The sequence below is a fragment of the Paenibacillus sp. FSL H7-0442 genome (assembly GCF_038593105.1).
Lineage (GTDB): Bacteria > Bacillota > Bacilli > Paenibacillales > Paenibacillaceae > Paenibacillus > Paenibacillus polymyxa_D.
Map to the genome: position 1 here is coordinate 2,875,685 of NZ_CP151963.1, position 230,686 is coordinate 3,106,370.

Sequence of the window (230,686 nt, forward strand, 5' to 3'; positions counted from 1 at the left end):
ATCAGGTCCTTATCCTTTCCGATGAAATTCACTGCGATTTAACACACCCAGGCCACCCATACATTCCTTTCGCTTCAATATCGGAAGAGATCGCCCAAAATTGCATCACCTGTGTGGCGCCGACGAAAACTTTCAATCTTGCGGGAATTCAAACTTCAAGTATTATCGTGCCGAATTCGAAGATTCGTAAACTTGTACACCGTGGCATTAACACCGATGAAGTGGCCGAACCTAACTTTTTTGCGATTGAAGCAGCAATCTCTGCCTTTACGGAAGGCGAACCCTGGCTGCAAGCCTTATTGGAATATCTCATGGCGAACAAGCAATATCTCGAACATTATTTGGCTAGTAAACTTTCGCAGCTCCAAATTATCCATTCGGAAGCGACTTATTTGGCTTGGATCGATTGCCGGAACATAACTTCTAATGTAAGTCAACTGTGTAAATTCATAAGGAAAGAAACGGGGCTGTATGTCACGGAGGGCGCCATTTATGGCGGCAATGGATACGATTTCATTCGATTGAACTACGCCTGCCCTAAAAAACGACTAGTTGATGGATTGCAGCGCTTGAAGATTGGGATTCAGGCATATCAAAGAGTGAATGATTGATTCAAATAATGGTTACCGGACACTCCTCCACGAAATGAATGGGAATTTGGGATAAAGTTGCACGATCACTTAATGAAGTTGACGCCGATTTTGTCGTGTTCACAAAAGTGGAGCCACTGTCCACGGCCGACTGTGCATTGAGAGGGCAAAGCGTCGCGTGAGGAACAATACAATCTAATTCTGGCATTGGGGGCGGATTATCTGGATGCCGCCAATGCCAGCGAACTCGTAACTGTTTCGAAAATCTCTTTCTTGGGGTTACCTTTCTAACTAGAGTCTTACCGCTGCCGGTTTGCAGTCCCAAAGCGATATCATAATGGTTTCCTATAACTTTTTTATAATTTTGTTTCTTATGGTGTTGATCCCAGGGATACAAGGGGAGCCCACTTATGAATGTCATTGCAGCAAAAGCTGTGGCACTTGGAGAAGCACTACAACCAGATTTTGTGACCTATATAGAAAGAGTTCTTGACAATGCCAAGGTATTTGCAGAATCGCTGATTATATGGAGCGAGTATTTGGACTATTATTATTTGATGTGCAGCAAGCGATGAATACATATTTTAGAATCTCATGTATTGGGACAGGTTGCCTGAGTTTGAGGAAATGGAACTTGCCAAGTACATTGGATCAGCTATCAAAGCCGGGAAGAAAAACGACTATTCGGCTATTTTAATTATTGGTCAGCGCAGGAAGACAACGCAGATGTACGTGATCGATGGCAATATCTATAAACTGCTGCCGGATGATTTGTTCCAAGTCGCAATTGATAAGTTAAAGCCTTATCTTTAGATAAGCCGGACTTTGAAGTCCCAGATAGTTTATGTGGGGTTGTTCAATTGAGTCAGTCTGTGAAAAGTTTATAATTTTGTGATCGTAGTTCGTTGTTTTGAGGGTCAGGCAGTTTAGACTATGGATTGATAATGAACTGCAAGAGATAATATTGATTTCAAGCATAAGAGTTATATCATAAAATACCAACTTCAATGTAAACTTGAACCTGAAACCCTGTCATAATAATCTGAGTACTGGCGCATTCTGGGGATTTTTGTTTTAAGGGAGGAATTAAATTGTTAAATGATAATGAAAGAAAAGGAATATTTAAAGCCATTTTTGAAAGGAGAGATATTCGATCATTTAATGGAAAACCCATATCCAAAGATAAGTTAAACAACATATTAATGGCTGGTCATCATGCACCTTCCGTTGGTTTTATGCAACCTTGGGATTTTATTGTAATTGACTCTCAAGAAGTTAAAGAACGATTGGCGTATGCATGTCATAAAGAAATACAGGCCTTGTCCATACACTATGAAGATGAAAAAAAGACAAGATTTCTCTCGTTAAAATTAGAGGGTATAAGGGAAGCACCTATAACGATCTGTATTACATGTGATCCAACTAGAGGTGGGGGACATGTAATTGGGCGAAATTCTATTCCTGAAACAGATATTCTATCCGTCGCCTGTTGTATCCAAAATATGTGGTTGGCGTCTTATGCAGAAGGAATAGCTATGGGATGGGTGAGTTTTTACAAGAAAACAGACGTACGGGAAATACTAAATATTCCACCACATATTGATCCTATTGCTTTGGTTTCATTAGGTTATACGGATTTTTATCCTACAAAACCAATCCTAGAGCAAGTGAATTGGGAGAGACGTCGTAATCTAAATAATCTAATACACCATAATTCTTGGGAATGATTGAAATATAAGTTAATTTCCCTTTTTGGATATGATGCTCACAGAAACGATTGTTTCATAAGCATCATTAAGCAAGGACAAATGAAAAAGATAAATTTATTCGAGATTACAAAATTATGCGAACTTTGAGTTACTTATCTGCAGATTAGAGAATCCAGATATATCCCAGAAAAAAATGAAAGCTTTTTGTTTATTGCAGCTCCCATAGGGCGTAAAGGAAAAAGCCGACGCTTAACTCAGCGATCTATAGAGAAACTGATTGAAAAATACGCTTTAGCTTTTGGAAAGCCGGCTTTAACTGTACATTCTTTACGGCATTCATTCGCGACGAGATACCATCTGGAGAATAATGATGTACCCAGATTAAAAAATCAGTTAGGACATTCCTCAATACAAACAACTATGATCTATACACATTTAACAGATGAAGAAATGCGAAATGCGGTTAATAATATGGATAAGTGATGTAAACTTGATAGAGAACAAAAGTAATTTATAGCTACTTGTAATAATAATTTTTTTGAAAATGTGACAACAAGTTTATACCTTCCGAGGAGAATGACAACAAGTTTACCCCTCACGAGGAAAGTGACAACAAGTTTATACCTTTAAAGAAGGATGATACTAGAAATATGGATCTCAAAAATTTTTTTTGGCTTGTTCCAACAAAAGTCATATAGGAAAAGGGGTAAACTTGTTGTCATAATCTCTAATACGGCAAACTTGTTGTCAATAAAGGAGTAAACTTGTTGTCACTGGACAACTGGACAGTTATTGTCGGGTGATAAAAACAATATCTCATTAATTGCTGCGAAAATCGCGGCTTTTTTATTTTATGGGATAAAGTTCTTGTCAAAACCAAATGACAAGAACTTTATCCCATTTCCGATTTTGACAAGAATATTATCTCATTTCCGACGAACCAATCATCGAAAGTCTCTATTTTAGCAGCTTTTTTGTTTTATCGGTACAAGTTAGTGTCCGGAGTCGACAACAAAAACTTGTACCGGTTGCTGAAAGGACAAGAACATAGTGTCATTATTGATTTGGTATTTACCTAAACAGCTTAATTCGGCTTATGTGTAAGAAAAGTGGACGTATTGGCAGTTATTAATAAGTTGCTTTTCCAACAACTGCCTTAGCAGTATCATAAAGATTATCATAATGCAGAAGTTCAATCTTTTGTTCCGTTTTGGTACGACGCTTAGTTCGGTAAGTTTTTTCGTTAAAGTCTGCCCGACGGCCTGCAACAACGACGAAATGCATTCTCGTCCTGTCGGGTACCATAAATTCTAAAGGTAATTGTTGTGCCGCGTTCTTGTACTTTAGAATAGCTTCTTGAAAAGATGTATAGTACGATTCGAGCCAATCAGACCAGTCTTTTACTTGACGAATACCCTTTCTGAAAGCATCGCCTAAATCACCGTCACTCAAAGTGATTTTCCCGTACCGTGCTTCTAACTCAACAAAGACGAATTCATAACCGCCTGAATTTTTGCCGATTATCAAGAAATCAACTTGGATAGTTGTACCTAACTTAAGCTCTGGAAAGATGAAGGCATCGTGATGACCAAAGTTATAATTTTGTAAAATGGAGGCGATTATGAAATAGGATTTATTCTCTCGAATCCAATTTAAAACTGTTCGCTCAGGCGTTCCATGACTATCTAACATTTCAGCATATTTTTCGTATAAGTAGTTAAGCTCTGACTCGTTTTTCAATTCTTCAATGTCTAGGTAGTTATTTGGAAAAAGGCTCATGAAATGGCGTGCAGCTTTCGGGTACTCTCTGAACAAACTTTTGCGTATCCACTTCCCCCCAACTTCCCAACCTTCTCCGCTTCCTTTTTCTCATCCCACAGCTTCAATTCTTCATCGGTAAGGTAAGTATAGTCTCGTTCGTATATTTTCATATGTGGTCCTCTTTTTCGATAGTATTAAACATACCTAATTTTAGCATAAGAGCTTTAATTATCATTATATAATCAGCAAGAATTACTGGAGCTAATAGTGTTTGGTTGCTCTCAATACCACGTAAACTAAATTGTTGACCGTTCCCAATAAAACCGGGTAAAGGTTGATAGTTATTTCTGTTGAAAAACAAAGTAAGTATTAAAATCCGTCACTACCAAAAGAATGTTCTCTTCGTGGAACATAGTTCTCGAAGTGTTGAATTTTCAATGGTAATATATAGATTGAGTACAAGTCATAAGCACAAGAAGTCTATACATGTGTATACAAAACGGGGGATAAGTATGCTTGAAATAACAGGTGATGAAATCGCTCAACTTAATGATACCGACCTAAGATCCTTGGTAGGCCTTCTTTGTGAAGCAGAACTGACATCTGCACAAATCACGACAGCAGGAGTGACTTGGGGAGGTAATCAAAATGCTAAAGATGGCGGAATAGATGTGCGTGTTGAAGTGAAATCAATAATGGATAATGATGGTTTCATCCCGAGATCAAACACGGCATTTCAAGTGAAGAAACCTGATATGCCTCGGAGCAACATTTTGGATGAAATGCGGCCAAAAGGAATACTAAGAGAAGTAATAAGAGATTTAGCCGATAATAAGGGAGCTTACATTATTATAAGTAGTCAGGGATCTACTTCGGATTCTGCATTAAGTAGCAGAAAATTAGCCATGCAAGATGCTATTTCAGATTATGCCAACGCTTCACAATTAAAAGTTGACTTTTATGATCGTGAGCGTATTGCCAGTTGGGTAAGAAGCCATCCTTCTATGATTTTATGGGTTAGAGACAAAATTGGACAACCTCTACAAGGATGGCGATCATTTGATAACTGGGCAGACCATTCTGAGAGTGATGATGGAGGATATCTATTGGATGGAACCTCTCGTTTGTCTAACTCATCAAGTATTGCTGCAAAAGGAATGGATTTGTTACAAGGTATTCAGGAACTAAGAGCGTCCTGGTAGTTCTGTTCGGCTAATTGGATTGTCAGGTGTGGGGAAAACACGCCTAGTTCAAGCTTTATTTGATGATCAAGTTGGTGAGAAAGCTCTAAACAAATCACTAGCTTTTTATACAGATCTTGGAGATGCCCCACTTCCTGACCCTAAATCCTTTACTGCAAGACTTAAATCGCTTGGAAAACGGGGAATCTTGATAGTCGATAATTGTCCTCCTGATCTACATAATCAACTAACTAAATTAAACTCAAACAATAGTCTCATTAGTTTAATTACAGTTGAATACGATGTTAGAGAGGATCAGCCCGAACAAACAACTGTTTTCCGGTTAGAACCTTCTTCAATAGAGCTATTAGAAAAAGTAATTTGTAAGAAATTCACGCATATAAACAGTGTAACCTCAAGAAAAATAGCAGAAATGTCTGGTGGGAACGCACGTGTTGCTGTTGCCATAGCAAGAACAATAAAGATGGGAGAAAACATATCCCACCTAAGGGATTCTGAATTATTTAATAGATTATTTCATCAACGACATGATTCAGACTCAAAGTTACTTAAAGCTGCCGAAATCTGTTCACTCGTCTATTCATTTAATATTGAGACGGAAGCAACAAGAAATATTGAAATGACCATTCTTGCTGAATTAGCAGGAATGAGTGTCTTGGAACTGTATCAAAATGTTGCCGAATTAAAGAGGAGAGATCTCGTACAGCAGCGGAGCACGTGGAGAGCTGTATTACCACATGCTATAGCAAATAGGTTAGCACAGAGCTCATTAGAGAATTTTCCACTCCCGTTACTAAGAGATGTTTTTGAAAAGCGTGCTAATAAGAGGTTATTAATATCATTTTCCAGAAGGCTTGGTTATCTTCATCACAATCAAACTGCTCGAAAAGTTGCTCAAGAATGGCTCTCAGATGGGGGACCGTTGGAGGATTTTCGCAAACTCGATAATGCTGCTGTGACTATGCTTGGTAATGTTGCACCACTTCACCCCGAATTAGTCCTAGCACATATGGAGGAAATTTTAGATCAAGATCGAGACTCAACTTTCTTTTCCCGTCATAATGAAAATTTTAGTTACTTTACAAGTTTGTTAAAGTCTTTAGCATATGATGTTGAGTTTTTTGATAGATCTGTTCAATTATTATGTCATTTTGCTTTAACAGAAGATGTTAACGAGAACAAAAACTCGATACGCAGTACATTAAAATCATTATTTTACATTTATCTTTCTGGAACACACGCTACTGTAGATCAAAGATTAAAAATCATTTCTAATCTAATTGAGTCAGATTCAGAGCAAAAAAATGCATTAGGACTTTCCCTTTTAGATGCAGCACTAGAAGCTTGGCATTTTACATCTATTAATAGCTTTGATTTTGGAGCTCACGTCCGAGACTATGGGTACCATCCAACATCTAATGATGAAATCAGATCTTGGTATGAAACATTCATTCAATATGCTGTGTCAATAGTTTTATCAGAAAAAATAATATCTACTGAGATAAAGGCAATCCTCTGTAGAAAATTCAGGGGGATATGGACTAGAGCAAAAGTTTACAATGCGTTAGAATCCGCTGTGAGAGAAATTTCGGCTAAAAATCCATGGTATGGGGCTTGGTATGCTGTTAAAAACACTATAGGGTTTGATTCTGACAAAATGTCAAAAGAAGCTGTATTTCGACTTGAATCATTAGCTACATTACTGGGACCCCAAAATTTATATGATGAAGTAATGCTGCTAACATTGCCCGATCACGGAAGTCTTCTTAACATAGTAGAAGCAAAAGATACTGAAGAGGCATTGACTAAGATTAGAGATTTATCGCAAGATTTTGGCTATAAAATTAGTTCTCAAGAAGATACCTTGAATGCCTTGTTGATACATCTCATGAGTACTAATGGAAGAAATGTATTTCAATTAGGACAAGGCCTGGCCAAAGGGACTAATGATCCCAAAAAACTATGGGCTACAATGGTTGAAAAACTAAGTACGATCGAACACAATAAACGTAATTATCAACTGCTACAAGGCTTTCTGGATTATCTTACTTCAACTGATAACAGCAGCACTAAAGAACTACTAGATGAAGCAATAGATCACGAGATACTTTCGGAAGTTTTCCCAATTCTTCAGATTGTGATAATTGACATAGATGGAATTGAACGTATAAAAAGATCCCTCCAGCTAGGGAAAGCACCAATTTACTTATACGGGAATCTAGCTTACACACACACATCTGAACTAAATAACGAAGACTTATTCTGCGAGTTAATTCGACTAATTAGCTCTAAACAGAATGGATTGGCCGTTGCTATAGATATCTTTAATATGAAATTTCACCAAAACAATAATGAATTGAGTCCAAGAATACTCACTTTGGGCCAAGAATTAGTTTTAGGTTACGATTTTTCTCAAGAAACTAATAGCGATTCATATCAAATATCAGAAATAGTTAAATCATGCTTTCAAAACAAAGATGCTGCTGATAAAGCAAAACATCTAGCTGTAAAACTCTATACTGCCATTGCAGATAATCGTGTTTTTTACACCAACTTTGATTATATTTATAAATCTCTAGTTGAGGCCCATCCGTTTGTATTTTTGGATGTATTTATAGGAGATCATAACGAATTAGATTACTACATCGAACAGATATTCAGTGGACAATTGATGGTGAGTCCATTGAGAAGCATTCCCCATGAAACATTTATTGAATGGTGTAACATCAAAGGAAAAGCACATTATCCTTTAATAGCATCGGCTATTGAACCGTACATGCATGTAGCCGATCAATTGCAATGGACACCCGTAGCAATATTCCTGATCAATCATTATTCTGATCCTTCAGTTATTTTAGAAGAATTTATGCATGTCTTTCATCCAAATCAATGGGAAGGATCACTAGCAGATAAAATGGTAAAACGCCTTCCACTGTTAGAAAGCCTTATGATTCACGAAAATCCAGTTGTCTCACAGTGGGCCAAAAATAAAGAACCGATTTTGAAGAAAGAAATTATCAGAGTCCATGAATGGGAACAATCACGAGAACAGAATCAGAATGAGCGTTTTGAGTAATGATGGAGATATTCGCTATGTTCACAATTTCTTACCATCAAAAAAACTTAGAGCCTACTGATTTAAATAGCTTATAGATTCTGCAGAGGCGTCGCCAGATTGGCGACTTCTTTGTTGTAAACTACCAGTTTCTATATGTAAAAATTTTTAATTGAAAATATATTACTCATATAAAAGAATTGATATGTATGAAAGATAAGCAACTGAGCAATCCATTTGCATCCGGGAGCGGCGGTGTACACTTTGAAGCTCATATCCAAGCTTCTTTTGTTACATTGATGCTTACAGGTGGATTTGCGCCTTGTTTATCGCGATGGCCTGTGGTCGAATTAAAGCTTCAAGGGAAAATCGATGGGTTTAATACCGATGGCTTAATTGTTTTTGTTGAGGAACCTGTTTCGAAGAGAAAAGCTAAAATGCTTACACAAATTAAGCATAACAGGTTAGCTTACTTGGTATATAAGAAACACTTGAATGTCTAAATAGTTCTTTTAAATCATCCGGAATCTTTTTAGTGATAATTGTTCCAGCATTTTGATTCCATGTTTATACAATATCGACAATACGAGGCCAAACCCAATGCGGATATTGTTGATCAAACTATGAAATATGTGAATGCAAAAGCGGTAACACAACATTTCATTAATTGCTGCGAAAATCGCGGCTCTTTTATTTTGGGATAAAGTTCTTGTCAAAACCAAATGACAAGAACTTTATCTCATTATCGATTTTGATAAGAATATTATCCCATTCCCAACAAAGCAATTCGGGTTAATGAACCATTTCACGATAGGAGCAACCCTTAAATAATGGGCTTGATCGTTCACAGTTGAAAGTGGAAGATCTATAATCTAGGATCATCATCGGAAGTATTGAGAAGCGCATAGACGAATTGAAGATTTTATACATTTTACAATAAGAAACGTGCCTGTTGTCTTCTGTCGCAAACCTATAAATCGGGAGACAAGAACATAGTTCCATTGAAAGTCGATAATATAGTGCCTTTTTTGCTTTAACGGTACAAGTTCTTGTCCCGACTCGAGGAGAAGAACTTGATCCCATTGCCGATTTGATACTCATCTAATAAGATTCAAAGGATTTCGAAAGATTCTGGTTCTTATAACTCTTTTCTCTTTTTCTTCGTAGTCTTGGATGGTGGCCGCAGGATAGGCTGGAGGTGCTGCGGAAGCAGTAACACGAGGCTTTGCGCGCCGGCTGCCCGCGACGCAGTTGCGGTTCTCCTGGTGCCGAACCGAGAAGGAGAGGCTCAGTCGCTCATCTGAAGGTTGTCATTTTAAATTTCCAAAAAAATATATCGCATTAGATGACAGTTAATTATTTGTGGATGTAAAATATAACCGACAGGTAATAGGAGTTTACAGTATTTATATCAAGGCTTAAGGTTTAGGTGCTGGTTCCAATCATCAGTTTTTTTATTTCCAGAAAACAACGCTTAGCTGGCTAGGTAAAAAGATTATTTGATGGGACAATACGTGGATGATGCCGAGGACAAGAACATTGTCCCATTAAAATTCGCTATTTTGGTCATAACCTTGTGAAGTAGACAACCCCTAAAAAACAACCCTATGCTGCGACCGTTTCCCATTTCTGAAAGCGCCAATGGTTGTAAATCTAATCGTAATTTTGGATATCCTGCTATAGCTCCAATAATGTTTGAGGTTTAGTTAAATAGATCTTTTCGGTTTTGAGATGCGAAAAGAACGACTCAATACAAGCGTTGTCAAAGCAGTTTCCAATTCGGAATGGCTGATAATAACCCTAAACTTCGTGAGTTTGTGATAAAACGGTTTCGAGGTGTATTGAAATTCTTGGAGATGGCAGGGGATTTGTGGAAAATATTGAATATTAAAATTAACAAGCGCAATTTGATGAAAACTGTTTTGCGACTTATACTTACGTTAAGATTGATAAGTTATAAAACAAAGTATTCTGTGAGGACAAATTAATATGAAGGATAAACAACTCAGTAATCCGATTTCTACGGGAGGCGGGGGAGGACATTTTGAGGCCCACGTTCAAGCTTCTTTTGTCATCTTAATGCTTACAGGAGGAGTTGCACCTTGTTTGCCTCCTTGGCCTATTACTGAAATAAAACTACAAGGAAGAGTTGATGGGTTTAATACTGATGACTTTATTGTATTAATAGAAGAGCCTGCTTCAAAGAGAAAGCGAAAGTTACTTGGTCAGATCAAGCATAGGATTAAAATCACTCAAGGAGATGAAATATTCTCGGAAGTCATTCGAGCAGCGTGGAGTGATTTTAATAATCCTAAAATTTTTAATAAAGAAAAAGACATTATTGCACTAATCACGGGTCCACTGAATTCAACAGATTTTCATAATGTACAGTGGCTATTGAACCAGGCACGGCATACGAAAGATGTGGAGGAATTTGAGAGGCAGGTAACTCAAGCCAATTTCAGCCCTTCTAAAAGTGAAGAAAAGTTGAACGTGATAAAGTATCATTTGAAGCTAGCCAATAATAATCAAGAGGTGTCTGGCAAAGAACTTTATTCTTTCTTAAATCATTTTTATTTATTAGGGTATGATCTTGGAGAAGAGGAAGGAGAAATGGGAAGTAAATAATGTAAATCTCGAAACCCCTTATCTTATCTATGGATAGGGGGTGAATTATTGTTGTCAGAATGCAACGTATTGTGTAGAATTAAAGAAAATTATGGAAACATAATTGAGGTGGGGGTGGTCCCTCTATACTCAACTTATACAGAGGAATGAATAAAAGTGCTTGGGAGAGGGGGGGAGTGTGTGTATAAAGAGCTTCTGAGTATAGCACAGCTAATGGGGGAAACAATGCGATTGGTTGGGTATGCCCGATACTACAAATCCCTTAACATTGATGGTTTACATTACATACATCAAGTAGAAGGTACCCAAGTGATCGCTATTGTTAAACCAAATCATAGTACTCATCATGAAGCTACAACATTTTTAATGAATCTATTATTAACGGAAAAGCTAAAAATGAATACGGTTACAGGGCATGCCCAGAATCTGAAAAAGTTCTTGGATTACATGATGTTCTGGAGGCTAGAGGAAGATTTTGAACATATCCATAATATCGAAGTAAAAGCAGGTAAGACCGTATCCTATTGAAGTAATATTACTGGGATTTGCGGATTACCTTCGATGTATTCCAAAAGGTTACAAGCCATTTGAAGATTTAAAGGTGGCGACTCACGGGATTCATTGGTCTATGTTAAAGAATATCCCCCTTAACAAACATGCAATGGCAGAAGGGAAGCTATCAACCGTAATTCGAAGCAGTCATAACGATTTAAAGAAAACCAACTGGTGTGAGTACCCGTCTGGTGCACTTGCTCCGATCATCTATACTGCATGTGCATATCTGAAGTTCTTGCGTGATAGAACAACAAGATTTAAATACCTGCCATTAGAGCAGGTTCCGAGAAAAGAAATAAGAGATAATCATTCATTAATAGCGGGTACTGCGGGTAGTAGGGTGCGGATAGTGTTTGATGTGGAAAATATTGCTCGAGATTCCGGTACTGCAGGACCTGGAGGAGGGAAGAGCAGGCAAGCCTCTCCCATTAACCACGACAAGGTCTTTAGTGAGACCGAAGCAGACATGTTCTTTGAATTGATCGATCCGTATGAAAATGCTTTGGATCTTCTTCTCTTTGCGATATTGCGTTACTTTGGATTACGCCCTGGTGAAGCAGCTGAGATTCGAATTGAGCCGTCAACAATTCCTTCCAACTTAAACGTGTATCATACAGCAAGAGAGGAATTAACCGAGTCTCTTTCCGGGAACTTGCAGTTTGTAAAAGAACGCGGGTTGCGGGGGAATTGGGTCATTGATACGGGATGGAAAACGAAGGCTTCCTGCAGGGACGTGGCGTTGATAACTCACAAAACAATTGATCCATTTAGCAGGAAAAATATCCGATTTCCAACACAAGAGGAGTTCACTGATCTTCTGTATTGGGCACTTCTTCAGCGGCGGGAACTTTTGTCTTATTACACAAGTGAAGATCATGGCTATCTATTTGTATCAGAGTCAAACAATTCAAAAGGGAAGCCATTAAGTAAGAAAGGCGTTTACGGTAAGTATAATAATTTGGCTGATGACTTATTTCAACGAACTGGGGGAAGCGTAGACCTACGTTCCTACTATCCACACACCTTCCGACACTTATTCGCGACATCACTTCTCCTAAGATATCGCAGACCAATCGAAGAGATCAGCAAGTGGTTGGGGCATTCTTCTGTCGTGATTACGCGCGATACATATATTCATTGGATACCTGAGTCAAATAATGACACAGAAAAAGGTAAAGTAGATCATTTAGGGAGGGTATTTATGCGACAGGCGGAGATCTCAGAGGGAATCCACGCGCATGAGGAGGACTCGGAATGACACTAGAATGGACTCCATTATCGGAATTTCGCAAATTTTTAAAAAACACGCTGCGTTTGAATCATGTGAATCAAGTATTTTCTTCTATAAAAAATCCCGTCCTTCAATTATTTACTACATTTCCGGCCCCGGATAACTGGTTAGCTGTACCGCCTGAAGAGAGACCAACCTTTCGGCATCGCGACAGTCGAGACCTATGGTATGTCATTTTCTGGGCTTGGCATACAGGTTTTTGCAAGGGAAATGATGTAGTAGCACAATATCGTCGAAACGACTTGGTTTGTTACCTGTCAACCAGAGGTCGTGTTAATCTGTCGGATTTCCCCGTCAAAATGGGCCTCCTCAAAAATTCAGAAGCAGAACACATCCGCAAAAAAGACTCAAACCGTATAGGTTTGTTCAACAAACTATCTATACACCTTCTAGGTGTTATGAAACCGCTGGGCGATTTCACGGAAGAAGATATAGCGTTAGCGGATGTAATGCGTCCGAACGACAAACGTTATAACGCCAAGTGTTTAAAGGACATTCTTTTTGAGCTTGGATATTCGGATGAACCAGGAAGACGTAGGCAAAGAATACTGTTTGACGATTGCTGTGAGCATCCAAAGTGGGGGGATATCGCACGTGAGTTTCGCGAGCATTTAAAACGAAGTAATTCGCTAGACTATTATATTCGTAAAGCGGGCAGTGCTTTGCATAAATTTTTCAAATGGCTTGACCAGCACGGGGAGTCGGATGCTTCATCTCTCGAGTATGAAGATTTTCTCGATTTGTTTGATTACATTTCAAAGAATAACGATGGAGAGGAGTTTTCAGCTAAGTATACCGGGAACAATCTTCTACACATAAAGTTATTCTTTGATTGGGGGAAAGGTTCTCATACATTTTTTCCAACATACGTTGACTGGCCCAGTGATTTATATTCTGGAATTCATCGTGAGGCCCAAGAAGAAACATATTCCGGTGATGGCCTCGCTTTTGATGACCCAAACTTCCCGATGCTCATGAAGGAAGCAATTGAAAATTATCATCCCGAAGATGATGTTGAAGTTTTATGTCGCGCTTTTTGGTTAATTATTGCCTCATCACCGGTGCGTAAAACGTATCTGCTCAATCTTCAGGCTGAAGAATGTATGCTGCCATTGCCTAATGCTCCATCAGCGGTAGGATTATACAGCCCATATTCAGGTATTGAGAAAGCTAAACATCGTAACGGCCAATTTCCTATAATTGATTCTGCAGGTCTTAGAGCGGTCGAATTTTTACAGAAAAGATCGAGCGATAAAGCCTTCCGACCGATACGGAACGAAAGAGCGGATGCATCGTATGTGCATCTTTTTCAATTGGAGAAATATCCCTGGATTTTGAATGAAAGACAAATATATAGGTTTTTTGACAAGATAGCAGAATTTATTGGACATGGAGATAAAAAAGGGAAGGCTCATGGTTACAGACACTATCTCATAACTCACATTGCAATCGAAACCGGGAACAGTGAGTTAGCACGACTTGCTGCAGGTCATGAAAATCAAACCATGCTGAATCGATACTTACGAAGTAATCTCTCCCGTCAAGCATTGTTATTTGCTACTATTAAGAAATATCAGGATGGTGAGATTGCGGGACGGTTTATTTGGCGAATCTTCGAAGCACTTGCCAGCGAACAAACTGAGCCTGACGAATTGATAAAAGCTTTGGGATCTGAAGAGCTATCTTTAGATGAATTCTTTGCAAAATTCGGGCTTCCAGCTCCTACAGGTGTAGGAAGATGTTTAATACAGGGGGCTTGCCTTTTTGAGGCAAAGTGTTTTTCCTGTCATCATTTCGCCATACGAAAAAGTGAAGCAGCACAGGCATTTCATACTTTGGCCAGATTAACCAAGGACATGTGGAACATGATGCGAGGCAGTCGGGATTTTACAACCAAAAACGCCAAGGCGGCCGGATTAGCTACGCAAATAGCGTTGCTTGGGGACATGATTCGGCATTTCGGCTATAGTGACGAACAGATTCAAATAGAGGTTATCAGTCGACTAGTCTGAGCTTAGATTGGAAAGAGGTGAAATCGTGTCGCAAATATTAGCTTGGCAATCCCTGAGATTTGGACCCATTACTGTAAGGCGAAAGGGACAATTCGAGAGTAGAGAGCATCTGACAAGATCGGAGTATGAACAATACAGATCGGCAGAGACTTGGGGACGGGTTGAACCTATTTTATCAAGCTCCTTAACGGATTTGGTACAACCCACAATATTTTTCAAGTTACCCGGCACCCAAAGAGATTACGTATTACTGCTTGCCTTTTTACAACGGATCAGTTTGCCTTTAGAGATCGTATTTCCAACCAAGACCGAATTCAATAAATTTCCTTTTCCCGAGTTACCGAATTTTGAGTACTTTGATGCGCTTTACGATAAATACTATCCGGTATTGTATCCGATGGATAGCGAAAAACAACTACAAAAGGCAAAGAAAAGGATTCCTTTGCTTCGAACTGTAGTTTGCTTATGGTTCGCAGGTTACGCCCTTAAGGAAGGGTTAGAGGGTAATCATATTATTACTTCCTCTGTATTAGCAAAAGCAAGTAAGATCGCTAAATATCATAGAAGTAGTTTAACCCTCCTAGGTAAGATGTTAGCTAAAGAAACAGATTCCTTGATTGAAAATAAACCGGTCATACCTTGCGATGAAGCGGAAAGAAGTGTCTGGATAGCCGCGGGAATATATCCAACCCAAACGCCGTTTGAGGAGAGTCTCTATACCTTTGCATTTTCTTACTTGAGGCAACGTGTGAATGATTCAATAACTGATGATTATTACGACGATGAAGGAAATTTACTTTTCAGATACGGTAAAAAAACTATCAGCATAAATTATTGGAAAGCGATAGTCAAGTACATCCGGTATTTTGCAATCAAATGTCGATCAAAAGGTCTTACTGACATAAGCGAGAATTCAATATCAGAAGTATACACAGAGATTTTTGGCCAGATGAAGGGACAAGAAGATAAGACGTTTTTCCGAGTGGCGCTTCGACATTGGCTTAGGTGGCTTATAAGAACTACAAATGCTTCATACAACATAGAACGGATTATGCCAAGACCTAGACGTGTTATGTCAAAAGATCATGGACGAGTATTTAGTATGTCCAAAGCTTATATTCTTGTGCAGACCTTAATGAACGATCAAACTCCTTTAATTAACGAGAACATTCTGATGGACTTTCGTCATAGGCGGGCTTGCCTGTTGATGTTATCAACTGCAGCAAGGCCTCATGAAATAGTTAATTTGCTTCAGAATGCTTTATTTATAGATTCGCAGGATAATTCCTGGATTCGTTTTCACAAAACCAAGACCATTCGCAATCAACCCGATCGAAACGGCTATGAATGGGTTCATCACGCTCTAGTGAAGAGCGATGCTGCAAGATGGTTTAACGAATTGATTCATTTTGCCCCATCAGAACCTATATTTTTTCCAAGAGAGTGGGGTGGGGATGACCTTACGGAACTTCGTTTACTGGCTTCAAAACATAATGATGGCCCTATACGAACTAGCGGACTGTATAATTTTTTAACTCGCATTCAATCGAAGTTATGGCCTGAACTTAGGAAGCCATATTTCACACCCCATAATCTAAGAGCGCTCCATCTTACTTATCGGCGTATCTTAGGAGACAATGATGAGCTACTAGAGAGGCAGGCAGGACATAGTCATCCTTCCTCATAAAAGCCTTATACGGAAACAATGCCTGCAGAAGAAGTTGCAAAGTTTGGTCATCTAATTCAAAAAGGCGTTTGGAGAAAGAAACCGGAAGGGGAGGATGCTGATAAGACAGAAGGGACTGGAATTTCGTCTACTGAATATGTAGCCATTGATGAGATAGCCGAAATTTCATCTAAGTTTGAGGTCACGCCTCAAAAGCTAGATGAAGCATATAAATTAACCCAGAAAATTATAGAGGAATCACCACGTTTCCAAGGTAAAGTTATTGATTTGGAAGATGAGTTACACGAGGTTAACGTAGGTGGTTATACGCATAATTGTAATGCACATGTCTTGCTAAACTGTGGTCATACACCCGGGCATTGTAGAGCATGTGATGATTATAGTCCTGATGAGGGTACAGAAGATGCGCACAAGGCCGACATATTTCGTGAAATGTTGCATTATTACTATTGTCTCGATGCAGAGAAAAATTTCAAGTCCACAGGACAACGAAAAATGGTTTTTCAGAAGGCTGAGGATATAAAGGAACGGTTGAACAAAACAGAAAGAAGTCTCTGGGTAAATAAATTTAAAATGCCGCCAAATGAGGCGAAAAAACTGCATTCATTGCTCTTTAAGAAAGCAAAGGCATACTTTCGTGAACAGTCTAAAGAGAAGCCTAATCCAACTAATGCAGAAGTGCTTTGTTATATTTTAAGTGGGGAGGTAAAGTAAATTGGCTCGTCCGGTTTCTTTCAGTAGCAGCGACTTGGCATGGGAATGTGCACAAGTAAAAAGAAAGCTTTTAAATGATGTCAAAAAGGGGCGATTATCGCGTCTTTCAAAATCAGATGTGTACGATATGATTGCAAAACGCCCACGAATCAGATTGAAAAGCTCGCGAATGTTGTGGACGGGTTCCTATAAGGAATATTTGGAAAAATGGTTCACCAAATTGAATGAGGAAATACAATTAATCCTAGACTCGGCCTCTAAAGGAGAACCAACGATTACAAGTCCTGAGATTGTAGCCCAGGAGCACCGGGAATTGCAAGCCAAGGTTACTCATTTAACACAGCTTATAAGTACGTATAAAGATGCTTTGGACGAATTACGCATAGAGAACGGACAGTACCGAGAATTAATCAGCCAGCGTTTCGGAGATATTGACTTATTCTAATGATCCTGAATGTCCCGTGTACTGATACCCTTCGCATACATATGTGCTCCTCAATGCCGGTCACATTCGTTTGATTTTTCTTCACGACTACAGGTTCAAATTCTACATCACCGTATTCGGAGGTTACGGTTTTCTTACTGTTGTAGCCGTCGCGGCTGTTTCTCGTTTGTTTGTTTTTACATCATGTTTCTCATAACCGGGATGCGTATCCAGTTCGGCTTCTAATGCTTCTTGAAGTACATCTGCAAATAATTCCTTTAATGTCCATTGAATATCTTCTGCCGATTGAAAATTATGCTCTTTTACGAATTGACGTAATTCTTGTTTTGACAATAATCCGCTTCAGGTCACCATGTGCTTATTCCTCCAACTTTGATCTAGTAGTCAGTATTGACAAATTTATCTCAGTTGAAGTAAAGATTATGTCCAAACTAAATTGTTACTTCAAGCCTTGTACGGAATTGAATTACAAATGGGTGAATCTCTCCCGGAGCGACTATTCTTTGGTGTGACGGTTCACTCGCAATTAATGAAAGCAGGCCGCGTGATAGATTTGAGGGCTGAACGCATTCTTATCATTGGAAATAAAACTGTATTTCATGAATATATCCAATCGTTATCGAGAATTGGTAATTTGTTAGAGAAGAAGATCATTGTTGTTTATCTTGGAAGTTTTCCAGGACCGGATAAACGATTTTTTCTTCGGCAAATCCAAGATAAATTTGATAAAAATGGTCTTCAGATTGAAGTTCAGTTTTGGGGCGACATCGATTGGGGAGGGTTCCAAATATTCCGGCATTTGCAAAAATCAGTGTTTCCACAACTACGACCCTATCGTATGGATAAGACTACTTTCCATCAGCATTTGGATTGGGCAGAAACCTTCACTGCAGATTATCAAGTCAAATTGGAGCAGCTACTGGAAAACACGGATAATTCCTAGTTTCACGGATTAATTCGAGAGATGTTGTGTACGGGCAAGCGTTTAGAGCAAGAAGCTATACTATTATAAACTGTATTTCAGCCACTGGTTGTTGCCGAATTCTATAAGATTCGTGGTAATACTTTGTATTGACAGTGTATTTCACAATAGCCGCGACTTTTGCGGCTTTTTTCATTTATTGTTATTAGTTGTTTTCTTGGACTGGGACAAAAATCAAAATTGAGCCTTCTATTTTTACCATAAAAATGCAAGTAAATCCGTAACTGGCCGATCAAGGAAACAAGGTTGTTACCAGGTTGGTGTAGAGCAAGGTAACGTCTGGGTATCTTGGCGGCTTATTTAAATGGGGGATGAAGAGCCAGTTGCAGACTACATTCTCAGTTCCCGGCTACAGCAAGCGATCAAAGCGTGATCGTGTGCTGACACCGGCGGTTACTCCTATTCGTGGTCGGTGGAAATTTCTCTTACGGGGTCACCGCTTGCGGCATGTTGTTAATCGGGGTCGGGACCGGTTTATTCCTTACCCCCAATACGACGGAGATCATGTCAAGCGTTCCGGAGCAAAGCCGCGGGGTGGCGAATGGACTGCGGTCCATGCTATATAACTTGGGTCAAGTGCTGAGTACGGCTCTTTCTTTAACCATCGTCGGCGCAGCGCTGCCAGCCCACCTGAAGAACGTGCTGTATTCCGGAAAGAACAATGTGATTTCTGCCGTTGATTTTGCTTTCGTCATTCACGGTTACCGCTGGGTCATCATCGCACTAATAGGGACTTCTCTACTCGCTCTTGCTGCCTCGTGGTTCCGTCCGCAACAGAAAAAAGCTTACGAAAGCTCTTCAGCGGCCTCTTGACTTTGACGCATTGATGCCGCGTCAATCCGTCCGATCCTCATCGATCGGTCCTGCGGCTGCCGCCATAACCCCAGCGCGTCCGGTAAGCCCAAACTTCTGGAGCTAGCGATATATATCCGGCGGGTAGTGGAGCGTTGACGATAATATTGCTTACCAACCTGTAACTAAAGAAGTTTTTATTAGAAGGATACCTTTTTACTTCTACAAACCCGATACACGCTCAAAAAATGTAGGTGGCTTCCTTGCTATAATACGTTGCTCTCATTTTAAGATTTCCAGCCTGATAAAAATTTCAAGTAAAGTAGAACTTATGACCTATTGGAATTATTTTCATATTACTGTATTATCATTGAGTGTAAACATGATCGATCAGGACTTTTTAAAAGAACACATAAAGGATAAATACGGATACGAAAGACTCATCACTTATTTCTCAAGACATGAAGTAATTGGGGAAGAAATTTTTCCGTATCTTGGTACTGCCATTCACTAAACGGACTGGTATATTTGCGTTTATGGGAGGATTTCACGGAATGTCGCTGGGGAGTCTGGCTGTTACCAGCAACATTCAGAAAAGATCTTCCTCCGGCATAGCATTATCCGATGTTACCTTTTTCCCATACTCCGAGAGTCCAATTGACTCATTCGATACTATTGAATACATGGAAGCCGTTCTAAACGACGGTCACTCGGGAATCGAAAAACCGGCGGCTATTATATTTGAAACCATTCAGGCGGAAGGCGGCGTAAATATAGCTTCACCCGAATGGATGCTCAGGCTGAGGGAACTTAGCGACAGACACGGTATTCTACTGATTTGCGATGACATTCAGGTTGGCTGCGGACGCACCGGACCGTTCTTTTCATTTGAACGTGCCGGGATGATCCCTGATATTGTACTGCTTTCCAAGTCAATCAGCGGGTATGGCCTTCCCATGTCTATTCTGCTGATGAAACCGGAACTTGATGTCTGGAAGCCTGGTGAGCATAACGGTACGTTCCGGGGAAACCAGCTTGCTTTCATTGGAGCTACAGCTGCGTTGGAATATTGGGAAATGAATAATTTGGAACAGTCTGTGAAATATAAGGAAGCATTTGTAAGAGAATATTTAACCAAGCAGATTTTGTCATTACATAAGGGCCTGACCATTCGGGGTGCAGGTTTGATTTGGGGTATTGATTTTTCCAATGTGGAGGATGAGCGAATCACGCAAAAAGTAGTAGAGGAATGTTACCAAAACGGTTTAATCATCGAAAGCGCAGGAAGAAAAGACAGTGTTATAAAACTTATGCCTCCGTTAACCATCGAGCTTGAACTTTTGCAGCAGGGTTGTTCAATTATCAGACAAGCTATTCAAGAGAATATAAATAAAGTATTGGAGGTCGAAAGTTATGGATAAAATCGCCATTATAGGAATAGGATGCCGTTTGCCAGGAGGAATAAGGGGGCCTGAGGAGTTCTGGGAAGCATTGACTGCGGGAAAAGATATGACTTCCGATTTACCCGAAGGCCGCTGGGATTTAGAAAAGTTTTATGATCCTGACAAATCAAAGCCAGGCAAGCATTACACCTGTCATGGTGGATTTTTAGATAAAATAGATGAGTTTGACCCTTTGTTTTTTGGTATTTCTCCAAGGGAAGCGGCCTTTCTTGATCCACAGCAAAGACTGATGCTGGAGACATCATGGGAAGCAATGGAAGATGGAGGCTTGGATCCGGCCAAGCTAGCAGGAACCAATACCGGTGTCTTTGTAGCGGGCTTCACCCTTGACTATCAAGCAATACAATTTAAAAACGAATCGGTTGAAAGTTTAGATACACATTCGGCAACGGGTATGATGATGACAATGTTGTCCAACAGGATTTCATATATATATGATTTCAGAGGTCCAAGTTTGTCTGTAGATACAGCGTGTTCGGGCTCTTTGGTTGCAACACACCTTGCATGCGGGAGTTTATTGAATAATGAATGTAATCTCGCAATAGCAGGCGGAGTAAGTGTTATAGCTACACCTGAGTATACCATAGCGGAAAGTAAGGGTGGTTTTTTATCTCCCGATGGACGGTGCAAAACTTTCGATTCCAGTGCAAACGGCTATGCAAGAGGAGAAGGAGCCGGCGTTGTGGTTTTAAAACGCCTGTCAGATGCTATCGAAGACGGAGATAGGATTTATGCCGTAATAAGTGGATCGGGTGTAAACCAGGACGGCCACACAGACGGGATTACTGTTCCAAACGGGCAGGCTCAGGAAAACTTAATGAAGGAGGTATACAAAAAGGCAGGAATATCACCTTCAGATATAACATATATTGAAGCTCACGGCACCGGCACTCCGGTTGGAGACCCTATTGAGGCTAATGCAATAGCACGAGTGGTTTCAACAGACAGGCCAAAAGATAAAAAGTGTATTGTCGGATCTGTTAAGACAAACATTGCCCACCTTGAGGCCGCTGCAGGAGTTGCCGCACTGATAAAAGCTTCACTAATCATAAAGCATAAGCAAATACCTCCACATCTGCACTTTAAGAATCCAAACCCTAAAATTCCCTTTGACGATTTATGTATACGAATTCCTCAGACCCTGGAGCCTTTGCCGCAACCCGCATTGGTTGGCATAAATTCATTCGGTTTTGGAGGAACAAATGCCCATATCCTCTTGGAGGAAGCTACAGATCTCCAAAAACAGGGTACTCCTGAAGTTAATGTAAATACCGGATGGCCATATATGATTCCCATATCTGCGCGCTCAGAAAAGGCGCTAAAAAACTATGCGCAAAAGTATGTTGATTTTATTAATGGAAGTGGAGAAAGTATTTCTTTATATGATATTGGAAGCATGATGAGCAAAAAGCGCACCCATCATGACTATAGACTAGCGGTTTCGGCATCTTCAAAGGAAGAACTTGCAGGAAACCTGGAAGCGTATATTAAAGGACAAGCACGCCAGGGGATGTCTGCGGGAAATGTTGAGGCAGGAAAGTACAATAAAGCTGTTTTTGTATATACAGGTATGGGGCCCATATGGTGGGCTATGGGCAGACAGCTCCTTGAAAAAGACCCTGTGTTTAGAAATATGATAGAAAAATGCGATAAACTTACACGTCAGTATGCTGGATGGTCTCTACTGGAGGAACTTCTCGCCGATGAGGAGAATTCACGTCTGGACCAGCCCCAGTTTGCTCAACCTGCCAATTTTGCTGTTCAGGTGGGTTTGACTGAAGTATGGAAATCCTTGGGTATTATACCCCATGCGGTGGTAGGACACAGTGTTGGAGAAGTGGCTTCTACATATGTTGCAGGAATTTACAGCCTTGAAGATGCCATGTTGGTAAGTATTCACAGAAGCCGTGCACAGCAAAAAGCAGTAAACAAGGGCACAATGCTGGCGGTAGGTTTACCAGAAAAAGAAGTTGTGGCCCTGCTGGATGAGAACATAAAAGGTGTTTCAATGGCAGCAATCAATAGCCCAAATTCGGTAACTTTGTCAGGTGATCCTGATGCCCTTGAGCAGATCCAAAAACAGTTGCAGGATAAGGGGGTTTTTGCGCGGCTTTTAAAGGTCAATGTAGCGTATCACAGTTACCAAATGGAACCATATGAGCAGGAGCTATTGGAGGCATTAAAAGGAATAAAGTCCCAGCCTGCCGGGATACCGATATATTCCACGGTTACAGGGAAAATGCTGACGGGTACAGAGTGTGATGGACATTACTGGTATAAAAATGTAAGAGAGCCGGTACGTTTTGAAGCAGCAATGTATGAAATGATTTCGTTGAATTATAACTTATTTATTGAGGTGGGCCCTCACCCTGTTTTAGCAGCTTCTATTTCTGATTGTCTGTCAGCTAAAAACGTTGAAGGTAAGAAGTTGTTCTCTATAAAAAGAAATGAAAACGAACAGGTTTCAATACTGGAGAACTTAGGGAATCTATATGCACTGGGATACCCTATAGATTGGAACAAGATTTACCGGTACCAAGGTGAGTTTGTAAGTCTCCCTCTTTATCCATGGCAATGGGATAAATACTGGATGGAAACGCAGGAATCAAGTGAATTTAGGCAGGGAAAAAATAAGCACAAGTTTTTAGGACGCCGTTTGAAAACTTCCAGCCCTATATGGGAGATTGAACTTAATACTACCTATATGACGTATCTTTCTGATCATAAAATACAAGGTATAGAAGTTTTCCCCGGAGCAGGGTATGTAGAGCTGGGAATGGCTTGTGCCAGAAGCTATTTTGGAGAGGGTTTTTATACAGTTGAAGATATAAAGTTTGAAAATGCTTTATTTTTAAATCAAGGAGTATCACCTGTGGTGCAGGTGGTTTTGGATCCAAAAACCGCAAAATTCGAGATTTCAAGCAGGATACCGGGACAAGATAAGACTTGGACATGCAATGCATCCGGCACAATAAGAAAACGGCAAAACATAAAGATCACTGCTAAAGATGAGTTGATTCAAATACTTGGCAATTGTACCAAAGAATACGGAAAAGAAGTATGTTATAAAACCTTCTATCAAATGGGTTTCCATTATGGTCCTTATTTCCAAGGTATAGACAAGATATGGAAAGGCGATAACGAAGCTCTTGGCAGGATTGAGATCCCTAAAATACTGGAGATTGATAGCTCTATCTACGGTCTTCACCCGGCGGTATTGGACGCCTGTTTCCAGGTTACCATTGCGGCAGTTGCACCACTTAATGAAGATGAAAATAACGAAGGCCAATCATTCCTACCTGTAGGAATAGACAGGGTGCAGCTTTATGGAAGGCCGGAGCCTGTCATGCTTTGTCATACGCAGATGGTAGATAGGAAAGATAATAATTTGAACGCCAACATCCGTCTATATAGTGAGGACGGAAATCTAATCGCCGAAATACTGGGCATAAGAACTAAGGAACTTGGAAATAGTGGAGGGTCTGATGCTGGAAGAGTTAAGGATTATCTTTATGAGATAAACTGGGAGCTTCTAAAAAGTGAAGAAGTTGATACCCGCACAGCTGCTGCTAACTCTGGAGCATGGCTTATTTTTGTGGATCATAAAGCAGCAGGAAAAGAACTGGCAAATCTCCTTGAAAAAAGGGGAGAAGAATGCTTTATGGTATATCCTGGTGAGAATTTTGGTTGGCAGTATGAAGAGCGTGAGATATATATAAACCCTCGAAGCATTGAGGATCTTAGAGCGTTGTTTGATGAATTCTCAAAAATTAAAACGAAGCTAACAGGTATTGTATATATGTGGAGCCTCAATATCCTTGAGATCCAGGAAGTTAGCAATACAGCTATAGAAAAAGCTTGTTTTGAAAACCTGTTTGTATTAAAACACCTGGTACAAGCAACCACAAATCTGGGATTAAATTTTAAGCTGTGGGTTATTACAAGAGGAGCCCAAATGATCAACAGGGCTACTCCAAATTCTGCATTCTTACAGTCGTTGGTATGGGGCCTTGGCACCGTCATAGGTTACCATGAGTTGCCTTCAAATTGGGGAGGCCTTGTAGACCTTGACATAGAGGCCAATGCGGGTGAAATGGAAATGCTGTTAAAAGAAGTCTTAGGTAATGGAGAGAACCAAATTGCTTTCCGTAATGGGAATAGACTTGCAGCAAGAATCGATAAACTGCGGATTGATATGCAGCATCAAGTACCCGTACATCTTCGCCCCGATGGAAGTTATGTTATTACAGGTGCTTTTGGTGGCATAGGTATGATTACAGCCCAGTGGATGGTTGCCAAGGGAGCAAGACATCTGGTACTGCTTGGACGCGGAGAATTTCCAAAACGTTCTGAATGGAACAATGTAGAGCCAGGCAGCAGCCTTGCAGAGAGGATTGAGTTTGTTCGTAAGCTGGAGTCCCAGGGGGCAACAGTATATATTGGATCAGTGGATGTAACTGATGAGGAAAAGCTTGCTGGATTTTTTAAAGATTTTGATAAGGAAGAAAGGCCTCCTATTCGAGGTGTTGTACATTCTGCTGGTATTACGGATGATCAATTTCTTGAGGTTAGTAAAGATGAGACTTTTTATAGGGTCCTTTCGCCTAAGGTAAATGGTGCATGGAACCTTCACCGTATGACAGAGGGACGGCCTATTGACTTCTTTATTTTATTTTCTTCAGTTGCTTCTGTATTTGGTTCACCAGGCCAGGGAGCATATGCAACTGGGAATGCCTTTTTGGACTCACTTGCACATTACCGTTTATCGAGAGGACTTCCTGCACTGAGTATCAATTGGGGACCATGGTCAGAGGTTGGAATGGCTGCAAGGTTTATGGAACGTGATCCGGAGTATTATATACAAAAATCCATAGAATCTGTAACGGTAGAAAAGGGAATTAGGGCTATGGAGCACCTTGTTGGAGAAGCTGTTGCACAGTCTGTGGTTCTACCTATACTCTCGTGGCAAACGTTTTGGGAAAAATGGTTCTCACCCATGAGTTCTCCACATGTGCTTAAAACTCTTTTGCAAGATGAGTCAGGACAACAAGAGAATATAAATAAATCAAAGGTGGATGTTGATATCCTGGAGGATATTATTTCATCTCCAATACAGAGCAGGCAGAATATCGTTGAAATGCATATTAAAACAATAGTAGCGAAGGTTTTGCGTTATAATCCTGAGGATCTAAGTACCAAACAACCACTAACTGTTTTTGGGATGGATTCATTAATGGCCACCGAAATAAAAAACAGGATGGAGGTTGCCTTTAAAACACCTGTTTCCATAGTAGAACTTCTTAAGGGTTCCAGCATATACGATCTTTCCGAGCAAATGATATCAAAGCTATACGAATCGGGAAAGATTTCAGAACAGGGTTCCCTAAATATGGGTAAGGCTGAGCTTGAAAGAATACCTAAAGTTTCTGAAAAAGAGTACTATGAAACCTCATCTGCACAAAAGATGATGTATATCATTAATAATCTTGAGGGTAACAACATTGGGTATAACATACCTGTGGGAATTTTATTTGAAGGTGGGATTGAAAGGGTTGCCCTTGGGGAAGCATTAAAAACATTGATACAAAGGCATGAAGCATTTAGGACATCCTTTGAGATGATTGATGGGGAGCTTGTGCAAAGGATACAAGATGAAGTTGATTTTACTATAGAATATTTTGAGTCTGAGGAAGACGGAGTAGAGAAAATAATCGATGAATTTGTAAGACCGTTCGATTTAAGCAAAGCACCCTTAATAAGAGTAGGTCTTATAGAAATCCATGCTAGCAGGCAAATACTTTTGCTTGATGTACATCATATAGTCTCGGATGGAACTTCAATAATCAGGACTTTTGATGAAATAGTTTCTATATTAAGTGGTGAAAGCCTTCCGGCAATGGAGGTGCAATATAAGGATTTTGCCCAGTGGCAGAATGGCTTGTTTAGCACTGAGGTTTACAAAAAGCAGGAAGAATACTGGCTTAATAGGTTCAAGGGTGAAATTCCTATCCTTGATATGCCTACAGATTATCCTAGGCCTGTCCTTCAAAGCTTTGAAGGAAATAGGTTGCTATTTGATTTAGACAGTCATTTGATGGATAAATTAAATGTACTTTCCTCCCAAACAGGAGCCACCGTGTATATGATACTTCTTGCGGCATTAAATACACTAATGTATAAATACTCAGGACAGGAAGACATAATTATTGGTACTCCTATAGCGGCAAGAACTCATTTTGATACTGAAAGAATACTGGGGATGTTTATAAATACCCTGGCATTAAGGAATTTCCCAGAGGGAAATAAGGCCTTTACTGAGTTCTTGGAAGAAGTAAAAGAAAGCTCCTTAGAAGCATATGAAAATCAGGAATACAGGTTTGATCAGTTTGTGACAAAACTTAACGTAAAGAGAGATTCAAGCAGAAATCCTTTATTTACTGTTATGTTTAATATTGTTCCTTCTGATGAGCATATTATGGAACATCGTGGTGAATTAAAGTATTCCAAATATCCGGTTGAAAGTAAAACATCAAAATTTGACCTAACATTCCAGTTGATACCAAATGGTCATAATATAATATTATGGATGGAATATGCTACACGTCTGTTTAAGAAGGAGACGGTAGAAAGGCTTGTTCAGCATTACTTTAATATCCTTGAAGAGATAACCTCAAACCCTGAAAAAAAACTATCAGAAATCAATATGTTATCCCAAGAAGAAAAGGAGCGAATAATATACGGCTTTAACGATACGAAGGTTGAATTTGAACATCACCTGACGGTACACCACCTGTTTGAGCAGCAGACGAAAGTACGTCCAGACAATATAGCAGTAGCGTATGAAGGCCGTAGATTTACATATGGCCAGATTAACCAAAGGGCAAACAGGATAGCAAGGTACATGCTAAAGGCTGGCACTGGTAGAGAAGAAGCCGTAGTTGTCATGCTGGAGAGGGGACCCTTATTTGTAGAATCGGTACTTGGTATATGGAAAGCAGGGGGGGCTTACATACCTGTAAATCCAAAATACCCTACACAAAGGGTGCTTGATATATTTAAGGAATCTAAAGCTGCCTATGTGTTGACCTTATCAGATTATGTGACCCAGCAGCTTAGTGAGAACTATAAAGGCCGAATTATATACCTTGACCAGTGTGAAAAAGAGATTGAGGCTGAAAGTGGCGAAAACCTAGATCTAGATATAGACATAAATAGTTTGGCCTATGTTATATATACATCTGGTTCAACTGGTGTACCAAAGGGAGCTATGATAGAGCATCTTGGCATGATAAACCACATCCATGCGGAAATAAAGGAACTTTGTATAACTAACAACAGCATAATATCCCAGAACTCGCCTCAATACTTTGATGTATCTGTATGGCAGTTCTTTGCAGCCCTAACCATAGGAGCTCAAATTATCATCTATCCAGATGAAATAGTAAAGGATGTTGCAAGGTTTACGAATCGGATCATAGAAGATGGCATAACGGTCCTTGAGGTGGTACCTTCATACCTTGCTTTAATGCTTGAGTATGTGGAAAATACAGGGAATAAACCGGAAAAACTTCATTACTTGCTGATAACGGGAGAAACCGTAAAATCCGGCATAGTAAGGAAATGGTTTGACCTATGTCCAAATACTAAAGTAGTTAATGCCTACGGACCTGCAGAGGCAGCGGACGATATTACTCTATATACTATGGAAGCTGCTCATGAAGGAGAGAACATTCCTGTAGGCAAGCCTATACAAAATATGAATCTATATATAACAGATAAAAACATGAACCTGTGCCCTATCGGAGTAAAAGGAGAGATCTGCGTCTCTGGAACAGGTGTAGGAAGGGGTTATTTAAATGACCCTGAAAAAACAGCCCATGTATTCCTTGAAGATCCTTTCAGAGAAGAAAAGGGGATAAGGCTGTACAAAACAGGAGACCTGGGAAGATGGCTGCCTGACGGGAATATCGAATTCCTGGGCAGAATAGACCATCAGGTTAAGATCCGCGGATACCGAATAGAGCTTGGAGAAATAGAAGCTCAGCTTCTAAAACATTCTTCAATAAAAGAAGTTGTGGCAGCAACAAGGGAAGACCCCCAAGGGAACAAGTACATCTGTGCATATATAGTTGGAGAAAGTGAATTGACAATACCGGAATTAAGGGAGTATCTCTCCAAAGATCTGCCAGACTACATGATCCCTTCATATTTTGTACAGTTGGAAAAACTGCCTTTATCAGCGAATGGCAAGGTAGATAGAAATGCCCTGCCTGCCCCTGATGGAAATATTAATACAGGGGTAGACTATGCTGCACCATTCGGTGAAATTGAGGAGAAGCTTGTACTGATATGGAGCCAAATCCTTGGAGTCCAGAAGATTGGAGTAAATGATAACTTCTTTGAATTAGGAGGAGACTCATTAAAGGCAACCAATCTTGTATCAAGGGTTCATAAAGAATTTGACATAGAATTTGCATTAAAAGAAGTGTTTATGGGTCCTACAATTTCGGCAATAGCAAAAAGTATTAAAAATAGACTTAACGATACAGTGGAAATCGAAGAAATTTTAAGCATGATTGAAAATCTATAAATAGGAATTAAAAGAGATGAAATAGAGAAGAGGGACGAAGTTATGGATAATTTGATGAAAAGAATAGAATCTCTTTCTCCAGAAAAAAGAAAGCTATTTGAGACGATGCTAAAAGAAAAAGGAAAAGATGTTTCAAAATATACGCCAAATGCCTTTTCTGGAATACCTTCTGCCAGAGAGCAGGAATTTTACCCTATGTCATCTGCCCAGAAAAGGCTGTATATACTAAACGAGCTTGAAGGAGCAGGTACTGCATATAACATGCCAGGCGTCGTACTGCTGGAAGGAAACATTGATGCAGTACGCTTCGAACAGGCATTCAAGGAGCTAGTAAAAAGACATGAGGCTCTGCGCACATCATTTCATATGGTTGAGGGTGAACCAGTACAAAAGGTTCATGATTACGTGGATTTCAGTATTACGTACCTGGAACTGGATGAAGAAAAAGCAGCAGAAATAGTCAAAGAATTCATAACGCCCTTTGATCTTAGCCAAGTTCCATTACTGAGAGTAGGACTTGTAAAAACGAACGAAGACAGGCGTGTTATGATGTTTGACATGCACCACATAGTATCAGATGGTATATCAGTCAATATACTTATGAGTGAGTTTTTGGATTTGTACCAAGGGAAGACCCTTTTGCCACTACGGATACAGTACAAGGATTTTTCTGTATGGCAGAAGGAGATGTTTGCCGGAGACTCAATAAAGAAGCAGGAAGAATACTGGCTCCAGACATTTAAGGGTGATATACCGGTACTGGATATGCCTACTGACTATCCAAGACCGGCGGTACAAAGTTTTGAAGGAGATGCTGTAAGCTTTGAAATAAACCCTGAACTTTCAGTCAAACTAAATAAGCTTGCAACAGATAATGGAGCTACCTTATACATGGTACTGATGGCTGCATATAACGTACTCCTGTCCAGATACACTGGACAGGAAGACATCATAGTTGGAAGTCCTGTAGCCGGAAGGCCCCATGCTGACCTGCAGGGTATCATTGGTATGTTTATAAATACCTTGGCCATAAGGAACTATCCTGAGGGAGAAAAGACCTTCGTCCAATTCTTGCAGGAAGTAAGGGAAAATGCGTTTTTGGCTTTTGAAAATCAGAACTACCAGTTTGAAGAACTTGTAGAAAAACTTAATCTCATGAGGGACATGAGCAGGAATCCTCTTTTTGACACTATGTTTGCACTGCGCACTTCAAACAAGACAGAATTTGCAGCATCGGGTATAAACTTCAAACAATACAACAACTGGCTGGAAGGCAGAAAGGCAAAATTTGACCTTATGCTTGAAGTGGTAGAGGGTCAAGAAGGTATAACATTTAACCTTGAATATTGTACCAGGCTGTTTAAGAAGGAGACAATAAAAAGGTTTGGAACCCATTACATTTCCGTTCTTGAAGAGATAACGGCATGCCCTGAAAAAAGGTTGTGGGAAATTGATGTACTGTTACAGGAAGAAAAACAGCAAATCCTATATACCTTTAACGCTACAGAGGCACAGTATCCTAAAAACAAGACTATCCATCAGCTTTTTGAAGAGCAGGCAGAGAAGAACCCTGATCATGTAGCTGTGGTATTTGAGGGTAAAAAGCTTACATATAGTGAACTCAATAAAAAATCAAATGGGTTGGCCCATGTATTAAGGGCTAAAGGAGTCAAACCGGACAGTATCGTAGGTATTCTGGCAGAACGCTCACTTGAGATGATAGTAGCAATCCTAGGGGTATTAAAAGCAGGAGGGGCATATCTTCCCATAGATCCAGATTATCCTGAGGAAAGAATAAGTCATATGCTGGAAGACAGCCGGGCAGTGATCCTGTTGACCCAATCACATTTTATAGACAAATATACATCAATAGGTACAGTAATAAATTTAGAAGATGAGCAGGAATATTCAGATGAACAATATAACTTATCGGAGGTAAATAAACCTTCCGATCTAGCTTACTTAATATATACCTCAGGCTCTACAGGTAAACCCAAAGGGGCAATGATAGAGCATAGAAACATAGTAAGGCTGTTATTTAACAGTAAAATGCAGTTTGATTTTAACGAAAATGATGTATGGACTATGTTTCATTCTATGAGTTTCGATTTTTCCGTATGGGAGATGTACGGGGCGTTGTTATATGGGGGCAGATTGGTGGTAGTTCCTAAAATGACAGCACGCAGCAATGTAGAGTATCTGAGACTTCTAAGGAATGAGAAGGTGACCGTATTAAATCAGACACCTTCAGCCTTCTATAATATAGCCAATGAAGAAGTATCATATGAAGAAAAAGAACTTAAGATAAGATATGTCATATTCGGAGGGGAAGCATTAAAGCCTGCATTGTTGAAGGAATGGAGAAAGAAGTACCCGCGGACTAGACTCATCAATATGTATGGAATAACCGAGACAACAGTGCATGTCACATATAAAGAGATAGAAGAGGAAGAAATTAGATCTAATGTGAGCAGCATAGGAAGGCCTATACCAACACTTACAACATATGTAATGGATAAGAACATGAAAGTTGTTCCCATTGGAGTAGCCGGAGAGCTTTGTGTAGGAGGAGACGGAGTTTGCAGAGGATATCTTGGAAGACCGGAGCTTACAAAGGAAAAGTTCGTTCAAAATCCGTACAAGCCGGAAGAGAGGTTATATAGATCTGGAGACCTGGTCCGGTTATTATCTGATGGAGAAATGGAATACCTGGGTAGAATAGACCACCAGGTAAAGATAAGAGGCTTTAGGATAGAGCTTGGTGAAATAGAAGCACAACTGCTAAAGCATCCTTCAATTGAGGAATCTTTGGTGATTGCAAAGGAAGACCATCAGGGCAGTAAATACCTGTGTGCATATATAGCGGGAGAAAATGAGCTGACAATATCAGAACTAAGGGAGCATCTCTTAAAAGAACTGCCCGAATACATGGTACCATCATACTTTGTGCAGCTTGAAAAAATGCCATTGACAGCTAATGGCAAGATAGACAGGAAGGCATTGCCTGAACCCGAAGGTAATATAAATACGGGAATAGAGTATGAAGCGCCTATAGGCGAATTTGAAGAGAAGCTTGCACTGATTTGGCAAGACATCCTTGGAATTAAGAAGATAGGAAGAAATGACAACTTCTTTATGTTAGGTGGACACTCTTTAAAGGCTACAAGCCTTGTAGCGAGAATTCACAAAGAGTTCAATATAGACATGCCTCTTAAGGAAATATTTAAGGCTCCAATTATAGCGGAAATAGCAAGGTATATGAAGGAAGCAAAGGAGAGTATATATCAATCCATCCAAACTGCTAAAGAGATGGAATACTACCCTATGTCATCAGCCCAAAGAAGGCTGTATATATTAAATCAGTTTGAAGGAGCAGGGACAGCATACAATATGCCAGGCAGCTTGCTGGTTGAAGGCAGTATTGATCTGGAGCTTTTTCAGAAGACCTTCCAACAGCTTATAAATAGGCATGAGACCCTTCGAACATCTTTCCATTTCATAGAGGGTGAACCCGTCCAGAAGATCAATGATCCTGTGGGTTTTAGTGTAGTGTATCTAGAATCTTACGAAGAAAAAGTGGGGGAAATCGTAAAAGAATTTATAAAGCCGTTTGATCTTGGAATTGCTCCGCTGCTAAGAGTAGGCCTTGTGAAAACGGGAAAAGACAAGCATGTCATGATGTTTGACATGCACCATATCATATCTGACGGTACGTCCATGGATATACTGGTACATGAGTTCATGGATATGTATGGAGGAAATAACCCTTCTTCCCTCCGTATACAGTACAAGGACTATTCTGTTTGGCAGAAGGAACTATTTGCTGGGGACAAAATAAAGAAGCAGGAGGAATACTGGCTCCAGGAATTTAATGGAGAAATTCCTGTGCTGAATATGCCAGTAGATTACCAAAGGCCTGCGGTTCAAAGCTTTGACGGAGGTTTTATCCGTTTTGAAGCAGGCAGTGAGCTTACGGGAAAACTTATTAAGCTTGCAAGGGATAATGGGGCTACTCTTTACATGACATTGCTTGCTTCATACAACATACTGCTGTCTAAGTATACGGGGCAGGAAGATATTATAGTGGGAAGCCCTATAGCTGGAAGACCTCATACAGATTTACAAGACATAATAGGTATGTTTGTAAATACTTTAGCCATGAGGAACTATCCCCAGGGAGAAAAGACCTTTGCTGAGTTTCTAAAGGAAGTAAGGGAAAACTCTATAAGGGCTTATGAAAATCAGGACTACCAGTTTGAAGAACTGGTGGAAAAGCTTAATGTAAAGAGGGATATGAGCAGGAATCCTCTTTTTGATACTATGTTTGTATTGCAAAATACCGGCTCATCAGAATTGAAGATAGATAGGCTTAAGTTTATACCCTATACAAATGAATTTAGAATATCCAAATTTGACTTGACATTAAATGCTCGGGAAACCCAGGAAGGTATTGCATTTGATTTGGAATATGCCACAAGGCTGTTCAAGAAAGAGACTGTAGAAAGGTTTGCAGCCCATTACCTTAATGTTCTGGAAGAGATAACGGTTTATCCTGGAAAAAGGTTGTCAGAAATTGATATGCTTTCACAGGAAGAAAAGCAGAAAATACTATATGACTTTAACGATACAAAGGTCCGGTATCCTAAGGATAAGACTATACATCAACTGTTTGAAGAGCAGGTAGAAAAGACACCCAATAATATTGCTGTAGTGTTTGAAGATAAACAGCTGACTTATAAGGAAGTAAACGAAAAGGCAAACCAACTGGCCAGAAAATTAAGAGAAAAGGGAATAAAACCTGATAGTGTAGTGGGAATTATGGTAGAACGTTCCCCGGAAATGATCATAGGGATCATGGCTGTCCTAAAAGCTGGGGGGGCTTATTTACCCATAGCTCCTGAATACCCTGAAGACAGGATCCAGTTTATGCTTGATGACAGTGGCAGCCAAATTATTCTGATACAGGATAAATTTATAAATGCTAAAGGTAGTTACAGAAATGCTGAATTTATTAGCATAGAAAATCAGGAACTATTTACTGGGGATGTATCAAATCCAAAGTTAATTAGTAAACCTGAAAACTTGGCTTATGTAATATATACATCCGGTTCTACCGGCAAACCCAAAGGGGTAATGATAGAGAACTACTCCGTAATCAACCGGATCAACTGGATGCAGAAGCAATACCCGATAGCTGAAGGTGATGTGATCCTGCAGAAAACTCCCTATACCTTTGACGTATCGGTATGGGAATTATTGTGGTGGAGCTTTACTGGGGCCAAAGTCTGCCTGCTGATACCGGGAGGAGAAAAAAATCCGGAAGAAATCGTGAAGGCAATCGAAAAAAATAAAGTTACCACAATGCACTTTGTACCATCCATGTTGAGTGTATTTTTAGAGTATGTAGAGGAAAAGGGGATAATAGAGGAAATAGCAAGCTTAAAGCAGGTATTTGCCAGTGGAGAAGCACTGAACCTGAAGCAAGTAGAAAAGTTCAACAAGCTGCTGTACAAAGAAAAAGGAACAAGCCTGCATAACCTGTACGGACCAACAGAAGCAACAGTAGATGTATCCTACTTTGGCTGCTCCACGGAAGAAGAATTGGAGCTTGTACCAATAGGAAAGCCCATAGATAACATTAAGTTATATGTTGTGAGTAAGGAAAAGGGCCTGCAGCCGATAGGAGTAGCGGGAGAACTATGTATAGCAGGGGATGGACTGGCAAGAGGGTACTTGAACAGACCGGAACTTACAGAAGAAAAATTCGCAGCAAACCCATTCGCACCGGGTGAAAGGATGTACAGGACAGGTGACCTGGCAAGGTGGCTGCCTGACGGCAACCTAGAATATCTGGGCAGGATCGACCATCAGGTAAAGATAAGAGGCTACAGGATAGAACTGGGTGAAATAGAGAACCGGTTATTAAAGCATGAAGCAATAAAAGAAGCGGTGGTATTGGACAAAGAAGGAGCTGACGGAAATAAGTATCTTTGTGGATACGTCGTACCGGATCAAGAAATAACCGTACAGGGGATGAGGGAACACTTGTCAAAAGAGCTCCCGGACTACATGATCCCTTCCTACTTTGTGCGGATGGAAAAGCTGCCATTGACCCCTAATGGAAAAATAGACAGGAAAGCATTGCCTGTGCTCGATAGCAATGTTAATACCGGCGTAGAATACGTAGTACCTTCGGGAGAAATAGAGGAGAAACTTGCGCTGTTGTGGCGGGATATCCTTGGAATAGAGAAGGTAGGAAGAAATGATAACTTTTTTATGCTTGGGGGACACTCGTTAAAGGCAACAAGCCTTGTAGCAAGAATTCACAAAGAGTTCAATGTAGACATACCTCTTAAGGAAATATTCAAGACACCAACCATCTTAGAAATTGCCAGATATATTAAAGACTCAAAGGAGAGCCTATATCAGTCAATCCAACCGGCAGGAGAAATGGAATACTACCCTATGTCATCTGCACAAAGAAGGCTGTATATACTAAACCAGCTTGAAGGGGCAGGGACAGCATACAACATGCCTGGTATTATGCTGCTGGAAGGAAGCATTGATACAGCGCGTTTCCAGGAAGTCTTCAGGCAGTTGGTAAAAAGGCATGAGACTCTTAGAACATCGTTCCACATGATCGATGGTAACCCGGTCCAGAAGGTTCATGACCATGTGGAATTCAGCGTGATGTACTTTGAAACTAACGAAGAAAAAGCCGCAGAGTATGCTGGGGAATTTGCCAGACCTTTTGATCTTGGCAAGGCTCCTCTGCTAAGGGTAGAGCTTGTAAAAACGGGAGAAGACAGGCATCTTATGATGTTTGATATGCATCACATTATATCCGATGGTGTCTCCATGGACATACTGATTCGTGAGTTTATGGATCTTTATGAAGGAAACAACCCTCCAGCACTTCGGATACAGTACAAGGACTACGCTGTATGGCAGAATAAACTGTTTGATGAGGGCGGAATTAGCAGCCAGGAGGAATACTGGCTCCAAGCATTCCAGGGAGAAATACCTGTACTGAATATGCCGCTAGACTATCCAAGGCCTGTAATACAAAGCTTTGAAGGGGATTTTTTTAGCTTTGAAGCAGGCAGTGAGCTTACGAATAAATTAAACAAGCTTGCAAGGGATAATGGGGCTACGCTTTACATGACACTGCTCGCGGCATACAACATATTGCTGTCTAAGCACACCGGACAGGAAGACATAATCGTTGGAAGCCCTATAGCCGGAAGGCCACATTCAGACCTGCAGGATATCCTTGGTATGTTTGTAAATACCTTGGCTATGAGAAATTACCCCAAGGGAGATAGTACCTTTGTAGAATTCTTGAATGAAGTAAGAGAAAACGCTCTAAGGGCTTATGACAATCAGGATTACCAATTTGAAGAACTGGTTGAGAAGCTTAACTTGAAGAGGGACATGAGCAGAAACCCACTGTTTGATACTATGTTTACCATGCAAAATGCCTCTAAGGTAGAATTTGCAGTACCTGGTATAAGCTTCAGACCTTTTAATAACGGGCTAGAGTATAGAATATCAAAATTTGACCTATCCATTGATGCAATAGAGCGTGAAGATGGTATGGCTTTTAGCTTTGAATATTGTACTCGGCTTTTCAAAAAAGAGACTATAAAAAGGTTGGCGGCTCATTACCTTAACGTGTTGGAAGAGATAACCGCAAATCCGTTTAAAAGGTTGTCGGAAATAAATATGTTGTCCCAGGAGGAAAAACAGCAAATAATCTATGGCTTCAATGATACAAAAGTAGAATATCCTAAGGATAAGACCATACAAGAGCTATTTGAAGAACAAGTGGAAAAGACGCCTGATAACATAGCAGTAGTATTTGAAGATAAATACTTGACTTACGGAGAACTTAATGAAAAGGCCAATCAACTGGCTTGGATCTTAAGGGACAAGGGATTAAAACCTGACAGTGTAGTAGCTATAATGGTAGACCGGTCCATAGAAATGATAATAGGTGTAATTGCTGTATTTAAAGCAGGAGGCGCGTATTTACCCATAGACACCGAATATCCTGAAGAACGAATCAGATATATGATCGATGACAGCTTGGCTGGAATTATTCTTACGCAAGAACATCATAAAGAAAAAATTAAATTTGATCTTGATATTATAAGCTTTGATGACTGTGTGAATTACAACGGGAGAACAGAAAATCTTCCTGTCATTAATAAATCTTGTAATTTAGCATATGTCATTTATACATCAGGAACCACAGGAAAGCCAAAGGGGATCATGATAGAGCATAGAAGTCTTGTCAACATATCTTACGCATGGAAAAAGGAATATAGGCTTGCGGATATGGATGTAAAGCTGTTGCAAATCGCAAGTTTTTCTTTTGATGTATTTGTGGGAGATGTTTCGAGAACGCTGCTCAACGGAGGCCAAATGGTTATTTGTTCATCCGAGGAGAGATACGATCCTGCACGATTATATTCACTTATTAAAACCCATAAAATAACCATCTTTGAATCCACACCGGCACTGATTATTCCTCTTATGGATTATATCCATGATAATGCTTTGATTATTGATAGCCTCAAGTTGCTTATACTTGGATCAGATACTCTCTCTGTGGAAGATTATGAAAGATTACAATCCTGGTATGGAGAGAAACTGCGGGTTGTTAATAGCTATGGGGTTACTGAGTCCACCATAGATTCCAGTTATTACGAAAAGAGACTGGGAAGCTATTTGGAATCCGGGAGTGTACCTATCGGAAAGCCAATGCAAAATATAAAATACTACGTTGTTGACAAACACTTGAGACCTCAGCCTACAGGGGTTTTGGGTGAGTTGTGCATAGGGGGAGAAGGGCTTGCAAGGGGATATCTAAACCGGTCCGAACTGACAGCTGAAAAATTTGTACCTAACCCGTTTATACCAGGGGAAAGGATGTATCGTACAGGGGATCTGGCCAGATGGCTGTCTGATGGGAATATGGAATTTTTAGGAAGAGTAGATCATCAGGTAAAGATAAGGGGATTTAGAATAGAGCTGGGGGAAATAGAAGCACAACTGCTAAAGCACGTTTCAATAAAGGAAGCAGTGGTTATTGCAAGGGAAGATCAGAAGGGAAACAAGTATCTGTGTGCCTATGTGGCAGGGGAAAATGAATTAACAATAGCAGAACTAAGGGGACATCTCTTAAAGGACCTTCCAGACTATATGATACCATCCTATTTTATGCAGTTAAAAAAGCTGCCGCTGACTCCCAATGGCAAAATAGATAGGAAGGCATTGCCCGAACCTGACGGCAATATCGATGCTGGAATAGAGTATGTCGCACCCTTGGGTGAAGTGGAGGAGAAACTTGCGGGGTTGTGGCAGGATATCCTTAGTATAGAGAAAGTGGGAAGAAACGACAATTTCTTTGAGCTGGGGGGACATTCCTTAAGGGCAGCAAATCTTATTGCCAGGATTCACAAAGAGTTCAATGTAAACATACCGCTTAAAGAAATATTTAAGAGCCCAAATATGTCTGAAGTTGCCGAGTGCATCAAGATTGCAAAGGAGAGTGTATTTCATTCTATTGGGCCGGCTGGGGAGATGGAGTACTATCCAATTTCATCCGCCCAGAAAAGGCTGTATATTCTAAACCAGCTTGACGCAGTTGGGATGGCATACAACATGCCTGGTATTATGCTAATTGAAGGCAAACTCGATAAACTGCGCTTTGAACAGGCTTTTAGGGAGCTTGTTGACAGACATGAGTCTTTCCGTACCTCATTCCATATGATAGATGGTAAACCGGTACAAAAGGTCCATAGCAATGTGGATTTTAGTGTTATGTATATGGAAATCGATGAGGAAAGAGCTGCGAAAATAGCCAGTGAATTTATTAGGACCTTTGACCTTGATGAGGCTCCTTTACTTAGGGTTGGGCTTATAAAAGTTGGAGAAGACAGATATATTATGATGTTTGATAAGCACCATATTATATCTGACGGGGTGTCTGACGACATACTGGTAAGAGAATTTATGAGCCTGTATGAAGGTAAGGAACTTCCGGAACTTAAGATTCAGTACAAGGATTTTTCCGTATGGCAGAACAGGCTGTTTGCTGATGGGACAATTAGTAAGCAGGAAGAATACTGGCTCCAAGTATTCAAAGGAGAAATTCCTTTGCTTAATATGCCGCTAGACTACCCTAGGCCAGCTATACAGAGTTTTGAGGGAGATGTGATCAGTTTCAAAGCAGGCAAGGAGCTTGCTGTTAAACTGAACAAACTTGCAGTGAATAATGGTGCCACGCTCTACATGGTACTTTTAGCTTCATACAATGTCCTTTTATCCAAGTACACCGGACAGGAAGATATTATAGTTGGAAGTCCCGTTGCAGGAAGGCCGCATACTGATCTTCAGGACGTTATTGGTATGTTTGTAAACACGCTAGCCATGAGGAATCACCCTCAAGGTGGAAAGACTTTTGTGGACTTCCTTAATGAAGTAAGAGAAAACTCCTTAAGGGCTTACGAAAACCAAGATTACCAATTTGAAGAACTGGTAGATAAGCTTAACCTGGAAAGGGATCTGGGTAGAAATCCACTTTTCGATACTATGTTTGTACTGCAAAATATCGAGGCATCAGAAGTGAAGATGGATGGGCTAAGGTTTATGCCCTATGACAGTGAAGTAAGAATATCCAAGTTTGACTTGACTTTAAACGCTGAGGAAACAGAGGACGGTATTGCATTTGAATTGGAGTATGCTACCAGGTTGTTTAAGAAAGAGTCAGTTATAAGGCTTATTGCCCATTACCTTAATGTATTGGAAGAGGCAGCAGCCTTTCCTGAAAAAAGGCTATTAGAAATTGATATGCTGTCACAAGACGAAAAACATCAAATATTATATGAATTTAATAATACAAAAGCAGGATACCCTCGGGAAAAGACCATCCATCAGATTTTTGAGGAACAGGTGGAACGGACACCCAATAATATTGCTGTAGTGTTTGAAGATAAACAGCTGACTTATAGGGAGCTAAACGAAAAGGCAAACCAACTGGCCAGAAAATTAAGAGAAAAGGGAATAAAACCTGATAGTGTAGTGGGAATTATGGTAGAACGTTCCCCGGAAATGATCATAGGGATCATGGCTGTCCTAAAAGCTGGGGGGGCTTATTTACCCATAGCTCCTGAATACCCTGAAGACAGGATCCAGTTTATGCTTGATGACAGTGGCAGCCAAATTATTCTGATACAGGATAAATTTATAAATGCTAAAGGTAGTTACAGAAATGCTGAATTTATTAGCATAGAAAATCAGGAACTATTTACTGGGGATGTATCAAATCCAAAGTTAATTAGTAAACCTGAAAACTTGGCTTATGTAATATATACATCCGGTTCTACCGGCAAACCCAAAGGGGTAATGATAGAGAACTACTCCGTAATCAACCGGATCAACTGGATGCAGAAGCAATACCCGATAGCTGAAGGTGATGTGATCCTGCAGAAAACTCCCTATACCTTTGACGTATCGGTATGGGAATTATTGTGGTGGAGCTTTACTGGGGCCAAAGTCTGCCTGCTGATACCGGGAGGAGAAAAAAATCCGGAAGAAATCGTGAAGGCAATCGAAAAAAATAAAGTTACCACAATGCACTTTGTACCATCCATGTTGAGTGTATTTTTAGAGTATGTAGAGGAAAAGGGGATAATAGAGGAAATAGCAAGCTTAAAGCAGGTATTTGCCAGTGGAGAAGCACTGAACCTGAAGCAAGTAGAAAAGTTCAACAAGCTGCTGTACAAAGAAAAAGGAACAAGCCTGCATAACCTGTACGGACCAACAGAAGCAACAGTAGATGTATCCTACTTTGGCTGCTCTACGGAAGAAGAATTGGAGCTTGTACCAATAGGAAAGCCCATAGATAACATTAAGTTATATGTTGTGAGTAAGGAAAAGGGCCTGCAGCCGATAGGAGTAGCGGGAGAACTATGTATAGCAGGGGATGGACTGGCAAGAGGGTACTTGAACAGACCGGAACTTACAGAAGAAAAATTCGCAGCAAACCCATTCGCACCGGGTGAAAGGATGTACAGGACAGGTGACCTGGCAAGGTGGCTGCCTGACGGCAACCTAGAATACCTGGGCAGGATCGACCATCAGGTAAAGATAAGAGGCTACAGGATAGAACTGGGTGAAATAGAGAACCGGTTATTAAAGCATGAAACAATAAAAGAAGCAGTGGTATTGGACAAAGAAGGAGCTGACGGAAATAAGTATCTTTGTGCGTACGTCGTACCGGATCAAGAAATAACCGTACAGGGGATGAGGGAACACTTGTCAAAAGAGCTCCCGGACTACATGATCCCTTCTTACTTTATGCAGATGGAAAAGCTGCCATTGACCCCTAATGGAAAAATAGACAGGAAAGCATTGCCCGAGCCTGACGGAAGTATGAGTACGGGAACAGAATATGTAGCGCCGCGGAATGAAGTGGAAGAGAAACTGGTTGAAATATGGCAGGAAGTGCTTGGAGCAAAACAGGTAGGAATAAGGGACAACTTCTTTAAAATAGGCGGAGATTCTATACGTGCAATATCATTAGTCAGCACAATATGCAAAAAGTTGGATATAAACATCCAAATCAGGGATATATACATGAATCCTGATATTGAGAGATTGTCTGCATTCTTAAAAGTAAAAGATACGGAAGCTTTTAACAGTAAGATGGGTAAAGCAAGGGAAGAACTGGAGTTATTTAAACAGCGAATATTGATGAATGAAACTCTCTCAGAAAAGTTACCTTCGGACATGGAAGATATATATCCGATGAGTCACATAGAGCTGGGTATGATTTATCATTCCAAAAAAGACTATGAAAATGCAGTTTATCATGACCAATTTGCATTTCATCTGAATGACAAAGACTTTGATTTCCCAGCATTTAAAGAAGCGATGCTTCTAATGACGTCAAAACATGATATTTTAAGGACGGTTTTTAATTTAGAGGATTTTGAAACTCCTGTGCAAATTGTTTACAAGGGCAGTAGTCTTGATATTGAGCAGATAGATATCATGAATTTTAGCAGGACAGGGCAGGTTGAGTATATAAACAAATATTTGGAAAATGACAGAGCGAATCCGTTTGATATATCAAAGCCCCTTTGGAGGATAAGAATATTCAAACTTGACGCAAACCATATTTGTCTGGTTCTGATATTCCACCATGCTATCCTGGATGGCTGGAGTGTTGCTTCATTGATTACGGAAGTTTCAAACCTATACTCTAAGCTTAAGCAAGAAAAAGATTATATACCAACACGGCTTAAATGCAGCTATAAAGATTATATAGCAGACCAAATGACAATTAAGGACAACCAGGAAGTAATTAATTATTGGAGAGAGGAATTAAGTGAATATAAAAGGTTGAATATGCCTGCAAATATTCATGGAAAAACAAAAAAATCTTATAAAGTAGACCATGTAACACGTCATTTAAGTCAGGAATTTTTAGGTGATTTAAGAAGTACTGCCAGAAGATATGATGTAAGCTTAAAGACACTTTGCTTTGCTGCATACACTTATATGCTCAATATGCTTTCATACGAGGATGACTTTGTCGTAGGTTTGGTAGAAAATAACAGACCTGTATGCGAAGATGGAGATAAGATGCTGGGGTGCTTCTTAAATACGGTTCCCGTCAAAATGTGTTTTGATAAAATCGATATATGGGAGGAATTGATAAAAGTTGCAGAAAAGAAATTAATAAACTTAAAGCTTTATGGAAGACTGCCTTTATTTGAGATCATAAATATCCTGGGCGGAAAAGAAAACAAAGAGGAAAATCCTTTATTTGATACCATATTCAATTATGTGGATTTTCATATATATAACGAGATAATAAACAAAGAAATCGGTGATGTTAAAGATAGAATTTCAGTTGATGAATATGAAGCAACCAATACAAGTCTTGACTTTACAGTAAGTAATACATTCGATGATCTTAATATAAGCTTGATCTACTCGGACAAAGTATTGGAAAGAAAACAGGCAGAAGAGTGTATAGACTATTTTATTAATATTTTAAATATGTTTATCCATAACCCCAAAGGGTCAGTTGACAAGCTTATTATATTAAGTCATGAAGAAAGAAAGCAGTTGCTGATAGACTTTAATGATACTAAGAAAGACTATCCGCAGGACAAAACCATACATGAGCTGTTTGCTGAGCAGGTGGAAAGGACACCTGACAACATAGCTGTGGTATATGAAGACAAGCACTTGACTTACAGGGAATTGAACGGAAAGGCAAATCATTTGGCCAGAGTATTGAGGAACAAAGGGGTAAAGCCTGACCGTATTGTAGGAATTATGGCCGAACGTTCATTTGAGATGATTGTGGGGATATTTGCCATATTGAAAGCTGGAGGGGCGTATCTGCCGATAGATCCTAATTATCCTGATACAAGGATAAAGTATTTGTTGGACGATAGTGGTTCCCAGATCCTTTTGACCTCCAGGACCTTTATGGAAAATAAGCAGATTGATGCGGATATTATATATCTGGAGGAAGAATATTTAAATGAAGAGAACTCAAAGCTTGAAAATGTAAACAAACCCTCGGACCTTGCGTACGTCATTTATACATCAGGTTCGACAGGGAAGCCCAAAGGTGGAATGATTGAGCATACTAGCGTTGTAAACATAATTACAGCCCTCCAGGCCATGTATCCGCTTAAAGCGGAAGACGCTTTTCTATTTAAAACAACTTATACCTTTGACGTATCCGTAGCTGAGATATTTGGCTGGTTCCTCAACGGAGGAAAGCTTGTAATATCACGCCAAGGTGTGGAAAAGGAAGCTATGGAGTTAGTAGAGGTAATAAACAAGCATAAGATAACCCATGTAAACTTTGTACCATCAATGCTGAATATAATGGTACAAACTTTAAAAGATAATGGTATAAAACTGCCATCAACTCTCAGGTATATTTTTGCTGCTGGAGAAGCGCTGCCCAAAAAGCTTGTCCATGAGCTTTTCGATGTCTCAGAGAACACATCTCTGGAAAATATCTATGGGCCTACAGAGTCCACGATATATGCAGCGGGTTACAGTATAACAAAGAAAATAGCAGAAGAACTTATAACAGTACCTATAGGGAAAGCTTTACAGAATGTATACCTTTATATACTGGACAAGCACAACCAATTAACTCCTGTAGGAGTGGCCGGTGAACTTGTGATAGGTGGAAGCGGTCTTGCAAGGGGCTATTTGAATAGACCTGAACTGACAGCAGAAAAATTTGTACCTAACCCGTTTATTCCCGGCGAAAAAGTGTACCGCACAGGGGACTTAGTAAGGCGGCTTCCTGATGGGAACATCGAATTCATGGGCAGGATCGACCACCAGGTAAAGATAAGAGGCTTTAGAATAGAGCTTGGAGAAATTGAAGCACATCTGGTGAAGCACACTGCTATTAAGGAAGCAGTGGTTATTGCAAAGGAAGAGCAGCAAGGGAAGAAGTACCTGTGTGCATATATTGTAGGGGAAAATGAATTGACCATTTCCGAGCTAAGGGAGCATCTCTTAAACGAACTACCTGACTACATGGTACCAGCATATTTCATGCAGCTGGAACAGCTGCCATTTAATGCCAACGGTAAAATTGATCGGAAAGCATTGCCTGAACCACAGGGGAATATTAATACCGGAGTAGAGCATGTAGTTCCTAGAAACGAAAGAGAAGAAATACTGGCCAAAGTATGGGAAGACGTACTAAAAACTGAAAACATCGGGGTAAAAGATAATTTCTTCAGCCTTGGAGGAGACTCAATAAAAGCCATACAGGTAATGTCGCGTCTTAACGTCCATGGGCTAAAGCTCGAAATGCGGGACTTATTCAAACATCCTGTAATTGAGGAACTCGTCGAATATATACAATCTACAAGCCGAAGAATTCATCAAGGCCCGGTAGAAGGCATAGTACCGATAACACCTATACAAAGATGGTTGTATAAACAAGACAGCAAGGATATCCATCATTTTAATCAGGAAATAATGATATATGGGCGTAACGGATTTGAAGAAGCTATTATTCGAAAAGTATTGTCAAAGCTTGTAGAGCACCACGATATTTTTAGAACAGTGGTAAAAATAGAGGATCAAAATATACTCCAATACAACAAAAACCTTGAAGGTGAACATTTTTCATTGGAAATTGTAGACCTTAGGGACAGCTATAATTACCGGGAAAAAATAGAGCTGGAAGCGTCGAGGATTCAGAGGAGCATGGACTTGTATAACGGTCCTTTAGTTAAGGTTGGTCTGTTTAAGACTAAAGAAGGGGACCACCTGCTAATAGCTATTCACCACCTTGTAGTTGATGGGGTATCGTGGAGAATCATACTGGAAGATTTGGACATAGGATACAGACAGGCGCTAAACAATGATGAAATAAAATTCAGCAACAAGACCGACTCTTTCAAAGATTGGGCACAGAGGCTTGATGAGTATGCCAATAGCCCTGAACTATTAAAAGAAATAAATTACTGGACCAATTTGGAAAAAACTGAAACAATACCGCTTCCAAAAGACCGAGAGATTGAAGAAAGAAGGTATATGAATAACAATAGCGTCAAGATCGAGCTGAGTATTGAAGAGACTGAGAAGATGCTAAAGCGGGTAAACCATGCTTATAACACAGAAGTAAACGACATATTGCTTACCGCCTTGGGATTAGCAGTGAGGGAATGGACCGGAAATGATAAGGTTCTGATCAGTCTGGAGGGGCACGGCAGGGAGGAAATCATTAAAGACATTGACATAAGCAGGACCGTGGGATGGTTCACCACCCAGTATCCCGTGGTGTTAGATGTCAGCGGACAACTCGATATTTCCCGCATGATCAAATCGGTAAAAGAAAACATCAGGCAGATACCTAACAAAGGGATAGGTTACGGCATACTAAAATATCTTACCTTGCCGGAAAACAAAGCCGATTTAAATTTTAATCTAAACCCTGAAATAAGCTTCAATTACCTCGGTCAATTCAACCAGGATAATGTAGACAATTTATTTGGAGTGTCTGATATTCCTGTCGGAGAGTCTACAGGACCAAACTATAAAAGTGAGTATTGTATTGATATTAACGGCGGAACTGTAGAAGGCGGGAAGCTGGAATTAAACTTTAGCTACAACCAGGGCGAGTATGAGAAGAGTACTATTGAAGGGGTAGCGGTGAGTTTTAAAAAGCATTTAGTAAACATAATAACCCATTGTGCAGAAATGGACTATTCAGAAGCTACACTCAGTGATTTTACAGTAGACGATCTGAATATGGATGAGTTTGAAGACGTATTGAATAACTTCGAATAAAAAGAGTTTGTATTTAAGGAGGAGTACTTATGAGTGATTTGAAGAAACAAAACATAAAAGATATGTACCGGCTCACTCCTATGCAGCAAGGGATATTGTACCACTATATGATGGATAAAAATTCAGACGCCTACTTTGAGCAGATATCACTTTCTATAAAAGGCATCCTGGACATTGATTGTGTTGAAAAGAGCGTTAATATCATTATTGAAAAGTATGACGCTTTGAGAACAATTTTTTTGTATGAAAATGTAGCCAAGCCCTTACAAGTAGTCATGAAGGAAAGAAAGCTGTCTGTCAGCTATGAGGATATTACCTCCCTTGCCGAAGAACTAAGGGATAGGTATATAGAAGAATACAGGGTTAAAGACAGAAAAAAGGGCTTTGACTTATCAAGGGATATTTTAACAAGATTAAGTGTAATTAAAACAGGCTACCAATCTTATAACATGGTATGGAGCTTTCATCACATCATTATTGATGGGTGGAGTCTCGCAAATATATTTAGAGAATTTATGGAAAACTATGAAGCCCTGATGAATAGCCGGGAGCCGGAGTCAGGAAAGGTATATCCTTACAGCCGCTATATCAAATGGTTGGAAGGCAGAAATCAGAACGAGGCCGCAGATTACTGGGAAACCTATCTTAAAGGTTACAAGCATCAGACAGTCCTTCCCCAAAACGGCAGGTCTGCAAGTGATGATTTCAGGATTGAAGAAACGGAGTTTAAAATATCTGAACAAATAACTAGCGATCTTGAGAAGTTTGCAGCCAAAAACAATACAACCATGAGTACCATTATAAAGACCATATGGGGGATATTATTACAGCGGTATAACAATACCGATGATGTGGTGTTTGGTGAGGTGGTATCGGGAAGGCCTCATGAAATACAGGGAATTGAGAGCATGGTGGGTTTATTTATAAATACCGTTGCAGTAAGGGTGAGTTGTGATGAGGATAAAACTTTTACCGAACTGATCAAAGAGATGCAGCAATCGGTGCTTGAATCTGACCGGTACAGTTTCTATCCTCTGGCGGATGTGCAGTCAAAAACATGCTTGAAAGATGCCTTGATACATCATGTTATGGCTTTTGAAAATTACCCTATGGATGAAGCGGTTAATGCTTCATCCAGTAATGGCATTTTAAATGTAGTTGGAATGGAAATATTCGAGCAGACGAATTATGATTTTGGGATACTCGTTGATGGCGGTAAGGAATTATCTATTAAATTCAGTTACAACTCACTGGTATATGATGGTAATTTCATAGAAAAAATCAAGGGACATTTTCAGTCGGTAATAGAAATTGTAACCGATAGTCCCGATATGCATATTAGGAATATTGATATACTCACCGAAGTGGAAAAGAAAGAAATAGTACACTGCTTCAATAATACAACGGAGGAATACCACAGGGAAAAGACCATTCACCAACTATTTGAGGAACAAGCGGTGAAGACACCTGACAATGCGGCAGTGGTGTTTGAGGGTAAGCAGCTAACCTATAGGGAACTCAATGAGAAGTCAAATCAGCTTGCAAGAGTGTTGAGGGATAAGGGAGTTAAACCAGACAGCATAGTGGGTATTATGGTAGAACGCTCACTGGAGATGGTCATAGGTATATTTGGCATACTTAAAGCCGGAGGGGCATATATGCCTATAGATCCTGACTACCCTAAGGCAAGAATCGAATATTTACTCGAGGACAGCGAGATAGGGGGGCTGATTTCCCAAAAGCAATTCCTGGAGAAAGTGGAGTTTTACGGGAAGTATATAGACATAGAAGATGAAAGCCTTTATGCCGGAAACCCTATGAACCTGGAAGTGGTATGTTCACCGCAAAATTTGGCATATATCATTTATACATCTGGGTCTACAGGAAAACCTAAAGGGGTTATGGTAGAACATAAAGGGGTAGCAAATCTGGAGGCGTTTTTCAAGACCCGCTTAAATGTAAGTGAAAGCGATAGGATTATTCAATTTGCATCAATTTCATTCGACGCTGCAGTTTGGGAAATATTTATGGGACTACTGGCAGGAGCAACACTATATATATCTTCAAGCGATATTATCAATGACTATCGAAGATTTGAAGAATACCTAAATGAAAATGAGATAACTATTGCTACTTTACCACCTCCGTATCTGGCAAATCTGGACCCGGAAAAAGTAACTTCCTTAAAGAAGGTAATTGCAGCAGGTTCGGCTTCCACTCCCGAACTTTTAAAGAAATGGAGCAACAGGATTTCATATATAAATGCTTATGGACCTACTGAGACAACCGTATGTGCAACGGTATGGAAAGCAGATGATTGTGAGACGGCCGATAAGTCGGTACCTATTGGTAAACCTATTACCAATACCCGGGTGTTTATAGTTGATGAAAACAATAATCTTAAGCCCATAGGTGTTGAGGGTGAACTCTGTGTTTCCGGGGCAGGATTGGCGAGAGGATACTTGAAAAAACCGGAACTTACCAGGGAAAAGTTTGTACCGAACCCATTTATGCCTGGAGAACTGATGTATAAAACAGGAGATCTTGCAAAGTGGCTTCCTGACGGGAATATTGCATTTGCCGGCAGAAAAGACCACCAGGTTAAAATAAGAGGGTATAGAATCGAGCTTGAGGAAATAGAAGCAGCCCTTTTGAAGCATGCTGATATAAATGAGGCGGTGGTCATTGACCGGGAGGATTCAAGTGTAGGCAGGTATCTTTGCGCTTATATAGTGTCTGACCGAGAAGTGACAGTGACCGAAATAAGGGAGCTTATATCTAAAGAGCTGCCCGATTATATGATTCCATCCTATTTTATGAGGATAGCAAAAGTACCGTTAACCATAAATGGAAAATTGGACAGAAAGGCGCTGCCTCTGCCTGATGGAAGAATAAATACAGGAACAGAGTATGCAGCGCCTTCAGGTGAAGTGGAGGAAAGGCTTGCGCTGCTGTGGCAGGACATCCTTGGAATAGAGAAGGTAGGAAGAAATGATAACTTCTTTATGCTCGGAGGACACTCGTTAAAGGCAACAAGCCTTGTAGCAAGAATTCACAAAGAGTTCAATGTAGACATACCTCTTAAGGAAATATTCAGGACACCAACCATCTTAGAAATTGCCAGCTACATTGAAGACTCAAAGGAGAGCCTATATCAGTCCATTCAACGTGCTGGGGATATGGAATATTATCCCATACCTTCCGCCCAGAAAAGACTATATATATTAAACCAGCTTGAAGGAGCTGGAATCGCCTACAATATACCTGGCATAATATTGCTGGAAGGTACTGTTGATAAAGCACGTTTTGAGCAGGCTTTTCATAGTCTGATAGAAAGGCATGAGAGCTTTCGAACCTCCTTCCATATGATCGAGGAAGAGCTGTCTCAGAAAGTCCATGACAAGGCGGACCTAAGTATCATGTACCTGGAAACCAGTGAAGAGAAGGTTCCCGAAATAGTGGAGAAATTCATAAGGCCCTTTGACCTTGGAAAGGCTCCACTATTAAGAGTTGGACTTGTAAAGATTGGAGAAGCCAGACATATTATGGTGTTTGACATGCATCATATCATATCGGATGGAGTGTCCAACGACATACTGGTAAGAGAGTTTATAAGCTTATATGAAGGGAAAATACTTCCTCCACTGCGTATACAGTACAAGGACTACTCAGTTTGGCAGAGGGAATTGTTTGCAGGAGCTGCCATAAGTAAGCAGGAGGAATTCTGGCTCCAGACCTTTCAGGGAGAGATCCCTGTGCTGGATTTATCCACCGACTACCCAAGACCCGCAGTACAAAGCTTTGAAGGAGACTACATCAGCTTTGAAGCTGATAGCGAGCTTGCGGTTAGACTTAACAAGCTTGGATCAGACAATGGAGCTACATTATATATGACGCTTCTTGCTGCATACAATGTGCTGTTATCTAGATACACTGGACAGGAAGATATTATTGTGGGAAGTCCTATAGCTGGAAGGCCTCATGCTGACCTTCAAGACATCATAGGTATGTTTGTAAACACTCTGGCCATGAGAAATCACCCGCAAGGAGAAAAGACTTTTATTGAATTCTTGAAAGAAGTTAAAGAAAATGCTTTGAAAGCATACGACAATCAGGACTATCAGTTTGAAGAATTAGTGGATAAGCTGGACATAAGGAGGGATATGAGCAGGAATCCCCTCTTTGATACCATGTTTGCCATATACAATGTTGGAAAAGCAGAGCTCATAACGTCTGATCTAAGCTTCAAGCCGTACAACAAAGGGATAGAAGGCAGAATATCAAAATTTGACATCACCTTAAATGCATTTGAGACTGAGGATGGTATAGCCTTTGAACTCGAATACTGTACAAGACTGTTTAAGAAAGAAACAGTTGAAAGACTTGGGGCTCATTACATCAATTTGCTGGAAGAAATTGCAGCATACCCCGAAAAAAGGCTTTATGAAATCGAAATGTTATCACAGGAAGAAAAACAGCAAGTATTATACAGCTTTAACGATACTGCTCTCGAATATCCCCTGGATAAAACCATACACCAAATGTTTGAGGAGCAAGTGAAAAAGACTCCTGATCATATTGCAGTGGTTTTTGAAGGTAAACAATTAACCTACCGAGAACTGAATCAAAAGGCAAACCAATTGGCCAGGGCATTAAGAGAAAAGGGAGTAAAGCCTGATGATATTGTAGGCATAATGGTGGACCGCTCGCCTGAAATGGTTATAGGTATAATGTCAGTAATCAAGGCTGGGGGGGCGTACCTTCCTGTAGATCCTAATTATCCATTGGAAAGAAAAAGGTATATGATGGAGGACAGCAAGGCCAAAATTTTACTCACCCAAAATCATCTTATGGATCGTGATGATTTCGATGGTGAGATTATTGATTTATCTGATTATGATTATAATTTTATAAACGATGTGAATATAAAATGTATAAATAAGCCTGGTGATACAGCGTACATCATCTATACCTCTGGCTCAACGGGAAACCCTAAAGGTGTTTGCATTGATAATAAGAGTGTATTAAACCTGGTAGAGGGTCTGTTCCAGAGAATATATAGCAAATATGAATCACCGTTGAATGTTTGCCTCATTGCCCCTTATGTTTTTGATGCTTCGGTGCAGCAGATTTTCGCAGCACTGCTAATGGGGCATGCATTGTACATTGTACCGGAGGAAGCAAGGAAAGACGGTAAAAAGCTGCTGGACTTCTATAGTGAAAATAGGATTGATATTTCGGATGGAACGCCCATACACGTAAATATGATGTTAAATTCTCCTCCTATAGATAATAACCTAAAAGTGAGACATTTTATTATAGGCGGAGATGTTCTTCCATTTGATGCAGTAAAAGACTTCCTAAGCAGATTTGAGGATGTGCAACCTTGCATCACAAATGTTTATGGTCCTACCGAATGCTGTGTGGATTCTACGGAATATTTGATTACTGCGGAGGGGCTTAGTGGATTGGATAATATCCCCATAGGCCGTCCTTTGCCAAACACCAGAGCATACTTACTTGGTAAGAAATTAGAAGTAAATCCTATAGGTATCGCTGGGGAATTATATATATCTGGGGATGGTCTTGCCAAAGGCTATTTAAACAAGACGGGGCTTACTGCAGAAAGATTTGTATCTAACCCGTTTATAAAGGGAGAAAGAATGTATCGTACTGGGGACTTGGCAAGATGGCTGCCTGACGGGAATATAGAATTTTTAGGCAGGATGGACCACCAGGTAAAGATAAGGGGATTTAGAATAGAACTTGGAGAAATAGAGGCTCAGCTATTAAGACATGCTTCAATAAAAGAAGCTGTGGTTATTGTAAAGGAAGACCAACAGAAGAACAAGGATCTGTGTGCATATTTCGTTGGGGAAAATGAACTGACAATAACTGAACTAAGGGAATGCCTTTCAAAAGAATTGCCCGAGTATATGATCCCGGCATACTTCATGCAGCTGGATGAAATGCCTTTGACAGCCAATGGTAAGATAGACCGGAAGAACTTGCCCCACCCTGCTGCTCATTTAAATACTGGAGTAGAGTATGAAGCACCTTCAGGTGAAGTGGAAGAGAAGCTTGTACAATTGTGGCAGGATATCCTGGGGGTTGAGAAAATAGGGAGAAATGATAATTTCTTTGTGCTTGGGGGGCACTCATTAAAAGCAATAAACTTTGCAGCCAAAATTCACAAAGAGTTCAATGTAAATATATCTCTTAAGGAGATATTCAAGCTGCCGACAATTGCAGAAATTGCCAATTACATCCAGGAAGCCCAAGAGAGTATTTATCAATCTATCCAGCCCACTGGAGAAATGGAATACTATCCTATGTCGTCTTCCCAAAGAAGGCTGTATATATTAAATCAGCTTGAAGGAGCAAGGGTGGCATACAATATGCCAGAGTTTATGTTGTTAGAAGGCAGTATTGATATAGAACGTTTTGAGAAAGCCTTAGATCAGCTGGTAAAAAGGCATGAGGCTTTCCGGACCTCCTTCCATATGGTAGATGGTGAACCGGTGCAGAAGGTCCATGATGAGGTGGAATTTAGTATCATGTACATGGAAACCGGCGAAGAAAAAGCCTCAGAAGCAGCAAATGAATTCATAAGGCCATTTGACCTTGGCAAGGCTCCTTTACTAAGAGCAGGGCTCGTAAAAATTAGAGAAGACAGGCATGTCATGATGCTTGATAAACACCATATCATATCTGACGGGGTGTCGGATGAAATACTGGTAAGAGAATTCATAAGCTTGTATGAAGGAATGAATCTTCCAGCACTTCAGATTCAGTACAAGGACTATTCCGTATGGCAGAATAAATTGTTTGCTGACGGCACAATCAGTAAACAAGAAGAATACTGGCTCCAGGCATTTAGGGGAGAAATACCAGTACTTGATATGCCGGTAGACTACCCAAGGCCGGCTATACAGAGTTTTGAAGGCGATATGGTCAGTTTTGAAACAGGCCGGGAACTTGCACATAAACTGAACAAGCTTGCCGTGGATCATGGAGCAACACTGTATATGGTGCTTCTAGCTTCATACAATGTGCTTCTTTTCAAATACACCGGACAGGAAGATGTCGTAATTGGAAGCCCTATAGCAGGAAGGCCACATACAGATTTGCAGGACATCATAGGCATGTTTGTCAATACCCTAGCTATGAGGAATTACCCTCAAGGTAAAAAGAATTTCAGCGAGTTTTTGATGGTAGTAAAAGAAAACGCTCTAAGGGCTTATGAAAACCAGGATTACCCATTTGAGGAACTTGTGGAGAAGCTTAGCATTAAGCGGGATTTGAGCAGAAATCCGCTGTTTGATACTATGTTTGTCTTGCAAAATAAAGAGGCATCAGAATTTAAGATGAATGGGCTAAGGTTCATGCCCTATGATAATGAGTTCAGGGCGTCCAAATTTGATTTGACCCTAAACGCCCAAGAGACCCAGAATAATATTGTATTTGGGTTAAAGTATGCTACTCGTCTGTTTAAGAAAGAGACAATAGAAAAACTTGGGGTCCATTTCATCAATGTACTGGAAGAGATCACAGCTTACCCCGAAAAGATGCTGTCCGAAATAAATATACTATCTCAGGATGAAAAACAGCAAATACTAAATAGTTTTAATGATACAAAGGCAGAATACCCTAGGGATAAGACTCTACATGAGCTGTTCCAAGACCAAGTGGAAAGGACACCTGATAATGTAGCTGTAGTGTTTGAGGACAAGCAATTAACCTACAGGCAGCTCAATGAAAAGGCAAATCAGCTTGCCAGAGCACTAAGAAGTAATGGTGTAAAGCAAAACAGCATAGTTGGAATAATGGTAGAAAGATCCGTAGATATGCAGGTTGGAATACTGGGAATTTTAAAAGCAGGAGGTGTCTATTTACCAATTTCAACCAAAATTCCTGAACTAAGAATAAAAAAATTACTGGAAGATAGTAATGCAACTATGCTGTTGACGCAATCACATTTAGCGGATAAAGCAGAGTTTTACGGTAATATATTACTGCTTGATTCCCCTGAAATATACATTGGAAGTGCTGAAAACCTTGATAAAATAAATAAACCAGAGGACTTAGCTTATATCATTTATACATCGGGATCTACTGGAGTTCCGAAGGGTTCAATGATAGAGCATCGAAGTGTAGTTAACTTGGTTTATGGACTAAGAAAGCTTGTCTATGAAAATTATGATAATTATTTAAATGTTGCCCTTGTGTCCCCTTACTTTTTTGACGCATCTGTAAAACAAATATTTGCGGCTTCTCTCCTTGGCCATACGCTGTTTATAGTTCCTGAGGATACAAGGCTAGATGGTGAGGGCCTTCTAAAGTACTATAACAGGAATTCAATTGCTGTTTCAGACGGAACACCAGCACATATAAAGCTTTTAACAGATACTGCCAGGCCTGGCGAAAGTCTTTCAGTTATGCAGTTTATTATCGGAGGGGAAGAACTTTCATGTAAAGGTATACAAGGTTTCTATGATCGGTTTAAAGATAATAACCCTACTATAACAAACGTTTATGGTCCAACAGAATGCTGCGTAGATTCAACTTATTACCATTTAAGCCGTGAGAAGGTGAGAAATCTAACAAGTATACCTATAGGTATGCCATTGCAGAATTATAAGATATATATACTTAATGAAGACATGAATATCTTACCGGTTAATACAACTGGTGAAATATATATATCTGGAGATGGGCTGGCAAAAGGCTATTTGAACAAACTTGAATTGACTACGGAAAAATTTGTAGCTAATCCTTTCAGCTCTGGAGAAAGAATGTATCGTACCGGTGATCTTGGAAGGTGGCTTCCTGACGGAAACATCGAATTTATAGGCAGAGTAGACCATCAGGTAAAGATTAGGGGCTTTAGGATAGAGCTTGGGGAAATAGAAGTGCAGCTATTAAAGCATCCTTCAATAAAAGAAGCTGCGGTAATTGCAAAGACAGACCAGGAGGGCAACAAGTATTTGTGTGCTTATATAGCAGGGGAAAGTGAATCTACAATATCAGATTTAAGGGCGCTTCTCTTAAAAGAACTTCCCGATTACATGATACCACAATACTTTGTTCAGCTGGAAAAGCTGCCTTTGACAGCCAATGGCAAAATAGATCGGAATAATTTACCCCAAAATGACGGTACTTTAGCTACATCAGTAGAGTATGTAGAGCCTTGCGGTGAAGTTGAGGAGAAGCTTGCACTGCTGTGGCATGATGCCCTTGGAGTACAAAAAATTGGTGTGAATGATAACTTCTTTGAACTGGGAGGATACTCACTGAAGGCAATATCCCTTATAAGCAGAATTTATGAACAGTTAAATGTTGAGGTACCACTAAAAGACTTTTATATGGCCCCAACCATAAAGGAAATTGCCCGTTTTATACACAATACGTACGCCAATGATTATATTACACCAAGTCCGGCAATTCATTTTAATTCAGCAATGGAGAGTCTTATGTTTGCATTCCCTCCAGGAGGAGGAAATGGAATAGCTTATGGTAGTTTATCAAAACAAATGAATGCTTATTCCATATATTCCTTTGACTTTATAGAAAATGAGAGCAGGATGGAGGAGTATGTGAAGGCAATTACTTCTGTCAAACCCGAGGGCCCATATATTCTATTTGGTTACTCGGCAGGAGGTAATCTGGCATTTGAAGTTGCTAAAGTATTAATTGAAACTGGACATCATGTATCCGATATAATCTTTCTGGATTCGGCTAAATCATTTGTCCTTATTGAGGAAGAAAGCGAAGATGCTAAGAAACTTGCTGAGCAACAGGATAAAGAATTTATAGAAGAAAATGAGAAACTTATAAAAGGCATGTTTGGAGATAACCAGGCAGTTATTGAAAAGGCCATTGAAAGAATGAGAAATTATCATAAATACACTAGAAGTGTTATAAACTCGGGACAGATAAACTCCAATATCCATCTTATTATATCACAGCAGCAAGACAATGAAGGTGAAGCTGATTTATGTGAAGGATGGAGAGAGGCAACAACGGGAGAGTTCAAAGTATATAACGGATTTGGCAGTCATTTTGATATGTTAAGTACAGGATATATAGATAAAAATGCGGCTATTATTAAAGAAATATTGGAAGAGATCAACCAATAGTTCAGATATAAGGGGTAGATATAATGGATAAGATTAAATTGTTTTGTCTGCCGTATGCAGGAGGTTCTGCAGCAGTATATAAATATTGGGAACAATACTTGCATGATAGGATTGAGCTTTTCCCGATTGAGCTTGCGGGAAGAGGCAGCAGGATTGGTGAACCGTTTTACGGAAGTGTTGAGGAAGCGCTTGAAGATATACACCGTATTATCATAAGCAACCTTGAAGAACAACCTTATGCGTTGTTTGGCCACAGTATGGGCAGTGTACTTGTATATGAACTTGCCTATAGAATAAAGGAGCTCGGACATCCATATCCTGTCCATATGTTTATTTCCGGCAGATATCCTCCGGGTTTTGTAAGTAAGAAGAAGGTACTCTATGATTTGCCGGATAAGGAGTTTGTGGATGAGGTATTTAAGCTGGGAGGCACGCCCAAAGAGGTTCTGAAAAGCAATGAATTAATGGAGTTGTTTTTACCGATACTCAGAGCGGATTTTAGAATTACTGACACATACAGGCACATTGAAAAAAACGCTAAGCTTGACTGCGATATAAGTGTATTGTGGGGAAAAAGAGAAAAGGGAGCCACTATTTTTGACGTTGCAAAATGGCATGATTATACGTCCAAAAGTTGTAAAATTCATATGTTTGACGGGGATCATTTTTTTATACACGATTACAAAAAGGATGTAGCAGCAATAATAAATAGTAGTCTCATCGACTTTGCAGACAATGTTATGTGAAGACTGAAGTTTATTTAAAATTTAATATGAAATCAAGAGGCTAAGTTTTTAGGTTGACTTTAATGACCTGTAGACTTAGCCTCTTTCCAGTCTAATCAAAAATTTCAAGAAAGTAGAACCTACGTCCTATTGGAATTATTTTCATGTTTCTGTATTACGACGAAAGCAGCGCTCCATTCCTATACGCTATCCCAACGGTACATGCTTAAAGACACATCGGTGAAAATCCTGGAAATTGCGCCGCCAGGGGTTCAAACGTATTTCAATAACGATCCGAGCTCTATGCTACTAGCATCATTCATTGATGAAACGATGAAGGTACTTGGTACGGATGCGGACGAGGTTCTAGTGGAAGAAGCGAAAGTATTTCGAAACAACCCGGGCCCGAACGAAGGTATTTTTGTGAACCAGTTAAACAATATGATGTTTGAGCCGCCAAAGGGTCATTAATCCGTTTAATACTTAGCGTATATTTTCGTTAATTATCTCAACTCGCTTTTAGAAAATCCTTGATTATCAAGGGCGTGTACATCGAAGACATGTAAACAACGTATTCGCCTTGACAATGAGCCTCGCGGCATCGGAGTCTAAACACGTGCGCCGATGCCCATAGGACACGGTTTACCTAGGGCTTGCTGAACGAATCAAAACCCCAACAGGCACAAGGGTTTAGGGCCTCTTATGTCGAAGGAAAACGGGGCAGCCCCGTGAAAAACCGTGCACTTGGAGGCGTCAGGATTGTATCAGCGAACCGAGAACCAGATGAACCTGCCCGTCGACTTTTTTCTGCCGTTCGGCGGAAAGCTCGCAGAAGATAACCGCTGGGTGCTGCTGGCCCAGATGATTCCGTGGTGGATGCTCGAAGAGAAGTATGCGAAAAACTTCAAGAAAAGCCTCAAGGGCCAAAAAGCCGTTTCGATCCGTATCGCGCTCGGCGCACTCATCACCCAGGAGCGGCTTGGCACCGATGATCGGGAGACACTTCGTCAGATTCTGGAGAACCCGTATCTGCAGTACTTCCTCGGTCTGCCGGAATATCGGTACCGCCGTCCGTTTCATCATTCTCTCATGACGCATTTCCGCAAGCGATTGGGTGGCGAAATTCTGGATGAAGTGAATGAATGGATCGCTCTGGAAGAAGCGCGCAAGTGTCGGATGATTCATCGGACGACGATGAACCTGGCAGCGGAACTGACGCAGCGTCCGGTAAGCCTTCAGAAACGCAGCCACAGCAGATGGAACTGACGAACGAGGGCGAACTGCTGCTGGACGCTACCTGCGCGCCGGCGGATATCGCCTACCCGACGGATTTGTCGTTACTGAATCAGGCCAGAGAAAAGCTGGAGAAGATCATCGACATCCTGCACGAACCGGAACGTGGAAAGACCCGCAAGCCCAGAACATACCGAGAGCGTGCCCGCAAAGCATATCTGGCGGTTGCCAAGCAGCGGCGCGTGAAGCCGCGCGCGATACGAAAAGCGATCGGCAAGCAGCTCAGGTTCGTTTCCCGTGATCTGCGCATGATCGCCGAACTCGCCGATATGACGAGCGGCCTGCCGCGGCGTTTGTACAAGGAACTGCTGGTCATTCAAGAGCTTTATTGTCAGCAGCAAACGATGTATGACAAGCGGACACACAGCATATCGGATCGGATTGTCAGTATCGCACAGCCACATGTCAGACCGATCGTGCGCGGCAAAGCCAGGGCAAACGTCGAGTTCGGAGAGAAGCTGGCGATTAGCGTGGTGAACGGCTACGCTTTCCGCGAGCATCTGTCGTGGGATAGCTACAACGAAGGGCAGACATTGCAGGACGCCGTAGAGCGTTACCGCGCCAGATTTGGTTATTATCCCAAAGCGGTGCTGGCCGACCAGATCTATCGAACCCGCGACAACTTGCGCTTCTGCAAAGAGGGAATTCGCTTAAGCGGACCGCAGTTGGGTCGTATTAATAATGGTTTCGCATTTTCAATAACCTTAGATATAGTCGAGCTATTTCATAACTACACTCACCTAAAATCACTTTGCGATGATTCGCTGCTCTCATCAGTTGGAGTAACTACAGACAATCTCTTTGTATTAGCAAAGTTAACATCAATTAAAGACTTTATGAGATTATTAATAAATTTACGCCGACCAATCGGAATTATTGGTTCGATTTCAACTTTACGGGAATACGGGTTTCTCAGTTATGGATCTGTTAATTCAATGGACATTACGATATATCCGATTAAAAGTGAAACAAGCAATTTTTGGAACACAATTCCAGAAAATCCAATTAACCAGTGTGCAAATCATTTAAGATTATATATTGATGGTGATGGTTATATTTATCCTTGCTATGGACTAGTGGGGCTGAGAGAGTTTTCTTTGGGTAACATTAAAGATGGTTTTGAGAATTCAACTTTTGTAACAGATAATTACGATTTAGATTTATTAGAGTTAAAGAGAAATGGACCGAAACTACATGAAAGTACAAATCAGCTACAACGAGTATCAACACTTCCTTGGATTTGTGAACGTCATAGAATGGAGTTGTTAATGGATTGAAGTATCATTCAAATACTCAAACATTGTTATTTCACCTTGATTCTATATTTCCACACATGAAAATTAAAGAATTACTCCCACTATCATTAAATAGAAGTTATGTATATAAAGCCATCACAGCGCGTGAAGATTTTCTTTTGAAGATTCTTCCTATCAACTCTTTGGATAGATTACAACGTGAATATCTTGCTATACAAACACTATTTCGCGAAGGAGCTCCCGTACCACGTCCCCTCAAAGAAGAGAATAATATAATACAAATTAATGAAGTGGCATTTATGGCAAGGGCTTATGAGTTTGTTGAAGGTCATGCACTACAAATTAATAAATCCAATTTCTTCTCACTAGGCACTTCAATTGGTCATATACACAATATTTAGGATAAGATGAAGAAGCCGAGTTGGCTCCGAGATATTACAATTAATGAGTTACTATATAACTCATTGGACGCAATAAGAAATTCTTACAATGATTGTGAAAGTCTCTTATTGACTGAACGACTAACAAACACAATAGCTGTAATATTAGAAAAGTATAACGATGAATCTTTATTTGGATGCTCACAAGATGCACACCACTTAAATGCAATACAAACAACTCTTGGACAAACTGTGATAATCGATTTTGAAGATGTTGGTTGGCAGTGGAGAATATATGATCTAGCGACTGCAATCTGGGGCACTTTTGGGAGAGGGGGGACCCCTGAAATTTGGAAAGAGCTTATTTCAGGGTACTCCTCTATACGCTTTTTAAACCAGGAGGAGGAAGGCCTAATACGTTTCTTAATTTTTGCCCGTCATTTATGGTGGCTAGGCTTACATGCTAAGAACTGGAATATGTGGGCGCGACAATATTCAAAAAAACATTTTTTCGAGTCAGGGATTAATTTGTTAATAGCCATAAGCAAAGATGTTTGTGGACTTAAGGTGCTGGGTGGTCTCTAACAGTACATTCCCTTAGGTATTCGTTTGCAACGCGACATCATAAGGAAAATAATAATGTACCTAAACCAAGGAAGAGACCAGTTTAATTACTTGGAAGTATTTCGACCTACTGTGACCTCATTTGATAATTACGTAAAATATAATTTTGACGAATATTTATAACTGAAGTATAATAATTTACGGAGGTTATACATATATGGATAAACAAATGAAAATGCATTACATGAATCGAATCGATGAAAAATTGTCTGATCTTCCGTGGTTTGTTACGGAATTTATTGATAGCAGGAAACGAAAACTTTCTCCCACAACGCTTCTGAACTATTGCCATGACTATATTATATTTTTTGATTGGTTAGTTGCAGAAAACTTTACTGAAGATAGCCGTAAAAACATTAATTTAGCTACTCTAGAGAAGCTAACGATTCGTGAAGTGGAAAATTTCCTATCTTTTTTAGAGTATCAACTTAGCAATACCAAGCTAACCATCAACCGAAAATTGTCCTCACTAAAATCCTTATTTGATTACTTACAGAACAAAGCTGAGACAAGTGACTTAAAGCCATATATCCAGCGCAATGTTATGGCCAAAATGGATTTAAACGCGGTTAAAGAAAGCCAAGAAACCATTGCCAATCGTATTGATGGGAAAATTCTTAGAGAAGACGATTTTGAGTCATTTAGGCAGTTTATAGCTCATGATTTCGGAGAAATCAATAAAGATAATAAACGTATTTACAATTTCCATCAATTTAACCGTGAACGAGATACAGCCATTGTTTCCCTCATTTTAGGTTCTGGCCTTAGGCTCTCTGAGGTAGCAGGTATTAACATTGAAGATTTGGATATGAATAAAGCTTTGGTGCGTGTTATACGAAAAGGAAATAAAGAACAATACGTGTATTTCAGCAAGCAAGCGTTACTAGATTTAGAAAATTATCTGCAGATTAGAGAATCCAGATATATCCCAGAAAAAAACGAAAGCTTTTTGTTTATTGCAGCTCCCATAGGTCGTAAAGGAAAAAGCCGACGTTTAACTCAGCGATCCATTGAAAAACTAATCGAAAAGTATGCTTCAGCTTTTGGAAAACCAGCATTAACCGTGCATTCTCTAAGACATTCATTTGCAACGCGTTACCACTTAGAGAACAATGATGTGCCTAGATTGAAGAACCAATTAGGACATTCCTCAATACAAACAACCATGATCTATACACATTTAACAGATGATGAAATGCGAAATGCGGTTAATAATATGGATAAGTAATGTAGGGCTCGTCAAGTAAGTGACACTAAATTGCCTACCTGACTGGGAGAATGACACAAAGTTACCTACTTGACTGGGTGAGTGACACAAAGTTACCTACTTAGCTTGATAAATAAAAAAAATTACCTCATTCGCTTGAAGAAAAAGAACTAAGTCACTCAAAAGTATGATTTAACTACTAAAGTAGGGAACTTTGTGTCATTTTAGTAGGGGATTTTGTGTCAATGTACAACAACACGACGCTAAAGCCAAGCTGTTATACGGTTTTCTTTATACATGTTCACAAAACCCGTATTTTGTACATATGTAAATATAGATAATGTAGACTTCTGTTGTACATTGACACAAAGTTACCTACTAAAATTACTTCTTTATTCATTGGTGCAGGAATTAAAATGTCATGATATGTACGCATATATTTCCTTCCAGAACCGTTCACCAACACATTTAATTATGTCCAATCGGTTTTTAACCTATTCCTATACCAAACGTTCAACCTTACTTGTTTCTGAAGCAATGGTGGATTCTGAATAACATGCCTCAATCGCCAAATGATGTGGCTGATCAATTATGGGAGCTGTTAAAAAGGAATAAAGTCATAAATTAAAACGTAAGAATTAAGCCTCTATTGCCTCCTCCCGCGAAAAAACGGCACCAAAACGGTGTCGTTTTCATTTCAAAACTTGAATCAGCGATGATGCAACAATCTGAATCATGAATTACTAGATTTCACACTTAAAAGTAACGAATTTCCTTGTATTGCGCATTACAAAAATTGACATTCTACATGAAAATAAGTAGTATAATTAGAAACATTTATGCTATAAAAGTGCCTTTCTCATCCCCCTCTTTTTAAATTCCTGATCCTACCTAATTTTAAGGAGTGAAATGCTATGTACGCACGAACGCTAAAAGCGAATACAAGGAATGTAGTCAGCAACTATTGCAAATGGATTGCAGTTGGTATGATTTTAACTTTCACGGGATGCCCGCTTGCGTCCGCCGCTCCTTCACCCTCATCCTCTAGTAAAACTAGTGACCCCGCCTCCTCTCTAGTCACATTTCAATTGCAAGAGGCTACGATTGCTCAAATGCAGGAAGCGATGAAGTCAGGAGCACTGTCAAGTGTCGAGCTCACCGCCCTGTACCTTAACCGGGTATATGCCTATGATTCTAGTGGCATTCGACTAAATTCCATCCCCGTTCTGAACCCCGACGTACTAAAAGAAGCTGCTCAGGCTGATCAACTTAGGGCGCAAGGTATTAAAACCGGGCCTCTGCAAGGCATCCCCTACACGGTTAAAGACAGTTACAAGGTTAAGGGACTTACTGTCGCTTCTGGATCTCCAGCTTTCAAAAACCTGATGGCAAAGGTCGATGCCTTTACAGTAGAGAAGATACGTAAATCCGGTGGGGTGCTCATTGGTAAAACCAACATGCCGCCAATGGCAGCAGGGGGAATGCAAAGAGGTGTTTATGGCCGTGCTGAAAGTCCGTACAATCCAAATTATTTGGCTGCAGCCTGGTACTCCGGCTCCTCTAACGGATCTGGTGTATCAACAGCCGCCAACCTCGCTGCCTTCGGCATGGGGGAAGAAACAGTATCCTCTGGAAGATCACCAGCATCGAACAATGGTTTAATTGCCTACACGCCATCGCGAGGGCTAATCTCCATTCGGGGGAATTGGCCGCTCTTCCCTATACGGGATGTCGTTGTGCCACATACGAGGACTATCGAGGACATGCTCCGCTTGCTTGACGTGATCGTTGTAGAAGATAAGATTACCAAGGGTGATTTCTGGCGAGAACAGAAAGCCGTTCGGCTCCCTTCTGTCAACAGTGTCCGTCCCAAGTCCTATTTAGAGCTACGAGACATTCAAGCTTTGCAAGGCAAACGCATTGGCGTTCCGAAAATCTATATCGGTAAGGACCATGAAACCTCAACTCCGATCAAATTCAGACCTTCGATACAGGCATTATGGGAAAAAGCTGTAAAGGATTTAACTGCTCTTGGAGCTGAGGTTGTGGAAGTTGACTTCCCCTTGCAGGCCAACAGCGAGAAGGACCGGGCAACAGCGAAAACACCTGAAGAACGTGGTTTAATGCCGGCAAAGTGGGCTGAAAAGGAATTCGGGCTGCTTAATCCCTATGCAGCTGAGGAATTCCTTAAAAGTGTGGACGATCCGAATTTCCCGTCATGGGCTAATATAGACCCTGCAACCGTCTTCCCGAATCCACCCGGTTCGGTAGATGCCAAACGTGGCAGAGACCTTGGCCACTATGACATATTTATTGAAACCATAAAGAAAGGCGTCACCCCTTACGAACAAATTCCTCAGTTTCAAGAAGGACTACGGGGGCTTGAAAATGTACGAAAGATTGATTTTGAAAATTGGATGAAGCAAAACAACCTTGATTTTATTGTATTTCCGGCAAATTCGAATATCGGTAAAGCTGACTCCGATGTGAATGAAACATCCTATGAGGAGGCTTGGGAGAATGGCAACTATTTCTCCAATACGAATTTTATTCTACGCGAGTACGGGATCCCAAGTGTGTCTGTGAGTATGGGCGCTATGAAGGATACCGGAATGCCCGTTAATCTGACAATGGCAGGTGCCGCATACAGCGATAACGACCTGCTTCGTTACGCTTATTCCTATGAGCAGGCTACCAAAAACCGTCCTATTGCAGCACGCACGCCAGCGCTTGAGGATGAAACCTTTTCCTATAACCCGCAAACTTCTCTCCCACCCTCTAAACGCAAGGAAACAGGAACCCCTGAACTTAAGTTGAATGCTTCAATCACGGATGATGTTCTCGCTTTGGAAGGTTCAGTCACAGATCAAAGCGATATCGCACAGCTTAAAGTTTATGTCAATGGCATTCGTGTCGTTATTACAGAAGATAAAACCAATTGGTCAGCAACGCTTCCAACTACTAAATATAAGCAGGATGGTGCCTACCAGGCCGATACGCTGCATATTCTCGTGCTGGCTAAAGATATTTACGGAAATACCTCTGCTCAAGTCAAGTCTGTCACTTTACCCCAATAACGTAGGACATCATAGAAATCACTTTTGGATTTTGTTGAATAAAAACACTTCCGTGTGTCTTCCTCTGCATGCACGCATAAATTAGATGATCATAAATAATCACACAGCAGCACAAGAGATTTAGATCGGATCAGCTATGTATAAATCATTGTGTTGATCGCAGCAAGGGAAACCATTGATAACTCCTAAAGGTTCCTGATTATTGTTACACATTAAATAATGTGTTTTTTCGATCACCAAATAAATAAGTTCTTAAATTATTCCCCCCAAAAATTAAAATCAGTTGATATTTTTGGGGAGTACTTTGTGTCATGGATAAAAGGACGACAGGATAATCGCCCTTTTATCCATGACAGGTTGCATTTAATACCGTCCATTATGACAGAGGCTATTACTTAGCGTATTTAGCCATTACAATATTTCGATATACCCTTCGGTTCCATGCACGCGAATTCGTTGCCCATCTTTTATCAGTTTGGTCGCATTCTCCACTCCGACAACGGCTGGCAAGCCATATTCACGTGCGATAACGGCTCCATGGGTCATCAGTCCACCCACCTCCGTAACCAAGCCTTTTATGGATAAAAACAATGGAGTCCAGCTAGGATCGGTAAAGGCGGTGACTAGTATATCGCCATCTTCCAGATCAGCCCCTTCTATATTCAGGATCACACGTGCCCGCCCCTCTACAATACCCGAAGAAACAGCGAGGCCTACAATAGCTTCGGCAGGGATATTTTCTCGTTTGTACTGACCCGTAATGATTTCGCCATCAGACGTGATAACACGTGGCGGAGTTAGTTTTTCATATAATCTGTACTCATCTTTTCGTTTGTCGATGACCTGGTAATCCAGTTTATTTGTGCGTATGGTTTCCTGCAATTCTTCAAAAGCGAGATAGTAAATATCTTCTTTTTCATGAAGAACGTTGGCTTGTACGAGTCGTTCCGCTTCCTTTAGTAAAGCCTGTTTATAAATAAAATAGCGACTAACAATGTCGTATTTCGGATATTCACGATAACCGATGAAGTTCCGGATCAGGTCGATCATTTGTTTTGTCTCTTCGGCTTTTTGTTCACCACCCGGTAATTGTTTCAATCGGGCTAATAAGTCCTGTTCTTTGTTCAAAGCTTCCTGTCGCCCTTGCTCAAACTTTCGTTTACTGGCGCCAGGATCAAGGTTTTTGATGTTACTGAGGATCATAGGTACCAGTGTACTTGGTTTTTCACTCCAGCGTGTTCTTGTAATATCGATCTCCCCGGCACATCGCATTCCATATTTGTCGAGATAAACAGCAATAGCATCACGCACCTGCTGCCCACCTTCGAATTGAACCAGTTCATCCAAAAAGTTATCATCCTTTACCTGTTGTAAATACTCAATTATTTCCGGATAGGGACGAATCACATCTGCAACATCCAGTAGCTCCATACCCATTTCCGAAGTGACGTTGTTAGGTACAGATAGGGAAAGTGTGTCTGCTACGTTTTTTTCACCTAACCATTCATTCATTTTTTCATTGATCCATGCTGAAGCATGCATGGCGGCCATAATCACATTCAAATTTTTCAGTTCTGACGCTCGCTGCCTCCGTTGCTGCATATCTTCCAGGATACAATCAAATACATCCAATCCTGATTTCGTTTGGATATTATGTTTTAATGCTGATAACGATGTCTCACTACTCTTAATCAAAACAGCAACAATTTCCGGGTCGTTTCCTGCTTCTTCCAGAATATCCGCAGACGACATACCCTTATGGCTTTTAACGGGCCCCGGTTCGCTTGTGTCATATGGGTCCGATTTTATAAAATCTCCCCGCTCTATGATGGTAATAAGCGCGTCTTTTATGAGCGGATCGGAGTGCCCTAGAACATCCAATAAATTTTGCCTGCCAGTCGGTGAAGCCAGGCCCATCGTGATATCCACAAACAGCCTTCCGCCACCAGTTCTAAACATGGGCGTGGCACCTGTTAATATCCAAACAGATATCCCCAGTGGTTTAATAGGATCAGTCATCATTTGCTGATGGCCGACAGATACATACACGTGATTCTCCTGGTCATTTGCTTCAGGAATGGGATATAAAGTGGTGATCGGCCGGCTCTGGACAATATAAAATGTATCATCAGCCAAACACCATTCGATGTCTTGGGGGCAGCCGAAGTGTTCTTCGATCTGTCTTCCAATTCGTGCCAGTTGTAAAATTTGTTGTTCCGTAAGGGTTTGAGTCCTTTGCTGATCGAGATCAATTTGCTGAGTCTCTGTTCCGCCTTCTCTTCGCCCATAGATAGCCAATTTTTTGGTTGCTATCCTCTTATCGACGATTTCCCCTTCCTGTACTTGATAACAATCGGCAGAGACTAAGCCAGAGACCAGTGCTTCTCCAAGTCCGAAACTGGCATCGATAGAGAGCAGCTTTCGGTTGCAAGTGATGGGATCAGCGGTAAATAAAATCCCTGAAGCCTGTGGGAACACCATTCTTTGAACGATAACAGATAAATAAACTTGGCTGTGATCAAATCCATTCTGCATTCGGTAAATTACCGCGCGTTCCGTAAATAAAGAAGCCCAACATTTGCGGATATGCTCCAAGATGGATTCTTTGCCGATAATATTTAAATAAGTGTCTTGTTGACCAGCAAAAGAAGCATGTGGCAAATCCTCAGCGGTCGCACTAGAACGCACGGCATAAGCATATTCATCGCCAAACTGGGAGAGATAGTGAGCAACTGCTTTCACAACATCGGAAGGAATGGCTACTTCCATAATGGCCTGTCGAATCTTCTTGCTGATTTCATAAATTTGTTCTCGATCTTCTACTTTAAGCGTAGTTAGCCGATCCAACAAAGCATGAATCATTTCGTTTTGTTCGATGGCTTTTTGATATCCCACTGTTGTAACACAAAACCCTTCTGGCACTTGTATTCCTTCCATTTTGGTTAATGCCCCTAAGTGTAGCCCTTTTCCACCAACAAGCAAAAGCTGAGTGTTATCCATTTCTTGAAAATCGAGAACCAGTGAATTCATTCAACATCTCTCCTAACCATTAAATTGAGAAAAAAACATTTGACAAGAGTTTAGCGGCATGGTAAGATTTAATTGTAAGATGTGTTATTTATGTCTACTACATCTTTATAAAAGATAATCTGATTATATCATCGTGTCTGTTTTATATGCAATATAAAAGAACCTGATAAAACTATCCAGGTTCTTTTTTGATTTCCGCTATCACTTCTTAAAATAAAAAAAGCCGCGATTTCGCAGCAATGAATGGGATGAAATTCTTATTACCCGACAGGTGCTGCATGACATAGAATATTATCTCATTCCAAGTCGATCTACCTTACAACACCTGCTTTGCTCGATCAAACAAATTCCGATAGAAAACCTGTCCACGAGTAGACTTCTTCGAATTGTTGGATACGCTTCAAAATACGTTTGTTCTAGCTTTGCAAAAGCCGGTACAGCAGCGCCTCTCCCTTATTCTCAAACGTTCGCTGTGTTTCCAGAAATTCAGGCACCTCTATCAGCCGAGAGGGTCTGTACCCGGGGCCACCACAGCCGCAGGAGTGGTAAGTGTATCCTTGTTGATATAGTAGCTCTACCTTTTTCCACTGTTTGATATCCGTTTGCTTCGGGGCCTGAAAATCATGACCCATGTCATGCATGGATGCCTGGCATTGCGGACAGACATGGACAATCCGTTCATATTCATCCTTCGGCATTTCAAACCGTGATGTCTGCTTATATACTTTCCTGCAGGTAAAGCAGGCAAAGATATCTTTATATGGGCCGCATATTGCATATCTACACATACGGTTACCCCCTTTATAATCTAGAATTGGTCTGGCATTTTTCACTTAAATCATAGAAATATTTCAGTATTTTTTCAATTGACATGTATACAAGTCTGAAAACTCCTGTGAGAATTCCTCCAGTTTGGCCACCGCCTGACGGTAAATAACAATACTCACGAGCAAAAACGGAATGACAAAGGCCAGCTCGTTTCCGCCCATAAATTTTGCTGCAGTCTCGCATTTCTTACTCGCTCTTTCACCGATATATCCAACTCGTAGAACAGCCTCCATGACTCCCCCACTTCCTCAATATTCATACAAGTTAATTTAAGCTAGCCGCCTTATTTCTTGATATAATCAGCGAACTTCCGAAGAAAATCGAGCGAATGGATATCCTCTCTAAGATGATGATGAACCAGATCATCCATTTTGGTTGTTTCCTTATTCAGCATGTATTCAAGCATAGCTTGGTGCTCATGCCAGATGCCCATCAGCTTCCCTGTTTCCAGCATATGCAGCTTGCGATATCTGATATAGTGAACATTTGACTGCTGAATGAGCTGCCAAAGAAACTCCCGCCCCACCAATTGGAACATGGTTTGGTGGAACTGATCATCCAAACTGAGAAATTGATCCGTCGCATGATCTTCTTCGATCACAGCTCTCTGTCTGTCCAGAATATCGCTCAGCTCCTGCACATCGCTTAATGTAATTTGCGAAGAAAGCTCCTTCATAATCTCCTTTTCCAATGCGCTTCTTAAGTAAATAATTTGCTCAACGGACTCCAGATCAATATAGGACACAATGTTCCCCTTCTTGGGATAAATATCAATGTAGGACTCGAGCGCAAGCCACTTTAATACATCGCGTAGCGGAGTTCTGGACAGCTGGAAGCGTTCTGACAAAGTCGTCTCACTCAGTAGAGTACCCGGCTTTAAAGTCAGTGACAAAATATCATTTTTCAAAAGCTGCTTGATTTCTTCTTTCGTCAACATTTCATTCCTACCTTCACTTTATAAATCTAGAACTATTATAAAGCATTTTGAGGTGATAAATCCCTTTATAATTATCATTGACAAGAACAAACCCTATAATTTATGATCAACTCAATCTTGTATACAAGACAGACGAATATAATCAGGGAGGTATCGTTATGAATATGACCTGGAGATGGTATGGAGAAGGCAACGACAATATTACGCTGGACCATATCCGGCAAATTCCTGGAGTTATGGGCATTGTCTGGTCTTTACATGATAAGGTAGCTGGTGAAGTATGGGAAATGGAGCGAATTCAGGAGGTAGCTGATCAGATTACGAGCAAGGGCTTCAGTTCGGCGGTCGTAGAAAGTGTAAATGTCCACGATGATATCAAAATCGGCCTACCATCCCGCGATCAATATATTGACATTTATATCGACACCATTCGAAAATTAGCCAAAGTGGGAGTTAAGGTGATTTGCTATAACTTTATGCCTGTCTTTGACTGGACCAGAACAGAGCTGTACAAGGAACTGCCTGACGGGTCCAATGCCCTCTTTTATGAAAAGGCTGCCATTACTGATGATCCCCGCCAAATGGTGGATCGGATTCTCAAGGGAGCTGGGAAGTTCACCATGCCTGGCTGGGAACCGGAACGGTTGGCGAGACTGGATGAACTTTTTGCTGCTTATGCGGATGTCACAGAAGACAAGTTGTTTGACAACCTAAAGTATTTTCTTGAGCGCATCATCCCGGTCTGCGAGGAGTCTGACATCAAGATGGCCATTCATCCTGATGATCCAGCATGGCCCATCTTCGGATTGCCGAGAATTGTCCGGAGTCGTGAGACCATCCGGCGCATCCTAGACGCAGTGAGCAGTCCATATAATGGTCTAACCTTCTGCACAGGCTCACTGGGAAGCAATCCTGAGAATGATTTACCAGCCATGATTCGGGAGTTTCATGATCGTATTCATTTTGCGCATATTCGTAATGTCAAGGTGTTTGAGAATGGAGACTTTATTGAAGTGTCACACCGCGGGAAGGACGGAAGCGTCGATGTACCGGAAATAGTTAGAGCTTATCACGAGAACGGCTATCAGGGATATGTACGTCCAGATCACGGTAGACATCTATGGGGGGAAGAAAAGAATTGTCGGCCAGGCTATGGTTTGTATGACCGTGCACTGGGAGTTATGTACTTACTTGGTGTCTGGGATAGTCTCGCTCAAGGCAAAGGAGTGAAATAAATGCTCCAACTTGACCGGAAAGGCCTTTTAGATAAGGCGGCCTGGGAAGCAGCAGGTATTGAATTGCCGAAATATGATCTGGAGCTTGTAGCCCATAACACCCGACTTAGACCGCAATGGGTGCATTTTGGCGCAGGCAATATTTTTCGAGGGTTGATAGCCAATGCGCAGCAACAACTGCTGAATAACTTGAAAGCGGATACAGGTATTATTGCAGCCGAAGCCTTTGATTTTGAAATGATCGACAAAGCCTATAAGCCTTACGACAATTTAACCTTACTGGTGCTGATGAGTGCAGACGGAAGATTTCACAAGAGCGTGGTCGCAAGCATCGTTGAGGAAATCGCGGCAGAACAGAATCGTCCAGACGACTACCTCCGTCTGATTGAAATATTTGAGAATCCGTCCCTGCAGATGGCCAGCTTTACTGTCACGGAAAAAGGATACGCTCTGACCGGGCCCGACGGCAAGTATCTGGCTGTTGTAGAGAGGGATTTGATGAATGGCCCTGAACAACCAGCGCATGTGATGAGCATAGCTACTTCGCTTGCCTATCGGCGTTATCTAAAGGGGCGACTTCCAATGACTTTTGTGAGCATGGATAATTGCTCCCATAACGGCGATCTGTTAAAGGATAGTATGATTGCCATCGCCAAGGAGTGGACTCGCAGAGGCCTGGTAAAGGAAGGATTTGCAGACTATCTGCAGAATGAGGAGAAAATAACCTTCCCCCTGACCATGATCGACAAAATTACCCCCCGCCCTTCCTTGCAAGTACAGTCTGCTCTTCAGGAACTGGGGTTAGCCGACATGGAGTTAATCGTTACCTCCAGGCATACGTATACGGCTCCCTTTGTCAATGCTGAGGTTAGCGAGTATTTGGTCATTGAAGACAAGTTTACGAACGGGAGACCTGCACTGGAGGAAGCTGGTATCATTTTCACGAATCGGGATACAGTGGACAAAGTGGAGAAGATGAAAGTCACTACCTGTCTCAATCCGCTGCATACAGCGCTGGCGCTAGCTGGGTGTCTGCTTGGGTATGAGCTTATTGCAGATGAAATGAAGGATCACACATTACGTCGTCTGGTGGAAACTATCGGCTACAAGGAAGGGTTGCCTGTTGTAGTTGATCCCGGTATTATTCAACCGAAACCATTTATTGATGAGGTATTGCAGGAACGCTTCGCCAATCCCTATATTCCGGATACGCCACAGCGGATTGCAACAGATACCTCTCAAAAGATGAGCATCCGTTTTGGTGAAACCATAAAGTCTTATGTTGGCACAGTAGGACTTGATCCTACGAACTTGACTGCTATTCCCTTGACCATTGCGATCTGGTGTCGCTATTTGCTGGGAGTGGATGATCAAGGAGAACCCTTCACACTCAGTCCGGACCCGTTACTGGATACGTTGCAGGGATATTTGAAGAATACGAAGCTGGGCGATCAGACCTCCGAGGTTCGCTGCCTCCTCGAAGATGACAAACTGTTCGGTGTCCGATTATATGAAATTGGTCTGGGCGACAAGATTGAAGCCATGTTTCATGAAATGCTGGCAGGTCCCGGAGCAGTCCGAAGCACGATAGAAAAGTATGTGAACTAGAAATTACTTAGAAGGTCACAATCACTTTGCCTTGAGAGTGGCCCGTCGACACTTTAATCAGCGCCTTGTTAATGTCACCAAACGTATAAGTTGAATCTAAAGAGGGCTTAATATTTTCTTTTTCAACAAGTTTAGTGATTTCTTGTAATTGACTTCCATTGTCTTGCACAAATAAAAAGCGATATTCATTTTGATTCTTGCGTGCTAAAGAATCTAAGCGAGCACCCACTAGACCAAACAATGCTTTTTTCCACATTGGAAAATGATTGTCAACCGCAAAGCGATAATTAGGTCCGGCTTTCAATGATACCAATTTCCCTTGTGGTTTTAAAATACCCAGTTCAGCTTTGATCTCTTTGGTCCCCAAGGTGTCGATCACATAATCGATTTCGGACAGTATGTTAGCATAATTCTCTGCCTTATAATTTATGAACTGATCAGCCCCGATCGACATTGTACGTGATCTGCTTCTTTCACTTCCACTTGTAATAACAAATAACCCCAGTGATTTGGCAATGGGGATTGCCATAGCGCCAAATCCTCCGGTTCCTCCAGGAATGAATAGCTTTTTATTCGGCTGGACATGGAGTACATCGTGCAATGCTTGATAAGCAGTCAAGGCAGTAAGGGGTACAGCAGCAGCTTCAATAAAAGATAGATTTTCAGGCATGATGGATAAAGCATCTTCATTTACGGCCGCATACTCGGCAAAAGCACCGATTTTATTAAGCGGCAACCTCGTATAAACAGAGTCACCAACCTTAAAATTCAAAACATCATCACCAACAGCTTCAATAACCCCAGATAGTTCATTTCCTAAAGTTAATGGCAACTTATAGTCAGCAATCATCCGAACACTACCATTCAAATTTAGGATATCCAGTGGATTTACACCTGCTGCCTTTACTTTGACAAGCACCTCATGGTTGTTGATCTGTGGCATGTCAACATCATTTAACTCCACTTGGATTTTTTTTGAATATTTCTGTATTTGTGCTGCTCTCATATTCATCCTCTTCCTTTGCTAATTTGGAGATAGCATAACCATGAAACTATTGGCTAAAAACATGGCGTACAATTTACGGTTGTACGCCATGTTCCACTCTTTTGCTATTGTAGTCCCTCTTGCGGTTCTAATTCTCGTATCGTCGGATAGTCCGTGTAACCTTTACTCCCCAGACCAAAAAATGTTGTCGGGTCTGCTTCGTTCAATGGCGCTCCTTTTTGAAGTCGTTCCACCAAATCTGGATTGGCTAATGACCACACACCAACGGGCACCATATCAGCAAGGCCACTATCTAAATCCGTGCTAAGATCTTCCAGAGCCCGTCCTGCACGATTGACTAACAATGGATTCGTCCATATTGAGCGAATGTCTTGGAGCAGCTTTTCATTTCCTAGATGCATGACATGAAGGTAAGCTAGATCCAATTGAGCTAATTCCTTTACAAGATAGCGATAAAGTTCAGGACCTTGTTCTCCGTCTTGGATCCCACCTAGAGGTGTCCCTGGCGAAATACGGAAGCCTGTTGCTTCTGCTCCAATTTCTTCGACGATGGCTTTTGTTAATTCGATCGCAAAGCGAGCACGATTTTCTATAGATCCCCCGTATTGATCTGTTCGTGTATTCGAGTTTTCTCCGATAAATTGATTAATCAGATAACCATTGGCTCCATGAATTTCAACGCCATCCGCACCTGCTTTAATAGCCGCTGCTGCTGCTTTCCGGAAATCTGCTATAGTCGTTTGAATGTACTCTACACTTAACTCACGGGGAACGGGGATTTCCTGCATACCTTTAGCAGTAAACATCTCTACACCAGGCGCGATTGCAGATGGTGCAACAGGTTGGCGATGATGTGGTGTATTATCAGGATGCGACATACGACCAGCATGCATTAACTGAATATACATATATCCACCTGCTTCGTGCACTGCATCGGTAACCTTTTTCCATCCTTCAATATGTTTATCCGTATAAATCCCAGGTGTCCATAAGTACCCTTGACCATCATCAGAAGGTTGTGTACCCTCCGTAATAATGAGTCCCATTGACGCTCGTTGAGCATAATAAAGAGATGTTAGCTCTCCCGGTGTGCCATCTTCTTGCGATCTGCTACGTGTCATTGGTGCCATTGCTAAACGATGTGGCAGCTCCATTTTTCCAATCTTCGTTTTACTCCACAACTTTTTCATTGGATACTCTCCTCTTTCAATAAACTCAACAGATCTATAAATTGAATTTAAAATTCTGAAATGATCGGATATATTTGACCTCTGAGATTGAAATTATAGTTCTGGTCTACAATCCCTACCCCTTCGTTGCTGTCATAAAGATCCACCATGAAGCCCGCCATTTGTTTGGCAGTGTGGTACTTAGGCATGTTTGCTTTATAATCAAAATCTTCTGCATCTAATGATTTCTTCACAAATTCCGTTTCTGTTATAGCTGGTGCCAAAACCTTTGCCTTTAGTTTTGCACCTTTTATTTCTAGTTCTTTTGCAAGTCCTTCTGTGAAGGCACTAACGTAATACTTAGATGCAGAATAAGTAACACTCCCAACAGCAATGGCATATCCGAGTCCAGATGAAACGTTAATTAACTGAGTTCCTTCTACATCAGCATAATCTCGTACATATAGTGTAGAAAGGATGGTCAAAGCTTCGATATTAACACGTAACATGGTTTCAACTTTATCTAAATTCTGTTCTGCTACAAAAGAAGATTCACCGAGTCCCGCATTGTTTATCCAGGTCTCAATTTGGTATTCCTTTAAATCGTTATATAGTGTGTAGGCTTGATCTGTAACAGACAGGTCACTTGTATGAACAATAACATTTACATTAGGGTCAATATTGTGAATTGCTGATTTGAGTTCTTCTAATTTATCAAATCTTCTAGCTACCAAGATTAGGTTTTTGCCACGTGCCGCAAATGCCAATGACGTTTCATATCCAATCCCCGAGCTTGCTCCTGTAATAACTGTATACTTCATAATATTCTCTCCTTCATAACATGCATATTAGTGTAAATAAGTTTTAAAGACGATTTTAGAACGAACATTCTTATTAGGGTAAAAAAAACAGTTAGATCTGACTTGCTATTAGCATATCAATTTTAGAACGAACAATAAAGAATTTTTTCGTGGCTAAGAATTGTAATTTTGGAGCGGTATTCCTTGACATGTTTGAGGCGTAAGATACAAGTTCTTTCTTATGTTAGAGGGACAAGAAAAAACTTGTATCACGGAAACAAACAGTCCTCCATTGAGGTAACTCCTTTTGCCTGTCATGCTGTAATTTCACTTTTAATCTAAAGCGGTCAGTGTCATATCAATAATATTCTTTAATTTTTGCTGATCCGTTGTTGTCTTAACCAACGTACGTAGCCCTAACCACGCATTCATTAAATAATGAGAAATAACTACAGGATCCAAGTCAGCCTTGAATTCACCCGATTGTTGACCCTTCAGAACAAGGTTAGTCAAGAGTTCCTCAGTTCGCGAATAACTTTCATCAACTAAGGATGCAACTTCAGGATCCAACACGCCGAGTTCCACACCTGAATTCACGAGAAAACACCCTAGAGGTTCTCCTTCGTTTCTTACTGTCGCCTCAAACAACTCCCGAATTGATTCTTTGATCGGTTTTTGTTTTTCAATCAGAAACCTCATTTTGCTGGTCTGCTTCGTTTCATATCGTTCGAGAGCTTTCATAAATAAGGCATGCTTATCCCCAAAGGTATCATAGATACTTCTTCGGTGAATGCCCATAAACTCAACCAAATCTTGCATTGAAGTTTTCTCATATCCTTGTGCCCAAAACAGGTGTATCGCTTTATCTAATACTTCATTAACTTCAAATTCTTTTGATCTTGCCATCGTCATCACCTCGAATATTCATTATACAATTTAGTGAAGGATCGGCAAACTAGATTTAAAATATGTGAATACATTACAGCTATGAGGTCTGTCTTATATATTTAACCCAGGATTCTTCGTTTGTCTGCTTGTAACCAATCAGGCGTCCATCCTTTTTCCAGGGCATCCAGGGTTACTCCTGGCGGAACGATAGCATCTATCACATCCAGAATATCAGTGCTTAATCGAATGTCACTGCCTTTTAACGTTTCACGTAGTTGCTCAATTGTTCTTGCCCCCACTATAGCAGAAGTAACTGACGAATGAGCTTGTGTAAATGCCATGGCAAGATGAGGCAAAGTTAATCCTGCTTCATTTGCAAGGGTTTGGAGCTTAGCAACGGCTTCGAACTTGGTTCGGTTTTCTTCTCGATTTGGGTCTACAACAGTTGAAAGTTTCCCTAGAGAACTCGCTGCTCTTGAATCTGGGGCAACCGCTTCTCCTGAGCGGTATTTTCCCGTTAGTAGACCACCCGAAAGTGGGCTCCAAACCATTACGCCCATTCCATATTTTGCAGTTGCAGCAAGCAAATCGAATTCGATACTCCGATTCACAATGGAATATGGGGCTTGCTCGGATACAAAGCGTGCTGTATTTTTACGTTCGCTAGTCCACTGTGCTTCGGTCACTTGCCATGCCTGAAAATTGGATGTACCAATATAGCGAATCTTCCCTTCACGAACCAGGTCCGTAAGTGCGTCAAGACTCTCTTCAATATCGGTATGGATATCTGGCTGATGTAGTTGGTACAAATCGATATAGTCCGTTTGCAACCTTCTCAAGCTTCCCTCTACTGCACGCTTAATCCAATATTTAGAGTTACCGGATTGATTAAGCCCACTGTCCATGGGCATTCCGCCTTTCGTGGCCAGTATAACATCCTGTCTGCGTCCTTTTAGGATCTGACCCAGAATTTCTTCGGATTGACCACTTGAATAGACATCCGCTGTATCGATCAGATTAATGCCTCCAGCCAAAGCCTCATCTAACATGACTGCAGCTTCTTTCTCCGTATTGTTGCCCCAAAAACCAAAAGTACCTGTACCTAATACAAAACTGCTTATTTTAAGGCCTGTATTTCCTAATACACGATATTCCATGTTCAATCCATCCCTTCTCCATCTATTATATTAAGAATGATCATTCTAATATGCATAGAAGAGCACCACGGCAAGATCTCACACTCACACCACTCCCCATAACTTTTGGCTTCTTATCCGTGTACTCCTCCCACGCCAACAATATAACATATCTAGAACGACCGGTAAAGAATGATTTTATACCCGCAATTAAAATCCTTCCTGAAAATGAACTAAGAAGACTCCAAGCCCCGGTCAAAACGGAGCTGGAGTCTTCTTTTTAATAGAAATGAACATTCAAAGCGGGATGTAAAATTTACATTAGTTTACACATCTAACGTATACAAGGGCAGGTTTTCCGGTAAAGCCGCCGGGCGCTGACATGTGCTCTGCATTGTATAAAAGGTCTGCTGATCGGAAGAATCATGGAACGCCCACATCGCTTCCAGCACATGGTAGGCCAGTTCTCCACTAGCGCGGTGAGGCCGTCCGCTGCGGATAGCGTAGGCCATATCGGCAACACCGATGCCCCGTGTATTCTCCTGGTATCCTGGCAGCAGCGGTACCTCTGTCCATTCTTGCTCGCCTAGCAGCCTATAGCGAACTGGCCCTCCGAACGTGTTCGGGTCAGGCACCTGCAGCGTGCCATGAGTACCGTAAACCTCAATCGGTGGCAGAGTGCTTCCACCAAAGATGTCAAAGCTGGTAATCAGCGTACCGACAGCTCCCTGCTTAAAGCGCAGCAACCCGGCCACATGGGTCGGAATATCGACTGGGATAGTCTGGCCTTTCTTTTTCTCGCTCGTAATCGTTCGCTGGTCCATCGCCTTGCCTGTCATGCCCGAAATGGCAGCAATCGGACCCAGCATTTGCACCAGAGCCGTCAAATAATAAGGGCCCATATCAAACATTGGACCGCCGCCGACTGCATAATAAAATTCAGGATCAGGATGCCAATGTTCATGTCCACGGCTCATCATGAAAGCCGTAGCGGCTACCGGACTCCCAATGACTCCGTCTTCAATCAGCTTCAATGATGTCTGTATACCGGAACCGAAGAAGGTCTCTGGTGCGCAGCCGACAAGCAGTCCCTTTTGATGAGCAAGATCCAAGACAGCCTGACCCTGCTCACGGGTGACGGCAAGTGGCTTCTCCACATAGACATGCTTGCCTGCCTCAAGAGCTCTGAGACATACGTCGGCGTGAACGCCCGGAATGGTCAAATTAATGATGAGTTCGATCTCCGGATCAGCCAAAATCTCATCTACCGAATATACATGCGGAACGTTGAACGCTACCGCCTGCTCCTCTGCCCGACCTTGGTCCAGATCCGCTACAGCGTACAGCTCCAGAATGTCGAAACGATGGCAATTTTCCATGTAAATTCCGCTAATTTTACCACACCCGATAATGCCTACTTTCATTTTGTTCATGCCTAGACTCCCTTCTTCTTCAGAAAAAATGGATAATGGCATTCTTTTGTTACATCGGATACCATCCTGTTCACCCTAGCGTTGCTGGTTGTCTGTCATGCCTGTATAAGCCTCTGCGAGAGAGCTGCCCCGGGTGGCCACCGCCTGTTTGCCTGCTGCTGCCCACAGAAATCCGCTGCGCATCATCTCGGTCACTTGAGGCATATCTATGATATCTGCGTGATGCCCCAGCGAATTGTAGAAGACGCGGCCGTTCCCCCAGCGCTTCGTCCATACAACGGGCATATCCACTGGCCCATTAGCTGAATGGGGGCCTGGTACGATCGGAAAGCGTGTGGTTGCCAGCACTTCAACTGCTGGGTCTACGTGGAGGTAATACTGCTCGCTTTTGACCTGAAAATCCTCAATATGGTCTAGAAGTGGGCTGGAGCCGCGCTTCATGTTCACCATGTACTCTACGCCGTCATTGCCGGGATGCGCAACCCATTGCCCGCCTGTCATAAACTGCCAATCCACATTGTTCCGGAAGGCATCACACATGCCACCATGGCAGCCTGTGAGACCTACGCCGCTTTGAACCGCAGCGGAGACATTATCGACCAGTTCCTGCTCAATCTGTCCCATGGTCCACATTGGAACGATCAGGTCCAGGTCAAGCAGTTTCTCTGCATCCTGGTAGGCTTCAAGGGTATTAGACACCTCCACCTCGAACTGCTCTTCCTTCAAAATGCGTTCAAAAATGGCCGCCACCTGCTCCGGCTCATGTCCGTTCCATCCGCCCCATACAATCAGTGCCTTGCGCATCTGTAATCCACTCACCTTTCGGAATGTATTGTTATACTACATTTCTTCAATGGATACCCAGCGGCGTTCCTCTATGGATCGTTCTACCGCTTCAAGCACAGCCTGACAAGCAACACCGTCACGGAAGTTCGGCGACGGTTGCCTTCCTTCAGAGATGGCACTCAACATCTCAAGCATCTCATGGGTGAAGGTATGCTCGAATCCAATCGTATGTCCTGCAGGCCACCAAGCTTCAGAATACTTGTGTGCCGGATCGGTGGCGAGTACGCGGCGAAAGCCCTGAACGTCTTCCTCATCCTGTGTGAAATACACTTCCAGTTCGTTCATTCGTTCAAAGTCAAACCGCACACTGCCTAGGCTACCGTTGATCTCGAATGAATTGGTGCTCCGATGTCCGGCAGCAAAACGTGTGGCCTCGAAGCTGCCCAGCGCACCTCCGGCGAAGCGTGCCAGGAACAGCGTGGCATCATCGACTGTCACTTCTCCCATTGGAGCATTTGCTTCAGTGTTTCTTTTGGAGCTCAACCCGCTCATCTCCAAAGCTAACGGGCGCTGCTGGATGAATGTCTCGCTCATGCCGATCACTTCATGGAACTCGCCAACCAAGAAGCGAGCGAGATCAATCAGATGGGCGCCAAGATCACCATGAGAGCCAGAACCGGCCACGTCTTTTTGCAGCCGCCATACCAGCGGGAAGGACGGGTCCATGATCCAGTCTTGAAGGAAGAAGGCACGAAAATGATAAATTTTGCCTAGGCGACCGCTCTCGACTAGCTGCTTTGCCAGCTGGACAGCCGGTGAAAAGCGATAGTTGAAGCCTACCATATGTCTGACCCCTGCTTGCTCTGCTACCTGCAGCATGTCACGTGAATCCGCCAGCGAGAGCGCAAGCGGCTTCTCACAGAACAGATGCTTGCCATGGAGGGCAGCCTCCACGACAATTTCTTTATGGGCATTACTCGGGGCGTTAATATCAATGAGATCAATATCGTTACGTTTCACTAGATCACGCCAATCCGTAACACTTTCGGTCCAGCCGTACTGGCGGGCAGCTGCCTGAACCCCCTGCTCGTTGCGTCCACAGATAACGGACATCTCTGGCTGCAGCGGGGCATCTGGGAAGAACATGGGTAGACTTCGGTAAGCGTTGCTGTGAGCCTTGCCCATAAATTTGTAGCCAACCATTCCGATACGAAGACGATTAGACATGTCGTGATCCTCCTTATGGGTCTGAGTTTCAACGAATTTTTGACGAATGGTGTTATTGACGAATGGATGACGCCCTGATAATCAGTTCTGTGGATAGGAGTTCTCTTATTGAGTCGCACCCGGTTAGTTCCAGAGCCGGAATGAGATGCTGAGAATCGGGTATAAGCTTCGAGGCTGCAAGCTCCCCCATCTCATAAAAAGGTACGCGGACACTGCTTAGCGGCGGAACAGCCATCTCAGCCGCATCCGAATCGTCATAGCCTACAAACGCCGGAAACCGGTCAGCTGCCAGTCCGCGCTCACGGAGACCCTGCATTACCCCAAGAGCCATCCGGTCGTTCGCCGCAAATACAGCATCAATATCATTCAATTGGTCTGCGATTGTAGCTGAGGCTTCGAGTCCGCTCCGACGGCTATAGTTACCTTCCAGAAGCAGTTCGTGGTCATATTCAATCCCAGCGTCCTGAAGCGCGGTACGATAACCCTTCATTCGCTCAGTACTATTGGAATAGATATCCGGGCCGTTGAGAAAGGCAATCCGCTTGTATCCCTGCTCGATGAGGTGACTTACAGCCGCCCGGCTGCCTTCTACATGGTCTGCATCCACTTCACAGAACGATTGCCCTTCAAAATGGTGATTCATGACGCAGAACGGACGTCCTTCTTCCTGAAGCCTCTTTAGAGCTTCCACCTCATCGTGGTCATCCCTGGCTCCAAGGATGATACAGGTATCGATCCTTTGCTGACGGAAAAGACTACTGTAATCAATCCGTTCCCCCGGCTTCCGGAACAATAGAAGCAGATCAAGTCCGCTGTCTCTAGCCTTGTTTCCGATACCGCTCAGCATCTCAGAGAAAAAATAGGCTGAGAACAAGTGCGCCTTCGGGACATAAGGCATAACCACACCAAGATGGCCACTCTTCCTTCGGGCAAAGTTACGGGCCAGCGCACTGGGAACATATCCAAGCTGATTGGCTGCGTCCAGAACCCTTCTTCGCGTATCCTCTTTGATAGGACCTACCGCATTCAAGACCCGGGATACTGTCGCTTCAGACACGCCGGAAAGTTCGGCTACTTCCTTGCGCGAAACAATATTACCCACCTCCAAATCATTTTATGTACGCGCGTACATTTTCTCATGCAGTCCTACCTCTGTCAATCCCAAAAAGCGTACCCCATAGATGGATAAGCTCTTTTCGTTACTAAAAGAACGTGGTCTCGTGGTTCCTACTGGCAAACAGTCAAAACACCTGATCATATACAAGATACAAAATGATTCTTTAAGGCTTGAGCATGCTGATCATTCCTACTCCTATCATCAGTACTGTAATTCCCGCAAGTATACCTATCCATTCCTGAGGACTCTTCTTTTCCTTAAATATTAAAATGCTGCCAACACAGGCAATAGCAATGCTCGCTTGAGAGATCGGAAAACTAGCCGCCATGCCGATCAGCCCATTGGAAATAAATAGTGCTAGATTCGCAATGCTCCAAACCAATCCTGTCGACAAATTGCGAACCACCAGAGAGAATCGTAGCCGCTTTTTGCCCTTCAGATTCATGGCCATGGCTGAGCATAGCATACCGAGCGATTGCGGCAGAATGACGGATAGCCCGGATATATGAAAAAACTGATTAATCACGACATAACTGCTTAACGCTAATCCCGAGCAAACCAACATTATGATAATGGGTACCGGCAAAGGCTTGGGCAATTCAGCAGACTTGCCCTGATAGCTGGTTAACAGAACTCCTGCCAATATACACAGAAGAGAACCAACGCCTATCGCATATTGGTACCCTGTTATCCATTCACCCAAAATAAGTGCGGCAAATAGCGTCGTCCCTATCAACTGCAGACCACAAATCACAGGAATGGCGATCGATACGCTTACTTTTTGAAAAGCTTGAAACTGGAGCAATTGTCCAGCGGCCCAAAAAATACCAGATATAAAACTTACCACAAAATGAATCGGTGTTAATGAGGTAGGATGAATGGTATACAAGCACAGGGAAAACAGCACAGCACCAATAACGGTACCTGTCAGCTGTTCTCGGGGACTGGCTTTTGTAATATGCGCCAGTATCGGCATAACTCCCCAGCCAAGGGCTGGAATAAAAGCAATAATGAAATCCACGCGCGAAATTCTCCTCCCGTAAAAAGTACTCTTCCTACAATCGTTAAAATGCCATGCAGGAAAAAATCCACAGTTTTACGATAGCAAAAAAAACCGCTTCTAAATACAAATATTTTTATAGATTTATATAGCAAAATCAAAGAAATTTTTTTCTATACGCGCTGGGTGATATGCTCATTACATTTTTAAAAGCTCGCGAAAAGGTCAACTGATCGGTATAGCCGACCGAATTAGATATGACCTGGATCGAATAGTCTGTATGCTGCAGCAATTCGCACGCTTTTTTAATCCTGAGGACTATCAGATATTGTTTAGGCGTTTCACCAGTTTCTAGTTTGAAAACGGAGGTCAGATAATTCGGATGTAGACCAAGGTACTCCGCTACTTCACTAATCTGGATGCCACTGATGTAGTTTTTCTCAATAAAGTTTATCGCTTGCACCGAATAAGGAAGCTGTTCCTTTATCGACATCGTTTCCCCCAAATTGTGTACAAGTTTGGCAAGAATATGGAATAAATACCCCTGTATAGCCAGCGATGAAGAAAGCGTGTTATCTCCGATCCGCAACATCTCAATAATCGTGGAATGAAAGAACGTAATATCTTCGATATCAATTATATAAGGGTTCTGGTGTGGAAGTGATATGTTCTGCAGGTAGATGTCGGATTTAATGCCCATAAAGCCGACCCAACTGTACTCCCAAGGCTCGGCTTCATCCGCCTGGTAATAAGCTACCCTATTGGCCGGAATTAAAAAAGCCTGTCCTTCTCCTATATCGTAATTTTTGTTGTCAATCACCAGCCTACCTCGTCCTTTTAGTACAAAATGAACCAGATTAAAATCGCGGGCGATGGGTCCAAAATCCTGTTTGGATAAGCAGAGCTCTGTGCCACAGTTATACAAAATCAAATCTGATATATTTTTATGCTCTGAACTGGTATACGTATCAACATATTGAATCATATTCTGGCCCATTGGCATCCTCCTCACTTTTCCAAATAAAGAACCTATGCTTGTTAATTTAACAGTATAGCATAAGTTAAGGATGACAAATGTCCAGAAAAAATTTGGCTCTAAACTATATTTTTTTGTAAGGTTCTTTGTTTTTCCCATATCCAACTTAAAAAAAGTCATGTATTTACTATCACTATCTTTGTTATGCTGATTCAATAATAACGCTTTCAAGTGGTTCGACATATTTTGAAAGGGGCTATGTACATGGCTAGTCTACAAGTTAACCAAAAGGAACGGACATTTCACTTAACGAACAAATACTGTAGTTATCTTTTCCGTGTCATGGAGAACGGGCAATTGGAGCATTTATATTACGGCAAAAAAATAGAGTACCTTGGTCAATATGACCGCTTTATCGAGCGAAGCTATCGTCCCGTGTCTGTCGGTGAGTTTGATAGTGACTTGGTGACATCGTTGGAAAGTATTAAGCAGGAATTTCCTTCTGCGGGAAGTGGAGACTTTCGAGAGCCAGCAATTGAGATCATACAGGAGGACGGATCTCATATAATGGAGTTCACTTATGACCATTACGAGGTAATCACTGGAAAACCTAAAATTCCTCATCTTCCAGCTACGTTTTGTAAGGAAGCACATGAAGCAGAGACACTCCTCATCACGCTGACCGATTCTCTTACAGGAACGGTGGCCGTGCTTGCTTACACCATCTTCAGCGAACTGCCCGTGATCACGAGATCCGTATCCATAACGAATTCCGGGAATAATCCCCTGAGAGTCAACCGTCTAATGAGCCTGAGTCTTGATCTTCCTGAAGCCGAATATGAAATTATTCATTTATCAGGGGCTTGGGGCAGGGAACGTCATGTGGAGCGTACACCATTGAGACCTGGGCTACAGTCGATTGGGAGCACTCGAGGAATTAGTAGTCATGTTCACAATCCATTTCTGGCGCTTGCCAAACCCGGATCACAGGAACACCAAGGAGAAGTATATGCGGTTAATCTCGTTTACAGCGGGAACTTTCTTGCCCAGGCGGAAGTGGACAGCTATTCAACTACCCGATTGATGATCGGCATTCATCCTGACAAATTCTGCTGGACCCTGAAGCCAGGAGAATGTTTTTATTCGCCTGAAGCAGTTCTGGTCTATTCTGAGAGCGGTTTAAATGGCATGAGCCAAGCATACCATAGCCTGTACAATAAACACTTAATTCGCAGCAGTTGGACCGAGCGGGAACGACCTGTATTGATCAATAACTGGGAGGGGACCTATTTTGATTTTACTGAGCAGAAAATAGTTGATATGGCAAAAAAAGCAGGTGAACTGGGGATTGAACTCTTTGTCTTGGATGACGGATGGTTCGGTCGAAGAAACAATGATACCTCTTCCCTCGGTGACTGGTTTGAAAATCCTGAAAAGCTACCGAACGGGATCTCGAATTTGGCAAAGAAGATCAATCAGCTCGGGATGAAATTCGGTCTTTGGTTCGAGCCGGAAATGGTTAACTCCGACTCTCATATTATGAGGGAGCATCCAGACTGGGTTGTGGGAACACCCGGCCGTCAACGCAAGCATGGACGTCATCAATATGTTCTTGATTATTCCCAACCGCCTGTCGTGGATTACCTGTTTAAGTTAATGGATGACGTGCTCTCTTCTGCTCGGATCGAATACGTAAAATGGGATATGAATCGCTGTATTTCAGAAGCCTATTCGTTATCTCTGGGCAAGGAAAGACAGGGCGAATTTTTTCACCGCTATGTCCTGGGTGTATATGCTTTATATGAGAAGCTGATTACCGAACACCCTGAGATTTTGTTTGAGTCCTGTGCTTCCGGTGGGGGACGGTTTGATCCAGGGATGCTTTATTACGCTCCGCAAGCATGGACAAGCGACGATAGCGAGGCTATAGAACGTCTGAAGATTCAGTATGGCACTTCCATGGCCTATCCGCTTAGCAGTATGGGTGCTCATGTGTCAAGCATCCCGAACCACCAGGTAGGCAGAACGGCACCGCTGCAAACTAGATCCAATGTCGCCTACTTTGGTATATTCGGTTATGAACTTGACCCATTGGCGTTGTCCGAAGAAGAGTGCAATGTAATTAAAAAACAAATACAAGTATATAAACGTCACCGACGATTAATTACACAGGGAACCTTTTACCGTCTGCTAAGTCCCTTTGAAAAAAATGAAACAGCATGGATGACCATTGATGCAGAACGTGAGCATGCTCTCGTCGGCTGGTACCAGGTTCTCTCACGCCCCAATGCAGCTTATTCACGGCTAAAGCTCATCGGACTGGACGAAATGGCAGTATATTTCGTGGAAGAATTGGACCGACGTTTTACAGGCAGCGAGTTAATGAACATCGGACTTATACTCACCCCGCCTTATAAGGCTGACCAGGATTTTAATATTGCGGAGAAATATGATTTTTCATCTGAATTATTCACTCTAACTAAAGAGACTTCCTCGTGATTGGATTATGACTTGAAGTAATGATATCAAAGACATGACTGAAGAGAGAAATCAAGGATTAAACGAAGAAGTGGTTATCCGTTATGCAGTGTCCGCTGTGTGGGAATTACGGATCAGAAGCAACTCAGTAATTGAGCTGCTTCTTTATTTATCAGGACCAAATACAAGATTGGCGGATTGCTTGGCTTTCTCAATGACATTCATGACCCTCTCGCTGTGTTCAAGCATTTCTGAGACTTTTTCCAAATCTTTTTCCTCGATGATACGGTCAAACTCAACGAATTCGTCATACATTCGATGGGGATGATCTTTCTGATCTACCCGGATTGGCGTTTCCTTATTCGCAGTGTAATCAAAGCAGTCGCATATATTTGCTGAACTTGCCATGTGTATAAAGCCCTTATTGCCTTGAACGTTCACTGCATTGGGAGCCGTACTGTCTTTTGAACCTATGCAGACACACTTGAAGTCACCGTAATCAAGCAGCAGCATACCTGAAGTATCAATTCCACGCTCCATGTTCGCCCAATACTCCACTTTCTTCGGGCTCCCGAAGAATCCAACAACCAAATGAATATTATATAAATTAATATCCATCAAGGCTCCACCAGACATTTCCGGATTAAACGCAGGCTGGATTATTCCCGCTTTGAAAGCTTCATACCGAGATGAGTATTGAGAATAGTTGCATTCCACTATTTTGATCTCACCAAGCTTAGGTAGATACTCCTTCATTGACAAATAATTTTTCAAATATTGATTCGTTATGGCTTCCACCAATACCAGTTTTCTTTGCTGAGCAATTTCTTTTAGCTCTAGAAATTCTTGCAAATTGGAAGTAAACGGCTTCTCACAGATGACATGTTTACCACTCAATAATGCCTCTTTCGCATATGAATAATGAAGATGATTAGGCAACCCGATATAAACTGTATCCACATCACGACTCATCAGCATCTCGCTGTAATCCGAATAAATCTGAGATATTCCATATTTACTTTGTAAATCCAGTAATTTCCCCTTGTGGCTAGGTCTAGAACAAATGCCCTTTAGTAAAATGGTCGGGATTTCCTGAATAAAGCTTAATAGATCCCCTACGATCATCCCTGCTCCGACAATTCCTAACTTCATTTTAGCTGCACTCCTCTATACCTTTTTCAAGTATTTCCATACACATTATCGTTTCTTCGTCTTTAATCACTTTTTCTTTACCAATTACGATCGACTGATACATATCGTCATACACTCGGGCATAGTCTCCCTTTTCAGAAACGATTTTATCTTCATGATACTCGCCCTTATCATCAAGGTATGTTAAAATGCCATAATGCTCAGGCTGGTCGATGCCGAAATCGGCGTGTCCCTTAGGCAGATAGTATAATTTAAGATGCTCCTCCTGACGATCCTTTGTCTGCTTTATAAAAACGCCTTTTTTGCCGTATACAACAAAACTCGGCCGCTCTTTTAAACGAAAAAAGCTGGATTTAATGGATACCTTAAGTGAGGGATAATAAAAATCTAGATCAAAATAATCATTCATTCTTCCAGAACCGAGCAATTGGCGCACGTCGTAATGGATCGTGTCAGGTTTCCCAAAATAGGCAAGAACCTGGTCAATGGTATGAGCGCCATGTCCATAGAGGTAACTGTTATATTTGGAAAAATGAGAGGTGGAGTTGGGGGTCTCAGGGCGGTAATAATCGAAATGCATTTCCACCTCCAACAAATCACCGAGTTTTCCTGATTCAATAACCTTCTTGGTAGTGAGGAAATCCGAATCGTAACGTCTGTTTTGATAGCACTGTATAATCAGATTTTTCTCTTTGGCATATTGGAAGATGGACACAGCTTCTTCTTTCGTTAACATAAAGGGTTTTTCAACAAGTACATTTTTCCCGTGGTCGAGTGCCATTTTCGCATAAGTGTAGTGGGATTCTACAGGTGTACAGATAACAATCAACTGAATTTCCTTATCGTTCATTAGAGATTCAAGATTATCAGTATACTGCACACCAGGGATTTTCTCCCACTCCCCTTTATCTGGATTACGGGCGTAGATCGTCTTTACGTTCAAATGATCTCTGGTCAATGAAAAAGGAAGATGATACCGATTGGTGCTTTTGCCATTCCCAATATAACCGATGTTAAGCATATTAATTCCCCCTAGGCTCTTTTTCATTTATTATAGAAGAAGAACGTTGATCGTAAAGGATTTGCCGCCAAAATGGTACAATCAACCGAATATTTTTAAAAATGTTTGTTTATTTTCAAACAAAATGTTTATTTTAGATCCTTTATCAAACGTCATTTCAATTGAACCGGAGTGAACCTGTTGAGAATACTGATGCAATTATCCGAAATGCAAAACTTTACACCAAACGAAAAAAGCATTGCATCCTATATTTTGCTTCATAAGGAAAGGATCCTGCACTTAAATATTCAGGAGCTTGCAAAGGCAACATATACTTCGCATTCCGCGATTAATCGATTAACACATAAACTTGGGCTATCTGGCTTCAAGGAGTTCATAATCAAACTTGCTCGGGAGTTTCAGCAGAATACCCAGAACATTTCCAATGTAGACCCCAACTATCCATTTGGTTTTGATGAATCCCCACTTCAAGTGGCGAAAGAAATTGCAGAATTAATGAAGGAAACGATAGAAAAAAACTTTACATTCATGGATGATGATTTATTGTCGCAAACAGCCCTATTGCTGGATCAAGCGAAAAGGATCTTTATATATGCGTTAGGAGATTCACAAATCCGTGCGAAAAGTTTCCAAAATAAATTAGTGAAAATTAACAAGTATGTGGTTATAGCTACGGAGCTGTCTGAGTGGGCGTACCATACGGCTAATCTTACGCCACAGGATTGCGCTGTTTTTTTAACTTACCACGGAAAATCACCGATCTTTTTAAAAGCAGCAAAGCACTTTACACATGAAAATATTCCTTTTATCACAATTACAGCAACCAGTCAAAATGAATTGGCCAAACTCAGTAATATCTGTATCCAGGTGCCTAATGACGAAGTAAAACATGCCAAGATTGGTACATTTTCGTCGCAAATTGCCTTTGACTATGTATTAAATGTGATCTACTCCTGTATCTATAAAATTGACTACTTAAAAAACATGCAATTCGCAACACAATCGTTGAAGAATTCGCATCTCAATGACATGATGAATGACGTGTAGAGGGATTAGCTTCTCTCTAACTGCAAAATAAGCGGCAATTTATAATTATATATGGTTGTTCTTCGACAAATAAGGTCTAGTTAGTTTTATGCTAACTAGACCTTTTTCTTTTATTGCTTCAAGCCCATCAGTACGGCCGACAGCAAGCTAGGAAAGCGTTCATTCAAATCATCGTAACGGATAGAGATAAAGCGTTGGGTTCCCTCTATTCTCGTATGAATAACCCCTGATTCCCGAAGAACCTTAAAATGATGAGACAAGGTTGACTTTGGAGCTGAAATATCTATCGAGCTGCAGGATTGCTCCCCTTTTTCGTCTAAAATCTGGATGATATTAAGCCGAATGGGGTCACTTAGAGCATATAAAACTGTAGGTAGAGTAATTTCAATTACGTTGGGATGATACAGCGTTCTCAAGATCCGTTCACCTGCCTAACAAAGAATTGTAGTTGCATTATAGCATATTGGAATGCTATATTTCTATTATTCGAAAATATTCGAACTATAGAACAAATGGAGGGTTTCGTTTTGAATAAAATTATCACCTTGTTTTTCTTGATCATGTTTTTCATTGGTACAGATACGTTCATTGTGTCGCCTCTTCTACCTATTCTTCGTGAAAGCTTCGGCATTTCTATCGAACAATCAGGCTGGATTGTTTCAGCCTATGCTTTAGGGTATGCTCTGTTTGCCTTAATTGCAGGACCGTTGTCAGATGCATGGAATCGAAAAAAAGTACTACTGTTCGGCTTACTTGGTTTTGGTATCTTCACTCTACTTTGCGGCTTTGCCGTTGATTTTTGGACCATGTTTGCTTTTCGCTTATTGGCTGGCATTAGTGCCGCTTTTGTCTCACCTCAAGTTTGGGCAGCCATTCCTCAGTTAGTTCAACCACATAAAGTGTTAAAAGCCATGGGAGTTGTCACCGCAGGATTAGCTTTTTCCCAAATGCTAGGCGTTCCCATTGGCAGCTATCTCGCTACCACCGGGTGGCAAACACCCTTTATTATGATTGGTTGCTGCACCTTCCTGATCGTTATTTGGACTGCTGTTCTCTTGCCCGCCTTGCCTCCTTCTATACAGAAGCAAAAGGCTCCCTCGATTAGGAACAGATACCGTTCATTGCTGCAGGGGTCAACACCTAAGGTCGCTTTCCTCGCCTACTTCCTGTTCCAACTCGGAAATTTTGCTGCCTTCTCTTTTATTGGCACATGGCTGTCCGACAAATTCAGCCTCAATGTTGCAAATATTGGTACGGTGATATTATTCCTTGGTTTAGGAAATACGATTAGTAGCTTATTCGGGAGCAGCTTAGTTAACAAAGTGGGGCCTAAGCACTCTTTGATCTATGGCGTAATTTTCATCGGTCTGCTTTATTTGCTTCTGCCCTATTTACCTAGTGTGACCTATGTCGAAATTACATATTTTCTGATCTTCCTTATCCTTGGAATGATTTTTCCGCTTATGATGAGTATGCTTCAAACCATATCTGCCACAGCACGCGGAACAGTTTCATCACTTGCCAATTCTTCTATGTATTTTGGAACAATGGTTGGCTCTTTCACAGCAGGAATGCTATACACTCACAGCGGTGGTTTTATTTCCGTTAGCCTGTTTTCTGTGATTTGTTTCGGTGTGTCACTAATCTTGTTCCTACGTAGCGGGGTTTTACTAGGTCTAAGACTAAAATAGAAACGAGTAACCTTAAAAATCGACATAAGCTCTATCTTTGGGCCAGGAAAAGAACTTATATTATTAGAAAAGCCACCAGTATGGCGGCTTCTTATGCATATCTACTGTTGTCTAGCTTCAAGGATCAATCTTCATCAATAGCATTTCGAATATCATAATCATTGATATCGATATCCAAGGCCATTCCAAGTACCAACTTTGCCAACTGATTTCCAATAAAGGGACCCATGGTCAACCCGGATGCTCCAAGCCCATTTGCCGCTATAAGGCCATTCCAGCCAGGAACAGCTCCGATCACCGGTAGAAAACCGGGTGTAAAAGGACGGAAACCAACTCTTACCTCCTGAAAAGTACTATTTGCTAAATCAGGTGCTAATTCTAAACCTTTATTTAGGATTTCTTGCGTTCCACCTGCTGTTACTCTTGTATCGTAGCCTTCGATTTCATTTTCGTGAGTCGCCCCTATTACGATCTTTTGCTTGTCAAAAGCAAGCAGATATTGATCAGAAGGCGGCATGATTACAGGCCAGGTGCCTGTGTCTTGCCTATTAGAAACCTGCAAATGCATAATTTGTGCTTTTTGATAACTAACCTTAAAATGAATGCCCAAAGGCAGCATCAGTTGATTGGCCCATGCACCTGCACAAACAATGACTTCGTCAGATGAGAAGCTGTTTGCACCGACCGTTACTCCTGTTACATGGTCGGAATCGTATTGAAGCACAGCATCCCCATGGATAAGGGTTGCCCCATTTCTTTGTGCTGATCGGATCAACGCATCACGCAGCGCCCGACCATCTATACGAGCGGCACCACTAATATGAACAGAATGGTAACCTTCTACTAACAAAGGAAATTGTTCATGGGTTTCCTTTTCATTTAGTTGCGTAATCTCACCGATTTCTGGCGCATCCGCTTGTCGTAAGTGTGCTCGCTCCTGCATTTTTTTAATTTTCTCCAAATAATTATGAATACTGAGAGCTCCAACTTGAGCATAGCCAGTTTCTGTTTCCCCCTCGCTTTTAAGTTCTTCAATCAATCCGGGGTAAAAACGTGCGCCCGCTTTGGCGAGCTGGTACCAAGCTTGATTGCGTCGCTGTGATAACCAGGGACAAATAATGCCAGCAGCTGCATCAGTCGCCTGTCCTTTATCTTTGCGGTCTACAAGAATGACATCAGCGCCCAATTTTGCTAACTGGTATGCTGTCGATGCCCCCAGAATTCCTGCTCCGATTACGATAACCCTCTTCATGAATACATCCCTTTCCTAAATCACTGTATCCATTATAGCGAATACCGCATGAATGCATAAAGTTTGAAACATTAATATTTCTATCCTTATAAAGTTCTTAGAATTGATCTGTAAAGTAGTTGTCAGAACGAATGAAAAGGATGAACTGATATGGATAACATTATTTTACAGACTAAAAATCTCTGCAAAACCTTTAGACGGCAACAGGCGGTGAACAACGTCACACTGTCTATTCAGGAGAATTCCGTCTATGGGCTACTTGGCCCAAATGGGGCTGGAAAATCAACCACCTTGAAAATGTTAACTGGTATGCTACGTCCGACAGGCGGTGAAATTTTATTCCAAGGAAAACCCTGGTCACGAAAATATCTCGCTCAGATCGGCGCACTGATCGAATCTCCTCCACTCTATGAGAATTTGACTGCTAGAGAGAATTTAAAGGTTCGTACAACCTTGCTCGGACTACCTGATTCACGAATTGATGAAGTACTGAACATTGTTGATTTGACTCATACCGGGAAAAAACGCTCTGGCCAGTTCTCGATGGGCATGAAACAGCGGCTGGGCATTGCTATTGCGCTCCTCAACCATCCCAAACTACTAATTTTAGATGAGCCAACCAACGGACTTGACCCCATTGGCATTCAGGAGCAACGCGAGCTGATTCGCTCCTTCCCGAAGCAAGGAATTACCGTAATTCTTTCCAGTCATATTTTATCCGAAGTCGAACAAATCGTTGACCATGTCGGTATTATCGCTGGTGGCATATTAGCTTACCAAGAGGCGGTTACACCAGGACAAGACTTGGAATCGTTGTTCATGCAGATTGCACAGGAATACCGAAAAGGGGATGAGTAGGATGCAGCAATATATAGCCGCCGAGCATCTAAAATTAAAGCGTACCTTCACGAAAAAGCTGGTCTGGCTGGCCCCCATCGTTACTCTTCTTCTGTGTACCGTGCTCATGGGGGGACATATGCTCCAAAGCGCCAGCTACAATTGGTGGTATTTCATGCTGCTGCCAGGTGCGCTCACCTTAATATGCTCAGGAGTGATCCAAAAGGATGGCAAGAAGCTGAAATACCGTGCTGTCCTTGGCATGTCTGTAGATTTGGCTCAGGTATGGTACGGTAAAATCGGGGTTTGCGTAAGACTCTTAATGGTTTCCTCTATTATTTTATTTATAGGGATAACTCTTGGCGGATTCGTATTCTCAACTACCGTGACACTAGCAGAAAGCGTCGCTGCAACTCTGATCCTCTTCATCACCTTTTTGTGGCAAGTTCCACTTTGCCTGTTCCTGACGGATCGAATAGGCATGTTTGCCACCCTAATCATCAACATGCTGGGCAACGTAGCCTGCACCGTCTTGTTCGCTACGTCTTCTGTATGGTGGGCGGTACCCTATGCTATTCCAGCACGATTGATGTGCGTCGTCATTCAAGTGCTGCCTAATGGGCTTGCCGTTCCTTCAGGAGATCCACTTTTGGATAAAGGTGTGATTGTGCCCGGTCTAGTGATCACAATCTGCCTGTTTATAATTCTGTCGATACTGACGGCGATGTCCTTCCGCAAGCGGGAGGCTAAATAAGATGATTTCTTTTTTCCGCTATCTGAAATCCGATGTGCTTAAACTTAGAAGGCAGCCCTTACTGCTTGTGCAGCTGTTTGTGCCGCTTTTAGGCATAGCAATCTTTCTAGCCTACTATTCCTTTACTCCGTATTCACCGATTTCGAAGATAGACGGCTATTTGCAGGTCCTGGCTGTGGTTCTTCCTACCATGATTGGTATTGTATGCTCCATTGCTGTTGAGCAGGAGTCAGTCGCTGGAAATTTCCAACACCTCTTGACCTCGCCGGTGAAGCTGTTACCTTTTCTGAGCAAGCTCACCCTGCTTCTGATCTTGGGATTTGGCAGTGTGCTGCTTGCCTCCGGTGGCTTTGGGGCTGGCTATATATATCTTATGAAAGAGTCCCCGTATGGCTTGAAGTTTTATGTGTTGGCTGCCTGCATTCTGTTTGTGTCCAGTGTGTTCCTTTATATTCTGCATTTTTTCATTAGTTTGCGATTTGGCAAAGGAGCTTCCATCGGTCTGGGTATTATGGAGAGTCTATTGTCCGCTTTGCTTCTTACAGGGCTGGGTGATCATAATTGGATATTCGTTCCCTCTGCTTGGGCGGCCCGGTTCATCACGATCTGGGTGCAATACGGCGTAAGCTCAGCAGATTCTATCCCTGAAGCTATACAGCTTCATTTGGGAATCAGATATTGCGTAGTAGGGACCTTAGTCATCATGGTATTATTAGGGTTATGGATTTGTCGTTGGGAAGGACAAAATTCGTTGGAGTAAAGATTAGAGTAAAGAAAGCAAGGGATGTGAATAAAGCATGGCAAACTTGTTGGCCGTTGATGACGAACCCGCCGTTTTGGCACTCCTTCAAAATATTTTGCAGAAAGATGGCCATGTTGTCACGGTGGTCTCCGCCTCCCCACAGGTTCTCACCATGCAGCTCGGAGCATTTGATCTTATACTGCTTGACGTGATGATGCCTACCATGGACGGATTCACACTCTGCCGGGAAATTCGCAGCAAGGTAGACTGTCCGATACTGTTTCTTACCGCAAAATCCATGGAGAACGATGTGATGTTGGGGCTTGGGGATGGAGCCGACGATTATATTGTCAAACCGTTCGGCACTGGAGAGCTGCGCGCACGAATCAACGCCCATCTCAGACGGGAGAATCGTGAACGGCGTAATGTATTCTGCATCGGGGAAGTTCATTTCAATTTGTCTGGCAAGGAAATCACCGTTCAGAATGTTGTAGTCCCGTTTACCAAAAGTGAATATGAGATATGTAAGTTTCTAGCTTTGAACTGGGGGCAGGTATTCTCTAAGGAGCAAATTTACGAAGCGGTCTTCGGCTTGGATGGGGACAGCGATTCCGCCACCATTGTGGAGCATGTCAAAAATATCCGGGCCAAGCTTGGCAAAGTAGAGGTTTCTCCAGTGGAGACGGTTTGGGGGATCGGCTACCGATGGAAGTAACCAAAGTACAACAAGCACGCAAGACTACCAAATTACGAACCATTTTCCTGGGTTATTTAGTTATGTTTTGTATTGGGACGATTGCGCTCGCTCTGTTCCTGGTCCTCATCTTCTATGCCCTGATATCTTATGGGGCCATTCTTCCCGCGAACTATGCGGAGAAGCAGGTACGGGAGGACAAGTCAATCATTGAAGCGGGCAAGACCCTGCAACCGAATTCTCAGATAAAACTGTATAAGTACGCGTTGTTCACTTCGGAAGGCCGCCTCATTGAAGGAAATCTTTCTGAAAACCAGGCCCAAGCCGCTTGGAGTGTTACGCAGCAGAGCAATACTGTGTATCAATTTCCCTATAACTATGTAAAAGTTCCACATCATGATGAAATTACTGTGATGCGCTATTCTGTCTCGGCACAGTTTGAACTTCCTATCCTGCGTCAATATCTGCCGAACGCAGAATTGTCCTTTTTGGCCGTGTTCTGTATCGCCTTCCTGGGGGGAGGTGCTTTACTGGCTTCCTCCTTCGGACGAAAGCTGGCACGTAAGATGATCGGATTGCAGCAGGCTACCAAACAAATTCAAGCACAGGATTTGGACTTCTCAATCAAGTTCAGTGGCGTGATGGAGATCGATCAGGTGCTGCATTCCATGGATAAAATGAAAGAAACTTTAAAGGCATCGCTTCAGAAACAGTGGAATCTCGAAAAATCCCGCCGCGAGCAAATTTCCGCTCTAGCACACGATGTCAAAACACCACTCACTATCGTTCGTGGAAACGTAGAGCTACTGTCCGAGACCGAACAGTCCGAAGAGCAAAAGAACTATACGGATTATATTGCGGAAAGCACCAGGCAGATGGAGCAGTATATTAAAACTCTCATTGACATTTCAAAAGCGGAAACACTAGTCACCCTGCGGGCGGAAACGATGGATGCTGACTTCTATTTATCGAAAGTGAAAGATCAGATAATGGCCTTGGCTGCTGTCAAAAAAATATCTGTAGCATTCGCTGCATATAACCTCCCTAAGACGCTGTATGCAGACCCAGTGCTACTTGAGCGTGCCATTATGAATGTTGCTTCTAATGCGGTAGATCAGGCGCCTGAATACAGCGAGATCCAGCTGATCGTAGAATCTGTTGAAAACTGTATTCGGTTCAGCATCGTAGACGAAGGCCCGGGCTTCTCTCCAGCAGGTCTCAAACAGGCCGCCGAGCAGTTTTATATGGGTGATTCATCCAGAAGATTAAGTGGACATTACGGTATGGGCCTGTATATAACAAAATCCATTGTCAACCTACATGCCGGAAAGCTGAACATCGCCAACTCCACCCAGACAAGCGGCGGACAGGTAAGCATTGAAATACCAATCAGTGCATGAATCATACAAGCGAGAATCAATCCTATCGTATACCTTAATCATTCCAGGTGCGACCAAGCCTAATCAGATCGAAACTAATCTTCAAACGCTGGGTATTCAACTAACTGTAGAAGTTCTTAAGCAGCTTGATATTCTTTTTAGCCAAAATAACTTGTTTACAGATTAGCTGATTGTCAATTTATAACTCTATTAGCGGGCGCTTATAAAGCGCCCCTTTTCGCATTTTACGTACACTTATTGGATAGTAGACAAAAAAGAGTTCTAAAGTTTTCACTTTAGAACTCTTTTAACAGATGCATTTATTTGGTAATCGTAATTTGTTTGGATGCAGTATTATAGTTCACCTGATACCCCGAAAGCTCGCTAATCACTCGTAATGGAACCAGCGTGTAGCCGTTAACAATAACCGGAGCTGTGATGTTCGTCGAATAACTTCGGGAGTTGTTTAACTCATATACGGCAAGGGTTGAATTCTTGACTTGAAGCACTACCTGTTTGCCGTCTGTAGGTCGATTCAGAATGATCTTTTTGGTCGATTTTTCATAATTCACCTCGTAACCTATCCGTTCACTGATAAAGCGCAGCGGGACCATCGTCGCCCCATTTATGATCCGAGGAGCCTGAGCCATCGTCGTAGCACGACCATCGACATAAGCTGATTTAGCTCCTGGTGTCAGGGTGAACGAAGATGAATAGGAGGAAACTGCATTGTTAGGATATGAAGACGTTGTACCAGAAGTGGTTGTCGTAGTAGAACTCGTCCCGGATGATGAACTACCGGTACCAATCGCTCTATTGCGAATAGCTTCTAGCCGATCCAGCAGATCGCTTTTACGGGTTCCGCTCGGCAGATCACTGATTGCATCTCTGGCAGAACGCCAGTCGGACGCATTTAGACTGTTTTCCGCAATTCGCATCAAATCTCTTGCTTTCTCATAGTTCGATGAACTAGATGAAGAAGAGTAGTAACCATCCGAATTCGTGCGTTCCGATATCTTTACACCACTAGATTCCCTTCCATTACTATTTACGGTTACGACCTTAATCTCATACCAGCGTCCTTCTCGTAAATCCGTAATTTTATAGGACTCAGAGCTTGTAGTCCCCTTATAATCACCGTCCGCATATATCTTCACCTTGTCGGCTCGACTCGGCATATCATAGGTAATTTTGATCCAGGTGTCGCTTTTGCTATCTACTTCAAGATTGGACACTTCTGACGAATTGGAGGACGTACTGTCCGTTGTGGCAGTCAGTCTCACACCGGAGGACAATGTACCTGTGCTTCGCTTGGATCTTATCGTGAATGTATAGGTCTGGCTTGCCGAAAGATTGTTGAAAGTATAGGATGTTCCAGTTGAATCGGTTACCAGTTGCCCGTCCTTATACAGACTGACCGTACTAATTCCGCTAGGCCTTGTCCAGGAAACAGTAACACTATAGTTATTAACTGATGTCACTGAAGCACCTGTCACATCGGGCACGATATCGGTAGAGACCGTAGAAGTTGTAACTGGAATACTAACTCCTTGAGATATATTTCCAGATTTGTCTATCGTTTTGACCGTTACGGTATAGGCTGTGGCAGCATTCAAGACATTAAACGTGTAAGACGTGCCTGTGGTTCTTTGAATTTCTGTACCATTTAAATAGACAATCGCTTGGCTTAAGTCAGCATCCTTAGGCAATATGTAATTGATGGTAAATCCATTATATCCTACATTCGTCGCTGTCAGTCCGCTTACTTCTCCTGGTGGTGTCTTATCCACAGGACCATCAATGGAAGCCGTTTTAGCCTGTATTGTTGTACCGAGAGATTCATTTCCACTCTTATTCACCGTTTTCACGCGAAAGGTATATGTCGTGTTCGGCTGTAAACCGCTTAACATATAAGAGTTACTTCTAATGTTATCTACATACACATCGTTAGTAACACCAACCACTTTTACGTGGTCAAAATTGATGTCCGACGGATTGTTCCAGGACAAATTTACTTTTGTTGTTTCTGTAGGAACCGCTGTCAGATTGCTTACCTCTGCCGGCGCGATATTCGCAGTCACTATTTGGCTCGACATTACTTTTAGCATTTGGTTAAGATAGGTGTTCTGACCATAACCTTTGGTTAACGTAGTCACTTTCGGACCTGAAGTAACAGGCAATTGACTACCTTGAGCGGTTGCTAATTTGGTATGTAACTGTGTTGTATTTAGGCCTGTCAGATTTGAGTAATGCCTCTCAGTCGGCAACGCGCTAGCCACTGCATCGGGTGTCAAAATGCCATATCCCGTATTCAAAATCAGTGTAGCCGTTGCGAACGGAGCCATCCATTGACGCAAACGTTTTTTATTCATATTCTATGCTCTCCTTGATACCAGTATGGAAATTTTATTTGTCAAAAACTAATAAGTTAAGCTTACAAGCCCTTCTGCTGCAATCCAGCTTTTAAAATATGTACCATAATGTACACACGTTCATTTAACTGTTATCGGAATTTGCATACAAAATGTTTAGGCTTCACACCGTATTTTTACTGATAGGGGGTCGCGCATACAATAGGGATACACATTTTGACAAGTTAAATGAAATTACAATTATCGTTTCCAGGAGCGCTAAGCTGTGTGACGTTGGCATCTGCCGTAAATATTCGATATATCGTAACTTTCTACCGTTTAATAACAATGCATTATAGGATATATTAAATTTTAAGTAATAAGAGAAAGAGGTGTATTATGTTCAAAAATGCCTTTAAGATGTTTGGTGTCATTGGTAATATTGAAGCAATTTCATATCTACTGCTTGTGTGTATCGCTATGCCACTTAAATACACAGCTGGAATACCGCAAATGGTAAGCTGGGTGGGTATGATCCATGGGGTACTGTTCGTGGCTTATGTTGTAGCGACTGTGGTCATGCTGATTATGCGGAAAATAACGCTACTGCAAAGTCTTGCTGCCTTGATTGCCTCACTGTTGCCGTTTGGCCCCTTCATTTTTGATCGTAAGGTGCTTAAGAAAGCCGAAGCACGTGCGAGTCATACCAGCCCGATAAAAGCTACATAAGCATGTACAAGGGCAAGTGCTAATACAACAACGCGGCTTTCTCTTCCCACTCATGCAGCAGTATACAAAAACAACCGATGGCTCTAAACCACTCGGTTGTTTTTGTATACGCGAATTTTAAATTGTTACTTTCCCACGCAGTAAGGGAGACTCTAACTTTGTCATTCTTGTTGTCCCTTTCTGCTATATTTATGTAATCACAACAACTAATCTCTCGGGTAATTTACACTCATAATATCCATAAAAGGAACTTTATCCGTTTCTCCATTACTCTCTACATGAACCTTCCCTGTTCTTGGGTCCATTTTAACAATCTGTCCGCGGGTTGTTTCTGCGCGTCCCCATACGGTCAATACAACCTCGGATTGCTCTCGTTGTGCTTCTACAAGCTGATTCCCGATTTCCTCCAGTACAAATTCATCCCGAGTAGGCCGTTTGGGTACCTTCGCTTTTGCCACTTGCTATCACCCTTCCTTTCGTGCAAAATCAAAATCAAATTCATTCTATTTTACCATACTTTTCATCATTTGGTGCTGGTAATGTGAGTAAAATTACGTCTCAGAACCACAAAAAAGCCGAGTTCTCAAAAACGAGAACATCGGCTCTCTAAAGTTACTTGTTGGAGCTCATTAGGAGAGATTGAAAATTGAAGAGACAGGATTATTTGACCAACTGTGGAATGTAATCCACGATATTATAAATAGGAGCACTGCTCTGTTGCGTAACGGCCAAAATCAATGCACCTTCGAGCATCGAAATGATAAGTACCGCCAGACTGCGTGCCTTTTCCTCGTCCCAGCCCGATTCCTGAAGACGCTCCATATAGATGTGCTGCCAATCTGTAAACGTATTCACACAAGCATGACGTAGCGATTCACTAATACAGGAAGTTTCCGCAGCAGCCCAGAAGCCAATCGGCATGAAGTCGTTAAAGCCGGTACGGTCTGCCTCCTCAGCTGTATTACGAATAAAATCCTGAATGGCTAGCACTGGATTATCATTCCCGTCCAGTGTCTGTTTTAATTTTTGCTTTATAAACTCATTCCCTCTTCTTATGCACTCCAAAGCCAATTCTTCTTTACCACGCGGAAAATAATAATAAAGTGACCCTTTCGGTGATCCACTCTCCGCAAGAATCTGATTCAGTCCGGTCGCGTGATACCCCTGATGAAAAAAGAGCTTCGATGCGGTTTGTACGATATTCTCGTATGATTCGGGTTTAGCAGCCATATACAGCATCCTTCATTATTTAATATTTACAACTTATACTTTGACAAAAAAATAACAACATGTTTATTATATATAGACCGATTGTTATAATTCAACACTATTAATTTATTTGGAGGAACAAAAACAACATGAGTACAATGAGTCAAACAAGTTCACCCTCTGAACCCAAAACGTTCAAGGTGCTACCTATTATGATTGCGCTGCTCCTTAGCGGCTTTATTGGGATGTTCAGTGAAACGGCACTTAACATTGCACTGAATGATTTGATGCAGATTTTGCATATTACAACTGCAACAGCCCAATGGCTGACAACCGCTTATCTGCTTACACTTGGTATTTTAGTACCTGTATCGGGATTGCTGATTCAAACCTTTACGACAAGACAGCTGTTTGTTACATCGTTGCTGTTCTCAATAGCTGGTTGTCTCGTTGCTGCGCTTGCACCTACTTTTTCAGTGCTATTGATCGCACGTATTCTTCAGGCCATTGGCACGGCGTTGTTATTGCCATTGATGTTTAACACCATCTTGATCATTTTCCCAGCTGAAAAGAGAGGCGCGGCTATGGGGATCATCGGATTGGTCATTATGTTCGCACCGGCAGTGGGCCCTACCATTGCAGGACTGGTACTGCAAAATCTGTCTTGGCACTGGATCTTCTGGATCTCCCTTCCGTTCTTGGTTCTCTCACTGATTTGCGGTATTTTATTTATGCAAAACGTTTCAAAAACGACCAAGCCCAAAATTGATTTTTTATCTATCCTGTTATCTTCCATTGGCTTCGGCGGTGTCGTGTTCGGTTTCAGTAAATCCGGAGAAGGTGGCGAAGGTTGGGCTAGCCTGATGGTTCTGCTTCCTGTGATTGTCGGTCTGATATCGTTGATACTGTTCTCTGTACGTCAATTGAAAATGAAGCAGCCTATGTTGAATTTGCGTGTATTTAAATACCCTATGTTTGTTATTGGCGTTATTATGGTGTTCCTATGTATGATGACGATCCTTTCTACGATGCTGATTCTTCCACTCTTTTTGCAAAAGGGGCTGGCTCTGTCTGCTCTAACAGCAGGTTTAGTACTTCTGCCCGGTGGGATTATCAACGGCCTCTTGTCTCCTATTATGGGTTCATTGTTCGATAAATTCGGTCCCAAGTGGCTTGTCATTCCAGGACTTGTGATTGTAGCTGCTGTTTTGTTTTTCCTGTCCGGCATTACAACAACATCAACTCTTGTACTCATTATTGTGCTTCATAGCTGCTTGATGATCGGCATTTCCATGATTATGATGCCAGCTCAGACAAACGGCCTAAATCAGCTCCCTATGGATCTATACCCAGACGGAACAGCCATTATGAGTACGCTCCAACAAGTTGCTGGTGCAATCGGTACAGCTGTAGCGGTAAGCATTCTCTCCAAAGGTATGGAAGGCTATTTGAGCCAATCCAGTATGCCTGAATCCGTAAATGAAATGGCCAATGCCATGACAATCGGATCACAAAATTCATTTTTCTTTGCGATGATCATCAGTGTGATCGGGTTGATCCTTGCCTTTTTCATCCGCAGAGTTCATGTTGAACATGGCACTGCCAAAGCTCCCATGCACTAATTCATAATTTTCATGTGACCCCAAATTAAAAATATGTGAATAAACTTAAAGACTGCTAACCATATCACTATTGGTTAGCAGTCTTTTTGATATGAATTTACATACACATTCGTCAATTACATATTTACAAAGCACCTTCATTTGGTTACGATATGATTTATGAGTTAAAGCGTAAAAATTACGATTACTATTAAGGAGGACTCCCTGTTGTTTAAACGTTCTTATTTTAAACTATTTATACCTGCGGTAATGGCGGTGATGATGGCAGCCTGCGCTTCATCTCCGTCAGCTTCACCCTCTCCATCTGCTGCACCACAAGATAAAAGTGTCACCTTATTGTTCAACGTGCAAAGCCCTACTATAGACCCCCATTCAGATGTAAATTACACAGCTGTTCGTGCTGGAGTAAGTGAAACACTGATCAAAGTGAACAAGGATCTTAAGCTGGAAGCTTGGCTTGCAGACAAATGGAACAGCAAGGACGGACAGCACTGGACCTTCAACATCCGATCAGGTGTGAACTTCCACAGCGGTAAAACCGTCAATGCTGCTGCTGTCAAAGCCTCTTTGGAAAGAGCGTTAAAGCTCAATCCATCGGTCAAAAATGCGCTACATATCCGTGATATTCATGCGGATGGACAGATTTTGACCATTACGACAGACAAGCCTTTCCCAGAATTTGTGTCTGAGCTGGTTCATCCGAATACGGCTATTATAGACACCACAGCTACAGGTGACCTCCCATCTGGGACGGGACCGTTCAAGGTTGCCAGCTTCCGTGCTGGAAGTGAACTGAATTTAGATCGCAATGAACAATATTGGAACGGTGAAGTAAAGTTGAAGCATGCCAAATTCATGTTTAACGAAGACGCCAATGCACGTCAGCTTGCTTTTCAAGCCAAAACTGCTGATATTGTGTATCGCCCGCCAATTGAAAGCCTGGAGCTATTGAAAGCTGATTCTACTGTTAAGGTTGACTCACTTCCTAGTTTGCGAACGCATCAACTTATTTACAATATGAACAATAACGATCTGAAAAAGACGGCTGTGCGTAAGGCATTCGATAACCTGATCAACCGTGATGAGATTGCCAGCGGTATTATGTCCGGCCAGGGAACCCCTGCTCAAGGGCCGTTCTTGCCCGACTTTCCATTTTCGCCGGAATATATTACGAAAAAATTTGATTTAAATGCTGCACGAGAAGGCTTCAAGCAAGCTGGATATACAGTGCAGAACGGAAAAGTTGCAACCCCTGACGGCAAGCCGCTTCAACTTACATTACTAACTTACCAGTCGAGAGCGGAACTTCCACTCATTTCCCAGCTGATTCAGGCTAATGCTAAAGAACTTGGCATTACGATTGATATCCGTCAGGTTGATAATATTGACGAATATCTTACCGCTCATCAGGATTGGGATTTAGCGACTTATAGTAGCATTACAGCCCCGCGCGGCGATGCAAGCTATTTTCTAAATGCGGCTTACATGCCTGAAGGAGCACTAAATTATGGGCGTGTGCATGTACCGGAACTCGCGAGTATGATTTCACAGCTGAACACAACCGTGAATGAGGAACAACGCAACAAGCTGGCGCTGAAAGCTGTCACACTGATTGACCAAGAAAATCTGCAATCCTTTCTGGTCCATCCAAACAACGTAGTGGCCTATCGCGATTACGTACATAACTGGGTAACTAGCCAAAGTGAATATTACTTGCTAACCCAGGACCTGGATGTGAACTAGCATGTTCAAATCCATGGCCAAAAAGTTTCTTGAACTAGTTTTGTTCTTTCTTATTCTTTCCTTTGTGAGCTTCTGTCTGCTTAAGCTTGTTCCGGGCGATCCCGTCCGGAGCATTCTCCGAGTCGATGATGTAGCTGTGTCCAATCAGCAAATTACGGATATGCGCAGCCAACTAGGGCTGGACCAACCATTACCTGTGCAATATGGTAAGTGGCTGGTTCAGTTGCTTCAGTTTGATTTTGGACAATCTTATTTAACCCATCGTCCGGTATTCACAGAGTTTATGGAAAAACTGCCTTATACGCTGCTGCTGACCGGAGGCTCTCTGTTCATTTTGCTGCTAATAGCTCTACCCTTGGGAACGATGGCTGCGCTCTACCGTAACCGCTGGATTGACAGCGCCAGTCGTGTGTTTGCCTTAATCGGCTCCTCGATTCCCAGCTTTTGGCTGGGGCTTTTGTTTATCGAATGGTTTGCAGTTAAATTGCGCATTTTGCCGTCTATGGGCGAAGGAACCGCTTTTCATTTGGTACTCCCTTCTCTTACCTTGGGATTAGCAATGGCGGCCGTTTATGTACGAATGATTCGCGCAAGTCTGATTGAAAGCTCGGGGCAAGACTTTATCAAAGCGGCGCAAGCGCGTGGCATCAGCCCCATCCGCATTTTTTTCAGACACATGCTCCGTCACAGTCTAATTCCACTCATTACGGTATTCAGTGAGAGTATAGGTAGCCTACTGGGAGGCACAGTCGTGATTGAAGTGCTATTCGCCTATCCAGGGCTGGGCAAATGGATTGTGGATGCCATTGCTGCAAGGGATTACCCCATTATTCAGGGCTATACCGTATTTATGGCTGTGTTCATTGTATGTATCAATATTTTGGTAGAGCTGTCCTACCGTTGGGTCAATCCTGAAATCGCTTTGAAGGAGAAACGTTTATCATGATAAAATCCGTATATGCGGAAAACAGGCAGCTCACTAAAACGCGATTGTCCAAAACATGGATCGTGTCGCTCTCCATCCTGCTCATTCTTGCAGCAATTACAGTCGTTCCGTTTCTTGCTCCGCAAGATCCATATCGTATCCAGATGGGGAATCGACTACAATCGATCAGCGCTACGCACTGGCTGGGAACGGATCATTTGGGCAGAGATGTACTATCGAGAGTCATAGCTGGACTTCGGACGACTGTCGGAACCAGTTTGTTGATTTTGGCCGTTTCGCTGGTTGTCGGGGTCCCTCTTGGTCTGCTTTCAGGATTTATTGGAGGCTGGATGGATCGTGTATTCAAACGGGTGGTCGATGCCTTCATGACATTACCTGATTATATTTTTGCCATTGTACTGAGCGGTTTGCTCGGACCAGGCTTAGTAAATCTTATTTTCGCGGTGACTGCGGTAAAATGGGTTGGTTATGCACGTCTGGTGCGTAGTAGCGTTCTGGCTGAAAAGCAAAAGGATTACATTTCGTTATCCATACTGGCGGGCACTTCCTCCCTGCGGATTGTCATGCGACATATTCTCCCCCATGCAATAGGGAATGTTCTTGTGCTGGCTACGCTGGATGTCGGCAAAATTATTTTAATGATTGCCTCCCTATCTTTTTTGGGCTTAGGTCCACAGCCACCAATTCCGGAATGGGGTACTATGTTGAATGAAGGACGAGCGTATTTTCAAATGGCTCCCCACCTGATGCTGGTTCCTGGGATAGCTGTCGTGCTAACCGTGCTACTAGCAAACGTATTTGGAGATAAACTACGCGACCGTTATGATGTTAAAACCCGGACAGAGGAGTGAATTGGCACATGCTGACTATTGAAGGCTTAACGATTCGGACCAATGTAAAAACGATTGTAGAGCAACTGGAGCTTGCCGTTCGTCCGGGGGAATGGTGTGCTCTTGCCGGCGAAAGTGGTAGCGGCAAAAGCATGACGGCGTTCGCTATCGGCGGCCTTCTCCCCTCTTCTGTTACAGCGGAAGGTATCATTGTGTGGAAGGACAATAATTTACTAGATCTACCCGCTAAACAAAGGCGCTCTTTGCTTGGCAGTGAAATATCCTACATTTTTCAAGACTACCACGGGGCTTTCACCCCCTTTCTGCGTGTAGGCAGCCAACTGGACGAGCTGATGCGCGCCCATGGCAAGCAAGATCGCAAGGCGCGCAAGCAGCGCTGTATCGAGGTGCTGGAGCGCGTACAGCTTCCCGCCGAGCGTGTGTACCGCAGCTATCCGTTCCAACTCAGCGGCGGTCAATTGCAACGGGTAGCTATTGCGGCTGCACTACTACTGGAGCCGAAGTTACTTATTGCCGACGAGCCCACAACGGCGCTGGATACGCTCACAGCTCATCGGGTGCTGCAGCTCATTGACCAAATCCGGACGGAAACGGGTATTTCCGTCTTGTGGATCACTCACGATCTGCGTCATGTACGCAAGTATGCAGATCGAATCGCAGTGATGCGCGAAGGTTCACTGGTTGAAATAGGTGAAACGCAAGCGGTGCTGAACCATCCGGACCACCCGTATACTCGTCGTCTATTGGCAGCTATTCCGCCGCTGTCTCCGGGCGCTCCAGCACGTTTACCTTACAACAGCACTGAAGAACAGGACGCAATGGAAAGGAGCGCTGCACATGAATAATCAAGCCGCCTGCGCTCAGCGGCAAGACACGTCTAATCCTGTCGTGACCGTCTCCGGTTTGACGAAGGCTTACACTGGAGGCAAAACGGTGCTGCAAAATGTTGCTCTGTCGATCTCCCCTCGAGAATGTCTGGGCATTGTCGGGGAAAGCGGCAGTGGGAAAAGCACACTCGCTCGCTGTATATTGACATTGGACCCATTTGATCAAGGTGAGCTTAGACTAGATGGGCAGTCTATCCGGGGATTAAAGCGGAGCGAGTTAAAACGGATTCGCAGCAGGCTGGGTGCAGTTTTTCAACATCCATCTGCGGCTTTGAACCCCAGACTAACCATCCTGCAATCCCTGCTGGAGCCACTGGACCAGCTTAAGTACTATGTTCCTTCTTTTATGACGGGTATGTCCTCAGAACGTCGGGATATAGCAGAACATTTGCTTGATATGGTAAAGCTTCCAGCCAGCTATCTGGACAAGTTTCCACATCAGCTTAGCGGTGGGGAAAAGCAGCGTGTAACCATCGCACGTGCCATCAGCACAGAGCCGGATTTTATCGTATTGGACGAGCCAACAGCAAGTCTGGATGTGACCACACAAGCCACCGTTTTAAATCTGCTCAAGGATTTGCAGGATGAGCTAGGATTGGCTTATCTGTTTATCTCACATGATCTGGCGGCTGTGCACTTTATGAGTGATCGAATCATGGTCATGAAAGAAGGCAGTGTGCTTGAGCATTTTCCCAAGGAAGCATTATTTCATTCGGATCGCCATCCCTACACACAATCATTACTGGAGGTTTTTTCAACATGTTGCCTTCCCACCGAGCCTATCTTGCTTTAGCTATCCCTTTAATTATTTCGACGATTACAACCCCGCTACTCGGTGCGGTGGATACAGCTGTAATCGGTCATTTGAGCGATTCCGCGTATTTAGGCGGTGTAGCGGTGGGCACTCTTATTTTCAATACTTTATATTGGCTGTTTGGCTTCCTGCGAGTCAGCACATCAGCTTTCACGGCCCAAGCCGCGGGGGCACAAAATAACGACCAGGGCATAGCTGCTCTCATGCGCCCACTGGCCATTGCTTTACTCATTGGTGCGGTATTCATTGTGTTACAAAAGCCCATTCTGTTAGCTTCTCTGCAGCTAATCCATCCAGCTCAGGATGTGGCAGCGCAGGCAGCAATTTATTTTAACATTCGTATCTGGGGAGCCCCTCTTACATTGGTGAACTATGTGCTGCTCGGCTGGCTGATGGGATTATCCCGTGTGAAGGCTACATTATTTTTGCAAATTACAATGAACGTAATCAATATGGTATTAGCTATTGTATTTACACAGATGATGCATTGGAATGTCACTGGTGTAGCAAGCGCTACTCTGATTGCGGAGGCTCTTGCATGTATATTGGGTCTCGTTCTGGTGTTCCGCTCATCGATTTGGAGAGAATGGAAGCAAAGCGGACAGATGAATTGGCGAGGATGGTTTGGAGCTTCAGAGTTGAAAAGTGTCATGGCAACAAACCTTGATCTTATGATCCGTACAGCCTGTCTGCTGACGATGTTTAATCTGTTTACGGCGCGCAGTGCGAGCTTTGGAACCGATCAATTGGCGGCAAACGCTATTTTGTTGCAGATCCATTACATTATGGCTTACTTTTTTGATGGGTTCGCCAACGCCAGTAGCATCATGACAGGTCAGGCTCGGGGTGCCGGGGATCGTAAAATGCTGCAAAGGGTTATTCACTTGTCCTGGTTCTGGACACTGGTGACCAGCGTAGTGACAGGAGGATTGTATTTCGCACTGAAAGAGCCGCTTATCTCACTATTTACGGACAATGCTACAGTGATTAGCCTTACAGGCCCTTATAATGGGTGGCTTGTGGTCTTTCCACTGGCAGCCGGGCTGGGACTGGTATTCTACGGTGTGTTTACGGGGATGACGGTAACGTATCCGATCCGTAATTCGATGCTGATTTCATTGCTCTGCTTTTTGATCGCTCTCTTCTGGTGCGTTCCCCATTATGGGAATCACGGACTTTGGCTATCCTTTATCGTATTTGCACTAGGACGGTCACTGTTTCTTGTAATCTATTTACCTCGCTTGCAGAGGATATAGCAGCACCTGATTTACATCGCTCTCAAAAACAAAGGATGTCCCATCCACCATGTACGTGGTGTTGGGACATCCTTTTATTATTTATTCATACGGCTTTCAGGTTAGGAGTTTGCAGATACCTCTACTCGCCTTGAGGAACGGTCAAGCCTAAACCTTCGGCTACACGGCGTCCGTATTCAGGATCAGCTTTGTAGAAATGTCCGATCTGACGCAGTTTGATTTCATCACTTTCTACGGGCTTCATCGCATTTACGATGTTTCGGACCAGGCGTGCACGCTCTTCTTCACTGAGCAAGCGGTATAGGTCGCCCGGTTGTGTGTAGTGATCATGATGATCGTAGGCTACACTTTGAGCTTCGCCAGACACTTCAAAAGGAGCCATTTTGTGCGCAGGTGATTCTTTGGGTCCACCGAGACTATTAGGCTCGTAATAGACAGATCCTCCGCCATTGCTGTCACTGCGCAATGCACCATCGCGTTGGTAGTTGTGAACTTCCGCATGCGGACGGTTGATCGGCAACGAATTATGATTTGCACCTACACGGTAGCGATGTGCATCGCCGTAGGCAAACAGGCGTCCTTGCAACATTTTATCCGGGGATGCCTCAATACCAGGAACAAATGAACCCGGGGAGAATGTCGCCTGCTCTACCTCAGCAAAATAGTTCTCAGGATTGCGATCCAGCACCATGCGTCCAACCTCGATCAGCGGGTAATCCTTTTGAGACCATACTTTTGTCACATCAAATGGATCAAAGCGATACGTATCTGCATCTTCTACCGGCATAATCTGCACATGAAGTTTCCATGCAGGAAAATCACCTTTTTTGATGGCATTAAACAAATCTTCTGTATGATAATCCGGATTTTCACCAGCAATTTTCGCAGCCAAATCCACATCAAGATTTTGCACACCTTGCTCTGTTTTAAAATGATATTTCACCCATACTGCCTGTCCTTCGGCATTTACCCACTTGAACGTGTGACTACCGAAACCATGCATATGTCTAAGAGTAGCTGGAATACCGCGGTCAGACATTAGAATACTTACCTGATGCAGCGATTCAGGAGATAAGGACCAGAAATCCCAGACCGCATTCGGGTTTTTCAGATGGGTTTGGGGATGGCGTTTTTGCGTATGAATAAAGTCAGGAAATTTAATGGCATCCCGAATAAAAAACACAGGTGTATTATTGCCCACGAGATCATAGTTGCCTTCTTCTGTATAAAACTTCACCGCAAAACCACGCGGGTCGCGTACAGTATCGGACGAGCCCAGCTCACCCGCCACTGTAGAAAAGCGAATAAACATCGGTGTACGCTTGCCCACCTCAGACAAGAAGCTTGCTTTTGTATATGCAGACAAATCATTAGTAACTTCAAAATATCCGTGTGCTCCTGCACCTTTTGCATGAACGACACGTTCCGGCACACGCTCCCGGTTAAAATGTGCCAATTTCTCCAGCAGATGCACATCCTGAATTAGTGCGGGACCCCGCGAGCCTGCTGTGATCGAATTTTGATTATCTCCAACAGGAGCGCCCCAGCTTGTAGTCAGGTTCGTTGGTTGGTTACTCATGATTGAAATCACCTCTTGAATGAATTGGTTGACTATGTGTCTTTCACTATAAATTGTGCACAAACAAAAATCAATACTTTTTTATAATTATTATAATTTAGGATTTAGAATTAGTTTAAAATCATAAATAAAAAAGCAAGCCCTATAAGGCTTGCCGTATATGCACTACTGTATTTATTTACTAATTAGTATGCTTCCATTTTCACGTTCTGTAATGATTCCTTTGATCACTTCTCGAAGTTTTGCCATTGAGGCTTTCAGACAATATTCATATAGAATTCATCATAAAATCATAAAAGCAGCTGCTTGCTATCGAGAAAATCCAAGATATCCTGAACCGACGGGATTACCTCCCGCCCTTCAGTGGATACGATTAGATCCGGTTCCAACGGTGCTTCATAAGGAGCATCAATCCCCGTAAAATGATGAATTTCTCCGGCACGCGCTTTCTTGTACATTCCTTTTGGATCGCGTCGCTCACATTCCTCCAGGCTGCACTGTATATATATCTCATAGCAACCTTCTTGCTTTAAAATCTCCTTTACCATTTCACGATCTTCCCGATAAGGGGAAATGGTGGCGCAAATGGTTAGGACACCCGCATGTGCCATTAGCTTTGCAACTTCAGCAATACGACGAATATTTTCTTTACGGTCAGCGGGTAGGAAACCTAGATTCCGATTTAAACCATGCCGAACATTATCCCCATCCAAAATAAACGTGTGTATGCCTCGTGCATATAACGCTTTTTCAAGTGTGGAGGATACCGTTGATTTTCCCGAACCAGACAGCCCTGTAAACCAAAGCACCGGACTTTTATGGCCATTCAAAAGCTGACGCGCTTGCTTATCAATATCGGACACATGCCAGGTTATATTCGAAGATGGTTCCATTCAGCACCTTCCTTTTTCATGAGATATTATAGTAAACGATTTAATGCACTGCCTTTACTTCAAGAAAGAACATTTTTAAAGCTGTTTAAAGTACGTTGGTCTGCTTTGTGATCCAACACTGCAAAAACAATCCGGTCAAACAGCAAACCATATCCTTCATCTACAATCACTTGCTTGAACCAGAGGGCAACCTCTTCCGGCTTATTGCGGAATACCCCGCAACCATAGGCTCCCAGCACAAGATGTTCTACGCCGTTTTGCTTAGCCATTCCAAGAATGTAACGGATTCGCTCCAGCATCACTTCACCAATCCGATTCACCTGCTCTGGCTCCCGTTCTCGCACCACTCCAGCATTTACAGCAGGTGCGGTCAGGAAATCGACTTGATACGGCTTCTCCAACAATGTTCCCTGATCATCCCGAAATACCGGAACTTCAGGCGAATAAATCATATAATCTGAATAAAAACAGCTCCGCAGCTTCCGATTATGTCCATACATCTCTTCCATTTGTGAAATGCAAGGATACAACGCTGACGAACGAGCCAAGCTTTCCTCTTGAGCCTGGCTGCCTCCGAGAAATCCACCTCCCGGGTTTTTGGCTGATGCAAAATTCAAACACGCCACGTGGGTCAGCTTCTCCTCTACCTGGAGTCTGTATGCCGCCTGTAACGTGCTTTCTCCCGTAACCTCCAATTTTGCAATGATCCTCTGTTCGTCTATGCGGGAAGAAGGCTCCAATATACTTTTTATTCTTTGCTCTGCCTCTTGTTTTACAGTTACCAGCTGAGAAGGTGTATATAACTTCGAGCCTGTGACCGCATTCCCTATGTCATTTGTCATATTTACTTGAGCCTGTTTGTTATTCGTATAATACCCATGTTCCAAAATGGATAGTGTTTCCTGCGCCATACTCGATCGGGCATCTCGGTTGCTCCGAGAATTCATTGTATTTTTCATGATGACCATTCCTCCTTTTGCAATACATCCTCACGTAAATTCGTCAATATTTCTCCTAGCCAGTTCGTGCCACGCCATAGCTTGCGGTTCCGTATACGAGCATCGTTCTCAGCTAAGCCTACACCCCAAATGGTGTCGGTTGGACTAGCCTCAACCAGAGTGGTTCCTTTCGTTTTAAGCAGGTGCTTGAGCAAATTCGGATTTTGTGTAAACTTGGCGTAATTACCGTCATACACAAATTGCCGGCAATTGGCCTCCCACAAGGATTGGTCAAATCCGCGCACACTGCGGCCGCGGGCTTTTTGTTCCCTTGGAGTAGGGGCTTGCATAATTTTCAAGGCCGCCTCTTCATCCCCAAAAAGCTGGGCTTTTTTTAACATCATATATTGCTCGGCACAGTTAAACTCCATTCCATCCACGACAAAATCAGAAGGATACCATTGCGAAAACGGCGAATGACTGCGATAAAAAAACGTAAACTTTTCCATGATGATTCCTCATTTCATATTCCTTATGTTACATAAAACGCGACCGAGGCTTAAATCGGTATAACTTGGATGGACGGTGTCCGGCCGCTTTTCTATACTCATTGGTTTCTTCCACGAGATCAGCTATTTTGCGACGAAAAGCTGCAGCCAACAGCTCCTTACCTAGAATAATTTCATACACCTGCTGAAGCTCACTTAGTGTAAATAGAGCCGGCATCAGGTGAAATGCGATATCTGTGTATTCTATTTTGCTGCGCAGACGCTCTATACCGTACGCAATAATTTTGGCATGATCAAAAGCAATTCCCTGTGACTCCAGCACTTCTCGCTTGATTTCAATGGTTCTTCCCTTAAGAATTTCAGTTATTTTTACTTTGGCTGACAGATGGATGTCCCCATGCTTCAATGTGATGTCAATGTCTTGTTCCCATGTGTAACCTTCCGGCTGATTCGTCCGCGTCTCCTGAGCTACGCTGTAATCCAGCTCAAACCATTGGGCATCAGCGGCATCATCCCCCGCCTGTACCTCCAAGGAATCGTGGTCAACTAAAGCCATGTAAGCGCAACTGATCACCCGCATACGTGGATCACGTGCCACATCTCCCCAAGTATATAGCTGCTCCATATAAATCTGATCCACATTCGTTTCCGTTTTAAGCTCGCGTCGTGCAGCTTCTTCCAGACTTTCATCTATGCCTACAAAACCACCTGGCAACGCCCATTGTCCTATATAGGGATGCTCCCCTCTTTGGATCAAAAGAAGCTGTAGGGTCTTCTCCGGCAGCTTACGGTAATTTTGTTGGAGCTGATCCATTACCGTAAATAGCAGCATATCTACCGTTACGGATGGGCGCTCATATTCACTCGCATCATAAGCGGCCAAAAATTCCTCTTCCGTCAAGCCACTGTAATTATGTTTCAATCCATCTGTCACTTGCGTCACCTACCTGTTCATATATGGGTATTTCATCGCTTTTGAGTCAAAAGTGGCGAATGCTCTATGTAACTTTTAATTTGAATCAATTGATAAAAACAAAATGTTAATATCAATACAATAATATATAAAAACTGCTTCGTCAATAGGGTGTATAGACCTATTTTTAAACGTTTGATAGTACTATTAGACTGTTTACTGAATTTTGCTTGTTGCTTATTGTCATATCATGTATGATGTTTTGGTCAATATAGGAAACACAACATACTAATCACGTAGGGAGAAGATCCAATTGTCTAACCAGTTTAATCCGCAAAACAATCAACAAGGAGCACCATCCAGACCAGCCCCTGTGTACCCGCCTCCAGTCTCATTCAAGGAATGGATGATCAGTTTACTTCTGATGGCTATACCGGTAGTTGGACTTATTATGCTGTTTGTGTGGGCATTTAGCGGCTCGACTAATCCGAGCAAAGCTAATTACGCTAAAGCAGGCCTTCTTTGGGCCGCTATTGTAATCGTGATCTATATCATTATGGCTGTTGCTCTGTTGCCTGCACTCATAAGTTCATTGAATTCAAGCAGCTACTATTGATTCCAAGTACATAGCAAAACAACCTTCCGATAAATCAATCTGATACATCAGAAGGTCTTTAAACTAAACTGCCGACCCCGTCGGCAGTTTTTATTTGATCTCTTTTCCCTTTAATTGTACCAAAGATCATCTGTTTTAAGTTCCTGTAGACTGCTCAAAAACGATTTTGAGTTATCAACATAAAGTTCAGTATCAATATAGTACAGCCTTTTATCATGTAAGCATTGATCAATATACTCTGCATTTAATATACTTTTATCTTCTACATTGGCGGCAAAAGCTTGCAGTTTGGGAAGCGCGGTTTTCTGATATTCAAGCCATGAATGATGGAATCCAGCTGGCTCCTCCAGACAATAAATGTCATGATACAGCGCTTCAGCAATCCCCTTCTTCCTGAGATAGTCGGGTAAGAAAGGCATACTTTTGAAGTACCGGCCGGTCATGGCGAACACGCGATAGCTCCAATAAGGAGCACCGTGATTAGATTGGCAAAAAAGATTCAGGAAGAATACAGAGTAGTGCATTTTAATTGTAATAACTTGATGTTTCTTCACTTCCGAAACAATACGATCCGCCATCCGGCTATCAATGATCTCATCAAAATCAGCCAAAATGATCACATCATCATCCTCAACCTTATCCTGCAAGATAGAGGTACTCTTGTTTCTTTGGCAAGCCTCATTATGAAACGCACTGTTATGGCTGAGCAGACGCCAGTACCAGCGGTCAAAGTTATCCGCACCGCAGCTATCCACATCAAAGTACAATGAGTGCTTCTCAGGTTCACGAAATATTTGATCCGCATGAAATGGATGATAAATGACCTTGGGACCAACATAATCTGGATTAAAGTTCCGAGGCTTATCTAAATAGCTGAACGTCTTGTTAGCTTCGATCACGTGCAACTCATCAATCCAACCGGAATTTTCTTTTATTTTAATATCTGCAATGCGATTTTCATTGAAAAATGGACAAAATTCATATATTTTCATAATCTGAAGCTCCCCTCCGCTATCATGGTATATGGGCGAACACTGATGCTTTGGCACAGATGTCTGGATATGAGGCGTATTAGCTCAGCGATCGTCTGATCCTTATAATGCAGTGAACTATAATAGCAGGTTAAACTTAATCTGTCGCATCTAAGACCTGCCGTCATATTTAACTTGTAAGCAGAGGGATTGTCCGCCGCGTTCGTATTTCCGTAAGATATGGGTAAAGGCTCAAACAAATCATCAGCTATCCCGTTCATTTCCTCTGATTGGTAATGGAAAAGCATGTGTGTTCCGTCCCTTAGTGGTTCCTTATCTAGATAAATTCCCTGTATCATATGTCGTAAAATAAAATAATCCAAGCCTTCAGATGGAATATGCCGCAACGTATGTGTGACATGTCTCAGTGCCGTTTCCCAATTCCCCAATAGTTCTCCTTCTGGGATCTGAATTCGAAGGGGGTATGCACCGGCAAAAAAACCGATAGTACGATCAATCATAATACCCGGCAAAAAAGACTCACGTTGATAAGACATCACATGCAGCAGCAAATCCGATTGCTTTTTCAATTGGAAACAAGCTTGTGACAACGCCGTCAGTAAGATGCTCAGTGGAGTAGTATGATGCTTCATAGCCAATGCTTTTAGAAGAAGAATATGCTCCTCTCCTTCAAGTAAATCATACGTTATAGTTCTCATGTGTCGGTGAAGAGGCTGTATCTCCGATTCCCTGTCAACCTGTAAAGATTGGCCGCCTTCCACAACCTCACTCCAGAAAGTGGATGATTTGGGAAAAGGTCCCTTTGCCGCATATTGCGACAACGCTATGCACCAATCCCGATAACTGCTTTCCTTCTCCTCCGCATGTAACGCCAAATCACTCCTTTTTCCCGGCAAGAGAAGATGTCTCAACTCTTCTAAAAAAATGTTTATGGAAATCCCGTCAAAAATTAAATGATGGAACAGAAGTAATATCACCTGTTGTCTCTTTTCGTAATAATGGTCAAACAACACAACTTTCCATAAAGGTCCTTCCTTGATATCGAATTCATGCTGCACTTTCGAGCAGTATTCCGAAATGTAAGCGTCATGTGATCCCGAGATCATGTGCAAATCTACGTAAGAAACTACCTGTCCTGCACTTATTTTCTGCTCAAACTGATACCATTCATCATCCAGTTGAGCAAACGACAGCCGCAACGCCGCATGTTTGTTCAATAGTGGTTCAATCGACGCGTTCAGCCATTCTGTAGGAATGTAATTCTTGAGCCGAGCCAAGTAAGGTACATTAAACATGTTATAATTCACGAGATCTCTTTGGAAAAAACGTTTTTGTACAGCAGACAGCGGAAATCCGTCATCCGGGTATTCTTTTCTTATAGACTGATATGGGATATCCATGTTCGGACAAAGGTCAGTTGCTGTATCCGTCATTGCATTGATCAATGAGAGGGCCAAACGTTCGATCGTCTGTTCGCGAAATATTTGGTTGACCGTAACCGGATATCCGCTTTTTTGCAGCAGGCTGGCTATTCGTAGTGCATGGAGCGAATGGCCTCCCAACGTGTGAAAATCTTCATTCTTGCCAATGTAATCAAGCTTCAGGACCATGCTCCAAACTTCTTCTATGGTTTGCTCCAGTTCAGTCTTCGGTCCAGCATTTGCTTCCTTATCGCTGCTATGGATTTCAGGTAAAGGAAGATTTTTACGATCGATTTTCCCGTTAGCCGTTAATGGGAACGATTTCAGCCAAACGTAACGAAACGGTAACATATAAGAAGGAAGACCTTCAGCCATAAAAGTATGAAGCTGCTCCACTCGTTGCTCCTCTTCCGCTGTATAGTAAGCGATCATCCGCAAATCGCCATAAACCTCCCGGATAAAGACCAGACATTCTTTCACTACAGGATAGCTGCTAAGACGGAACTCGACTTCTCCGAGTTCGATTCGATAGCCGCGAAGTTTCACCTGATCGTCAGCCCGTCCGATATACTCGATATTCCCGTCTGGCAGCCATCTCGCCCGATCTCCCGTACGGTATAGAATTGAATTCGTACCTCTTTCACCATCTTTGGCAGAGCGATATGGATTCGGTGCAAACGCATGCTGTGTCAATTGGTTTTGCCGCCAATACCCCCTTGCAACCCCGTCTCCCCCCACGCATAATTCCCCGATTGCTCCGACAGGCTGAACACGGCCCCGTTTGTCCAGAATATAACAAGTTGAATTACTAATGGGCTTGCCAATAGGGATATTCTGCTCAAAAGGCTTTTCGATCCGGTAGCTCGTCGAAAAGGTGGTGTTCTCCGTAGGACCGTATACATTGAGAATCGAAAGTTCCGGATTGGCAAGACGGATACGATTGATATGCTTAACCGACAAAACTTCCCCACCTATGAGCAACCATTGGAGTCTAGCAAATATCTTTTCATTTTCTTCAATCCAGTGATTACACAGTGCAGAACTTAGCCATAGTGTATTAATTCTCCACTCCTTCATCCGCTGCTCCAGCACATGTATATTTAGAAGATCATCTTTTGAAACTACAAACAGCTGTCCTCCATTCAGCAGCGTCCCCCAAATTTCAAACGTAGAAGCGTCAAAAACAGGCGAACCTGTATAAAGCAATCTGATATCAGAAGAAAACGGAAAATAACAGGTGTTTTTGACCAAGCGAATGACATTGCGATGTTCCACCATAACGCCTTTCGGTTTTCCCGTCGATCCGGATGTATACATTAGATAAGCAAGATCATTTGGAGCAATCATGTTCTCCTTCTCTTCTTGTTCCACAACTCCATTTTGGTCAAAATACTTTGTATCCATCAGTATTAAACGGATTCCCTTACAGGCTTCCGAGATACGTTCCGCTCCTTCCTGTGAAGTGATAATGGTGTCCAGTCCAGCGTCCTTGATTAATTCGCGGGTTCTTGCTGCCGGAAAATCGGGGTCAATGGGAACATAGGCATATCCCGCTTTCATGATCGCCAGGATGGAGACAATGAATTCAAGAGAGCGCGGCAAGTAAACTCCAATAAACTTTCCATGATTGTTATCATCAGCATCATCCGTTAACATCTTGGCAACGTGCTGGGATATGAGGTTTAGGGTGTGGTAGGACATAACCTGATTGTGCGCAATTACTGCAGGCTGTGAAGACCGCAGCTCCGCTTGCTCTTGGAATAGATCAATAATTGAACGCTCTCTGGGATATGCTGTATACGTATTGTTCCAGTCGTAGACGATTCGTTCATATTCATCCTTGTTCATGAAGCAAACGTCTCTGACGTTGTAATTCGGGTATTCCAGCACATATTCCAGCGTATTTAGCAGATGCTCTGCCAGTCGACAAACCGTTTCTTGGTTCAATCGATCTGCATCATACATAAACTTGATGGTGATCTGTTCCCCGTCATTGGCAACGGTGATCGTCATTGGATAATTCGTTTTCTCTCGTTCCTCCATAGCTGACATCTTCAATTCATTTTCTGGTTGCCGATAGTCGTTCAAATAATTTTCGAATGCTACGATGCTGTAAAACATGACATGTCCTTGAATACCAGTCCAGCTCTTCAGTTCATTCAGACTCACATAGCTGTAGTCATTTAGTTTCTGAATGGTTTGGTGCAGCTTTTGTACATATTCAGTGATGGTTTGCTCGACATTCCAGTGCATGACCAAAGGCAGCGTATTAATCAGCATACCTGTGATCTGATCCGCTTTTGCAAGATCCGATCCCCTTCCGGAAACGACCATACCAAATATGGTTGTATCCGCATCTTGATAGACTTGTAGCACTTTACCCCATGCAAACTGCACCAACGTATTTAGCGAAACTTGCGCTTGCTGAACAAAATCAGCGATCCGCTTGGTTCGTCTCGGATCAATACAAAGAGTCTCGATCTGCTGGTTCTCAATCGGTTGATGTACCTCGGGAAGTATGCCCTTCTCTATCGGTAGTTGGGTTGGCTCCGTTACGTCGGCTAAATATGCCTTCCAGAATAACTCGGCCTCTGTGCGATCCTTATTGTTTAACCAACGAATATAAGTTTCATAAGAACGGGTCAAGCTGCGCTGTGGCATCCGGTTTTGCAGGCTACAAGCATAGAGCTCATGAACTCGATTTATTAGTAGCGGCAGGCTCCAACCGTCCAGCAAAATATGGTGGTAGCTCCAGATCATCGTCCATTCGTTTGAAGCAGTCTGAATCAGTGTTATGCGGAATGCAGGCTGACTCAGATCAAAACGGCGATTACGATCCATTGTCATCCAGCGTTCGATACACTCTTGTTGCTGCTCTGGTTGCTCAGCTTCAAAATCCAAAAATGTCCAATCCCATTCTGCATTTTGGATAATACATTGTATGGGCTTGTCCAACGCCTCCCAAATGTAGCAAGTCCGCAAGCTATCATTTTCAGAAATGATGCTGTTCCAGACTTCCCGGTAACGGTCTACCTCTAGCCTACCATGATATTTCCAACTAACCTGCACAAAGTATTGATCGGAACTAGGATGATCTAAATAATGGAACAGCAGTCCTTCTTGTAAGGGACTTAGATGCATCATTTTATCTACACCATATTGCCAATGATATGTCTGTACGATCTGATCGAGCGAATGCTGTTCCAGTGACACTGATGGAAAATCACTAGGTGTGAACTCTTGGTGTTCAGTCCGGCTGCAATGTTCGATAATAGCAAGCACACGTGTTATAAAAGTATCTAACAACTGAGTGATGGTCACTTCTTCATAGTGACATTTGCTATATTTCATAAACAAATGCAGCTTGCCATGAACAATGGAACAGTTGAGTTCCAATAGGCTTGTTCCATGATTAAGCGGCGAGCTATAATCCTGTGCTGCGTCACTTGTAAACCCTAACCACTGGTTTAATTCGCTCGCATTCTCCTGATCAAACTGGCCCAAGTAATTGAAAAGAGCCTGAGGTTCAGAAGCTGATAACTCGGAACGGACTTCTGTATTCGGATGGCAGTATCTCAAAGCGCCATATGACATGCCGCGGTGAGGAATACAACGCAACTGCTCTTTGACAGATTTAATCGTCGCTCCCAAGGGGGAACTGTCCGTAATCTGAATGCATACCGGAAACATGGAGGTAAACCAACCGATGGTTCTTGTCAGATCTATATCGGATACAAAGTGCTCACGTCCATGGCCTTCTAAGCGAAACGCAATCGTCTTCTGTCCAGACCAAGCGGAGAGCGCCAGGGACCAGGCTGTAAGTAGTAGGTCGTTGATCTCAGTATGATAAGCCTGAGAGCAATGATGCAAAAGCAGTTCCGTATCGTCAGGAGTAAGCATTGTAACTAATTCCGAAGATTCACTGCTCTTTTTACGATCCGGGTAATGGTCTACTGGCAGTACAAATGCTGCGGTTTGATGCTGCACTTTTTTCCAATATTCAATATGACGTAAAGTATCTTTATGTCTAGAATAACTCATCAATACAGAATGCCACTTCTTGTATGGATTTAAAACAGTAGGCAGCGCTATACCCTGATACAATTGATACAATTCCTGAACCAATATTCTCCAAGACACTCCATCAATGACTAGATGATGTATAGTCATAAACAGACGGGTTTTACCGTCAGGGTGACCTTGAATTACTCCTGCATACATCATGGCACCCGTCTCGTAATTCAATTGTCTGTTCCACGTATCACAAATGCTTGAAATTTCGGATTCGGGATAATCGACTTGTTGAAGGGTGTAGCTAGCCAGTTGAATGGAAACATCCTTTCGGTAGCGCTGCGAATACACATGTTCCTTGACTACGATCTCCATCGACAGCTCTGGATGTAATCGAATCAATTGATTAATGGCAGTTTCCAGCTTCACAGGATCACAATCACGGAGTACAAACAGCTGGGATTGGTTGAAATAATGCGGCTCTACAAACTGTTGCTCGAAAAACCAGTACTGGATCGGTGTCAAACCAAATTCGCCTGTCAAGTCAACGATGAGATCTTCCTTTTGATCATTGTCTGTCCAAGTAACCACAGCAGCTAATTTCTGAATGGTTGGATGCTCCGCAACTTGTCTTGGAGTAAGCATGATACCATGATCCCTGGCCATAGATACGACCTGAATGGCAAGAATTGAGTCTCCCCCAACCGCGTAAAAATGGTCGTTAACCCCGATATCTCCTCTTTTTAAAATCTGCCGCCAAATCCAAAGCAAGCGCTTTTCGAAACCGTCCTCGTCTGCTTCCACAACTTCATCAGCTTGAATAAATAAGGTCCCCCTCGGATCAGGGAGAGCTCCACGGTCGACTTTACCGTTTGTATTTACTGGAACTGACTCCAGATAACAAAAATATGAAGGAACCATATAAGCTGGTAATACAGAGTTTAAGTGCTGTGTCAGATCGGCCTCTTTCAGCTCTTCTACGGCAGTATAATAGGCCACCAGTTTATGGTAGGACCCGTCCTTCCAGGCTTGAACGACACATTGACCGATGTCAGGATGTTGGCGGAGCTGATGTTCTATTTCACCCAGCTCGATACGATACCCTCTGATTTTAATTTGTTCATCGATACGGCCGATAAATACCAATTCACCATCCGGCGTCCATTTCACAATGTCCCCGGTTTTATATAGCCGCTCACAGTGTGGCGGATATTCACTGCTAATTACAACCTCTTTGTGAACGAACTGTTCCTGAGTCAGTTCTTCACGATTCAAATATCCTCTGGCAAGCCCTATGCCGCCCACCCATAGTTCGCCGGGAACGCCGACAGGCACAGGACTGCCGAATGGATTCAAAACGAATAAACGTTTGTTATAGACGGGTTTGCCGATCGTAATTTCTTTTCCCGGTCTGCAGACGGAAGTAGAACAAATAATCGTCACTTCGGTCGGCCCGTAAGCGTTCACGAATCGTCTTCCTCTTCCCCAATAGTCCACAATATCAGGCGTACAGGGTTCTCCAGCAGATACAATTGTCCGCAATCTTGGCAGTTCTCTATGTTTCATCGTTCGCAGCACAGATGGCGTTAGCATCGCAACGTGGATATTTTTCTCTTCAAGAATATCTGAAATGTCTGCATAAGGAGGCAGTTCCTCGTCTGACAGAACAACCACTGTTCCGCCTACTGATAGCGTGCCGATCCATTCATAGACTGAAGCGTCGAAACTAATGGAGGCGAATTGCATGACTCTTGAATCTGAGGTGATACCAAACTTTTCAACAAGATAAGGGATCAACGTAACCAGACCCGCGTGTTCAATAAGGGTTCCCTTCGGTTTTCCAGTAGAACCGGATGTGTAGATGACATAAGCGAGATCATTCTGTGTAACCTTGATCTTCAAGTTTTCGTAGGGATAGTAGTCCTGCTGCACCAAGCATTCATCCACACAAATCAGCGAATATGCTCCCCTACCCATTTGAGAAATATATGGATTTAGCCTACTTACTAATTGGCTGTGCGTTATAATCATTTGGGCCTGTGCATCTTCTAAAATAAATCGCAGCCGTTCCCCAGGATATTGGGGATCGATCGGAAGATAAGCAGCGCCCGCTTTCATAACTCCAAACATCGACGGGATCACATCTGCGCTTCTATCCAAGACGATGGCAATCAGCGTGCCGGTCGGCAGAACGCCATGCCCCTGTATCGAATACGACTCTAAAATCATGCGGCTGATTTGATTTGCCCGGTGATTTAACTCATAGTAGGTCAGCTTCTGCTCTCCAAACTCTAAAGCGATTGCATCGGGTGTTCGGCCAGCCTGCTCTTCGATCAATTGAACCACGGTTTTATCCAAAGGATAGGCTTGTTCCGTATCATTCCATTGTTGCATCTGTCTGCGTTCTCTTGTGGTCAGCATGGGGTGAAATAGTACCGTCTTCTCCGGAAGAAGGAGTGCATTTGCCAGCAGTGTTTTGAAATGGCCTGCGAATCTAGCGATTTGCCTTTTTCCAAAACGGCTTCCATCATACTGTATTGCGCACTCCAATACATCCTGGCCATAACGGTAACAGAGCGCGATTTCTGGCTGATCTATACCGTAAAGGGGAGGGGACTTTTCCGCATTTAAACTTGGAGAAGGAAAGTCACCATAAATCTCTGCGATACACACATTGAAGAAATCCTTCCCTGCCCCTGATGGAGGATCAACTTTAGTTTGCTGCGAAAAATCCTCTCTCAATTCGTCGCTACTATGTTGTTTGTTCCATTCCATTTGTATCCTTTGTATCAAAGAGAGAAGATGATCTTCCTTCTGTATATGAATGAGTAGTGGATAATCCAGACGACATTCTTTCCCTTCCTTGTCTGATACCACGGAATATAAAACAGGCAGAGCGTATTGATTGGAGTAATGGGATAGCAGTACGGACCATATGGCTGTTATAAAAGAAGGCATACCCAACTGATGATGCTGTACAAAACCCATAATCGTTTTGACCTGTCTTGTCCCCAAACGAATCTTGTAAAGTGCTTGATCATCGCCTTCGGGCAATCCGGCATTTCCTTTTTGCTGAGAAAATAAAGGCAAGTAACGTCGCGGCCTATCAGAACTACTCTGATTAGATGTATTAGCTGATTCCATCACGTTATTAAACCTCCCCTATCCGGGATGCCATACCGGCAGCTTGATAAAATGCAGCCCTGACTTCCTCAACCTCTATCTCGTAACTGCATCGTATAGAAAAAATAAGGCCGTCCGTGTAGGAAGAAGCAATGCAATTGAACAGTGAATAGATCGGCAGCGGATTGGGTTGCTTTATGATAGTTTCATCATAATAATTGCTGTATTTTGAGTCTGCCTTAGCGCTGTTTCCTAAATAGTTAAACATGAATAAGTCTAGTTGCTCGTACTGCTTCCCAAACTGTGCAAATGTTCTGGCACGTTCCCACTTGTCTTTGTAATCAGGACTTGTAAGAAGATGCATAAAATTAATCGTATGGTGTTTTAATAATTCCAGTCTGCTTCTGACAGACTGCATCATTTCATCCGGATTTTGTTTCAGTTCGATCAGCATAGGTACAAAATCAATAAATTCACCGGCCGTGTTATAATAAGCCGCCTCCTCGTACCTTCTTCCATCATATAAAAATAACAATGGTAGCTTATCCATACCTAAATAAGTTTGCAAGCCCCTTGTATAGACAGAAAGCGCAAACTCCAAAGAAGGATTTTCAGCAGGGATGCTTACGTTAAACAGGTAGGCTTCTGTGCACGTTCGAAGATTTGGTGCCTGGAAGACATTTTGCTTGCTTTTTTGGAACGCTTCCAGATTAAAGGCTGATATCAATTCTTGTTCCGTAATTCCTTTCGGTCCACTTTGGATTAGATTGACATACTCCACATAGGGCTTCACTTCATCCGTAGGAAGGGGTCGATTTTGAAGCAGACTCCTGTAGTAAGCAACCAACTGTCTTTCAGCTACTTCCGAGGTCACCCGATCGCATATCGCATGATGATAAATAGTTATGACATAATGTTCACGAAGGTTTCGTTTCAGCACAAACATGTGGAACAAAGTATGTTCTTCGGCGAAACGGGTGTTCGTAACATAATCATTTATCATGTCCGTAATGGGACCACATGGGTTGTGATCCGACACATCAATGATGTTGAGTTTTGGTAAACCATCGCTAGAAGGTACGTATTCCCTCCAATAAGTCCATTCATCTCTTTGGACCGGGACACTTCTCAGTAATCCTTGACTTTGTACAAAATGAGCGAAAGCCTGATCCAAAAAATCGTAATTCACGCACTCATCCAGCCTAAATATACCTAAACTTGGAGGTGTATCAAACGAAATTTGCATTTGCTGAATTCCACTTAGCGGATATTCTTGTGCCACTGCTCCTGTTTTAATCCACTGATCTTTTTTCAAATAATCGTTTTCCAGAAGCTTGCGTAAACCTTTCACCTGATCCAGATCCATGCTTTTTAAGCCCAGACGTTGGAAAAATACCTCTTCATCCATGGTCCAGTATAGATCAGCCATTTTAGCTTTTTGATGCAGTGGTACAATGTAGTGTGGCAGTAGCTCTTGAGTTATTTTCCCGTCCATGATCCGCATGATATGGTTAACGTCAGCCACCGTGTCGCAGTAAAGCACCTGAATATCTCTAACTTCGTGAATAAAATCCCTTACTTGGTATTTCACCAGCTCGTAAACACCATCTGTTTCTTGGTGAAGCCAAGATATCAACTCTTGAGTTGTTTTTATGATGTCCTGTTGCTTTTTGGACCCTGCAATATTATTCTGAGTTGAATGAAGATAATCAGCGAGTGCCCGAATCGTTTTATAGTGGTAAATGTCTGTTAAAGTGGCGTGATATCCTGCACGCTCCATTCTCGACATTAATGTAAGCGCATGAATAGAATGCCCACCGAGGTCGAAGAAGCTATCTAAAACACTGAACTGCTGCACACCCAATACATCCTGCCAGATGTCCATCAGCTTCGTTTCCAGTCCTGGCTTAGGAGACACATATTCTGCTCCACCATGCATATTCTCTTCAAGGGCCAACAGTGCCCTGCGGTCCAGCTTACCATTCAGTGTCAATGGCATTTGTTCTAGTTGTATATAAAAAGATGGAATCATGTAATTCGGCAGCTTTATAGAGAGAGCCGTTTTAATTTCATCTGCTATCAGTTTTTTGGTCGCCGTAAAGTATGCTTCCAGTTGCTTTTGACCGGCCTCCTTTTCACGGGCAATAACTGCCGCTTGTTGTATATCATCTACTTTTAATAAATGCGACTCTATTTCCCCAGGCTCAATTCGATAACCCCGTATTTTCACTTGATCGTCGATCCGGCTGATATATTCGATGTTTCCGTCCGCTCGCTCTTGCACCAAATCTCCGGTTCGATACAACCTGCCTCCAGGTACCCATGAAGACTGAATAAACCTCTCTTCTGTCAGCTCTGGACGATTCAAATAACCTTTAACTAATCCATCGCCAGCGATGTACAGTTCACCTGCAACTCCCTGTGGCAGAGGATGCTGCTCTTGATCCAAGATGTAAACCTTCGTGTTGCTGATGGGTTTGCCGATCGGTACGGTATTTGCATTTTCGTCCAAATGATCGATATGATAATAAGTAGAAAATACCGTGCTCTCCGTCGGTCCATAGACATGAATTAAGCGGCCCGGACCTAGACGGGCAAACGCTCTACGCACATGGCTGACTGAAACCTTCTCACCACCGAATAGCAAGGTTTCAATTGTTGCAAAGCAATCGGGATCCACATCCACCAATGCATTAAAAAGTGCTGTCGTGACGAAGCATTTCGTGATCTGTTGTGTCCGTAGGACGCTTGATAGCTCACGTGCATTCATGGTTTGATCTTGTGAGTTCAAAACGAGAGTGCCTCCGTTAAGCAAAGCTCCATAAATACCAAATGTAGAACCATCGAACGAAAAACTGGCCACTTGTAATATCCTATCTTTTGTCGAGAATTGGATGTAATTCGGCTTTTTAACAACACGTGTAATATTGTAGTGCATCGTCAGGGTGCCCTTAGGTACGCCTGTAGAGCCAGACGTATACATAATGCAAGCAAGGGTGTCGGAACCTTGCTTAGATGAGAGATTCCCTGTTTCTTTCCCATAGTTCCGCTTGTCCATCAAATCCAGTACAACACTGGCGAGTTCTGTTTGCTGGTGGATTGGAAGCCGGGTCAGCAGGAGATTTGCACCAGAATCCGTCAGCATATAGCGTATACGTTCCCTCGGGTATTCAGGATCAATCGGCACATACGCTCCCCCAGCTTTTAAAATTCCGAAAATTCCGATGATCATTTCCAATGAACATTCGACCATCATTCCGACAGCCTCGTCTTGATCTAAACCTTTAGCCCGCAAAACATGTGCTAGTTGATTAGCCTGTTTGTTCAGATCAGCATACGTCAAGTGCTTGTCCCCAAATACAACTGCTATGTGATCCGGTGTGCGCTCAACCTGCTCTTCGAACAGTTGATGAATCGTTTTCTCCCGCGGGTAATCCGCTAACATACCGTGTACCATGCTCCACTTCATCTCCTTCTCCTATTAACTTTTTTAAAGATGGGAATCTTTCTTATGAGCCAATGCTAAAAAAGGTATATGTGCCACTTAGAAGTGATTTCTGGATAGGCAGTTGGATGAAGAGAATGAAGACTACAGAGGATAAACTATAATTCCGATATTACATTAGGTTGGGTATTTAACTGGAGAAAAAGAAATGACATCAGAGCTTGTTTTTTGACTGAAAATTTCTTTAAAATAAGTATATAGCTACTTTTTGCTCTACAATAAAATACCACAGATTGGTTACTCGACTGGAGGAAAAGAAATGACATCGGAGTGGCAGAGATTACAGACCAAACTGCCGGAATGGGTAGAACAAAGCCGTCATGAGTATATTCATGGCAAGGTAGCAGCATATATTCCCGAACTGTCCAAAGCCCCGGCCGACGCGCTTGGTGTTGTTGTAATGAACGGTGAGGGTGAAACCGTGGTAGCCGGGGATACGGAAATCCAATTTACGATGCAAAGTATTTCAAAGGTATTTACGCTCATTCTGGCCTTGATGGATAATGGAGAGGACGTTGTCTTCTCTAAGGTGGGGATGGAGCCTACCGGAGACCGTTTTAATTCCATGCTAAAATTAGAACTGGTTGAGCCGGGAATTCCGTTTAACCCACTGATTAACGCGGGGGCAATCGCGATCTCCTCTCTGATTCGCGGGAACAGTCCAGAAGAGAAATTTGCCCGTGTTCTCCAATTTTTCCGCCTCCTCACCCACAATGACACATTGGAATATGATCAGGATGTCTACGATTCAGAATCAGCTACAGGCCATTTAAACCGTTCCCTTGCTTATTTTCTAATGGAAAAAGGTATTTTAAGAGGTCATGTGGATGATGTGCTTGAAGTTTATTTCAGACATTGTGCTGTCAAATTGAACTGTACAGATTTAGCACGTATGGGACTTGTACTAGCCTACAACGGCCGTGATCCGGTGACAGGTATACCGCTGATTCCCCGCCGCTATGTACAGATCGCCAAAACATTTATGACGACATGCGGCATGTATGACGCTTCAGGGGAATTCGCCATTCAAGTCGGACTACCTGCCAAAAGCGGCGTATCAGGCAGTATTATGACGATGGTACCTGGACGCTATGGCATTGGACTGGTTGGACCTTCTCTGAACCGTATGGGAAACAGTACAGCCGGTGTACACTTGCTGGAGACGATGTCTCGTGATTTGGATTGGAGCTTGTTCTAGATATACGAAAAAAGGGTATTCCCAGCCTTTACGGCTTATAGGAATACCCTTTTCTATTTTTGTTGAGTTCCTTCTATGTTACGAGATTTGACCGTTAAACAGTTTAATTTGAATGCGGAACGGATCAGCTACATACTTGGCGCCATCGCGTTCTTGCACTCCATAGCCTGCTGCCTCTAAACGAGCCACAATGGCATTCAATTCATTCTGATCTGGTACGATCAATTCAAAATAATCCAGTCCGGCAGCGTGCTCAGGAGCTGGTGGGGCTCCTTCACCTGCCCATATATTCAAGCCCATATGGTGGTGGTAACCACCTGCGGAAACGAACAAGGCTGAAGAGCCATACCGGCACGTAATGTCAAAGCCAAGCACATCGCAATAAAATTGCTGTGCTTTGAGCAAATTAGACACATGGAAGTGGACGTGCCCGATTACCGTTCCCTGAGGTAGTCCCTGCCAAGGTAAATTCTCGGAAATCGCAACCAAGTCTTCTGCATCCACGGGATCTGTTCCCATCATGTAGAATCCATTTGCATCCTTTTTCCACTGATCATGGGGACGATCTGCATAGATTTCAATTCCGTTATTATCGGGGTCATGGATATATAGGGCTTCACTTACATCATGGTCCCCCTGTCCGATTTCAATCTCATGAGCCAGCAGATTACGTAAAGACAGGCCCAGAGCTACACGGTTCGGTAGAAGAATAGCAAAGTGGTATAATCCGGCTGCGGACTGGCGCGGCAGAATAACTGCATTTTCAATATAGTTAAGGATCAGTAGCGCATGCTTCCCATCGACAGTCAATTCAGCGGTATCCGCCGTTTGACGCAACAGCTGAAAACCAACGACCTCTGTATAAAATTGAATAGAACGTTCCAAGTTGCTTACTTTTAATGAAACCTGCCCGATTTTGGTGTTGTCATGAATATGCGCTGTCATGAGATTTCCCTCTTTCTACATGGATTGGAGAACCAAAGCTATTCAAAAATTATTGTTCGGTTGACTCACGACGGCCGATCAACGAATCCAGAGACAAGCGAGTCGTTGGTGCAAATACCAGATGAAGTGCTACAAGAATAAAAGCAATATCCAGCTCATAGCCAGCTCCTTGACCATTCCCCATCAACCCGCCGGACAATTTTGCTGTAAAAATAGCACCGATCAAAACAATCACAAATAGCCCAGATACATAGCGGGTAAGTAGTCCAAGAATCAATGCAATTCCGCCGACCAACTCAATCACCGCAACGACATAACCTAAAAATCCTGGAACGCCAATGCTGGAAAACCAGCCTGCTACATTACCCAACCCCATTTGGAATTTAGCAATTCCATGTGCCAAAAACAAAATTCCCAGCGCCACCCGCATAATTGTAGAAATGTTTCTGCTTGCTGAACTCATATTTATCTCTCCATTCTGTTTGTTTATTACACTCATACAAGTGCATATGAATAATTAATTTATATTACTAATAATTTGGTTAAAAAAATAATACTGTCTGAATCTATGCCGCAACACATGAATGTGAATCAAACTCGAATTATTAGTAATAGAAATAATTATTTTGTAATGTGAATTTATCATAAGAAACTGTGGTCTGTCAACAAAATATTTGGTATGATAAATATTACATTAGTATACATTATATTTTCTTAAAGGAGGAACGCTCTATGAGTATAGGATGCAACATACGCGCTGCTCGTAAACGTAAAAATTTATCCATTCAGCAAATATGCGAACGAACCGGACTATCGCAAGGGTTTATGAGTCAAGTAGAAAATAATAAAACCTCCCCTTCCATCGCTACATTGGACAGCATCGCTAATGCGCTAAACGTACCTCTCGCTTTTCTGCTTCTTAAAGATGAGGAACGGATGCAAGTGATTCGCAAGGACGAGCGCCGTAAAACCTTATATGGTAAAAACAAGCTCCAGGTCGATCATTTGGGGGGGCAGGGTAACGTCAAAATGATGCTCGTTGAAATGCCGCCCGGCTCATCTACAGAAGAAGAGCATGCTCATGCAGGGGATGAGATTCATTTTATCTTGGAGGGCACGGTATACGTGGAGCAAGGCGAGGATACAGCTACCCTGGAAGCAGGAGATTCCTTTAGCTGGAGAGCAGCCATCCCCCACTATGTCAAAAATGTGGGAGAAAACAACGCCCGAATTCTGATCTCCGTGTTTCTCGAAGCAGATAATGATGCTTAATAGATATTTACGCAAGCACGAAGCAACAAAAGTACAAATCCTATCGAAAAAAGCGCGTACCGGAAGTATCTTTACTTCAACGATCCGCGCTTCTTATATTTTCATTTGCTATTGCTGCTTTTAACTTATTCCATCACCTGCTGGGCATCTGTACGCGATTCCCACGGCAGCTTGAAGGTTTTCATAATTTGTTTGGTATTAGCCGGGAGTCCAGTTATCGGATCACCAGTAGTACCCAGCAGTTCTTCTTTTTTATCCGTAGTAATACGCCCATAGAAAGTGGTACTGCTGTCTCCCCATCCTGTAGTGAACTTCTCCAACGTATAACCTAAATCAAGCGAAACATCTCTCAGAGGTATATATACTTCTTCACTTACAACCTCAAAGGTAAGTTGCTGCTGGTTCTTACGTGACCGCTCCTTAAGAACCAAGGGTTCTGCCCACTTTTGTAGCGTAATCTGCTTCTTTTTGACATCCCAGTGGTAGGTTGCACCTACAGCTTCGGCTAAAGATTTAAGCGGAACCATGAGCTTCCCGTCGAATCAATAGAGGTTTAGCCTTGCTGTCAATAGGTTGTCCGTTTATAACAATATCTATGAACTGCGTTGATTGAGACGCTATGGCACCCTGTTTAGTAGCTTCGGCAGCCGCCTGATGCATTGTGGTCAAGAGTAAGGATAGCATTAACAAGGCGACAAACAATCGCTGAAATCCTGCTCGTTTTAGCTTCATCATCAGTCTCCGTTCACTGAATGAACTTGTTCATTCCTGACCTATCTCTTTTTGGCTGCGTCAATGTCTCCAGGATTCAAACCTTCCCATATGTTCGGGATACTAACGGTCTCTGGATGCTCAAATACGAGAAACGCAGTCGGCAAATACCGCTCTCCGTATTCAGAAGAAGGCTTGTTTACAATGGCATTATCCTTGACTAGCACCGTTGAAGAACCTCCATCCAGATTAGCACCGATAACTGCTCCATGTTTAAGCAAAATATTTTGCATATCATACAAGTTGGCACCAATGCTGTACCCAGGCTGACGACCGTCGATGGTCACGAATATAATGGCACCGTCAGCTCTTTGCCCCATTGCGGTACGGGGGGCAATTCCCCACCCCTCGCTTGCATTGCGAATCAGACCTTTCCCATTCACGATTAGACGTGGTTGAAAAGTAACCGCTTCTTGCACATTCATTTTGGACAACTCGGACAACGAATAGTGACCGGCTATCATTTTCCCCTGTTTATCAATACCTACGATTTGAACAGAGGCATTTCTCCCCATATCATTGTAGTATATCTTACCCTGGGAAATGACAACGCCAATCGGTTTAAAACCATTCCCATTCCAGTTGGGGTCAGCAAAGCCACCGCCATTTACGCCAGCAACAGCCCCCAAACGCTCGACCATGCTAGATACATGTTCTCCCCGGCCGACTTTAGCAGGAATCCCGAGCCTAATTTTAGTGGGGTCATGCACCGTCATAACATAGCCATGATAGTTACGACCCGACACTTCTTCCACTTCAACCAACGGCGTTTGCTGTACTTTGGTAGGTATCAGATCAGGCAAGTTGATTGTATGTCTATCCTTCTCCTCACCCATCTCTTCGAACCGGGCTGAATATTCAGCCACTCGTTTCTTCGCTTCTGCTTCGCCGATAAAATATTTCGCCCAGTGACGATGCTGAGTCGTAATCAGCGTGTCCGCAGCCAAATAGCGCATGTCCTTGCCAGAAGGGGTTAAAAACAACCATGCACCACCCCCAATTCCCGCTAACAGGAATACAATAAAAAGTCGCAGCATAAAGCGACCAAATTTTCCTTTTCGTTTCTTTTTCTTATTTTTCTGCCTGCGAGCTGCTGCACGCTGTGGCAAGACTTCCGGTTTCATTCATCATCTCTCCTGTTTGGTGACTTCTATCGTATTTCAAAGCTATTGCCCATCAAATGATCCGTAACGATAGGCTGCGACATCTAACGACAATATCATAAACTAATTTTGTAGAATGATAGTGTCAATTTTTTAACAGATTCATCCACTCTGAAAAAGAATACATTAAAAAGCCCTTCACATAAATGTGAAGGACTGTAAATATAGGGGTGATATCCTATTTACGGAGCAGCCTCCGGTTCGAGCAGCATGAACAGCTCTTTCATCTGCTGTCGCTTGAGTTTGGGACTAAGCACGTACAAAGTATCGCCCGGTTCAATCACCGTCGTGCCTCTCGGGGCAATAATTTGCTCGTTCCGAATGATGGCTGTGAATAAAATATCTTCAGGCAACTGTATATCCTGAATCGCTTTGCCCGCTATCGACATCCCATTTTGTACCTGAATGTGGTTGATTTCCGAAGTAGTTTTTCCCAGTGAAACTAATTCCAGCAGTGATGGAGACGACGTCTCGTTAGGGTCCATCAAGCCAAGCTTCACCGCTAGCCACGAAATAGTGGTACCTTGAATAATCGCAGAAGTGAGCACGACGAAAAATACAACATTAAAAAACAAAGGTCCTACATCCATCTCATCCAGTAAAGGATAGGTTGCGAGTACAATAGGTACCGCCCCACGCAGTCCTGCCCAGGATAACAGTGTTTTCTCGCGCACAGAGTACCTGGAAAAAAGCAAGCTTAGGAACACGCCTATTGGACGAGCCACGAGCATGAGGATGAAGGAGAGCGCCAAGCTTTGCCACGCAATGCCCAGCAATTGATCGGGAAAGACCAATAACCCGAGCAGGACAAACATCATAATCTGCACCATCCAGGCGAAGCCATTGTTAAAATGAATAATAGATCGCTTGTAGGTCAAGTCGGAATTTCCCAATACAATCGCCATGACATACACCGCCAGCAATCCGCTTGCCTCTAGTAACGACGCCGCCGCATACGTCAAGACCGCAAATGCCAATGCCATCACAGGATACAAACCGGATGAATCAAAATTCATTTTATTAATGGCATATACACCTAAGCGTCCGAGTACAAAACCAACGGCTAAACCAAAGCCCATTTCCCATAAAAATAACAAGATATGTATCCAAATGGATTGCTCAGGGTGATGTATCAGCTCAATCAATGTTACTGTGAGAAATACAGCCATCGGGTCATTACTACCGGATTCCGCTTCAAGCGTCGAGGTAATTCGCTTTTTGATGTTTTTACCTCCTAGAACGGAAAACACGGCTGCCGCATCCGTCGAACCAACAATAGCGCCAAACAGCATGGATTCCATCCAGCTTACGCCTAAAATAAACTTGGCGCAGACGCCAATGACTACAGTCGTAATGATGACCCCCAACGTTGATAATGACAACGCAGGTCGAATAACTGGCTTAACATCTGCAAACTTTGTCTGCATCCCGCCTTCAAACAAGATTACAATGAGCGCGAGAATGCCAACTAGTTGTGTGATAAAGGCATTATCAAAATAAATAAACTGACTGAGCACCATGCCTACGGCAATAAACAAAACAAGCGCAGGCATACCGAAACGGCTGGAAAATTTGGTAGTCAGCACACCGACCAGCAGCAAGCCGGACAGCAAAAGCACAATAAAATTAATAACGGTTGTCTGTTCCATACGGCTTCTCCTATCTTGAAAATAGATGTTCAATTTTTCGCCTTTTATCTATATACCCTCAAATCACACAGAATACTAATTCTAAACAAAAAATTATATAATAAAATAAAAAATCCAGCTCATGGTTTGTGCTAAATCGCACTCCATGAGCTGGTTTGTATATTTTTTATAAGGCTTAAGCAGAGACAATCGTCGTGCTTTAGGCTTTAGGATGAATCATATGCGCAGGTACAACATATTGATCGAACTGTTCTTCAGTCAACAGTCCGCTGCGGAGTGCCGCTTCTTTTAGGGACAGCCCTTCTGCATGTGCAAGTTTGGCGATTTTAGCGGCATTTTCATATCCGATATGTGGATTCAATGCCGTCACCAGCATCAGTGAATTATTCAAATTGTGCTCAATCTTCGTGAGATCAGGCTCGATGCCAACGGCACAGTTGTCATTAAAAGCAATGATGGAATCGGCCAGCAGATGAACAGACTGCAAAAAATTGTATATGATTACTGGCTTAAACACGTTCAGTTCAAAATTACCCTGACTTGCTGCAAAGCCGATAGCTGCATCATTACCCATGACTTGCGTAACGACCATCGTCAGTGCTTCACTCTGGGTCGGATTTACCTTGCCGGGCATGATGGAGCTACCTGGCTCGTTAGCAGGAATCGTGATTTCGCCCAAGCCGCTACGCGGACCACTTGCCAGCCAACGAACATCATTGGCGATTTTCATCAAGTCGGCAGCGAGCGCTTTGACTGCTCCATGTACGGCCACCACTTCATCGTGGCTGGTCAGTGCATGAAATTTATTGGGTGCAGAAGTGAACGTTTTGCCAGTGAAACTGGAAATTTCCGCTGAGGTTCGGGAGCCAAACTCTGGATGAGCATTAATTCCTGTCCCCACCGCTGTACCACCAATCGCTAGCTCCTTCATGTATTGCACCGTGTCGATGATCATTCGCTTGCTCTTGTCTAACATTGCATACCAACCGCTTATTTCCTGACCCAGCGTAAGCGGTGTCGCATCTTGTAAATGGGTTCGCCCAATTTTTATAATATCCTTGAATTGCTCTGACTTCTGTTGAAAAGTCTCTTTCAGCTTATCGATGGCAGGCAACAAACGATCCTCCACTGCAATGACCCCCGCTACATGAAGCGCCGTGGGAAACGTATCATTCGAGCTTTGCGACATGTTAACATCGTCATTAGGATGCAGCTTCGTATCCTTTCCCTGCTCTTGTAACCATTGGCTCCCCAGGTGAGCAATCACTTCATTCACATTCATATTGGACTGCGTTCCGCTCCCTGTCTGCCATACAACCAACGGGAAATGGTCATCAACCCGCCCTGCGAGAATCTCGTCCGCTGCATAAATAATCGCGTCCTGCTTCTCCTGTGATAGCTTACCCAGCTTATAGTTACTGATCGCCGCGCTCTTTTTAAGCACCGCGAACGCCTGTATGACCTCTAATGGCATTTTCTCCGAGCCAATCGGGAAATTTTCCTTGCTGCGCTGTGTTTGCGCTCCCCACAGACAGTCTGCCGGTACTTTGATTTCGCCCAACGTATCCTTTTCAATGCGGTAGTTCAACTCATTTCCTCCTCTTGGCCTATGTAATTCAGACAAAATATGGTGATCTCTCTTGCCTATTATACATTAAATTTCAAATGTTATCATTTATTTTGCAAGCGCTTTTTTACGATGAGGCCAGAGGAGGAAGAAGGAAAATTCATCTACAAGCCTGACCACTAGGATCAACTAATGGTGATATTGCTTTTGGCATGTACTTCTTTTCTGCCCAGTAGCTTGTTCAGCGCATCGATGTAAGCTTTGGCGCTAGCTTCCAAAATATCAGTACTTGTGCCTCTTCCCAGAGCTGTGTACTCTCCTTGCCTCAAAATGGCGTGCACTTCCCCCAATGCGTCTTTGCCATAAGTTACAGATTGGATCGAATAATCCTCCAACTCCACCTCTTCACCACTGGCCTTGTCTATAGCATGGAAAATCGCATCTACAGAACCGTTACCCATTGCCACTTCATCAATTGCTGTCCCATCTTGTTTACCCAATCGAATGGATGCGACTGGAACCGACTGATTACCATAAGACACCTGAATGGAATCCAGTGTGTACATTTGAGGCGAGGCATTGCGGCTTTCGTCCATCAGGACGAGCAAGTCTTCATCCAACACCTGTTTTTTCTTATCCGTCAATGCTTTGAATTTGCGGAACGTCTCTTGCAGCTGTTCCTCCGTCAAAGCATCAAAGCCCATGTCCGCCAGTTTTTCTTTAAATGCATGTCGACCCGAGTGCTTGCCCAACACAAGTTTACTCGTCTTCAGACCAATACGCTCAGGGGACACGATCTCATATGTTGTACGCTCTTTAAGCATTCCGTCTTGGTGTATACCAGACTCGTGAGCAAACGCATTGGCTCCAACAATAGCCTTGTTTCCCGGCACCGACATCCCCGTTCGTTTGCTCACTAGGCGACTGGTAGCATACAGTTCCTCCAAAACCAGACTCGTTTGTGCACCATAAAGCTCGGTTCTGGTGTCAAGGGCCAGTGCAACTTCTTCGATAGGTGTATTTCCGGCTCGCTCACCGATGCCATTGATGGTACCTTCAAATTGGTCTACACCATTACGGATGGCCGCCAGCGTGTTAGCTGTTGCCATACCAAGATCGTCATGACAATGTGTGCTAAGTTGTATTTTTTCGATACCGGGCACTTGTTGTTTTACAATTCTAAACATTTCACCGAACTGATCCGGGGAGGCATATCCCACCGTATCCGGTAAATTGACGATTGTCGCTCCAGCACGAATCGCCATATCTACGACCTCACAAATAAAGTCCAGTTCGGTACGACTGGCGTCCTCTGCTGAAAATTCTACCTTGCTGAAATACTTGCGTCCATAACGAATGGCAGCAGCAGCGGTCTCTAATACTTTCGTTTTATCCATTCGAAGCTTATGGTGGCGGTGAATAGGTGAGGTAGCCAGAAACAAATGAAGACAGGCATCCTCTGCTCCTCGTAGCGCCTCTCTGACCGCATCAATATCCTGTTCTTTCGAGCGCGCAAAACCAACCAGTGTCGCTTGGGTAACCTGTTTGGCAATCTCCTGCATGCTGGTGATCTCACCAGGCGAGGTTGCTGGAAAGCCGGTCTCAATCCGATCTACGCCTAATTTTTGCAGCTGAAGGGCAATTTCCACCTTTTCCGTGCTAGTTAAGCTAACTCCTGGTGATTGTTCTCCATCTCTTAACGTTGTGTCCAACACCCATATTTTGCGCATACAGATACCACCTTTGGTTTGATTTTAGGAGATGCTCAAGTAGAAGGTTTAAATATTTTATTCATCCGATCATCTGATGTTTAAGAGTAAAAAAAATTATGAACTTCCCATATGCTTTTGCAGCTCCAGCTTGGTGCCGTCCAAATGTTGAATACTATACAGCTCGGCAGCCTTGCCATCCTGATCCCGGATTGCTTCATATATTTTTTCATGCTGCACAGTAAAATGATTTTGCATCGCCGGATCGGTAATGAGATTGTTCAACGCCTTGCGAATGGCCTCTACAAAGCTGCCATATACATCTGTAAGCACCTTATTGCGTGTAGCTCCGGCAACAGCCAAGTGAAAAGTGATATCCGCATCCAAATACCCGTTCATATCTCCAGCGGCCAGGGTTGCAGCACGACGATCCAGCGCCTCACGCATCAAGCGTAGATCCTCGTCTTTACGACGTAACGCAGCCAATCTGGCAATCTCTAGTTCCAACACACTCCGCACTTCATAAACCTCAATAATTTCAGCACGGCTTAGACGGTAATCCAATGGCTCTTGAGAAGTTGTCGGTTGGCAAACAAAAGTTCCGTGTCCTTGCTTTTTCTCTAATAGACCGGCATGCACCAGAACGCTAACCGCTTCACGTACTGTAGATCGCCCGACTCCGAATAGCTTCATGAGCTCAGGTTCGGTTGGAATCTTAGTGCCCACATCCCATTCACCAGTAGCAATTTTTCGTTGCAGCTGTTCAGCTACTTCATCGGCGATTTGCTTGCGTTTGACGGCTTGAAAAGGAAAATTCATCTGATCATCTCCTGTTTCGTATCATACTATGACTGCTTGGCATTCTGCAACCTTTTTCGTCCTCCTTCCCCATTGGCCCTTACCTGTGCTTTACAACCCCAAATAAAGCCTGCACCGTTGGACACGATACAGGCCTATAAGGATAAATTTAAATGCTAGGATTTCGATTTATTAGGTGTAATACAATACAAACGGCTGGTTGCTTCAAAAATATGGCCTGGAGCCAGTGCTATCAATCCGATCTCCTCCGCTGGTAGGTCTGGACGATTCGGTGCATTGATCATGTTCATTTGCGGCTCAGGACAGATGAATTCCTTGTTCGCTTTGTTATTCCAGATCATCCAATGCTTATAAGCTGTACCTACATCGTATACGAGGGTAGCACCTGTCTTACTGTGTGTCAGTTCCATGTAGTTGCGTCCATTTTGCGGAGCTGCCGTGTAATGATTATCCATAGAGGCAAAATAAGGACTAACTCCCGTCGTCTTCAGCAGTTCCTCTTCCGGAGATAAAGGCTGGAACTGACCTGTGGCCAACAACCGTTCCGTCAGCTCACGACGCTCACCGATTGTGACCTTAATCTTGTAGTCCTCAGGCGAGCTATCGGGTACGAACGGAACGCGAATCGCTGTGTGAAAGGCAAATAAATTGGGGATCGGTTGATCGCCCTCGTTATGGATCACATAACGCTGATGCAGGCCAAATTCGTCCAGACTGTACGTTAATTTCATGGTAAAGGTGAAGGGTAAATAGCGGAACATGGGATGTCCTTCCCTTACATGCTGATTCATTACCACATAGCTGCCCTGCTCCCCGGAACCGTAGTCCTCGACCTCCCACCGAACAGTGTGTAAAAAGCCGTGCAGATGGTTGTGGGTCGCCTCTTCATTTATCGGCAGCTCATATGTAACACCATTCCACAGGAATTTTCCATCCTCATACCGATTCGGAGGGAACAGGAAAGGAATTCCGTAAACGGATGGGCTTTGCTTAAAAGCCTCTATGCTCTCAGCATCTGGCTCACGCAGAAAAGAATATCCCGTTTCATTGTCACGAAAAGAAATCAGATTTGCGCCGTTTCCCGGCAGGGCAACCGCTTCATATCGTCCAAATTTAAGACGAATCGCCGGTATTCCATAATAAAGATCACCAATTGCAGCATGTTGTTGTGTCATCAAAAAATCCTCCTTGATGAAATGACGATGTTTAATGAAAGCGTTTAGCTTTTGGCTTGACTATACCATGCTGAGCAAAAAAATTCCACGTCCACAAAAAAAACGATGCCCCGCAAGGCATCGTCCTTCACACATGACTACACATAACGTCCTTGTTTGGGTACAGCCATGTGCTCAAAATCTCCTGCCAGTCGCTCCAGCTGATATGTCAGCTCAGTACCATGCATGTAATGACCATGTCCTGTAACTGCAATCTCAGGCTTTAACTTGGCCAGCATTTCCACCGAGCGCTGCGCAGCTTGCCAATCTGTTGTAAAATACGCAGGAGGCCCGTGTATTTCTTTTTCCTGTAAAATAACGGCCAGTACCGATTCCTGTTTCACCGTAATAAAAGCGTCACCGGCCACCATTAACCTTCTTCGCTCATGAAAAAGCGATACATGACCAGGAGTATGTCCTGGCGTATGCAGCCACTTCCAACCAGGGGCACCAGGGACACTGCCATCTTGGGGCAGGGAGGTGATGCGATCATCGAGATCTATAGCATCATTGGGGTATAAGAAGGAAATGCCCGACATTAAACCTCCCCCTACACTAGGGTCAGGTTTTTGATAATCCTTCATTCCCGTCAAATAAGGTAATTCCAAAGGATGTGCATAAACAGGTGTACCCCAATGCTGTACCAACTCAATAACCGAACCCACATGGTCAAAATGACCATGTGTAAGCACAATAGCGATCGGAGGGCCAGTGAACCGTTCCTCTGCCAGGCGTATAATCGAGTCTGTAAATCCTGTCATCCCCGTATCCACCAGCACCCAGGAACGGCTTCCCGGCTCCCCAATAAAACACATATTTACAAACAGCGTCCGTAAGCTCAGGAGATCGGGAGCAGCCTCTTCATTTGCCGTCATTCCTTCGGTGAACAGATGATTTGCCAAAGCTTCACCCTCCTATTCACATGGAATTTACTGTTAATATCGACCTTTAGGCTTCCCCCATGTCAGCAGATTATGCGGACACTGCTAAATATAATCCGCTTGTCACGAAAATAGACCATGTTTACATTACTCGGGTAATTTGCTCCATGCCGTATCTAGCAAATAGTCGAATAAATCATCGTTCTCTTCAATCCAGCTATCCATTTGCAGCATCTCTTCCTCCACCCGTGGCTCTCCCGCAAAATGGAGACTGTAATCCCATTCCTTTCCCCTTTTACTGTGGAATGTGATTTCATATACAGAACTCTGCCCGTCTACTCCAAATACCACTTGGCCCAAATAAGCACCATTCTCATCTCTTGTCATTTGTGCCTGTTGAATATGTACTTCTTTCACTTCCTGAGGTGAATTTTGCTCTGTCATTCATCTATCCGCCCTTTCATTTTCACTAAATAGTACCAAAACTAATTTGTGAACCTTTTCGTTACATTGTACAATATATAAGCTATGTGTGGAATTTGCAAAAAAACTGTGCAAGTTACCCAAGCCTTATTTAAGGCTTTTCGTGAAATGGAGGAAAGTTACATGTCAGATTTTCAACAAAAATTGCAAAAATATGCCGAGTTAGCCGTTCGGGTCGGCGCCAATGTCCATCCTGGACAGACACTCATCGTTCATGCACCAATTTTATCCGCCGAACTCGTGAGACTTATCGTCAAATCAGCGTATACTGCCGGAGCCAAGCTGGTTACAGTAAAATGGAGTGATGAGACCATTACTCGATTACAGTATGAACTAGCTCCTGATGAAACTTTTAATATTGCTCCCAAATGGTACGCAGCCGAAATGACTGAAGAGGTCGAAAATGGCGCAGCTGTACTGCATGTCATTGCAGAAAATCCGGATTTGCTTCAGGGGATTCCGTCCAGCCGAATTACTGCTGCTCAGCGCGTGCGGTCACATGAATTACGTCAATACCGCGAATATCAAATGGCCGACAAATTCAGTTGGTCTCTGATTGCTTATCCTTCTGCAGAATGGGCTGCCAAAGTATTCCCTGATCTGCCAGCTTCCGAGCAAATGGATAAACTGTGGGATGCCATTTTCAGCACCGTGCGTGTGGATCTGGATAACCCCGTGGAGGCATGGAAAGAGCATTTGAAAAACCTTTCCAGCAAATCTGATATTTTAAATGCCAAACGCTATAAAAAGCTGCATTATCTGGCTCCAGGCACAGATCTCACCATCGAATTGGCAAAAGATCATCTGTGGGTAGCGGCTGAAAGCGTCAACCAACAGGGACATACTTTTGTAGCCAATATGCCTACTGAGGAAGTGTTTACAGCTCCGCTTAAAACGGGAGTGAACGGTAAGGTCAGCAGCACCAAGCCACTTAGCTACAGTGGAAATATCATCGACAACTTTTCACTGACTTTTGAAAATGGACGTATTGTCGATGTTCAGGCAGAAACCGGTTTGGAAACTCTTCAGCATCTCGTAGAAATGGATGAAGGTTCACACTACCTGGGTGAGGTTGCTCTTGTACCTCACAAGTCACCTATCTCTGATAAAAATATTTTATTCTATAATACGTTGTTTGATGAAAATGCCTCTAACCACTTGGCCATCGGTAATGCTTATGCATTTAACCTTAAAGGCGGCAAGGATATGACTCAAGAGCAGTTGGCTGCCAACGGCCTGAATTCCAGTCTGACTCACGTCGACTTTATGATTGGTTCAAGTGAAATGGACATCAACGGCGTTACTGAGGACGGTACTGAGGAACCTATCTTCCGTAAAGGAAATTGGGCGATCTAACACGGCAAAAAGGCTCTCACCGCTTCATGCGTGAGAGCCTTCTTGCTTCAACCTTAGGCTAAGTTGATCTATTTTACAACGTGTTAATCCAAGAATTCGCTGCAATTCCAAAAACAATTTGTATCACGCTGATGATGAAAAAGACAATAAAGCAATTTACAACTCTTCGATTGGTGGTTTGATGCATGGATAAAGATGATTTCACGTAAAACATGCTGCCCAATATTCCTATACACACACCGAAAATCCCCGAAAATAGCAATCCTATAACCAAGCTGACCACGACAAAAGCCCCACTCCAGCCCGGAACTTTACTCACAGGAACATAAGGTTGATTGGACCCAAGATATACACCGTCCACAGCTAAATCCGCTTTGTTGCCAATGACAACAACATTTACAACTTTTTCTTTCAATTTAATAGGAAAATCAATCAAGTTCAAAAATGCATTCTGGCTTTTAACCTTCTGCTCGCTTCCATTCACAATAATTTTCCCGCCAGTTAAGCTACGCTTGTACTCAATAGTATATTGAATACCTTGATCTTCTACATTCCATTTTGCCATCGCTAAACTCCTCTCAAATTTTAGGGGAGCCATAAATATACTCCCTGCATTTCCTGATTATGTACCATAAAAATCATAACATAAGTTGCAAGTTAAATAATGGAAAAAAGGCCGATGATCAGCGGCCTTTGAATCTACTTTATTTCGTATGGGGTTAGTTTCTATGTCCAATTTTAGCCTTATAGGCAAGTGAATACTGGTCAGCCGCTAAAATTGCATCAAGCACATCATCCGCTGTGACAGCAAATGGTAGATTGTGAGCAGTTTCGCCTTCTTTGGTAGCAGCCTGAGCTACCCGGTACAAATCCTCTCGGGAAGTTTCCTGTAGCTTAATGTCTTCCAGCGTGACAGGCAGATCGAGTTTTAGATAAAAGTCAATATACCGCTCCACCTCGGACAAAGGTCTTTTTTCCAAGACAAGCTGGACTAAGGTGCCAAAAGCTACCTTCTGACCGTGAGTCAGGTGATGAATGTCTCCTTCCAGAACGGTAAAACCATTGTGAATCGCATGTGCGCCTGCCAAACCGCCGCTTTCAAAGCCCAAACCGCTTAGCAACGTATTCGCCTCCACTACCGCTTCAAGCGCAGGTGTGACGACTTTGCGTTTCACGGATTCGTAAGCCTGCAGTCCGTAATCGAAAAGAACTTCCTCACACTTGGACGCAATGGCTTCTGCCGCCAAGGTTGGCAAACCACCAGCCATTGTCGTTGCACGAGCTTCAATGACCGCACGGGCTTCAATCCACGTCGCCATGGCATCTGCAATACCTGAGGAGAGGAACAAGGGCGGCGCTTGAGATATGACTTTTGTGTCCACCAGGATTAGGCTCGGATTTTTACTGAAAAAGGAATACGTATCAAATGCACCCTCATCGGTGTACAAAACAGATAGTGCACTAGTAGGGGCATCTGTAGAAGCAGTCGTTGGAATAATCACAACTGAGGAACCGAGTAGTTCATTTACAGCTTTAGCGGTATCCAGCGTTTTACCGCCACCTACACCAATGACAATGTCGACCTGGGCGCTTCGTCCTTGATCCACAATACGGTTGACTTCATTTTTGGAGGCTTCCCCTTGAAATTCAATTTTAACCGCCGTAATATCAGCCAGTTCCAGACTTTTTACCACGCGGTCGGCTGCAATCTTCCAAACCAGCTTGTCCGCAATAACCAAGGCAGTATGGCCTAATGGCTTAACATACTCACCTGTTTTATCAATCACATTTTTCCCTTGCACATATTTACCTGGACTAATAAATACTTTTTCGCTCATTGTTTAACTCTCCCTTCCAAGTTTGTACAATTTCTATTATACGGCTGAAAAGGCACACATCTCAATTTCAAAACCAAGATCTTCAATCATTTGATGATCAAATGTGACCTCTTGGCCTTCTGTCGTTAAATAATCTCCAACAAAAATTGAATTCGCTGCATACAGGCATAACGGTTGTAATGAGCGTAAATTCAACTCTCGTCCACCTGCAACGCGTATTTCTTTGGATGGACAGATGAATCGGAACAGTGCCAGCACTTTCAAAGCTTGGATAGGTGATATTCGCTTTGCTCCCTCCAATGGGGTTCCGGGGACTGGATTCAAGAAGTTAACCGGAATAGAGTCAGCATCCAACTCCCGTAAGGCATAAGCCATTTGAACGATTTCCTCATTCGTTTCCCCCATCCCGATAATAACGCCAGAGCATGGAGACATTCCGTGAGATTGTGCCATTTTCACAGTTTCGACGCGTTGATCGTATGTATGTGTGGTTGTAATTGAGGGATAGTTGGCCTTACTTGTATTTAAATTATGATTGTATCGATGTACCCCAGCCTCTGCCAACCGCCGTGCCTGATCTCCCTTGAGAATCCCTAAGCAAGCGCAAATTTTGAGTGGCATTGTGTGAGTAATTTCTTGTACAGCCTCAATCACCTGATCCAGCTCCCGATCTGTTGGGCCCTTGCCCGAAGCTACGATGCAATACGTCCCTGCTCTCCGTGCTACTGCTTCCCTAGCTCCAGCCAACAGTGATTCCTTGTCCAACATACTATACTTGTTCACAGGCGCCGTGGATACGATAGATTGTGAGCAATAACCGCAATCCTCTGGGCACAGGCCACTTTTGGCGTTCATGATCATGTTGAGCTTTACTTTTTTTTCGTAAAAATGGTGTCGTACTTGAAATGCAGCTTGCATAATCGGTAATAACTCCTCATCATCAGCTTCCAGTACCGCTATACCTTCTTCCAGCGTAACATGGCTACCATGTATCGCTTTTTCAGCCAACGAGCCCCATTCTATAACCTTGTTTTGTAAATTCATACTTCTTGCCTCCCAAAATTTAATGATCATGTAAATGGATAAAATTTTCAGCGTAGAGGAAATTCCTTTCTTATTGTCAACCTAAAAATTATAATTAGGTTGACAATAACACGAACATCATATCAATTCATGTCCTTTCTGTAAAGAAGACAAATTAAAAAGCGACCCCACATCTTTCAAGGTCGCTCTCCAAATTTATTCCGTTATGAGACTCCTGCTTCTTCCACGACGAAAGGCTGTTTTATCAGCCGAATACGTGAAATCCGCTTGTTTTCAACCTCTTCTACCGTGAACATACATCCCTCAAACACTACAGACTGGCCAGGCTGTGGGGGAATAACCTCGACATGTGAGTATAGCCAACCCCCTACCGTATCATAATCCTCATGATCAAGATCCAGTCCAAAGCGGTCGTTCACTTCATCAATTAATAACATGCCGTCAATGGAAAATTCCTCGTCATTAATCTGCTCACAACTCGGACGTTCCTGATCGAACTCATCCTGAATTTCACCAACGATTTCTTCCATAATATCTTCCAGCGTTACCATACCCGATGTACCGCCATATTCATCAATCAAAATTGCGATTTGCGTCTTGCTACGCTGCATGCGTTTGAGCAGATCACTAATTTGTGTAGATTCAGGGACAGCAAGAATCGGTCGAATCATCGTACGGGTATCCAGTGTGTTCGCCCGCAGAAGGTCCTTAATATGGATAAAGCCGATAATATGGTCCTTATCTTCGGCGCAGATTGGATAACGGGTTCTCATGCTTTCCGTCGCAATCGCGAGATTTTCTTCTGTGGACTCATTACTGTATAAGCAGATCATCTCAGTTCGCGGAATCATGATTTCCCTGGCGGTCGTGTCGGTAAAATCAAATATATTATCAACAAGCGCCAATTCCGTATTATCAATTAGTCCGCTCTTATTGCTTTCTTTCATCAGAATACGTATTTCATCCCCCGTATGCGCGGAATCATCATTTTCGGATACCGGCTCCAGACGGAATAAACGCAGCAGGCTGTTCGCCATTCCATTTAACGCCCATATGAATGGATACATCAACTTGTAAAACCAAGTCATCAGCATGGCTGAATACAGCGTAATGGTCTCAGATTTACGAATAGCTATCGTTTTGGGCGCCAATTCACCCAACACAATATGCAGAATCGTAATGACAATAAATGCAATAACCACGGCAGTACCGTGCACATATACCGCTCCTAATCCAGCGGCTGTAAATACAGGTTTGATCAAATGTGCGATGGCCGGCTCTCCGATCCATCCTAGTCCCAACGATGCTAGTGTAATACCCAACTGGCAGGCAGACAAATAAGCGTCCAAGTTGTGTAACATATTGGCGGCGTATACGGCCTTTTTATTGCCCGCCTCCACCAAAGTCTCAATACGGCTGCCTCTGACCTTCACCATGGCAAATTCCGCAGATACAAAAAAACCATTCAATAGTACTAATGCAAAAACAATAAATAAGTTAAACATACTCGGTAAAGGGTCACTCAATATGCTCCCCATCAGCCGTCATTACGGCAGACAGGCGCACCTCCTTCGGATAGTTTCATCATAGACAGAACGATAACACATCATAAGCAGCGTCAACTTCCCAACACATTCACTCCTTCCGGCTTCCAAAGCCATATTCCGCATAAATGATTAGATTATTCATCAGCTTATATTTAATTATATAACTATACTCTATACAGTCAAACCACAAGCAATGTCAGAAAAAACAGCTCCACTATCATTTAGGTCGTAAAGCTCTCGTTTTCGCCGCTTACCACCAAGAAAGCTACTATATTTGAGAAAGATTATAAACAAAATACATCCCCTGCCGTCTGGCAGAGGATGTAGACTCATATATATAAAGGCATCAGCGAACCGGGGATGCACCCGGATTCCCGATGACGCCGGGATATTGGTACAACAATGGCTCATCAAAAGTAGCATAGTCCAGATTCACCATCAGCAAAATCGTCCGCTTGCCCGTAGCCGGATCACTGATAATAATGTGGTCACGACCCGCTGCTTCCAGAATACCTTTGAATATTTTCGCATTCCATTCCCGGTTATTTTCATACGTCATATAAAAGGTACCTGTTTTACCCAAGTTCAAGCGCAAAATGTTTTCAATATATGATTGCTCAAATTGTGGAGTCTGGCTCTGTACCACCATACCAGCCGGTGTCATCGCACTACCGCTGTTAACCTGAGGGGGGAAGGTGCTGATGGGCTGCATAGTTCCGACCGGATTCATCCCTCTGGGCCATTCGGGATACCCGCTACCAGCAGGATAAGAAACAGGACGGTAAGCTTGCTGTGAAATCATGTAAATTCCTCCTAAAATGGTTTTAAATTATTCAAACTCATGTTGAAGCGTTCTAATAGACGGCAGGACAATCCTGTACAGACGGGCTAAAAAAGCAATGGGCTTTAAAACGTCCGGTATTGGTCTGGTTATACCAGGTGTTCGGACAGTCTCCTGCCGGTCTGAAAAACCATAATGCATTGGACGCCGGGCGTATTTTTTCCCCATTAATGACACGACGGGCAAGACGAATGTCACGGTCACGGGCTCTTTGATAAAAGTACCCCTTTTGGGTAGCTTCAAATCCGCCTGGACTTTGAAACACCATATCGTTCATAAGGCGAATCCCCTGAAAATCCAGACAATTGCCCAAAATCCTATTTACTCCGACATTGCCAACCATGAGCATCCCCTGCTCTCCTTCTCCTTCGGCCTCTGCCCGCATCAATCGGGCGAGTGTCCTTACATCCTCTGAGTTGGTCTTGATTACAGCCAACGCGTCCCCTCCTCGCTTCTCCATCACATACCCTATCATATGGTACAAATGCCCAATGGGTGACAGTCCAGAAAAACAAAAAAAATAGCCCCAAAATTGGGACTACTCATTTAGGCTTTTACTACGGCTCGTAAATCATTTTACGCGTCATGCCACCATCTATTACCAGATTCGTACCAGTTACAAAATCATTGCCGGGTTGTGTCAAATACAGACAGGCCCGTGCGATGTCCTTAGGGATTCCTACTCGCCCAGACGGATGCTGTTGATGGTCTTCTGTACGCAATTGCTCATAATCCCCGGTTTCAATCCACCCTGGACTGATGCAATTGACCTGAATCCCGTCCTTTCCTAGTGATATGGCCATCGCGTGCGTAAGGGCCACAATGGCTCCTTTGGATGCCGCGTAGGCTTCTGTATTCGGCTCTGACATGAAAGCTCGTGTAGAGGTCATATTGACCACAGAGCCACCTTCTGCGTTTCGTTTCATCACCTTAGCTGCTTCCCTAGTGGCAATAAAACAGCTGCGTACGTTAGTATTCAAAATGTCATCCCATTCTGCTAGCGTTAACTCATATGGAGATTTCCATTTGGATACGCCTGCGTTGTTAATTAGCGTATGAATCGTGCCGTATTCTTCTACCGTGGCACGGATTAGCGCCACAATATCTTCTTCCTTTCGTACATCACAAGGAATAAAAATGGCCTGATAGCCCTCGTTCCGGGCTACTGCAGCGGCTGCGGCACCCTCTTCCTCATTGTAGTCCGCAAATACAACATGGGCACCCTGAGCAGCGTAGGCAAAAGCGACCTCTTTCCCAATGCCATGCGCCGCTCCTGTTACAATAACAACTTGTCCCTCAAATGACACGAATCATTCCTCCTCTGAACTACTCTGTTCTAGTATATATGTACCAAAATGTGCTGAACAAGAAACATCTACAGCCCCCTACCCTGGTTTCTTACAGAAGGCTGTAAATGAATCCAAAAATAATTAGACTGAATTCTACATTTTAACCTGTTCCAAGCTATAGCGATTAAGACGCTGAAACCCGATATACCTTGTACCCTGAAAAGTAAGCCGTCCCTCATCCCCTTCAGCGCATTGACCATATTCTTCCCCAGATACCTTAAACTCCATCCGGTCGCCACTTTCCACTTCGAAGGTTACGTAATAGAAAGTATAGGTGCGAGTCCCTTGTTCCTCCTGCCGCCTCTGTTGGAGATGTGTCCTTCTGGCCGTAATTCGGGAACCGACCGTCAGTACAGGCTGCCTTTTATTCCGACTCCATTCCATGACTTCCCTGCCTGCAGACAACACGACAATACCCAACACGACAACGAAAAATACGGGCAGTACCGTGCCCAGCCAATCGAACATCCATAATGATTCAAAACCCATGCACCGCACTCCTCTCCGCCAGGCATTCCACAGGGAAACGACCGGGCATCCTGACCTCACCTAAGCTTTCCATAACAGTATATGTATGTTCCTGCCCAAATTTGATAGCAACCCTCAAGAACGCCAAGAGCCCCCACGGAATAATCCGGGAGGCTCAAGATATGGCGATATCAGAATGATTCATTGATTTACACATGTACAAGCTGGAGATAACGTTGTGTTTCATCCAGAGCTTCATGATCTTCGTCTTCAGCGTAACGCTCTGCACACTGCTTGCAGTCCTCTTCAGTCGTGCAACCATAGGCATCCTGGCAAGTATAACAAAATTGTAGGTAGTATTGGGTTAACATATGATCCTGATTCGCTCTCATGATTATCACTCCTATCGTTGTTTACAGGTTTAGTATAACAGCGGCTTATTCGTTAGTTTGTGATTTTTTTCACATATAGTCGTATAAAATTTAAATTTTTTAAAAATAAAACGCCCTGAGAAAAATACCCCAGGGCAATCACCTTTATAGCGATTATAAAATTCTCCAGTTCGCACCGCCGTCCGTCGTTTTCAGCAGCAGTGACTTCTTGTCATCAAGGCGTTCCAGAAGCAGCCAACCCACCGAAGAAGAGGCGAAACGGAGCTTGACCGATCGTGGGTAGTCTTTTAGCTTCAAGGGTAGCACTTTGTTGCCTGTGAGACTTGTCCACGTCTTCCCCCCATCCAATGTACGGGTCAATCCGGTTTCGGTTATGATCCACCCTTCCTTTTCGTTTAGAAACGTACGGTCAGGGATAATAGAATTAATGTTGCTACTCAGACCCAAAGATACATCGCTCCATTGGGCCCCTGTATCATTTGTAAACAGTCCATTATATTTTGTGCCGTTAACCCCAGAGCAAAGAACTGGAATCCAATACGAGGTACTGCTCCCTTTCAGAGACTGCTGGGCTTCTGCTTTGGCCTGAGGGCAGCCCTGAATTCTGTTAGCTACCGGCGTCCAGGTTTTCCCTTGATTCAAAGTCTTGTACAACTTAACACTGTTATCTAGATTGATCGCTACAAATCCCTGCTTGTTGGAAGAAAAGCTCATCCCGGCCAGACTGCCCCGATCGGGTAAACCTGAGCCTGATTTGTTGGATGTCATACCAGAACTTTGCGCAACTTTATTCCACGTGGCTCCACCGTCAGTGGTGTGATACAACAGTTTTTGTTGATCCTGCTCATTCAGTTTTACATATGCCATGATCCAGCCAGTAGTTGGATTTACATATTGGATCGAGCTCACATGATCCCCGCTTGGAAGCGCTGAAACATCCCAGCTCTGTCCTCCATCTGCTGTTCTCAGAATGACGGTTGCTGTTTTGTCCAAATTTTGGCGGACAACCCAACCGTGACGCGAATCAGTGAAACTGATGTCCTTTCCATATTCAAGTTTGTCTTGAAATTGGACGTTTTCGGAGGGGGAAATATTATTCCATGTCTTTCCGCCATCATGAGTATCATAAAGTCGGAGCTCATTATGGGTAACTCCCCAAACTAACCCTTTATTATTATCAATCAAATGAAAATCCGCTATTCGCGTCTGAACTACATATTTGGCGTTGGGATCGCCCACCTTTGGAGTCACTGGTGGATTAATAGTAATCGTCTGACCCTGATCATCAGGTTCCTCAATCGGAGGTTTTGTTAACGTTTCTGGGGCTTCAGCAGAACAGGCAGTCAGCAGAATACCTATCAGCAGTAGTACTCCCCCCAAGAGCGCACGCCAGCGCAGTTTCATATAAAAATCCTCCCTCGATGGCATGCTGTAATCACGTGCCAAAAGCTTATCTGAAACAGAATTATACCATAAACGCCTCTATGTGACACATTTCGCGTAATGACAAAAAAAACCGGCCCCTTCACAAAAGTGCAGGATGCCGGCTTTTTATACTAAAATTTATTAGGATTTACGGTTCAACAAACTTTTGTGGTATCCATAGAAGAAATAGATCAGCAATCCAAGCAGGAGCCACACAATGAATCCAATCCAGGTGCTAATATGAAGCTGAAGCATCAGACCGATGCAAACCAACGCACTTAAAAGCGGGAGCAACGGAACCCACGGCACAGTAAAGCCTCTTTTCAAATCAGGGCGTTTCTTGCGCAGAACGATAACCCCTACCGATACCACAGCAAAAGCGAACAGGGTTCCAATACTCGTCAAATTGGTCAGTGCATGTAACGGGAACAATCCACTAGCCAATGCGATAATACTACCTACCAGCCAAGTGCTTCGAATCGGTGTTTGAGTTTTGGCATTTATTTTAGATAAAAAAACGGGTAAAAGACCATCACGTGACATGGAGAAAATCAACCGTGTTTGACCAAACAACAGCACCAGTAAAACGGTGGTCATCCCCGCAATCGCTCCGACTGAAATCAATCCGGCTACGAAATCCTGATGAATAAAACGGAGGGCAAACGCAACAGGATCACTTACCCCCAACTGCGTATAAGGTACCATTCCCGTTAGCACAACTGAAACGGCAATGTACAATACCGTGCAGATCGCAAGAGAAGAAATAATGCCGATGGGCATATTCCGCTGCGGATTGCGAACTTCTTCGGCTGCAGTTGAGATGGCATCGAAACCCAGATAAGCAAAAAATACGATTGCCGCAGCACTCAAAACACCAGAAAATCCATAAGGCAAAAATGGTGTCCAGTTGTCAGGCTTAACATAAAAGATACCGATTGCAATAAATAGCAATACAACTCCGACTTTAACACAAACCATTATTAAATTGAATCGAACCGTCTCCTTGGCTCCGAGACTCAGTAACAGTGTGATGAGCATAATGATGCACACGGCTGGTAGATCAATAATGGTTCCCTTGGTCGAATCGAAGGCTGCGGTTAAAGCCAGCGGTAAATGTATATCAAATCCAGCCAGCAAGCCTTGAAAGTATGCAGACCATCCACTACTCACAGAGGCGGCCGCCACTCCATATTCCAGAATCAGGTCCCAACCCAGTACCCAGGCCAAAATTTCTCCAAATACAATATAACTATACGCATAAGCGCTCCCAGCTGCGGGAACTGTAGATGATAGCTCCGCATAACATAAGGCTGCTAGTACGCAGGCAATACCTGCAATAACAAAGGAGAGCATCAATCCAGGACCTGCATTTTCTGCTGCTGCCTTGCCAGTAATAACAAAAATCCCGGTACCGATAATACATCCTACACCTAGCATGGTGAGATCAAAGGCACCCATTGTTCTCTTTAAGTGACCTGTAGATCCGCTTTCCTCATGCGGGAGCAGTCCTGTTTTTTTTCGAAATAAGTCCATATGCCGAATCCTCTTTCCATAATTTCATACGTCAATATCGGTGCTGCAACGCTTTAGTGCGTGTTCTTATCATTCGATTAATTATTAGCGAGCTCGCCTTTGAAGTCAAGGAAAAATGTCATATTTCTTTGCGGTGGGTAAATATATACGGTACACTAAGTTGGAAAGATAAATTTTTAAGTAATACCCCAAAATGAAAAGGTATACAACCCGAGAAGGAGATGAGGATTTTATGAGCTTAAAACCTTACAAACGAAGTAGAGTGGCCATTGTCGGCATGGGAGCGGTTGGCACAACAACCGGCTATACCCTACTACTGCGCCAACGCATGTCAGAACTTGTCTTTATTGATGTCAACGTCAAAAAGGCGAAGGGGGAAATGCTCGATATGAATCATGGGCTTCCCTTTCTCGGTGGTGTCAAAGTGTGGGCGGGTGATTATGAAGACTGCCGTGATGCAGATATCATTATTGTTACAGCAGGCGCTTCACAAAAGCCGGGAGAAACGCGCATTGATTTGCTGAAGCGTAATGCCGAAATTTTTGAAAGTATTATTGATAATATTGTCAAGGTCAATACACACGGCATTTTGCTGATCGCAACCAATCCAGTGGACATTCTCTCCTACATCTCTTGGAAACGCAGTGGTTGGCCTTCAAGTAGAGTCATTGGATCAGGAACGTTGCTGGACAGCGCACGCTTCCGCTATTTGATCGGGAAGCAAAAGGGCATCGATCCACGAAGCATCCACGCTCATATTATTGGAGAACACGGTGACTCCGAGTTACCTGTATGGAGCACAGCCAACGTTGCTGGAACTCCGCTTGAACTGGGTGAAGAAACGAAAAATGAAATTTTTGAAAATACCAAGAATGCTGCCTATGAAATTATAGATGCTAAAGGCGCAACTTCTTATGCTATCGGGCTGGCTCTCGACCGAATTGTAGCCGCCATTCTCGGAGACGAGGGGTCGGTACTTAATGTGTCCACCTTGCTGGAAAATTATAACGGAGTATCTGACGTATATTTAGGCGTTCCAAGTATCGTAGATCACAATGGAGTACGTGAAATTTTGGATCTTCCGCTCAATGACGAGGAACGTGCAAAGTTGCTTCAATCTGCGGACAAGCTGAAAGATCAAATTAGCAAAGTTCATGTGTAGATCGGGAACATAAAAGCTAAACAAAACTGGCCTCCACAGCGGTAATATCCGTTGAGAGGCCAGTTTTTTAGTCGTTATAATGTAAAAGTTCAGTTTGTCGTCCTGTTATGCATTCAAATTACCAAGGTGGCGTATCGCCATCCACATACTCATTTTCATGCTGGCGTTTCTCTTTTAGCCGCTCAGCCACCGTTTCAAACGATTCAGGTTGAAGCAGCTCAATCGGTGAAAATCCCTTTTCAAACGTAAATGCGTCACCTTCAATAATAAGTGCATATCGATCATGAAGTTTCGTGATATGCAGCTTGGCGCCAAAGTCGGACAGTAGCCCACGCACGGCCGTATCATCTAGTTTGAAACGCACTTCAATCTCTGGTTTCAGCTCGACAATATGCTGTGCAGCCTCTACGACTTGAAGGGGTTCCCATTTCCCTTGCAGATCCCGCTTTTCGCTCGCCGCCCACAATTCCAGATCGCGCTCTTCCTGCTGTCTTTCCTCATTAGATGCATCCGGCCATTTGGTTTCTACGTAATTCTGAACGAAGCCCATGACATGCTCATTGACGATTTCCGGCATGGATTGCTCATAGGTCACGAATTTCAAAAAATCTTCAAAATACCGGGCATGCGAAGACTGGTGAATTTTAAGCTCCCACTCATCGTTCATCCCCTCCTCAAGCATGTAAGGATACATGATGGATTTCATATTACGGGCAGAAATAGCCATTTCGACCTCACTCACCAGACTGCTTTCAGTAATTCTGGCAATTTTAGGCTCGAAATCACATTTAAGCACAAAAATAAACGGATCATCCGAGTGTGTATTCAAGGTTGCCTGTACAATGATCAGCGCTCCGCCGCGTACTGCGCTCGTATCCAGATACATCCGCACCAGATCGTCACAAGCATTTTTAAAATCTTCCTTATCCTCTGCTGCCCGCAGTCGGGCGAACATATTAAAATTCGGATTACTGCTCAATTCATGCTCCGGTTCGACGATAAAGCGGCCGATTTTGGTCGGTGCCTGCTCTGTGCTGGGATTTTTTTCAACCTTCCGCTTGCTAATACGAGTAAATTCCCCGTCCAGAAATTTTTTAACATCGCTTTCGTCATAATCGTAGTCGTCCATCGTAGCGTAATGCTTATAGGACTTACCACCCTGTCCTTCTTTTCCATCTACCTGAATTACAAAAAAAGATAAAAAATCCACTTGAAAGTTCATTTACGTTCCATTCGCTCCTTTTCAGGCATGTACGCGTAATTATATCACTATGATTTTAAAAGGTACATCGGATTCAGCCGCCTATTATTAAGATAAATATTTTTAGTTAACATAATATTTATTATGTAAATTAATTTTTCGATTAGATATCATTCCTAATTCACAAGTTTAAAGTGAGTACTTTTACTACTATTCTATTTCACGTTCTTAACGATCATTGACCTCTTTATTTTCTATGCTCTACTTTCTTCATGATTCAAAAAACATTTGACTAAATAGTAGTTAATTTATTATATTATCTATTATTACATAGACAAAAATATTTTTTGTTTATTTAAAATGACATCTCAAGGATCTTGTACCCTGGAAAAGGAAAGGAGAGTTTGTAGTTGTTTAATAATCCATATATAAGGACCATAATCGCCTCCAATGCGCTGCTAAATTTGGGCATTTGGGTGCGCAACTTTGCCATACTGTTGTATGTAACAGATTTGACTCATAATGATCCCGTATACGTGTCGCTCATTTCAGTTGCTGAATTCATGCCTATTTTTCTGTTCGCTATCATTGGAGGAACATTCGCGGACCGTTGGCGGCCCAAACGGACCATGATTAGTTGCGATTTGCTGTCCGCTGCCTCTATTTTTATTGTCTTGTTGGCATTATGGTACGGGTCATGGCAGGTGCTTTTGCTGTCCACTTTCTTTTCGGCCATTCTATCTCAATTTTCTCAGCCGTCTGCGATGAAGATATTTAAGCAGCATGTAGCACCAGAACAGCTTCAGGGAGTGATGGCCCTTTTTCAATCTCTCATGGCATTATTTATGGTTATCGGCCCCGTTATCGGTACATCTATTTATCAATACTTTGGAATTTTCATTTCAATGTCTATAACCGGAATATTGTTTCTCATCTCGGCGCTTGTCCTGACTCGTATTCCACAAGATGAACAAGCACTTGAGATAGATGATCAACCCCCTCATTTCATTCAAGAGCTTAAAGAAGGAATACGTTATGTATGGAATAACCGCACACTTCGCACGCTTGGGGGAACATTCACCGTAATTGGGCTAGCAGTCGGACTTATTCAACCATTAATGGTTTTTATCGCCATCGAGAACCTTGGACAAAACAAGGAATTCCTGCAATGGCCATTAATGGCGAACGGAGCGGCTATGCTGGTGGGAGGCGGTCTGATTATGGGGGTTGCCAAAAAAGTACAGCCGCAATTACTGCTGGTGGTCGGACTTTTGGTCAGCACACTGACAACATTTGGAGTCGGATGGTCGCACAATATTGTGCTGACCATGGCACTACAAGTTTTTAGCGGCCTATTTTATCCTTGCATTCATATCGGTATCAACACAATGATGATGAAAAACGCCGAAGCTGCTTTTATCGGCCGCGTCGGTGGTGCCCTCTCTCCCCTGTTCTCCGGGATGATGGTCGTCGGTATGAGTATTGGCGGAACACTCAAACACGAATCCTCCCTGAACACCGTATATACCGTGAGCGCCGGCTTGTTTTTGGTCGGAGCGACGCTGTTGTTAGCATTGCTTCGTGACAGGCGGCCTGTACAAGCTGTCATAGCCGATGATTCTGAATAGCAGCACAAGAAGCCGCCCCTGGAGAGGTGATATGCCATCCTCCGGGGCGGTTTCTTAATGTTTGTATCATAATTTCAGACGGATTATGACTCTCTTCCTTCATGCTGTCTTTTCCACAATCGTGCATCCAGGCCGTTATCATCCAACAGCTCATCATGTTGTCCCTGCTCCACGACCATTCCTTTGTCCAATCCTACAATACGGTCTACGTTTTGTATCGTTTTGAGGCAATGAGCAATAGCGATGACCGTTCTACCTTGGACAAGGCGGTTAATAGCCTGTTGAATATCCTTCTCATTATCATTTAATAGATAACAAAACTTTATTAGATATCGAGTATACATAATATATATTATGTTAATCTAATGAACACCATTGCAGCGAATTAAAGAAGTCGGACTTGACTTCAACGCCTGTCCAATCGTATAGTATGGTTATATCTTCAATTAAGGGAGAGATTTTGATGTCGGTGAACGTTCTTAACTAAGCAATTGCATATTCAGGGAGTATCATCAGGCGCTTGTACCCTTCGGGGACAGGTTTGTTTGTTGCCGTGTTGTTACCCTGATATTAGTTAAGAACATGCGGATATCATAGATCGCCTTCGGGATTATCTTCATCTAGGCCCTATTCCGTGCTGTGTTCAGCGCGGTTTTTTTGTTTTCAGATTTTGTAACTTCCCTTTAAACGTCTTCCTTTCACGATCCCAATAGCTTAGCAAAGAACTATTGCGTGAATGAATTGGAAACACGGAACTCGGAACTACAAAAGCTGAATAACAGGCTTATTTGAAGATAAATTCCCTCTTTCCTTAAGGGCGGAGAATGAACGTTTTGTTCATTCTCCGCCCTTTTTTATTTTAACAGCAAGGTTTTCTAAATCCTTACACCACACAACCAAAGGAGAGATTTATTCATGAACGAAACTACAATGCTGCGTTTGGAATATGATCAAATTAAAACAAGAGTTTCTGAATGTGCTTTTTCTTACCTGGGTAAGCGTCACGCTGCTACTATGCGGCCAATTACTGATATCCGTACCATTAAGATTCGTCTTGACGAAACGAACGAAGCGTTACAGATCATTCGCCACGGAGCAAGCGTTCCTGTTCCTTCGTTGGAAGGTATGGAGCACATTCTTCAACTGCTCGGAACCGGGTATATGTTCAGCGAGCGTGATTTTTCTCATATGGCTCAATTCATTCGAAGCTGTAATCAACTGATAAAATATATGCATTCCAAGGCGGACGCTGCTCCAACCGTCAGCGCTTATGCATCTTCCATGTATAGCATGGAGCCACTTTTATCCGAAATCGAAAGATGTATTCATTCGGGACGTGTGACGGATATGGCCAGTAAAGAACTAGCTAAAATTCGCAAAAAAATTGCGGTTACTGAAGAACGTATCAAGAGAAAACTTGACTCTCTCACCAGCCGTCACCGATCCATTATGCAAGAAAATATGATTAGTCAGCGCAATGGCCGTTACGTGCTTCCAATCAAAAAAGAATTCCGTAAACAAGTGAAAGGTAATGTACTGGATGAATCAGGAAGTGGTCAAACGGTTTACGTTGAACCTGCCGAGATTACGAATCTGCAATTTGATCAGAGCGCGAACATGGCAGAAGAATCAAAAGAAGAAATGAAAGTGCTGGGAGACCTGACGGCAATGGCTGAGTCATACAACCGGGAACTAAGCATCAATACAGAGACAGTAGGTGTATTGGATTTTTTATTGGCAAAAGCCAAATACGCCATGACTCTGGATGCTATCCCTGTCGAACTTAACCTTAACGGGATTATAGACATCCAAGGTGCACGTCACCCGTTGATGTCCAATACCATGGTACCGCTTGATTTCTCAATTGGCGAAGGATATTCCTCACTCATCATCACCGGACCGAACACAGGCGGAAAAACGATGGCCCTCAAAAGCGTCGGTCTTTTAACACTAATGGTGCAATCTGGGCTACTGGTACCTGTTTTGCATGGCAGCCGAATGGCTGTATTCGAGGAAATTGTGGTAGACATCGGGGATGGACAAAGCATTGAACATGCTTTGAGCACCTTTTCTGCACACATCCGCAACATGATTAGCATATTAGAGACAACAGGCAACTCTACTCTGATCCTGATTGATGAAATGGCATCCGGCACCGATCCGGGAGAAGGAGTAGGTCTCTCTATCGCGTTGCTAGAAGAATTCCATCGTCGCCGGGCGACAGTAGTGGCTACAACGCACTTTAGCGAAATTAAGCATTTTGCTGAAAATACACCGGGATTTCAGAATGCTCGTATGGAGTTTGATACCGAAACGCTACAGCCTTTGTACCGACTTCGCATTGGAGAGGCCGGAGAAAGCTACGCATATGCAATTGCCCTGAAGCTGGGCATGTGGACACGTATTATCGAGCGTTCCGAGGCCATTTCTGCGGGCAGAGCATCTCAAAATACACAGGAATCGTTTGTTATTCCCCCTTGTGTTGATGATGAAATGTCTGATGATGCAAATAAGTCTCTTCCTAAAAAAGCGGCTTTTGACGATACAGCCACAAAACGGAGGAAACAAGAACTTCCTCTCAAAACCAAGCCATTTGCCCTTGGTGATAGTGTTTATGTAGGCTACCTGGATCGAACTGGAATTGTATACAAAACTGAGGATGAACGGGGGAATGTCGGAATTTTGATCCAAGGACAAAAACTGAGCATTAACAAAAAGAGGCTCGTCCTTCACATCGCTGCTACTGAACTGTATCCTGACGACTATGATCTGGATATTGTTTTAGAAACCAAGGAAAACCGCAAAAAACGGAAACTGCTGAGACGCAAGCATGTCGAAGGAGTGATGATCGAATCTCCCCCAGAAAATGAAATATAGACGCACCGGTATATTCTCAACTGAAAAATAAGCTATTTTTATATTGTCAGTGAAACTTGAATCTGCAAGCGGACACTTAACAAGAGCGATCCACTTGCAGATTCTACCACAACGAAAAACATAATATATATTATGTAAACTAAACGGTTTCCCTCTTATTTGTATTACTCAATCCGGCACTCATCGAATAATCACTTTTGTTATCATTCTAACGTTAGGATACAAAGGCAACTTATGCTTAGATTTGTAGGATTCAAAAAATTGATAGGGATGTTCTTCTTTCATGAGAACGCCCTCATTTAAATTAACTACCATAGTACCAGGTTCAAATTTATTTCTTTAAATAAATTTGTGTTAGCTTTCGTCAAGGCAATATCATACTAACCTTTAATTCACCATTGCTTTCCAGCTTATTTTGAATTATTCTAATGCTAATCATAAGACGATCATTAAAATAAGGAGGCTAGTCTATTGAAGAATGCTGTTGAAGAACTGGCGAGAATCATCGAGGATTATGAAAAAGAATTTTTTCGATCACAGAACATGAATTTAATGCCAAACCGTTCTCGGAGAAATGGTCCAAAAAAGAAATACTAGGACATCTATGCGACTCCGCTTCTAATAATCATCGAAGATTTATCATGATTAAGCATTCAACATCCCCTATCAAAATTGAATCGTATGCGCAAAATGAATGGGTGGCAGCTAATCAGTATCAGGAAGTGTTCTCTTACGTGGATGTCATACATCTATGGAAACTATTGAATAAGCAAATCATAAATGTTTTAAACTCATGTACATCATTCGATTCTAAGAAAAGATTTCAAAAAGATGACCACTCCACCGAAACATTACAGTGGCTAGTTGACGATTATATTCAGCATTTGCGGCATCATTTGGAACAAATCAATCAAAAACAAGACTAACGCTATGAAAAAGAATACTACGTTCATGATTGTAATGACCTAATGCCGTTGATGTGATTTTCAAGTCAGGATGTAATTCTGCCCAATGAGTTTACATAATTATTATTATGTAAACTCATTTTCATTTAATCTCAACTTTCACGCTGTACTTATAATCCTGATATTGGTATCTGAATATCCAGCTTATCCATTGCTTTTTCTTTTTCCCGATCAGTGACATGTGTGTATACTGTGGTTGTCTGAATGGATGAATGCCCTAGCAGCTCCTGTACGGTACGCAGATCTGCTCCCTTACGCAATAGCATTGTCGCAAATGTATGTCTCAGCTTATGGCTGGAATAAGCCTCCCGGCGTTCTATACTCTTATCTTGCTGGAATCTTTCGAACGTTTCTGTAGCGATCTGTTGAATGGTGCGCACTGCCAGACGGCGACCTTTTTGGGATACAAACATCGCATCCTCTTTACCTCTCCACGGCGTCAATCTTTCCTCCAACGCATGCTCCACAAAATCACACACGGCTTCCGGTACCGGGAGAGTACGCCACTTACGTCCTTTACCGAACACATCTAAGGTACGTCTTTCTCGACTGTAATCCGAGACATTCAATGAGTGAACCTCCCCCACCCGCAATCCCATGTAGACCATCAGCAGAAAAATTGCCATATTACGATTTGCATATTTCCCTTCCACCGCAAGCAAAAACGGATGAATATCCTTTTCATCCAGATAGACGGGCATACGATTCTTTTCAGTCTTTGCTTTTTTAATTCCCGCTGCCGGATTTGTGCTGCATAACTCAAATTCCTGTAGCGCTTTAAAAAAACTGTTCACCGCTGCATGCTTCCGGTTCCGCGTACTATCTCCGGCGCCTCCTTCCCGCGCTTTAGACAAATACGACATAACATGAATCTTCTTCACCTGATCGAGTGGTTTATCACGCAACGTGCGTAAAAACTGCTTCACATCCCCTATATAATTTTTTTGCGTATGTATCGTATATCCAGCATCCTTCATCCAAATCAAAAAAGCTTCCAGCTCCTCAGTATATATTTCATCAATTTCTTCTGTTGTATCGAGCTCCACATGTCGCAACTCTTTTTTCATCCCGCTCGCCTCCAATTCAGTTCATATTCCGAAATATACTGTAAAACGATCATTTTCGTCTGATTTTTATCGATAATTCAATCGACATCTTACGCAGGAGAGATTCCAAAAGTCGTTTTAAACCTAAACAGCGTATAATTTATATTATACGCTGTTTTTTAAACGCTTTTCAAGGGTAAATAGAGCGTTTTCCCCCTTATTTAGCAGCCGAGCGAAAGCATTTAGCATTAAAAAAACGCATAAATGCGGTTCATATTCGTTATAATTTTGTTCGCCAGTAACCAGAAAGGCACTACTACTTTATAGCAGTGTCAGAATTTGAGGACCATCCTCTGTTATCGCAACTGTATGTTCATATTGAACACAAATCGAATGATCTATTATTCGAGCTGTCCAACCGTCATGTTCCACACAAGAACCCCAACTCCCCATGATAGCCTTTAAATCAGAAAACATGAGACAGTCAAATTATATACATTAAGTTAATTGCCCCTAATCCCTTGTTATCGCCAGCATCAGGAAGTATATCTAAGAACTCATAGGGTGAGTCGCTGTCGACACGGCATGGATGATGAGAAAAAGTAATTTGCAGTCTAGCTCCGTTTTCCCTTGATCATTCAGCACGATATACTTAAAGAAGTCGAAAGGCAACCTTATATTCGACCTATGCTCATTTCAAAAATGTAGGTTTATTCATGACAAAGGGAGTGTTCATTTATTTATGAGTACCGAAATGCTGGAACGTCGAAGTGAAATTCTAAAACGAAACATCCATCAATTGCTGGTTCAGGAAAATCAACACGGCGTGACACGTCAGGAAAATTACACGTTGCATAAAATGATCAGAGAGCTGCATCAAACCTCTCATGCCTTGAATACTTCCCGTTGAGATGAAAGGCTGCTAATCAAATGAAAAAATAACCTTCAGCCCCACTCCTCCTTAGTGGTGTTGAAGGTTATTTGTTGTGTGTAGCCTTTAATTGACAGGTAGTACTCTTTCGGATGTTACCCTTTGGAGCGACTCAGCAGATATAAGAAGTATGGCGCACCAAGAATGGCTACAATCAAACCTGTCGGAATTTCTTTCTGTAAAGGTAAAGATCGTGTGATCGTATCCGCTACAAGTACCAGGAGTGCTCCGACTAAAGCACAGGTTACCAGCAACATTTTATGCTTCGGGCCCACCAGCTTTCTCGCCAAATGTGGAGCCACCAAACCGACAAAGCCGATACCGCCACTAACCGAAACACTAGAACTGGCCAATCCAACCGCAGCAGCCAGAAGGAGAATACGTTCCTTTTCGATAGGTGTACCCAACCCCGATGCGGTCTGATCCCCCAGATTAAGCACATTCATCACATTTGCTTTGTAGTATACAAAAGGAAGTAATACAATCAGCCAAGGCAACAGAGCCATTACGAATTTCCAGTTTGAGCCCCAGATGCTTCCTGCTAACCAATTAGCTACAAACGTGTAGCTTTCAGGTGTCAGCTTAAGAGTCATAATGATCATCGCAGCACTGATACCCGCCGCTACACCAATCCCGCTCAGCAGTAGCCTTGTTGGGGAAATTCCTTCGCCTTTCTTGTAAGAAAGCGCGTAGATCAGAATAGCAGCTGCTCCTGATCCAATCAGCGCAAGAGCGGGAAGTAAAAACAATGAATTTGTAGTTTGCATTGATGGAAAAAGCAATACAAACAGCATGACCATCAGCCCGGCACCCGCATTAATCCCCAGAATACCAGGGTCCGCTAGACCGTTACGCGAAACTCCCTGCATAATGCAGCCAGAAACAGCGAGGCCTGCACCGATTAGAAGGGAAATAACCATTCGTGGCAATCGGAATTCAAATAGGATTAATTCCTGCTGTGGAGTCCCTTGCCCAAATAAAGTTCTAAATAGCTCCATTGGCGAAAGCCGGATGGTTCCCGTATTTGCACTTATGGTGAACGCAGCAATGAGCAATATGAGCAGAATGACAACAACCATCCAATCATGGATTTTTTTACGATGACTAGCTTTGGCAATAGCCCCATTCGTAACGTTATTCATTTTACAGTGCCCTCCTTTCCATACGTGCCAGATAAAGGAAGAACGGAACCCCAATTAAGGCAATAAGTACACCCACTGGTGTCTCCTCAGGCGCATTAATCATACGGGCTGCCAGGTCGGCAAACACAATGAGTAAAGCTCCCATAATGGCCGAGCACGGAATAATCCAGCGATAATCGACGCCAACCAGCTTGCGGGTTATATGGGGAATAATCAATCCCACAAAACCTATAGAGCCAACCAATGACACTGCTGCACCCGCCAGAATCAGAACAAGAATCATCCCGACTACCTTTACCACCCCAGTTCGCTGACCAAGACTCAATGCAATTTCGTCTCCCAGACTAAGCAGCGTAATGGAGCGCGACAACATGAGAGCGCCGATAAAAGCTGCCACAACCCAAGGCAAAACTATACCGAGCTGAACCCACTTGGTTCCACTAAGCCCTCCGGCATACCAAAAAGCCAAATCCTGTCCAACATTAAAGTACAAACTGATCGCATCTCCTAAGGCAGACAGCAATGCCGTGACAGCTGCACCCGCCAATACAAGACGAACTGGCGTGAGACCTGATTTGGATATAGAACTTGTACCATATACCATCACAACAGCCAGAGCTGCACCAACGAAGGAATACAACATTAATTGTAAAAAAGAAGAACCCGGAAAAAGTGCAAAGCAAATCGCCATCGCCAAGCTGGCTCCCGAGTTCAGTCCAAGCAAGCCCGAGTCAGCAAGTGGATTTCGAGTCATTCCTTGCATAATTGCACCTGCAACGGCAAAGCAAACACCGATTAAAACCCCACCCAGAATTCGAGGTAGACGGATTTCCCAAATAATTTGATGGTTTTGCAACTCGGGTTTAAAATGAAAAACAGCGTTCCATACCTCTTCTAGCCTAATAGAGGCTGCACCAAAAGATAGGGATAGCGCGATACCGAACGCTAAAATTCCAAGCCCAACTGTCAGGATAAGCGTAGCCGCCCAAGGTCGCGAGTGGAATTGAGTCGGCGACTGGTTATGTTTACTTTGAGCGGGGCCATCTGATGATTCTGATAATTTCATAACTATTGTTCACCCTTACTGTTGAATAGTATGTAGCTATCACGAACTGTGTTGAAGATGATGTTGATAATGAGAATTATTATCACGCAATCTTTACTATTGTAAATTAATGTGGCAATAGCTTCAATAGCAAATTTCGAGGAGTGCCTAATGCTCTACCCTATTGTGAAAAAATAAAGCCCTTCGGCATAAATACCAAAGGGCTGCGAACAACACCGAAACGACTACTTCTGTGCGGCGTTCTCTTTATTCCGCTGGACGATCATATCTGCGATTTCCTCAGCTTGTCCTACAATGGCAATCGGGTCGAAGTACCAATATCGATCCTCCTGAAGCTCAAAAACCTTACCTTGCCGGACCGCATTCAGTGATTTCCATATGCTGTCTCCTTTGTAACCCCTCAAATCCTTGTTAACCGTCAGAAAGATATAAGAGCCTGCATATTGATTAATGACTTCTTTTGACACCGACTTCCATTGAGTCTCACCTAATAATTCTTTTTGGACAAGCGGCGGAGGTGTCAAATTGAGTCCTCTGTATACGGCCTGTCCTCCTCTGCCAAAATTATCACCATATACATAGTATTCTTTATCCGAAGCTTCCATTACGGTGAACGTATCCTCAGGCTGAATAATACCCTTTAGCTTGTCACGTGCAGCCTGCATCCGCTGATCGTATTGGGCAAGCCATGTTTTGGCTTCCTGTTCTTTTCCAAGTAGCTCACCAAAAGCTGTCAGTTCCTCATGCACATTTTTATACGTTCCATAAGGAATGACGATGGTCGGAGCAATTTTACTATATTTTTCATATTCAGAAGCATCTTTGGAACCAATTAGAATCAAGTCAGGCTCCAGAGTCAATACTGTTTCAATGGATACGCTGCCGCGATCTCCAATGCTTGCAATGCCCTGCACAAGCTCCTTCGAAAACGGATTATCCAGGTAATATTTAACACTTCCCACAGGTTTAATCCCTAGTGCTAGTAAATCATTCTGGTACATATCTACTACAATCCGCTGAGGGTGAACCGGAATCTTAATATCTCCATGAATCGTTTTGACTGTTTTCATTTCCTCTGACTTTTGTTCACTAGAATTTTGATTCTGCTTTTCATCCGGTTGCTTCACGTTTCCACTACAGGCGGTAAGAACTAAAATGACTGACAGAAGCATCATCACAATCCACATTTTCTTTGTCAAGCCCAATCTTCCTCTCTCTATTTACGGTGTCATATCGGCCTATTTACGTTCCATATTGAGCTTGGTGCAGGCGACTATACGCTCCTTTTACTGCCAATAACTCTTCATGTCTGCCTTGCTCGGCAATTCCTTGATCTGCAACTACGATAATGCGGTCAGCATTTTTGATTGTTGCCAGACGATGGGCGATAACGAGTGTCGTGCGACCTTGGGAAAGCTCTGTCAGCGCCTGCTGAATCGCGGCTTCTGTCTCTGTATCCAACGCTGATGTCGCTTCATCTAAAATGAGAATAGGCGGATTTTTAAGGAACATCCGGGCAATAGACAAACGTTGCTTTTGACCACCGGAGAGCTTTACACCTCGCTCACCGATCATTGTACCCAGACCATCCGGATATGAGCGAACAAGGTCTTCAATCTGAGCTCGACGAGCAGCATCCCAGATTTCTTCTTCCGAAGCATCAAGCTTACCGTAAGCAATATTTTCACGAATCGTTCCATCAAAGAGGAATACATCCTGCTGTACGATACCAATCATGGATCGCAGCGAATCCAGCTTCATTTCACGGATATCCATCCCATCAATGGTAATGCTACCTTCCTCAACATCGTAGAAGCGAGGCAACAAACTGCAAAGTGTCGTTTTACCTGCTCCTGAAGGACCTACAAGTGCTACGGTTTCACCTGCATGGATAGATAGGTCTACTTTGCGTAATACCTTATCTTTGCTTTCGTAACCAAACGTTACACCTGCAAATTGAATATCTCCATTAAGATGGCTAACCGCCTTGGCCCCAGGCAGATCTTCTACATCCGATTCACTTTCCAGCAAATCCAGGTACCGTCGGAAGCCGGCAATCCCTTTCGGATACGTTTCGATGACAGAATTAATTTGTTTAATTGGCCCCAGGAATACATTAGACAGCATCACAAATGCGATAAATTCCCCGTAGGTCATCTGTCCTTCGATAACAAACCATGTTCCACACACAAGCACAAACAATGAAACCAGCTTCATTAGTATAAAACTAATCGAGGAATTCCAGGCCATAATCCGGTACGCGATCAGCTTCGTTTTACGAAAACGTCCATTATTCTCAGCAAAACGTTCCATTTCATGTGCTTCGTTGGAGAACGCTTGAACAACGCGAATCCCGCTGACATTATTTTCAATGCGAGCGTTATAATCCGCAATATCAGAAAACATACGATGGAAAGCAGCAGACATTTTACGGCTGAAATAAAGAGACAAGTAAATCATGAGGGGTACAATGATGAAAGTCAGTACAGCCAGCTTCCAGTTAATGCTGAGCATGATACCAAAGGCTCCCCCCAGTGTCATCAACGCGATGAACAAATCTTCGGGTCCGTGGTGGGCAATTTCCCCAATATCCATCAGGTCGTTGGTCATACGGGAAACGAGATGCCCTGTTTTGTTATTGTCAAAAAAGCGAAAAGATTGCTTTTGTACCCGATCAAATAGCTTTTTACGCATGTCCGATTCGATGTTAATACCCAGCTTGTGCCCCCAATAGGTAACTACGTAATTCAGCGCAGCACTTATGACATAAATACCGAGTAGAGCTAGACAGGCATATAAAATCCATTTCCAGTTCCCACTGGGTAGCAAATCATCGACCACCCGGTTGACTGCAAGCGGAAAAGCTAACTCCAGCAGTGCTGCCAGCAAGGCACAAGAGAAATCAATGATGAACAAAGTCCGGTAAGGACGGTAGTATTCAAAAAACCGTCTAAGCATAGTCATGACTTCTCCTTTCTAATTTCAATTGAACTGATCACTTCGGATCAACGGAAAACATTTTGACGGCCTCATCCAGAGATTGGTCAACGGCTAGCGGTGAGTACGTAAACCACGGATCTGCTTTGATGAAATACACTTTGTGGTTCTTGACAGCCGGAAGATTTCTCCACAGTGCACTTTGTTCAATTTGCTTAAGCATTCCGTCCTTGCTCGCTTCATCATAAACCAGCATAATAATTCGGTCTCCTGATAGTTCAGGCAGCTTTTCCATTGAAATAACATCATAAACATAATTAAATCTCGGGTCCTTCGCCAGCTTCTGGCGTATGTACTCAGGAGGATTCAATTCCAGTGAACGGTAAATAACATGTCCTACATTCCGCGCTCCGTATACCCTTAACACATTCTTATCGTAGGCCATATAAATCGTAACCGTTTCATCTTTTTTGAATTTTCCAGCCAGCTTCTTTCGACCTTCTTCAGCCTTTTTGTTGAAACTAGCGATCCACTGCTCGGCTTCCTTCTCCTTACCCAGCACGGCTGCGACATTCCGCAGTTGCTCAAATAAGTCGCCATCTCCAAACGAAACGACCACGGTTGGAGCAATTTTCTCCAGCTGCTCCTTCACTTCTGGCGTGGTATATTCTGTTGTGATGATCAGGTCCGGTTGTAACTCCAGCACCTTTTCTACATTTGTCGGGTTCCCAATATTCGCAACTCCGTCAATCTTACCTTTTAAATAGTCGCCTTCCAACAAGTGGGAAGCAGCACCTGCAGGCTTAACTCCCAAGGCCAGCATAGCATCCAAATATTGTGTCGTGACAACTCGCTGTGGATTTGCAGGGATACTGATCTTATTACCAGTAGCATCAGTATATTCGCGCATGACAACCGTTTTGGATTGTCCGGAAGGATCATTAGTGCTGGTCTTGTCATTTGTCTGGTTGTTGCTAGCTGCGTTTCCACATGCACTCAATACAACCATCAAAAGAACCACAAGACAAAGCGTGGATTCCCATTTTAATCTGTATCTTTGTTGCACAATATACGTCCTCCTTAGATATATACAATTCATAATATGATAGTGATTCTCATTATCATATAATTGTTATTCTATCTTTTACCGTCTCTTCTTACAATACAAAAATAAAAACTTCCATTTATGTGTATGTATCGTCTTCGTAGAATAGCCAAAAAAAAGAACTGATGCGCATTACAGCATCAGTCCGAATAGCTTAATATGTTGGGTCAAGCGCCCTTTTTATTTCGATTGATCCACTAACTCCAGCTTAGCGGGAATGGATGTTTTCACGGTTTTACCTTGAAGTACATCCTTAGCTGCCTGCACCGCCAATTGACCAATAAGCTCGGGTTGCTGAGCTACGGTGGCTGTCAGTTTCCCTTCCTTAATTGACTTAAGCGCATCCTCGTTACCGTCAAAACCGATGACTGGAATGTTTTTACCTGAGCTTTGGATTGCTTCGATCGCACCCAACGCCATTTCATCATTGTGGGCAAATACTGCCTGAACGTCCGGGTTGCCTTGCAGCAGATTTTCCATCACGTTCAAACCTTTCGTCCGATCAAAATCGGCCGATTGTTTAGCTATGACTTTCAGATCCTTATCTGCTACTTCATGAAATCCTTTTCCGCGTTCACGGGTAGCGGATGCTCCTGGAACACCTTCCAGCTCGATCACTTTGGCACCTTTTCCAACTTGATCAATCACATATCGGGCAGCCATTCGTCCTCCCTCTACGTTGTCTGAAGCGACAAGTGCTTTTACGTCTCCTTTGTCAGCAGAACGGTCCAGTGTAATCACCGGGATGTTCAATGCATTCGCTGATTGTACCACTGTGGAGATGGCCGACGAATCTGTCGGATTTATAAGTAACGCGTTTACTCCCTGTTGAATCAGATCATCCACGTCATTACTTTGTTTCGCCGAATCATTTTGTGCATCCACAACAATAACCTGCATTCCTTGTTTTTTGGCCTCTGTCACAACTCCGTCTTTGAGAGAAACGAAGAATGGATTATTCAGCGTTGAGATCGATAAGCCGATTTTAATGTCCTTCAGGTTTGCAGCCGTTTTAGGTTTCGCCCACTCGGGCGGTTCCAAGGAACACCCTGTCATGAGCAGGAGCAGCAAGGCAGTCATGATTAATGTAAGCTTTTTCATATTTATGTGTCTCCTTCTACGCAGATTAGGTGTATTATGCGGATTTTTTACGGTCAATCAATACAGCAATAGCGATGACGATCCCTTTTACCACCATTTGATAAAATGAGTTAACCCCCAGCAAGTTCAAGCCATTGTTTAGCGTACCGATGATAAGCACACCAATTAATGTACCTACGATTCGTCCGCGTCCTCCCGAGAGGCTTGTTCCACCTAATACGACAGCCGCAATGGCGTCCAATTCATAAGAAGTACCTGCTGTCGGTTGCGCCGAGTTCAAACGTGAAGTCAAGATAGCTCCCGCCAACGCGGAAAGCATTCCAGCCAGAGAATAAATCCAGATTTTTACACGCGGTACTTTAATACCAGATACAATTGAAGCCTTCTCGTTACCACCAATGGCATACGTTTTGCGTCCGAATGGTGTTTTATGCAAAATGATCCATAGAACAGCAAAGGTAATGAGCATCGTAATCGCTGGAACCGGAATACCGAACTGATAGCCACGTCCGAACAATTGAAATACCAGACTGTCTCCGAGTCCTGTAATAGGGTTACCGTTGGTATAAACGAGTGTCAATCCTCTGAAAATAGTCATGGTTGCTAGTGTAGCAATAAACGGTGCCATTTTACCTTTCGTAATCATCAAGCCGTTGACCATCCCCATCACGCCACCCAATGCACAACCGATGATAATCGCCAAAATAGGATCGAACCCGGCCAGCATCATATTTGCGACAAACGCACTGGATAGTGCTAATATGGAGCCGACTGACAAATCAATTCCGCCTGTGAGAATAACGAAGGTCATACCGAACGCAATCAACGCATTAATGGATACCTGGCGCAATAAGTTCAAAATATTAAGCGGTTCCAAAAAGCTGGGATTTAAGACCGATACAATGATTACCAAAATAATGAGCCCCAACAATGGGCCAAGCTTCTGTGTGATTTGTGACATTTGAAAGCCTTTGCTGCTTTTTGATTCATTCATAGTTGTCATATTACTGTCCTCCTGTAGCTAGCGTCATAATATTTTCTTGTGTGGCTTCTTCCCTGCTCAGCTCTCCGCTGATCTTTCCCTCGTGCACTACGACAATACGATCGCTCATGCCGAGTACCTCAGGGAGTTCCGAGGATACCATGATAATCGCGACTCCACGTTCGGTCAACTCGTTCATCAACTGGTAGATTTCCCGCTTGGCTCCCACATCCACACCTCTCGTCGGTTCGTCAAGGATAAGTACATTCGGACCAATACCTACCCATTTGGCAATAACCACTTTTTGCTGGTTACCACCTGACAAACTGCGAACCGTTGTTTCGCCCGATTGGGTTTTGATTTGTAAGCGCTTAATTAAAGTGTTAACAAAATCTAACTCTTTTTTACCTGAAATAAATCCTTTTGAAGTAAAACTGAACAGATTCGGCAGTACCATATTTTCCCGGATAGAAAAATCCAGCACCAAACCCTCATCTTTTCGGTCTTCTGTAATGAAGCCAATCCCTAGTTTCACTGCATCATCCGGTTTACGAATAGACACCTTTTTTCCACGCACATGAATCTCACCACGATCCAAAGCATCCAGTCCAAATAACGCACGCATGATCTCGGTCCGTCCCGAGCCCATCAAGCCTGAAAAACCTACAATTTCCCCAGATCGTACAGTGAAATTCACATTTTCAAACAACCCTTTATGCGAAGCATTTTTGACCTCCAGCACCACTTCTCCCAAAGCAGGCGTTCTTACCGGGTAGCGTTCAGTCAGCTCTCTACCTACCATTTTCCGTACAACCTCATCAAAATTCGTATCGGGAATCGCCTGAGTATCCACCGTTTTCCCATCACGCATGATGGTAATCCGATCACAGATCGCGAATATTTCCTCCATCCGATGTGAAATATACACAATCGAAACACCAACTTTTTTCAAGGAAGTAATAACCTCGAATAGCTTCTGAATTTCCCGTTCGGTTAAGGCCGCTGTCGGCTCATCCATCACGATAACTTTAGCATCTGTCATGAGTGCTTTGGCAATTTCAATCATCTGCTGTTGACCCACTGAACACTCGCCTGCTTCACCGTTCAATGGAAGGTTTACCGAAAGCTTGCTGAATTGTTCATTTGCTAGCGCTTTCATTTTGGAGCTATCTAGTAAGCCCCACTTGGATGTCATTTCCTTGCCGATAAACAGATTTTCCAGCACAGTCATCTCCGGCCACACATTCAGTTCCTGATGAATAAAAGCAATTCCTTTTTGCTCCGCTTCTTTGGGGTCAGCAAAATAGGTTTCCTGGCCGTCAATGATGATCGTTCCCTCATCTCGCCGATGCAGTCCGATTAGAATATTCATCAGCGTTGATTTGCCTGCACCATTTTCACCCATGAGGGCATGTACTTCTCCTTCACGAAGATCAAAGTGAACACCACTTAGTACCTGATTGGTTCCAAAGGCTTTGTGAATTCCTTTCATTTGAATCTGCATGCTGTACCCTCCTTTTTATTCAACATTGATTTATCCAAAATGAACTCCTGCCTGCAAAATACAATTGGCATACGGTTTAGCCTCTCCTGTACGAATGATCGCCTTTGCATAACGGGTCAGCTCCTTGAATTGTTCATGAGAGCAAAACTCAATGACGGCAACCTGCTTACTAATCTGTGGCTGTTCTAATTGCTCCCCTGCAAAGTTGTGCATAATATACTGTAATGCTTGTTCATTTTCTTGTTTGATTTCTTCGGCCAGCGTTACTTTTTCGATCACCATATCTGCTGCAATGACATCAACGACGTCCTGAAAGGATGGAACACCCAGTTTAAGGGCCAAATCAATTTTGGTAACGCCTTGAGGAACAGGTAAGCCAGCATCAGCCACGACAATATAGTCAGTGTGGCCGAGGTCCGACAGTATTTTGGATATATGACTGTTTAGGATTCCATGTTTCTTCATATTATATTTGCTCCTCCACTTCACGACGGGTTGGCATTCCACCTTGGGCTCCAAATTTGGTAACGGATAATGACGCAGCACGATTAGCAAATTTCACACTGTCTGCCAGCGAATTTCCTTCAGCTAAAGCCACTGCAAAAGCAGCGTTAAACGTATCTCCTGCACCTGTCGTATCAATAGCTTCTACTTTATAAGTAGGAACCACCACTTCCTGTTCTCCGTCGAAGAACCGTACACCGTTGCTGCCCTCAGTTACAAACAGCTTGTTGGGATATTTGCGCAGCGCTTCTTGAAGACTTAAATCCTTAAACATAATGGCAGCTTCATGCTCATTAGGCGTAATGTAGGTCGCATTCGCAATTACGCTTTCCTCCACTTCACGAGCCGGGGCTGGATTCAGCAACAAGGGTATCTGGTATTTCGCACAAATCTCGCTTACGTAAACAACCGTTTCTGTTGGTATTTCCTGTTGAATTAGCACAATATCCGAACTTCGGATGACGTCAAGCGCTTCTTCCACATAGGCGGGTGTCACTTCATTATTCGCTGCTTTTACCACGACAATACTGTTATCGCCTTCAGCTAGTATAATATGCGCTGTACCGCTTTCCATATGTGTAACCGGTTTCACATAATCGGTATGAACATGATTTTCTTCAAAATTACGTAAAATCTGCTTCCCAAAATGATCATCCCCTACACGTCCAATCATCGTAACGTCGGCTCCGAGTCGTGCTGCGGCTACTGCCTGATTGGCTCCTTTACCTCCAGGTACGGTTGTGAAGCTTTCACCCAATACCGTTTCACCAGCACCGGGACGTTTGGACGAAGTAACTACGAGATCCATAGAACTGCTTCCGATAATCGAAATTTTAGCCATCATTATCCACCCTTCTCGTTGTATCCCGTTCTATAAATTTGACGGGCAATTGTATGCTTGAATAGGTAAGTACTTTCGAATGAAGATTAGGTACACTTGACTTCGTTACTTGCGAATGCTCAATCAACTGAATGAGTAGTCCTGCTGCTTCCCAGCCCATTTCATAAGCAGGCTGTCGAATCGTTGACAAAGGCGGGAATAACAAACTACTTAGTGGTATATCATCAAACCCGATAATTTGAACATCATCCGGGATTTTCTTTCCTAATCTATGTGCCTCATGCATCACCGCTGTAGCCACGATATCATTACTTGCGATAACTCCGTCCGTATCGGGATACTTGCTAAACAGCTCTTTGGCCCACGACTCGGCCTCCTTGAACGAAAAGGACGTTGTCTCGACCACATGGTAAGCAATTCCGGATTGCTGAAGCTCTTCAACCGCCCCGCGAAAACGATCTTGTGCTGGACGAATATGTGCAGGGCCCTGCATGACTGTAATTTGCTTGCTGCCGCGTGCAACCATTTCTTGAGCAGCCAAGCAACCGCCATGGGCTCCATCTGCATATACGGAGAGGCTGTCACTGGAAGTTCGATCGAGAAAAACGACCGGGATCTTCAGTTTGGCGTAACAATCGGCATCGGGATCATTGGTAGAAGAAATAACACCAACGACATTATTTTGAACAAAAGTATCCATGTAATCCAATTCTTTTTGGCGATCTTCATCACTATTACCGAAAATAATCCGGAAATCATTTTCCTGCATTCGATCCTCTACCCCACGGGCTAACAAGGGAAAGTACGGGTTCGTAATATCCGGCAGCAAGAGACCTATTAATCTAGATTTCTTTTTATACAAAGAACGTGCAACTTCATTAGGCTTGTAATTTAACTGCTTCACAGCAGCCTCAACCTTTCGACGTGTATCCTCGTGTACGTACCCAGTTTCATTAATAACTCTGGATACGGTTGCTACGGAAACCCCTGCAAAGCTGGCGACTTCTTTAATTGTTGTCATAGTGTAGGTTCAACTCCAATGTGTAACCGGTTACACATATAAAATATCACAGCATTAATTTTTTGACAAGCATTAATTATTTGCACGTTGAATCCTTTAGCTTTATAATTCTTATTGTAACTAATGAAGTTTCACCTTTATACACATTCTAAAGTGAGGAGCAATGCTCCCGGTTACACAATAAAATACGTATACATGGAGGCTTATCCCTGATGAATATTGAAGTTTGGTCTGATTATATGTGTCCGTTCTGTTATATTGGTAAACGCCGTTTGGAGCAAGTGTTACAGAAATTTCCACATCACGATGAGGTGCAATTGACATTTAAGAGTTTCGAATTGAACCCGGGTGCTGTGAGAGATAGTGGTAAAACGATCAATGAAGAACTAGCCGCTAAATATGGGGTCAGTCTGCAAGAGGCTCAGGCTATGAATGATCGAATGAACGAAAATGCACGCTCTGCGGGTCTTGAGTATAATATTCATGCCATGGTGCCGACGAACTCTTTTGATGCTCACCGCTTAACACTTTGGGCTCAAACACAAGGCAAAATGCTGGAGCTGAGCGAGCGCTTATTCCATGCTGTTTTCATCGAAGGCAAGCATACAGGGGATCATGAAGTGCTGGCAGCGCTGGCTACTGAAGTTGGTCTAGATCAAAAGGAAGCGGCTGCTATATTAGCCAGTGACCGTTTTACCGACGAAGTTAGAGCTGATGAAGCCGAAGGCGCTGAGTTGGGTGTTCAGGGTGTACCATTCTTTGTATTTGATCGAAAATTTGCCGTTTCTGGTGCCCAGCCGGAGGAAGTATTTCATGACGCACTTCAAAAAGCATGGGATGGACGCTCACCTTTCACTATGATAAGTGGCAGCTCGTCCAAACAGGATGCAGGTGGTGTATGTACGGATGAGGGTTGTGAACTTCCAGGCCGCGAGAGCTGAACAGTCCTTGAATGAACATTTCCAACTCCCTAAATAAATTTTAAAAAAGCGTGCCAGCCCCCTATTAAACCTGAGGCTGGCACGCTTCTTTATTTTATAACGATTTAATCATTCCGCCATCCACAAGGATGGTGCTCCCTGTCAAATAGGATGAAGCTGAAGACGCCAGAAAAGCAACAACTTTACCGAACTCTTCAGGCTCTCCATACCGCCCCAATGGAATGCCCTCTTCTGCTTGTTTTCGAACCTGATCCGTCGTTTGCTGGGTTTTCTCAGCTCGATGCTCGTCCAAGCTACGCACGCGATCGGTTGCAATTCTCCCCGGTGCTACAGTATGTACCAGAATATTATGAGGAGCCAATTCCAGAGACAATGTTTTCGCCAATCCAGCGACTCCAGTACGTAGCGTATTTGAAATGATTAGTCCCGGAATTGGCTGCTTAACTGAGGAAGAAGCAATATTTAATATCCTACCGCTTTGTTGTTTTTTCATATAGGGTAACACCTCACGGATCAACCGGATATGACTAAGTAAATTTTGTTCAAAGGCCTGCATCCACACTTCATCAGTAAAATCATCAAAGGTACCAGCAGGAGGCCCACCCGCATTGTTAACCAAAATATCAACGGTGCCAAACAAATCAGCTGTACGGCGGATGGCCTGGGAGATATCTTCTGGTTTTGTTACATCGCAAACTACATATTCAACGCGGCCACTCGCTGTTTCCAGTAATTCCGCCTGCGTCCGCTGAAGCTCTGCTTCGTTCCGTCCTGAAATGATGACATTCGCACCCTCGCGTGCCAGCTCCCGTGCGCTTGCCTTGCCGAGTCCTTTACTGGAACCTGCAACAAAGGCTGCTTTTCCCGTTAATCCTAAATCCATCTATAACACTCCCTTTTGTCAGTGTTCTCTATTTAATTGTACACATGACCAGCACATAATGCGAATAGCTTGGTAGTATCATGAAGGCTATCTATCCTCTCACCATTAAAAAGAATACGGAATCATTCATTGCAAGGTAAAACAAAAAGGCCTGACATTTAGTCAGGGGCCCTTTTTGTTTACAAAATATTTGTTACAGCACGTTATGATGTTGATGCAGGTGTTGTTGGCTGCTCGTATACAACAACGGACTGGCTCTCAGGCTCCCATTTAACATTTGTCCCCAAGACCTCTCCGATTACCCTTACAGGTACCATTGTCGTCCCATCCACTATGGATGCTGGCTGCTCGATAGAATACGGCTGACCGTTAATATATGCTTTCGGACTGTTAACAAATAATTTGACGGACACGCCGTTACGGGTGACAGTAACAGCCTTTTCTTTCGGATCCCAGGAAACCTTTGCATCCAAAGCTTCGGAAGCTGTTCTAAACGGAACAAGTGTGGTCCCATTGCGGTTAATCGGTTTGGCGTCGTATTCTTCACCATTCACGAACAGCTTCATACCCGACGGCCGTCCGGCCTTCTTCGAGAATTCACCCAGCTTTTTGTAGCTGTCCAGATCGGACACATTAGCCAGTACCGCCTCCTCCTGCATGTAAACGGCATCTGTCACATTTCCGTTTTCAGCCAGTAGCTCAGCTGCCTCAGTCAGTGCTTTACCAGAATTCCGGATCAATTCAAGTTCAGCAACCTGCTCCGAAGTCAAACGGTCCGGGCATTTCGTAAGCAGCAGATTCGCAATAACCGCTCCTGCCGGCTTATCCTTCGTATTTTCTACCGCGTGAAGCAGACCCTTGTAACCGTTGCGTCCCTTGTGACCATTATGGTCTTTGGACCCCCCGTATGTATCATCCGTTACTGTAACAGGTTCAGTTTTTCTGATTTCTGCGTGTTTGTCTTTTTTACTGTTTTCATCCTTTTTACCGGATGCTTTGTCCTTTTGTTTTTTGGACTGATCATTGTCTGAGTCATGGGGATTGATTAGCTCTTCCCCGCTCTTTTCATTCCCGTCTTTAACAGACGTCTTTGCTTCCTGTTTGTTCCCCTGATCATTTCCGCGTCCCTGCTTGGCTTCAGCGGTTCCCGCTGCCAATCCCAAGACCAGTATACACGCTAGTAAAGCTGTCCAAGTGTTTTTCATGATGCGATTCCTCCTTATAGTAAACACCGGGCTCAATCGTCCCTAGATGTATTAACGGTTTCTCTAAGCTGATTTTTTATCTTTTTTTATTTAATGTGTGAGACACCACTATAGCTGCAGTCCAGATTACCAAAACCACTATAAAATTTTATTATACGTCTAACCTATTTACACAGTATAATGAGAAAATGCCCATGCATTTATAAGAAACAGCCTTTACATTCGCATAATAGAAAGAAGATGAAACAGACATGTTCGGCACCATTCTTTTGGACGTTGTTTTACCTATTTTTGTACTTATCGGTTTTGGTTGTATCATGCAATATTATTTTCGACTGGATTTGTATACCTTAGCTAAAATCAATTTTTATTATATCACCCCCGCAGTTGTGTTTACGGGTCTATATCACTCGGAAATTTCTTTAATGCTCATGGGTGAGGTTTCACTTTTTTATGCCTTGTACATAGCTATTCTGTACGTAATCAGTACTACCGTCGCCAGATCGCTGAAATACAGCCCTGGAATGCGTGGAGCTTTTACAAACAGTGTAATGCTAGATAATTCAGGAAATTATGGTCTACCAATCAATCAGTTAGTGTTCAAAGGTGATCCGCTAGCCATTTCCGTTCAGGCTCTGATTATGACCTTTCAAAGCTTTGTTACATTTACATACGGTACTTTTGTTGTACAGAACGGTAAGGCTAACACTCGAAAAATTTTAATTAATTTTTTGAAAATGCCTGTACCTTATGCACTTGCACTAGGTTTGCTCCTAAATCTGTTGCATAGTCCGTTGCCTAATTTACTGGCTGAACCTTTGAAATATATTAGTCAGTCGATGGTTGCCGTGGCTCTACTTACTTTGGGAGCACAAATTGTGCAATATCCCTTTCGTTTGCGCCGGACAGCCGTATACATCAGTATGGTACTACGCCTGATTGCAGGTCCACTGGTCGGTTTTCTGCTCGTCTTGCTACTGGGTCTTAAAGGGATTCCCGCTCAAGCCTTGCTCATTGCATCGGGTATGCCTACCGGAGTTAATACAAGTATTTTGGCGGAAGAATATAAAAATGAACCCGATTTTGCCGCACAAACAGTATTACTATCAACGATTATGAATGTCATTACGATGACACTGTTAATTTCAGTATCCCGGCATCTTGTTTGAGGTGTATGATAATATAAAAAATGGATTAGAGACGCTTTTTGTCTAAGGACAGGAGCGTTTCTTTTTCGAGATAAAAGAACATACGTTCCTGTTGTTGCTTCTTTTTTCTACTTAAGGTGGTGTGTTTGTTATATTGAGATCGTATGCGAGAAAGAGTTTTTTTCTATTGTTAATTTTTCATATAATGAAATAATTATATTATCTAATTTGAATCTCTATTAGTTGCTGTTTTCAACTTGTCGTTGCTTTTTCCTAAAAAAAGAATGCGGGACAACAAGGTCATCAAAATAAAGCCAGCTCACTCATTAGAGTGGCTGACTTAGGATTATCCTTATTAAGGTTTAGGGCTCAATTCCCCATTGCTTGCTTCCAGACAGATAAGCGGTTATTTTAGCAGAATCTTGTAAACTGTTTGCTGTAGGATTAAATGAATAATCATCGGTCTGTGTGTAACTACTCCAGTCCTCTTTGGATATCCGGGTTTGCAAATCCACACTTTGACCAGGCTCTAAAGAACCCGCAGCCGATTTAAACCCAATTTCTGCATAAGAGTCTGCCCCTGGCTTCGCATTGGATAATGTTTTGAAGCTAGCAATCACATTCCCTGTACCGACGCTCGACCAATCCGTGAAGAAATTTTGTGTTTTCTCCCCGTTAATGGTGTAATAATAACGCAATGTCACATCTGCTAGGGAAATGGATGAGGTTCCCGTATTGGTTATTTTAAATTTGGAACTGATTGTATTGCTTGTGGTGGATACATTCCCATTGAAGGTTTGCACCTTCAGAACGCCCTCGCCTGTTCCTGGCTCACTTGGCGTATCCCCTTTCACCGTAATCGTAAACAACGCATCATTGCCTGTACTAAAATGGAAGTTTAGTGCTGTCTCTCCTTTAGGAAGTTTAGATAAATACTTGTTGGTAAGAACGACTGTATCCTCACTAAGCGTATAATCTTCACCTTTGTTCAACACCACACTCCCCTGCTTGATCGCTTCCAGCGTATTGCCGTTAAGTGTTAGCTTGACAGTAATATCTGTATTGTTGTTATTCACTCCATAGGTTGCAGTCGTTGGTGTAATACTTGCTTGCCCGGTAGATGGCTGATCACCACCCACACGATCTACCACCAGAATGCCGCGGCCATTCGTTCCCAGATAAGCACGTCCATAAACCCGCGGGTCCCCAATAATTTTGGTCACTCGAGCATATTGATGTTTGTCATCATTAATGCGCGCCCAGTTTGCACCAGCATCGTCCGATCGGTAAAATCCACGTGTACCATCTATTTTACCAACGATAAATACCGCTGCATACGTGCGGTTCGGCGCTGCCTTACCAAAGCCTACAAAATCCGCTTCCTGCACATTAGAGAGCTTGGTGAACGTAGCGCCGGAATCGTTGGAATGCCATAAACCATATGCCCCCCCATCCTCGGAGCCTCCGGCGAACCACACATCTCCTTCTGCTCCTCGTACAGCATCAATATCAGCATTGCCTGCTGTCGGTAAGCCAGTTACCGCTGAAGGCGTAAAGGATACGCCACCATTGGTGCTCACATATATTTTCCCGGAGGCAAATGCGTAATATTTATTAGGGTTCACTCGGTCAGAGACGATCTTTGCATTCGCTGGAATCCCTGTGCTTGCTGTCCATGAGTTGCCACCAGTTTTGGAGTAGAACACACCTTTGTCTGAGGTACTCCACAGCAAGCCATTACCATCTGCTGCTACAGCGATGCTGCCCCCTCCTGCTGTACCAGAAGGCTCGCTATTTGCCTTATACCAGTTGGCTCCACCATCATTGGAAATACCGATGGATTTGGCATTTGGATCTTTTTTATAATCCGCTTTACCTACCCGAGCCATAAAAGAAGGATTCAGCTCGGCATAATCAATACTTTCGCTGCTTGTAAAAGTCGGATTATCCAGCATTTTAGCTGGAGCCTTGAATAAATCGTCATGTCTGAATCCAGAGACATCACCTACTGCGCTCACCAAAGGCGCGCCGGTTGGAGGGCTCACCAGATCCAAAATCGCCGTTTCCTCTACCCCTTTAGCGGCTACTGAAATATCCAGCTTTCCGCCTTTATCCCAATTGGTTAGATTTTTAGAGCCATAAATCGTAGCTCCGGTGCCGTACAACATATGGTCTGAATTAAATGGATCTATCTCCAGATCACCGATCATCCACCCCAGCTTGGGCGATACTTCCGGTGGAGCCGGGTTGGCATTGAAAGTCAGCCAAGGTGCACCGCTTATATCCAGATTATATTTCAGCTTGCGAGACGGATAACCATCAAATTCCCAAATAGGACTCCAGGTTGCCCCACTGTCCGTGCTGCGGTAAATCGTTTCATCCGGCCACCAGGCATTCAACGTAGCAACCATAAGTGTACCTGGCTTCTGGGCATCCACCGTCAGTCCACCATATCCAAAATGATTGTCCGCGCTACTGCTACCTATGGGGCTAATGTTAGTCCACTGCCCGCTGGCTGTATTCAATTTCCACAGTTCACCCTTTGTTCCGTCATATGGACCGGCTCCATCGCTATAAGAAATATATAGATTGCCGTCCGTTGATAACACACCGTGATGTGGCAAATAGCCCGTAGGCTGTCCCGCTATAGCAGACCAGGTTGTCCCGCCATCTGTACTGCGATAGACACTTTGCTTTTTATCTGCTACACCTACATAGATCGTCTGCGTTGCTTTACTCGAAGAGCCTGTTTTTTTGTCAAAGGTGATCCAGGCTAAACCGACAATGTCGCTGGTATATTCATTGGAAGGGTCCTGTACATACGTCCCTGGATTTGGGAAACTGCTCACCTTGCTCCAAGTTGCTCCAAAATCAGAGCTTTTCCATAGTCCATTACCACTTCGAGCTCCAAAGAACAAAATATTATTCCTATTTGGATCAATCGTCAGACGTTCCCCCATCGAGCGCCCCGGCATATTGCCCCCCACCTTAAAAGGAAGCTTGGTCGTCTGCCACGTATTGCCCCTGTCGGTGGAACGCATAATTTGCCCGTTTTGTTTATCCCATGAATTAGTATACGTACCTGTAGCTATATATACACGGTTTGGATCAACAGGATCAGTTGCTAGTGCATCGACACCATTTTTGTTCCAATCCTCCCAGCCCACAGAATCCGTCAGCGGAATCCAGCTCTCATTGGCAGCATTCCACCGGTAAGCCCCTCCAATATCTGTACGTGCATAGATCAGGTCTTTTTCCGTTTCATTAAAAATAATGCCAGGTACAAAACCACCACCTCCACCCGTAACGACACTTTTCCAACTGTAATCGTCACTTGAAGCAGCATGAGTCGGCGCTATCATTCCTGTCCAGGAAGCACCCGCTACCACAAGCGCCAAACAAGCAATCTTCAACCTGTTTTTTGCCTTAGTCAATGAATTCAACCTCCTTCTTCATAATCATTTGAATATACGAATTCGTTCCTATCGTTATCGTTGCTTCTCACAATTCTGACAAATGTTCTCTTAGACTCACCCCCATTCATCCCAATAAATATAGTGCAACACCCAATTTGTTAGCGCTTACACTGTTGTCATGCTCAATAGATTCGTCATCTTTTTTTCATTTCCTTGTACGAAAAATCAAGATCATGCGATATTATCTCCTGCTCCGCAGCTTATAGTATGAGGTTTAGACTTCCTTCAGAGTTAACACCTTTTATTTATTTCTATTATGAATTTTTCACATAGTGAATTAATTACTTTATTTTCATTCTTTATGGGTGTCAAAATACTTGGATTTACAACAAAAAAACCGCGCTATGCGCGGTTCCAGCTTCCGTTACTTCCGTTAATACTGGCTTTAGTCATAAACAAATGCATATTATTGCAAGTATTCAAGCGCCAGAGCTAAAAAAATATGCCCTGAGACGAGCAATGCCCGCTCATCAAAATCAAAGTGAGGATGGTGATGAGCAAAATGCGTTCGTTCATCCTCATTACGGGCACCTACATGAATGAAGGCTCCCGGTCGTTGCTCCAAATAATAGGCAAAATCCTCTGCTCCCATGACCGGCTTCAAATCCAAAAAAGCGTCTGCTCCATACAGTCTGCCGATGAGCTCGCGTACACGCTCCGTTTCGGCTTCGGCATTCACCAAAGAAGGATAGCCATTCAAATAGTCCATTTCGTATCCGGCATGATAAGCCTCAGTCAACCCCTTGACGATACTGCGAATTTCATTCTCGACTTCCTTACGCACTTCCTTATTAAACGTACGTACAGTCCCTTCAATTTTGGCCTTATCTGCAATCACATTAAAGGCAGTTCCAGCTTGAAATACCCCAATTGTTAACACTGCTGATTCAATAGGGTCCACCCTGCGACTAACCACCTGCTGCAACCCGTTCACAATTTGACTGCCGATAACAATAGAGTCTACCGTCTGGTGCGGTCGTGCGCCATGCCCGCCTTTACCGTTGATCTGGATCGTAAACGCGTCGACAGCCGCCATCGCAGGCCCACTCTTTAATCCAATTTTACCAAAAGGAATTTCAGACGCGAGGTGAATACCGTATACCGCCTCTACCCCTTCCAGACAGCCATCCTCAATCATAAACTTGGCTCCGCCAGGCGGTTTTTCTTCTGCATGTTGAAAAATAAACACAAGCTTTCCCTTCAGCGCCTCACGGTTATGGCTCAACACGCGTGCCACTCCAAGTAATGCAGCCGTGTGACCATCATGCCCGCAGGCATGCATAACACCCGGAACGGTCGATTTATAAGGCACTTCCTTTTCATCCTGAATAGGAAGTGCATCAAAATCAGCACGAAATGCAATCGTTCTACCTGGCTGACCGCCTTCTAAAAACCCGAGCACACCGTTTCCACCCACATTCGTTCTTACCTCAATACCAAAAGAGCGCAATTGATCGGCGATAAAAGCAGATGTATTCGTTTCTTCAAAAGAAAGCTCGGGATGCTGATGTAGATGTCTTCTCCACGCAATCAGCTCTTGTTCACCATCTTTTAATTCCTGAACCCATTTTTCTAGCATAATACCCTCTTTTCCTATTGAATTTATATGCTTCTATCCTTATCTTACCATGAACAGCCTGTAGAATGTAGCTCTCTTATCATAGAAGACTTGAATTTACAACAAAAAAGAGCCGATAGGATACTCTCCCCAACTCTTTTTCATTACTAACTTATCTATTTAGAATTTTTCAGGTATTGAAAAACTGACTAATGTTTCCTCTTACGGGATGTGTCTGTTCCCTGTACTCACCTTTCGTATAGCTTCCAATCACCTTACGCCAAAAGGATTGTGCCGGCCTATTCGTACTCATCTGGGTCACCTTCCAGCGTCCGTTAAAACGTCCAAACAGCTCATGAGCCGCCCAAGTCCCAACCCCATTATGCCGATAAGGACGAAGTACAAAGAACTCAGCCATGTAGTAGTCAGCTTCTCGATTGCTGGACATTCGGTCAACGAGTGCAAAGCCCACAGGAACATCCTGTCTCCAAATCAGAAAAGGCAACTTCTGTTCGCCGCTCGTCCAATATTGATACAAGTCTGGATAAGCCGGGAATGTCCCCTTCTCAGTGACATCAATTCGCAGATAGGCTGTAAAATCGTATAAATAAAATTGCATGAGCTGTACAATAATGTCCTTTTGCGACTCCGGTACACTCTTAATAGACAGCTTCAGTTCCGATTTGATATTATACCCCATACTTTCACCTCTCTTGGCGGTTCAATCCGTTCTTTAACTTCGAATTACATCCCATCCAGTGCTGTTCAAAATATGCTAAAATACATATATATTATGACCGGACGAGGTGGAACCCAATGAATATACAAAAGATCATCGACCGGCGCAAACTAGATGAAAAAATGCCGGGATTACCATGGTACGTGCAGCAATTTATGGATTATAAGCTGCCCGACCTGTCCCCTTCCACACTACTAGAATATGTGCGGGATTACGAAGCTTTCTTTTCATGGCTTCGCTCGGAAGGCTTGTCTGCCGGAGAAACGAATGCCCAAGTTACACTTGAAGAGTTGGAGACACTTCACATGGACAGTATTACAGGCTTTCGATTATTTCTGTCTACTAAGCTCGAAGGCTCCAACTCCCGTATAACCATTTCACGTAAGCTGTCGTCTCTGCGTTCGCTTTTTCATTATTTAAGTCAGATCGCTGAGGATGAAAATTTTTATCCATTGCTCAAACGCAACATTATGGCCAAGGTCGAAATCAAGCGTATACATAAACCCAAGGATACGGCGGCCAAGCTTAAAGGTAAAATACTGGAAGAGGAAGAATTGCTTGAATTCATCGGTTATATTTATGAAGGCTATGGTCAGGATTTGGCCGATAATAAGCAGGCGCTATACTCCTATGAACTAAATAAGGAACGGGATGCCTGCATCGCCAGCCTCATTTTGAACTCAGGCCTGCGCGTATCTGAAATCGTCAATCTGAATCTGGATGATTTAGACATAAACAATAAATTATTATATGTGTATCGCAAAGGCAATAACGACGAAACCTTTAAAACGCCGGTGTATTTCCGCGAGCAATCCAAAGATGATCTCGTACTTTATTTGTCCCTGAGACATACCCGTTACCGCGCTCCAAAAAAAGAAAAGGCTCTCTTTGTCACACGTCCTAACGGGAGTACAGAAGGCAAACGGATGACCAAAAGAGCGATTCAGGCAATGATCATAAAGTACGCCAAGCGTTTCGGTAAGCCTTACCTTACCGTGCATAAGCTTCGTCATTCCTTTGCTACTGATTATTATTTACAAAATGATATTTACAAAACAAAGGAACAACTGGGGCACGCTTCGACAGAAACAACAGAAGTGTATGCCCACCTGACTGACAAAACCATGTCCCAGGCGATCGAACGGCGGGTAGAGACTCTAAGCGACTCAGCCGATTGATGTCTCACCCCTGCTTATTCCTCATTCCTTCTATCTGCTTTTGAATCTGTTCGAGTAGCCAGCGGCCTGCGGGTCCGTTGGCCTCAGCAGGAAATATTTGTATCATTTCATCTGAGTAGTGATGTTGAGCCCAATCCATTTGATGCTCCCAAACCGCTACCCCCTGTACATTTGTCAGCTTATCGGTAAGCTGAGCATCCGATTGTTCCTTAACCATGACCAGCTTCGGATAATCCTCCTGCTTGAAGCCTTCCAGCAACACACAATCATAGGCCTGAAAATGCCGTATCAGACTGGTGACAGGCTGACTATTCTCCTCTAAAATAGCTGTTCTTCCAGCCGAAACAATAGCTACGCCTTCAGCACCCGCCTGTCGGTGCTTATACGTATCAGTACCCTCATGATCCATTTCAAATTCATGTCCATCATGCTTGATCACTGCTACGCGTAGACCTGACTTCTGCACATAACGAATTAACCCTCCGAGAAAGGTCGTTTTCCCCGTATTTTTGAATCCGACGATTTGACATACAAATGGATGTTTCGTATTCACGTTACCTGTCCACCTTGTAATACCAGTACTCGCACCTCTTCACCTTTGCGTAATCCTTCTGTTGTAGGAGGAATCACGATCAGACAGTCGCTGTCCTTAATGGTCACCATGACACTAGATTCATCTGCTCGCGCAGGAATCGCGTATACTTGTCCACCACGTATCTCCAAAGAGCTGCGTACAAAGCGTGTATAGTTGTTTACCTTCGTATAATCTGCGCCTAACTTCGCCGTCCAGGTTTGTAAATATGGATGTGCCGAAGATAACATCATTTGGATCGTCGGCCGTACAAACAGCTCACAGCCTACAAAGCACGCACCGGGGTTGCCTGAAAGCGCAAATAACAGCTTGCCGTCAATCACTGCGGCTGTGGTCACACTTCCTGGACGCATCGTAACTTTGTTGAACAGCATATTCACATCTTCCTGTCGTACCAGGTCACCCATAATATCAAAATCCCCCACCGATACTCCTCCACTCGTGACCACGATATCATAGGCAGCTATGGCTTCACGTACAGAGGTACGGGCAAGACTCAAATCATCATGAATGGCTTGTAAAATGAACGGCTCTCCTCCTGCCTCTCTGATTTGAGAAGCCAGCATATATGTATTACTGTTTCGAATTTTTCCCGGTTGTAACGGCTCATCCACTGCGAGCAATTCTGACCCTGTGGAAAAGACAGCCACCCTTGGCTTCCTGTAAACAGGCACCCGATGTACACCAAAAGTAGCCAGTACTGAGACATGCCCCGCTCCCACGCAAGTTCCCTTACTGAGCAAAAGCTGACCTTCCTTAATCTCATGACCAATTTGTGTCACATTTTTGCCAACTTCCATACGCTTCTTTAAGCCAACATATGTCTGTCCATTTTCCTCACGCAGCTGTGTCGCCTCCAGCATAACCACCGTGTCCGCTCCTTCAGGTAGTTGTGCTCCTGTCATGATGCGGGCTGCCATTCCCGTCTCCACCCGCTTGTCCGATACAGTGCCACAAGGAATTTCATCAATCACGTGTAGCCAGATTTCCTGACCGGTCGAACAGACTTCAGTGTCCGAGGCAAGGATCGCATAGCCGTCCATACCAGAACGACGAAAGCGGGGATACGGATGTGGCGCAGTCAAATCCATCGCCAGATAGCGACCATGTGCTTGCTCAAGCCCTACGTCCTCCCTTTCACCCTGTTTAACATGACTAGCTATCCTGCTTTGTGCCTCTTCCACCTGAACTGCTTTACGCTGGAATTTTTCTGCGTTTAATGATGTATGATTCATATTCTCACTCCGTTCTTCTTAAATGCCCTCTTTCTGTTATAACGCTAAAACCGTTATCTGGCAAATCCAAACGGTATTTATTGAATTGCTCCAAGTCTTTATCCGCCAAAAAACAGCCTGGATATCATATCGCGGCTGTTTTTGGTAGATTTCAGTTTTTAATTTTGCGTATCATCCGGTCATTTCTCTATTTTATTAGTTTATATTAATTTTTCCGAAATAGATTGAATCTATTGAAACCTCATATAACGAGGACATTTGCTGTGCTCGAGCTATTGTTAAATCGGATGAATCTTCCTCTATATGTTTTAATTCATTCATTGACATACCAAGTATATTGCAAGCTATTAACTCACTATATCCTGAAGCGAGTCGTGCCATCTTTATTGTATAAAAGCTAGTGCAAGTTACATTTTCATTTTTATCTGCAACCATCCAATCAACTCCACAATATAATTGATAAAAAAGTAATTTACCTGTATACTCTGAACGAAACACTTTTCCCCTGTTAGGAGCAAGTAAGGTGCAAAAACTTACTCGGGGGAAATGCCTTTTGAAAGAGGAACTCAAATCTCATGGACGCACTCAATCATGGCTCGCCCGACGAACTGGATATTCGCGGCAACAAATATCCAACTGGATCGCGGGACGTGACAAAATGTCATTCGAGGCGGCAGTCCTCATTTCTAGGATATTGGAGTGTAAAGCTGAGGACTTATATGAGTGGGAACTTGCCTGACAAACAGGCATTTCCTTCGGGGCATTTGTACATGCCGGCATTTACAATATATATCCCGCTTTCACCCTCCTTTTCTTATATGTAGATTGTTTTCACCTTTATTTAAAAGATTGTTATTTTTTTCATAATCAATTTTATCACATGGAAAATGATTAAAAACGGGAAATATGTCGAATTAAATCGAACCCGTCCGGCTTATCCTAGTCTAACTGATTATTGACTTATTCATTTAAATCTGGTAACAAAAATGACCCCTGAATTTTCATGGGTCATTTCCACAGTTTTTTAAGCGCTTTAAGTTTATTATGAGACATCGAGCAAGTGAAGTCAGATCCTTCGAATCGTACCAGCCCTCCAAATGCGTTAGACTCAATTTCACAAACCAAGTCGAGATTTATCAGGGTATCTTTATAAGCTGGATATAGATACGGAAAAGCTTCCCTGCAAGCCTGTGCGGTTAGCCCGATTGTATAAGAACGATCTCCAGAGTTGAAACGCGGGACATAATAATTTTTTTTAGGTTCCCACATATCCACACTGTGCATATTCATTACCTTAAAAAAACCGCTCACTGCTGCCTTACCCACTACCTTAATTTCCGATCCGAAAATATAACGAATTTCTCTATCGGCATTCATTGCATCTGCATATATTTGTCTCCATCGAGATAAATTTGCTGAATTTATACTTTCTTTAATGTCTTGATTTTTAAAAACAACCTGCCCCCCTCCATAATCTCCCGTAATGATCTTGTCCACTTGTGTGATGTTAACCAAATTAGATCCGTCCAAATTGCAAAAAGTGGGTAAGCCTACGGAACATTCATGGAGGGTGGTGGGAACTGTAAATCTTCCATGAGAAGTATGAAAAAGCGGAATGTGATAATTGCTTTTAGGCTTCCACAATTCAATCGCAACTAGGTGATTCTCACAAAAAAAAGAGCAATCTCCAAGTGAATTGTCATCAAGCAATGGAGTGGCTAGGATTCGCTTTCCCTCTTCCATTAAATTCAGTTCTTTTCTGTTTTCTTCAGCTCAGCTGGTACAGGTTTAGCGCCAAAAATTGTTTTTTCTTTTTTCGTAGACTCGTTAGCGTATTTACCAAGGCTTATACTTAAAGCTCTCGCCAATTTCTTATCCATTTTCGCTCACCTCCTTTCCATAAAGGAAGAATACTGAATGCTTGTATAATTAAAGCTAAACATATTATGTGAGATTGTATAAAAAAATTTAATATGCAAACCAAAATACATATCGTTTTATAATATTTGTGATGTTTGGTCTTATTAATATAGATAAAATGATTGGGAGCATATAGTACAATCACTAATAATGAACAAGCGTTAATTATCAAAATCGTTGCTAAACTTAAAGAGACAAAAGGTATAGTTACACATATGGCCGTTGTAAAGAAGACACAAAGTGTAAGGTTGCTGAAGTGTACCCCTCCTGAAAATCTCCTTACAAACATGATCGTAGCCAGAGCTAGTAATGCCCCCCAAAAATGTCCTGTTATCCATCCTATAACTGCGACCATGAGCACTGCTGAAATTTCGGTAATTTTTATACCAATCGCATACTCCATCACTTCAACACTTGTGGGTCCATCAGGATCAGCTTTCTTTATTTCTGATGCGATGTGCCTCGATAGCGTTTCTAGCATCCTCGTAATCTCCTTTCTCTGATAAGAAGTACGATATTCCAAAAGTTAGTAATGAGATGGAAAGTAATCCTATCGTATTGGAGTTATAGAGCATATACAAAGTAACAAAAATAGTGACAAATGATATTAGGGACCCTATAATGAACATTTTATTTAGAGATGCTAGGTAATTTTCACCTTTCAAAAAATCATGTGGGGGTTGAATGATAAATGAGAATCCAAAGTTATATTTACCCATCACAAAAGAAATAAAGTACGCAGTAAGGATGGAAGACAACTGTATAACGTATATAGAAGAGCCAGCTGTATCACTTATAACACCTGGCTGTGCTACTCCGAAAAAGTTTGCAAATATATATACAAATAGCTGTAGGTTAATGTAAGCTGTAAGACCGGAACCAGCAGAAAAAGCCGCAAGATATGTTTTGATCCCTAAACCAAATCTTAAAAAGAGAACCATTAACAAATACTGAAGCGGAAAATCTAATTTAGGCATGCCTATTACTTCTCTCATGAGAAAGGAAAACAAAGTTATGCCAATTGCATAGAGAAGTATTTTTCTTCGATTTTCCCACACGGGGAGCATATAAATCTTCAAGACCAAAGTAACTGCCGCTAAAGCATCGAAAAAACCAAGTAAAATATATAAAAAAGCAGATAACACAGTTACACCATCCTCCTATTTCGCCTGATGTAATTGTATATTTTACTAATAGATGTGGCAATGAAATAATCTAGTAAATTGGATTTTTTTGTATAAATATGAGGTGGAATTTTCTTCCCCTGGCTTTCTTCTTCAAACTCGACACCCATTTATACTAACAAAAAAAGTCACCCCAAGTGAGCGACGTTGCTTTTGCTAATGTATTATGTTGGTTTTTTTTCGATATCAAGGTTATAATCTACTTAATTTGGGGTGGAGGGATTATAGTGGCTTTAAGTGACAATTTTAAAAAATTACGTATAAAATATCATTTGACTCAACAAGAACTTGCTGAGATCGCTGGGGTTACCAATAAAGCAATTTCAGCTTGGGAGAGCGGACTTTCTGAACCACGGATGGGTGCTATAGAAAAGATAGCTCGTCATTTCCATATCAAAAAAAGCAACATTATTGAAGACGATGGTATTGAACACATAAGCTCTGATCAAGTGTAGGTCAAAATAGACGGCAATAAAATCGAAGCAAAGGAGCACCGTTCAATTCACTTTAGGTTATATCAAACTACAAAAAAGGAACTGTGCAACAGCTCCACAGTTCCGCAAACAACTTTAGAAGAAAATAAAATTTTACCCATTATCGTCGACTTCGTCGGCTGATTTTACCTGAACCGCTACGTGTTTTGGGCTTACTATAAGATTTACGCGGCGAATCAAATATGCTGGAACCGCCGCTGTCGCTCCGGTCACGTGAAATCGAGCCTCTGCTCGGTGAACTGCTGGACCCTCTGTCGAACAAACTTCCGCTTGACCCAACGCTAGAATCCGAGTTCTTCCCTCTACGGGTAACCGAACCTTTCCGCTCCACCGTAATCGGCGGAATCGCCTTTTTCTCCTGTACTGTAGGAGCACGATATTGGCCCTGAGAAGGTCGGTATACATCTCTGCTGGAGTAGCCCCGATAGGAGCCTGAACCACGTAAGGAATCAAACAGAGCATCCAGCACAGTTGCGGTTAAGTATCCTTTTAAAAAGCTTGAACTGTAATTTTGTTCTACATACTTTTTACTGTCAATTTCAATGAGTGTATCTTCCTTCTTAGCTGGATCTTGCTGCAAATGGTACCACTCATCGCTATATACCAGAAACATCCGCTCATTGCTCTGCGGTGACATTTGTTCCGGTGTACGCTGTTCTTTCAATTCCTCCGCTACTTCCGGGACTGTCTTGCCAGCTGCCCGGTATACATACGAGGTTGAATTTCCGCTGCCACTAACCGATTCCAGCGGATACGTATCCTTTACACTTGGCGCGCCGCAACCGCTTAACACGGATACGAACAAGCTCAGCGCCACAAAGACCTTTAATGCATACTGCCAGGTGCGTTTGCTCATGTGTAACCCTCTCCTAGCTTGCCCGAATAACCTTGACGTCTCCGGTAATCACTTCTTCTCCTTCATAAAGCATAAAGCGACCGTCCTGCCACTCTACCCGCAACAAATGGTAATTATCAGACTGGTACTGCCAAACATGCTGCTCTCCACCCTGTCGGAAAGGAGCACGGCCCATGACGGTAACTTGCCCAGAATATTGCTCCTCCAAATGATACGTTGTATCATCCAGCTCTAAAATGGTCGGCACTTCCTCAGGGTTGTCAAGTCTGCCGTCGATGGCCTGATATAGTCCGAATTGCAGTGTTTCCCGTTCCTCTATATGAAGATAACTGATTTGATTACCATCCTGAAGTGTCAAAACAACGGCATTCCGGGCACGATTATGTACACGACCTACCACTTCATAGGTGACAAGCGAAACTTCACAGATATCACCTGGATTTAAGTGAAGCATGCTTTTCTCTGCTTTTGGCGGCTCCGGCTTAGCAAATAGATTTGAAATTCGTTTCCAAACACCCATGGTTATATTCCTGCCTTTCTTAGCCTAGAAGCATGCTGTAATGATCAAGGCGCCAACCAGATGCAGCGCTCCTGAAAACAGGCCGAAACCAATTTTACCTTCCTGTGTACCTTTATCCAGATCAAACTGGGCCCAGTACCGCAACAGCAGACGTACAATAACTTCCAAAACAAGCAGGATGACAAAAGCGATCACAGAATACACAAGCGCTTCGAGCAAATTATTAGCTGTAGCGATAGAGCCTGACAAAATATAGCCTTGTGCAACCAGCTTCATAATCATTCGTACCGTTACGGCCATATTTCCAGCTTTCACTTCGGCAAAATCCTTATACTTCGTGAATAAAGAGTCGACATACATTAATGCGAAGATCAAAATAGCTCCCGCACCAGTCCATACAAGCATTGCTTTCATCGTTTCTAAAAAATGCATTTCATACCATCCTCCACATCTTCTTGACCTTCATATAATGTTTTACGCCTGCGGGCAGGGAAAAGCGAAGGAGAAAACGTTTCTCCTTCGCTTCCTGAGCAATCAAACTTGGCGGCACTGCTTAAATGTTCTTATTTATTTTCGTATTGCTTCAACAAAGCGGCAAGCTCATCGTCCACGGCGCTTTTCTTATCCAGCTCTTTGAACTCCTCATCCAACGATTTTTCCTTAGAAGACATTTCGTTGCTCGCTTCGGCACGTGCTTCTGCTTGCAGCATTTTTTCCTCCATACGCTTCAATCCGGCAGTTGCCGTATCAGAGCTAAAACCGTTCATAGCTTTGTTAATTTCAGTTTGCGCTTTAGCTGCGTTATAACGGGCAACCAGTGTCTCGCGCTTGTTTTTCATTTCTGTCAGCTGTCTGCGCATTTCATCCAGCTTGCCACGCAGGTTATCGGCCGCAGCTTTGTTCTGTTCGTAACCAGCTTTGAACTCGTTCATTTTTTGTTCAGCAGATTTCTTTTCTTCCAGCGCGCGACGGGCCAGATCTACATTTTGTGCTTTTGCAGCGGTATGTGCCTGTTCTTCGCGTTTCTTTACCAAAGCAGCCTGTTCTTCGTATTGCTGTTTGAATCTCTTTTCAATAGCAATTTGAGCGGCTACCGCTTTCTCTGCATCTTCCAGGTCCTCTTGCATATCACGAATGTATTGGTCCGTCATTTTAACTGGATCTTCTGCCTTGTCAATAATGGCGTTAATGTTGGACATCGTAAGATCTCTTAATCGTTTGAAAATAGACATGTGAAGTTCCTCCTAGAGTTGAATGCTTAAATTTTAAGCTCTGTACACATGTTTACGCAAGCTTTGCAAAGAGGGTTTCAAAAATTATCTAAAAGCCGCGCAAGTAAGGCTCTGGGATGTCGGCCTGTACTTTTAGCTCCCGCGATGCATGCAACGCCCAATAGGGATCACGCAGCATGGCGCGGCCTATTGCTACCAGATCAGCTTCTTTTTGCTGAACAACCCGACGGGCGTCTTCATAATCATCCAGTAATCCAACAGCAATTACAGGTACATTCAGCTTTTCACGGACGGTATGAGCTAAATCCACCTGATAGCCAGCACGCGCAGACGGCCCTCCGCCAGAACCAATTGGACCCTCGCCACCAGAAGAGATATGGAAAATGTCCACACCTGCATCACGATATCGTTCCCCTACACCTGTTATGTATTCCACATTATATCCATCTTCGACGTATTCTTTGGCAGATATCCGCATAAGCACAGGCATATCAGCAGGAAGAACCTCTTTAACAGCATGTATGACCTCAACACCGAACAGTGACAGATCCTGGCCATATTCATCTTCTCTCGTATTTGTTAAAGGCGAATGAAATTGATGGATCAGATAGCCGTGAGCGCCATGTATCTCAACCGTATCAAAACCGGCTTCCACCGCGCGGCGCGCGCCTTCTTTGTATGCCTGAACCAGTTCCCTGACTTCTGCTGTCTTTAAGGCGTGCGGCTTTTTAAGGCGTTCGCTAAAAGGAATCGAAGAAGGACCCACAGGTTGCTCAGCATCTTCGGCCTTGCGTCCAGCGTGGCCTAGTTGAATGCCAATTTTGGCACCATACTTGTGAACTTCCTCTACAATCTTACGATATGCAGGAATATGTTCGTCACTCCAAATACCTAAATCACGATCCGTAATACGTCCATCAGGATGAACCGCTGTCATTTCCACAATAATAAGACCAGCACCTCCTACTGCTCGGCTCACATAATGGACATGATGCCAATCCGTCGGATTTCCATCCTCGGCCTCCACACTAAATTGGCACATCGGGGGCATAACAATCCGATTTTTTAAAGAAAGCCCCTTTAATTGATAAGGAGTAAACAAGTCGGTCACTTTTATCCTTCCTTCCTTCAATTCCATGTCTGTATAATTATGAATTGCAACCCCATTATACACCAGCTGTCACGGGATACCGAATCCGTTGTAAGGCTAAAACTTGCGAAAATGCTCTTGTTTTCGGTCATGTTTAAGAGAATATGTACGTTTAGCTCCATCATCTTCATTGATAATCATTTCATCGCGAACTTCTTTCCAGACGTTTATGAGCCTAACTTGGTAACCAGCATATTTTTAATAGGACAGGTACATAATAGTCGAGAGCACCACTAGGTACCACTGCACGAAAAGGGGGGATACATATGCCGTACAGGGGAGTGTTGCCATGCTTGGCACTGTTACTAGCATTTTCAAGTTTACCCGTTCACGCGGATGCGCCTCCCAAGATCGGAACGCCCCATCCCAAGGAAGCAGCTGTTGCTTCTTCTGTACATCTGAGTACAGATCGAGCTACTCCTACATTAGCAATGTTGCGTAAAAAACATGCGGACATTTTTAAAATGTGCGGCCCACACACCCGCCAAATTGCCTTAACCTTTGATGATGTGCCCGATTCTAGGTATACGCCGCAGGTTTTGGACGTATTACACGCCAACGGCATCAAAGCCACCTTTTTCATCGTCGGTCACCGTGCGGAAAAGCATCCGGGGATTATACGTCGTATTATCCGTGAAGGCCATGCTATAGGAAATCATTCCTATACTCATCCGGATTTTAGGAAGGCTACACCAGAACGCTTTCGCAACCAGATTACAAAAACAGAACGTATTTTACAAGCCAGCGCAGGTTTTCGCCCCAAGTTGATTCGTCCACCCTACGGTGAAATTACAGAGCCTCAAATAAAGTGGGCACGTAGTCATGGCTACATGATTGTCAACTGGAATGTAGACTCTCTCGACTGGAAGGGACTAAGTAAAACACAAATTCAGCGAAATGTGATTCCAGCTACAGGGCCTGGCTCTATTATTTTAATGCACGCTGGTGGAGGTCAAAGTTCCAACTTGCAAGGCACTATCCAAGCTTTGCCGGGTCTAATTCACTCTCTAAAAGCTAAGGGCTACAAATTTGTGACAGTCCCCCGGCTACTCCACACATCGGAACGAAAATAACAGTATGTTTATAATTGAGGTCCAAGCTAAAGCAACGTAAAAAGGCTGTCTTACCAGCAGAAGTATTCTGCTCGTCAAGACAGCCTTTTTACGGATAGGACCTGATAAGAGTCCGACCTAGATATATACGGATATAGGCGTTATGTTTACATAATATATATTATGTTTAATTAAACTGTATATACGTACAATGCTATTTATCAATAACGTACAGCTTCACATTTTGAAATCCAAAGTCGTTCACAAATGATTTGTTGCCTGGAATAAAGATATCAATCCGCTTTCCTGTAATGGCGCTGCCCTGATCGCGAGCGACAGCTACAAAAGAATGATCCGGCAAACCTGGATGGGAGTAGCCTGTAACCAGTACTTTCGTGCCCATCGGAATGACGTTAGGATCTACCGCAATTGTACCTAGTTTAAGCGGATTGCCGTAGTAGTCCACTGCGCCCCATTTACCATTCTCATCGGCTGCGGCAGAATACGCTGAAGCCTTAACGTCAACTATTTTGCTATAGTTGAATGTTTTACCCCAAGCTTCAATCGTTGGCGCCTCATTCGCTGCTGCTTTCTCCGTAAGAAGCTGCGGCTTCGATTCCGAAGCTGCCTTTACACTTTTTTCGCCAGGCACCTTAATTTGCAGACCTGCATATATATTGCTGGAAGCAATGTTTGGGTTAGCCTTTGTTAGCTCGTCTACCGATACTCCATAACGCTGAGCAAGCAAAAAGAAGGTATCGCCCTCTTTGGCAGTGTGAAGCGAGGCAGCATCCGCTATTCCAGCTGTCTGTGCCAACCCTGCAATAGCTGCGGCAAGCACCGCAATTTTCATCGTTTTACCAATATGTTTTAAATGTTTCAAAGATATGTACCTCCTCTTTTATGCCTGCGAAGTTAGCTGTCGGATTCGGACTCAGGAGAAGCCCTATGCTCGTGCAATTCACCCCTAGGCATATTCCTCATCGTCTTATGACGTATCGGAATGGCTGCCGTTGTTACGTCCCCCGCACTTCCCATAGTTTGGGCCAGCATTTCAGCGCTTGTCTAACCGCATGCTGTCCCGGTAAGTTTTGGCTTACTGCATAATATCACAATTTTGTAACCTTATCCGCATGAAAATGTTGGGAACCCTGAACATCATACTACACTCGTTACAATTTTGTCATCAAGAAATCTATATTTGTTACGAAAGTATGGGGAAATGGTGACAAAAAAAGAAAAGCCCTCCGTCAACGGAGAGCTCTTTTATGATTAGATCAGTACTTTCTTACAATACTTTGGCAAGAAAATCACGAGTGCGATCATGGCTTGGAGTGCCAAATACCTGGTCTGGTGCACCCTGCTCCACAATTTGACCGTTATCCATAAAGATAATTCGATCGCCTACCTCGCGGGCAAAGCCCATTTCATGCGTTACAATTACCATTGTCATACCGCCTTCGGCGAGCTTCTTCATTACATCCAGAACCTCTCCAACCATTTCAGGGTCCAATGCAGAAGTCGGCTCATCGAACAGCATTACGTGCGGCTGCATGGCCAAAGCACGCGCAATCGCAATACGTTGCTTCTGACCACCGGATAGCTGGTTCGGATAGGTATTCTTCTTATCCTCGAGCCCCACGGTACGCAGGAGTTCTAATGCAATTTTTTCCGCTTCCTTACCTGACTGTTTTCTAACCTGCGTCGGTGCAAGCGTCAGGTTCTGCAACACTGTTTTGTGTGGGAACAGATTAAAATGCTGGAACACCATCCCCATTTTTTCCCGGGTTACATTAATATTATGACCACGAGCTGTAATCGGCTCGCCCTCAAATAAAATCTCCCCATCCGTCGGCTGTTCTAACAGATTCATACAACGCAAAAACGTACTCTTCCCCGAACCGCTGGGACCGATGATAACGACAACTTCTCCTTTGGCGATATCTATATCAATGCCTTTTAAAATCTCATTCTTGCCGAACGATTTACGCAATTGTTTAACGGTGATCACTGGCTCTCAACTTCCTTTCCCATAAACCAAGCAGCTTAGACAAGCTGAATGTCATTACAAAATAAATAGCGGCTGTGATTATGAACGGACTTAATCCTTCATAGGTAATATTCTTAATGACCTGGGCTTGATACATAATATCCACCATACCAATAGTCGAAATAATGGAGGATTCTTTAATAATTGTAATAAACTCATTACCGATAGCAGGTAAAATAGATTTAAACGCTTGCGGCAAAATGACGTGACGCATAGCTTTGCCTCGTCCCATACCCAATGAGCGTGCAGCCTCCATCTGTCCACGGTCTACTGCCTGGATACCTGCACGGAAAATTTCAGCCAGATATGCCGAGCTATTCAGAGACAATGTGATTATACCGGACTGGAGTGGAGTAAAATTGACACCCAGCGTCAAAGCAATCCCGTAGTGAATGATCATGAGCTGCACCAGCATAGGTGTGCCACGCAGGATCTCCACATATGTGGTACCTAACCACTCAATGATGCGTATACCACTCATCCGCAGCAAGGATACGATCAGACCAATGATAAATCCAAACAGTACTCCGAGTGCAGACAGCAACAGAGTGTAACCAATACCCGTAGCGTAAAGACTGCGGTATTTCCAAAAAATATCTACGATGTTATTAGAAGAAACCTGTCGATCTGCCGAGAGTGCACTCGCTTCTGTAGAAAACTTTTCAATCGACCCGTCCGCTTTCAGGCGAGCCAACGTTTTATTTACAGAGGCAAGCAATTCTGCGTTCCCCTTACGTATACCTACAGCAGTTTCTGCTCCGGCATCCTCAGGTACCGCTTTGGCAAGTGTTACGGTCCCATCTAACGTGTAGCCTTTAGCAACCGTATCTTCGATCACAACAGCGTTGATACGCTGGGTCCGCAGCTGGAGTACCAGATCGGATATTTTGTCCAGTGAGGTTACAGAGGCATTGGGTACTTTTTGAGCAATTTCTTCCTGAATACTCCCCTTTTGCGCGCCAATCTTCTCGCCTTTCAAAGCAGCCATCGTAGGATATTTGTCTTTATCCTCTGGGCGTACCATAATGACTTGCTTGGAGCGATAATATACATCTGAAAAATCAATGCTTTTTCTACGCTCATCCGTCGGTGTCATACCGGACAGTACCAAGTCTACGCGACCACTTTGCAGAGCAGGTAGCAAAGAGTCAAAACTCATGTCCTCAGGGACCATCTCCGCACCCAAATCTTTGGCGATTTCCTTCGCGATTTCCACATCGAATCCAACAATAGTATCCTTACCGTTAATAACTTTATGAAACTCATACGGCGGAAAGTCGGCACTCATGCCCACTACAAGTTTTTTCTGTGGCTTTGCTTCCGTTCCGTATGCATTGAGCATGGGAAGACCCGTCAACAGCAAGATAACCGCCGTCAAAACCAGGGCGGTAAAACGATATGCCTTTTTCAATCTTTTTTTCTCTCCTTAAATTCTTTATAATAAATAAGATTGTGTCATTATAAATGAATATGCATGATTATGCAATGAATGTTATAGTACAATTTCAGCATACCTAGCGCAGTACCTACATTACAGCTTAAATAAAGGAGTTTTCAGCATGGATTTTAAACAGACCATTCAAAAGACAATTGAGCAGCATGCCCCACGCTTTAAGGACATTTCGTTATATATTGGGGCAAATCCTGAACTTGGAAACGAGGAATTTCTGGCCGCTGCCCGTTTAAAAGAAGAACTCATTTTTCACGGTTTTGAGGTCCAGGCACCCGTTTTGGGCATAGAAACAGCCTTTATTGCAACTTACAAAGCTGAAAAATCCGGACCGATTGTCGCTTTTCTGGCAGAATATGACGCTCTGAAAGGTTTAGGACACGCCTGTGGGCACCATCTGATATGCATGATGAGTACCGGTGCTGCCGTTGGCCTCAAGTCGATCATCGACGAAACTGGTGGAGAAGTACGGGTATACGGCACACCTGCCGAAGAAACTCGTGGTGCTAAGGTCCCTATGGCCGCTGCCGGTTTGTTTGATGATTGCGACATAGCACTTATGACGCATCCTTATGATCGTTACGAAAAATCAGGCAAATCGCTGGCGATTGATGCTGTACAATTCGAATTTTTTGGTCAATCCGCTCACGCGGCTGCCAGCCCGCACGAAGGCATTAACGCGCTGGACGCTGTGATTCAAACGTTCAATGGCATCAATGCGTTCCGTCAACAAGTAAAAAGTACAGTGCGTATCCATGGGATCATTAATCAGGGTGGGCAAGCAGCCAATATTATTCCTGATTACGCCTCAGCCCAATTTTATGTAAGGGCCGCTACACGTCAAGAACTGAACCCGCTGACTCGCCGTGTTATTCAAATTGCTGAAGGAGCTGCTTTACAGGCCGGGTGTCGTTTGGAGACCTCCAATTATGAGACTTCTTATGATGAAATGGTCACGAACCGTGTACTTTCCGATGCGTTTACCGCAAATTTGGTGCAGGCTGGCATTTCGCAAGAAGATATAACGGAAGGCGAAGATCATGGCTCCATGGATATCGGAAATGTATCGCTTCATTGCCCTGCTATTCATCCTTACATTCAAGTTATTGACGAGAAGCATGCCTTGCATACACCAGAATTCCGCGATTTGGCGATGCAGGACCGAGCCATGGAAGGAATGCTGCTGGCTGCGAGAACTTTGGCATGGACTGCTTGCGATGTAATCACGAATCCTGAACTGCTAGCCCAGATAAAAAAAGAATTCGCTCTGCTGAATAACGAACGCTAAATCTTAATTCCGTGTTATTTCAGAAAGGAGTAGCCAGCCATCATGGATAGTATGAGTAGCTTTTGGACGTTGTTTATTGTGATAGACCTCATCATTTTTTGGTTTATATTCCGTGCAATACGCAGGAACCGGGGAAACAGAAAAACACGGCGCCGGAATGCTTTTTTCCTCAGCTCCCCTTCTCCTTCTTCCCTTACGCAGGAGCGTCATCCAGAGATTACGGAGCTGATGCAGCTATTGGAGCAATCCATTCCCGTCTCCTATGCTCATAGCGTAAGGAATCGTGTAATGGAAGCCCACCCAGAGATTACGGAGCAAGAATATGATTGGCGTTGGCATGAGCTAAAACGATATTTTATGCTATGCGCGATTATGAATCGTGTGCCTATGTTCAGTAGTGATGTGGATGAATTATGGCACGAAATGTTGATGTTTACCCGCGAATATCAGCAATTCTCGGAAGCTTTTTTTGGTCGTATGCTTCACCATGCGCCCCATTCTGGCGGCTCTCAGCCGATGCCGGAGGAGCGTGCGTGGTTTGATTGGTTGTATGTGGAATGCTTTGGCTGGAACCGCTATAGCGCCAGTTTGTGGGGGACTTTTTTTAATCATCCATTACCGAACGACGAGCTTTCACACTATTACAAACTCACAACTTCGGCGCAGCCAGCAGGTAACCGTTGGAATACTCAGGAGAATATAGCCATTTCACAGCAAGCCCAACAAGCGGTTCATAAGATTGTACAACATCTGCGCGAGCGGGTGAATAAAGCGGTGGATGATCCTGAGGGTAAGCAATTGCCTAAGGTCAACTATTTACAGGTCGACTATCTGTTATTAGCTGTTGTATGGTATTCATGGTATCAACCTGAACAATTTGCCATACACATGCACCCGGATGCTACAGGCAATGCCGGGTTAGCTAGCTCATCTGGTTGTAGCTCGGCAAGCGGCTGCTCGAACTGGGATACGCATCACTCGCATCATCATTCCTCCCATGACAGTTCTCATCATGGAGGCTCTTCTCACCATGATTCAGGCGATTCTGGTAGCCATTCTTCGTGTAGCAGCGGCTCTTCATGTGGAAGCAGCTGTGGTGGCGGGGGCGACTGATCATAGCAAAAAAGGGAATTCCTCAGCCAAACACTGGCTAAAGGGATTCCCTTTTTCATTAATATGAATATGGTGTTCCTACTCCGTTCAGTCCGTCTTTGTGAGCAAATGGTAAATATCCATATACGCTTCGGCTGAAACATCCCAACTATATTCTCCTGCGAAAGCCGTCTGTGTAAGCTTCGACCAATGCTCAGATTGGCGATAAAAATGAACAGCACGACGAATGGTGTTCAGCATATCATGTGCATTGTAGTTCGTGAAGCTAAATCCGTTTCCTTCCCCTGTAGACTCATTGTAAGCCTGCACAGTATCGTTAAGGCCTCCAGTTTCTCGCACAATAGGGATACTTCCATAACGAAGCGCTAGCAGTTGGCTGATCCCGCAAGGCTCAAACCTTGATGGCATAAGATACATATCGCTTGCCGCATATATTTTTCGTGACAGAGGTTCGCTAAAAGCAAGCTGCGCCGACATTTTCAGTGGATAGCGTCCCGCTGCCTCACGGAACCAATGCTCAAAAGCCGGATCCCCTGTTCCCAAAACGACAAACTGGATATCATCATAATACAAGATTTCATCAAGCACTCTCGTTACCAGATCTAGCCCCTTCATATCTACAAGTCGGGTTACCATGGCAATCATAGGTACGTCCGGCCGTACCGGCAGACCCAGCTCCTTTTGCAGACCAATTTTGTTTTCCTTTTTCTTTGTCAGACTCGTTCGGTACTTCGTATAAATACGATTGTCCGTAGCAGGATTATAGCTTTTGGTGTCAATTCCGTTCACAATCCCTGTTAAGCGACCCTGATCTCCCAATTTACGAAGCAAACCCTCCAGCCCGTATCCGTAAAATTCCGTTTGAATTTCCTCTGCATAGGTTGGACTCACGGTCGTGACATGATCCGAGTACGTAAGCCCGCCTTTCATAAAATTCAGTCTGCCATGATACTCCACACCCTCGGGGGTGAAATAGCTCCCATCCAGGTTGAGCAACTCGGTTAAGACCTCATACGGAAAATCTCCCTGATACAGCAGATTATGTATGGTAAACACCGTGCGAATATCGCTGTAGAAGGGCAAATGTCGATAATCGGCATTCAGAAGCAGCGGAACCATTGCTGTATGCCAATCATGACAATGCAAAATATCCGGCCGAAAGTTCAGTTCAGGCAGCACTTCTAAAATTGCCCGGTTAAAAAAAGAAAAGCGTTCGCCATCATCCATATAACCGTAAATACCGTCACGACCGAAGTAATACTCATTGTCTATAAAATAAACCTTGATTCCGTCTAATGTCAGTTCCTCTATTCCACAATATTGATTACGCCAGCCTACGGCTACTTGCTTTACCGCTACCGGACGTAGAGACTTTTTATAAGTATCGGGAATCCCCGCATATTTAGGCAAAATGATTCGGACGTCGCACCCCGCCTGACGAAGTGCCTTCGGCAGTGCGCCAATGACATCAGCCAACCCGCCTGTTTTAATAAATGGATGTGCTTCTGCTGCCGCAAACAAAATGTTCATATATGCTTCCTCCTTATGTGGTTAATCTGCTTTTTTAGGCCTCCGAGGCGCTTTCTTGAGTATAACGATGCTCAGGGGTGGTATAGTCACCTCCAAGCTGTGAAGCTGACCGTGGCAAGGAATACGGGCGGTCCGTATCATTCCGGTATTTAGCTGGCCACTTCCCCCAAAGTCCTTATGATCACTGTTCAGCAGTTCGATATAACTCCCGGCCTTTTCCAGCCCAATTCGGTAGTTCTCTCTCGGTACGGGCTGAAAGTTAATAAGCACGACCAATGTATCTCCTGGCTTTTTACTTTTACGTAAATACGTAATTACGCTCTGCCCACGGTCCTCCGCCTCAATCCACTGATATCCATCCCACGAATGATCCAGTTCCCATAGTGCCTTTTCCTGAATATACAAATGATTCAGCGCTTTCGTAAAAGCGTGCAGCGAACGGTGACTGTCATAATCCAGCAGAAACCAGTCAAGCTGCTCCTCATCCTTCCATTCGATGAATTGGCCGAATTCCCCTCCCATAAATAATAGCTTTTTGCCCGGCGAGGTGAGTTGGTAACCGAGAAGCGCTCGAAGCCCGGCAAATTTTTGCTCATAGTTACCTGGCATTTTATCAAGCAGCGACTTCTTACCATGAACAACCTCATCGTGCGACAATGGCAGTGTAAAATTTTCGCTGTACGCATAAGCTATGGGGAATGTCAGCAAATTATGGCGCTCCGGTCTCTGATCGAAATTCGTTTCGATATAATCAAGCGTATCGTTCATCCAGCCCATATTCCATTTGTAATTAAAACCGAGTCCTCCATCGCTTACCGGGGAAGTTACCATAGGCCAGGCACTGGACTCCTCTGCCATCATCAGAGCATACGGATAATAGCGGAATACTGTTTCATTCAGTTGTTGAAGGAAGGCAATAGCCTCCTCATTTTCAATACCTCCCTTAGAGTTAAAACGATATTGACCGTCCTGCTTTTCAAAATCCAGCCGTAGCATACTCGTCACAGCATCTACGCGCAGGCCGTCAATATGGTACATATCCATCCAAAATAACGCATTAGATATCAGGAAAGAACGCACCTCCGGTTTGCTGTAATCAAACGTCAGCGTTCCCCAGCCGGGCTTTTCCGCAATCAGCGGATCCGCATATTCGAACAGGGGCGATCCGTCAAACAGCCTTAATCCATGAGCATCTTTTGCAAAATGGGCTGGGACCCAATCCATCAGCACTCCAATTCCCGCCTGATGGCAACGATCCACCAAATACATAAAATCATGCGGTTCTCCATAACGGCTTGTGAGTGCAAAATATCCAGTAAGTTGGTAGCCCCAGGAAAGATCATACGGATGTTCACTCAGCGGCATCAGTTCAATATGTGTATACCCCATATCAGTCACATAAGGCACAAGAAGCTCAGCTATTTCCCTGTATGTATAAAACGTACCATCTTCTTTTTGCTTCCAAGTGCCCAGATGAAGCTCATATATGTGTAGAGGCTTTCCATACGGTGCTCTACGTTTTCGGCGCCAAATCGCATCGTTCCAAGTATAACCATCTATAGAAGCTACCACAGAAGCCGTTGCCGGTCTCACTTCAGCACGTACCGCGTAAGGGTCTGCTTTCAGAAATCGTTCACCGTTTGCACCCGTAATGTCGTATTTGTAAAAAGTTCCTTGGGATATCCCCGGAAAAAAACGACTCCAAAAACCGGATTTGGGAACCCTATATAAGGAATCCTGTTCCCCATTCCAGTTGTTGCGATCTGTAGCAAGCCCGACATGGAGAGCATGAGGAGCCCAGACCGTAAAACGGACGCCCTGTTCTCCGTTCTCCACAGTAAGGTGGGAACCCAAAGATCGGTAGCTGTGATAAAGCGTTCCTTCATGAAACAAATAAATATCTTCCGATGAAATAGCCTGTTGCGGAAGAGTTTGGTCTGTCATCACGTCACCACCCTTATATGTTTGTAAGTAAAAATGTATGAATCGGTAATGCATTCGCTTTTGGCTCAAAGCTGACTTGAGTTATTACCCCATTCTAGCCACAATGAACAGAAAAATGACTAGGAAAAAAATAAACCTTAGTTTTTGGGGAATCTTATATACCTAATGGTTTCAAGAGTACCCCATACCGTTTATGTATGTACTACACTGACAACTAAACCGGGAGGGAAACGAAATGTTTAATAAAGAATGCATTGCCATGCTGCTGGCAGGCGGAGAGGGACGCCGTCTTGCTCCCCTTACTTCAACGATTGCAAAACCCGCCGTACCTTTTGGCGGTCATTACCGAATCATCGATTTTCCTCTCAGTAACTGCGTAAATTCAGACATTGATACTGTAGGTGTACTGACGCAATATGAGGCAGAATCCTTGCACGAACATATCGGGGATGGAACACCATGGGGTCTTACAAAAACAGATGACAAAGGAATTACCCTGCTTCCATCTTACAACACAGGTAACGCTGAATACTTAGGAACGGCAGATGCTATTCATAAGAATATTGAATATATTGACAGCCAAAATCCGGAGCATGTGCTTATTTTATCCGGTGATCATATCTACTATATGAATTATCGCGAAATGCTGAACCACCATAAGGAAAAAGGAGCTGCGGCTACCATTTCTGTCATGGAGGTACCTTGGGATGAAGCACACCGTTTTGGTGTTATGAGTGCGGATGAAGATCTACGTGTCACAGAATTTGCAGAGAAACCTGAGAAACCGGAAAGTAATTTGGCCTCTATGGGTATTTATCTTTTCAAATGGGATTACTTGAGAAACTACCTGTTAGAAGACGCACAGGATGCTCAATCCAGTCATGATTTTGGTAAAGATATCATACCTAAAATGTTAGCGGATCAAGAATCCTTGTACGTTTATGAATTCCAGGGCTATTGGAAGGACGTAGGTACCGTTAAAAGCCTGTGGGATTCACACATGGATTTGTTACACGAGAATTGTGCGATCGACCTTCAACGTAAGGATTGGCCGATGTATACACGTGAACGCCGCACAAGGTTGAGCGCACAAAAGGTACCTAACCGTCAAACGCAGCCATTGGGCAGCTTGTTGCATGATTCCTGTCAAGTAGAGGGCCGAATTGAACGCTCCGTTGTATTTAGTGGTGTCGAGGTAGGTAAAGGATCAGCCATCAAAGAAAGTATCGTTATGCCGGACACACGCATTGGACGTAACGTCCATATTGAACATGCGATTATCGGTGAAGGTGCTGTGATTCGCGATGGTGCTGTCATTAAAGGCAGTCCGGGCGAAATTATGGTCATCGGACCCAATGAAGTGGTATTTGGTAAAATGGCGGTACGGCCGCAAACTACACGTATGCTGAAAGAAGCTTACGAGCGCAATACACGCTTGCGTGCCGAAGGTTTTACTTCATAACGTTACCCCAAATCAAAAACAGCCAGCCCTCCCGATTTAAGAGGACTGGCTGTTTTTCTAATTGCACCTATAAGTAGGCTTTAAATCTATTCTTCAGTGAGTTGTGGTGGTTCCACGGATTGCTCTGCTTGCAGAGCAGGTAATGAAACCGTAATAGTGGTGCCAGCCCCCAGTTCACTTCTGATGAGCATCTGACCATGATGGCGCTCGACAAACTGTTGTGAGATTGCCAATCCCAGTCCAGTACCACCGTTTTGGTGGTCTACCTGGAAAAAGCGGTCTCTTACTCTGGCAAGATTTTCAGCACTAATTCCAATTCCTGTATCTTGTACGGATATCTCGATATTGCCATCAACCCGTTGAAGCGACAGAAAAATAATTGAGCTTTCATGCGAAAACTTGATAGCATTATCCACAATGTTCAAAAATACCTGTTTTAGACGGTTACCGTCTCCATGGACGAAATATGCCGCTTCTTCCGAATCAAGCTGAAGTTTTATTTGCTTCATTTCTGCTTTGGCCCATACGTTCAGCATAATTTCCTGCAAAAGCTCCCGAAGATCTACCGTTCCCATTACAAGCTTCATGGCATTTTGCTCCAGCTTGGAAAAATCGAGAATTTCCTCCACCAAGCCAATCAGCCGATCCGTCTCTTTAGAGATAATCTTCATCCCGATTTTCGTCTCTTCGGGGTCATAGCCGCCAGAATTTAACGTTTCACTCCAACCCTTAATAGATGTAAGCGGAGTACGCAATTCATGAGATATAGATGAAATAAAATCATCCTTGATTTGATTTGTTCTGACAATTTCCTGTGCCATATAGTTCAGTGTCGAAGCCAGTTCACCCAACTCATACCGATAATCGCCTTCAATGCGTGTATCAAACCTTCCCTGAGCCATCTGAGCAGATACATCGCGGATATTATTAATCGGTCTAACAATGGAATTCGCGAGCCCTGTACTGACCACAAATACAATAACCAGTACAGCTGCCATGATGCCAAGAGAAAACAGCGTAATCGTAAACAGCTTATCATTTACCAATTCCAGCGAGGTTGTATACCGAATAACGTACACCTGGTCTCCGACGATATTGTCCAGTTTTTGAGATACCGCCATCACCTGCTGCCCCGTGCTCGGTTGCTTTCCGATCCATTTGCCCGTATCCCCAGCTAATGCTTGTGTCACATCACTTGTTTGCACACTTAGATCTGCTGCAAAATTCGTTGAGTTATCAATTACATTTCCCTGTTCATCGAGCAACTGCAGTTCAGTAAAGGGCAGAGAAAATGTATTTAACAAATACGATTGCAAAGACTGTTCCGGCTCTTTAAATTTGGGTGCAAATTCACTTACCGATTCGATACGGCTTTCGATATGTTTGTAAATGGAATCGTAATAGTACGACCGGAGTGCAAACATAAAAATGACTTCTACTAACAGAAGCGCTAAGAACACTACGAAAAAATAGTGAAGCACAATCTGTCGGCGAATTCCCTTTTTGATCATTGAGACTGACCTTTCCATTTATATCCATGTCCCCAAACTGTTTGTAAAAAAGCCGGCTCGGATGGATTGTTTTCAATTTTCTGCCGAAGACGTCGGATATTCACATCTACAATTTTCGGATCGCCCATATACTCTTTGCCCCATACGTGATCAAGTAGAACATCTCGGCTGAGCGGCGTGTTCTCTTTTTCCAGAAAAAATTGAATCAGGGAAAACTCAGTCGGTGTCAGCTCAATCAGCTGCCCGTTCTTCTTAAATTGCTTAGCAATCAAATCTAGGGTGAACGGTCCAGACTGGAAGGACACTTTGGCTGCTGTTTCACGATGAACATTCACCCGACGCAATAACGATTGAATACGTGCAATCAGCTCCGTTGGGCTAAAAGGCTTGCTCACATGATCATCGGCCCCTACAGACAAGGCATAAACCTTATCCTGCTCCTGTACCTTCGCTGTGAGAAAGATAATGCCGATGCGCTCATTCGTCTCCCGGATTCTCCGACAGACTTCAAAACCATCCATACCGGGCACCATTACGTCAAGCAGTGCAATATCAATATCCCGCACCGTGTTCAAAATATTCAGAGCCTCATGCCCTTCCGACGCCTCCAGCACCTCAAAACCGTTACGTTTCAAATTAATGACGATAAAGCTGCGAATGGATTCCTCGTCTTCCATGATTAAAACTTTACTCACTCTACTCTACCTGCCTTTCCCCCAGCTTGTTTTTAATGGTTTTACGCGGTTCCAGCTCACTGGATCGCTTAATGCCAATGACCTGCGCATTCGTTCGCCACAGTTGGCTATACCCTTCGTTGTTTCGCTCCCATTGTGACAACGAGAAAAATTTAATTTCCGCTATCGTTTTGTCTGTATCATCCAAAATAAAGCGCAAATAGCTGTCCTTCTTCGAAACTTTCGGATCAATCGTCACCTTGCCATGCAGCTCTTTCGGTAATCTGAAGTAGACCTGTTCATTAGAATCACGATACTGCTGCTGCTTAAAAACCGTTCCTTTCGCCCCGTCCCACTGATAGAACGACACAAAATATGGAACCTCATCCAGCGGCTTGTTACTCCAACCTTTAGGCTTCTCCAAATTACCAAATTCCAGAATACCGTCACCATCCACATCACCACTGGCGATGGTCGCATCCTTGAAGGTGACATCCATAAGATTAAGCTTCCTAAGCTTGCCGTGATCCATCACAATAACATTGGAAACGGTAGTGGTCTGGGCAATTTTGGTGTCTATAATAATCCCCTGCCTACCCTCGGCTACCTTGCCAGCAACGACATTATAGACATCTAAGACCTGACTGTCCAAATCCAACGATCCGATTTCCTTAAAGGTTCCCCCACTGAATTGGAATGTTTTAACTGTAAAGAATTCATTACGTCGCAGCGTGATAATCGTCAAATCATTCAATTTATCCCCGTTTAAGTCCATCTTGTTATGCTTAAAATCATCTACGACGAAGTCCGTATAACCTGTAGCATATATTTTCTCCAGAGTTCCTCCGGTATAGGAATACACGATGAGTCCCTTCTGGTCCCCGCCATCGCCACTATCTCCGCTGGAAAAACCCGCTACAATATCGAGTGTTCCATCATTCGTTAAATCCACGAGCTTAAATGACTCCAGCACAGTGCCTTCCCCATCAAACGTCAGCTTCTTTACCCACGTTCCGCCCTGATCTTCAAACAAGGCACCATGTATTTTTACGCTCTCATCTGGCGTTTCATAAAAGAGCACTGCTTCGTCTGTGCCATCATTGTTCAAATCACCCGTTCGAATTGGCGTCGGGTCATCTGGATCATTCGGCCTTAAAGGCTGTACCGCCCCTAGTTGCGTATTCACTGCACCATTCAGTTCCTGCTTCTCGTCAGACATCGTCGGTGTCTCCATCAGCGAAATGGGATCGCTAATAACATTACAGCCGCTTAAAAATCCAGCAAGGAGCAGCAAGGAACAGCAGCCAGCCACCATTCTCAACAGCATTATTTTCACTTCTCTTGCCGTCCCCTTCACAATTTGTTCTTTTCCGCTTGTGTCAATCGTCTTCCCTGAATATCAAACACCAATTCACCATCATTCAACCCCCATATACGGGAAGCAAAGCGTTCAGCCATTTCCAACGGCAGTACAGTCATGATCGTCACCCGCTCGTCAGAACACAGCTTGCGAAAAGTCTCCAATACATGCGCTGCCGAAGCTGGATCAAGTCCATTTACAGGCTCATCCGCTAAAATAACTTTAGCTCCGTGCACGAGAGCACGCGCAGTCGCTACCCGCTGCCGCTCGCCACCGCTGAGCTTGTCGCATTTATCATGCGCCTTATCCAGCAGACCCAGATCCTCCAGTACGTCCATCGCTCCCATATAATCGTCGGAACGCACCATACCGGTCACCATTCTCCACATTGGAGTTTGACCGGATCTGCCAATGAGCACATTTTTAAGAGCGGTTCGATTCATATTTAGATGCGGGTTTTGCTCCAGGTATGCCCATTCCCGCTTTATTTTCATCTTTCCAGTCCAACCGGATTTCAGCACATCATTGCCACCTACAATTAAACTGCCTTCATCCCATGGCTCTTGTAAAGCAAGACAGCGAAGCAGCGTCGTTTTGCCGCTTCCACTTGGCCCCGCTATGGCTATGAATTCGCCTTGATGAATTTCAGCATCAATTCCTCGAAGTAGCTGGGTCCGTTCAGGTCCCACTTGTTTGGTCAGCTTCCGAATTTTAATCATCTAAGTGATTCCCCTTTGCGCACCATCAATACTGTTTATATTTTATAGTAAATGTGAAACAAATACCATGCAAACCGCAGTTTTAAACCGCCGTTACTCTTTTTCTGGAAAACAAACCTAACAATCCGAAAACAATGTAACTACCACCAAGGACAAGAAACATGCTGCCTTGAGTTCCAAAGTCCAGCAACCCTCCGCTAATATTAGGTCCGATCACACTTCCCAGATTAAAATGAAAGGATGCCAGTACATTCGCGGCTGCTAAAAATGATTTGGGCAACAGATCAGCGGCGTAGGCCAAACCGAGAGAGAAAAAGGAGCCTACTAAACCACCTGCTAAGGTCAGCAATATCAAAGTGAACATAAAATGATTGCCGCTCCATGGTAGCAACATAAAGGTCATTCCCCCTGCTATGCCTACGCTCATTAGCACCTTTTTACGTCCCCAACGGTCACTCAATATCCCTAGCGGCAGCTGCAGAACTAACCCTCCCAAACTGACGAACGGCAGCAAGGCGGCGATTTCATCGGTATGAAAGCCAATACGCAGGCCATAGACTGGAAAGTTACTGTTCAGGCTCGCTTCCATATAGCCGTATAGAAATGCAGGCAAAAGAGCGTACCATGCCCAGCTGTAACTGCGACGAAATCTTTGAGTGGGACGCGCCTCGGACTCCAGCTTCTCTGGTCTGGAGTCCGGCAGCTTAATTAACACCAACAGCAAAACAAGCAAGCACAATAAGGCCAACGCAGCAAATGGAACCAGCATTCCATAATCAAGTAGCCATAATCCCAATGGTCCTAATGCAAAACCCAGACCATATGACATACCATAAAAGGAAATGTTGCGGCCTCGCTTCTCTGCTGGAGTCACCAGCAATATCCATAGCTGCGCAGAGTAGTGCAATGCACTGTCACCAATACCTACTAGCAGACGCAGTATGAACCATACTCGAATATCAGGGATTAGCGGAAACAGCAGCAGCGTAATGAGCACTAGCACAAGCCCACCGGCCATCAGCTTTTTAAACCCTAACCAGCCCAATGTCCGTTCTGCCACCAACGTCATTGCGAATGAACCAATATACAGAGCAGCCGCATTCATTCCATTTAGTGAAGATGAAACTCCCATTTGTTCCAACGAGATAGACAGAATAGGTAATAATAAACCTTGGCATAATCCGGCAACAATAATAACAGCAATTAAAATAAAATAATGAACCCGTAACGACGACGACATCCTAGCTCCTCCTGATCGAACAAATAAAATAATTAAAATCAATGTTAAGAAATGATTTGCATTTGATTCCATAATCAATAATAATTCTTATCACTATGTATTCCATGCCGTCCTGCAAAACCGGCAAATCACATATACAAATTCAGGTGTAATTAGTGTATTAAAGAATAGAAGAAAAAAATCGCCATCTGAGATGACGATTTTACGGAAAGAGCTTGTCTGGTATGTATCCGACTCCTTCGGTTAAGGAGCCTCGTATGTTCAATCCGAACCCATTCACGTCACAACGCACTATTTCATATTATAGTGGACAATCCCTGGCAGAACAAGCCATAATAAATAAGTGAGCAATCATTAAAATGCTCATGTTTTGCTTATGGACGGGCTTAATTACGTTCACCGCTCTGGGCTAGAAGACAGAATAGGAGGCATTGGGTTCCATGAGTTATCAAATTAAAATAGACACTTCTCCAATTTATGAATTGCTCGGCAGCTTCATGGCCTATGTGACTAAAAAGTGGGTTCAAGATATGGACTTGGGCCATGAATGGATCGACAAGGTAGATGCACGACTACAACATGAAGTTCGTACTGAGCTGGCTACAGCTCAGGATTGCCCTTTTAGCGATTATGACGCACTCTATGCTTGGGCGTTACTTCGTCCGGAATCAGATGAAATATCTGATTATATCTCTTATTTGGACCACGGCCCGGATAAAGATATGTTTGAGTTGCTCGTTCCGCATATCCCTTTTTTAACCTTTGAAGAATCTTTACGCATTCGTAAGGTATACGCACCACTCCTCAAATTGTGGGATCGTGATTATTTTCGGGCCCTGGAAGGCGAACTGCGTGTGTTGGCAGAAGAAGACGCTGCGGAAAAGCGCATGCTGCTGAGTAAAATGGAACCGGAAGCACTGGTTGAATATGCGACAGCTGGACTAGTCGTGCCACACATGGAAGACCTGGATACAGTAGTCCTATTTCCAGTTGTCCATAATCGCCCGATTAATTCATACTGTTTTTATACCCGCACACTGCTGATCCAGTATCCAGTAGATATCCCCGAGGAGAGCGAGGAAGAACCGCCTACGCTTCTGCTACGGCTCACTCGTGCGGTTAATGATCCGCAGCGGCTACGAATTCTGCGTTATGTAGCTCAAGGTCCTAAGTCTCTCGAAGATATGCGCCATGATTTGAGCCGTTTGGAAGATACACTCATGTCTGATATGATGATTTTACGAGTGGCTGGTCTGCTTCGTATTCACATCGGACGTTATCATAAGGAAAAATTCAGCATCCGTCCCGATGGCGCGGCTGATTTACAAGTATTTTTGGAATCCTATATTGGATTGTAATTTGAATTGTACTTTTAGTTATAACCGAAGCAGCGTTAAAGCTTTGGCTTGGAAGGAGTATGCATCGTGTCGTATCCGAAGCAGCACATTTTATTTGATCTTGATGACACCTTAGTCCACTGCAACAAGTATTTTGACCTGATCCTCAACCACTTTTTTGATTTGCTTCAGGAATGGTTTGCAACTCATAACCTAACCAAAAATGCGATTCGTGAAAAACAAATCGAAATTGATGTGGCTGGAGTTCATCAAGTGGGCTTTGCCAGCGAGCATTTCCCACAATCTTTGATAGATACGTACCAATTTTTCTCGGAACAATTCGGACGCCGTCTCGATTCTCGGGAAGAGCAGGAGCTTCGCTCTCTTGGCCGAAGTGTGTACGAACAGGAAATCGAACCGTATCCAGGCATGGTCGAAACGCTGAACTCCCTCCAAAAAGCAGGGCATTCCCTCCATCTGTATACTGGCGGTGAGCAGATCATTCAAGAAAGAAAGATTGAACAAATGAAACTGGCTACCTACTTTGATGACCGCATCTACATTCGCCAGCATAAAAATGTCGAAGCCCTAGAAGAAATCATCCAGATGAATCGCTTGGACCGAAGCATCACCTGGATGATCGGGAATTCTCTGCGCACTGATGTTTCTCCAGCCCTTGCCGCAGGTATTCATGCTGTATATCTCAAGCAGCCTAAGGAATGGATTTACAATATGGTTGAACTGCAAAAAAACGTGAACTCCGTGATGTATACGATACAGAAGCTAACGGAAGTACCACGGGTTATCCACGAAAGCATACAATTGCACCAACAAAAAAGGACCCTCGGATAGGGTCCTCAGGCTGTCGAGAAAGTCTCGACAGCCTATTTTATGTTAATTTTGTTTAAGACGACACCGCGTTAATGTTGTATAATATAGGTAACTATTGTAGAACGGATGGTGTTGATATGCTACGCTCCAACCGCGAAAAACAACAATCCTACGAATTTGTTTCCATCGAAGATCTGGTTCCTCAAGATCACTTGCTCCGCAAAGTAGATAAGTATATCGATTTTTCGTTTATCGATGATAAAGTTCGACCACTGTATTGTGCAGACAACGGGCGTCCTGCCATTGATCCTACCGTATTGTTTAAAATGATCTTTCTCGGTTATTTCTATGGCATTCGCTCAGAACGGCAACTCGAGCGAGAAATTCAGACGAACCTAGCTTATCGTTGGTTTCTGGGGTTGGGCTTAACGGATAAAGTTCCGGACCATACGACGATTAGCTGGAATCGTCGCACTCGCTTTAAAGACACCACGATCTTTCAAGATATCTTCGATGAAATTGTGCTGCAGGCGATCTCTCACCGAATGGTGGGTGGGCGTGTTCTCGTCACCGATTCCACACACGTCAAAGCCAATGCTAACAGGCACCAGTACACCAAAGAACAAGTGTTGCAGAATACTAAAGACTATATGGACGAGCTGAACGAAGCGGTGAAGGATGACCGGAGAAACCACGGAAAAAAGCCTTAAAATCCCGAGAGGAAGTGAACGAAGAAAAAGAAATTAAAGTGAGCAAAACAGACCCGGACAGCGGCTATATGATCCGTGATGGCAAGCCCGAAGGCTTCTTCTATCTGGACCACCGCACGGTGGATATGAAGTACAATCTGATTACGGACGTGCATGTGACACCAGGGAATGTACATGATTCTGTCCCCTATTTGTCCCGTTTGGATCGCCAAAGAGAACGTTTTGGTTTTCAAGTAGAAGCTGTTGCACTAGATTCAGGTTATTTAACAACGCCGATTTGCCGAGGGTTGCAGAACCGAAAGATTTTTGCCGTGATTGCTCACCGAAGATTCCATCCCAGACAAGGACTGTTTCCGAAATGGAAGTTTGAATACGATGCCAAACGCAATGCGTATAGATGCCCAGCCCAACAGGAACTGCCCTACCGAACGACGGACCGTAAGGGATACCGGCAGTATGCCTCTGACCCAGCTCAGTGCCAGCATTGCCCACTGCTAAGTCAGTGTACCCAGTCTCGAAACCACCGCAAAGTGGTGACTCGGCATGTCTGGGAAGACAGCAAAGAGTGGGTACGGAGCAACCGGCTGAGCCCATCTGGTAAAAAGCTGTACCGCAAACGAAAAGAGACGATTGAGCGAAGCTTCGCGGATGCCAAAGAGCTCCATGGGTTTCGCTATTGCCGTTTGCGCGGTCTTCCAAACGTCAGGGAACAAGCCCTTATGACGGCAGCCGTGCAGAACATGAAGAAGATGGCGATCCACCTAGCTCGCCTGGAGAAACAGGGGCACCCCCCCTGCTTCTCCAGAGACCAGAGCATTATGATGTAAAAAAGAAACCCACGTCTCAAAATGACGGGGTTTCTCGACAATCTGAGGACCCTCGGATAGGGTCCTTTTTTTGTATTGGTCTAAACCCTGTCTCAGGATTCCTCTCGAACGCTAAGTCGTCCTGTACCAGGTTCATTCAGAACAATTCGCGCTTTGACGGTCGATCCATCTTTGCGCTTAAAAGACAACAATTGCGTCTGTCCCTTCGTCAACAAGGACTTGAGCATCGTTTCGGTAATCTGCTTTCCAGCATATTCCTTCCAGACGACAAAGCCACAACCCTGCTTGTAGTGGCTGCACCCATACCCTTTACGGCCTTCAATAATGCTTCCGCCGCAATTAGAGCGTGGGCAGCTACCTAAAGCTTGCCTTTGGCTTCCTGAAATGCCTGAGGATCCGTCGGAAGAGCTGCGTGCTGGTGGTGCTGCTTGCTCTAGCGTTGCGCTTCCAGCGCTGCCACCGCGTCCTGATGTAGCACGCCCCACCCCTTTGGCGGCGGTGCGTCCGTTCGCACGCGCACTACGTGCGCCTTCTTTTCCAACCGCACGCTTCCCCCTTGCTTCCTCACCAAAGGCATTTGCCGGAGCCGGCGGCTGCTGCCTCACCTTATCAATGATGGACAACGTAAATCTTTTAACGTTCTCCATAAACTTCTCTTGAGCCGCCTCACCCTTGGAAATTTGATGTAGGCGACGTTCCCATTGACCTGTCATCTCCGGGGAGGCTAATAGATCAACCCCAGCATGACGGATCAGGTCAATAGCCATCTTTCCTTTTTCCGTAATAAGAATCTTTTTACCCTTCATTTCAATATAGCCAACCTTTTTCAATCGTTCAATTGTGGCGGCGCGCGTCGCAGGTGTGCCTAAACCGGCATCCTTCATGACCTCACGCAATTCCTCATTCTCCATCTGTTTACCCGCGCTTTCCATCGCCTTAAGCAATGTACCCTCCGTGTAGCTTTTAGGGGGCTGAGTCGCCTTTTCTTTCATCTCGGCGCGAACACAATCCACGGGACGCCCCGCATCAATCTCAAACTTCTTGTCCGTCCACTCGTCCGTTTCCTCTTCATCTTCTTTTTTCGGTGATTTGCTCTTTTTACCTTTATCCTGATCAACCTTACTTAAAACTACTTTCCACCCCAAGGAAAGAAGCTCTTTAATATTTGTTTTAAACAGATGCTTGTCCACCTGTGTCATTACGGTATGCATTTTGTATTCAGCAGGCGGAAAAAAATGCGACAAAAACCTGCGAATAACCAGGTCATATACATTTTGCTCTTCTTTGCTTAGTGTTCCTGGCCTTTTTAATGTCGGCAAAATAGCATGGTGATCCTCAACACGAGATGGATTGCAGACCGATTTATTCTGTTTATGAACCAAATTGGGGTTGGCTTGTTGGACCATATCAGCATAAGGACCTGTGCCCAGCATCCGTAGTGCCTTGTGCATGCCGTCTATATTTTGCTCTGTCACATAGTTAGAATTGGTACGCGGATAGGAAATGACCTTGTGGCGCTCATAAAGCGCTTGTGCCACATCCAGTGTTTTTTTGGCCGAATAACCGTACTTGGCATTCGCCTCGCGTTGAAGCAACGTTAAATCGTACAATTTAAAAGGATACTCTTTTGTCTGCTTGGTGTCATATTTGGTGATTTTACCTATTTTTCCGCGAACAGCCGCAGCGATTTCCTCAGCTTCCTCTGGCTTCGTCAGCCTATCCCCCTGCCACGCACCTTTGTACTTGATCTGATCTTGCTTAAATTCTGCCCACACGTCATAGAAGGTTTGAGACTGAAATGCCTCAATTTCTTTTTCCCGGTCATGAATCAGTGCCAGCACGGGAGTCTGCACCCGTCCTACCGACAGCAGTGTGTTATGTCGTGTTGTGAACGCTCTGGAAGCGTTCATGCCGATCAGCCAGTCCGCTTCACTTCGTGCCCGCGCAGCTTGAGTCAGAAATTCAAACTCCGAAGCATCTCGCAATCGTTCAAAGCCTGTCGCAATACTTTCCGCTGTCAAGTCTGAAATCCACAGTCGCTTAACTGGCTGACGCAACTTTAATTGCTGTTGGATCAACGCAAAAATATATTGCCCTTCCCGTCCAGCATCACAAGCATTTACGATGGCATCGCAGCGTTTGGCCAGTTCACCAATCATTTTCAGCTGATCTTTTGTTTTCGGATTCGGTACAATTTTGAACTGCTCAGGGATAATAGGAAGATCCTTAATATTCCATCGCTTGTACTTAGCATCGTATGCATCCGGCTCAGCCAAACCCAGTAAATGCCCGATCGCCCAGGTTACAATGTATTTCTCCCCTTCCAAATAGGTACGGTTATTTTTAGCCCGCGGCTCCATAACAGCGGCAATCGTCCGTCCCATATCCGGTTTCTCAGCAATAATCAACGTCTTCATTCATACTCCATTCCTTCCTGACGGCCTTCTGTTTCTCCTCCATGAATCATACATATACATGGATATTAATGAAAACACAGGTATCCCGGCCTCATGCAAAAGGAGCCTTCTCCCGACGAAAGCTCCTTTGTAAATTCATTTAGTCAAACGCTTCAACAATATACGTGTATTATACCATAGATACCATGGTTCTCTCAGGTCATGATTTTAAATAGTCACCGAAAGTTATGTGTATGTTAATTTACATCACACATATATATCAGATTTTCTTGTGAAATAATTCTTTTTTCTATAAAAAAGCTACACTAAACACTCTTTTTTATGTTATGATCAATTTGGATAAGAAATATATGGTGATACGATTAAATTTAAGTTATATTATATAACATATATTTCACAATGTTTCACAGCTCAATAATCATTTATTCATTTTTCGCTTCTGGCAGACTCAGCTTGAAATACAATAAAGCCCCATCCGAAGATGGAGCTTTGACTGATCCGTAACATAAAATTTATAATTACACCAAAACGGTAGCGCCCATGAGGTATTTATCAACTTCACGCGCAGCTTCTCGACCTTCATTAATAGCCCACACAACAAGACTTTGTCCGCGACGCATATCACCTGCAGCAAAAACCTTATCCACATTAGTAACATATTTTCCATAACGTGCTTTAACGTTGGAACGACGATCCGTCTCCAAGCCAATTTGCTCTACAATCGTTTGCTCAGGACCATCAAATCCAATGGCAATAAGAGCAATTTGTGCAGGGAATACGCGCTCCGTACCTGGAATCGGTTGATAGATTTTGCGCCCTGTTTCATCAACAATCCGTTGAATTTGAATGGTGTGCAGCTCTTTCAGATTACCGTTTTCATCACCTACAAATTTGGTCGTCATGATGGAGAACTCACGTGGATCTTCTCCGAACAGCGCCTTAGCTTCTTCCTGTGCATAATCAAGAGAGTACACGTTTGGAAATTGTGGCCAAGGATTGGCAATCGGGTCACGCTCCATAGGTGCTTTGGTATGTGTGCCAAATTGAGTGACACTCCGACAACCATGACGCAAAGAAGTAGCTACACAGTCCGAACCCGTATCACCGCCACCGATTACAATAACGTCCTTACCTTGGGAAGACAAATAGTTGCCATCTTCCAGATTGGAGTCCAAGTAACTTTTGATGGTACCATTCAGATAATCCATCGCATAATGAACACCCTTCAAATCGCTACCTTCAATGTTGAATTCTCTTGGCTTCGTAGAACCACCGCATAGAACAACAGCATCATATTCACCAATCAACTGATCGGTAGGGATATCTTTGCCGATTTCCGTATTGGTGATGAATTGAATACCTTCAGCCTCCAGCAAATCCACACGCCGCTGAACAACCTTTTTATCCAATTTCATGGACGGTATGCCATACATCAATAATCCACCCACACGATCTGCACGCTCATACACAGTCACGCTGTGCCCTGCTTTGTTAAGCTGAGCCGCTGCAGCCAAACCTGCCGGACCCGAACCGACAACAGCCACTCGTTTGCCTGTACGCTTTTCTGGCGGATTAGGGACAACCCAGCCTTCCTCAAAACCCTTTTCGATAATAGCTTCCTCAATGGTTTTAATTGTAACAGACTGTCCGATCAGTCCCACAGTACATGAACCCTCACATGGCGCAGGACAAACACGACCTGTGAATTCTGGGAAGTTATTCGTTTTGTGCAGCCGCTCTAGCGCTTCCTTCCACAAACCACGATATACGAGATTGTTCCATTCCGGAATGAGATTATGAACCGGGCAGCCTAAAGTTGCTCCCATGATATCCATCCCCGTATGACAATAAGGGGTTCCGCAGTCCATACAACGCGCCCCTTGGGTACGCAGCTCTTCCTCAGACATATGCTTATGGAATTCTTCCCAATCCTTTATACGCTCTGCCGGGTCCCGGTCTGTAGGAAGCTGTCGTGTGTATTCCATAAATCCAGTTGGTGTAGACATGTTACGTTCCCCCATCTCTTCGCTTATGAACCCCGATCATCCATTCAGAATTTAAGTCAAATTCGAATTTGTCTATTTGTATTATGAAAGGGTCTGTTCTCATTGAATTTGATTTATTGTATCACAATACAGCGTAAAAGTGATGAAAACTTATGCAACTTTCTGCATCAACAGCCAAAAGGATTTTTTATATGGTTTATTAATTTTTCAAATGAGTGGGGTCGGATATAGTCTATTCTTATTCGGTTCTCTCGTAAACAACAAAACGATACTCATAGGGATTTTTGTCATCCTTGATACCTGGGGTCTCACTAACTATATTCCAGCCGTTCCAATCCAGCTCAGGGAAGGTTGTATCGCCTTCAAAAACCTCCTCAATCCGAGTCACAATCAGCCGATCAGCATGTGGCCAAAACAGTGAATAAATCTCTGCTCCTCCGATGACCATTAACTCTTCCTGCTTTGCTAATTGGAGTCCTTCTTCCATTGAATGAATTACTTCCGCACCTTCCGTCTGATAGCGCAGATCTCGGGTCAAGACAACGTTACGCCGGTTTGGCAGGCTTTTTCCTCCAAAGGATTCCCACGTTTTGCGTCCCATGAGTACCGTTTTATTAATCGTCTGCTCTTTGAAAAAGGCCATGTCTCTAGGGAGGCGCCAGGGAAGTTTGTTATCTCGGCCGATCACACCATTTTGTGCCATAGCCCATATCATTGAAATGCCCATTTTCCCACCTCCTCTAATCAAATGGCGACAGGCGCCTTAATCCCTGGATGATATTCGTAATTTTCAAAAGCAAAATCGTCGTAGGTATAATCAAAAATCGAATCCGGCTTGCGCAGAATTTTCAACTGAGGCAACGGATAAGGATCACGTTCCAACTGTGTATGCACTTGTTGCATATGATTTGAATAAATATGCACATCGCCGCCTGACCAAATAAATTCGCCGGGCTCCAAACCGCACTGCTGTGCAACCATATGCGTTAGTAATGCATAACTTGCGATATTAAACGGCAACCCTAAAAAGGTATCCACAGAACGCATCGTTAGCATACAGGAAAGCTTCCCTCCAGCTACATAGAACTGAAATACAAAGTGACATGGCGGCAACTTCATCGATTCGATTTCAGCCACATTCCAAGCACTGACAATGTGTCGACGTGAATCCGGATTTTTTTTAATAGCTTCAATGACATTCGCAATTTGGTCAATATGTTGTCCGTCTGTTGTTTCCCACGAGCGCCATTGCGACCCATATACAGGCCCCAGATTCCCCTGCTCGTCTGCCCACTCATCCCAAATGGTAACTCCGTTCTCCTTGAGATAAGAAATGTTGGTATCTCCCCGCAAAAACCATAACAGCTCATGAATAACGGATTTCAAATGTACTCTTTTGGTGGTCACCAAGGGGAAGCCCTTGGCCAGGTCAAAACGGAGTTGCCTTCCGAAAACAGATAGTGTACCTGTTCCTGTACGATCCTCTTTTTTTACTCCATTCTCTAAAATATCCTCCAGCAGTTCCAAATAGTTACGCACGTTATTCCTCTCCTTTGAGCATGAATAAAAACCTGGCATCGCCAGATTCTAATCTTTAAAATTCTTTTCTGCACCCATATCTATAGTTAGTTTATCATGTACGGTACTTCGTTGACCATGTACTGTGTGAATTTTCATGGTAGTCCTGAAAATCCTAAAGTTTGAAAAAAAAGAGACAAAGAGCGCAGATATAGCGCTCCTTGCCTCTCTTTGTCATGTATGAAAACGAAAACGAGATAATGAAAAATGGTATTAGCGACGTGGTGCCAATGCGTGGATCGGATGACCCAGCACGACTTCCGCTGCTTCCATAACGATCTCGCCCAGTGTAGGGTGAGCATGAATAGTCAAGGAGATATCTTCGAGTGTAGCACCCATTTCAATCGCCAGACCCAGCTCAGCAATAAGGTTGGAAGCTTCCAGACCTACGATTTGCGTACCCAGTACCAAACCTGTGTCAGCGTCAGCAACGATTTTCACAAAACCTTCAGCAGCGTTCAGGGAAACCGCACGACCGTTTGCTCCATAAGAGAACTTGCCAACTTTGACATTGTAGCCTTTTTCTTTGGCTTGTGACTCTGTGTAGCCTACGCTGGAGCATTCTGGATCCGTGAAAACGACAGCCGGCATACACTTGTAATCTACTACAGACGGCTCGCCTGCAATTGCTTCAGCAGCTACTTTACCTTCGTAAGAAGCTTTGTGCGCCAGAGCAAGACCAGCTACGATATCGCCGATTGCAAAGATGTGAGGAATGCTAGTACGTCCTTGGTGATCAACTTTCACCATTCCGCGCTCATCCAGTTCTAGGCCGATCAGATCCAGACCCAGTTCACCGTCTGTGTTTGGACGACGTCCAACAGTTACAAGCAGATAATCAGCAGTTACTTCTTTGCTTTCGCCGTTAACGGAGAATTTCACTGTTACGTCTTTATCTGTTTGCTCTGCACTTTCCGCTTTAGCACCAGTGAAGATTTCGATGCCCGTTTTCTTCATGCTTTTCGCAACGATCGAAGTCATATCTTTGTCGAAACCAGGAAGCACTGTATCCATACCTTCAATAATCGTTACTTTGGAACCGAATTTGGAGTACATTTGTCCGAGCTCTGCACCAATGTATCCACCACCGATTACGATCAGGCTTTTCGGAATTTCAGGCAGGTTCAATGCTTCTGTAGAAGACAGAATGCGTCCACCAAAAGGAAATGGTTTCAGTTCGATTGGACGGGAACCTGTTGCGATAATTGCATTTTTAAAACGGTAACGTGGTGATTCATGTTCGTTGAATACACGCGCTTCGTTTTCGTTGATGAACATGCACTCACCATTGAAAACTTCAACTTTGTTGCCTTTGAGCAAGCCACTTACGCCGCCTGTCATTTTCTTAACAACGCCGTTTTTGAATTCTTGTGTTTTAGCGAAGTCTACTTTTACATTTTCAGCCGAAATACCGAAAGACTCGCCATGTTTAGCTGCTTCGTATTGATGAGCTGCAGAGATCAAAGCTTTGGATGGAATACATCCACGGTTCAGACAGACACCGCCCAGCTCAGATTTGTCAACGATCAATACGCTTTGTCCTAATTGTGCGGCACGGATGGCAGCTACATAGCCGCCAGGACCCGCACCGATAACCAATGTGTCAATATCCAGAGAAGCGTCTCCTACTACCATTGATTACACCTCCATAACAAGCAACTCAGGGTTAGCGAGCAGCTGTTTGATATAGTTCATGAAGTTTTGAGCAGTTGCACCGTCAATAATACGGTGGTCAAAGCTCAGAGAAAGAGCCATTACTGGAGCGGCAACAATTTCACCGTTTTTCACGACTGCTTTTTCACTGATGCGTCCAGTACCCAAAATCGCAACTTCAGGGAAGTTAATGATTGGAGTAAAGAACATACCGCCTGCGGAACCGATGTTAGTGATGGAGATTGTGCTTCCTCTCATCTCATTTGCTGCCAATTTTCCATCACGACCGCGCACAGCCAGATCACGAATGGAATCAGCAATCATCCAGATACTCTTACGATCAGCATCTTTGATAACAGGAACGATCAAACCGTTGTCTGTATCTGTAGCGATACCGATGTTGTAGTATTTTTTGTAGACAATTTCGTTTGCTTCTTCGTCGATTGAGGCATTCAGAGCCGGGAATTGACGGGAAGCAGCAACCAAAGCTTTTACGATGAATGGCAGGTATGTTACTTTTGTGCCTTTCTTCTCAGCAATTGGTTTGATACGAGTACGGAAAGCAACCAGTTCAGTTACATCTACTTCATCCATAATCGTAACGTGCGGAGCCGTATAAGCCGATTTAACCATAGCATTGGAAATAGCCTTGCGGATACCTTTAAATGGTACGCGCTCTTCCTCAGCACGTGGATCTGCTGCTGGTGCGGATGCTGCTGCAGCTTTCGCTTCTTTCTTAGCAGGCTCTTGTGCTTTTGCAGCTTCTTTCGCTACTGGTGCAGCCGCTTGGCCTCCACCATTTTTGAAAGCTTCTACATCTTCTTTGGTGATTTTACCATTTTTGCCGGAGCCACTCACTTGAGCGATGTTTACACCTTGCTCACGAGCAAATTTGCGGACGCTAGGTGTAGCTAGTACATCTTTGTTAGAAGCAACAGGAGTTGCAGCTGGTTTAGTGTTAGCTCCGCCTTGTGCAGCATCCTGTTCTTGTTTAGCAGCAGCTGGTGCTTCTTCTTGTTCAGGAAGTTCACCCTCTGCAGCGATTACAGCTACGACTTGACCTACGTTAAAGATGTCGCCGTCTTTGGCAAATACCTCTTGTACTGTGCCATTGACCGGACAAGGAACTTCAACTACAGCCTTATCGTTTTGTACTTCCATGATGATATCTTCATCGGTTACTTTGTCGCCGGCCTTGATGTGCATCTTGATGATTTCGCCCTCGTGAAGACCTTCACCCAGCTCTGGGAATTTATATTCAAATCTAGCTGTACCTGCAGCTCCGCTTTGTGCAGCAGCACTTGGCTCAGGGCTAGCAGCTGGTGCTTCTGGTGCATCTTCTTGTTCGGGAAGTTCACCTTCTGCATCAATTACAGCTACGACTTGACCTACGTTAAAGATGTCACCGTCTTTGGCAAATACTTCTTGTACTGTACCATTAACCGGACAAGGAACTTCAACTACAGCCTTATCGTTTTGTACTTCCATGATGATATCTTCATCGGTTACTTTGTCGCCGGGCTTAATGTGCATCTTGATGATTTCGCCTTCGTGAAGACCTTCACCTAGCTCCGGGAATTTATATTCAAATTTAGCCACGTTTAAAACCTCCCAAATTTACGGTGTGCTTTAATTAAAATTCCAATACTTTATTAACCGCATCAATGATACGTGTTGGCGTTGGCAACCAAGTATCTTCAATTTGAGCAAAAGGATAAACGGTATCCGGACCTGCTACACGCAGAACGGGTGCTTCCAGATGCAGGATTGCTTTTTCGTTAATTTGTGCAATAACTTCAGCAGCTACACCGGAGCTCTTTTGCGCTTCTTGAACAACGATGGCACGATTGGTTTTTTGAATAGAAGCAACAACGGTATCAATGTCAATCGGGCTAATGGTACGCAAATCAATGATTTCTACTTTGATACCTTTTGTTTTTTCCAGCTCATCCGCAGCTTTAATCGAAGTGTGTACCATCATACCGTAAGTAATGATCGTCACATCGGAACCTTCGCGAACTACATTAGCTTTGCCCAGTTCAACTGTGTAATCATTCTCAGGAACTTCAGCGCGGAATGCATGATACAAGTTCAAATGCTCCATGAAAAACACAGGATCGTTGTCGCGAATAGACGCAATCATGAGACCTTTTGCATCATAAGGGTTGGATGGAACAACAACCTTGATACCAGGTGTTTGAGCCAGCAGGCCCTCCAAGGAATCTGTATGCAGCTCGGCTGCCTTAACACCGCCACCAAAAGGTGTACGGAATACGATTGGAGAATTGTAACGTCCACCGGAACGGTAACGCATACGGGATGCTTGAATTGCCATTTGATCAAGCGCTTCAAAGATAAAGCCTACGAACTGGATTTCAGCTACAGGGCGGAAGCCTTGAATACCCAAACCGACAGCAAGACCCCCGATTGCGGATTCCGCCAGCGGAGTATCGAATACACGTTCTTCGCCAAATTCTTTTTGCAGACCTTCTGTAGCGCGGAATACGCCACCTACATGACCTACGTCTTCACCGAAAAGCAGGACGTTAGGGTCGCGTTTCAACTCTACGCGCAGTGCGTCACGAATCGCTTCTTTCATGTTCATTTGTGCCATTTGCTTCATTTCCTCCTTAAACATTGACAGATCAATTTCAGTTCAGGTCAATCGAAAAGCAGACCGGATCGGGTTACGGCCCGGTCTCTTTCAAGTTCAATTATTTAAAATCAGCTTTTTGTTCTTCCAAGTGCTTAGGCGTTGTTTCGAACATGCTATCGATCAGGCCAGGAATTGTCATTTTCTCTGTTTTCTCGGCTTTTTTGATCTCTTCGTTCACTTTTGCCTTAGCTTCTTCTTTTACGCGAGCTGTATCTTCTTCAGTCCAAAGGCCTTTTTTCTCAAGGTATTTCGCAAAGCGGGCAATTGGATCTTTCGCATTCCATTCGCCTTCTTCTTCTTTAGAACGATATTTTGTTGCATCATCAGAAAGGGAATGCGGACGGAAACGGTACGTTACGGCTTCAATCAAAGTAGCACCTTCACCATTACGTCCACGCTCTGCAGCTTCTTGAACGGCTTTAATAACTGCAAGCACGTCCATGCCGTCAATTTTCACGCCTTTAATACCAGCAGCTACTGCTTTATGAGCGATCGAAAGAGCAGCCGTTTGTTTTGAGAATGGAGTCGTGATCGCGTAACCATTGTTTTGCACAAAGAAAATAACTGGCAACTTGTATACACCAGCATAGTTCAGGCCTTCGTAGAAATCACCTTCGGAAGAACCGCCGTCACCTGTATATGTAATGGCGACTTGTTTTTGTTTTTTCAGCTTGTAACCCATAGCAATACCCATAGCATGCAAAATTTGCGCGCCAATGATGATTTGCGGCATCAGTACATTAACACCGTCCGGCACTTGGCCGCCGTGTTGATGACCACGGGAATACAAGAAAGCTTGGTATAATGGCAGGCCATGCCAAACGATTTGCGGAATATCGCGGTAGCCTGGAGCAATAAAGTCTTCTTTTTGGAGCGCATATTCGCTACCAACCATGGTTGCTTCTTGTCCGGATACCGGAGCATAGAAACCGAGACGCCCTTGACGGCCTAAGTTAACGGCACGATCATCCCAAGTACGTGTAAATACCATTCGATACATAATTTCTTTCAATTGATCATCTGTAAGTTTAGGCAACATATCTTTATTGATAATTTCACCATCCGGAGAAAGTACGGACAGCGCCTCAACTTCCTCTGTGTAAACTTCATAAGGAACCTTGCTCATTTTCTTCACCTCAACAAAAAAATTTGAATATCAAGTTCCGCTGTTATAGGATTATTATACACCTGTTATATCGCTCGCGTCAAAGATTTAGTTATTTTTTTTGAGTTTGTCACATTTTTGTGTGTGTAACAGGGTATATTTTTTACTGTAACAGCTTAGTACATGATTGAAATTTTAAACATCTATTGCAATCAGGGTAATCTTAACTTATTGTGATCCCGAATGCAAAATAATACCCAAGAAAGGTGACGAAAAATGACGGATTCTCGGTATTTAAAACGAACCATCCTTAAAGACGAAGTAGACAGCCGCTTTCTTGGCGAGACCAGAACTCTTCGGATTTATTTGCCGCCCGGCTATAATGAAATATTGAGCTACCCGGTCGTGTACTGTCAGGACGGAGAAGAATTTTTCAATTTTGGCCGCATTGCAACTCATGCCAACCGCCTCATTCTAGATGAGGGCGTCGAACCCTTCATTATTGTAGGTGTGGAAGTGAATACAAAAATTCGAACGCAGGAGTATGCTCCCTTTGGCAATCGTTTTGAGGCGTATACCGCCTGTTTTGCAGAAGAGATTATTCCCTATGTAGAGCAAAAGTATCCTATAAGAAAAGATGCAGCGTCCCGTATTTTGGCGGGGGATTCACTGGGAGGCAGTGTGTCTCTGCATTTGGCTTTGATGTATCCTCAGTTGTTCAACCGCATTATCAGCCTCTCAGGTGCTTACTATGAAGCTTCGCAGGAAATCATCGCCCGTGAGAAAGATCTGTCTCATTTGCGGGTGTGGATGACGGTTGGCCTTCAGGAAGATGCATTTGAGAGTGATACTGGCATTTACAACTTTGTAGAGCTTAACCGTCAATGCGCAGATTTGCTGCGCGAACGGAACGCTGAAGTTTCTTACCGTGAAAAGGATGGCAAACATTTGTGGGGCTTTTGGCAAAACGAGTTGCCTGACGCGCTAATGTATTTTTTGGATCGCGCCTGAGTAAATTCTCCAAGGTAACTAAAAGGGAATGGAGCATTTGACCTACTAGGTTATAAAGCTCCTTCTTCTTTTTCATGATTTGGTTGCGCTTTCACAAATGTATAACGAAAAACGGCAATGATTGCCGTCATCTGTCGTTCACATTATAGCTTTTCTTCTACGATCTTGTCCAGCAAGGCGTCGCAACCTGCGTCCATTAATCGATAGGTCTCTTCAAAATTCCCTGTAAAATATGGGTCGGGTACTTCTCTTAATTTTTCTTGAGGGAGCAAATCCATAAATTTTAGAATATCTGCCTCCGCTCCACCTGCAATCTTTCGCATGTTTCGTTCATTAGAGTCATCCATGCACACAATATAATCAAACGCGTCAAAATCACGGCCCGTTATTTGCCGCGCCTGTATGCCTTGTTCGCTGATTCCATGCAGTTTAAGTTGCTTTAGTGTTCCCTCATGCGGAGGATTTCCGATGTGCCAGTCGCCTGTCCCGGCCGAGTCCACCCCGATTTCTGCACCCAATCCCCGTTCCTGCGCTTTATGTCTCAGTATTGCCTCCCCCATCGGAGAGCGGCAAATATTGCCCAAACACACAAACAAAACGTTAATCATTTCGTTCTCCTTCCTATTACACGTTACACTTCCTTTTTTCTGTTTCATTGTAGCCATGTCCTCCAAAATTGTGCAAGCCATATTTAACGCGGTATAC

General features: G+C 43.2%; 166 protein-coding genes, 6 pseudogenes and 1 riboswitch (1 of these 173 only partly in view). Of the genes and pseudogenes, 66 read left to right on the forward strand and 106 right to left on the reverse strand.

What is annotated here, in order from left to right; all coding sequences use genetic code 11:
* The 4 genes and pseudogenes from MHH57_RS12575 to MHH57_RS12590 all read left to right on the forward strand — a co-directional run.
* Positions 1-611: the 3' portion of a MalY/PatB family protein gene (locus MHH57_RS12575; protein ID WP_340885527.1), read on the forward strand. 541 nt of this gene lie to the left of the window's left edge; only the last 611 of its 1,152 coding nucleotides appear in the window; the start codon falls outside the window, past its left edge; its stop codon occupies positions 609-611.
* A gap of 368 nt (positions 612-979) precedes the next feature.
* Positions 980-1,477: pseudogene (locus tag MHH57_RS12580) on the forward strand (hypothetical protein); the annotation flags it as partial.
* Between the two features lie 204 nt (positions 1,478-1,681).
* Positions 1,682-2,317: a 5,6-dimethylbenzimidazole synthase gene (gene bluB, locus MHH57_RS12585; protein WP_029515198.1), complete on the forward strand. Its 636-nt coding sequence runs from the start codon at positions 1,682-1,684 to the stop codon at positions 2,315-2,317.
* A 162-nt stretch (positions 2,318-2,479) separates the two neighbouring features.
* On the forward strand, positions 2,480-2,782 hold the full coding sequence (locus MHH57_RS12590; protein ID WP_342435173.1) for a tyrosine-type recombinase/integrase: 303 nt from the start codon (positions 2,480-2,482) through the stop codon (positions 2,780-2,782).
* A gap of 645 nt (positions 2,783-3,427) precedes the next feature.
* Here MHH57_RS12590 and MHH57_RS12595 read toward each other — a convergent pair.
* Together MHH57_RS12595 and MHH57_RS12600 are read right to left on the reverse strand one after the other, a co-directional pair.
* Positions 3,428-4,078, reverse strand: a complete 651-nt coding sequence (locus tag MHH57_RS12595) for a Shedu anti-phage system protein SduA domain-containing protein (RefSeq protein WP_342435150.1) — start codon at positions 4,076-4,078, stop codon at positions 3,428-3,430.
* Positions 4,075-4,230 (reverse strand): hypothetical protein, encoded by a 156-nt coding sequence (locus MHH57_RS12600; RefSeq protein WP_342435151.1) that lies wholly within the window; start codon positions 4,228-4,230, stop codon positions 4,075-4,077. Before MHH57_RS12600 ends, MHH57_RS12595 begins: the two co-directional genes overlap by 4 nt.
* Positions 4,231-4,572: 342 nt before the next feature.
* On the opposite strand from MHH57_RS12600, the gene MHH57_RS12605 reads away from it, so the two are divergent.
* The 10 genes from MHH57_RS12605 (at position 4,573) to MHH57_RS12650 (ending at position 17,649) form a co-directional block, all read left to right on the forward strand.
* Complete coding sequence (locus tag MHH57_RS12605) at positions 4,573-5,262, forward strand: hypothetical protein (protein WP_342435152.1); 690 nt, start codon at positions 4,573-4,575, stop codon at positions 5,260-5,262.
* 28 nt (positions 5,263-5,290) lie between these two features.
* On the forward strand, positions 5,291-8,338 hold the full coding sequence (locus tag MHH57_RS12610; protein WP_342435153.1) for a hypothetical protein: 3,048 nt from the start codon (positions 5,291-5,293) through the stop codon (positions 8,336-8,338).
* Between the two features lie 188 nt (positions 8,339-8,526).
* A complete protein-coding gene (locus MHH57_RS12615; RefSeq protein ID WP_025723560.1) occupies positions 8,527-8,820 on the forward strand; it encodes a hypothetical protein in 294 nt (97 codons plus the stop codon).
* 1,486 nt (positions 8,821-10,306) lie between these two features.
* Positions 10,307-10,945, forward strand: a complete 639-nt coding sequence (locus MHH57_RS12620; protein WP_342434164.1) for a hypothetical protein — start codon at positions 10,307-10,309, stop codon at positions 10,943-10,945.
* Between the two features lie 180 nt (positions 10,946-11,125).
* Positions 11,126-11,473 carry a hypothetical protein gene (locus tag MHH57_RS12625; RefSeq protein WP_029515269.1) on the forward strand — a complete coding sequence of 116 codons (348 nt, stop codon included), beginning with the start codon at positions 11,126-11,128 and terminating at the stop codon, positions 11,471-11,473.
* A gap of 100 nt (positions 11,474-11,573) precedes the next feature.
* Positions 11,574-12,758 (forward strand): tyrosine-type recombinase/integrase, encoded by a 1,185-nt coding sequence (locus MHH57_RS12630; protein ID WP_342434165.1) that lies wholly within the window; start codon positions 11,574-11,576, stop codon positions 12,756-12,758.
* Positions 12,755-14,803, forward strand: coding sequence for a site-specific integrase (locus MHH57_RS12635; RefSeq protein WP_053325491.1), 2,049 nt, complete (start codon positions 12,755-12,757; stop codon positions 14,801-14,803). The genes MHH57_RS12630 and MHH57_RS12635 overlap by 4 nt, the downstream gene beginning before the upstream one ends.
* Positions 14,804-14,810: 7 nt before the next feature.
* On the forward strand, positions 14,811-16,490 hold the full coding sequence (locus MHH57_RS12640; protein ID WP_342434166.1) for a hypothetical protein: 1,680 nt from the start codon (positions 14,811-14,813) through the stop codon (positions 16,488-16,490).
* 18 nt (positions 16,491-16,508) lie between these two features.
* The gene (locus MHH57_RS12645) at positions 16,509-17,204 is read left to right on the forward strand and encodes a hypothetical protein (protein ID WP_342434167.1); all 696 of its coding nucleotides are present in this window, start codon (positions 16,509-16,511) and stop codon (positions 17,202-17,204) included.
* Between the two features lies 1 nt (position 17,205).
* Complete coding sequence (locus tag MHH57_RS12650; RefSeq protein ID WP_340885463.1) at positions 17,206-17,649, forward strand: hypothetical protein; 444 nt, start codon at positions 17,206-17,208, stop codon at positions 17,647-17,649.
* Here MHH57_RS12650 and MHH57_RS12655 read toward each other — a convergent pair.
* Positions 17,649-17,982, reverse strand: a pseudogene (locus MHH57_RS12655) (transposase); the annotation flags it as partial. The gene MHH57_RS12650 and the pseudogene MHH57_RS12655 sit on opposite strands and share 1 nt — an antisense overlap.
* Before the next feature lie 118 nt (positions 17,983-18,100).
* On the opposite strand from MHH57_RS12655, the gene MHH57_RS12660 reads away from it, so the two are divergent.
* From MHH57_RS12660 to MHH57_RS12720, 13 genes and pseudogenes are all read left to right on the forward strand, one after another.
* Positions 18,101-18,592, forward strand: coding sequence for a Wadjet anti-phage system protein JetD domain-containing protein (locus MHH57_RS12660; protein ID WP_161626963.1), 492 nt, complete (start codon positions 18,101-18,103; stop codon positions 18,590-18,592).
* 543 nt (positions 18,593-19,135) lie between these two features.
* Entirely contained in the window at positions 19,136-19,444 is a 309-nt protein-coding gene (locus tag MHH57_RS12665) for a hypothetical protein (RefSeq protein WP_185156378.1), read from the forward strand.
* A 491-nt stretch (positions 19,445-19,935) separates the two neighbouring features.
* Positions 19,936-20,844 (forward strand): annotated as a pseudogene (locus tag MHH57_RS12670) (aminotransferase class III-fold pyridoxal phosphate-dependent enzyme); the annotation flags it as partial.
* Positions 20,837-29,476 carry a non-ribosomal peptide synthetase/type I polyketide synthase gene (locus tag MHH57_RS12675; RefSeq protein ID WP_209950295.1) on the forward strand — a complete coding sequence of 2,880 codons (8,640 nt, stop codon included), beginning with the start codon at positions 20,837-20,839 and terminating at the stop codon, positions 29,474-29,476. The pseudogene MHH57_RS12670 and the gene MHH57_RS12675, both read left to right, overlap by 8 nt.
* A 42-nt stretch (positions 29,477-29,518) precedes the next feature.
* Positions 29,519-46,837 carry a non-ribosomal peptide synthase/polyketide synthase gene (locus MHH57_RS12680; RefSeq protein ID WP_342434168.1) on the forward strand — a complete coding sequence of 5,773 codons (17,319 nt, stop codon included), beginning with the start codon at positions 29,519-29,521 and terminating at the stop codon, positions 46,835-46,837.
* 29 nt (positions 46,838-46,866) lie between these two features.
* Positions 46,867-56,976, forward strand: a complete 10,110-nt coding sequence (locus tag MHH57_RS12685) for an amino acid adenylation domain-containing protein (RefSeq protein WP_342434169.1) — start codon at positions 46,867-46,869, stop codon at positions 56,974-56,976.
* 23 nt (positions 56,977-56,999) lie between these two features.
* Positions 57,000-57,722, forward strand: a complete 723-nt coding sequence (locus MHH57_RS12690; protein ID WP_052132609.1) for a thioesterase domain-containing protein — start codon at positions 57,000-57,002, stop codon at positions 57,720-57,722.
* A gap of 201 nt (positions 57,723-57,923) precedes the next feature.
* A complete protein-coding gene (locus MHH57_RS12695) occupies positions 57,924-58,172 on the forward strand; it encodes a hypothetical protein (protein ID WP_019687304.1) in 249 nt (82 codons plus the stop codon).
* A 288-nt stretch (positions 58,173-58,460) separates the two neighbouring features.
* Positions 58,461-59,668, forward strand: a pseudogene (locus MHH57_RS12700) (IS5 family transposase); the annotation flags it as partial.
* A 659-nt stretch (positions 59,669-60,327) separates the two neighbouring features.
* Positions 60,328-60,651, forward strand: coding sequence for a hypothetical protein (locus tag MHH57_RS12705; protein WP_342434170.1), 324 nt, complete (start codon positions 60,328-60,330; stop codon positions 60,649-60,651).
* A gap of 108 nt (positions 60,652-60,759) precedes the next feature.
* Entirely contained in the window at positions 60,760-61,215 is a 456-nt protein-coding gene (locus MHH57_RS12710) for a phosphotransferase (protein ID WP_342434171.1), read from the forward strand.
* Positions 61,216-61,411: 196 nt separating this feature from the next.
* Entirely contained in the window at positions 61,412-62,482 is a 1,071-nt protein-coding gene (gene xerS, locus MHH57_RS12715) for a tyrosine recombinase XerS (RefSeq protein ID WP_061828359.1), read from the forward strand.
* Between the two features lie 893 nt (positions 62,483-63,375).
* Complete coding sequence (locus tag MHH57_RS12720; protein WP_342434172.1) at positions 63,376-65,538, forward strand: amidase; 2,163 nt, start codon at positions 63,376-63,378, stop codon at positions 65,536-65,538.
* 411 nt (positions 65,539-65,949) lie between these two features.
* On the opposite strand, the gene ppsA is transcribed toward MHH57_RS12720, so the two are convergent.
* From ppsA to MHH57_RS12740, 4 genes are all read right to left on the reverse strand, one after another.
* A complete protein-coding gene (gene ppsA, locus MHH57_RS12725) occupies positions 65,950-68,568 on the reverse strand; it encodes a phosphoenolpyruvate synthase (RefSeq protein WP_039273092.1) in 2,619 nt (872 codons plus the stop codon).
* A 416-nt stretch (positions 68,569-68,984) separates the two neighbouring features.
* Entirely contained in the window at positions 68,985-69,356 is a 372-nt protein-coding gene (locus tag MHH57_RS12730; protein ID WP_029515195.1) for a hypothetical protein, read from the reverse strand.
* 63 nt (positions 69,357-69,419) lie between these two features.
* Positions 69,420-69,629 carry a hypothetical protein gene (locus MHH57_RS12735; protein ID WP_029515189.1) on the reverse strand — a complete coding sequence of 70 codons (210 nt, stop codon included), beginning with the start codon at positions 69,627-69,629 and terminating at the stop codon, positions 69,420-69,422.
* A 50-nt stretch (positions 69,630-69,679) separates the two neighbouring features.
* Positions 69,680-70,333, reverse strand: coding sequence for a GntR family transcriptional regulator (locus MHH57_RS12740; RefSeq protein ID WP_029515188.1), 654 nt, complete (start codon positions 70,331-70,333; stop codon positions 69,680-69,682).
* 158 nt (positions 70,334-70,491) lie between these two features.
* On the opposite strand from MHH57_RS12740, the gene uxuA reads away from it, so the two are divergent.
* Positions 70,492-71,568 (forward strand): mannonate dehydratase, encoded by a 1,077-nt coding sequence (uxuA, locus tag MHH57_RS12745; RefSeq protein ID WP_029515187.1) that lies wholly within the window; start codon positions 70,492-70,494, stop codon positions 71,566-71,568.
* Positions 71,569-73,176: a mannitol dehydrogenase family protein gene (locus MHH57_RS12750; protein WP_069011847.1), complete on the forward strand. Its 1,608-nt coding sequence runs from the start codon at positions 71,569-71,571 to the stop codon at positions 73,174-73,176.
* Between the two features lie 7 nt (positions 73,177-73,183).
* Here MHH57_RS12750 and MHH57_RS12755 read toward each other — a convergent pair whose 3' ends face one another.
* The 11 genes from MHH57_RS12755 to MHH57_RS12805 all read right to left on the reverse strand — a co-directional run bounded on the left by MHH57_RS12755 (position 73,184) and on the right by MHH57_RS12805 (position 84,735).
* Positions 73,184-74,182 carry an NADP-dependent oxidoreductase gene (locus MHH57_RS12755; RefSeq protein ID WP_342434173.1) on the reverse strand — a complete coding sequence of 333 codons (999 nt, stop codon included), beginning with the start codon at positions 74,180-74,182 and terminating at the stop codon, positions 73,184-73,186.
* A gap of 104 nt (positions 74,183-74,286) precedes the next feature.
* The gene (locus tag MHH57_RS12760) at positions 74,287-75,372 is read right to left on the reverse strand and encodes an alkene reductase (protein ID WP_342434174.1); all 1,086 of its coding nucleotides are present in this window, start codon (positions 75,370-75,372) and stop codon (positions 74,287-74,289) included.
* A gap of 47 nt (positions 75,373-75,419) precedes the next feature.
* On the reverse strand, positions 75,420-76,172 hold the full coding sequence (locus MHH57_RS12765; RefSeq protein WP_029515182.1) for an SDR family NAD(P)-dependent oxidoreductase: 753 nt from the start codon (positions 76,170-76,172) through the stop codon (positions 75,420-75,422).
* A gap of 312 nt (positions 76,173-76,484) precedes the next feature.
* Positions 76,485-77,057, reverse strand: coding sequence for a TetR/AcrR family transcriptional regulator (locus MHH57_RS12770; RefSeq protein WP_029515180.1), 573 nt, complete (start codon positions 77,055-77,057; stop codon positions 76,485-76,487).
* Between the two features lie 101 nt (positions 77,058-77,158).
* The gene (locus MHH57_RS12775; protein WP_342434175.1) at positions 77,159-78,196 is read right to left on the reverse strand and encodes an aldo/keto reductase; all 1,038 of its coding nucleotides are present in this window, start codon (positions 78,194-78,196) and stop codon (positions 77,159-77,161) included.
* A 305-nt stretch (positions 78,197-78,501) separates the two neighbouring features.
* Entirely contained in the window at positions 78,502-79,608 is a 1,107-nt protein-coding gene (locus tag MHH57_RS12780; protein WP_029515177.1) for a Gfo/Idh/MocA family oxidoreductase, read from the reverse strand.
* Positions 79,609-79,683: 75 nt separating this feature from the next.
* Positions 79,684-80,412: a ThuA domain-containing protein gene (locus tag MHH57_RS12785; RefSeq protein ID WP_029515175.1), complete on the reverse strand. Its 729-nt coding sequence runs from the start codon at positions 80,410-80,412 to the stop codon at positions 79,684-79,686.
* A 36-nt stretch (positions 80,413-80,448) separates the two neighbouring features.
* Positions 80,449-81,621 carry a Gfo/Idh/MocA family oxidoreductase gene (locus MHH57_RS12790; protein ID WP_039273095.1) on the reverse strand — a complete coding sequence of 391 codons (1,173 nt, stop codon included), beginning with the start codon at positions 81,619-81,621 and terminating at the stop codon, positions 80,449-80,451.
* 52 nt (positions 81,622-81,673) lie between these two features.
* Positions 81,674-82,729 (reverse strand): LacI family DNA-binding transcriptional regulator, encoded by a 1,056-nt coding sequence (locus MHH57_RS12795; RefSeq protein WP_176715732.1) that lies wholly within the window; start codon positions 82,727-82,729, stop codon positions 81,674-81,676.
* A 172-nt stretch (positions 82,730-82,901) separates the two neighbouring features.
* A complete protein-coding gene (locus tag MHH57_RS12800) occupies positions 82,902-83,759 on the reverse strand; it encodes a GRP family sugar transporter (RefSeq protein ID WP_342434176.1) in 858 nt (285 codons plus the stop codon).
* A gap of 136 nt (positions 83,760-83,895) precedes the next feature.
* The gene (locus tag MHH57_RS12805) at positions 83,896-84,735 is read right to left on the reverse strand and encodes an AraC family transcriptional regulator (protein ID WP_029515168.1); all 840 of its coding nucleotides are present in this window, start codon (positions 84,733-84,735) and stop codon (positions 83,896-83,898) included.
* A 243-nt stretch (positions 84,736-84,978) separates the two neighbouring features.
* Here MHH57_RS12805 and MHH57_RS12810 point away from each other — a divergent pair, with 243 nt between their 5' ends.
* Positions 84,979-87,213 (forward strand): alpha-galactosidase, encoded by a 2,235-nt coding sequence (locus MHH57_RS12810; protein WP_069011834.1) that lies wholly within the window; start codon positions 84,979-84,981, stop codon positions 87,211-87,213.
* Between the two features lie 144 nt (positions 87,214-87,357).
* Here the strand turns inward: MHH57_RS12810 and MHH57_RS12815 are convergent, their stop codons facing one another.
* Both MHH57_RS12815 and MHH57_RS12820 read right to left on the reverse strand, forming a co-directional pair.
* Complete coding sequence (locus MHH57_RS12815; protein WP_342434177.1) at positions 87,358-88,344, reverse strand: Gfo/Idh/MocA family oxidoreductase; 987 nt, start codon at positions 88,342-88,344, stop codon at positions 87,358-87,360.
* Between the two features lies 1 nt (position 88,345).
* Complete coding sequence (locus tag MHH57_RS12820; protein ID WP_069011831.1) at positions 88,346-89,365, reverse strand: Gfo/Idh/MocA family oxidoreductase; 1,020 nt, start codon at positions 89,363-89,365, stop codon at positions 88,346-88,348.
* 180 nt (positions 89,366-89,545) lie between these two features.
* Here MHH57_RS12820 and MHH57_RS12825 point away from each other — a divergent pair, with 180 nt between their 5' ends.
* A complete protein-coding gene (locus tag MHH57_RS12825; RefSeq protein ID WP_342434178.1) occupies positions 89,546-90,412 on the forward strand; it encodes a MurR/RpiR family transcriptional regulator in 867 nt (288 codons plus the stop codon).
* A gap of 110 nt (positions 90,413-90,522) precedes the next feature.
* On the opposite strand, the gene MHH57_RS12830 is transcribed toward MHH57_RS12825, so the two are convergent.
* Complete coding sequence (locus tag MHH57_RS12830; protein ID WP_014599797.1) at positions 90,523-90,828, reverse strand: helix-turn-helix domain-containing protein; 306 nt, start codon at positions 90,826-90,828, stop codon at positions 90,523-90,525.
* Between the two features lie 111 nt (positions 90,829-90,939).
* On the opposite strand from MHH57_RS12830, the gene MHH57_RS12835 reads away from it, so the two are divergent.
* Positions 90,940-92,103 carry an MFS transporter gene (locus MHH57_RS12835; RefSeq protein ID WP_340932283.1) on the forward strand — a complete coding sequence of 388 codons (1,164 nt, stop codon included), beginning with the start codon at positions 90,940-90,942 and terminating at the stop codon, positions 92,101-92,103.
* Between the two features lie 124 nt (positions 92,104-92,227).
* Here the strand turns inward: MHH57_RS12835 and MHH57_RS12840 are convergent, their stop codons facing one another.
* Complete coding sequence (locus MHH57_RS12840; RefSeq protein ID WP_342434179.1) at positions 92,228-93,355, reverse strand: FAD-binding oxidoreductase; 1,128 nt, start codon at positions 93,353-93,355, stop codon at positions 92,228-92,230.
* Positions 93,356-93,505: 150 nt separating this feature from the next.
* On the opposite strand from MHH57_RS12840, the gene MHH57_RS12845 reads away from it, so the two are divergent.
* Genes MHH57_RS12845 through MHH57_RS12865 form a run of 5 tightly spaced genes read left to right on the forward strand, consistent with a single transcriptional unit; the run spans position 93,506 to position 97,782 of the window.
* Complete coding sequence (locus MHH57_RS12845; protein WP_069011825.1) at positions 93,506-94,213, forward strand: lantibiotic protection ABC transporter ATP-binding protein; 708 nt, start codon at positions 93,506-93,508, stop codon at positions 94,211-94,213.
* A gap of 1 nt (position 94,214) precedes the next feature.
* A complete protein-coding gene (locus MHH57_RS12850) occupies positions 94,215-94,946 on the forward strand; it encodes a lantibiotic immunity ABC transporter MutE/EpiE family permease subunit (RefSeq protein WP_342434180.1) in 732 nt (243 codons plus the stop codon).
* A gap of 1 nt (position 94,947) precedes the next feature.
* On the forward strand, positions 94,948-95,706 hold the full coding sequence (locus MHH57_RS12855) for a lantibiotic immunity ABC transporter MutG family permease subunit (RefSeq protein ID WP_069011822.1): 759 nt from the start codon (positions 94,948-94,950) through the stop codon (positions 95,704-95,706).
* 37 nt (positions 95,707-95,743) lie between these two features.
* Positions 95,744-96,403, forward strand: a complete 660-nt coding sequence (locus MHH57_RS12860) for a response regulator transcription factor (protein WP_029515155.1) — start codon at positions 95,744-95,746, stop codon at positions 96,401-96,403.
* Entirely contained in the window at positions 96,394-97,782 is a 1,389-nt protein-coding gene (locus MHH57_RS12865; RefSeq protein ID WP_342434181.1) for a HAMP domain-containing sensor histidine kinase, read from the forward strand. Before MHH57_RS12860 ends, MHH57_RS12865 begins: the two co-directional genes overlap by 10 nt.
* Before the next feature lie 299 nt (positions 97,783-98,081).
* On the opposite strand, the gene MHH57_RS12870 is transcribed toward MHH57_RS12865, so the two are convergent.
* Positions 98,082-100,133 (reverse strand): fibronectin type III domain-containing protein, encoded by a 2,052-nt coding sequence (locus tag MHH57_RS12870; RefSeq protein WP_342434182.1) that lies wholly within the window; start codon positions 100,131-100,133, stop codon positions 98,082-98,084.
* A gap of 378 nt (positions 100,134-100,511) precedes the next feature.
* Between MHH57_RS12870 and MHH57_RS12875 the strand changes: the two genes are divergently transcribed.
* Positions 100,512-100,841 carry a DUF3817 domain-containing protein gene (locus MHH57_RS12875; protein ID WP_342434183.1) on the forward strand — a complete coding sequence of 110 codons (330 nt, stop codon included), beginning with the start codon at positions 100,512-100,514 and terminating at the stop codon, positions 100,839-100,841.
* Positions 100,842-101,047: 206 nt separating this feature from the next.
* On the opposite strand, the gene MHH57_RS12880 is transcribed toward MHH57_RS12875, so the two are convergent.
* Together MHH57_RS12880 and MHH57_RS12885 are read right to left on the reverse strand one after the other, a co-directional pair.
* The gene (locus MHH57_RS12880; RefSeq protein WP_029515150.1) at positions 101,048-101,299 is read right to left on the reverse strand and encodes a YolD-like family protein; all 252 of its coding nucleotides are present in this window, start codon (positions 101,297-101,299) and stop codon (positions 101,048-101,050) included.
* A 202-nt stretch (positions 101,300-101,501) separates the two neighbouring features.
* Complete coding sequence (locus tag MHH57_RS12885; RefSeq protein WP_029515149.1) at positions 101,502-102,071, reverse strand: TetR/AcrR family transcriptional regulator; 570 nt, start codon at positions 102,069-102,071, stop codon at positions 101,502-101,504.
* A gap of 137 nt (positions 102,072-102,208) precedes the next feature.
* Here MHH57_RS12885 and MHH57_RS12890 point away from each other — a divergent pair, with 137 nt between their 5' ends.
* From MHH57_RS12890 to MHH57_RS12920, 7 genes are all read left to right on the forward strand, one after another.
* Positions 102,209-103,672: a DHA2 family efflux MFS transporter permease subunit gene (locus MHH57_RS12890; protein WP_069011926.1), complete on the forward strand. Its 1,464-nt coding sequence runs from the start codon at positions 102,209-102,211 to the stop codon at positions 103,670-103,672.
* 207 nt (positions 103,673-103,879) lie between these two features.
* The gene (gene nikA, locus MHH57_RS12895) at positions 103,880-105,415 is read left to right on the forward strand and encodes a nickel ABC transporter substrate-binding protein (RefSeq protein ID WP_081317590.1); all 1,536 of its coding nucleotides are present in this window, start codon (positions 103,880-103,882) and stop codon (positions 105,413-105,415) included.
* Between the two features lies 1 nt (position 105,416).
* The gene (gene nikB, locus MHH57_RS12900) at positions 105,417-106,361 is read left to right on the forward strand and encodes a nickel ABC transporter permease (protein ID WP_342434184.1); all 945 of its coding nucleotides are present in this window, start codon (positions 105,417-105,419) and stop codon (positions 106,359-106,361) included.
* The gene (nikC, locus tag MHH57_RS12905; RefSeq protein WP_342434185.1) at positions 106,358-107,212 is read left to right on the forward strand and encodes a nickel transporter permease; all 855 of its coding nucleotides are present in this window, start codon (positions 106,358-106,360) and stop codon (positions 107,210-107,212) included. The genes nikB and nikC overlap by 4 nt, the downstream gene beginning before the upstream one ends.
* Before the next feature lie 8 nt (positions 107,213-107,220).
* A complete protein-coding gene (locus MHH57_RS12910) occupies positions 107,221-108,057 on the forward strand; it encodes an ABC transporter ATP-binding protein (protein ID WP_342434186.1) in 837 nt (278 codons plus the stop codon).
* Complete coding sequence (locus MHH57_RS12915; protein WP_069011811.1) at positions 108,050-108,892, forward strand: dipeptide/oligopeptide/nickel ABC transporter ATP-binding protein; 843 nt, start codon at positions 108,050-108,052, stop codon at positions 108,890-108,892. Before MHH57_RS12910 ends, MHH57_RS12915 begins: the two co-directional genes overlap by 8 nt.
* Positions 108,859-110,169 carry an MATE family efflux transporter gene (locus tag MHH57_RS12920; protein ID WP_165146524.1) on the forward strand — a complete coding sequence of 437 codons (1,311 nt, stop codon included), beginning with the start codon at positions 108,859-108,861 and terminating at the stop codon, positions 110,167-110,169. The genes MHH57_RS12915 and MHH57_RS12920 overlap by 34 nt, the downstream gene beginning before the upstream one ends.
* A 121-nt stretch (positions 110,170-110,290) precedes the next feature.
* On the opposite strand, the gene katA is transcribed toward MHH57_RS12920, so the two are convergent.
* The 5 genes from katA to MHH57_RS12945 all read right to left on the reverse strand — a co-directional run bounded on the left by katA (position 110,291) and on the right by MHH57_RS12945 (position 115,022).
* Entirely contained in the window at positions 110,291-111,748 is a 1,458-nt protein-coding gene (katA, locus tag MHH57_RS12925; protein WP_029515135.1) for a catalase KatA, read from the reverse strand.
* Between the two features lie 290 nt (positions 111,749-112,038).
* A complete protein-coding gene (gene cysC, locus MHH57_RS12930; protein ID WP_165146527.1) occupies positions 112,039-112,641 on the reverse strand; it encodes an adenylyl-sulfate kinase in 603 nt (200 codons plus the stop codon).
* Between the two features lie 59 nt (positions 112,642-112,700).
* A complete protein-coding gene (locus MHH57_RS12935; RefSeq protein ID WP_318627329.1) occupies positions 112,701-113,600 on the reverse strand; it encodes a TIGR02452 family protein in 900 nt (299 codons plus the stop codon).
* On the reverse strand, positions 113,597-114,088 hold the full coding sequence (locus MHH57_RS12940; RefSeq protein WP_039273133.1) for an NADAR family protein: 492 nt from the start codon (positions 114,086-114,088) through the stop codon (positions 113,597-113,599). The genes MHH57_RS12935 and MHH57_RS12940 overlap by 4 nt, the downstream gene beginning before the upstream one ends.
* A gap of 28 nt (positions 114,089-114,116) precedes the next feature.
* On the reverse strand, positions 114,117-115,022 hold the full coding sequence (locus tag MHH57_RS12945) for an NUDIX domain-containing protein (protein WP_029515141.1): 906 nt from the start codon (positions 115,020-115,022) through the stop codon (positions 114,117-114,119).
* A gap of 292 nt (positions 115,023-115,314) precedes the next feature.
* On the opposite strand from MHH57_RS12945, the gene MHH57_RS12950 reads away from it, so the two are divergent.
* Positions 115,315-115,617, forward strand: a complete 303-nt coding sequence (locus MHH57_RS12950; RefSeq protein ID WP_069011801.1) for a hypothetical protein — start codon at positions 115,315-115,317, stop codon at positions 115,615-115,617.
* A 110-nt stretch (positions 115,618-115,727) separates the two neighbouring features.
* On the opposite strand, the gene MHH57_RS12955 is transcribed toward MHH57_RS12950, so the two are convergent.
* The 3 genes from MHH57_RS12955 to MHH57_RS12965 are packed head-to-tail and all read right to left on the reverse strand — an operon-like array spanning position 115,728 to position 128,633.
* A complete protein-coding gene (locus MHH57_RS12955; protein WP_342434187.1) occupies positions 115,728-116,609 on the reverse strand; it encodes a hypothetical protein in 882 nt (293 codons plus the stop codon).
* Entirely contained in the window at positions 116,606-125,185 is an 8,580-nt protein-coding gene (locus MHH57_RS12960; protein ID WP_342435174.1) for an amino acid adenylation domain-containing protein, read from the reverse strand. The genes MHH57_RS12955 and MHH57_RS12960 overlap by 4 nt, the downstream gene beginning before the upstream one ends.
* A gap of 7 nt (positions 125,186-125,192) precedes the next feature.
* Complete coding sequence (locus MHH57_RS12965; protein ID WP_342434188.1) at positions 125,193-128,633, reverse strand: amino acid adenylation domain-containing protein; 3,441 nt, start codon at positions 128,631-128,633, stop codon at positions 125,193-125,195.
* A gap of 295 nt (positions 128,634-128,928) precedes the next feature.
* On the opposite strand from MHH57_RS12965, the gene glsA reads away from it, so the two are divergent.
* Entirely contained in the window at positions 128,929-129,867 is a 939-nt protein-coding gene (glsA, locus tag MHH57_RS12970) for a glutaminase A (RefSeq protein ID WP_069011795.1), read from the forward strand.
* Between the two features lie 78 nt (positions 129,868-129,945).
* Here glsA and MHH57_RS12975 read toward each other — a convergent pair whose 3' ends face one another.
* Both MHH57_RS12975 and MHH57_RS12980 read right to left on the reverse strand, forming a co-directional pair.
* Entirely contained in the window at positions 129,946-130,812 is an 867-nt protein-coding gene (locus MHH57_RS12975; protein WP_069011794.1) for a VOC family protein, read from the reverse strand.
* 49 nt (positions 130,813-130,861) lie between these two features.
* On the reverse strand, positions 130,862-131,275 hold the full coding sequence (locus tag MHH57_RS12980) for a DoxX family protein (RefSeq protein ID WP_069011792.1): 414 nt from the start codon (positions 131,273-131,275) through the stop codon (positions 130,862-130,864).
* Positions 131,276-131,544: 269 nt separating this feature from the next.
* Here MHH57_RS12980 and MHH57_RS12985 point away from each other — a divergent pair, with 269 nt between their 5' ends.
* Entirely contained in the window at positions 131,545-132,084 is a 540-nt protein-coding gene (locus MHH57_RS12985; protein ID WP_029517515.1) for a cupin domain-containing protein, read from the forward strand.
* Between the two features lie 125 nt (positions 132,085-132,209).
* Here MHH57_RS12985 and MHH57_RS12990 read toward each other — a convergent pair whose 3' ends face one another.
* From MHH57_RS12990 to MHH57_RS13030, 9 genes are all read right to left on the reverse strand, one after another.
* Positions 132,210-132,611 carry a stalk domain-containing protein gene (locus MHH57_RS12990; RefSeq protein ID WP_245231636.1) on the reverse strand — a complete coding sequence of 134 codons (402 nt, stop codon included), beginning with the start codon at positions 132,609-132,611 and terminating at the stop codon, positions 132,210-132,212.
* 246 nt (positions 132,612-132,857) lie between these two features.
* Positions 132,858-133,979, reverse strand: coding sequence for a phosphodiester glycosidase family protein (locus MHH57_RS12995; protein ID WP_029517513.1), 1,122 nt, complete (start codon positions 133,977-133,979; stop codon positions 132,858-132,860).
* A gap of 221 nt (positions 133,980-134,200) precedes the next feature.
* Positions 134,201-135,667, reverse strand: a complete 1,467-nt coding sequence (locus tag MHH57_RS13000; RefSeq protein ID WP_029517512.1) for a potassium/proton antiporter — start codon at positions 135,665-135,667, stop codon at positions 134,201-134,203.
* A gap of 199 nt (positions 135,668-135,866) precedes the next feature.
* Positions 135,867-137,255, reverse strand: a complete 1,389-nt coding sequence (gene fumC / locus MHH57_RS13005; protein ID WP_342434189.1) for a class II fumarate hydratase — start codon at positions 137,253-137,255, stop codon at positions 135,867-135,869.
* A 164-nt stretch (positions 137,256-137,419) separates the two neighbouring features.
* Positions 137,420-138,964: a 2-isopropylmalate synthase gene (locus tag MHH57_RS13010; protein ID WP_029517510.1), complete on the reverse strand. Its 1,545-nt coding sequence runs from the start codon at positions 138,962-138,964 to the stop codon at positions 137,420-137,422.
* Positions 138,965-139,060: 96 nt separating this feature from the next.
* Positions 139,061-139,762, reverse strand: coding sequence for a FadR/GntR family transcriptional regulator (locus tag MHH57_RS13015; protein WP_029517509.1), 702 nt, complete (start codon positions 139,760-139,762; stop codon positions 139,061-139,063).
* 155 nt (positions 139,763-139,917) lie between these two features.
* Positions 139,918-140,937 carry an aldose 1-epimerase gene (locus MHH57_RS13020; protein WP_013310435.1) on the reverse strand — a complete coding sequence of 340 codons (1,020 nt, stop codon included), beginning with the start codon at positions 140,935-140,937 and terminating at the stop codon, positions 139,918-139,920.
* Between the two features lie 137 nt (positions 140,938-141,074).
* The gene (locus MHH57_RS13025) at positions 141,075-141,878 is read right to left on the reverse strand and encodes an MBL fold metallo-hydrolase (protein WP_029517508.1); all 804 of its coding nucleotides are present in this window, start codon (positions 141,876-141,878) and stop codon (positions 141,075-141,077) included.
* A gap of 126 nt (positions 141,879-142,004) precedes the next feature.
* Entirely contained in the window at positions 142,005-142,301 is a 297-nt protein-coding gene (locus MHH57_RS13030; protein WP_023988878.1) for a hypothetical protein, read from the reverse strand.
* 162 nt (positions 142,302-142,463) lie between these two features.
* Between MHH57_RS13030 and MHH57_RS13035 the strand changes: the two genes are divergently transcribed.
* Positions 142,464-143,696: an aminopeptidase gene (locus tag MHH57_RS13035; RefSeq protein WP_342434190.1), complete on the forward strand. Its 1,233-nt coding sequence runs from the start codon at positions 142,464-142,466 to the stop codon at positions 143,694-143,696.
* A 73-nt stretch (positions 143,697-143,769) separates the two neighbouring features.
* On the opposite strand, the gene MHH57_RS13040 is transcribed toward MHH57_RS13035, so the two are convergent.
* The 11 genes from MHH57_RS13040 to MHH57_RS13090 form a co-directional block, all read right to left on the reverse strand.
* Entirely contained in the window at positions 143,770-144,261 is a 492-nt protein-coding gene (locus MHH57_RS13040) for a hypothetical protein (RefSeq protein WP_342434191.1), read from the reverse strand.
* Positions 144,262-144,415: 154 nt separating this feature from the next.
* The gene (locus tag MHH57_RS13045; RefSeq protein WP_342434192.1) at positions 144,416-145,534 is read right to left on the reverse strand and encodes a glycerol dehydrogenase; all 1,119 of its coding nucleotides are present in this window, start codon (positions 145,532-145,534) and stop codon (positions 144,416-144,418) included.
* 36 nt (positions 145,535-145,570) lie between these two features.
* A complete protein-coding gene (gene bioB / locus MHH57_RS13050) occupies positions 145,571-146,578 on the reverse strand; it encodes a biotin synthase BioB (RefSeq protein ID WP_342434193.1) in 1,008 nt (335 codons plus the stop codon).
* Between the two features lie 203 nt (positions 146,579-146,781).
* Entirely contained in the window at positions 146,782-148,116 is a 1,335-nt protein-coding gene (locus tag MHH57_RS13055; RefSeq protein WP_081317589.1) for a hemolysin family protein, read from the reverse strand.
* Positions 148,117-148,471: 355 nt separating this feature from the next.
* A complete protein-coding gene (gerQ, locus tag MHH57_RS13060) occupies positions 148,472-148,927 on the reverse strand; it encodes a spore coat protein GerQ (protein WP_029517502.1) in 456 nt (151 codons plus the stop codon).
* A 52-nt stretch (positions 148,928-148,979) separates the two neighbouring features.
* Entirely contained in the window at positions 148,980-149,402 is a 423-nt protein-coding gene (locus tag MHH57_RS13065) for a cell wall hydrolase (protein ID WP_029517501.1), read from the reverse strand.
* Positions 149,403-149,523: 121 nt separating this feature from the next.
* A complete protein-coding gene (locus tag MHH57_RS13070; RefSeq protein WP_340932305.1) occupies positions 149,524-150,273 on the reverse strand; it encodes a glucose 1-dehydrogenase in 750 nt (249 codons plus the stop codon).
* Between the two features lie 135 nt (positions 150,274-150,408).
* Entirely contained in the window at positions 150,409-150,804 is a 396-nt protein-coding gene (locus MHH57_RS13075; protein WP_013371386.1) for a DUF2500 domain-containing protein, read from the reverse strand.
* A gap of 188 nt (positions 150,805-150,992) precedes the next feature.
* Complete coding sequence (locus MHH57_RS13080; RefSeq protein ID WP_029517499.1) at positions 150,993-151,175, reverse strand: hypothetical protein; 183 nt, start codon at positions 151,173-151,175, stop codon at positions 150,993-150,995.
* 153 nt (positions 151,176-151,328) lie between these two features.
* On the reverse strand, positions 151,329-152,579 hold the full coding sequence (locus MHH57_RS13085; RefSeq protein ID WP_340932307.1) for a YCF48-related protein: 1,251 nt from the start codon (positions 152,577-152,579) through the stop codon (positions 151,329-151,331).
* A gap of 162 nt (positions 152,580-152,741) precedes the next feature.
* Positions 152,742-154,133 (reverse strand): amino acid permease, encoded by a 1,392-nt coding sequence (locus MHH57_RS13090; RefSeq protein ID WP_069011782.1) that lies wholly within the window; start codon positions 154,131-154,133, stop codon positions 152,742-152,744.
* Positions 154,134-154,365: 232 nt separating this feature from the next.
* Here MHH57_RS13090 and MHH57_RS13095 point away from each other — a divergent pair, with 232 nt between their 5' ends.
* On the forward strand, positions 154,366-155,295 hold the full coding sequence (locus tag MHH57_RS13095) for an L-lactate dehydrogenase (RefSeq protein ID WP_069011779.1): 930 nt from the start codon (positions 154,366-154,368) through the stop codon (positions 155,293-155,295).
* A gap of 118 nt (positions 155,296-155,413) precedes the next feature.
* On the opposite strand, the gene MHH57_RS13100 is transcribed toward MHH57_RS13095, so the two are convergent.
* Positions 155,414-156,517, reverse strand: a complete 1,104-nt coding sequence (locus MHH57_RS13100) for a DUF3900 domain-containing protein (protein ID WP_069011777.1) — start codon at positions 156,515-156,517, stop codon at positions 155,414-155,416.
* Between the two features lie 389 nt (positions 156,518-156,906).
* Here MHH57_RS13100 and MHH57_RS13105 point away from each other — a divergent pair, with 389 nt between their 5' ends.
* Positions 156,907-158,124, forward strand: a complete 1,218-nt coding sequence (locus MHH57_RS13105; RefSeq protein WP_341070895.1) for an MFS transporter — start codon at positions 156,907-156,909, stop codon at positions 158,122-158,124.
* 83 nt (positions 158,125-158,207) lie between these two features.
* Here the strand turns inward: MHH57_RS13105 and MHH57_RS13110 are convergent.
* Positions 158,208-158,426: pseudogene (locus MHH57_RS13110) on the reverse strand (ABC transporter ATP-binding protein); the annotation flags it as partial.
* 613 nt (positions 158,427-159,039) lie between these two features.
* Here MHH57_RS13110 and MHH57_RS13115 point away from each other — a divergent pair.
* A complete protein-coding gene (locus tag MHH57_RS13115; protein WP_342434194.1) occupies positions 159,040-161,001 on the forward strand; it encodes a DNA mismatch repair protein MutS in 1,962 nt (653 codons plus the stop codon).
* A gap of 1,075 nt (positions 161,002-162,076) precedes the next feature.
* On the opposite strand, the gene MHH57_RS13120 is transcribed toward MHH57_RS13115, so the two are convergent.
* Together MHH57_RS13120 and MHH57_RS13125 are read right to left on the reverse strand one after the other, a co-directional pair.
* On the reverse strand, positions 162,077-163,033 hold the full coding sequence (locus MHH57_RS13120; protein ID WP_029517491.1) for a tyrosine-type recombinase/integrase: 957 nt from the start codon (positions 163,031-163,033) through the stop codon (positions 162,077-162,079).
* Between the two features lie 300 nt (positions 163,034-163,333).
* Positions 163,334-163,465: pseudogene (locus MHH57_RS13125) on the reverse strand (type I methionyl aminopeptidase); the annotation flags it as partial.
* A 289-nt stretch (positions 163,466-163,754) separates the two neighbouring features.
* On the opposite strand from MHH57_RS13125, the gene MHH57_RS13130 reads away from it, so the two are divergent.
* Positions 163,755-163,922: a hypothetical protein gene (locus tag MHH57_RS13130; RefSeq protein WP_007432475.1), complete on the forward strand. Its 168-nt coding sequence runs from the start codon at positions 163,755-163,757 to the stop codon at positions 163,920-163,922.
* Positions 163,923-164,038: 116 nt separating this feature from the next.
* Here MHH57_RS13130 and MHH57_RS13135 read toward each other — a convergent pair whose 3' ends face one another.
* From MHH57_RS13135 to MHH57_RS13185, 11 genes are all read right to left on the reverse strand, one after another.
* Positions 164,039-165,085, reverse strand: coding sequence for an iron ABC transporter permease (locus MHH57_RS13135; protein ID WP_069011774.1), 1,047 nt, complete (start codon positions 165,083-165,085; stop codon positions 164,039-164,041).
* A gap of 1 nt (position 165,086) precedes the next feature.
* On the reverse strand, positions 165,087-166,151 hold the full coding sequence (locus MHH57_RS13140; protein ID WP_069011772.1) for an iron ABC transporter permease: 1,065 nt from the start codon (positions 166,149-166,151) through the stop codon (positions 165,087-165,089).
* Between the two features lie 224 nt (positions 166,152-166,375).
* Entirely contained in the window at positions 166,376-167,356 is a 981-nt protein-coding gene (locus tag MHH57_RS13145; RefSeq protein ID WP_342434195.1) for an ABC transporter substrate-binding protein, read from the reverse strand.
* Positions 167,357-167,393: 37 nt separating this feature from the next.
* Complete coding sequence (locus MHH57_RS13150; protein ID WP_069011768.1) at positions 167,394-169,109, reverse strand: ABC transporter ATP-binding protein; 1,716 nt, start codon at positions 169,107-169,109, stop codon at positions 167,394-167,396.
* A 37-nt stretch (positions 169,110-169,146) separates the two neighbouring features.
* Complete coding sequence (locus MHH57_RS13155) at positions 169,147-170,154, reverse strand: ABC transporter substrate-binding protein (RefSeq protein ID WP_165146575.1); 1,008 nt, start codon at positions 170,152-170,154, stop codon at positions 169,147-169,149.
* 219 nt (positions 170,155-170,373) lie between these two features.
* Positions 170,374-171,294, reverse strand: coding sequence for a ribose ABC transporter substrate-binding protein RbsB (gene rbsB / locus MHH57_RS13160; RefSeq protein WP_165146578.1), 921 nt, complete (start codon positions 171,292-171,294; stop codon positions 170,374-170,376).
* 34 nt (positions 171,295-171,328) lie between these two features.
* Positions 171,329-172,297 carry a ribose ABC transporter permease gene (gene rbsC / locus MHH57_RS13165; RefSeq protein ID WP_013310465.1) on the reverse strand — a complete coding sequence of 323 codons (969 nt, stop codon included), beginning with the start codon at positions 172,295-172,297 and terminating at the stop codon, positions 171,329-171,331.
* Position 172,298: 1 nt separating this feature from the next.
* Positions 172,299-173,780 (reverse strand): sugar ABC transporter ATP-binding protein, encoded by a 1,482-nt coding sequence (locus tag MHH57_RS13170; RefSeq protein ID WP_340885597.1) that lies wholly within the window; start codon positions 173,778-173,780, stop codon positions 172,299-172,301.
* A 30-nt stretch (positions 173,781-173,810) separates the two neighbouring features.
* On the reverse strand, positions 173,811-174,245 hold the full coding sequence (rbsD, locus tag MHH57_RS13175; RefSeq protein ID WP_318627309.1) for a D-ribose pyranase: 435 nt from the start codon (positions 174,243-174,245) through the stop codon (positions 173,811-173,813).
* Between the two features lies 1 nt (position 174,246).
* On the reverse strand, positions 174,247-175,125 hold the full coding sequence (gene rbsK, locus MHH57_RS13180; RefSeq protein WP_069011915.1) for a ribokinase: 879 nt from the start codon (positions 175,123-175,125) through the stop codon (positions 174,247-174,249).
* Positions 175,118-176,146 carry a LacI family DNA-binding transcriptional regulator gene (locus MHH57_RS13185; protein ID WP_069011760.1) on the reverse strand — a complete coding sequence of 343 codons (1,029 nt, stop codon included), beginning with the start codon at positions 176,144-176,146 and terminating at the stop codon, positions 175,118-175,120. The genes rbsK and MHH57_RS13185 overlap by 8 nt, the downstream gene beginning before the upstream one ends.
* A gap of 212 nt (positions 176,147-176,358) precedes the next feature.
* Here MHH57_RS13185 and MHH57_RS13190 point away from each other — a divergent pair, with 212 nt between their 5' ends.
* Positions 176,359-177,087, forward strand: coding sequence for a DsbA family oxidoreductase (locus MHH57_RS13190; RefSeq protein WP_342434196.1), 729 nt, complete (start codon positions 176,359-176,361; stop codon positions 177,085-177,087).
* A 94-nt stretch (positions 177,088-177,181) separates the two neighbouring features.
* On the opposite strand, the gene MHH57_RS13195 is transcribed toward MHH57_RS13190, so the two are convergent.
* Together MHH57_RS13195 and MHH57_RS13200 are read right to left on the reverse strand one after the other, a co-directional pair.
* Entirely contained in the window at positions 177,182-177,970 is a 789-nt protein-coding gene (locus MHH57_RS13195; protein WP_029517480.1) for an SDR family oxidoreductase, read from the reverse strand.
* Positions 177,971-178,173: 203 nt separating this feature from the next.
* Positions 178,174-179,175 (reverse strand): copper amine oxidase N-terminal domain-containing protein, encoded by a 1,002-nt coding sequence (locus tag MHH57_RS13200; RefSeq protein WP_342434197.1) that lies wholly within the window; start codon positions 179,173-179,175, stop codon positions 178,174-178,176.
* Positions 179,176-179,426: 251 nt separating this feature from the next.
* On the opposite strand from MHH57_RS13200, the gene MHH57_RS13205 reads away from it, so the two are divergent.
* Complete coding sequence (locus MHH57_RS13205) at positions 179,427-180,344, forward strand: AEC family transporter (RefSeq protein WP_069011754.1); 918 nt, start codon at positions 179,427-179,429, stop codon at positions 180,342-180,344.
* 341 nt (positions 180,345-180,685) lie between these two features.
* Here the strand turns inward: MHH57_RS13205 and MHH57_RS13210 are convergent, their stop codons facing one another.
* From MHH57_RS13210 to MHH57_RS13220, 3 genes are all read right to left on the reverse strand, one after another.
* Positions 180,686-183,757 (reverse strand): X2-like carbohydrate binding domain-containing protein, encoded by a 3,072-nt coding sequence (locus MHH57_RS13210; protein WP_342434198.1) that lies wholly within the window; start codon positions 183,755-183,757, stop codon positions 180,686-180,688.
* A gap of 448 nt (positions 183,758-184,205) precedes the next feature.
* Entirely contained in the window at positions 184,206-185,378 is a 1,173-nt protein-coding gene (locus MHH57_RS13215) for a M20 family metallopeptidase (protein WP_069011749.1), read from the reverse strand.
* 169 nt (positions 185,379-185,547) lie between these two features.
* Positions 185,548-186,057: a GNAT family N-acetyltransferase gene (locus MHH57_RS13220; protein ID WP_029517475.1), complete on the reverse strand. Its 510-nt coding sequence runs from the start codon at positions 186,055-186,057 to the stop codon at positions 185,548-185,550.
* 116 nt (positions 186,058-186,173) lie between these two features.
* Between MHH57_RS13220 and xerS (MHH57_RS13225) the strand changes: the two genes are divergently transcribed.
* Positions 186,174-187,274, forward strand: coding sequence for a tyrosine recombinase XerS (xerS, locus tag MHH57_RS13225; protein WP_029517474.1), 1,101 nt, complete (start codon positions 186,174-186,176; stop codon positions 187,272-187,274).
* Positions 187,275-187,278: 4 nt separating this feature from the next.
* On the opposite strand, the gene mobB is transcribed toward xerS (MHH57_RS13225), so the two are convergent.
* The 3 genes from mobB to MHH57_RS13240 form a co-directional block, all read right to left on the reverse strand.
* Entirely contained in the window at positions 187,279-187,827 is a 549-nt protein-coding gene (gene mobB, locus MHH57_RS13230; protein WP_029517473.1) for a molybdopterin-guanine dinucleotide biosynthesis protein B, read from the reverse strand.
* On the reverse strand, positions 187,824-189,101 hold the full coding sequence (gene glp / locus MHH57_RS13235) for a gephyrin-like molybdotransferase Glp (protein WP_029517472.1): 1,278 nt from the start codon (positions 189,099-189,101) through the stop codon (positions 187,824-187,826). The genes mobB and glp overlap by 4 nt, the downstream gene beginning before the upstream one ends.
* Positions 189,102-189,296: 195 nt before the next feature.
* A complete protein-coding gene (locus tag MHH57_RS13240; RefSeq protein WP_029517471.1) occupies positions 189,297-189,536 on the reverse strand; it encodes a helix-turn-helix transcriptional regulator in 240 nt (79 codons plus the stop codon).
* An 88-nt stretch (positions 189,537-189,624) separates the two neighbouring features.
* On the opposite strand from MHH57_RS13240, the gene MHH57_RS13245 reads away from it, so the two are divergent.
* Entirely contained in the window at positions 189,625-189,840 is a 216-nt protein-coding gene (locus tag MHH57_RS13245; protein WP_016820733.1) for a helix-turn-helix transcriptional regulator, read from the forward strand.
* Positions 189,841-190,109: 269 nt separating this feature from the next.
* Here the strand turns inward: MHH57_RS13245 and MHH57_RS13250 are convergent, their stop codons facing one another.
* The 4 genes from MHH57_RS13250 to MHH57_RS13265 are packed head-to-tail and all read right to left on the reverse strand — an operon-like array spanning position 190,110 to position 192,166.
* Positions 190,110-190,844 carry a hypothetical protein gene (locus tag MHH57_RS13250; RefSeq protein ID WP_069011746.1) on the reverse strand — a complete coding sequence of 245 codons (735 nt, stop codon included), beginning with the start codon at positions 190,842-190,844 and terminating at the stop codon, positions 190,110-190,112.
* Positions 190,845-190,849: 5 nt separating this feature from the next.
* Positions 190,850-190,981: a hypothetical protein gene (locus tag MHH57_RS13255; RefSeq protein ID WP_256026089.1), complete on the reverse strand. Its 132-nt coding sequence runs from the start codon at positions 190,979-190,981 to the stop codon at positions 190,850-190,852.
* On the reverse strand, positions 190,954-191,502 hold the full coding sequence (locus MHH57_RS13260) for an accessory gene regulator B family protein (protein ID WP_069011745.1): 549 nt from the start codon (positions 191,500-191,502) through the stop codon (positions 190,954-190,956). Before MHH57_RS13260 ends, MHH57_RS13255 begins: the two co-directional genes overlap by 28 nt.
* Positions 191,453-192,166, reverse strand: a complete 714-nt coding sequence (locus MHH57_RS13265; RefSeq protein ID WP_029517468.1) for a hypothetical protein — start codon at positions 192,164-192,166, stop codon at positions 191,453-191,455. Before MHH57_RS13265 ends, MHH57_RS13260 begins: the two co-directional genes overlap by 50 nt.
* A 266-nt stretch (positions 192,167-192,432) precedes the next feature.
* Between MHH57_RS13265 and MHH57_RS13270 the strand changes: the two genes are divergently transcribed.
* Entirely contained in the window at positions 192,433-192,660 is a 228-nt protein-coding gene (locus MHH57_RS13270) for a helix-turn-helix transcriptional regulator (RefSeq protein WP_029517467.1), read from the forward strand.
* A gap of 139 nt (positions 192,661-192,799) precedes the next feature.
* On the opposite strand, the gene MHH57_RS13275 is transcribed toward MHH57_RS13270, so the two are convergent.
* From MHH57_RS13275 to MHH57_RS13295, 5 genes are all read right to left on the reverse strand, one after another.
* Positions 192,800-193,555: a DUF4247 domain-containing protein gene (locus MHH57_RS13275; protein ID WP_029517466.1), complete on the reverse strand. Its 756-nt coding sequence runs from the start codon at positions 193,553-193,555 to the stop codon at positions 192,800-192,802.
* Between the two features lie 13 nt (positions 193,556-193,568).
* A complete protein-coding gene (locus tag MHH57_RS13280) occupies positions 193,569-194,075 on the reverse strand; it encodes a DUF4178 domain-containing protein (RefSeq protein WP_029517465.1) in 507 nt (168 codons plus the stop codon).
* 24 nt (positions 194,076-194,099) lie between these two features.
* Positions 194,100-194,507, reverse strand: coding sequence for a DUF350 domain-containing protein (locus tag MHH57_RS13285; protein WP_013310484.1), 408 nt, complete (start codon positions 194,505-194,507; stop codon positions 194,100-194,102).
* Between the two features lie 131 nt (positions 194,508-194,638).
* Positions 194,639-195,307: a PspA/IM30 family protein gene (locus MHH57_RS13290; protein WP_010348252.1), complete on the reverse strand. Its 669-nt coding sequence runs from the start codon at positions 195,305-195,307 to the stop codon at positions 194,639-194,641.
* Between the two features lie 88 nt (positions 195,308-195,395).
* Positions 195,396-196,418, reverse strand: coding sequence for an NADH:flavin oxidoreductase/NADH oxidase (locus MHH57_RS13295; protein ID WP_029517464.1), 1,023 nt, complete (start codon positions 196,416-196,418; stop codon positions 195,396-195,398).
* A 305-nt stretch (positions 196,419-196,723) separates the two neighbouring features.
* Here MHH57_RS13295 and MHH57_RS13300 point away from each other — a divergent pair, with 305 nt between their 5' ends.
* Entirely contained in the window at positions 196,724-197,530 is an 807-nt protein-coding gene (locus MHH57_RS13300) for a polysaccharide deacetylase family protein (protein ID WP_342434199.1), read from the forward strand.
* Between the two features lie 193 nt (positions 197,531-197,723).
* Here MHH57_RS13300 and MHH57_RS13305 read toward each other — a convergent pair whose 3' ends face one another.
* The 3 genes from MHH57_RS13305 to MHH57_RS13315 form a co-directional block, all read right to left on the reverse strand.
* Positions 197,724-198,392 carry a 3D domain-containing protein gene (locus MHH57_RS13305; RefSeq protein WP_029517462.1) on the reverse strand — a complete coding sequence of 223 codons (669 nt, stop codon included), beginning with the start codon at positions 198,390-198,392 and terminating at the stop codon, positions 197,724-197,726.
* A gap of 6 nt (positions 198,393-198,398) precedes the next feature.
* Positions 198,399-198,567, reverse strand: a riboswitch (cyclic di-AMP (ydaO/yuaA leader).
* A gap of 230 nt (positions 198,568-198,797) precedes the next feature.
* Positions 198,798-199,520: an amino acid ABC transporter ATP-binding protein gene (locus tag MHH57_RS13310; RefSeq protein ID WP_029517461.1), complete on the reverse strand. Its 723-nt coding sequence runs from the start codon at positions 199,518-199,520 to the stop codon at positions 198,798-198,800.
* Positions 199,507-200,970: an ABC transporter substrate-binding protein/permease gene (locus MHH57_RS13315; protein ID WP_322252732.1), complete on the reverse strand. Its 1,464-nt coding sequence runs from the start codon at positions 200,968-200,970 to the stop codon at positions 199,507-199,509. Before MHH57_RS13315 ends, MHH57_RS13310 begins: the two co-directional genes overlap by 14 nt.
* 148 nt (positions 200,971-201,118) lie before the next feature.
* Between MHH57_RS13315 and MHH57_RS13320 the strand changes: the two genes are divergently transcribed.
* Together MHH57_RS13320 and MHH57_RS13325 are read left to right on the forward strand one after the other, a co-directional pair.
* The gene (locus tag MHH57_RS13320; protein ID WP_039273268.1) at positions 201,119-202,297 is read left to right on the forward strand and encodes a M20 family metallopeptidase; all 1,179 of its coding nucleotides are present in this window, start codon (positions 201,119-201,121) and stop codon (positions 202,295-202,297) included.
* A 51-nt stretch (positions 202,298-202,348) separates the two neighbouring features.
* Complete coding sequence (locus MHH57_RS13325; RefSeq protein ID WP_318627302.1) at positions 202,349-203,410, forward strand: hypothetical protein; 1,062 nt, start codon at positions 202,349-202,351, stop codon at positions 203,408-203,410.
* An 87-nt stretch (positions 203,411-203,497) separates the two neighbouring features.
* Here MHH57_RS13325 and glgA read toward each other — a convergent pair whose 3' ends face one another.
* Together glgA and glgB are read right to left on the reverse strand one after the other, a co-directional pair.
* Complete coding sequence (glgA, locus tag MHH57_RS13330) at positions 203,498-204,940, reverse strand: glycogen synthase GlgA (protein WP_342434200.1); 1,443 nt, start codon at positions 204,938-204,940, stop codon at positions 203,498-203,500.
* 21 nt (positions 204,941-204,961) lie between these two features.
* Positions 204,962-206,884: a 1,4-alpha-glucan branching protein GlgB gene (gene glgB / locus MHH57_RS13335; protein ID WP_029517456.1), complete on the reverse strand. Its 1,923-nt coding sequence runs from the start codon at positions 206,882-206,884 to the stop codon at positions 204,962-204,964.
* 235 nt (positions 206,885-207,119) lie between these two features.
* Here glgB and MHH57_RS13340 point away from each other — a divergent pair, with 235 nt between their 5' ends.
* Positions 207,120-208,346, forward strand: coding sequence for a glucose-1-phosphate adenylyltransferase (locus MHH57_RS13340; protein WP_029517455.1), 1,227 nt, complete (start codon positions 207,120-207,122; stop codon positions 208,344-208,346).
* An 86-nt stretch (positions 208,347-208,432) separates the two neighbouring features.
* On the opposite strand, the gene MHH57_RS13345 is transcribed toward MHH57_RS13340, so the two are convergent.
* The 5 genes from MHH57_RS13345 to MHH57_RS13365 form a co-directional block, all read right to left on the reverse strand.
* Positions 208,433-209,857, reverse strand: coding sequence for a HAMP domain-containing sensor histidine kinase (locus MHH57_RS13345; protein WP_029517454.1), 1,425 nt, complete (start codon positions 209,855-209,857; stop codon positions 208,433-208,435).
* Entirely contained in the window at positions 209,854-210,552 is a 699-nt protein-coding gene (locus MHH57_RS13350) for a response regulator transcription factor (RefSeq protein WP_007432526.1), read from the reverse strand. Before MHH57_RS13350 ends, MHH57_RS13345 begins: the two co-directional genes overlap by 4 nt.
* 1 nt (position 210,553) lies before the next feature.
* A complete protein-coding gene (locus MHH57_RS13355; protein ID WP_318627299.1) occupies positions 210,554-211,888 on the reverse strand; it encodes a hypothetical protein in 1,335 nt (444 codons plus the stop codon).
* On the reverse strand, positions 211,885-212,610 hold the full coding sequence (locus MHH57_RS13360) for an ATP-binding cassette domain-containing protein (protein WP_342434201.1): 726 nt from the start codon (positions 212,608-212,610) through the stop codon (positions 211,885-211,887). The genes MHH57_RS13355 and MHH57_RS13360 overlap by 4 nt, the downstream gene beginning before the upstream one ends.
* A gap of 82 nt (positions 212,611-212,692) precedes the next feature.
* Positions 212,693-213,850: an MFS transporter gene (locus tag MHH57_RS13365; protein ID WP_069011733.1), complete on the reverse strand. Its 1,158-nt coding sequence runs from the start codon at positions 213,848-213,850 to the stop codon at positions 212,693-212,695.
* Positions 213,851-214,290: 440 nt separating this feature from the next.
* Here MHH57_RS13365 and MHH57_RS13370 point away from each other — a divergent pair, with 440 nt between their 5' ends.
* The 3 genes from MHH57_RS13370 (at position 214,291) to MHH57_RS13380 (ending at position 217,555) form a co-directional block, all read left to right on the forward strand.
* Complete coding sequence (locus MHH57_RS13370; protein ID WP_023988964.1) at positions 214,291-215,208, forward strand: hypothetical protein; 918 nt, start codon at positions 214,291-214,293, stop codon at positions 215,206-215,208.
* Positions 215,209-215,274: 66 nt separating this feature from the next.
* Positions 215,275-216,039 carry an HAD family hydrolase gene (locus tag MHH57_RS13375; RefSeq protein ID WP_069011731.1) on the forward strand — a complete coding sequence of 255 codons (765 nt, stop codon included), beginning with the start codon at positions 215,275-215,277 and terminating at the stop codon, positions 216,037-216,039.
* Positions 216,040-216,155: 116 nt separating this feature from the next.
* Positions 216,156-217,555 (forward strand): IS1182 family transposase gene (locus MHH57_RS13380; RefSeq protein WP_342434202.1). Its coding sequence is split into 2 segments (ribosomal slippage): positions 216,156-216,726 and positions 216,726-217,555, totalling 1,401 coding nucleotides; the frame shifts between segments, so codons are not numbered across the junction.
* 92 nt (positions 217,556-217,647) lie between these two features.
* Here MHH57_RS13380 and MHH57_RS13385 read toward each other — a convergent pair.
* The 8 genes from MHH57_RS13385 to pdhA form a co-directional block, all read right to left on the reverse strand.
* Complete coding sequence (locus MHH57_RS13385) at positions 217,648-219,972, reverse strand: DNA topoisomerase 3 (RefSeq protein WP_342434203.1); 2,325 nt, start codon at positions 219,970-219,972, stop codon at positions 217,648-217,650.
* Between the two features lie 518 nt (positions 219,973-220,490).
* Positions 220,491-221,978, reverse strand: coding sequence for a glutamate synthase subunit beta (locus MHH57_RS13390; protein WP_069011727.1), 1,488 nt, complete (start codon positions 221,976-221,978; stop codon positions 220,491-220,493).
* Between the two features lie 238 nt (positions 221,979-222,216).
* Positions 222,217-222,705, reverse strand: a complete 489-nt coding sequence (locus MHH57_RS13395; protein WP_069011722.1) for a dihydrofolate reductase — start codon at positions 222,703-222,705, stop codon at positions 222,217-222,219.
* 17 nt (positions 222,706-222,722) lie between these two features.
* Positions 222,723-223,517, reverse strand: coding sequence for a thymidylate synthase (thyA, locus tag MHH57_RS13400; RefSeq protein WP_069011721.1), 795 nt, complete (start codon positions 223,515-223,517; stop codon positions 222,723-222,725).
* A gap of 252 nt (positions 223,518-223,769) precedes the next feature.
* A complete protein-coding gene (gene lpdA / locus MHH57_RS13405; RefSeq protein ID WP_039271311.1) occupies positions 223,770-225,191 on the reverse strand; it encodes a dihydrolipoyl dehydrogenase in 1,422 nt (473 codons plus the stop codon).
* A 3-nt stretch (positions 225,192-225,194) separates the two neighbouring features.
* Positions 225,195-226,808, reverse strand: coding sequence for a 2-oxo acid dehydrogenase subunit E2 (locus MHH57_RS13410; RefSeq protein WP_208332708.1), 1,614 nt, complete (start codon positions 226,806-226,808; stop codon positions 225,195-225,197).
* Between the two features lie 34 nt (positions 226,809-226,842).
* A complete protein-coding gene (locus MHH57_RS13415; protein ID WP_013310510.1) occupies positions 226,843-227,823 on the reverse strand; it encodes an alpha-ketoacid dehydrogenase subunit beta in 981 nt (326 codons plus the stop codon).
* A gap of 100 nt (positions 227,824-227,923) precedes the next feature.
* Complete coding sequence (gene pdhA / locus MHH57_RS13420; RefSeq protein WP_029517443.1) at positions 227,924-228,991, reverse strand: pyruvate dehydrogenase (acetyl-transferring) E1 component subunit alpha; 1,068 nt, start codon at positions 228,989-228,991, stop codon at positions 227,924-227,926.
* Positions 228,992-229,246: 255 nt separating this feature from the next.
* Between pdhA and MHH57_RS13425 the strand changes: the two genes are divergently transcribed.
* Entirely contained in the window at positions 229,247-229,981 is a 735-nt protein-coding gene (locus MHH57_RS13425) for an alpha/beta hydrolase-fold protein (RefSeq protein WP_025724149.1), read from the forward strand.
* Between the two features lie 143 nt (positions 229,982-230,124).
* Here the strand turns inward: MHH57_RS13425 and MHH57_RS13430 are convergent, their stop codons facing one another.
* Positions 230,125-230,589 carry a low molecular weight protein-tyrosine-phosphatase gene (locus MHH57_RS13430; protein ID WP_029517442.1) on the reverse strand — a complete coding sequence of 155 codons (465 nt, stop codon included), beginning with the start codon at positions 230,587-230,589 and terminating at the stop codon, positions 230,125-230,127.
* Positions 230,590-230,686 lie beyond the last annotated feature (97 nt).

What these genes read in the sequence shown, in the direction of transcription:
- MHH57_RS12885 (WP_029515149.1), bottom strand. Translation starts at nt 102,071, where the DNA reads ATGGCTGCTAAACCCGAATCATACGAGAATATCGTACAAACCGCATCG.
- xerS (WP_061828359.1), top strand. Translation starts at nt 61,412, where the DNA reads ATGGATAAACAAATGAAAATGCATTACATGAATCGAATCGATGAAAAA.
- MHH57_RS12935 (WP_318627329.1), bottom strand. Translation starts at nt 113,600, where the DNA reads ATGAAAAATACAATGAATTCTCGGAGCAACCGAGATGCCCGATCGAGT.
- MHH57_RS13425 (WP_025724149.1), top strand. Translation starts at nt 229,247, where the DNA reads ATGACGGATTCTCGGTATTTAAAACGAACCATCCTTAAAGACGAAGTA.
- MHH57_RS12920 (WP_165146524.1), top strand. Translation starts at nt 108,859, where the DNA reads ATGTTGCCTTCCCACCGAGCCTATCTTGCTTTAGCTATCCCTTTAATT.
- nikB (WP_342434184.1), top strand. Translation starts at nt 105,417, where the DNA reads ATGTTCAAATCCATGGCCAAAAAGTTTCTTGAACTAGTTTTGTTCTTT.
- MHH57_RS13290 (WP_010348252.1), bottom strand. Translation starts at nt 195,307, where the DNA reads ATGTCTATTTTCAAACGATTAAGAGATCTTACGATGTCCAACATTAAC.
- MHH57_RS12635 (WP_053325491.1), top strand. Translation starts at nt 12,755, where the DNA reads ATGACACTAGAATGGACTCCATTATCGGAATTTCGCAAATTTTTAAAA.
- MHH57_RS13195 (WP_029517480.1), bottom strand. Translation starts at nt 177,970, where the DNA reads ATGGATTTAGGATTAACGGGAAAAGCAGCCTTTGTTGCAGGTTCCAGT.
- MHH57_RS12750 (WP_069011847.1), top strand. Translation starts at nt 71,569, where the DNA reads ATGCTCCAACTTGACCGGAAAGGCCTTTTAGATAAGGCGGCCTGGGAA.
- MHH57_RS12940 (WP_039273133.1), bottom strand. Translation starts at nt 114,088, where the DNA reads ATGGAAAAGTTTACGTTTTTTTATCGCAGTCATTCGCCGTTTTCGCAA.
- rbsK (WP_069011915.1), bottom strand. Translation starts at nt 175,125, where the DNA reads ATGGCTAAAATTTCGATTATCGGAAGCAGTTCTATGGATCTCGTAGTT.
- MHH57_RS13190 (WP_342434196.1), top strand. Translation starts at nt 176,359, where the DNA reads ATGAATATTGAAGTTTGGTCTGATTATATGTGTCCGTTCTGTTATATT.
- MHH57_RS12810 (WP_069011834.1), top strand. Translation starts at nt 84,979, where the DNA reads ATGGCTAGTCTACAAGTTAACCAAAAGGAACGGACATTTCACTTAACG.
- MHH57_RS13120 (WP_029517491.1), bottom strand. Translation starts at nt 163,033, where the DNA reads ATGAAAAAAGAGTTGCGACATGTGGAGCTCGATACAACAGAAGAAATT.
- MHH57_RS12845 (WP_069011825.1), top strand. Translation starts at nt 93,506, where the DNA reads ATGGATAACATTATTTTACAGACTAAAAATCTCTGCAAAACCTTTAGA.
- MHH57_RS12840 (WP_342434179.1), bottom strand. Translation starts at nt 93,355, where the DNA reads ATGAAGAGGGTTATCGTAATCGGAGCAGGAATTCTGGGGGCATCGACA.
- MHH57_RS12605 (WP_342435152.1), top strand. Translation starts at nt 4,573, where the DNA reads ATGCTTGAAATAACAGGTGATGAAATCGCTCAACTTAATGATACCGAC.
- MHH57_RS12645 (WP_342434167.1), top strand. Translation starts at nt 16,509, where the DNA reads ATGCCTGCAGAAGAAGTTGCAAAGTTTGGTCATCTAATTCAAAAAGGC.
- MHH57_RS13340 (WP_029517455.1), top strand. Translation starts at nt 207,120, where the DNA reads ATGTTTAATAAAGAATGCATTGCCATGCTGCTGGCAGGCGGAGAGGGA.
- MHH57_RS13000 (WP_029517512.1), bottom strand. Translation starts at nt 135,667, where the DNA reads ATGGAACAGACAACCGTTATTAATTTTATTGTGCTTTTGCTGTCCGGC.
- MHH57_RS12875 (WP_342434183.1), top strand. Translation starts at nt 100,512, where the DNA reads ATGTTCAAAAATGCCTTTAAGATGTTTGGTGTCATTGGTAATATTGAA.
- MHH57_RS13215 (WP_069011749.1), bottom strand. Translation starts at nt 185,378, where the DNA reads ATGCTAGAAAAATGGGTTCAGGAATTAAAAGATGGTGAACAAGAGCTG.
- MHH57_RS13220 (WP_029517475.1), bottom strand. Translation starts at nt 186,057, where the DNA reads ATGGGGTATAATATCAAATCGGAACTGAAGCTGTCTATTAAGAGTGTA.
- MHH57_RS13045 (WP_342434192.1), bottom strand. Translation starts at nt 145,534, where the DNA reads ATGAGCGAAAAAGTATTTATTAGTCCAGGTAAATATGTGCAAGGGAAA.
- lpdA (WP_039271311.1), bottom strand. Translation starts at nt 225,191, where the DNA reads ATGGTAGTAGGAGACGCTTCTCTGGATATTGACACATTGGTTATCGGT.
- MHH57_RS13170 (WP_340885597.1), bottom strand. Translation starts at nt 173,780, where the DNA reads ATGCAGATTCAAATGAAAGGAATTCACAAAGCCTTTGGAACCAATCAG.
- MHH57_RS12720 (WP_342434172.1), top strand. Translation starts at nt 63,376, where the DNA reads ATGTACGCACGAACGCTAAAAGCGAATACAAGGAATGTAGTCAGCAAC.
- glsA (WP_069011795.1), top strand. Translation starts at nt 128,929, where the DNA reads ATGACATCGGAGTGGCAGAGATTACAGACCAAACTGCCGGAATGGGTA.
- MHH57_RS12865 (WP_342434181.1), top strand. Translation starts at nt 96,394, where the DNA reads ATGGAAGTAACCAAAGTACAACAAGCACGCAAGACTACCAAATTACGA.
- MHH57_RS13205 (WP_069011754.1), top strand. Translation starts at nt 179,427, where the DNA reads ATGTTCGGCACCATTCTTTTGGACGTTGTTTTACCTATTTTTGTACTT.
- MHH57_RS13055 (WP_081317589.1), bottom strand. Translation starts at nt 148,116, where the DNA reads ATGGGGAGCATATTGAGTGACCCTTTACCGAGTATGTTTAACTTATTT.
- gerQ (WP_029517502.1), bottom strand. Translation starts at nt 148,927, where the DNA reads ATGATTTCACAGCAAGCTTACCGTCCTGTTTCTTATCCTGCTGGTAGC.
- MHH57_RS13075 (WP_013371386.1), bottom strand. Translation starts at nt 150,804, where the DNA reads ATGGGTTTTGAATCATTATGGATGTTCGATTGGCTGGGCACGGTACTG.
- MHH57_RS12910 (WP_342434186.1), top strand. Translation starts at nt 107,221, where the DNA reads ATGCTGACTATTGAAGGCTTAACGATTCGGACCAATGTAAAAACGATT.
- MHH57_RS12705 (WP_342434170.1), top strand. Translation starts at nt 60,328, where the DNA reads ATGAAAATTAAAGAATTACTCCCACTATCATTAAATAGAAGTTATGTA.
- MHH57_RS13385 (WP_342434203.1), bottom strand. Translation starts at nt 219,972, where the DNA reads ATGAAGACGTTGATTATTGCTGAGAAACCGGATATGGGACGGACGATT.
- MHH57_RS13320 (WP_039273268.1), top strand. Translation starts at nt 201,119, where the DNA reads ATGGATTTTAAACAGACCATTCAAAAGACAATTGAGCAGCATGCCCCA.
- MHH57_RS12765 (WP_029515182.1), bottom strand. Translation starts at nt 76,172, where the DNA reads ATGAAGTATACAGTTATTACAGGAGCAAGCTCGGGGATTGGATATGAA.
- MHH57_RS12685 (WP_342434169.1), top strand. Translation starts at nt 46,867, where the DNA reads ATGAGTGATTTGAAGAAACAAAACATAAAAGATATGTACCGGCTCACT.
- pdhA (WP_029517443.1), bottom strand. Translation starts at nt 228,991, where the DNA reads ATGAGCAAGGTTCCTTATGAAGTTTACACAGAGGAAGTTGAGGCGCTG.
- uxuA (WP_029515187.1), top strand. Translation starts at nt 70,492, where the DNA reads ATGAATATGACCTGGAGATGGTATGGAGAAGGCAACGACAATATTACG.
- MHH57_RS13240 (WP_029517471.1), bottom strand. Translation starts at nt 189,536, where the DNA reads ATGGTTGCAGATAAAAATGAAAATGTAACTTGCACTAGCTTTTATACA.
- MHH57_RS12760 (WP_342434174.1), bottom strand. Translation starts at nt 75,372, where the DNA reads ATGAAAAAGTTGTGGAGTAAAACGAAGATTGGAAAAATGGAGCTGCCA.
- MHH57_RS13250 (WP_069011746.1), bottom strand. Translation starts at nt 190,844, where the DNA reads ATGGAAGAGGGAAAGCGAATCCTAGCCACTCCATTGCTTGATGACAAT.
- MHH57_RS12690 (WP_052132609.1), top strand. Translation starts at nt 57,000, where the DNA reads ATGGATAAGATTAAATTGTTTTGTCTGCCGTATGCAGGAGGTTCTGCA.
- glgA (WP_342434200.1), bottom strand. Translation starts at nt 204,940, where the DNA reads ATGAACATTTTGTTTGCGGCAGCAGAAGCACATCCATTTATTAAAACA.
- MHH57_RS13345 (WP_029517454.1), bottom strand. Translation starts at nt 209,857, where the DNA reads ATGATCAAAAAGGGAATTCGCCGACAGATTGTGCTTCACTATTTTTTC.
- MHH57_RS12955 (WP_342434187.1), bottom strand. Translation starts at nt 116,609, where the DNA reads ATGAAAATATATGAATTTTGTCCATTTTTCAATGAAAATCGCATTGCA.
- MHH57_RS12615 (WP_025723560.1), top strand. Translation starts at nt 8,527, where the DNA reads ATGAAAGATAAGCAACTGAGCAATCCATTTGCATCCGGGAGCGGCGGT.
- MHH57_RS13395 (WP_069011722.1), bottom strand. Translation starts at nt 222,705, where the DNA reads ATGGGCATTTCAATGATATGGGCTATGGCACAAAATGGTGTGATCGGC.
- MHH57_RS13010 (WP_029517510.1), bottom strand. Translation starts at nt 138,964, where the DNA reads ATGCGCAAAATATGGGTGTTGGACACAACGTTAAGAGATGGAGAACAA.
- MHH57_RS13255 (WP_256026089.1), bottom strand. Translation starts at nt 190,981, where the DNA reads ATGGATAAGAAATTGGCGAGAGCTTTAAGTATAAGCCTTGGTAAATAC.
- MHH57_RS13085 (WP_340932307.1), bottom strand. Translation starts at nt 152,579, where the DNA reads ATGAAACTGCGCTGGCGTGCGCTCTTGGGGGGAGTACTACTGCTGATA.
- MHH57_RS13020 (WP_013310435.1), bottom strand. Translation starts at nt 140,937, where the DNA reads ATGACACAACAACATGCTGCAATTGGTGATCTTTATTATGGAATACCG.
- MHH57_RS12780 (WP_029515177.1), bottom strand. Translation starts at nt 79,608, where the DNA reads ATGAACAAAATGAAAGTAGGCATTATCGGGTGTGGTAAAATTAGCGGA.
- MHH57_RS12870 (WP_342434182.1), bottom strand. Translation starts at nt 100,133, where the DNA reads ATGAATAAAAAACGTTTGCGTCAATGGATGGCTCCGTTCGCAACGGCT.
- MHH57_RS12775 (WP_342434175.1), bottom strand. Translation starts at nt 78,196, where the DNA reads ATGGAATATCGTGTATTAGGAAATACAGGCCTTAAAATAAGCAGTTTT.
- MHH57_RS13135 (WP_069011774.1), bottom strand. Translation starts at nt 165,085, where the DNA reads ATGAATAACGTTACGAATGGGGCTATTGCCAAAGCTAGTCATCGTAAA.
- MHH57_RS13090 (WP_069011782.1), bottom strand. Translation starts at nt 154,133, where the DNA reads ATGGACTTATTTCGAAAAAAAACAGGACTGCTCCCGCATGAGGAAAGC.
- MHH57_RS12990 (WP_245231636.1), bottom strand. Translation starts at nt 132,611, where the DNA reads ATGGTTCCGCTTAAATCTTTAGCCGAAGCTGTAGGTGCAACCTACCAC.
- MHH57_RS13390 (WP_069011727.1), bottom strand. Translation starts at nt 221,978, where the DNA reads ATGTCTACACCAACTGGATTTATGGAATACACACGACAGCTTCCTACA.
- MHH57_RS12740 (WP_029515188.1), bottom strand. Translation starts at nt 70,333, where the DNA reads ATGTTGACGAAAGAAGAAATCAAGCAGCTTTTGAAAAATGATATTTTG.
- MHH57_RS12595 (WP_342435150.1), bottom strand. Translation starts at nt 4,078, where the DNA reads ATGAGCCTTTTTCCAAATAACTACCTAGACATTGAAGAATTGAAAAAC.
- MHH57_RS12960 (WP_342435174.1), bottom strand. Translation starts at nt 125,185, where the DNA reads ATGGAATCAGCTAATACATCTAATCAGAGTAGTTCTGATAGGCCGCGA.
- MHH57_RS12890 (WP_069011926.1), top strand. Translation starts at nt 102,209, where the DNA reads ATGAGTCAAACAAGTTCACCCTCTGAACCCAAAACGTTCAAGGTGCTA.
- MHH57_RS12730 (WP_029515195.1), bottom strand. Translation starts at nt 69,356, where the DNA reads ATGTGTAGATATGCAATATGCGGCCCATATAAAGATATCTTTGCCTGC.
- MHH57_RS12680 (WP_342434168.1), top strand. Translation starts at nt 29,519, where the DNA reads ATGGATAATTTGATGAAAAGAATAGAATCTCTTTCTCCAGAAAAAAGA.
- MHH57_RS12850 (WP_342434180.1), top strand. Translation starts at nt 94,215, where the DNA reads ATGCAGCAATATATAGCCGCCGAGCATCTAAAATTAAAGCGTACCTTC.
- MHH57_RS13430 (WP_029517442.1), bottom strand. Translation starts at nt 230,589, where the DNA reads ATGATTAACGTTTTGTTTGTGTGTTTGGGCAATATTTGCCGCTCTCCG.
- MHH57_RS13300 (WP_342434199.1), top strand. Translation starts at nt 196,724, where the DNA reads ATGCCGTACAGGGGAGTGTTGCCATGCTTGGCACTGTTACTAGCATTT.
- xerS (WP_029517474.1), top strand. Translation starts at nt 186,174, where the DNA reads ATGAATATACAAAAGATCATCGACCGGCGCAAACTAGATGAAAAAATG.
- MHH57_RS12630 (WP_342434165.1), top strand. Translation starts at nt 11,574, where the DNA reads ATGTTAAAGAATATCCCCCTTAACAAACATGCAATGGCAGAAGGGAAG.
- MHH57_RS12620 (WP_342434164.1), top strand. Translation starts at nt 10,307, where the DNA reads ATGAAGGATAAACAACTCAGTAATCCGATTTCTACGGGAGGCGGGGGA.
- MHH57_RS12790 (WP_039273095.1), bottom strand. Translation starts at nt 81,621, where the DNA reads ATGTCTAATCGTCTTCGTATCGGAATGGTTGGCTACAAATTTATGGGC.
- MHH57_RS13130 (WP_007432475.1), top strand. Translation starts at nt 163,755, where the DNA reads ATGAGTACCGAAATGCTGGAACGTCGAAGTGAAATTCTAAAACGAAAC.
- MHH57_RS12995 (WP_029517513.1), bottom strand. Translation starts at nt 133,979, where the DNA reads ATGAAACCGGAAGTCTTGCCACAGCGTGCAGCAGCTCGCAGGCAGAAA.
- MHH57_RS12985 (WP_029517515.1), top strand. Translation starts at nt 131,545, where the DNA reads ATGAGTATAGGATGCAACATACGCGCTGCTCGTAAACGTAAAAATTTA.
- rbsC (WP_013310465.1), bottom strand. Translation starts at nt 172,297, where the DNA reads ATGACAACTATGAATGAATCAAAAAGCAGCAAAGGCTTTCAAATGTCA.
- MHH57_RS12735 (WP_029515189.1), bottom strand. Translation starts at nt 69,629, where the DNA reads ATGGAGGCTGTTCTACGAGTTGGATATATCGGTGAAAGAGCGAGTAAG.
- MHH57_RS13035 (WP_342434190.1), top strand. Translation starts at nt 142,464, where the DNA reads ATGTCAGATTTTCAACAAAAATTGCAAAAATATGCCGAGTTAGCCGTT.
- MHH57_RS13360 (WP_342434201.1), bottom strand. Translation starts at nt 212,610, where the DNA reads ATGATTAAAATTCGGAAGCTGACCAAACAAGTGGGACCTGAACGGACC.
- MHH57_RS13325 (WP_318627302.1), top strand. Translation starts at nt 202,349, where the DNA reads ATGAGTAGCTTTTGGACGTTGTTTATTGTGATAGACCTCATCATTTTT.
- MHH57_RS13260 (WP_069011745.1), bottom strand. Translation starts at nt 191,502, where the DNA reads ATGCTAGAAACGCTATCGAGGCACATCGCATCAGAAATAAAGAAAGCT.
- rbsB (WP_165146578.1), bottom strand. Translation starts at nt 171,294, where the DNA reads ATGAAAAAGCTTACATTAATCATGACTGCCTTGCTGCTCCTGCTCATG.
- rbsD (WP_318627309.1), bottom strand. Translation starts at nt 174,245, where the DNA reads ATGAAGAAACATGGAATCCTAAACAGTCATATATCCAAAATACTGTCG.
- MHH57_RS12975 (WP_069011794.1), bottom strand. Translation starts at nt 130,812, where the DNA reads ATGACAGCGCATATTCATGACAACACCAAAATCGGGCAGGTTTCATTA.
- cysC (WP_165146527.1), bottom strand. Translation starts at nt 112,641, where the DNA reads ATGGAACCATCTTCGAATATAACCTGGCATGTGTCCGATATTGATAAG.
- MHH57_RS13150 (WP_069011768.1), bottom strand. Translation starts at nt 169,109, where the DNA reads ATGCTTAGACGGTTTTTTGAATACTACCGTCCTTACCGGACTTTGTTC.
- katA (WP_029515135.1), bottom strand. Translation starts at nt 111,748, where the DNA reads ATGAGTAACCAACCAACGAACCTGACTACAAGCTGGGGCGCTCCTGTT.
- MHH57_RS13140 (WP_069011772.1), bottom strand. Translation starts at nt 166,151, where the DNA reads ATGAAATTATCAGAATCATCAGATGGCCCCGCTCAAAGTAAACATAAC.
- ppsA (WP_039273092.1), bottom strand. Translation starts at nt 68,568, where the DNA reads ATGAATTCACTGGTTCTCGATTTTCAAGAAATGGATAACACTCAGCTT.
- MHH57_RS13200 (WP_342434197.1), bottom strand. Translation starts at nt 179,175, where the DNA reads ATGAAAAACACTTGGACAGCTTTACTAGCGTGTATACTGGTCTTGGGA.
- MHH57_RS13040 (WP_342434191.1), bottom strand. Translation starts at nt 144,261, where the DNA reads ATGGCAAAATGGAATGTAGAAGATCAAGGTATTCAATATACTATTGAG.
- MHH57_RS12855 (WP_069011822.1), top strand. Translation starts at nt 94,948, where the DNA reads ATGATTTCTTTTTTCCGCTATCTGAAATCCGATGTGCTTAAACTTAGA.
- MHH57_RS12785 (WP_029515175.1), bottom strand. Translation starts at nt 80,412, where the DNA reads ATGCGCAAGGCACTGATTGTATGGGGCGGATGGAACGGACATGAGCCG.
- MHH57_RS12755 (WP_342434173.1), bottom strand. Translation starts at nt 74,182, where the DNA reads ATGAGAGCAGCACAAATACAGAAATATTCAAAAAAAATCCAAGTGGAG.
- MHH57_RS13415 (WP_013310510.1), bottom strand. Translation starts at nt 227,823, where the DNA reads ATGGCACAAATGAACATGAAAGAAGCGATTCGTGACGCACTGCGCGTA.
- MHH57_RS12675 (WP_209950295.1), top strand. Translation starts at nt 20,837, where the DNA reads ATGGATAAAATCGCCATTATAGGAATAGGATGCCGTTTGCCAGGAGGA.
- MHH57_RS12915 (WP_069011811.1), top strand. Translation starts at nt 108,050, where the DNA reads ATGAATAATCAAGCCGCCTGCGCTCAGCGGCAAGACACGTCTAATCCT.
- MHH57_RS12665 (WP_185156378.1), top strand. Translation starts at nt 19,136, where the DNA reads ATGTCAAGCGTTCCGGAGCAAAGCCGCGGGGTGGCGAATGGACTGCGG.
- MHH57_RS13370 (WP_023988964.1), top strand. Translation starts at nt 214,291, where the DNA reads ATGAGTTATCAAATTAAAATAGACACTTCTCCAATTTATGAATTGCTC.
- MHH57_RS13285 (WP_013310484.1), bottom strand. Translation starts at nt 194,507, where the DNA reads ATGCATTTTTTAGAAACGATGAAAGCAATGCTTGTATGGACTGGTGCG.
- MHH57_RS12820 (WP_069011831.1), bottom strand. Translation starts at nt 89,365, where the DNA reads ATGCTTAACATCGGTTATATTGGGAATGGCAAAAGCACCAATCGGTAT.
- MHH57_RS12805 (WP_029515168.1), bottom strand. Translation starts at nt 84,735, where the DNA reads ATGGGCCAGAATATGATTCAATATGTTGATACGTATACCAGTTCAGAG.
- MHH57_RS13030 (WP_023988878.1), bottom strand. Translation starts at nt 142,301, where the DNA reads ATGACAGAGCAAAATTCACCTCAGGAAGTGAAAGAAGTACATATTCAA.
- MHH57_RS12600 (WP_342435151.1), bottom strand. Translation starts at nt 4,230, where the DNA reads ATGAAAATATACGAACGAGACTATACTTACCTTACCGATGAAGAATTG.
- MHH57_RS12980 (WP_069011792.1), bottom strand. Translation starts at nt 131,275, where the DNA reads ATGAGTTCAGCAAGCAGAAACATTTCTACAATTATGCGGGTGGCGCTG.
- MHH57_RS13100 (WP_069011777.1), bottom strand. Translation starts at nt 156,517, where the DNA reads ATGAACTTTCAAGTGGATTTTTTATCTTTTTTTGTAATTCAGGTAGAT.
- MHH57_RS13280 (WP_029517465.1), bottom strand. Translation starts at nt 194,075, where the DNA reads ATGGGTGTTTGGAAACGAATTTCAAATCTATTTGCTAAGCCGGAGCCG.
- glp (WP_029517472.1), bottom strand. Translation starts at nt 189,101, where the DNA reads ATGAATCATACATCATTAAACGCAGAAAAATTCCAGCGTAAAGCAGTT.
- MHH57_RS13115 (WP_342434194.1), top strand. Translation starts at nt 159,040, where the DNA reads ATGAACGAAACTACAATGCTGCGTTTGGAATATGATCAAATTAAAACA.
- glgB (WP_029517456.1), bottom strand. Translation starts at nt 206,884, where the DNA reads ATGACAGACCAAACTCTTCCGCAACAGGCTATTTCATCGGAAGATATT.
- MHH57_RS12860 (WP_029515155.1), top strand. Translation starts at nt 95,744, where the DNA reads ATGGCAAACTTGTTGGCCGTTGATGACGAACCCGCCGTTTTGGCACTC.
- MHH57_RS13095 (WP_069011779.1), top strand. Translation starts at nt 154,366, where the DNA reads ATGAGCTTAAAACCTTACAAACGAAGTAGAGTGGCCATTGTCGGCATG.
- bioB (WP_342434193.1), bottom strand. Translation starts at nt 146,578, where the DNA reads ATGAATTTACAAAACAAGGTTATAGAATGGGGCTCGTTGGCTGAAAAA.
- MHH57_RS12770 (WP_029515180.1), bottom strand. Translation starts at nt 77,057, where the DNA reads ATGGCAAGATCAAAAGAATTTGAAGTTAATGAAGTATTAGATAAAGCG.
- MHH57_RS12815 (WP_342434177.1), bottom strand. Translation starts at nt 88,344, where the DNA reads ATGAAGTTAGGAATTGTCGGAGCAGGGATGATCGTAGGGGATCTATTA.
- MHH57_RS12965 (WP_342434188.1), bottom strand. Translation starts at nt 128,633, where the DNA reads ATGAAGTGGAGCATGGTACACGGTATGTTAGCGGATTACCCGCGGGAG.
- MHH57_RS13015 (WP_029517509.1), bottom strand. Translation starts at nt 139,762, where the DNA reads ATGAATTTTCCTTTTCAAGCCGTCAAACGCAAGCAAATCGCCGATGAA.
- MHH57_RS13275 (WP_029517466.1), bottom strand. Translation starts at nt 193,555, where the DNA reads ATGAGCAAACGCACCTGGCAGTATGCATTAAAGGTCTTTGTGGCGCTG.
- MHH57_RS13185 (WP_069011760.1), bottom strand. Translation starts at nt 176,146, where the DNA reads ATGACAACAATTAAAGAAGTCGCCAGCTTTGCAGGGGTTTCCGTAGCA.
- MHH57_RS12695 (WP_019687304.1), top strand. Translation starts at nt 57,924, where the DNA reads ATGCTTAAAGACACATCGGTGAAAATCCTGGAAATTGCGCCGCCAGGG.
- MHH57_RS13365 (WP_069011733.1), bottom strand. Translation starts at nt 213,850, where the DNA reads ATGTCGTCGTCGTTACGGGTTCATTATTTTATTTTAATTGCTGTTATT.
- nikC (WP_342434185.1), top strand. Translation starts at nt 106,358, where the DNA reads ATGATAAAATCCGTATATGCGGAAAACAGGCAGCTCACTAAAACGCGA.
- MHH57_RS13080 (WP_029517499.1), bottom strand. Translation starts at nt 151,175, where the DNA reads ATGAGAGCGAATCAGGATCATATGTTAACCCAATACTACCTACAATTT.